At 58.1% G+C, this 222158-nt stretch carries 244 protein-coding genes, 6 tRNA genes, 1 pseudogene and 1 riboswitch (2 of these 252 cut by a window edge); of the genes and pseudogenes, 92 read left to right on the top strand and 159 right to left on the bottom strand.

Translation table 11 applies throughout. From position 1 onward, the window contains the following. Together clpA and F8B91_RS04750 are read left to right on the top strand one after the other, a co-directional pair. A protein-coding gene (gene clpA / locus F8B91_RS04755) for an ATP-dependent Clp protease ATP-binding subunit ClpA (protein WP_196502550.1) crosses the window boundary here: on the top strand, positions 1 to 871 show its 3' end. It extends 1520 nt beyond the left edge of the window; the window shows 871 of its 2391 coding nt (coding positions 1521–2391); the start codon falls outside the window, past its left edge; it ends in the stop codon at positions 869 to 871. A 58-nt stretch (positions 872 to 929) separates the two neighbouring features. Further along, entirely contained in the window at positions 930 to 1781 is an 852-nt protein-coding gene (locus tag F8B91_RS04750) for a DMT family transporter (protein ID WP_196502549.1), read from the top strand. On the opposite strand, the gene F8B91_RS04745 is transcribed toward F8B91_RS04750, so the two are convergent. From F8B91_RS04745 to F8B91_RS04730, 4 genes are read right to left on the bottom strand one after another with little or no spacing between them, the layout of a single operon-like run. Beyond that, positions 1778 to 2197: an HIT family protein gene (locus tag F8B91_RS04745; RefSeq protein WP_196502548.1), complete on the bottom strand. Its 420-nt coding sequence runs from the start codon at positions 2195 to 2197 to the stop codon at positions 1778 to 1780. The genes F8B91_RS04750 and F8B91_RS04745 overlap by 4 nt on opposite strands. A 7-nt stretch (positions 2198 to 2204) precedes the next feature. Then, a complete protein-coding gene (locus F8B91_RS04740; RefSeq protein ID WP_196502547.1) occupies positions 2205 to 3353 on the bottom strand; it encodes a GNAT family N-acetyltransferase in 1149 nt (382 codons plus the stop codon). Continuing rightward, positions 3350 to 4111, bottom strand: coding sequence for a glycerophosphodiester phosphodiesterase family protein (locus F8B91_RS04735; protein ID WP_196502546.1), 762 nt, complete (start codon positions 4109 to 4111; stop codon positions 3350 to 3352). Before F8B91_RS04735 ends, F8B91_RS04740 begins: the two co-directional genes overlap by 4 nt. Next, a complete protein-coding gene (locus F8B91_RS04730) occupies positions 4111 to 4587 on the bottom strand; it encodes a RidA family protein (protein WP_196502545.1) in 477 nt (158 codons plus the stop codon). Before F8B91_RS04730 ends, F8B91_RS04735 begins: the two co-directional genes overlap by 1 nt. A 50-nt stretch (positions 4588 to 4637) precedes the next feature. Here F8B91_RS04730 and F8B91_RS04725 point away from each other — a divergent pair, with 50 nt between their 5' ends. Both F8B91_RS04725 and F8B91_RS04720 read left to right on the top strand, forming a co-directional pair. Beyond that, entirely contained in the window at positions 4638 to 5495 is an 858-nt protein-coding gene (locus F8B91_RS04725) for an EipB family protein (RefSeq protein WP_196502544.1), read from the top strand. Next, on the top strand, positions 5492 to 5947 hold the full coding sequence (locus F8B91_RS04720; RefSeq protein WP_196502543.1) for a hypothetical protein: 456 nt from the start codon (positions 5492 to 5494) through the stop codon (positions 5945 to 5947). Before F8B91_RS04725 ends, F8B91_RS04720 begins: the two co-directional genes overlap by 4 nt. Before the next feature lies 1 nt (position 5948). Here F8B91_RS04720 and F8B91_RS04715 read toward each other — a convergent pair whose 3' ends face one another. Further along, positions 5949 to 7343 (bottom strand): serine hydrolase, encoded by a 1395-nt coding sequence (locus F8B91_RS04715; RefSeq protein ID WP_196502542.1) that lies wholly within the window; start codon positions 7341 to 7343, stop codon positions 5949 to 5951. A 212-nt stretch (positions 7344 to 7555) separates the two neighbouring features. Between F8B91_RS04715 and F8B91_RS04710 the strand changes: the two genes are divergently transcribed. Beyond that, positions 7556 to 7909 (top strand): phasin family protein, encoded by a 354-nt coding sequence (locus tag F8B91_RS04710; RefSeq protein ID WP_246714962.1) that lies wholly within the window; start codon positions 7556 to 7558, stop codon positions 7907 to 7909. Between the two features lie 56 nt (positions 7910 to 7965). Here the strand turns inward: F8B91_RS04710 and xth are convergent, their stop codons facing one another. Further along, on the bottom strand, positions 7966 to 8757 hold the full coding sequence (xth, locus tag F8B91_RS04705) for an exodeoxyribonuclease III (RefSeq protein ID WP_196502541.1): 792 nt from the start codon (positions 8755 to 8757) through the stop codon (positions 7966 to 7968). A gap of 6 nt (positions 8758 to 8763) precedes the next feature. Beyond that, positions 8764 to 9096 carry an iron-sulfur cluster insertion protein ErpA gene (erpA, locus tag F8B91_RS04700; protein WP_196502540.1) on the bottom strand — a complete coding sequence of 111 codons (333 nt, stop codon included), beginning with the start codon at positions 9094 to 9096 and terminating at the stop codon, positions 8764 to 8766. A 47-nt stretch (positions 9097 to 9143) separates the two neighbouring features. Here erpA and F8B91_RS04695 point away from each other — a divergent pair, with 47 nt between their 5' ends. The 6 genes from F8B91_RS04695 (at position 9144) to scpB (ending at position 17117) form a co-directional block, all read left to right on the top strand. Then, positions 9144 to 10340, top strand: coding sequence for a deoxyguanosinetriphosphate triphosphohydrolase (locus F8B91_RS04695; protein ID WP_196502539.1), 1197 nt, complete (start codon positions 9144 to 9146; stop codon positions 10338 to 10340). Positions 10341 to 10366: 26 nt separating this feature from the next. Beyond that, entirely contained in the window at positions 10367 to 12082 is a 1716-nt protein-coding gene (gene argS / locus F8B91_RS04690; protein WP_196502538.1) for an arginine--tRNA ligase, read from the top strand. A gap of 13 nt (positions 12083 to 12095) precedes the next feature. Then, positions 12096 to 14336 (top strand): SPOR domain-containing protein, encoded by a 2241-nt coding sequence (locus F8B91_RS04685; RefSeq protein WP_196502537.1) that lies wholly within the window; start codon positions 12096 to 12098, stop codon positions 14334 to 14336. 33 nt (positions 14337 to 14369) lie between these two features. Beyond that, positions 14370 to 15404, top strand: coding sequence for a beta-N-acetylhexosaminidase (gene nagZ, locus F8B91_RS04680; protein ID WP_196502536.1), 1035 nt, complete (start codon positions 14370 to 14372; stop codon positions 15402 to 15404). A gap of 115 nt (positions 15405 to 15519) precedes the next feature. Continuing rightward, positions 15520 to 16335, top strand: coding sequence for a segregation and condensation protein A (locus F8B91_RS04675; protein ID WP_196502535.1), 816 nt, complete (start codon positions 15520 to 15522; stop codon positions 16333 to 16335). Further along, positions 16335 to 17117, top strand: coding sequence for an SMC-Scp complex subunit ScpB (gene scpB / locus F8B91_RS04670; RefSeq protein WP_246714961.1), 783 nt, complete (start codon positions 16335 to 16337; stop codon positions 17115 to 17117). The genes F8B91_RS04675 and scpB overlap by 1 nt, the downstream gene beginning before the upstream one ends. On the opposite strand, the gene F8B91_RS04665 is transcribed toward scpB, so the two are convergent. The 5 genes from F8B91_RS04665 to topA form a co-directional block, all read right to left on the bottom strand. Continuing rightward, the gene (locus F8B91_RS04665) at positions 17114 to 18316 is read right to left on the bottom strand and encodes an MFS transporter (RefSeq protein ID WP_196502534.1); all 1203 of its coding nucleotides are present in this window, start codon (positions 18314 to 18316) and stop codon (positions 17114 to 17116) included. The two genes, scpB and F8B91_RS04665, sit on opposite strands and share 4 nt — an antisense overlap. A 539-nt stretch (positions 18317 to 18855) precedes the next feature. After that, on the bottom strand, positions 18856 to 19023 hold the full coding sequence (gene rpmG / locus F8B91_RS04660; RefSeq protein ID WP_196502533.1) for a 50S ribosomal protein L33: 168 nt from the start codon (positions 19021 to 19023) through the stop codon (positions 18856 to 18858). Between the two features lie 48 nt (positions 19024 to 19071). Beyond that, positions 19072 to 19467: a DUF983 domain-containing protein gene (locus F8B91_RS04655; protein WP_196502532.1), complete on the bottom strand. Its 396-nt coding sequence runs from the start codon at positions 19465 to 19467 to the stop codon at positions 19072 to 19074. Continuing rightward, positions 19455 to 21635, bottom strand: coding sequence for a ribonuclease R (gene rnr / locus F8B91_RS04650; protein WP_196502531.1), 2181 nt, complete (start codon positions 21633 to 21635; stop codon positions 19455 to 19457). Before rnr ends, F8B91_RS04655 begins: the two co-directional genes overlap by 13 nt. A 28-nt stretch (positions 21636 to 21663) precedes the next feature. Beyond that, complete coding sequence (gene topA, locus F8B91_RS04645; protein ID WP_196502530.1) at positions 21664 to 24318, bottom strand: type I DNA topoisomerase; 2655 nt, start codon at positions 24316 to 24318, stop codon at positions 21664 to 21666. 177 nt (positions 24319 to 24495) lie between these two features. Between topA and F8B91_RS04640 the strand changes: the two genes are divergently transcribed. After that, the gene (locus F8B91_RS04640; protein ID WP_196502529.1) at positions 24496 to 24768 is read left to right on the top strand and encodes a hypothetical protein; all 273 of its coding nucleotides are present in this window, start codon (positions 24496 to 24498) and stop codon (positions 24766 to 24768) included. A 1-nt stretch (position 24769) separates the two neighbouring features. Here the strand turns inward: F8B91_RS04640 and F8B91_RS04635 are convergent, their stop codons facing one another. Continuing rightward, the gene (locus F8B91_RS04635; RefSeq protein ID WP_196502528.1) at positions 24770 to 26164 is read right to left on the bottom strand and encodes a cation-efflux pump; all 1395 of its coding nucleotides are present in this window, start codon (positions 26162 to 26164) and stop codon (positions 24770 to 24772) included. 92 nt (positions 26165 to 26256) lie between these two features. Between F8B91_RS04635 and F8B91_RS04630 the strand changes: the two genes are divergently transcribed. Both F8B91_RS04630 and F8B91_RS04625 read left to right on the top strand, forming a co-directional pair. After that, positions 26257 to 27444 carry an MFS transporter gene (locus tag F8B91_RS04630; RefSeq protein ID WP_196502527.1) on the top strand — a complete coding sequence of 396 codons (1188 nt, stop codon included), beginning with the start codon at positions 26257 to 26259 and terminating at the stop codon, positions 27442 to 27444. Positions 27445 to 27471: 27 nt separating this feature from the next. Next, positions 27472 to 28128 (top strand): glutathione S-transferase family protein, encoded by a 657-nt coding sequence (locus tag F8B91_RS04625; RefSeq protein WP_196502526.1) that lies wholly within the window; start codon positions 27472 to 27474, stop codon positions 28126 to 28128. A 3-nt stretch (positions 28129 to 28131) separates the two neighbouring features. On the opposite strand, the gene dprA is transcribed toward F8B91_RS04625, so the two are convergent. From dprA to F8B91_RS04605, 4 genes are read right to left on the bottom strand one after another with little or no spacing between them, the layout of a single operon-like run. Then, the gene (gene dprA, locus F8B91_RS04620; protein ID WP_196502525.1) at positions 28132 to 29214 is read right to left on the bottom strand and encodes a DNA-processing protein DprA; all 1083 of its coding nucleotides are present in this window, start codon (positions 29212 to 29214) and stop codon (positions 28132 to 28134) included. Then, entirely contained in the window at positions 29211 to 29834 is a 624-nt protein-coding gene (plsY, locus tag F8B91_RS04615; protein WP_196502524.1) for a glycerol-3-phosphate 1-O-acyltransferase PlsY, read from the bottom strand. Before plsY ends, dprA begins: the two co-directional genes overlap by 4 nt. Positions 29835 to 29854: 20 nt before the next feature. Next, positions 29855 to 31117 carry a dihydroorotase gene (pyrC, locus tag F8B91_RS04610; RefSeq protein WP_196502523.1) on the bottom strand — a complete coding sequence of 421 codons (1263 nt, stop codon included), beginning with the start codon at positions 31115 to 31117 and terminating at the stop codon, positions 29855 to 29857. Continuing rightward, positions 31114 to 32070 (bottom strand): aspartate carbamoyltransferase catalytic subunit, encoded by a 957-nt coding sequence (locus F8B91_RS04605; RefSeq protein WP_196502522.1) that lies wholly within the window; start codon positions 32068 to 32070, stop codon positions 31114 to 31116. The genes pyrC and F8B91_RS04605 overlap by 4 nt, the downstream gene beginning before the upstream one ends. A gap of 74 nt (positions 32071 to 32144) precedes the next feature. Between F8B91_RS04605 and F8B91_RS04600 the strand changes: the two genes are divergently transcribed. After that, positions 32145 to 34529: a M1 family metallopeptidase gene (locus F8B91_RS04600; RefSeq protein WP_196502521.1), complete on the top strand. Its 2385-nt coding sequence runs from the start codon at positions 32145 to 32147 to the stop codon at positions 34527 to 34529. On the opposite strand, the gene ruvX is transcribed toward F8B91_RS04600, so the two are convergent. Continuing rightward, positions 34526 to 34987, bottom strand: coding sequence for a Holliday junction resolvase RuvX (gene ruvX, locus F8B91_RS04595; protein ID WP_196502520.1), 462 nt, complete (start codon positions 34985 to 34987; stop codon positions 34526 to 34528). The two genes, F8B91_RS04600 and ruvX, sit on opposite strands and share 4 nt — an antisense overlap. A 34-nt stretch (positions 34988 to 35021) precedes the next feature. Here ruvX and F8B91_RS04590 point away from each other — a divergent pair, with 34 nt between their 5' ends. The 4 genes from F8B91_RS04590 to gatA are packed head-to-tail and all read left to right on the top strand — an operon-like array spanning position 35022 to position 38013. Then, complete coding sequence (locus F8B91_RS04590) at positions 35022 to 35717, top strand: GNAT family N-acetyltransferase (protein WP_196502519.1); 696 nt, start codon at positions 35022 to 35024, stop codon at positions 35715 to 35717. Beyond that, complete coding sequence (locus tag F8B91_RS04585) at positions 35714 to 36229, top strand: GNAT family N-acetyltransferase (protein WP_196502518.1); 516 nt, start codon at positions 35714 to 35716, stop codon at positions 36227 to 36229. Before F8B91_RS04590 ends, F8B91_RS04585 begins: the two co-directional genes overlap by 4 nt. 36 nt (positions 36230 to 36265) lie before the next feature. Next, on the top strand, positions 36266 to 36550 hold the full coding sequence (gene gatC, locus F8B91_RS04580; protein ID WP_196502517.1) for an Asp-tRNA(Asn)/Glu-tRNA(Gln) amidotransferase subunit GatC: 285 nt from the start codon (positions 36266 to 36268) through the stop codon (positions 36548 to 36550). Continuing rightward, positions 36547 to 38013: an Asp-tRNA(Asn)/Glu-tRNA(Gln) amidotransferase subunit GatA gene (gene gatA / locus F8B91_RS04575; RefSeq protein WP_196503889.1), complete on the top strand. Its 1467-nt coding sequence runs from the start codon at positions 36547 to 36549 to the stop codon at positions 38011 to 38013. Before gatC ends, gatA begins: the two co-directional genes overlap by 4 nt. Before the next feature lie 95 nt (positions 38014 to 38108). On the opposite strand, the gene F8B91_RS04570 is transcribed toward gatA, so the two are convergent. Both F8B91_RS04570 and F8B91_RS04565 read right to left on the bottom strand, forming a co-directional pair. After that, positions 38109 to 38765 carry a peroxiredoxin gene (locus tag F8B91_RS04570; protein WP_196502516.1) on the bottom strand — a complete coding sequence of 219 codons (657 nt, stop codon included), beginning with the start codon at positions 38763 to 38765 and terminating at the stop codon, positions 38109 to 38111. Between the two features lie 93 nt (positions 38766 to 38858). Next, entirely contained in the window at positions 38859 to 41315 is a 2457-nt protein-coding gene (locus F8B91_RS04565; protein WP_196502515.1) for a GcvT family protein, read from the bottom strand. A 146-nt stretch (positions 41316 to 41461) separates the two neighbouring features. Between F8B91_RS04565 and F8B91_RS04560 the strand changes: the two genes are divergently transcribed. From F8B91_RS04560 to F8B91_RS04550, 3 genes are all read left to right on the top strand, one after another. Continuing rightward, on the top strand, positions 41462 to 41863 hold the full coding sequence (locus F8B91_RS04560; RefSeq protein ID WP_196502514.1) for a rhodanese-like domain-containing protein: 402 nt from the start codon (positions 41462 to 41464) through the stop codon (positions 41861 to 41863). A gap of 4 nt (positions 41864 to 41867) precedes the next feature. After that, positions 41868 to 43079, top strand: a complete 1212-nt coding sequence (gene metZ / locus F8B91_RS04555) for an O-succinylhomoserine sulfhydrylase (RefSeq protein WP_196502513.1) — start codon at positions 41868 to 41870, stop codon at positions 43077 to 43079. 106 nt (positions 43080 to 43185) lie between these two features. Beyond that, positions 43186 to 43692, top strand: a complete 507-nt coding sequence (locus tag F8B91_RS04550) for a pyridoxamine 5'-phosphate oxidase family protein (RefSeq protein WP_196502512.1) — start codon at positions 43186 to 43188, stop codon at positions 43690 to 43692. A gap of 10 nt (positions 43693 to 43702) precedes the next feature. Here F8B91_RS04550 and F8B91_RS04545 read toward each other — a convergent pair whose 3' ends face one another. From F8B91_RS04545 to F8B91_RS04520, 6 genes are read right to left on the bottom strand one after another with little or no spacing between them, the layout of a single operon-like run. After that, positions 43703 to 43966 (bottom strand): DUF2061 domain-containing protein, encoded by a 264-nt coding sequence (locus F8B91_RS04545; protein ID WP_196502511.1) that lies wholly within the window; start codon positions 43964 to 43966, stop codon positions 43703 to 43705. After that, complete coding sequence (locus F8B91_RS04540) at positions 43963 to 44730, bottom strand: phosphoadenylyl-sulfate reductase (RefSeq protein WP_196502510.1); 768 nt, start codon at positions 44728 to 44730, stop codon at positions 43963 to 43965. Before F8B91_RS04540 ends, F8B91_RS04545 begins: the two co-directional genes overlap by 4 nt. Further along, positions 44720 to 45250, bottom strand: coding sequence for a DUF934 domain-containing protein (locus F8B91_RS04535; protein WP_196502509.1), 531 nt, complete (start codon positions 45248 to 45250; stop codon positions 44720 to 44722). The genes F8B91_RS04540 and F8B91_RS04535 overlap by 11 nt, the downstream gene beginning before the upstream one ends. Continuing rightward, entirely contained in the window at positions 45237 to 46892 is a 1656-nt protein-coding gene (locus F8B91_RS04530) for a nitrite/sulfite reductase (RefSeq protein WP_196502508.1), read from the bottom strand. Before F8B91_RS04530 ends, F8B91_RS04535 begins: the two co-directional genes overlap by 14 nt. Before the next feature lie 3 nt (positions 46893 to 46895). Further along, on the bottom strand, positions 46896 to 47234 hold the full coding sequence (locus tag F8B91_RS04525) for a DUF2849 domain-containing protein (RefSeq protein WP_196502507.1): 339 nt from the start codon (positions 47232 to 47234) through the stop codon (positions 46896 to 46898). After that, complete coding sequence (locus F8B91_RS04520) at positions 47231 to 48184, bottom strand: NAD(P)-dependent oxidoreductase (protein ID WP_196502506.1); 954 nt, start codon at positions 48182 to 48184, stop codon at positions 47231 to 47233. Before F8B91_RS04520 ends, F8B91_RS04525 begins: the two co-directional genes overlap by 4 nt. A 149-nt stretch (positions 48185 to 48333) precedes the next feature. On the opposite strand from F8B91_RS04520, the gene F8B91_RS04515 reads away from it, so the two are divergent. The 9 genes from F8B91_RS04515 to mazG all read left to right on the top strand — a co-directional run bounded on the left by F8B91_RS04515 (position 48334) and on the right by mazG (position 56467). After that, the gene (locus F8B91_RS04515) at positions 48334 to 48948 is read left to right on the top strand and encodes a helix-turn-helix domain-containing protein (protein WP_196502505.1); all 615 of its coding nucleotides are present in this window, start codon (positions 48334 to 48336) and stop codon (positions 48946 to 48948) included. Between the two features lie 18 nt (positions 48949 to 48966). After that, positions 48967 to 49662, top strand: coding sequence for a uracil-DNA glycosylase (gene ung, locus F8B91_RS04510; RefSeq protein WP_196502504.1), 696 nt, complete (start codon positions 48967 to 48969; stop codon positions 49660 to 49662). 14 nt (positions 49663 to 49676) lie between these two features. Further along, a complete protein-coding gene (locus tag F8B91_RS04505; RefSeq protein ID WP_196502503.1) occupies positions 49677 to 50843 on the top strand; it encodes a D-alanyl-D-alanine carboxypeptidase family protein in 1167 nt (388 codons plus the stop codon). Positions 50844 to 50845: 2 nt separating this feature from the next. Next, a complete protein-coding gene (gene tmk, locus F8B91_RS04500) occupies positions 50846 to 51454 on the top strand; it encodes a dTMP kinase (RefSeq protein ID WP_196502502.1) in 609 nt (202 codons plus the stop codon). Then, complete coding sequence (locus tag F8B91_RS04495; protein ID WP_196502501.1) at positions 51447 to 52415, top strand: hypothetical protein; 969 nt, start codon at positions 51447 to 51449, stop codon at positions 52413 to 52415. The genes tmk and F8B91_RS04495 overlap by 8 nt, the downstream gene beginning before the upstream one ends. A gap of 22 nt (positions 52416 to 52437) precedes the next feature. After that, positions 52438 to 53982, top strand: coding sequence for a methionine--tRNA ligase (gene metG / locus F8B91_RS04490; protein ID WP_196502500.1), 1545 nt, complete (start codon positions 52438 to 52440; stop codon positions 53980 to 53982). Between the two features lie 5 nt (positions 53983 to 53987). After that, on the top strand, positions 53988 to 54788 hold the full coding sequence (locus F8B91_RS04485; RefSeq protein ID WP_196503888.1) for a TatD family hydrolase: 801 nt from the start codon (positions 53988 to 53990) through the stop codon (positions 54786 to 54788). Continuing rightward, positions 54785 to 55585: an MBL fold metallo-hydrolase gene (locus F8B91_RS04480; RefSeq protein ID WP_196502499.1), complete on the top strand. Its 801-nt coding sequence runs from the start codon at positions 54785 to 54787 to the stop codon at positions 55583 to 55585. Before F8B91_RS04485 ends, F8B91_RS04480 begins: the two co-directional genes overlap by 4 nt. 105 nt (positions 55586 to 55690) lie before the next feature. Next, a complete protein-coding gene (gene mazG, locus F8B91_RS04475; RefSeq protein WP_196503887.1) occupies positions 55691 to 56467 on the top strand; it encodes a nucleoside triphosphate pyrophosphohydrolase in 777 nt (258 codons plus the stop codon). Here the strand turns inward: mazG and F8B91_RS16890 are convergent, their stop codons facing one another. From F8B91_RS16890 to F8B91_RS17060, 10 genes are all read right to left on the bottom strand, one after another. Then, a complete protein-coding gene (locus tag F8B91_RS16890; RefSeq protein ID WP_196502498.1) occupies positions 56468 to 57118 on the bottom strand; it encodes a DUF3142 domain-containing protein in 651 nt (216 codons plus the stop codon). Positions 57119 to 57155: 37 nt separating this feature from the next. Then, positions 57156 to 59249, bottom strand: a complete 2094-nt coding sequence (locus F8B91_RS04465; RefSeq protein WP_196502497.1) for a hypothetical protein — start codon at positions 59247 to 59249, stop codon at positions 57156 to 57158. Positions 59250 to 59325: 76 nt separating this feature from the next. Beyond that, positions 59326 to 60666: a GTPase HflX gene (hflX, locus tag F8B91_RS04460; RefSeq protein WP_196502496.1), complete on the bottom strand. Its 1341-nt coding sequence runs from the start codon at positions 60664 to 60666 to the stop codon at positions 59326 to 59328. After that, on the bottom strand, positions 60666 to 60908 hold the full coding sequence (hfq, locus tag F8B91_RS04455; protein ID WP_196502495.1) for an RNA chaperone Hfq: 243 nt from the start codon (positions 60906 to 60908) through the stop codon (positions 60666 to 60668). The genes hflX and hfq overlap by 1 nt, the downstream gene beginning before the upstream one ends. A gap of 81 nt (positions 60909 to 60989) precedes the next feature. Then, complete coding sequence (locus F8B91_RS04450) at positions 60990 to 62375, bottom strand: sigma-54-dependent transcriptional regulator (RefSeq protein WP_196502494.1); 1386 nt, start codon at positions 62373 to 62375, stop codon at positions 60990 to 60992. Next, the gene (locus F8B91_RS04445; protein WP_196502493.1) at positions 62375 to 64579 is read right to left on the bottom strand and encodes a sensor histidine kinase NtrY-like; all 2205 of its coding nucleotides are present in this window, start codon (positions 64577 to 64579) and stop codon (positions 62375 to 62377) included. The genes F8B91_RS04450 and F8B91_RS04445 overlap by 1 nt, the downstream gene beginning before the upstream one ends. Positions 64580 to 64665: 86 nt before the next feature. After that, positions 64666 to 66114 (bottom strand): nitrogen regulation protein NR(I), encoded by a 1449-nt coding sequence (gene ntrC / locus F8B91_RS04440; protein ID WP_196502492.1) that lies wholly within the window; start codon positions 66112 to 66114, stop codon positions 64666 to 64668. Then, positions 66114 to 67208, bottom strand: a complete 1095-nt coding sequence (locus F8B91_RS04435; RefSeq protein WP_196502491.1) for a two-component system sensor histidine kinase NtrB — start codon at positions 67206 to 67208, stop codon at positions 66114 to 66116. Before F8B91_RS04435 ends, ntrC begins: the two co-directional genes overlap by 1 nt. Then, positions 67205 to 68218 carry a tRNA dihydrouridine synthase DusB gene (dusB, locus tag F8B91_RS04430; RefSeq protein WP_196502490.1) on the bottom strand — a complete coding sequence of 338 codons (1014 nt, stop codon included), beginning with the start codon at positions 68216 to 68218 and terminating at the stop codon, positions 67205 to 67207. The genes F8B91_RS04435 and dusB overlap by 4 nt, the downstream gene beginning before the upstream one ends. Positions 68219 to 68242: 24 nt before the next feature. Beyond that, positions 68243 to 68530, bottom strand: coding sequence for a hypothetical protein (locus F8B91_RS17060; RefSeq protein ID WP_348641794.1), 288 nt, complete (start codon positions 68528 to 68530; stop codon positions 68243 to 68245). Here F8B91_RS17060 and F8B91_RS04425 point away from each other — a divergent pair. Both F8B91_RS04425 and F8B91_RS04420 read left to right on the top strand, forming a co-directional pair. Further along, positions 68417 to 69517 (top strand): bifunctional 2-C-methyl-D-erythritol 4-phosphate cytidylyltransferase/2-C-methyl-D-erythritol 2,4-cyclodiphosphate synthase, encoded by a 1101-nt coding sequence (locus F8B91_RS04425; RefSeq protein WP_348641783.1) that lies wholly within the window; start codon positions 68417 to 68419, stop codon positions 69515 to 69517. The genes F8B91_RS17060 and F8B91_RS04425 overlap by 114 nt on opposite strands. After that, positions 69514 to 69984, top strand: a complete 471-nt coding sequence (locus F8B91_RS04420; protein WP_196502488.1) for a CinA family protein — start codon at positions 69514 to 69516, stop codon at positions 69982 to 69984. The genes F8B91_RS04425 and F8B91_RS04420 overlap by 4 nt, the downstream gene beginning before the upstream one ends. On the opposite strand, the gene F8B91_RS04415 is transcribed toward F8B91_RS04420, so the two are convergent. The 12 genes from F8B91_RS04415 to F8B91_RS04360 form a co-directional block, all read right to left on the bottom strand. Further along, positions 69954 to 70430: a type II toxin-antitoxin system RatA family toxin gene (locus F8B91_RS04415; protein ID WP_196502487.1), complete on the bottom strand. Its 477-nt coding sequence runs from the start codon at positions 70428 to 70430 to the stop codon at positions 69954 to 69956. The genes F8B91_RS04420 and F8B91_RS04415 overlap by 31 nt on opposite strands. Further along, a complete protein-coding gene (gene lipA, locus F8B91_RS04410) occupies positions 70430 to 71377 on the bottom strand; it encodes a lipoyl synthase (protein ID WP_196502486.1) in 948 nt (315 codons plus the stop codon). The genes F8B91_RS04415 and lipA overlap by 1 nt, the downstream gene beginning before the upstream one ends. Continuing rightward, complete coding sequence (locus F8B91_RS04405) at positions 71377 to 71628, bottom strand: GlsB/YeaQ/YmgE family stress response membrane protein (RefSeq protein WP_196502485.1); 252 nt, start codon at positions 71626 to 71628, stop codon at positions 71377 to 71379. The genes lipA and F8B91_RS04405 overlap by 1 nt, the downstream gene beginning before the upstream one ends. An 85-nt stretch (positions 71629 to 71713) precedes the next feature. Next, the gene (locus F8B91_RS04400) at positions 71714 to 71998 is read right to left on the bottom strand and encodes a GlsB/YeaQ/YmgE family stress response membrane protein (protein ID WP_246714959.1); all 285 of its coding nucleotides are present in this window, start codon (positions 71996 to 71998) and stop codon (positions 71714 to 71716) included. A 12-nt stretch (positions 71999 to 72010) separates the two neighbouring features. Further along, positions 72011 to 72259 (bottom strand): GlsB/YeaQ/YmgE family stress response membrane protein, encoded by a 249-nt coding sequence (locus F8B91_RS04395; protein WP_196502484.1) that lies wholly within the window; start codon positions 72257 to 72259, stop codon positions 72011 to 72013. Positions 72260 to 72311: 52 nt separating this feature from the next. Then, positions 72312 to 73751 (bottom strand): dihydrolipoyl dehydrogenase, encoded by a 1440-nt coding sequence (gene lpdA / locus F8B91_RS04390; RefSeq protein WP_196502483.1) that lies wholly within the window; start codon positions 73749 to 73751, stop codon positions 72312 to 72314. Between the two features lies 1 nt (position 73752). Further along, positions 73753 to 74391: an SGNH/GDSL hydrolase family protein gene (locus F8B91_RS04385; RefSeq protein WP_196502482.1), complete on the bottom strand. Its 639-nt coding sequence runs from the start codon at positions 74389 to 74391 to the stop codon at positions 73753 to 73755. 7 nt (positions 74392 to 74398) lie between these two features. Further along, positions 74399 to 75691, bottom strand: coding sequence for a pyruvate dehydrogenase complex dihydrolipoamide acetyltransferase (locus F8B91_RS04380; protein WP_196502481.1), 1293 nt, complete (start codon positions 75689 to 75691; stop codon positions 74399 to 74401). 4 nt (positions 75692 to 75695) lie between these two features. After that, positions 75696 to 76079, bottom strand: coding sequence for a DUF5076 domain-containing protein (locus F8B91_RS04375; protein WP_196502480.1), 384 nt, complete (start codon positions 76077 to 76079; stop codon positions 75696 to 75698). After that, positions 76072 to 77415, bottom strand: coding sequence for a pyruvate dehydrogenase complex E1 component subunit beta (locus F8B91_RS04370; RefSeq protein WP_196502479.1), 1344 nt, complete (start codon positions 77413 to 77415; stop codon positions 76072 to 76074). The genes F8B91_RS04375 and F8B91_RS04370 overlap by 8 nt, the downstream gene beginning before the upstream one ends. A gap of 12 nt (positions 77416 to 77427) precedes the next feature. Further along, positions 77428 to 78474 carry a pyruvate dehydrogenase (acetyl-transferring) E1 component subunit alpha gene (gene pdhA, locus F8B91_RS04365; protein ID WP_196502478.1) on the bottom strand — a complete coding sequence of 349 codons (1047 nt, stop codon included), beginning with the start codon at positions 78472 to 78474 and terminating at the stop codon, positions 77428 to 77430. Positions 78475 to 78593: 119 nt separating this feature from the next. Further along, positions 78594 to 78893, bottom strand: a complete 300-nt coding sequence (locus F8B91_RS04360) for an FtsB family cell division protein (RefSeq protein WP_196502477.1) — start codon at positions 78891 to 78893, stop codon at positions 78594 to 78596. Between the two features lie 98 nt (positions 78894 to 78991). Between F8B91_RS04360 and F8B91_RS04355 the strand changes: the two genes are divergently transcribed. From F8B91_RS04355 to F8B91_RS04340, 4 genes are all read left to right on the top strand, one after another. Next, the gene (locus F8B91_RS04355; RefSeq protein WP_246714958.1) at positions 78992 to 79426 is read left to right on the top strand and encodes an Rrf2 family transcriptional regulator; all 435 of its coding nucleotides are present in this window, start codon (positions 78992 to 78994) and stop codon (positions 79424 to 79426) included. Between the two features lie 260 nt (positions 79427 to 79686). After that, positions 79687 to 80379, top strand: coding sequence for a hypothetical protein (locus F8B91_RS04350; protein ID WP_196502475.1), 693 nt, complete (start codon positions 79687 to 79689; stop codon positions 80377 to 80379). A gap of 3 nt (positions 80380 to 80382) precedes the next feature. Then, positions 80383 to 81045, top strand: coding sequence for a response regulator transcription factor (locus F8B91_RS04345; RefSeq protein ID WP_196502474.1), 663 nt, complete (start codon positions 80383 to 80385; stop codon positions 81043 to 81045). Beyond that, on the top strand, positions 81045 to 82379 hold the full coding sequence (locus F8B91_RS04340; RefSeq protein ID WP_196502473.1) for a sensor histidine kinase: 1335 nt from the start codon (positions 81045 to 81047) through the stop codon (positions 82377 to 82379). The genes F8B91_RS04345 and F8B91_RS04340 overlap by 1 nt, the downstream gene beginning before the upstream one ends. 3 nt (positions 82380 to 82382) lie before the next feature. Here the strand turns inward: F8B91_RS04340 and eno are convergent, their stop codons facing one another. The 8 genes from eno to F8B91_RS04300 form a co-directional block, all read right to left on the bottom strand. Beyond that, positions 82383 to 83666 (bottom strand): phosphopyruvate hydratase, encoded by a 1284-nt coding sequence (eno, locus tag F8B91_RS04335; protein WP_196502472.1) that lies wholly within the window; start codon positions 83664 to 83666, stop codon positions 82383 to 82385. A 506-nt stretch (positions 83667 to 84172) separates the two neighbouring features. Continuing rightward, the gene (locus tag F8B91_RS04330; protein ID WP_196502471.1) at positions 84173 to 84682 is read right to left on the bottom strand and encodes a hypothetical protein; all 510 of its coding nucleotides are present in this window, start codon (positions 84680 to 84682) and stop codon (positions 84173 to 84175) included. Continuing rightward, positions 84673 to 86082 (bottom strand): HD domain-containing protein, encoded by a 1410-nt coding sequence (locus F8B91_RS04325; protein ID WP_196502470.1) that lies wholly within the window; start codon positions 86080 to 86082, stop codon positions 84673 to 84675. The genes F8B91_RS04330 and F8B91_RS04325 overlap by 10 nt, the downstream gene beginning before the upstream one ends. A 149-nt stretch (positions 86083 to 86231) precedes the next feature. Further along, positions 86232 to 87599 (bottom strand): hypothetical protein, encoded by a 1368-nt coding sequence (locus F8B91_RS04320; protein WP_246714957.1) that lies wholly within the window; start codon positions 87597 to 87599, stop codon positions 86232 to 86234. After that, positions 87600 to 88391: a creatininase family protein gene (locus tag F8B91_RS04315; RefSeq protein WP_196502469.1), complete on the bottom strand. Its 792-nt coding sequence runs from the start codon at positions 88389 to 88391 to the stop codon at positions 87600 to 87602. Between the two features lie 42 nt (positions 88392 to 88433). Beyond that, positions 88434 to 89576, bottom strand: a complete 1143-nt coding sequence (locus tag F8B91_RS04310; protein WP_196502468.1) for a septal ring lytic transglycosylase RlpA family protein — start codon at positions 89574 to 89576, stop codon at positions 88434 to 88436. A gap of 95 nt (positions 89577 to 89671) precedes the next feature. Further along, positions 89672 to 90427 carry a tetratricopeptide repeat protein gene (locus tag F8B91_RS04305; RefSeq protein WP_196502467.1) on the bottom strand — a complete coding sequence of 252 codons (756 nt, stop codon included), beginning with the start codon at positions 90425 to 90427 and terminating at the stop codon, positions 89672 to 89674. After that, positions 90424 to 90864, bottom strand: coding sequence for a DUF2147 domain-containing protein (locus F8B91_RS04300; RefSeq protein WP_196502466.1), 441 nt, complete (start codon positions 90862 to 90864; stop codon positions 90424 to 90426). The genes F8B91_RS04305 and F8B91_RS04300 overlap by 4 nt, the downstream gene beginning before the upstream one ends. Before the next feature lie 75 nt (positions 90865 to 90939). Here F8B91_RS04300 and F8B91_RS04295 point away from each other — a divergent pair, with 75 nt between their 5' ends. Beyond that, positions 90940 to 91707: a class II aldolase/adducin family protein gene (locus tag F8B91_RS04295; RefSeq protein WP_196502465.1), complete on the top strand. Its 768-nt coding sequence runs from the start codon at positions 90940 to 90942 to the stop codon at positions 91705 to 91707. 52 nt (positions 91708 to 91759) lie between these two features. On the opposite strand, the gene F8B91_RS04290 is transcribed toward F8B91_RS04295, so the two are convergent. Continuing rightward, positions 91760 to 92611, bottom strand: a complete 852-nt coding sequence (locus tag F8B91_RS04290) for a hypothetical protein (RefSeq protein WP_196502464.1) — start codon at positions 92609 to 92611, stop codon at positions 91760 to 91762. 155 nt (positions 92612 to 92766) lie between these two features. Here F8B91_RS04290 and F8B91_RS04285 point away from each other — a divergent pair, with 155 nt between their 5' ends. Beyond that, positions 92767 to 93669, top strand: coding sequence for a DMT family transporter (locus F8B91_RS04285; protein WP_196502463.1), 903 nt, complete (start codon positions 92767 to 92769; stop codon positions 93667 to 93669). On the opposite strand, the gene F8B91_RS04280 is transcribed toward F8B91_RS04285, so the two are convergent. From F8B91_RS04280 to rpsL, 34 genes are all read right to left on the bottom strand, one after another. Beyond that, complete coding sequence (locus F8B91_RS04280) at positions 93670 to 94146, bottom strand: hotdog fold thioesterase (protein WP_196502462.1); 477 nt, start codon at positions 94144 to 94146, stop codon at positions 93670 to 93672. A 1-nt stretch (position 94147) separates the two neighbouring features. Then, positions 94148 to 95776: a CTP synthase gene (locus tag F8B91_RS04275; protein ID WP_196502461.1), complete on the bottom strand. Its 1629-nt coding sequence runs from the start codon at positions 95774 to 95776 to the stop codon at positions 94148 to 94150. Between the two features lie 128 nt (positions 95777 to 95904). Continuing rightward, the gene (secG, locus tag F8B91_RS04270) at positions 95905 to 96300 is read right to left on the bottom strand and encodes a preprotein translocase subunit SecG (protein ID WP_196502460.1); all 396 of its coding nucleotides are present in this window, start codon (positions 96298 to 96300) and stop codon (positions 95905 to 95907) included. Between the two features lie 110 nt (positions 96301 to 96410). Continuing rightward, positions 96411 to 96839 carry a 50S ribosomal protein L17 gene (gene rplQ / locus F8B91_RS04265; RefSeq protein ID WP_196502459.1) on the bottom strand — a complete coding sequence of 143 codons (429 nt, stop codon included), beginning with the start codon at positions 96837 to 96839 and terminating at the stop codon, positions 96411 to 96413. A 24-nt stretch (positions 96840 to 96863) separates the two neighbouring features. Beyond that, the gene (locus F8B91_RS04260; RefSeq protein WP_246714956.1) at positions 96864 to 97892 is read right to left on the bottom strand and encodes a DNA-directed RNA polymerase subunit alpha; all 1029 of its coding nucleotides are present in this window, start codon (positions 97890 to 97892) and stop codon (positions 96864 to 96866) included. A gap of 87 nt (positions 97893 to 97979) precedes the next feature. Beyond that, the gene (gene rpsK / locus F8B91_RS04255) at positions 97980 to 98369 is read right to left on the bottom strand and encodes a 30S ribosomal protein S11 (RefSeq protein WP_196502458.1); all 390 of its coding nucleotides are present in this window, start codon (positions 98367 to 98369) and stop codon (positions 97980 to 97982) included. A 12-nt stretch (positions 98370 to 98381) separates the two neighbouring features. Then, positions 98382 to 98750: a 30S ribosomal protein S13 gene (gene rpsM, locus F8B91_RS04250; RefSeq protein WP_196502457.1), complete on the bottom strand. Its 369-nt coding sequence runs from the start codon at positions 98748 to 98750 to the stop codon at positions 98382 to 98384. A 195-nt stretch (positions 98751 to 98945) separates the two neighbouring features. After that, positions 98946 to 99602 carry an adenylate kinase gene (locus F8B91_RS04245; protein ID WP_196502456.1) on the bottom strand — a complete coding sequence of 219 codons (657 nt, stop codon included), beginning with the start codon at positions 99600 to 99602 and terminating at the stop codon, positions 98946 to 98948. Beyond that, positions 99599 to 100930, bottom strand: coding sequence for a preprotein translocase subunit SecY (secY, locus tag F8B91_RS04240; RefSeq protein ID WP_196502455.1), 1332 nt, complete (start codon positions 100928 to 100930; stop codon positions 99599 to 99601). Before secY ends, F8B91_RS04245 begins: the two co-directional genes overlap by 4 nt. A gap of 59 nt (positions 100931 to 100989) precedes the next feature. Continuing rightward, positions 100990 to 101481, bottom strand: coding sequence for a 50S ribosomal protein L15 (gene rplO / locus F8B91_RS04235; RefSeq protein ID WP_196502454.1), 492 nt, complete (start codon positions 101479 to 101481; stop codon positions 100990 to 100992). A gap of 11 nt (positions 101482 to 101492) precedes the next feature. Then, entirely contained in the window at positions 101493 to 101684 is a 192-nt protein-coding gene (rpmD, locus tag F8B91_RS04230; RefSeq protein ID WP_196502453.1) for a 50S ribosomal protein L30, read from the bottom strand. A 12-nt stretch (positions 101685 to 101696) separates the two neighbouring features. Then, complete coding sequence (gene rpsE / locus F8B91_RS04225; RefSeq protein ID WP_196502452.1) at positions 101697 to 102263, bottom strand: 30S ribosomal protein S5; 567 nt, start codon at positions 102261 to 102263, stop codon at positions 101697 to 101699. Positions 102264 to 102273: 10 nt separating this feature from the next. Further along, positions 102274 to 102636: a 50S ribosomal protein L18 gene (rplR, locus tag F8B91_RS04220; protein WP_196502451.1), complete on the bottom strand. Its 363-nt coding sequence runs from the start codon at positions 102634 to 102636 to the stop codon at positions 102274 to 102276. Between the two features lie 12 nt (positions 102637 to 102648). Continuing rightward, on the bottom strand, positions 102649 to 103182 hold the full coding sequence (gene rplF / locus F8B91_RS04215) for a 50S ribosomal protein L6 (RefSeq protein WP_196502450.1): 534 nt from the start codon (positions 103180 to 103182) through the stop codon (positions 102649 to 102651). 10 nt (positions 103183 to 103192) lie between these two features. Further along, a complete protein-coding gene (gene rpsH / locus F8B91_RS04210) occupies positions 103193 to 103591 on the bottom strand; it encodes a 30S ribosomal protein S8 (protein WP_196502449.1) in 399 nt (132 codons plus the stop codon). 15 nt (positions 103592 to 103606) lie between these two features. Then, positions 103607 to 103912 carry a 30S ribosomal protein S14 gene (rpsN, locus tag F8B91_RS04205; RefSeq protein ID WP_196502448.1) on the bottom strand — a complete coding sequence of 102 codons (306 nt, stop codon included), beginning with the start codon at positions 103910 to 103912 and terminating at the stop codon, positions 103607 to 103609. Between the two features lie 14 nt (positions 103913 to 103926). Next, positions 103927 to 104610 carry a 50S ribosomal protein L5 gene (gene rplE / locus F8B91_RS04200; protein WP_196502447.1) on the bottom strand — a complete coding sequence of 228 codons (684 nt, stop codon included), beginning with the start codon at positions 104608 to 104610 and terminating at the stop codon, positions 103927 to 103929. Further along, a complete protein-coding gene (rplX, locus tag F8B91_RS04195) occupies positions 104603 to 104920 on the bottom strand; it encodes a 50S ribosomal protein L24 (protein ID WP_196502446.1) in 318 nt (105 codons plus the stop codon). Before rplX ends, rplE begins: the two co-directional genes overlap by 8 nt. Continuing rightward, complete coding sequence (gene rplN / locus F8B91_RS04190; protein ID WP_196502445.1) at positions 104920 to 105288, bottom strand: 50S ribosomal protein L14; 369 nt, start codon at positions 105286 to 105288, stop codon at positions 104920 to 104922. The genes rplX and rplN overlap by 1 nt, the downstream gene beginning before the upstream one ends. A gap of 14 nt (positions 105289 to 105302) precedes the next feature. Further along, a complete protein-coding gene (gene rpsQ, locus F8B91_RS04185) occupies positions 105303 to 105551 on the bottom strand; it encodes a 30S ribosomal protein S17 (protein ID WP_196502444.1) in 249 nt (82 codons plus the stop codon). Between the two features lie 11 nt (positions 105552 to 105562). Further along, entirely contained in the window at positions 105563 to 105757 is a 195-nt protein-coding gene (gene rpmC, locus F8B91_RS04180; RefSeq protein ID WP_196502443.1) for a 50S ribosomal protein L29, read from the bottom strand. 15 nt (positions 105758 to 105772) lie between these two features. Continuing rightward, a complete protein-coding gene (rplP, locus tag F8B91_RS04175; RefSeq protein WP_196502442.1) occupies positions 105773 to 106186 on the bottom strand; it encodes a 50S ribosomal protein L16 in 414 nt (137 codons plus the stop codon). Positions 106187 to 106198: 12 nt separating this feature from the next. Further along, on the bottom strand, positions 106199 to 106924 hold the full coding sequence (gene rpsC, locus F8B91_RS04170) for a 30S ribosomal protein S3 (RefSeq protein ID WP_196502441.1): 726 nt from the start codon (positions 106922 to 106924) through the stop codon (positions 106199 to 106201). A gap of 1 nt (position 106925) precedes the next feature. Beyond that, positions 106926 to 107309 carry a 50S ribosomal protein L22 gene (gene rplV, locus F8B91_RS04165; RefSeq protein WP_196502440.1) on the bottom strand — a complete coding sequence of 128 codons (384 nt, stop codon included), beginning with the start codon at positions 107307 to 107309 and terminating at the stop codon, positions 106926 to 106928. A gap of 2 nt (positions 107310 to 107311) precedes the next feature. Then, positions 107312 to 107590: a 30S ribosomal protein S19 gene (rpsS, locus tag F8B91_RS04160; protein WP_196502439.1), complete on the bottom strand. Its 279-nt coding sequence runs from the start codon at positions 107588 to 107590 to the stop codon at positions 107312 to 107314. A 2-nt stretch (positions 107591 to 107592) separates the two neighbouring features. Further along, the gene (rplB, locus tag F8B91_RS04155) at positions 107593 to 108423 is read right to left on the bottom strand and encodes a 50S ribosomal protein L2 (RefSeq protein WP_196502438.1); all 831 of its coding nucleotides are present in this window, start codon (positions 108421 to 108423) and stop codon (positions 107593 to 107595) included. A gap of 4 nt (positions 108424 to 108427) precedes the next feature. Next, positions 108428 to 108721 (bottom strand): 50S ribosomal protein L23, encoded by a 294-nt coding sequence (locus F8B91_RS04150; protein WP_196502437.1) that lies wholly within the window; start codon positions 108719 to 108721, stop codon positions 108428 to 108430. Then, entirely contained in the window at positions 108718 to 109338 is a 621-nt protein-coding gene (rplD, locus tag F8B91_RS04145; protein WP_196502436.1) for a 50S ribosomal protein L4, read from the bottom strand. The genes F8B91_RS04150 and rplD overlap by 4 nt, the downstream gene beginning before the upstream one ends. Before the next feature lie 9 nt (positions 109339 to 109347). After that, on the bottom strand, positions 109348 to 110037 hold the full coding sequence (gene rplC / locus F8B91_RS04140; protein WP_196502435.1) for a 50S ribosomal protein L3: 690 nt from the start codon (positions 110035 to 110037) through the stop codon (positions 109348 to 109350). 22 nt (positions 110038 to 110059) lie between these two features. Continuing rightward, positions 110060 to 110368 (bottom strand): 30S ribosomal protein S10, encoded by a 309-nt coding sequence (rpsJ, locus tag F8B91_RS04135; protein WP_196502434.1) that lies wholly within the window; start codon positions 110366 to 110368, stop codon positions 110060 to 110062. Positions 110369 to 110379: 11 nt separating this feature from the next. Next, positions 110380 to 111570, bottom strand: a complete 1191-nt coding sequence (gene tuf / locus F8B91_RS04130; RefSeq protein ID WP_196502433.1) for an elongation factor Tu — start codon at positions 111568 to 111570, stop codon at positions 110380 to 110382. 22 nt (positions 111571 to 111592) lie between these two features. Further along, positions 111593 to 113665 (bottom strand): elongation factor G, encoded by a 2073-nt coding sequence (gene fusA, locus F8B91_RS04125; protein ID WP_196502432.1) that lies wholly within the window; start codon positions 113663 to 113665, stop codon positions 111593 to 111595. A 12-nt stretch (positions 113666 to 113677) separates the two neighbouring features. Then, entirely contained in the window at positions 113678 to 114148 is a 471-nt protein-coding gene (gene rpsG, locus F8B91_RS04120; protein WP_196502431.1) for a 30S ribosomal protein S7, read from the bottom strand. A gap of 12 nt (positions 114149 to 114160) precedes the next feature. After that, complete coding sequence (gene rpsL, locus F8B91_RS04115) at positions 114161 to 114532, bottom strand: 30S ribosomal protein S12 (protein ID WP_196502430.1); 372 nt, start codon at positions 114530 to 114532, stop codon at positions 114161 to 114163. 708 nt (positions 114533 to 115240) lie between these two features. On the opposite strand from rpsL, the gene F8B91_RS04110 reads away from it, so the two are divergent. Both F8B91_RS04110 and F8B91_RS04105 read left to right on the top strand, forming a co-directional pair. Beyond that, positions 115241 to 115636, top strand: a complete 396-nt coding sequence (locus tag F8B91_RS04110; protein ID WP_196502429.1) for a VOC family protein — start codon at positions 115241 to 115243, stop codon at positions 115634 to 115636. Between the two features lie 113 nt (positions 115637 to 115749). Next, positions 115750 to 116370: a phospholipase D-like domain-containing protein gene (locus F8B91_RS04105; RefSeq protein ID WP_196502428.1), complete on the top strand. Its 621-nt coding sequence runs from the start codon at positions 115750 to 115752 to the stop codon at positions 116368 to 116370. Here the strand turns inward: F8B91_RS04105 and F8B91_RS04100 are convergent. Beyond that, entirely contained in the window at positions 116367 to 117143 is a 777-nt protein-coding gene (locus tag F8B91_RS04100) for a FadR/GntR family transcriptional regulator (RefSeq protein ID WP_196502427.1), read from the bottom strand. The genes F8B91_RS04105 and F8B91_RS04100 overlap by 4 nt on opposite strands. Positions 117144 to 117244: 101 nt before the next feature. On the opposite strand from F8B91_RS04100, the gene chvE reads away from it, so the two are divergent. The 3 genes from chvE to mmsB all read left to right on the top strand — a co-directional run bounded on the left by chvE (position 117245) and on the right by mmsB (position 121362). After that, positions 117245 to 118312, top strand: coding sequence for a multiple monosaccharide ABC transporter substrate-binding protein (gene chvE / locus F8B91_RS04095; protein ID WP_196502426.1), 1068 nt, complete (start codon positions 117245 to 117247; stop codon positions 118310 to 118312). A gap of 270 nt (positions 118313 to 118582) precedes the next feature. Next, positions 118583 to 120139, top strand: coding sequence for a multiple monosaccharide ABC transporter ATP-binding protein (gene mmsA / locus F8B91_RS04090; protein ID WP_196503883.1), 1557 nt, complete (start codon positions 118583 to 118585; stop codon positions 120137 to 120139). Continuing rightward, complete coding sequence (gene mmsB, locus F8B91_RS04085; protein WP_432432038.1) at positions 120136 to 121362, top strand: multiple monosaccharide ABC transporter permease; 1227 nt, start codon at positions 120136 to 120138, stop codon at positions 121360 to 121362. The genes mmsA and mmsB overlap by 4 nt, the downstream gene beginning before the upstream one ends. A gap of 77 nt (positions 121363 to 121439) precedes the next feature. Here the strand turns inward: mmsB and F8B91_RS04080 are convergent, their stop codons facing one another. After that, positions 121440 to 121721, bottom strand: coding sequence for a hypothetical protein (locus F8B91_RS04080; RefSeq protein WP_196502424.1), 282 nt, complete (start codon positions 121719 to 121721; stop codon positions 121440 to 121442). A 210-nt stretch (positions 121722 to 121931) separates the two neighbouring features. Here F8B91_RS04080 and F8B91_RS04075 point away from each other — a divergent pair. The 4 genes from F8B91_RS04075 to F8B91_RS04060 all read left to right on the top strand — a co-directional run bounded on the left by F8B91_RS04075 (position 121932) and on the right by F8B91_RS04060 (position 124756). Further along, positions 121932 to 122023: transfer RNA gene (locus F8B91_RS04075), tRNA-Ser, on the top strand. A gap of 353 nt (positions 122024 to 122376) precedes the next feature. Further along, on the top strand, positions 122377 to 122844 hold the full coding sequence (locus F8B91_RS04070) for a DUF2231 domain-containing protein (RefSeq protein ID WP_196502423.1): 468 nt from the start codon (positions 122377 to 122379) through the stop codon (positions 122842 to 122844). 249 nt (positions 122845 to 123093) lie between these two features. Continuing rightward, on the top strand, positions 123094 to 123489 hold the full coding sequence (locus F8B91_RS04065) for a MarR family winged helix-turn-helix transcriptional regulator (RefSeq protein ID WP_196502422.1): 396 nt from the start codon (positions 123094 to 123096) through the stop codon (positions 123487 to 123489). Position 123490: 1 nt separating this feature from the next. Beyond that, entirely contained in the window at positions 123491 to 124756 is a 1266-nt protein-coding gene (locus F8B91_RS04060) for an MFS transporter (protein ID WP_196502421.1), read from the top strand. A 10-nt stretch (positions 124757 to 124766) separates the two neighbouring features. Here the strand turns inward: F8B91_RS04060 and F8B91_RS04055 are convergent, their stop codons facing one another. Both F8B91_RS04055 and F8B91_RS04050 read right to left on the bottom strand, forming a co-directional pair. After that, the gene (locus tag F8B91_RS04055; RefSeq protein WP_196502420.1) at positions 124767 to 125900 is read right to left on the bottom strand and encodes a sugar ABC transporter substrate-binding protein; all 1134 of its coding nucleotides are present in this window, start codon (positions 125898 to 125900) and stop codon (positions 124767 to 124769) included. After that, complete coding sequence (locus F8B91_RS04050) at positions 125893 to 127245, bottom strand: sensor histidine kinase (RefSeq protein WP_196502419.1); 1353 nt, start codon at positions 127243 to 127245, stop codon at positions 125893 to 125895. The genes F8B91_RS04055 and F8B91_RS04050 overlap by 8 nt, the downstream gene beginning before the upstream one ends. Positions 127246 to 127481: 236 nt before the next feature. Here F8B91_RS04050 and F8B91_RS04045 point away from each other — a divergent pair, with 236 nt between their 5' ends. From F8B91_RS04045 to bluB, 3 genes are all read left to right on the top strand, one after another. Then, positions 127482 to 127778: a hypothetical protein gene (locus F8B91_RS04045; protein ID WP_196502418.1), complete on the top strand. Its 297-nt coding sequence runs from the start codon at positions 127482 to 127484 to the stop codon at positions 127776 to 127778. Further along, positions 127775 to 129346: a methyl-accepting chemotaxis protein gene (locus F8B91_RS04040; RefSeq protein WP_196502417.1), complete on the top strand. Its 1572-nt coding sequence runs from the start codon at positions 127775 to 127777 to the stop codon at positions 129344 to 129346. Before F8B91_RS04045 ends, F8B91_RS04040 begins: the two co-directional genes overlap by 4 nt. A gap of 27 nt (positions 129347 to 129373) precedes the next feature. Next, positions 129374 to 129561: riboswitch (cobalamin riboswitch) on the top strand. Positions 129562 to 129609: 48 nt separating this feature from the next. Beyond that, positions 129610 to 130293, top strand: coding sequence for a 5,6-dimethylbenzimidazole synthase (gene bluB / locus F8B91_RS04035; RefSeq protein ID WP_246714955.1), 684 nt, complete (start codon positions 129610 to 129612; stop codon positions 130291 to 130293). 54 nt (positions 130294 to 130347) lie between these two features. Here bluB and F8B91_RS04030 read toward each other — a convergent pair whose 3' ends face one another. The 5 genes from F8B91_RS04030 to F8B91_RS04010 all read right to left on the bottom strand — a co-directional run bounded on the left by F8B91_RS04030 (position 130348) and on the right by F8B91_RS04010 (position 133962). Further along, positions 130348 to 131094 (bottom strand): glutathione S-transferase family protein, encoded by a 747-nt coding sequence (locus F8B91_RS04030; RefSeq protein WP_196502416.1) that lies wholly within the window; start codon positions 131092 to 131094, stop codon positions 130348 to 130350. A gap of 106 nt (positions 131095 to 131200) precedes the next feature. Beyond that, complete coding sequence (gene gatB / locus F8B91_RS04025) at positions 131201 to 132682, bottom strand: Asp-tRNA(Asn)/Glu-tRNA(Gln) amidotransferase subunit GatB (protein ID WP_196502415.1); 1482 nt, start codon at positions 132680 to 132682, stop codon at positions 131201 to 131203. 50 nt (positions 132683 to 132732) lie between these two features. Beyond that, positions 132733 to 133359 (bottom strand): DUF1194 domain-containing protein, encoded by a 627-nt coding sequence (locus F8B91_RS04020; protein WP_196502414.1) that lies wholly within the window; start codon positions 133357 to 133359, stop codon positions 132733 to 132735. Positions 133360 to 133368: 9 nt separating this feature from the next. Continuing rightward, positions 133369 to 133644, bottom strand: coding sequence for a DUF2312 domain-containing protein (locus F8B91_RS04015; protein WP_196502413.1), 276 nt, complete (start codon positions 133642 to 133644; stop codon positions 133369 to 133371). A gap of 30 nt (positions 133645 to 133674) precedes the next feature. Beyond that, on the bottom strand, positions 133675 to 133962 hold the full coding sequence (locus tag F8B91_RS04010; RefSeq protein ID WP_196503881.1) for a DUF1244 domain-containing protein: 288 nt from the start codon (positions 133960 to 133962) through the stop codon (positions 133675 to 133677). A 190-nt stretch (positions 133963 to 134152) separates the two neighbouring features. Between F8B91_RS04010 and F8B91_RS04005 the strand changes: the two genes are divergently transcribed. The 4 genes from F8B91_RS04005 (at position 134153) to F8B91_RS03990 (ending at position 138051) form a co-directional block, all read left to right on the top strand. Beyond that, positions 134153 to 134680, top strand: a complete 528-nt coding sequence (locus F8B91_RS04005) for a DUF1036 domain-containing protein (RefSeq protein ID WP_196502412.1) — start codon at positions 134153 to 134155, stop codon at positions 134678 to 134680. Positions 134681 to 134720: 40 nt separating this feature from the next. Beyond that, positions 134721 to 136154 (top strand): pyruvate kinase, encoded by a 1434-nt coding sequence (pyk, locus tag F8B91_RS04000; protein ID WP_196502411.1) that lies wholly within the window; start codon positions 134721 to 134723, stop codon positions 136152 to 136154. Positions 136155 to 136243: 89 nt separating this feature from the next. Further along, positions 136244 to 137476 carry a cystathionine beta-lyase gene (metC, locus tag F8B91_RS03995; RefSeq protein WP_196502410.1) on the top strand — a complete coding sequence of 411 codons (1233 nt, stop codon included), beginning with the start codon at positions 136244 to 136246 and terminating at the stop codon, positions 137474 to 137476. 47 nt (positions 137477 to 137523) lie between these two features. Continuing rightward, positions 137524 to 138051, top strand: a complete 528-nt coding sequence (locus F8B91_RS03990) for a CreA family protein (RefSeq protein ID WP_196502409.1) — start codon at positions 137524 to 137526, stop codon at positions 138049 to 138051. Positions 138052 to 138088: 37 nt separating this feature from the next. On the opposite strand, the gene F8B91_RS03985 is transcribed toward F8B91_RS03990, so the two are convergent. Continuing rightward, the gene (locus tag F8B91_RS03985; RefSeq protein WP_196502408.1) at positions 138089 to 138289 is read right to left on the bottom strand and encodes a hypothetical protein; all 201 of its coding nucleotides are present in this window, start codon (positions 138287 to 138289) and stop codon (positions 138089 to 138091) included. A 5-nt stretch (positions 138290 to 138294) separates the two neighbouring features. On the opposite strand from F8B91_RS03985, the gene F8B91_RS03980 reads away from it, so the two are divergent. Further along, a complete protein-coding gene (locus F8B91_RS03980; RefSeq protein WP_196502407.1) occupies positions 138295 to 138624 on the top strand; it encodes a hypothetical protein in 330 nt (109 codons plus the stop codon). A gap of 556 nt (positions 138625 to 139180) precedes the next feature. Further along, positions 139181 to 139402 (top strand): hypothetical protein, encoded by a 222-nt coding sequence (locus F8B91_RS03975; RefSeq protein ID WP_196502406.1) that lies wholly within the window; start codon positions 139181 to 139183, stop codon positions 139400 to 139402. Positions 139403 to 139456: 54 nt separating this feature from the next. Here the strand turns inward: F8B91_RS03975 and F8B91_RS03970 are convergent. From F8B91_RS03970 to yajC, 8 genes are all read right to left on the bottom strand, one after another. Next, positions 139457 to 139534, bottom strand: a tRNA-Arg gene (locus tag F8B91_RS03970). Between the two features lie 72 nt (positions 139535 to 139606). Then, positions 139607 to 139906: an ETC complex I subunit gene (locus tag F8B91_RS03965; RefSeq protein ID WP_196502405.1), complete on the bottom strand. Its 300-nt coding sequence runs from the start codon at positions 139904 to 139906 to the stop codon at positions 139607 to 139609. 69 nt (positions 139907 to 139975) lie between these two features. Then, positions 139976 to 140052 (bottom strand) — tRNA-Pro (locus tag F8B91_RS03960). An 82-nt stretch (positions 140053 to 140134) separates the two neighbouring features. After that, entirely contained in the window at positions 140135 to 140968 is an 834-nt protein-coding gene (locus tag F8B91_RS03955; RefSeq protein WP_196502404.1) for a phytoene/squalene synthase family protein, read from the bottom strand. Further along, positions 140968 to 141312 (bottom strand): Mth938-like domain-containing protein, encoded by a 345-nt coding sequence (locus F8B91_RS03950; protein ID WP_196502403.1) that lies wholly within the window; start codon positions 141310 to 141312, stop codon positions 140968 to 140970. Before F8B91_RS03950 ends, F8B91_RS03955 begins: the two co-directional genes overlap by 1 nt. After that, the gene (gene secF / locus F8B91_RS03945) at positions 141309 to 142265 is read right to left on the bottom strand and encodes a protein translocase subunit SecF (RefSeq protein ID WP_196502402.1); all 957 of its coding nucleotides are present in this window, start codon (positions 142263 to 142265) and stop codon (positions 141309 to 141311) included. The genes F8B91_RS03950 and secF overlap by 4 nt, the downstream gene beginning before the upstream one ends. Further along, entirely contained in the window at positions 142265 to 143941 is a 1677-nt protein-coding gene (gene secD, locus F8B91_RS03940) for a protein translocase subunit SecD (RefSeq protein ID WP_196502401.1), read from the bottom strand. The genes secF and secD overlap by 1 nt, the downstream gene beginning before the upstream one ends. After that, positions 143941 to 144279 carry a preprotein translocase subunit YajC gene (gene yajC / locus F8B91_RS03935; RefSeq protein WP_196502400.1) on the bottom strand — a complete coding sequence of 113 codons (339 nt, stop codon included), beginning with the start codon at positions 144277 to 144279 and terminating at the stop codon, positions 143941 to 143943. The genes secD and yajC overlap by 1 nt, the downstream gene beginning before the upstream one ends. Before the next feature lie 129 nt (positions 144280 to 144408). Here yajC and F8B91_RS03930 point away from each other — a divergent pair, with 129 nt between their 5' ends. The 6 genes from F8B91_RS03930 to F8B91_RS03905 are packed head-to-tail and all read left to right on the top strand — an operon-like array spanning position 144409 to position 150160. Continuing rightward, the gene (locus F8B91_RS03930; protein ID WP_196502399.1) at positions 144409 to 145266 is read left to right on the top strand and encodes an ATP-binding protein; all 858 of its coding nucleotides are present in this window, start codon (positions 144409 to 144411) and stop codon (positions 145264 to 145266) included. Positions 145267 to 145300: 34 nt separating this feature from the next. Next, positions 145301 to 147346: a tyramine oxidase gene (locus F8B91_RS03925; RefSeq protein WP_196502398.1), complete on the top strand. Its 2046-nt coding sequence runs from the start codon at positions 145301 to 145303 to the stop codon at positions 147344 to 147346. After that, complete coding sequence (locus tag F8B91_RS03920; protein WP_196502397.1) at positions 147343 to 147954, top strand: glutathione S-transferase N-terminal domain-containing protein; 612 nt, start codon at positions 147343 to 147345, stop codon at positions 147952 to 147954. Before F8B91_RS03925 ends, F8B91_RS03920 begins: the two co-directional genes overlap by 4 nt. After that, the gene (locus F8B91_RS03915; protein WP_196502396.1) at positions 147954 to 149126 is read left to right on the top strand and encodes an FAD-dependent monooxygenase; all 1173 of its coding nucleotides are present in this window, start codon (positions 147954 to 147956) and stop codon (positions 149124 to 149126) included. The genes F8B91_RS03920 and F8B91_RS03915 overlap by 1 nt, the downstream gene beginning before the upstream one ends. Positions 149127 to 149172: 46 nt before the next feature. Continuing rightward, positions 149173 to 149511, top strand: a complete 339-nt coding sequence (gene hspQ, locus F8B91_RS03910; RefSeq protein WP_196502395.1) for a heat shock protein HspQ — start codon at positions 149173 to 149175, stop codon at positions 149509 to 149511. 1 nt (position 149512) lies between these two features. Beyond that, positions 149513 to 150160: a ThuA domain-containing protein gene (locus F8B91_RS03905; protein WP_196502394.1), complete on the top strand. Its 648-nt coding sequence runs from the start codon at positions 149513 to 149515 to the stop codon at positions 150158 to 150160. On the opposite strand, the gene F8B91_RS03900 is transcribed toward F8B91_RS03905, so the two are convergent. After that, positions 150157 to 151032, bottom strand: a complete 876-nt coding sequence (locus F8B91_RS03900) for a DMT family transporter (RefSeq protein WP_196502393.1) — start codon at positions 151030 to 151032, stop codon at positions 150157 to 150159. The genes F8B91_RS03905 and F8B91_RS03900 overlap by 4 nt on opposite strands. An 8-nt stretch (positions 151033 to 151040) precedes the next feature. Next, positions 151041 to 152501: an NAD(P)H-hydrate dehydratase gene (locus F8B91_RS03895; protein WP_246714954.1), complete on the bottom strand. Its 1461-nt coding sequence runs from the start codon at positions 152499 to 152501 to the stop codon at positions 151041 to 151043. A 61-nt stretch (positions 152502 to 152562) separates the two neighbouring features. Between F8B91_RS03895 and F8B91_RS03890 the strand changes: the two genes are divergently transcribed. Both F8B91_RS03890 and F8B91_RS03885 read left to right on the top strand, forming a co-directional pair. Then, positions 152563 to 153855, top strand: a complete 1293-nt coding sequence (locus tag F8B91_RS03890; protein WP_196502392.1) for a hemolysin family protein — start codon at positions 152563 to 152565, stop codon at positions 153853 to 153855. Between the two features lie 50 nt (positions 153856 to 153905). Then, positions 153906 to 154955, top strand: coding sequence for a hypothetical protein (locus F8B91_RS03885; RefSeq protein WP_196502391.1), 1050 nt, complete (start codon positions 153906 to 153908; stop codon positions 154953 to 154955). Between the two features lie 63 nt (positions 154956 to 155018). On the opposite strand, the gene F8B91_RS03880 is transcribed toward F8B91_RS03885, so the two are convergent. The 7 genes from F8B91_RS03880 to F8B91_RS03850 form a co-directional block, all read right to left on the bottom strand. Then, on the bottom strand, positions 155019 to 155519 hold the full coding sequence (locus F8B91_RS03880) for a GFA family protein (RefSeq protein WP_196502390.1): 501 nt from the start codon (positions 155517 to 155519) through the stop codon (positions 155019 to 155021). Between the two features lie 119 nt (positions 155520 to 155638). After that, the gene (locus tag F8B91_RS03875) at positions 155639 to 156880 is read right to left on the bottom strand and encodes a pyrophosphate--fructose-6-phosphate 1-phosphotransferase (RefSeq protein WP_196502389.1); all 1242 of its coding nucleotides are present in this window, start codon (positions 156878 to 156880) and stop codon (positions 155639 to 155641) included. A 51-nt stretch (positions 156881 to 156931) separates the two neighbouring features. Then, the gene (locus tag F8B91_RS03870; RefSeq protein ID WP_196502388.1) at positions 156932 to 158137 is read right to left on the bottom strand and encodes an AGE family epimerase/isomerase; all 1206 of its coding nucleotides are present in this window, start codon (positions 158135 to 158137) and stop codon (positions 156932 to 156934) included. Beyond that, on the bottom strand, positions 158134 to 158472 hold the full coding sequence (locus tag F8B91_RS03865; RefSeq protein WP_196502387.1) for a GFA family protein: 339 nt from the start codon (positions 158470 to 158472) through the stop codon (positions 158134 to 158136). The genes F8B91_RS03870 and F8B91_RS03865 overlap by 4 nt, the downstream gene beginning before the upstream one ends. A 6-nt stretch (positions 158473 to 158478) precedes the next feature. Further along, positions 158479 to 159255, bottom strand: coding sequence for an SDR family NAD(P)-dependent oxidoreductase (locus F8B91_RS03860; protein ID WP_196502386.1), 777 nt, complete (start codon positions 159253 to 159255; stop codon positions 158479 to 158481). Next, a complete protein-coding gene (locus F8B91_RS03855) occupies positions 159242 to 160309 on the bottom strand; it encodes an acyltransferase (RefSeq protein WP_196502385.1) in 1068 nt (355 codons plus the stop codon). Before F8B91_RS03855 ends, F8B91_RS03860 begins: the two co-directional genes overlap by 14 nt. Positions 160310 to 160368: 59 nt before the next feature. Continuing rightward, positions 160369 to 161025: a lectin gene (locus tag F8B91_RS03850; protein ID WP_196502384.1), complete on the bottom strand. Its 657-nt coding sequence runs from the start codon at positions 161023 to 161025 to the stop codon at positions 160369 to 160371. 249 nt (positions 161026 to 161274) lie between these two features. On the opposite strand from F8B91_RS03850, the gene F8B91_RS03845 reads away from it, so the two are divergent. Next, positions 161275 to 161613: a P-II family nitrogen regulator gene (locus F8B91_RS03845; protein WP_196502383.1), complete on the top strand. Its 339-nt coding sequence runs from the start codon at positions 161275 to 161277 to the stop codon at positions 161611 to 161613. 98 nt (positions 161614 to 161711) lie between these two features. Then, positions 161712 to 163133, top strand: coding sequence for a type I glutamate--ammonia ligase (gene glnA / locus F8B91_RS03840; RefSeq protein ID WP_196502382.1), 1422 nt, complete (start codon positions 161712 to 161714; stop codon positions 163131 to 163133). A 107-nt stretch (positions 163134 to 163240) separates the two neighbouring features. Here glnA and F8B91_RS03835 read toward each other — a convergent pair whose 3' ends face one another. From F8B91_RS03835 to F8B91_RS03815, 5 genes and pseudogenes are all read right to left on the bottom strand, one after another. Further along, a complete protein-coding gene (locus F8B91_RS03835; protein ID WP_196502381.1) occupies positions 163241 to 164302 on the bottom strand; it encodes an ABC transporter ATP-binding protein in 1062 nt (353 codons plus the stop codon). Then, on the bottom strand, positions 164302 to 165090 hold the full coding sequence (locus F8B91_RS03830) for an ABC transporter permease (protein ID WP_196502380.1): 789 nt from the start codon (positions 165088 to 165090) through the stop codon (positions 164302 to 164304). The genes F8B91_RS03835 and F8B91_RS03830 overlap by 1 nt, the downstream gene beginning before the upstream one ends. Further along, positions 165087 to 165989, bottom strand: coding sequence for an ABC transporter permease (locus F8B91_RS03825; protein WP_196502379.1), 903 nt, complete (start codon positions 165987 to 165989; stop codon positions 165087 to 165089). The genes F8B91_RS03830 and F8B91_RS03825 overlap by 4 nt, the downstream gene beginning before the upstream one ends. Before the next feature lie 70 nt (positions 165990 to 166059). Then, positions 166060 to 167178 carry an ABC transporter substrate-binding protein gene (locus tag F8B91_RS03820; protein WP_196502378.1) on the bottom strand — a complete coding sequence of 373 codons (1119 nt, stop codon included), beginning with the start codon at positions 167176 to 167178 and terminating at the stop codon, positions 166060 to 166062. 150 nt (positions 167179 to 167328) lie between these two features. Then, a pseudogene (locus tag F8B91_RS03815) lies at positions 167329 to 167811 on the bottom strand (amino acid ABC transporter ATP-binding protein); the annotation flags it as partial. Positions 167812 to 167932: 121 nt separating this feature from the next. Between F8B91_RS03815 and F8B91_RS03810 the strand changes: the two are divergent. Next, complete coding sequence (locus F8B91_RS03810; protein ID WP_196502377.1) at positions 167933 to 169429, top strand: M20/M25/M40 family metallo-hydrolase; 1497 nt, start codon at positions 167933 to 167935, stop codon at positions 169427 to 169429. A 2-nt stretch (positions 169430 to 169431) separates the two neighbouring features. On the opposite strand, the gene F8B91_RS03805 is transcribed toward F8B91_RS03810, so the two are convergent. Continuing rightward, positions 169432 to 170022, bottom strand: coding sequence for a hypothetical protein (locus tag F8B91_RS03805; protein WP_196502376.1), 591 nt, complete (start codon positions 170020 to 170022; stop codon positions 169432 to 169434). Between the two features lie 102 nt (positions 170023 to 170124). Here F8B91_RS03805 and F8B91_RS03800 point away from each other — a divergent pair, with 102 nt between their 5' ends. After that, a complete protein-coding gene (locus F8B91_RS03800) occupies positions 170125 to 170598 on the top strand; it encodes a MarR family transcriptional regulator (protein WP_196502375.1) in 474 nt (157 codons plus the stop codon). Between the two features lies 1 nt (position 170599). Then, a complete protein-coding gene (locus F8B91_RS03795; protein ID WP_196502374.1) occupies positions 170600 to 171277 on the top strand; it encodes a GNAT family N-acetyltransferase in 678 nt (225 codons plus the stop codon). 54 nt (positions 171278 to 171331) lie between these two features. Here the strand turns inward: F8B91_RS03795 and lon are convergent, their stop codons facing one another. From lon to F8B91_RS03765, 6 genes are all read right to left on the bottom strand, one after another. Beyond that, positions 171332 to 173749: an endopeptidase La gene (gene lon, locus F8B91_RS03790; RefSeq protein WP_196502373.1), complete on the bottom strand. Its 2418-nt coding sequence runs from the start codon at positions 173747 to 173749 to the stop codon at positions 171332 to 171334. Positions 173750 to 173847: 98 nt separating this feature from the next. Further along, positions 173848 to 175131 carry an ATP-dependent Clp protease ATP-binding subunit ClpX gene (gene clpX, locus F8B91_RS03785; protein WP_196502372.1) on the bottom strand — a complete coding sequence of 428 codons (1284 nt, stop codon included), beginning with the start codon at positions 175129 to 175131 and terminating at the stop codon, positions 173848 to 173850. Positions 175132 to 175316: 185 nt separating this feature from the next. After that, entirely contained in the window at positions 175317 to 175946 is a 630-nt protein-coding gene (locus tag F8B91_RS03780; protein WP_196502371.1) for an ATP-dependent Clp protease proteolytic subunit, read from the bottom strand. A gap of 106 nt (positions 175947 to 176052) precedes the next feature. Continuing rightward, positions 176053 to 176901, bottom strand: a complete 849-nt coding sequence (locus F8B91_RS03775) for an aspartyl/asparaginyl beta-hydroxylase domain-containing protein (protein ID WP_196502370.1) — start codon at positions 176899 to 176901, stop codon at positions 176053 to 176055. Between the two features lie 181 nt (positions 176902 to 177082). Then, positions 177083 to 178447: a trigger factor gene (gene tig / locus F8B91_RS03770; protein WP_196502369.1), complete on the bottom strand. Its 1365-nt coding sequence runs from the start codon at positions 178445 to 178447 to the stop codon at positions 177083 to 177085. 38 nt (positions 178448 to 178485) lie between these two features. Then, positions 178486 to 178567 (bottom strand) — tRNA-Leu (locus tag F8B91_RS03765). A gap of 248 nt (positions 178568 to 178815) precedes the next feature. On the opposite strand from F8B91_RS03765, the gene F8B91_RS03760 reads away from it, so the two are divergent. Then, on the top strand, positions 178816 to 179205 hold the full coding sequence (locus F8B91_RS03760) for a DoxX family protein (RefSeq protein ID WP_196502368.1): 390 nt from the start codon (positions 178816 to 178818) through the stop codon (positions 179203 to 179205). Positions 179206 to 179247: 42 nt separating this feature from the next. Here the strand turns inward: F8B91_RS03760 and F8B91_RS03755 are convergent, their stop codons facing one another. From F8B91_RS03755 to F8B91_RS03740, 4 genes are all read right to left on the bottom strand, one after another. After that, positions 179248 to 179559 (bottom strand): hypothetical protein, encoded by a 312-nt coding sequence (locus F8B91_RS03755; RefSeq protein ID WP_196502367.1) that lies wholly within the window; start codon positions 179557 to 179559, stop codon positions 179248 to 179250. A 76-nt stretch (positions 179560 to 179635) separates the two neighbouring features. Further along, positions 179636 to 179950, bottom strand: coding sequence for a hypothetical protein (locus F8B91_RS03750; protein WP_196502366.1), 315 nt, complete (start codon positions 179948 to 179950; stop codon positions 179636 to 179638). Positions 179951 to 179971: 21 nt separating this feature from the next. Beyond that, complete coding sequence (locus F8B91_RS03745; protein WP_196502365.1) at positions 179972 to 181285, bottom strand: replication-associated recombination protein A; 1314 nt, start codon at positions 181283 to 181285, stop codon at positions 179972 to 179974. Between the two features lie 19 nt (positions 181286 to 181304). Then, the gene (locus tag F8B91_RS03740; protein ID WP_196502364.1) at positions 181305 to 182681 is read right to left on the bottom strand and encodes a Do family serine endopeptidase; all 1377 of its coding nucleotides are present in this window, start codon (positions 182679 to 182681) and stop codon (positions 181305 to 181307) included. An 86-nt stretch (positions 182682 to 182767) separates the two neighbouring features. Here F8B91_RS03740 and F8B91_RS03735 point away from each other — a divergent pair, with 86 nt between their 5' ends. After that, positions 182768 to 183958, top strand: a complete 1191-nt coding sequence (locus tag F8B91_RS03735) for a type III PLP-dependent enzyme (RefSeq protein ID WP_196502363.1) — start codon at positions 182768 to 182770, stop codon at positions 183956 to 183958. A 6-nt stretch (positions 183959 to 183964) separates the two neighbouring features. Here the strand turns inward: F8B91_RS03735 and F8B91_RS03730 are convergent, their stop codons facing one another. After that, positions 183965 to 184951 carry an isopenicillin N synthase family dioxygenase gene (locus tag F8B91_RS03730; protein WP_348641717.1) on the bottom strand — a complete coding sequence of 329 codons (987 nt, stop codon included), beginning with the start codon at positions 184949 to 184951 and terminating at the stop codon, positions 183965 to 183967. Positions 184952 to 185045: 94 nt separating this feature from the next. On the opposite strand from F8B91_RS03730, the gene F8B91_RS03725 reads away from it, so the two are divergent. Further along, positions 185046 to 185189 carry a hypothetical protein gene (locus tag F8B91_RS03725; RefSeq protein WP_196502362.1) on the top strand — a complete coding sequence of 48 codons (144 nt, stop codon included), beginning with the start codon at positions 185046 to 185048 and terminating at the stop codon, positions 185187 to 185189. A gap of 17 nt (positions 185190 to 185206) precedes the next feature. On the opposite strand, the gene F8B91_RS03720 is transcribed toward F8B91_RS03725, so the two are convergent. Continuing rightward, the gene (locus tag F8B91_RS03720; RefSeq protein WP_196502361.1) at positions 185207 to 186736 is read right to left on the bottom strand and encodes a RecQ family ATP-dependent DNA helicase; all 1530 of its coding nucleotides are present in this window, start codon (positions 186734 to 186736) and stop codon (positions 185207 to 185209) included. A gap of 69 nt (positions 186737 to 186805) precedes the next feature. Between F8B91_RS03720 and uvrA the strand changes: the two genes are divergently transcribed. The 3 genes from uvrA to F8B91_RS03705 all read left to right on the top strand — a co-directional run bounded on the left by uvrA (position 186806) and on the right by F8B91_RS03705 (position 190378). Further along, complete coding sequence (gene uvrA, locus F8B91_RS03715) at positions 186806 to 189724, top strand: excinuclease ABC subunit UvrA (protein WP_196502360.1); 2919 nt, start codon at positions 186806 to 186808, stop codon at positions 189722 to 189724. Between the two features lie 76 nt (positions 189725 to 189800). Further along, complete coding sequence (locus F8B91_RS03710; protein ID WP_196502359.1) at positions 189801 to 190043, top strand: hypothetical protein; 243 nt, start codon at positions 189801 to 189803, stop codon at positions 190041 to 190043. A gap of 32 nt (positions 190044 to 190075) precedes the next feature. Further along, complete coding sequence (locus F8B91_RS03705) at positions 190076 to 190378, top strand: hypothetical protein (RefSeq protein WP_196502358.1); 303 nt, start codon at positions 190076 to 190078, stop codon at positions 190376 to 190378. Here the strand turns inward: F8B91_RS03705 and F8B91_RS03700 are convergent, their stop codons facing one another. Both F8B91_RS03700 and F8B91_RS03695 read right to left on the bottom strand, forming a co-directional pair. Beyond that, positions 190379 to 190600 carry a hypothetical protein gene (locus F8B91_RS03700; protein ID WP_196502357.1) on the bottom strand — a complete coding sequence of 74 codons (222 nt, stop codon included), beginning with the start codon at positions 190598 to 190600 and terminating at the stop codon, positions 190379 to 190381. A gap of 42 nt (positions 190601 to 190642) precedes the next feature. Then, positions 190643 to 191110, bottom strand: a complete 468-nt coding sequence (locus tag F8B91_RS03695) for a hypothetical protein (RefSeq protein ID WP_196502356.1) — start codon at positions 191108 to 191110, stop codon at positions 190643 to 190645. Positions 191111 to 191216: 106 nt separating this feature from the next. Here F8B91_RS03695 and vapB point away from each other — a divergent pair, with 106 nt between their 5' ends. The 3 genes from vapB (at position 191217) to F8B91_RS03680 (ending at position 192775) form a co-directional block, all read left to right on the top strand. Continuing rightward, entirely contained in the window at positions 191217 to 191450 is a 234-nt protein-coding gene (gene vapB, locus F8B91_RS03690; protein WP_196502355.1) for a type II toxin-antitoxin system VapB family antitoxin, read from the top strand. After that, a complete protein-coding gene (locus F8B91_RS03685) occupies positions 191447 to 191848 on the top strand; it encodes a PIN domain-containing protein (protein ID WP_196502354.1) in 402 nt (133 codons plus the stop codon). Before vapB ends, F8B91_RS03685 begins: the two co-directional genes overlap by 4 nt. 513 nt (positions 191849 to 192361) lie before the next feature. Beyond that, positions 192362 to 192775: a hypothetical protein gene (locus F8B91_RS03680; RefSeq protein ID WP_196502353.1), complete on the top strand. Its 414-nt coding sequence runs from the start codon at positions 192362 to 192364 to the stop codon at positions 192773 to 192775. A 13-nt stretch (positions 192776 to 192788) separates the two neighbouring features. Here the strand turns inward: F8B91_RS03680 and msrA are convergent, their stop codons facing one another. From msrA to F8B91_RS03650, 6 genes are all read right to left on the bottom strand, one after another. Next, positions 192789 to 193490, bottom strand: a complete 702-nt coding sequence (msrA, locus tag F8B91_RS03675) for a peptide-methionine (S)-S-oxide reductase MsrA (protein WP_196502352.1) — start codon at positions 193488 to 193490, stop codon at positions 192789 to 192791. A gap of 114 nt (positions 193491 to 193604) precedes the next feature. Next, on the bottom strand, positions 193605 to 194000 hold the full coding sequence (locus F8B91_RS03670; RefSeq protein WP_196502351.1) for a hypothetical protein: 396 nt from the start codon (positions 193998 to 194000) through the stop codon (positions 193605 to 193607). Further along, entirely contained in the window at positions 193997 to 195823 is a 1827-nt protein-coding gene (glmS, locus tag F8B91_RS03665) for a glutamine--fructose-6-phosphate transaminase (isomerizing) (RefSeq protein WP_196502350.1), read from the bottom strand. The genes F8B91_RS03670 and glmS overlap by 4 nt, the downstream gene beginning before the upstream one ends. Before the next feature lie 14 nt (positions 195824 to 195837). Next, the gene (gene glmU / locus F8B91_RS03660) at positions 195838 to 197193 is read right to left on the bottom strand and encodes a bifunctional UDP-N-acetylglucosamine diphosphorylase/glucosamine-1-phosphate N-acetyltransferase GlmU (protein ID WP_210324324.1); all 1356 of its coding nucleotides are present in this window, start codon (positions 197191 to 197193) and stop codon (positions 195838 to 195840) included. Between the two features lie 112 nt (positions 197194 to 197305). Continuing rightward, positions 197306 to 197380, bottom strand: a tRNA-Lys gene (locus F8B91_RS03655). A gap of 54 nt (positions 197381 to 197434) precedes the next feature. Further along, positions 197435 to 198763, bottom strand: a complete 1329-nt coding sequence (locus F8B91_RS03650; protein WP_196502349.1) for an 8-oxoguanine deaminase — start codon at positions 198761 to 198763, stop codon at positions 197435 to 197437. 83 nt (positions 198764 to 198846) lie between these two features. Here F8B91_RS03650 and F8B91_RS03645 point away from each other — a divergent pair, with 83 nt between their 5' ends. From F8B91_RS03645 to F8B91_RS03635, 3 genes are read left to right on the top strand one after another with little or no spacing between them, the layout of a single operon-like run. Beyond that, positions 198847 to 199974: an ABC transporter substrate-binding protein gene (locus F8B91_RS03645; RefSeq protein ID WP_246715098.1), complete on the top strand. Its 1128-nt coding sequence runs from the start codon at positions 198847 to 198849 to the stop codon at positions 199972 to 199974. A 46-nt stretch (positions 199975 to 200020) separates the two neighbouring features. Beyond that, complete coding sequence (locus tag F8B91_RS03640) at positions 200021 to 200926, top strand: ABC transporter permease (protein ID WP_196502347.1); 906 nt, start codon at positions 200021 to 200023, stop codon at positions 200924 to 200926. Further along, positions 200916 to 201713 (top strand): ABC transporter permease, encoded by a 798-nt coding sequence (locus F8B91_RS03635; protein ID WP_196502346.1) that lies wholly within the window; start codon positions 200916 to 200918, stop codon positions 201711 to 201713. Before F8B91_RS03640 ends, F8B91_RS03635 begins: the two co-directional genes overlap by 11 nt. Here F8B91_RS03635 and tgt read toward each other — a convergent pair. From tgt to F8B91_RS03615, 4 genes are read right to left on the bottom strand one after another with little or no spacing between them, the layout of a single operon-like run. Then, entirely contained in the window at positions 201710 to 202837 is a 1128-nt protein-coding gene (gene tgt / locus F8B91_RS03630; RefSeq protein WP_196503878.1) for a tRNA guanosine(34) transglycosylase Tgt, read from the bottom strand. The two genes, F8B91_RS03635 and tgt, sit on opposite strands and share 4 nt — an antisense overlap. Positions 202838 to 202845: 8 nt before the next feature. Next, positions 202846 to 203874: a tRNA preQ1(34) S-adenosylmethionine ribosyltransferase-isomerase QueA gene (gene queA, locus F8B91_RS03625; RefSeq protein ID WP_196502345.1), complete on the bottom strand. Its 1029-nt coding sequence runs from the start codon at positions 203872 to 203874 to the stop codon at positions 202846 to 202848. Positions 203875 to 203907: 33 nt separating this feature from the next. Beyond that, on the bottom strand, positions 203908 to 204390 hold the full coding sequence (locus F8B91_RS03620; protein ID WP_196502344.1) for a peptidylprolyl isomerase: 483 nt from the start codon (positions 204388 to 204390) through the stop codon (positions 203908 to 203910). Beyond that, positions 204387 to 204941, bottom strand: a complete 555-nt coding sequence (locus tag F8B91_RS03615) for a peptidylprolyl isomerase (protein ID WP_196502343.1) — start codon at positions 204939 to 204941, stop codon at positions 204387 to 204389. The genes F8B91_RS03620 and F8B91_RS03615 overlap by 4 nt, the downstream gene beginning before the upstream one ends. Before the next feature lie 93 nt (positions 204942 to 205034). Here F8B91_RS03615 and rlmB point away from each other — a divergent pair, with 93 nt between their 5' ends. After that, positions 205035 to 205892, top strand: a complete 858-nt coding sequence (gene rlmB / locus F8B91_RS03610) for a 23S rRNA (guanosine(2251)-2'-O)-methyltransferase RlmB (protein WP_196502342.1) — start codon at positions 205035 to 205037, stop codon at positions 205890 to 205892. Positions 205893 to 205940: 48 nt separating this feature from the next. Here the strand turns inward: rlmB and F8B91_RS03605 are convergent, their stop codons facing one another. Continuing rightward, positions 205941 to 206822 carry a hypothetical protein gene (locus F8B91_RS03605; protein WP_196502341.1) on the bottom strand — a complete coding sequence of 294 codons (882 nt, stop codon included), beginning with the start codon at positions 206820 to 206822 and terminating at the stop codon, positions 205941 to 205943. Between the two features lie 187 nt (positions 206823 to 207009). On the opposite strand from F8B91_RS03605, the gene F8B91_RS03600 reads away from it, so the two are divergent. Both F8B91_RS03600 and F8B91_RS03595 read left to right on the top strand, forming a co-directional pair. Then, positions 207010 to 207084 (top strand) — tRNA-Thr (locus F8B91_RS03600). A gap of 206 nt (positions 207085 to 207290) precedes the next feature. After that, positions 207291 to 207455, top strand: a complete 165-nt coding sequence (locus F8B91_RS03595) for a Flp family type IVb pilin (RefSeq protein ID WP_196502340.1) — start codon at positions 207291 to 207293, stop codon at positions 207453 to 207455. Here F8B91_RS03595 and F8B91_RS03590 read toward each other — a convergent pair whose 3' ends face one another. Genes F8B91_RS03590 through F8B91_RS03580 form a run of 3 tightly spaced genes read right to left on the bottom strand, consistent with a single transcriptional unit; the run spans position 207456 to position 209997 of the window. Then, positions 207456 to 207851 carry a DUF2177 family protein gene (locus F8B91_RS03590; RefSeq protein ID WP_210324323.1) on the bottom strand — a complete coding sequence of 132 codons (396 nt, stop codon included), beginning with the start codon at positions 207849 to 207851 and terminating at the stop codon, positions 207456 to 207458. A 14-nt stretch (positions 207852 to 207865) separates the two neighbouring features. Continuing rightward, positions 207866 to 208663, bottom strand: coding sequence for a DUF1365 domain-containing protein (locus F8B91_RS03585; RefSeq protein ID WP_196502339.1), 798 nt, complete (start codon positions 208661 to 208663; stop codon positions 207866 to 207868). Beyond that, positions 208660 to 209997: an NAD(P)/FAD-dependent oxidoreductase gene (locus F8B91_RS03580; RefSeq protein ID WP_196502338.1), complete on the bottom strand. Its 1338-nt coding sequence runs from the start codon at positions 209995 to 209997 to the stop codon at positions 208660 to 208662. Before F8B91_RS03580 ends, F8B91_RS03585 begins: the two co-directional genes overlap by 4 nt. Positions 209998 to 210216: 219 nt before the next feature. Here F8B91_RS03580 and F8B91_RS03575 point away from each other — a divergent pair, with 219 nt between their 5' ends. Genes F8B91_RS03575 through F8B91_RS03565 form a run of 3 tightly spaced genes read left to right on the top strand, consistent with a single transcriptional unit; the run spans position 210217 to position 212146 of the window. Continuing rightward, complete coding sequence (locus F8B91_RS03575) at positions 210217 to 210738, top strand: RNA polymerase sigma factor (RefSeq protein ID WP_196502337.1); 522 nt, start codon at positions 210217 to 210219, stop codon at positions 210736 to 210738. After that, a complete protein-coding gene (locus F8B91_RS03570; RefSeq protein ID WP_196502336.1) occupies positions 210735 to 211394 on the top strand; it encodes a ChrR family anti-sigma-E factor in 660 nt (219 codons plus the stop codon). The genes F8B91_RS03575 and F8B91_RS03570 overlap by 4 nt, the downstream gene beginning before the upstream one ends. 2 nt (positions 211395 to 211396) lie before the next feature. Next, positions 211397 to 212146 (top strand): SDR family NAD(P)-dependent oxidoreductase, encoded by a 750-nt coding sequence (locus F8B91_RS03565; RefSeq protein ID WP_196502335.1) that lies wholly within the window; start codon positions 211397 to 211399, stop codon positions 212144 to 212146. Here the strand turns inward: F8B91_RS03565 and surE are convergent. The 4 genes from surE to F8B91_RS03545 form a co-directional block, all read right to left on the bottom strand. Further along, positions 212143 to 212901: a 5'/3'-nucleotidase SurE gene (surE, locus tag F8B91_RS03560; RefSeq protein ID WP_196502334.1), complete on the bottom strand. Its 759-nt coding sequence runs from the start codon at positions 212899 to 212901 to the stop codon at positions 212143 to 212145. The genes F8B91_RS03565 and surE overlap by 4 nt on opposite strands. A gap of 5 nt (positions 212902 to 212906) precedes the next feature. After that, positions 212907 to 214187 carry a serine--tRNA ligase gene (gene serS / locus F8B91_RS03555; protein ID WP_196502333.1) on the bottom strand — a complete coding sequence of 427 codons (1281 nt, stop codon included), beginning with the start codon at positions 214185 to 214187 and terminating at the stop codon, positions 212907 to 212909. An 81-nt stretch (positions 214188 to 214268) separates the two neighbouring features. Continuing rightward, on the bottom strand, positions 214269 to 214658 hold the full coding sequence (locus F8B91_RS03550) for a DUF192 domain-containing protein (protein ID WP_196502332.1): 390 nt from the start codon (positions 214656 to 214658) through the stop codon (positions 214269 to 214271). 105 nt (positions 214659 to 214763) lie between these two features. Beyond that, the gene (locus tag F8B91_RS03545; protein ID WP_196502331.1) at positions 214764 to 215345 is read right to left on the bottom strand and encodes a cold-shock protein; all 582 of its coding nucleotides are present in this window, start codon (positions 215343 to 215345) and stop codon (positions 214764 to 214766) included. 352 nt (positions 215346 to 215697) lie between these two features. Here F8B91_RS03545 and F8B91_RS03540 point away from each other — a divergent pair, with 352 nt between their 5' ends. Together F8B91_RS03540 and F8B91_RS03535 are read left to right on the top strand one after the other, a co-directional pair. Continuing rightward, on the top strand, positions 215698 to 216123 hold the full coding sequence (locus F8B91_RS03540; protein WP_196502330.1) for a VOC family protein: 426 nt from the start codon (positions 215698 to 215700) through the stop codon (positions 216121 to 216123). Between the two features lie 33 nt (positions 216124 to 216156). Next, positions 216157 to 217014 (top strand): helix-turn-helix domain-containing protein, encoded by an 858-nt coding sequence (locus F8B91_RS03535; RefSeq protein ID WP_196502329.1) that lies wholly within the window; start codon positions 216157 to 216159, stop codon positions 217012 to 217014. A 323-nt stretch (positions 217015 to 217337) separates the two neighbouring features. Here the strand turns inward: F8B91_RS03535 and F8B91_RS03530 are convergent, their stop codons facing one another. After that, positions 217338 to 217784 (bottom strand): hypothetical protein, encoded by a 447-nt coding sequence (locus F8B91_RS03530; RefSeq protein ID WP_196502328.1) that lies wholly within the window; start codon positions 217782 to 217784, stop codon positions 217338 to 217340. Positions 217785 to 218355: 571 nt separating this feature from the next. Between F8B91_RS03530 and F8B91_RS03525 the strand changes: the two genes are divergently transcribed. Continuing rightward, positions 218356 to 219456, top strand: coding sequence for a DNA-methyltransferase (locus F8B91_RS03525; RefSeq protein WP_196502327.1), 1101 nt, complete (start codon positions 218356 to 218358; stop codon positions 219454 to 219456). 6 nt (positions 219457 to 219462) lie between these two features. Next, positions 219463 to 220476 (top strand): HNH endonuclease, encoded by a 1014-nt coding sequence (locus F8B91_RS03520; RefSeq protein WP_196502326.1) that lies wholly within the window; start codon positions 219463 to 219465, stop codon positions 220474 to 220476. Positions 220477 to 220500: 24 nt separating this feature from the next. Here the strand turns inward: F8B91_RS03520 and F8B91_RS03515 are convergent, their stop codons facing one another. After that, complete coding sequence (locus F8B91_RS03515) at positions 220501 to 221112, bottom strand: L,D-transpeptidase (RefSeq protein ID WP_196502325.1); 612 nt, start codon at positions 221110 to 221112, stop codon at positions 220501 to 220503. A 152-nt stretch (positions 221113 to 221264) separates the two neighbouring features. After that, positions 221265 to 222158, bottom strand: the 3' portion of a protein-coding gene (gene leuA, locus F8B91_RS03510; RefSeq protein ID WP_196502324.1) for a 2-isopropylmalate synthase. The gene runs 774 nt beyond the window's last position; only the last 894 of its 1668 coding nucleotides appear in the window; its start codon lies beyond the right edge, outside the window; it ends in the stop codon at positions 221265 to 221267.

Raw genomic sequence — 222158 nt, 5'->3', positions numbered from 1 at the left:
GTTCTCCGGTCCCACTGGCGTCGGCAAAACCGAAGTGGCCAAGCGTCTCGCCGAAGTGCTGGGCGTGAAGCTCATCCGCTTCGACATGTCGGAATATATGGAGCGCCACACGGTGAGCCGCCTCATCGGCGCACCTCCTGGCTATGTGGGCTTCGACCAGGGCGGTCTGTTGACCGATGGCGTGGACCAGAACCCCTATTGCGTGCTGCTGCTTGATGAAATCGAAAAGGCCCATCCGGACCTGTTCAACATCCTGTTGCAGGTGATGGATCACGGCAAGCTGACTGACCATAACGGCAAGCAGGTCGATTTCCGCAACGTCATCCTGATCATGACGACGAATGCTGGCGCTCAGGATCTGGCCCGCGCGGCCTTCGGCTTCACCAAGAATGTGCGTGAAGGCGACGACCAGGAAGCCATCACCCGCCTGTTTACCCCGGAATTCAGAAACCGCCTGGATGCCATTGTTTCCTTTAGTCATTTGCCAAAGGAAGTGGTGCGCAAGGTGGTCGAGAAATTCGTCCTGCAGCTGGAAGCCCAACTGGCCGAACGCCAGGTGAATATCGATCTCTCGACCGAGGCTGCCGACTATCTCGCCGACAAGGGCTACGACCAGCAGATGGGTGCAAGGCCCTTGGCCCGCGTCATCCAGGAAGAGATCAAGAAGCCATTGGCGGAAGAGGTCCTGTTCGGCAAGCTGACCGGCGGTGGCACGGTGCGCGTGCTGCTGAATGACGGCAAGCTGGCATTCGACTATCTCTCGCGCGAGGAAGAGGAGAAGTCTCTTCCGAAACCGCCAGAGCGCAAGGCACTGCCGCGCGCCAAGGCTGCGGCACCCAAAAAGCCGAAGAAGCCTGCAAAGGTGAAGTAATCAAGGCCGCTCTCCGGAGCGGCCTTTTTCTTTTGGGCAGTCGTGTTACACCACAGCCATGTCCCGCAACGCGCTCATCGTCCGCACCGCACTGGCACTTCTGGCATTCGCCGGAAACTCGCTTCTATGCCGCTTGGCGCTGAAGGCAACCACCATTGATGCCGCCACCTTCACCAGCGTCAGGCTGCTCTCAGCGTCACTTGCGCTCTGGCTGATCCTGCATTTCAGCAAACGCGTCCGCCCCTCACTGGGCAATTGGCACTCAGCAGCGGCCCTCTTTGTCTATGCTGCAGGCTTCTCACTGGCCTATATCAACCTCACCGCTGGAACCGGCGCGCTGCTTCTGTTCAGCGCGGTACAGATCACCATGATCGGAGCAGGGCTGGCGCGCGGCGAACGTCTCACGGCCCTTCAAACGGTGGGCGTGGTCTTGGCGGTTGCCGGCCTCATCGGCTTGGTTCTGCCGGGTTTGACGGCCCCGCCGCCTGCCAGTGCCGCGCTGATGATCCTCGCAGGCATCGCCTGGGGCGTCTATTCATTACGCGGCGCGGGGGCAAGCGATCCTACCAATGTCACTGCCGGCAATTTCATTCGTACACTGCCGATGACTTTGATCTTCAGCATGATGTTTTTCATGCAATTCCACTTCGACGCGTTGGGGCTGATTTATGCCATCGCTTCCGGCGCCATCACCTCCGGCATCGGTTACGCCATCTGGTACGGCGTCCTGCCGCATTTGCGTGCCACCCAGGCCGCGACGTTGCAATTGAGCGTACCTGTCATCGCCGCATTTGGGGCGGTGTTTCTGTTGGGCGAGGCCGCAAGCTTGCGCCTTCTGCTTGCATCAATTTGCATTCTTTCCGGAATAGCCTTGGTCATCCAGCAACGGGCGCGCAAAAAACTCAGTTAGGTGAGGTGAACCTTGATGGCTTTGGCCTGTTCCGCCAAAACTTCATGATCCGCCATCTTGCCGACATGGCCTCTGAGGGGCACCCCTTCCTTCATCGGGAAAATGTGAAAATGCAGATGGAACACCGTTTGTCCGGCGGCGGCCTCATTGTATTGGCGCAACTGAAAACCATCAGCACCCATCGCCGCCACGGCCGCCTTGGCCACTTTCTGCACCACCGGCATCACCAGCGCCAGTACGGCAGGGTCTGTATCCAGCAGTCCGCGTGACGGCGCCTTGGGGATCACCAGGCAATGCCCATCACATTGCGGCATCACATCCATGAAGGCCAGCGTGTGCTCGTCCTCGTAAATCTTATGCGATGGAATTTCGCCCCGCAGGATCTTGGCGAAGATGTTGTTGCTGTCATAAGTCATGTGAGCCTCACTCCTGCTCAGTGTGGCGGAAGGGCGCATGGGCGGCAAGCGCCTCCTGGCCTTCCGCAATCGCGGCGCGCTCCTGCGCCAGAAACTGCGCCACGGCACGTGAAAGGCCGGGATGAGCGAGATGATGAAAGCTCTGAGTCTTCACCGGCACATAACCGCGCGCCAGTTTGTGGTCACCCTGCGCGCCCGCTTCAACCACCCGGAGCTTGTGCGCCATGGCAAAGTCCATCGCTTGGTAATAGCAGGTCTCGAAATGCAGGAAGGGCACATTCTCAGTGCAGCCCCAGTTGCGCCCATAAAGCGTGTCGCCGCCAATGAAGTTCAACGCGCCTGCAATAGTCTCGTCACCGCGCTTGGCCATGATCAACAGCACATGCTGGCGCATGCTTGCGTGAATGAGCTTGAAGAACTTGCGCGTCAAATAGGGCTGGCCCCATTTGCGAGAGCCGGTGTCCATATAGAATTCCCAAAAATAATCCCAGTGCTGAGGCTGGATCGCGTCACCCGTCAGCGCCTCGAAGGTGATGCCCGCGTCGTGCACCGCCTGCCGCTCCTTGCGCAAATTCTTGCGTTTGGATGACGATAACGCCGCGAGAAACGCATCAAAATTCTCATACCCCTCATTGAACCAGTGAAACTGAATGTCATTACGCAGCAACCATTCCTTGCCGCTCAGCGCCGCCGCATCATTTTCCAACGCAAAGGTCACATGAACCGATGACGCCTGTTGCGCAGCGCAGAGCTGCACAAGCGCCGCCGCCAAGGCGTCACGCAACACCGCAGTGGGCGCCAGCAGCTTCGGCGCAGTCACTGGTGAAAATGGTACCGCCACTTGCAGCTTGGGATAATAATGTCCGCCCGCGCGCTCGAAGGCATCGGCCCACCCCTGGTCAAACACATATTCGCCCATCGAATGCGATTTGAGATAGCAGGGTGCTGCCGCAACCAGCCGCCCATCATCCTCAAGCAGCAGGTGCGACGCCATCCAACCCGATTTGCGCGTGGCAGAACCGGAAGCTTCCAGCGCCGACAAGAACGCGTGGCTTACAAACGGGTTGAATGTTACCGGGTCCGGATTGGCCAAGCCGTCCCAGGCGGCAGCAGAAATCTCCTCCATCGAGCCCAGGATGCGCGGCTTCAGCGTCATGCCGGAACGAAATTCTCAAAGGTGATCTGGTCACACCAGCGCCGCGCCTGTTTGGCTTGCGCATCATTCTCAATCGTCCAGGTAATGATCGGAAAACCCGCTGCCTGAAATTCCGTAATCGGCTGGAATGGCAATTGACGGTAATCGAAGGAAATGAAATGCGGCTGGCTCTGCGGCAAATGACTCATCTCGCGCATCGCCACGCGCTTTGCCACGGGCAGGGGTTCGTAATAGGGATCAATCACCCGGTCGGCAGTGATGCCGCGCACGGTACCCGAGGACGTGGCCGCGACTCGCGCCACGAGATCCGGGTCGAACGACATCAGGGCATGCGGCCCCGTATAATCGGCCAGCACATTCAAAGCATGATCAGTCAAAGTAAAGTCATCATCCCAGAGTGATTTGATCTCGATTACCAAAGTGGTGCGTCCGGCCACTTGTTCCAAGAGCTCGGCCAAAGTTTGCACCCGGTCCTTGCCCTGTTTGAATGACATGGCCTTCAGTTCGCGCGTGGTGAAATCCTTCACCCGGCCATGGCCCTGCATCACCCTGTCAATATCATCGTCATGAAACACCACGGCTTGGCCATCCTTGGTCAGCTGAATGTCGCACTCGATGGAATAGCCCTGAGCGACGGCGGCAGCGAATGAACTTTCGCAATTCTCGACGTGGCCATTCTTCTCATCGTGAAATCCGCGATGGGCGATGGGTTTCGCCACCAGCCAGTCCAGCGCCCGCAATTGCGGCGTAAAACGCATCAGGCGATTTCCACCACCGCTTCTACTTCCACCGGCACGCCCAGCGGCAGGGAGGACGCACCCACGGCAGCTCGCGCATGCTTGCCCTTGTCGCCAAACACCTCGACCATCAGATCAGACGCGCCATTGATCACCTTGGGAATATCAATGAAGGCCGGGCCGCAATTCACAAAGCCCGTCAGCTTCACAATGCGAACAACCTTCGAAAGATCACCACCGCAGGCATCCTTCACCTGAGCCAGAATGTTGATCGCGCAAAGCCGCGCCGCCGCTTGGGCGTTTTCCAGCGTAACACCGGCACCCGCCTGGCCCACGGCCACGGGTTTGCCATCCTTCACCGGAATCTGCCCGGCTACAAAGACCAGATTCCCGGTAATCACCCAAGGCACATAATTGGCCACCGGCTTTGCCGCGGCAGGAAGTGCAATTCCAAGTTCAGCAAGCTTATTTTCAACAGGATTAGACGTCAGACTCATCGGGTTCATTCACCTTGTGTGTTGCCTTCACTATAGGATAGTTTCGCGTCATGAAAAACCTTCACCTGCGTCTGATTTGCCCGGTGTCAGCAATACTGCTTTCATCGCCCGGCATGGCTGTGGATTTCGGCACTTATCGCGCACTTTATGAGCTGGAGCCCGCGCGCATCGACCAGGCCGCCGGGTCCCAGCCGCTGGACGGCAAGATCGCCTATGAGGTGACGGGCTCGGCCTGTGCCGGCTTCACCGTCGATTCCGATTACACCACACGCTACACCGATGCCGACCAGAATGTCCGCGCGGTAGACACCAAATCCAGCGTGTTTGAAACCGGTGACGGGCTGCAATTGCAAGTCTCGCAGACCCAGTCGGTGAACAAGGAAGTCACCGACGACGCCAAGATCACTGCGATCCGCACCGTCGCGGGCGGTGAGGCTCAAGCTGAACAGCAGGGGACCAAGAAGCAGCAATTCAAACTGGGCGGCGACGTTCTCTTCCCCACCGCACACCAGCAAAAGCTTTTGGCCGCCGCACAAGCCGGTGAAACCCGAGATGTCTCGGTGATCTATGACGGGTCGGATGGCGCCAAGCAATTCCGCGTGGTCAGCTTCATCGGCAAGAAGCGCGCGCCCGGCACCTATGCGCCGGACCTCGCCAACCCGGAAGCCCAGGCGCTGCAGACCATGGCCTCGTGGACGTTCCAGCTGGGCTATTATCCGTTGGACAATCCCCAGGCAGAAATTCCGGATTTCCAGGCCACCTTCAACATGTATGAAAATGGCGTGACCACCGAGATGCTGTTCGATTATGGCCCCTACAGCATGAAGGGCACACTGAAGCATTTTGAAGCGATCGCAGCCCAGCCTTGCGATGCGCCAGCGCCAGACTCGACTACCAAAGCCCAATGACCAGCCTGATCATTATTGCGGCACTTCTCACCGGCCTCTGGGTGTTGCGTCAGGCCGGGCGCATGGACCCGCGTGCCGCCCGCAAATTCGGCGCGCGCGTTTTAGGGGCGGGGTTAATAGCGGCTGGGGGCTTGTTTTCTTTCCACGGCAACTTCGCGTTGGGCGTCCCGGTATTGGGCATCGGCGCAGGATTGATGGGCTGGGGCAACCTGTTCGCGCAGAAGCCAGCCTTCAGCGCCAATCGCGGTGGTACGAACCAGCAGCCCGCAAATCAGGGCGCGATGGACCGAAAGGAAGCCTATGCTGTTTTAGGTTTGGACTCAGGTGCAACACCTGATGAAATCAATGCCGCCTTTAAGCGGCTGCAACGGGCAAATCACCCCGACGCCGGCGGAAGCACCTATCTGGCAGCCAAGATCAATCAGGCCCGCGATCTATTATTGAAGAAGTAGATCAGCCCTCAGGGGCCATTGGCATGCATTCTTTCTTCAGCTTCTTGCACAGCTTCTTCGCTGTAGCGGCATCAAAGCCGGAGAAGCGTGCGCGATACACCATCTTGCCGCGCACCTTGGCCTCAGTGGTAAAACTATCCTTGCTGCCCAGCAGGTCCGGCAGCTTGCCGCGCAACACGGCGAGTTTTTCATCCGCTTGATTCTTGTCGGGGAACGAACCGACCTGAATGGTCCAGCTGTCCGCAGCGGCATTGTCCATGGTCGCAGGCTGGTCATTTGCCGAAACCACTTTGAAAGACGGCTTCTTCGGCTTCTTGCCCGAAGGCGCCTGATCATCAACCGCAATGGGCTGAGCCGTGGCGGTGGAGGTCACCAGCGTCGCCATGTCATCCTGACCAGCGGTCATCTGGGTCTGCACATTAGAATCGGCAGAAGCGGCTTCAGCCACCTGTGCCAGCGACTGGCTGTTGGCCTTGGGGGCGAGCGGCGTGGGTGCCGCAACCTTGGCAGTCGCTACAGCCACGCTGATCGGATTGATCGCACCAGCCGAAGTGCCGGGCAGGGCGGCGATCGTGTTACCATTGCGGGCACTGGCGAAATTGTTTTCCAGCATGCGCATCATGTAGGCTTCACGCACCGCTGGAGAGGTCGCCCCCAACACCGTGCCAACCAAACGCTTGTCGCCACGGCGGGTCGAGGTGACCAGATTGAAGCCTGCATTGGCGATGTAACCGGTCTTGATTCCGTCGGTGCCCGGATAATTGGCGACCAGCTTGTTATGGCCACGGACAAGGCGGCCGCGGAACATGAACGAGGTGGTGCGGAAATAGGGATAATATTGCGGGAAGTCGCGCTGCAGACGTAGGCCCAAAGTGGCCATGTCGCGCGCTGTGGTCCATTGCCCCGGATTGGGCAGGCCGGACGCGTTCATGAAGGTCGATCTGCGCATGCCCATGTCGCGCGCCGTGCGCGTCATCCGCGCCGCATAGGCGCTTTCACTGCCACCAAGATTCTCAGCAACCGAGCAAGCCACGTCATTTGCGGATTTTACCACCAGCGACTTGATCGCATCATCCACACTATATTGACCGCCTGCTCTGATATTCATTTTGGTCGGCGCCATGAACGAGCAGCGACGCGACATGGTAAGTTGCGTATCGCGGCTGATGCGGCCCGACTTCATTTCCTGGAACAACACATAGAGCGTCATCATCTTGGTGAGTGACGCCGGATGGCGAGGGCTGTCGGCACGGTCTGCAAAAAGGATCTGCCCGGTGCGGGCATCAACTGCAATGGCAGCAAATTCAGGGCGGGCAAAGGCGCTGGAAACCATCAACACAGGGAGGAGAGCCGCCACCAAAGCAGCTTTCAATATGTTCAGAACCAGCGATTTCAACGGCAAACCCCACAAATCCAGTGTTAACCCACGGTATCAATCACGGGGTCAAGCTTATCAAATACTCACCAAGCCCTTACCATCGCGTAAAACCGATTCACAGACGCTTTTTAGGATTTTTTTGTGCAGTGCAAAATTGCTATTGACTTCATTGTGCAGTGCACATAAATAGGGTCATCGAACACATAAATGCGACCCCAAAGGAGACCAAGATGGTGAAATCATTTGAAGATATGCAGGCTGCCAGCAAGGAAGGCTTTGAAGCCTTTACCGCTTCGAGCACCGCGATGACCAAGGGCTATCAGGCCGTTGCTCAGGAAGTTGCTGATTTCTCGAAGAAGTCTTTCGAGAAGACCACTGCCGTCTGGCAGACCGCCGCTTCGGCCAAGTCTTTCGAAAAGGCTGTTGAAGTCCAGCAGGCATTCGCCAAGGAAAGCTTCGATGCGACCGTGGCTGAAATGACCAAGATCGGCGAAATCTTCGCTGCCGCTGCCAAGAGCGCTTTCAAGCCTTATGAAGCCACCTTCGCTGCTTTCGGCGTGAAGGCTCCGGCCGCTGCCAAGTAATTCTTGATCTGTACTGACTTCGAAACCCGGTGGAGCAATCCACCGGGTTTTTTTATTCAGATATCGCGAAGCGTGATTTCGACCGGAACGTGATCGGAAGGCTTCTCATGACCGCGCGCTTCCTTATGAATGCGCGAGGCTTCCAGCAAATCGGCGGCCTGCGGCGAGAGCAGCAAATGGTCGATCCTGATTCCATTGTTCCTTTGCCAGGCGCCGGCCTGATAATCCCAATAGGAATAGGCATCCTTCAACCCCGGATACAGCGAGCGGAACGCCTCGGTCAGCCCCAGATTGATCAGTTCCTGAAAGGCCGCGCGGCTGTCGGGCAGCCACAGCGCATCATTCACCCATTGCTCGGGCTTGCGCATATCGGCCACGGCGGGAATGATATTGTAGTCACCTGCCAGAACAAAGGCCTCCTCGCGCGCCAGCATGGATTGCGCCAGCGCCTTCAGCCGCTTCATCCAGCTCAGCTTGTAATCATATTTGGGGCCGGGAGCAGGGTTGCCATTCGGCAGATAAAGCCCACCCACAGTGACCGGAATTTTCTTCTCGGTATAAACCGTGCCCATGATGAAGCGCGATTGCTCATCCGTGTCATCGCCGGGAAGGCCGCGCACCACATCGTGGATCTGGCCGCGCGCCAGCAAAGCCACGCCATTATAAGTCTTCTGCCCCAGGACTTCGCAGGAGTAGCCCAGTTCCTCGAACGCAGCCTTGGGGAAATTCGGCTCTTCGCATTTGATTTCCTGCAGGCACAACACATCAGGCTTCTCAGCCTTCACCCATGACGTAACCTGATCAAAATGGGCCTTGACCGAATTCACATTCCAGGTGGCGATGCGCATGGGGATTTAGAGAGCGAAGCTGGTGCCGCAGCCGCAGGACGACTTGGCCAGCGGATTGGCAATGCGGAAAGATTGGCCCATCAGATCATCGACAAAATCGACGGTCGATCCGGCCATGTGGACCAGCGAGATGGAATCGACCAAAAGGGTTGCACCATCGCGCTCGATCACCACATCATCGTTCTCGCGCGCGTCACTGATGGAGAATTCGTATTGAAAACCAGAACAGCCACCGCCATTGACCGCAACGCGCAAGCTTGCCGCCTGATGGTTCTTGGTGGCGACTTCGACAATGCGCTTGGCGGCACGGTCGGTCAGGCTGATTTGCTGGTTTTCCATGCCCCAGATGTCGGTTCATTGCGCCCAAAAGTCAATGGGGCCAGAACATGACGGGGCGCATGGCAGCCTTCGCCAGCAAGCCGCAAGCTTCACTGGGAAGGTTAATTCCGGAGCCCGATGAAAAGCACCGCTCGTGCTTTGCGCGGGACCGTGACCGGATCATCCACGCCTCGGCCTTTCGCCGCCTGAAACAGAAAACCCAGGTTTTCGTGGCCCATGAGGGCGACCATTTCCGCACCCGCCTCACCCATTCGCTCGAAGTGGCGCAGATTGCCCGCTCGATCGCCCGCGCACTTCATCTGGATGAGGACCTGACCGAGGCCCTGGCCTTGGCGCATGATCTGGGCCACACGCCTTTCGGCCATGCCGGCGAGCGTGAGCTTGACCGTTTGATGAAGATGTACGGCGGCTTTGACCACAACGCGCAAGCCCTGCGCATCGTCACCAGCCTGGAAAACCACTATGCGGCTTTCGACGGCCTTAACCTCACATGGGAAACACTCGAGGGCCTGGTCAAACACAACGGCCCGTTGACCGACGCCGACGGCAATGCCATCGGCCATTACCGCGAGCAGGGCGTTCCCGCAGCGATTATCGATTATGTGCAGGCGCATGATCTCCGGCTCGCCACCTATGCTTCGGCCGAAGCACAGGTCGCCGCAGTAGCCGATGACATTGCCTATAACGGCCATGACATTGACGATGGACTGCGTGCCAAACTGTTCAGCGTGATTGATCTGGGTGACGTGCCCTTGGCCGGGCAGGCGCTCGGACAAGTGCTCAATGCCTATCCCAATCTCGAAACGTCGCGCGTCATCCATGAATGCGTGCGCCGGGTGATTTCGGCGATGGTCGGCGATGTGCTGGGCCAATCCGAACGGAATATCTCCAAGGACGCTCCAAAATCACCCGAAGAGGTGCGCCTGCTGGGCCACACGCTGGTCTCGTTCTCAGCGCAGATGAAAGAGAACAACCGCATGCTGCAGCAGTTTCTCTCGGCGCATATGTATCAACACCCGCGCGTCACCGAGATTATGGGCCGCGCCCAACGTGTCGTGCGTGATCTGTTTGAAGCCTATATGACTGACCCCAGCTTGATGCCGGACGACTGGCGCCAAGCCCATCCGCGCACTGAGGATTCTTCGCGGGCCCGCCAGGTTTGTGATTTTCTCGCCGGCATGACCGATAATTTCGCACTGGAACAGCACCGCCGCTTGTTTGACCTCGACCCGCTTTTTCGATAGGGCAGGCGCAACGTTTAAGGGTTGCAATGAACATATTTTCTGATTTCCAGATCGTGGTTGGCCAAGCGGTTCAACTGCTCGTCGAAGCGGGTAAATTACCCGCCGGGCTTGATCTCTCCAAGGTCACGGTCGAGCCGCCGCGCGACTTCACTCATGGCGATATTTCAACCAACGTCGCAATGGTGCTGGCCAAGCCCGCGGGACTCAACCCGCGCGCGCTGGCCGAACTCGTTCTGCCGGAACTGAAGTTGCATGCTGATGTGGAAGAAGCCAGCCTTGCAGGCCCCGGCTTCATCAATCTGAAACTGAAGCCCGCCATCTGGCCGCGTGCGTTGAAGTCTGTGCTGGAACAGAAGGAGCGTTACGGCTCCTCGAAACTGGGGCAGGGCAGCAAGGTCAATGTGGAATATGTCTCCGCCAACCCCACAGGCCCATTGCATGTCGGCCATTGCCGTGGTGCAGTGTTCGGCGATGCGCTGGCCGCACTGCTGCAACTCGCTGGCTACGATGTCACCCGCGAATATTATATCAATGATGCCGGCGCTCAGGTCGATGTGCTCGCACAGTCCGCCTTCCTGCGGTACCGCGAGGCTTTGGGTGAACACATTGGCGAAATTCCCGCCGGGCTTTATCCGGGCGATTATTTGGAGCCGGTAGGTGCAGCCCTGGCCAAGGAATTCGGCCCCGCACTGAAAGCCAACAATGACTGGCTGCCGCTCGTGCGGGATAAAACCATCTCGATGATGATGGATATGATCCGCGACGACCTCGCGGCGCTGAACATCAAGCAGGAGATCTTCTTCTCCGAAAAATCGCTGCAAACCTCAGGCGCTGTCAAATCGGCCATGGCCGATTTGGAAAAGCGCGATCTCGTCTATGTCGGCAAGCTGCCGCCGCCCAAGGGCGAAGTGCCTGCCGATTGGGAAGACCGCGACCAGACGCTGTTTCGTTCGTCAAACTTCGGCGACGATACCGATCGCCCGCTCGTCAAGTCCGATGGCTCCTTCACTTATTTCGCCTCTGACGTGGCCTATTCACGCAACAAGATTGAGCGCGGCTTCAACCAGCTGGTCTATGTTCTGGGTGCCGACCATGGCGGCTATGTGAAACGCATCACGGCCGTGGCCAAGGCCTTCGATGAAAACGTTCAGGTCGATGTGAAACTGTGCCAGCTGGTCAAGCTGTTCCGCAACGGCGAACCTGTGCGCATGTCCAAACGGGCCGGCGATTTCGTCACCCTGCGCGAAGTGGTGGATGAAGTGGGCGCGGACGTGGTGCGCTTCATGATGCTTTACCGCAAGAACGAAGCTCCGCTTGATTTTGACTTCGCCAAGGTGACTGAACAGTCCAAGGACAATCCGGTTTTCTATGTGCAATATGCCCATGCCCGGATCTGCTCGGTGCTGCGCAATGCGCCTCCCACTTTGCAGGGCGAAGTGGACTTCGCACTGTTAACGGATGAGGCCGAAAAGGCCCTGATCAGAAGAATTGTTGAATTTCCGAGGCTTATTGAGGCTGCCTCACTCTCTCATGAACCCCATAGGATTTCGTTCTATCTCTATGAATTGGCAAGCGATTTCCACTCTTTGTGGAACAAGGGCAAAGAACTGCCGCAATTAAGATTTATTTTGGAAGCTCAGGGTAGTGTGTCCTTAACCCGACTCGCATTTTTGCAAGCGATTCGGTATTGTCTGGCCAATGGCCTGAAAGTTCTGGGCGTCACGCCCGTCGAGGAAATGTAGGGTTGAAACCGTAATGGACCAGCAATCTGGTGATACAGCAGACAAGCGCAACTGGCGCGAACGTTTGGGCATTGGCAAGAACGCCAATGGCTCTGATCTGCCAAAGCTTTCTGACGAATTCAAGGGCAAGGACGTAAAGCCAGCCCCGGCAGTACCTGCTGCGCGCGCGGCTGTTCAAACGCCTATCAAAGCTGCCCCGATGGCACCGCGTGCGCCACGCGCACCTGCACCCTTGGCGCCACGCACCGCGGTACATGCACAAGCACCGCGTCAGGCACCGGTGGCTCCCGATGCGCTCGCCAGCAAATTGCGTGACCAGCGCGAAGCTGCTGAGCGTTTGGCGCAGCAACGTATCCAGGCTGCCAAGGCGCGCGCCGAAGCCGCCAGCCATGGCGCCAATGCTGCGGCAGCCGCAACGCCGCCCGGCGCCAAACCCAAATTCTCTTTCGCTGATCAGGATGGCAATCCGCAAAATCCGGGTGCCGCACGTCCCACTGCTTGGCCAGTACCGGCTTCCGGCCCACGCCCAGCAGCACCCCCGCCGCCACGTCCGCAATTCCAGCCGCAGGTGCAGCCGCCGCGTCCGCAGATCGGTGGCGTGGCACCGCCGCCGCCGTCTTATCAGCCCACACCGGGCTATGGTCAGTCGAGCTACGGCCAGCCGCAACAGCCACCTTACAATCCGGGCTATGCCAATCCTTACGGCCAGCAACCGCCGCCGCCTTATCGCCCGATTGATCCGTCCACCGGCTATGCGCCGCAGCCCGGCTACAATCCGCAGGGCCGTGGCCTTTCGCCCGCACCCGGCAGTGCTCGCTTGCAACCGGTCTCGCGTGGGCCTGCCGCAGGCTATCCGCCGGCACAGCCCCAACTGCAGATCGGGCCTTCCGATGACGGAGGCGATACCGACGATATTTTCGAAACTGCGCCATCCCGCAGCCAGGGCCGCCGCGCCACGGCCAATGATTACCAGCAAGCTTATCAGGACGATCTTGACTACGTGGAAGATACGCCGCGTTCCGGCAGCTTCGGCATGATCCTCGGCCTGCTGCTGCTTGGCCTTCTCGTGGCCTTCGCAGTGGTCTTCGGCTATTCGCACTTCATCAAGGGCCAGACAGCCTCGACTGGTGGCAACGTGCCAGTGGTCAGCGCACCAGCTGCTCCCGCCAAGTCCACGCCGGACACGTCGGCCAATCCGCAGAGTGAAAGTGCCAACAAGAAGCTCATCTATGACCGCATCGAAGGCGATCATGAAGTTCCGGGCGGGCCGCTCAAATCCACCGAGCAGCCACCAGCACCGCAGCAAAACGGTGATGCCCAGCAGGGAGGAGGCGCCACCAACGGCGATGCCTCGCAACCGGTCCCACTGCCTCCGCCGCCGGGCGGGAATAACGGGCAGCAGGGGTCACTTAGCCCCGACGCCAATAGCAATGTTGCTAGCGCAACCTCAGCCGCCGGACAAAATCCGGCGGCAAATTCTTCTACAGAAGGTAAAACAGCCGCGGCCAGTGATGCAAACGTCACACCCACTTCCGCTGCACCAGACGCCAGCGCCGCAAAACCTGTAGCCGCCACCCAGGATGCCATTATCCCGGCGCCACCCGCGCCAGGTGAGACACCAGCGCCCGCCATCAAGACCGCAACGGCTGCTGAAGCGCCGACAGCCGGTGAGCAGATTGGCAACACACCCGCAGCGCCCGCCAAATCCAAGGCCGTGGCGAAAGCCGAAACGGCCAAGGCCCAGCCCACTGAAAAGATCGAGAAGCAGAAATCGCTGGGCTCATCACCAGTGGTCCTGGTTCCGCCGTCCAAGACAGCAGCACCTTTAGCGGCACCAGCACCCGTTGTCATTGCGCAATCCAAACCATTGACCAACACGTCTTCAGGCGCCGGACTGTATGGCGATACGCCGGTGGCCGCAGCGCCCCAGCAGGTGGCCATTGCAGCCCCCAAGGCACCAGTTCCGTCAGCGGTTGCCCCGGCAGCTCCCAAACCGGCTGCAACAGGCGCCTATGTGGTCCAATTGGCATCCTTCGGGAGTAGGGATGAAGCCACCAAGGAATATCAGCGCCTCAGCAGCAAACACGGTGCCGTCATCACCCGTTACGCGCCAATCATTACCCAAACGACTGTGGCCGGAGCGCCAAGATACAACCTGAATCTCGGTCCCATGGCATCAAACGATGTAGCTTCCAGTGTGTGCTCAAGTTTGATTTCAGCTGGAGAAAGAGATTGTGCGGTGCGTAGGCAGTGATATACTTCACTGGTTTTCCGGGGGCATAAAAAATTGAAAACGCGAGCCTATATTACAGGCTGCGCTGGCCCGCAATTGCAAGCCAACGAAGCCAAGTTGTTTGAAAAGTATCTTCCTTGGGGATTGATTCTTTTCAAGCGAAATTGCGAGTCTCCCGATCAGATCCGCCAATTGATTGCTGATTTCAGGAAGGCTGTCGGTCGTTCTGATGCACCGATCTTCATTGATCAGGAAGGTGGCCGGGTGCAACGCCTGGGCCCACCCACATGGAGAAAGTATCCAGAGGCACGCGCCCTCGGAAATCTTTACAACATCAATCCGGGCCTTGCACTGCGTGCCGCCCGCAACATGGGCCGTCTGATGGCTCAGGAACTATATGCCCTCAACATTACATCCACTTGCCTGCCAGTGCTGGACGTGCCGCAGGCCGGTGCCCATGACGTGATCGGCGGCAGAGCCTACGGTCTCCGTCCTGAAATGATTATCGTTCTGGCCCGTGCCCACATGGCGGGGCTGATGGATGGTGGCGTGCTTCCGGTGATGAAGCATATTCCCGGTCACGGCCGCTCGATGGTCGATAGCCATCACAACCTGCCGATCGTCAGCGCCACCCGTCTCGAGCTCGAAAATATCGATTTCATTCCGTTTACTGGCCTATCGGATTGCCCAATGGCGATGACGGCGCATGTCGTCTTCCAATCCATCGACCCCGATAATCCTGCCACATTGTCGCGCAAAATCATCCGCCATGTCGTGCGCAAGGTGATCGGTTTCCAAGGCTTGCTGATGACAGACGATCTGTCGATGAAAGCCTTGGGTGGAACCCATGCTCAGAAGGCTGTTGCTGCATATGAAGCTGGCGTTGACATGCTGCTTCACTGCAATGGCGTGTTCGAGGAGATGGAAGAGATTGGTGCCAATGCCATCGAACTCACGCCCAAAACGGCAAGGCGTGCCAAGGTTGCTTTGAAAGTGCGGCGCAAGCCACAGCGCTTCGATGAAAAGCAGGCCATGGCCGACCTCAACGCTTTGACCGAGACGGATCTGGTCACCCGCCCGACCACCTGACTACAGCACGGATCAGCCCAGCTGATTCTGGGGATAAAAGGGCCTAGACTGTCGAATCAGAGGGTGTTTTCTGCGAAGAAGGCCCCTGTGTTTTTTAGTCTGGCAGTTGGCATCAATGAGTGAAAATGACCTTTGGGCGGATGCCTCAAGCCCTGAACGGCGCGAGCTTCCCCCTCCTGAAGAACTGGTGGTGGATGTCGGCGGCTTTGAAGGACCGCTGGACCTGCTGCTGGAGCTTGCCCGCGCCCACAAGATTGACCTGACGCAGGTTTCCATCCTCGCCCTCGCTGACCAATACCTGGCCTTTATCGACAAGGCCAAGATCCTGCGCATCGATGTCGCTGCTGATTACCTTGTCATGGCCGCCTGGCTCACATACCTGAAATCGCGCCTGCTGATCCCGCAGCCCGTCTCCAATGACGAGACAGCACCGCAGGACATGGCCGCGCGGCTGGCCTTCCGCCTGCAGCGCCTGGCCGCCATGCGTGAAGCATACGAAAGCCTGATGAAGCGCCCACAGCTTGGCGTGGATACATTCGCCCGCGGCGCGCCGCAGCCGCTGGTCGTCGAAGTGACCAAGGAATATAGCGACAACCTGATTGATCTGCTGAAGGCCTATGCCAGCCGCCGCCAACGCAAGATGGTGCGCTCCTCCTATACCGTAAAGCGCCAGACCACCTGGTCGATCAAGGAAGCACGTGACGCCATCCAGATGATGGTGGGCCAGATGGATGACTGGGGTACCTTTGATCATTGGCTGGAGCATTATCTCGCCACCAGCGAAACACGGCGCTCGGTGCGCGCCTCCAGCTTTACCGCCAGCCTTGAATTGGCCCGCGATGGGCAGATTGAGCTCAGGCAGGATGACGCTTTCCGGCCGATCTATTTGCGCCGCCGTAAAGAAAGCAGTGACAGCGTAGGAACTTCGTGATGAATGCCAAACCCATGATGATTCAACCCGAACAAAGTGATGAAACGGAGGATAGCCCCGAGGCAGTCGTCACGATCCATCCCATGGCAGACCGGGCTGAAAACCTGCGCGTGGTGGAAGCCATGCTCTTCAATGCAGCCGAACCCTTGGCACTGGAAGCGTTCAAGGAATTCCTGCCCGAAGGCACGAACATTGAAGCCCTGCTGGCCGACCTTGCCGAGAACTACGAAAAGCGCGGCGTGAATCTGGTCCAGGTATCCGGTAAATTCGCGCTGCGTACAGCGCCGGACATGGGCTCGCTGTTCCGCAAGGAAAAGACCGAGCAGAAGAAGCTCACCAAGGCCGCTCTCGAAACGCTGGCCATCATCGCCTACCATCAGCCGGTCACGCGCGCCGAGATCGAAGACATTCGCGGCGTAGCCATATCCAAGGGCACGCTCGACAATCTGCTGGAAATCGGCTGGGCCAAAATGCGCGGCCGCCGCAAAACCCCGGGCCGCCCGGTGACCTATGGCACGACAGAAGCGTTCCTCGGACATTTCGGCCTCAATGAACTGACTGACCTGCCGGGCTTGCAGGAATTGAAGGCCGCCGGCCTTCTCGATGCCAATGTGCCGCCGGGCTTTGATGTGCCGATGCCCAAGCTAACCGACGAGCTGACGGCGGATGAAGACCCGCTGGATGGCAATGAGCAAATGCCGCTGGAAATGCATCTGCCGGAGGAGGGCGCTGAGCCAGAAGAACTGCCGGCAGACGAAACGCCTCCGCACACCGAAAACTAGGCCTTCTTCAGCCTTTGCTGAATAATGTAATTCCCGATCGCACCAATGGCCATCAGCACGCTGGTGGCCAGGAACACGGCGCGCATGCCCACATGCCCGCCGACAAATCCACCCGCCACCGGGCCCACCACCTGGCCCACATATTGCGCCGAGATCGAATAACCCAGAACGCCGCCCGCCATCCGCTCCGGCACCGCATGGCGGATCACGCTGGTGATCGCTGGCAGCAGGCCGCCCAACGCCAGCCCCATCAGGAGGCGCAAAGCAATCAGTTGCCAGGCCGAGGTCACATAGGCCTGCGGTACCAGCAGCAGCGCCGCACAGGCCAAGCACATCGTCACGATCTTCCAATGCCCCACACGGTCGGCAATGGCACCCAACCACGATGACGAAAGAATGCTGCCCAGCGCTGCAACAGACATCACCACACCTGAAATGAAAGTCACCTGCGTCGTCTCCACCAGCCCCGCCACATAGACTGTGATGATCGGCTCGATCGACATCTGCGCCACCATCAGCAGCAGACCGGTGGCCAGCATTGCAAAGATCGGCCGCTTGTCAGGAATGGCCGCCCAATTGGCCGGCACCTTTTCCTTCGCACTACCGACGCGCTTGGCTTCTTGGATCAAAAACGTCGTCGCCAAAAACATGAGAAAGATCACCCCACCGGCCAGCAGGAATGTCTCGCGAATACCGATGAGCGGCGGCAGGATGCCACCAATCAATGGCCCCACCAGATTGCCCGCCATGATTCCTGCCGAAAGCACACCCAGCGCCCAGCCGGTGCGCTCCTTCGGGGTCTGCGCCGCCACCAGCACCATTGAGCCGGATGAATAGCCGCCCAGCAAACCCGCCAGCAAACGCAGCGCCACCAGCTGCCACACATCATGCGCCATGCCGATCAGCGACATCGCAATCGCCATGCCGAAACTGGCGCGGATCAGCATCAGCTTGCGCCCATAGCGATCCGCCAGTCGCCCCCACAACGGCGCAGTCAAAGCCGCAGAAAAGAAAGTGGCGCCATAAGCGATACCGGACCACTGCACGATTTCCGCATGCCCACTGGCCCCTAGCTGTTCCACATAAAGCGGCAGGATCGGCAGCAGCAAAGTCATCGCCACGATGGTGGTAAAGGAGCCGATCAGGACCACCACCAGGTTGCGCCGCCAAGGATCAGTGCTGCTTTGAGTTAAGTCCATGTGCAGGCGCTATAAATGCTTCCGCCGCGGTGAGTAAGCAGTGCCGTTGCAGGGCAGGGTATTCGAAAACAATTGAATCAAATACGCCCGCATTCACCTTAACGCTTCATCGTTAATCCCGCTCATGCCCCATTTACCATAGGAATCCATAGCCTTAACGGGGTTCACGAGTCATTATCCAATCAAGACATTCGCAAGGGCGCCTCACTCCTCTCCAGGTTCGAAGGCGCCAATCCAGACTGACGGTGCACTGCTTCAGCACCAGTGCACCGTCAAATTTTTCGAGTCTGGATCAAGTGGGACGGTGCGGCAAACTCCGTCAGACAAAACTTGAATGCCTTGGGGTCAGGTCCGCCGCATCTCCTGATTTCGAGGTTAGCTGGTCCGGGTCCTGAACCGAGTGGCCTCCTCGTTCTGAAAAAACCCGGACCAGCACCTTATCCCACAATGGGGCTTGCAACTCACTGCCTATCGCAGAACTTTGAACAACAAAAAAGCGCCGGAAAACCGGCGCTTTGTTCGTTAGGCAATCCCAGATCTTACTTGATCTTGGTTTCCTTGAATTCCACATGCTTGCGCACCACGGGGTCATACTTCTTGAACGAGAACTTCTCGGTCTTGGTGCGCGAATTCTTCTTGGCTACATAAAAGAAGCCAGTGTCAGCGGTGGACGCCAACTTGATCTTGATAACATTGCCTTTGGCCATGGTCGAAACTCCGATTTGCGCTGGATAGAGCCCAAACGGCGCGCAAAGTCAAGTTTCCCGGCTTTCTCCAAAATCATGCATCTTCATGGCCCATTGCAGGCCCACGGTGGCACCCTTGACACGTGGCAGAAGCCAAAGGGACAACAAAGCGATCACCGGCAGCCACACCGCCATTTGCAGGGCGGCAGGCGGCGCATAATACCGCTCCCAGGCCCACATCAGCGGCACCACGATATGGCCCACGATAAAGATGGTGAAATAGGGCGGCGCGTCATCAGCGCGCTGCGGGGTGAGATCGAGGCCGCAGGCATTGCACTGGCTGGCCACGGTGAGATAGCCCGCCATCAGTTTGCCTTCGCCACAGCGCGGGCAGCGCTTGCGAAAGCCGCGCCCCATGGCCCGCCAGACTGGGCGCGATTCAAGCTGATAGACTACTTCCGCCATTTCTTTGTCTTTTTGCCGCGTGGAGCAACTTTGCCCACGCGTCCCTCTGAAACCATCTCGAAACGAAGCCCGCCTTTGACCGGGGCCACTTCGAGCAGTTTAACAGAAACGCGGTCGCCCAGCTGGAACATTTCGCCGCTGCGCTCTCCTGTCAGGCTGTGGCGCACTTCATCATAGATGAAATAGTCGCGGCCCAGGCTGGAGACGGGAACAAAGCCGTCAGCCCCAGTGTCATCCAGCACGATAAATAATCCGGCACCCACCACGCCAGAAATGCGCCCCTTGAATACCGCACCCATCTGCGGCTCAAGGAAGGAAGCGATCAGCCGGTCATTTGTCTCACGCTCGGCCAGCATCGCGCGCCGCTCCGCAACGCCAATCATTTCGGCGGTTTCATCCAGCTGCGAAATATCTTCCTGAGATAGACCGTCCGAGCCGAAGCCCAAGGCCGAAATCAGCGCGCGGTGCACGATCAAATCAGCATAGCGCCGGATCGGTGAAGTGAAATGCGCATAGCGATGCAGGTTCAACCCGAAATGCCCGGCATTTTGCGGGCTGTAAGCGGCTTGCGATTGCGTGCGCAGCACCACGTCATGCACCAGCCGTTCGAAATCCTCACCCTTCACCGATTCCAGCAGCCGGTTAAAATGTGAGGGCTTCACCACCTGACCCAATGCGAATTCACGGTTCACTGTTTTCAGGAAGGTGGAAAGCGATTTCAGCTTCTCTTGCGATGGTTCTTCATGAATGCGGTAGAGCAAAGGCGACTTGCGCTTCTCCAGCTCTTCAGCGGCGGCCACATTGGCCTGAATCATGAATTCCTCAATCAGCTTATGCGCATCAAGCCGCGGCGGCACAACCACGCGCGCAACGCTGCCTTGCTCATTGAGGATGATCTTGCGCTCCGGCAGATCCAGCGCCAGCGGCCCACGCTTGTCCTGCGCTTTCTTGAGGGCACGATACGCAGCCCAGAGCGGCTTCAATACAGGCTCCAGCAAACCGTCTGTCTTGGGGTTCTGTTTGCCGTCAATAGCGGCTTGCGCTTCTTCGTAGGCGAGCTTGGCGGCAGAACGCATGGTCACGCGCGCGAAACGATGCGAAATCTTGGTGCCGCTTTTGTCAAAGCGCATGAAACAGGCGAGCGCCGGGCGCAGCTGCTTTTCCACCAGCGAGCAGAGATCGTTGGAAATCCGCTCCGGCAACATGGGCACGACGAGATCAGGAAAATAAACTGAATTGCCCCTGATGCGTGCTTCTCGGTCCAACCCGGTTGCCGGGCGCACATAGGCCGCCACGTCAGCGATCGCGACGAGAACCTTGAAACCACCCTGATTGTCAGCCGCGTCATCGGGCTCCGCAAAAACTGCATCGTCATGATCGCGCGCATCAGCAGGATCAATGGTAATCAGCGGTGTGGCCGTAATGTCCTGCCGCCCTTCTTGCGAGAAAGGCTTCAGCGCTTCCGCCTCGGCCAGCACGCGCTCCGGCAGGCGGTTCGGAATTCCGTGCTGATTGATGGCGATGAGCGAGATGTTGCGCGGGTCGCGCACATCGCCCAGCCGCTCGCGCACCCGCGCGGCAGGAAGTCCGAAGCCACGTTCGCGCGTCACTTCAAAGCGCACCAGCTCGCCATTCTCGGCGCCGCCATCATCACCCGGCAGAACCTGGTATTCATGCTTGGCCTTCTTATCGACGGGTATCAGCCGCGCACCCTTGCCTTTGATCAGGCGGAAAACAGCCAGCAGCTTGGCCTGCGCGGCAGACAGCACCCGCACGACGCGCGCCTGATGCTGGTAGTCATGATGGCCGGGCAGGGCCTCGAACTTGGCCACCGCACGGTCGCCCTTCTTCGGTGCCCGGCCTTCACCAGCCACCACGAGAATCTTGGCCGTGCCAACGTTGCCATCGTCACCGACATGAAAGCCGAACTGATCGCCGTCTTTATCTTCGCCCGCTATTTCGACAACGCCGATCGGCGGCAACTTGCCCTTGGCATGGATGCGCTTGCGGTTGCCCGAAAGCTGGCCAGCTTCCTCCATATCCTTCAGCAGCTTTTTCAGCGCCAGCTTGTCAGCGCCCTTGATCGAGAACGCCTTGGCAATCTCGCGCTTGCCCACAATGCCGGGCGAGGTCGCGATGAATTGCAGCACATCCTCAGCGCTGGGCACGCCAGCGCGTTGGGGGGAGGGCGGGCGCTTAGGCTTCTTCGGCAACTTTGGCCTTGGCCGGTTTTTTTGCAGCAGCTTTTTTTGCCGGAGCTTTCTTGGCAGCCTTTTTCGGTGCGGTTTTCTTCGCAACCTTTTTGGCAGCTTTCTTCGCCGGCTTCTTGCCCGTTGCCATTTCGCGCTCAGCGATGAGCGACACGGCTTCATCCAGCGTGATCGTCTCCGCCGTCTTGTCCTTCGGAATGGTGGCATTTGTCTTGCCATGCTTCACATAGGCGCCATACTGGCCGTTGAAGACTTCAACATTTCCGGTGCCATCAGGATGCGCGCCGAGATTCTTCAATGCCCCCGGACGTGTGCGTTTCGACGGCCCTTTGAGGCGCTTCTCCGCCAGCAAGTCCACTGCACGGTTGAGGCCGATGGTGAAGACTTCTTCCGGGTCTTTCAGATTGGCATACACACCATCATGCACAATATAGGGCCCAAAGCGGCCGAAATTGGCGGTGATCGGCGTTTTCGTTTCCGGATGAATGCCCACTTCGCGCGGCAGTGAAAGCAGCTTTAGCGCCTGATCAAGCTCTATCGTGGCCGGGCTTACATTCTTCGGAATCGAAGCGCGCGTCGGCTTCTCACCGTCCACCGCTTCACCAAGTTGCAGATAGGGGCCAAAGCGGCCCACACGGCGCGTGACGTTCTGCCCGGTCTCCGGGTCTTGGCCCAACACGATGCCGTCAGCCGGCACCGCGTCGCCACCATCGCCGCCGCCAATAGAGAGCGGGCGCGTGTAATTGCAATCCGGATAATTGGTGCAGCCGACGAATGAGCCGAAGCGCCCCAGCTTCATCGAAAGCTGGCCGGTTTCGCAATTCGGGCATTTGCGCGGATCAGTGCCATCGCCCTTGTCCGGGAAAATATGCGGCGCCAGCAAGTCATTCAGCGAGTCGATCACCTGAGTGATGCGCAGGTCTTTCACTTCGCCAAGCGCCGCCGTGAAATCCTTCCAGAAATCGCGCAGCACTTGCTTGTATTCAATGTCGCCATTGGAAATCTTGTCGAGCTGTTCTTCAAGATCGGCAGTGAAATCATATTCCACATAGCGCTTGAAGAAGCTTTCAAGGAACGCCGTAACCACGCGGCCTTTATCTTCAGGGATCAGGCGCTTCTTTTCGATGCGCATATAGCCACGGTCGCCCAGCGTCTTGAGGATCGAGACATAAGTCGAGGGGCGGCCAATGCCCAATTCTTCCAGCTTCTTGATCAGCGAGGCTTCCGAATAGCGCGGCGGCGGCTCGGTGAAATGCTGGGCCGGATCAATACCGCGCACGCCGGTTGAATCACCGCGCGCCATCGGCGGCAGGCGGCGTGCATCTTCGTCCTCGTCGTCATCAAGGTCTTCAGTATAGGCGCGCAGGAAGCCGTCAAACTTCACCACCGAGCCATTGGCACGGAAGGAATAGACCTTGCCGTCACGGCCCGTCGCGGCGATGTCGGCGGTGGTGCGCTCCATCTCAGCGCTTTCCATCTGGCTGGCAATCGTGCGCTTCCAGATCAAATCATAAAGCGCGAACTGCTCAGGTTCCAGCGTGCCGCGCACCTGGTCCGGGTGGCGCGATGGATCGGTCGGGCGGATCGCTTCATGCGCTTCCTGTGCATTCTTGGCCTTGGAGGTATATTTGCGCGGAACCGGCGGCACATAGGGCTCGCCGAAATGTTTCAGGATGGCGTTGCGCGAGGCGGCAATGGCTTCTGAAGCCATATCCACGCCGTCGGTACGCATATAGGTGATCAGTCCCACCGTTTCACCGCCGATGTCCACGCCCTCATAAAGGCGCTGGGCGATCTGCATGGTGCGCGCCGAAGAATAACCAAGCTTCCGCGAAGCTTCCTGCTGCAGCGTAGAGGTGCGGAAGGGCGGGAACGGGTTACGCTTGGCCGGCTTGCTTTCAAGGCTGTCCACTTTGAAAGGCTGGCCTTTCAAAGTTGCGGCAATAGCCTCAGCCGATGCGGCATCCGCAATTGCCAGCTTTTCAAGGCGCTTGCCATCCACATGGGCGAGGCCTGCTTCAAACTCGGCACCCTGTGCGGTGACGAACTTGCCATCGATGGTCCAGTATTCCTGAGCCTTGAAGGCTTCGATTTCCAATTCACGGTCGCTGATCAGCCGCAACGCAACCGATTGCACGCGGCCCGCCGAGCGCGAGCCCGGAAGCTTGCGCCACAACACGGGCGAGAGCGTAAAGCCGACGAGATAGTCCAAAGCGCGGCGCGCCAGATAGGCATCAACCAGTGGCCCATCCACATCACGCGGATGCGCCATTGCGTCCAGAATGGCGGATTTGGTGATGGCGTTAAAGGCGACGCGCTGCACGGTCTTGCCTTTGAGCGCGCCCTTCTTCTTCAGCACTTCCATCACGTGCCAGGAAATGGCTTCGCCTTCGCGATCAGGGTCGGTGGCGAGAACGAGGCGGTCCGAGCCCTTGAGGGCCGCGGCAATGTCAGCCAGCCGCTTGGCGGATTTGGAATCCACCTCCCAATCCATCGCAAAGTCTTCGTCGGGCTTTACCGACCCGTCCTTGGCCGGCAAGTCGCGGACATGGCCAAACGAAGCCAGGACGGTGAAATCCTTGCCGAGATATTTGTTGATGGTTTTGGCCTTGGCGGGCGATTCTACGACGACAACGGTCATTCAGACATCCAGATAAGGCGCTTCACATAGAGTGGAAGCCCCCAATCTGCAAGTTGGGGCCTGCGCGCGACCCGAAACGCGGGCAAAATACAACCCAACAACAACCTCCGGTTTATTTACAGGGAGTGGAGCACTCCTATGTTGAGTCTAACGAGAACAACAACCCGCAGATTTGCTGTGCCCCAGGGAAAAACCATCATCGTAGCGGCTCATCGGCAACCTGGCCCCGAAGCCAGTCTGCACCCCCACGAAGCCGCTGTCTATCTGGCCGACATGACCTTGCAGATGATGAAAATCGCGCGGACGCAGGGTCTGAAGCCCTTGGAAGACCTGTTTGAACTGGCCTACTACGAAGCCTACTCGGCGGCCCACCCGGTGGATGTGTCGCCTGAGGATTTTGAAGAATGGCAGGCCCTACAGCCCAAGCCGACGCTCCGCCGGAAGCGCTGAGTTAGAGCTTGTGACGTGCCCGGCCAACGGGCTCGGCATGCGCCACCACCCGCCTGACATTTTTCAGCTTGTCCATCAGCCGCGCTTCCACCCGATCCTGGACCTGATGAATGACAACGATCCGCATCCCTGGCGCGAAGCGGCAATGGTAATGTACGAACAGGCCCTGATCCACCCGCCGCACCCGCACATTATGCACATCGCTCATCTCATTCTCCGCGGCGGCAATGGTTTTGATCGCCTTTTCCACCTTGGCCGTCACCGCTGGCCCCGCATCTTCACCATGCAGCTGGCTTTCCGGCTTGGGCTCGACATGGCTTTCCACTTCCACATCGCCACCAAGGCCATCGCGGATCGCGTCCTCAAGTTCGGTGGCACGTTCATGCGCTTCGTCCAGCGGCGTTGCACCGTCCATCTCCACATCGAAACTCACGGCAAGTTTGCCAGAAATGTTTTGCACCACGAGGTGGTGGATATAGAGCCCACGCTCGGCAGCAATGACGCTGACCTTCTGCTGGGCGGTTTCCGAATCCAGCGCCACGGGATTGAGCACCACGCTCAGATCAGGCTTGCCCACCGCCGCTTCAATCTTGCGCTTGAGCTCCTCACGCAAACCTTCGATGGAGGCGGGCGGCAGGGTGCGCGGCACTTCTGCGGCGAGCGAAACATAAGTGGTGGCGCCCGCCTGCCGCAGCCGCAATTCATTCACCCGCAGCACGCCCGCCTCATGCTCCGCCACCGCTCTTATTTTTTCCGCAACACCATCCGGCGCGCGGTCCAGCAACGTGGCCAATGTATCACGGCCCAGTTTCACCGCGATCCACGCGATGAAACCAGATACCACCAGCGCAGCGGCAGAATCCGCCCAGGGCAGACCCAGCCAGATGCCCATCAGACCCGCCAGCACGGCCGTCGATCCATACATGTCCGAGCGGAAATGCGCCGCATCAGCCGCCAGCGCTTCGCTCGATTCCGCCTTGGCCACTTTCATCAAAGCCCGCGACCGGTTGAGATCAACCAGAATGGCGATGACGAACAGAGCAGGCGCCCACCAGGGCAAGTCGTGCGGCGCAGCGCCGGACATCAACCTCAACACCGCTTCATAGGCGATGTAGAGTGCAGTCAGTACCAACAGCACCGATTCCATCAGCGCCGCCACGCTCTCAATCTTGGCATGGCCGTAATGATGGTCATCATCAGCAGGCTCATCGGCCCAACGCACCGCCAGCAGCGTCATCACCGTGGCGCCGAAATCAATCAAACTGTGCAGCGCTTCCGACAGCACGCCGAGCGAGCCGGTGAGAAGTGCGACCACCAGCTTGCTCCCTGCTAAGGCGGCGCTCACCACCATGGAGAGCAGGGCCGCCTGGTGTTTTCCGGATGAAGTTTCGCTCATCCATCCCTCATACAGCTGGTGAGACTTTTTGGCCAATGTGGCTATTGCGCGCCGCCCACTGGCGCTGCAAATGCCGCTTTATGAGTGAGCAAATGGCCTCCGTGATTCTGCCCGACAAGCGAAACCGGGCAGGGGTGTGGACCTTTGGCATCCTGTTCCTGCTTGAATCGCTCACCCGGTCGTTTAATTCAGGCGTGCTCTCCATCCAGGCCTACGACATCCTGCATTCCACCCAGAAAATTTCTGTGCTGGGTACCGTCGTTTCCGCCACGGTCCTGGTCACGACTTTACTGCTGCCGTTCCTGTTCCGGCGGATGCGCCGCCGCTGGACCTACACAATGGGCTGCACACTGATGCTGCTGGGCAGCTTGGCGCTGGCAACATTTACGCTCGAAGGCCAAATCGCCGGCACCATGCTGCGCAATATCGGCGCTTCGATCACCAATGTGACGCTGCAGCTTTATATCCTCGACAATATCAAAAAAACCGAACTGACTACCAGTGAACCCTTCCGCCTGGCCATCTCCACCTTGGCCTGGGTGGTGGGGCCCTTCGCCGGTGTCTGGCTTTACCAGCACGGCGGACCATGGGCGCCGCAAATCGCGGCCATCGCTTCGGCAACCGTGCTCTTGTCCACCTTCTGGTATATGCGGCTGCATGACCCGGTGACCATGCCATCCGGCAACCTCCAGCCCTTCAACCCACTCGCCAATGTGATGCACTTCGTCCGCCAGCCGCGCCTGCGTCTGGCCTGGTCCATCGCCTTTGCGCGATCCTGCTTCTGGGCCGGTTTCTTTACCTATGGCCCGCTGCTGATGATCGAAGGCGGACTTGGAAAATCGGCCGGCGGCCTGATCATTTCTTTGAGCCAATTCTTCCTGCTCTTTGCGTTTTTCTATGGGCCGGCCGCCAGGAAGCTCGGCGTGCGCATTGTCATCGCAGCGTGCTTTGCTGCGATGGCTATGGCAAGTCTTCTTACGGGCTTCTTCGGCACCACCTTTCCCTATCTGGCGGCGGCGATGCTGTTGCTGGGGGCACTCGCGGCATCAGGCATCGATTCCATCGGCGGCATTCCCTATCTGCGTTCAGTGCGCTTTCACGAGCGCCAGCGCATGACGGCGGTGTATCGTACTTTCCTCGACTTCTCCGACCTGCTGCCCTCGATCGTCTATGCCGTCGCGCTGAAATATTATGATGTATCCATTGTCTTCATCATTTTGGGTGGATCAGTGAGCTTGATGAGCGTTTTGGTGTGGCGCTATCTGCCAAAATCCATGTAACGCTGTGCCTCATCGGGGAGGACCAATATGGCAACACCACTGCTCATCATCGGCAACAAGAATTACTCATCCTGGTCGCTCAGGCCTTATATGGCGCTGGCCGGTGCCGGTATTGCTTTCGATGAAAAAATGATCCGCTTCGGCGAGCCGCAATTCAGCAAAACAGTGAAGCGCATTTCCAAAGCGGGCCTGGTGCCCATCCTGAAACACAATGGTCTGGTGATCTGGGAAACCCTTGCCATCATGGAGTATATCGCTGAAACTTGGCCGGAGAAAAACCTGTGGCCCAAGAACAAAGCCGCGCGCGCATTGGCACGTTCCATGTGTTCTGAAATGCATGCGGGCTTCCGCCATATCCGAAACGCTTGCCCGATGAACCTGCGCCGCCCGCCCAAGCAGGTGCCAATGACGGATGGCATCAGGGCCGATGTGGCGCGCCTTGAAAGCCTGTGGGCTGATGCACGCAAAGCCTACGGCAAGGGCGGACCATTCCTGTTCGGCAAATTCTCCAACGCAGATGCGATGTTCGCACCCGTCGTCACGCGCCTCGATACCTACGCAATCCCCGTCTCGAAGCAGAGCCGCGCCTATATGGATGCTATATTGCAAAGCCCCGCCTTTCGGAGTTGGCTCACGGAAGCGCTGAAGGAAAAGTGGATCGTCCCGGAAGACGAAGTGGATTGAGCGTCAGCTTAGTCGCGCGATCCGTCCACCCGCCAAACGCTGCACCTGCCCGGCGATTTCCAGCTCCATGATGACGGCCAAAACCTGGTCGGGTGCTGCACCCGCTTCACGCACCAGGTCATCAAGATCAATCGGTGTCGGCGACAAAAGCTCCAGCACGCGGCGCTTCACATCATCACTTGCCGGGGCAGGGGACATAGCCATCAGCGGCGATGCTGATATAGATAAAACCTGCGCTGAGCCCAGCACATTGATTACATCAGCCGCCCGCATCAGCATATGCGCGCCATCCTTGATCAGCCCATTGGTGCCTTCGCAGCGTGGATCAAGAGGCGAGCCGGGAACCGCAAACACATCGCGGCCCGCCTCATTGGCCAACCTTGCAGTACTGAGCGAACCGGAGCGCAATGCCGCCTCCACCACGATCGTGGCCAACGACAGTCCCGCGATCACCCGGTTGCGGCGTGGGAAATATTCCGCCTTGGGGGCCGTGCCAAGTGGCATTTCCGCCACCAGCAATCCTTGCTCTCCAATGGCATCATGCAGGCTCGCATTTTCCGGTGGGTAAATATGATCGATGCCGCCGGCCACCACTGCAATCGTGCCGGTGGAAAGGCTGGCATCATGCGCCGCCCGGTCAATGCCGCGTGCAAGTCCAGAGACAATGCTGAAGCCCGCACCACCAAGTTCGCTGCTCAGCGTGCGCGTAAAGCGCATGCCGACGGCAGACGCATTGCGCGCACCCACAATCGCCACTGAAGGTTTTTCAAGCAGGCCTATGCGTCCCTTCACGCAGATCAGCGGCGGAGGGCCGGGGGATTGACGCAGTAACTCCGGATAAGACGGCTCACACAGCGCCAGATAAAACGCCCCGTACTGGCTGGCCCGCGCAAAATCCGCCTCGGCCCGCGCCGCATCGTAAAGACTGACCTTGCGGCGCGACAGATCGGGCAGTGCAGCGATGGCTTCATCCGCCGTATCAAACCGCTCGATCAATTTCTGGAAAGTGGCAGCCCCGATGCTTTCACTCTGCGCCAGCCGGTGCCAGGACAAACGCTCCTGATCCGACAGCGCGCGAAGTTTCATTTTGCTTTGGAGAATGACGAGCGCGGCTCCGTGCCGTTCAGCAGCCGGGCAATATTGGCGCGGTGGGTGATGATGACAACCAGCGCCACGATCAAAACCCGAGGCCAGAGCGTCGCAAACACAAAGAGCTCATCCGGATTGCCCACCATGCCAAACATGAACGCGACCGGCACCCCCACCACAGCAGCCGTCAGCGCCGAGAGTGACGAGATGCGGAAGATCACAAACATCAGCAGCCACGCCGCAGCCACGATGAGCGCCAAAGGCCAGGACCAGCCGAGCAGCACGCCAAGCGCAGTCGCAACGCCTTTGCCACCCTTGAAGCCCAGCCAGACAGGGAAGATGTGCCCCGCCAAAGCGGCCAACCCGCCCAGCATCGCGGCGGCGGAGGTGAAGGCATAGCAGCCAATCAAGACTGGGATCAGACCCTTCAGAACATCGCAAGCCAACGTGAGTGCAGCGACTGTCTTGTTGCCGGTGCGCAGCACATTGGTCGCACCGATATTGCCCGAACCGATCTTGCGCACATCGCCGAGACCCGCAGATCTCGCCAATAGGAGGCCAAACGGAATTGAGCCGAGCAGGTAGCCGATAATGATAGTGATGATTGTGCCGCCCATAAGTGAGACCCTACAATGGCTTAGGCGGCGCTGTAAACCGTCTGTCCGGCGACCACGGTTTCCATCACCCGGCCTTCAATGGTACGGTGCTCGAAAGGCGAGTTTTTAGACCTCGAGAATAGGCTCTCCGGCTGCACTTTCCACGACGCCTGCGGATCAACCAAGCAGAAATCAGCCGGTGCACCCGGCACCAGCTTGCCTTGGGGCAAGCCCAGAACGCGCGCAGGTGCTTCACATCCAGCTTCAATGATCCGGCTCAAAGATATGTTTTCATTGTGATAAAGCGACAAAAGCCCAGCCATCAAAGTATCCAGCCCAATTGCGCCAAAGGCCGCCTCGGCAAAGGGCAAGCGCTTGGTGTCATCACTCTGCGGATCATGGCCTGATACGACCACATCAATCACACCCTCGCGCAGGGCCTCGACCAAGGCGCGCCTGTCGTTCTCGCAGCGCAGCGGTGGCGAGAGCTTGAAGAAGGTGCGGTAAGCGCCGATGTCATTCTCGTTCAGCACTAGGTGATTGATCGAAACACCACAAGACACGGCCAGTCCCTTGGCCTTGGCGCGGCGCATCACCTCGGCACTTTCGGCACAGGAAATCTGCGCCACGTGATAGGAAGCACCGGTCATTTCAACCAGCCGCAGGTCGCGCTCCAGCATCATCACTTCGGCCATGGCATGCGAACCCGCAAGGCCAAGCCGCGAGGCAGCTTCACCGGCATTCATCACGCCCGAGGCCAGTCCAGGCTCTTCCACATGCTGCACGATCAGCATGCCGTGATCCTTGGCATAGGTCATGGTGCGGCGGAGCAGGGCCGCGTTGGTCACCGACTTGATGCCATCGGTGGCCGCAACCGCACCTGCAGCCTTCATCAAGCCTAGCTCAGTCATCGCTTCGCCCTTGAGGCCCTTGGTGATGGCGCACATCGGTGCCACGCGCACTTTGGCGGTATCTCGTGCCCGGCGCAGAATGAAATCCACCATCGCTGCATCATCGATGACGGGATCAGTGTTCGGCATCACGATCATCGTGGTCACGCCGCCTGCAGCGGCCGCATCGGAAGCGGTCGCCAATGTCTCGCGGTATTCGGTGCCGGGCTCGCCCGTGAACACCCGCATGTCGATCAGACCGGGAAGCAACAGTTTGCCCCCGCAATCCACCATCTGCGCGCCAGGCACATTGTCCTTGGTCACATCAGCACCAGCGGCAACCACCAAGCCATTCTCGATCAGCAATCCGCCGTTGCCGCCCGCCAGTTTGGCATTGAGATAAGCACGTTTCATGCCTGGCTCCGCTGATTGCGCGAGAGTGCATCGAGCACCGCCATGCGCACGGCCACGCCCATTTCGACTTGCTCGCGGATCACGCTTTGCGCGCCATCAGCCACCGAGGAGTCGATCTCCACGCCGCGATTCATCGGGCCGGGATGCATGACCAGCGCGCCGGGCCTGCCATATTTCAGCTTCTCTTCGGTGAGACCGTAGAAATGATAATATTCACGCTGCGAGGGCACGAAAGTGCCGCTCATCCGCTCCAACTGCAGCCGCAGCATCATCACCACGTCGGCCCCCGCCAAACCGTCTTTCATGTTGCGATGAACTTCGACGCCGAAATTGCCGATGCCCGAGGGAAGCAAGGTGGAAGGTGCCACCACTCGCACATGCGCGCCCATCTTGGTGAGCAAGTGAATATTGGACCGCGCCACGCGCGAATGAAACACGTCTCCACAAATGGCAACTTCCAAACCCTCAAGCTGGCCATAATGCCGCCTGATGGTGAGCGCATCCAGCAGCGCTTGCGTCGGGTGTTCATGCTGGCCGTCACCGGCATTGATCACCGCGCAGGATACTTTTTGTGAAAGCAGTTCCGCCGTGCCGGAGGATTGATGCCGCACCACCAGAAAATTCGGCTGCATGGCATTGATGGTCATTGCCGTGTCCAGCACCGTCTCGCCCTTGGAAATCGACGAGGTGGAAACCGCCATGTTCATTACATCAGCGCCCAAACGCTTGCCGGCGATTTCGAACGAGCTTTGCGTGCGGGTTGAGTTTTCGAAGAAAAGATTTACCTGGGTTGCGCCCGGCAGGATCATATGGCGCTTTTCCGCATTGCGGTTCACTTCCACATAGGAATCTGCCAAATCAAGCAGCAGCGGAATTTCGGAAACGGAAAGATCGGATACAGCCAGCAGATGTTGGGCTTTGAGGAGCGGTGGCCGTTTTTGCGCGTTGGGCATCAAAGCCTGCGTCTAAGCGAAAGCGCAAGCGAGAGCAAGCCTGCCTGTGCCGGTTTTCCCCGCTTGGTTAAGCCATGAAGCCAGCGCTGCCCTTCAAACGCCTGATCCCGGCGGTGCGCCCGCTGCATTATGTGCTGAATTTCACGGTTGATCCCGATGCCGCCGAATTCTCTGGCACCACTGAGATCGAGATCATCTGCGATGCGCCGCAGAAGGCAATTGAGCTGCACGCCCTTGGGCTCAGCTTCGATTCCGTCCACCTCGTGCAGCCGCAAGGCCAGAAAACAGGCAAGGTGACGGAGGCAGGGCCGGGCCTCATCGCCATCACCTTTGACGCGCCTTTGCCGACCGGCACCCACCATCTGCGCTTTGCCACCCGAGCCCCCTTCGCCAGCGGTTTGGAAGGCCTCTACCGCGCCCGCAACGGGCAGAGTTGGGGTGCCTTTACGCAGTTTCAGGCGCTGGGCGCCAGACGCGCTTTTCCCTGTTTCGATGAACCCGCTTTCAAGGCAACCTTCGCCATCACCTTGCATGTGCCGATGGAGTGCGAGGCCATTTCCAACGAGCCGGAAACCCACCGCAGCGACCGGGCAGGCACGAGAACCATCCACTTTGCGACGACGCAGAATCTGCCGACCTATTTGCTGGCCTTCGCCGTGGGCGATTTCGAATTGGTGCAACACGAGCCCATCCCTCCCGGAACGCAACCCCGCGCCCCGCTGCCCTTGCGCGCCTTCGCAAGACGCGGGCAGGGGCAGAACCTGTCCCAGGCCATGCAATGGACAGCGCCCATCCTGCAGGGGCTCGAAACCTATTTTGGCATGGCCTATCCCTTCAGCAAGCTGGATTTCATGGCGGTGCCAGACTTTGCGGCGGGCGGCATGGAGAATGCCGGCCTCATCATGTATGAGGAAAGCCTGATCCTGCTCGACGAGGATTCCGATTTCGAGCAGTTCCGCGATTGCCTCACCACCCATGCCCATGAAATCGCCCATCACTGGGTGGGTAACCTCGTATCGCCCGCCTGGTGGGATGACCTCTGGCTCAATGAAAGCTTCGCCACTTTCATGGAAGCTAAGATATCACATTTGCTTCAACCCGGCTGGGGCTACGATACGGACCTGCAGGAAAATGCCGTAGAAGCCATGCAGCTTGATCTGCTGCCGTCAGTTTCCCGCATCCACCGCCCGATCACTAACCAGGATGAAATCACCACAGCTTTTGATGCCATCACCTACCAGAAAGGCGCGGTCGCCCTTTCCATGCTGGAAAGTGAAATGGGCGAAAAGCCGTTTCAAACAGCAGTGCAACGCCTGCTGCAGGAAAACCGCTTCGGCCTCTACGACACACGGAAATTCTTTAAGCTCTTCGACGTGAAATCCATTCCGCACAGCAGCGGCAAAAGCTTCGCCCGCTTGATCGGCGAAACCGGAATTCCCGAAACGACAGATGCTGCTTTCATCCTGAAAGGCAATTCAGCCCCCAGCTATTACCGCGCCAAGCTGGGCAGCCAGCATTGGCAGAAGGTGTTTGCGCAAGGAAAGTCGCTGGGCAAGACCGAAGCCCTGCGCGCGGTCATCAGCCTCGATCTCGCGTTGCAAACCGGCGAAGTGCAATTGCCGCAGTATCTGGAAGGGGTGCGCGCCTTCGCCGCTCATCCGCAATGGAGCGTGGCTGGCTTCGCGCTGGGGCGCCTGTCTTTTCTGATTGCCGAACTGCCGCAGGCCAAATCCCTCAAGGAATTTGCCAGCGAGCTCTACGCCCCCATGCTGCGCAACTTGGGTTATGTGCCTCGCGTCGACGACAACACCTTCGCGGATTGGCAAATCATTTCCAAGCGCGAAGACCTGGTGGAATTCTTTTCCGCCAGTGATGCTGACCCACTGATCGAGCTTGATCTCCTGCATTTCGGCCTGCGCCTATTGGACGCGCCGGATGAGATTTTCGACGCCGAATGGCTGCCCGGTGAAATGCGCGAAAGTGCCCTTACCGCTGTGATCCGCACCGGTCAGGACAAATTTTCCGAACAGATATTGAATGTGCTGCGCGACACCGACACAGCTTGGGAGCGCGAGGAACTATTGACCGTACTCGCAGCAGATGCCTCGCCGCAGAATGCCTCGCGCATGCGCACGCTATTTGAGAGTGGCGAAATCAAAAGCGGCGAGATCAGCGACTATCTCGCCGCCCGCGCCGGTTCGTCCAAACTGCGCGATGACCTGCTGGATTTTGTGAATGTGGCGGCACCATCACTGCTCACGCGCCTGGGCGGCGATGCCGATATCGCCATTATTCAATTTGCCGATGCCTTCACTTCCGAACATCACGCCCAGCGCCTGGACGCGATCATCCGCCCCATCCTGCCGCAGATCCAGGGCGGTGAGCCGCAGCTGAAACTCACGCTGGAACAGATCAGCCTGAACACCCGCATGCTCGAACGCCTGAGCCGCCGTGCCTAACGCAGATCCAGTAATCCTTGCAGGATGTAGGACGCCGCTAGCTTGTCCACATTCTCCGCCCGCTTGGCGCGCGACAGATCAGCTTCCAGCATGGTGCGTTCCACAGCCGCAGTGGACAGTCTTTCGTCCCAGTAGATGATCGGAATCGGCGTTAGCTTTTCCAGATTGCGCACAAAGGCGCGGGTGGATTGGGCGCGGGGGCCTTCCGATCCATCCATGTTGAGCGGCATGCCCAGCACGATCAGCCCGATGCCCTCCGCCGCCGCGAATTCCAGCAGCAACTTGGCATCGGCTTGGAATTTGCCGCGCGCCATCGTGTGCCGCGGCGTGGCGATGGAAAGAGTAAGGTCACTGGTGGCAATGCCGATCGTCTTGCTGCCAAGGTCCAACGCCACGATGCGCTGGCCCGGGGGAAGGGCTTCGATGCTGGACCGGGCGATTTCCAAAAAAGGGATCATGACGTGGCACCTCAATACATGGCATAAACCAGCCATGACAACAGAAACCCACCCAGTAGGCCCCGTCGTTGACCCCAAGCCCCCTGGCACCTTGCCAGATTTGCGTCCCTTGCCCGGCCGCTGGGCCCGGCTCGATGCGCTGAATACCGAGAAACACGGTGCGCAGCTGTGGCACTCCATCGACGGCAAGGATGAGGACGGCAAGCTCTGGACCTATATGGCCTTCGGCCCCTTCGCCAACAAAGAGGCCTTCGATGCCTGGCTCAAAGCGCGGCAAGTCCAGAAGGACGCCTGGTTCTACGCCTATGTGAAGCGCGACACCGGCGAGGCCCTGGGCATGGGCTCCTTCATGCGGGCTGACCCCGCCAATGGCGCCATCGAAATCGGCTCTATCTGGCTGTCCAAGGCGCTGCAGAAAACCCGCGAAGGCACCGAGGTGATCTACCTGATGATGCGCCACGCCTTTGATGATCTGGGCTCGCGCCGCCTGGAATGGAAATGCGATGCGCTCAACGCGCCCTCGCGCCGTGCAGCACTTCGCTATGGCTTCAAATTCGAAGGTATTTTCCAGCAGCACATGATCATCAAGGGCAAGAACCGCGACACCGCCTGGTTCGCCATGCTCGACAAGGATTGGCCGCAAGTAAAAAAGGGCTTCGAAGCCTGGCTGGCGGAAAGCAATTTTGATGCGAACGGTAACGAAAAATCCAAGCTGAAAGTTCCGGCTTGATCAAGCTGCGGCCTGCCACCCGGGACGACCTGCCGCTCTTGCGGCACTGGGACGCGCAGCCGCATGTGATCGAAGCCACTGGCACATTCGAGAAAGACAGCCATGATTGGCTGGCTGAATGGTTCCCGCCGCTGCGGGGCTGGATTGAAATGCTGATCGCGGAGCTGGATGGCCGCCCCATCGGCGTGGTTCAGGTGATCGACCCCGCCGAAGACGAAACCCACTATTGGGGCGAGACTGAGCCCGATTTGTGCGCCCTCGATATTTGGCTGGGTGATCTGGCGGATTCTGGCAAAGGCCACGGCAGCGAAATCATGCGGCAGGCTTTGGCCCGTTGCTTCGCCGATCCGAAGGTGAATGCCGTGCTCCTGGACCCATTGGCCAGCAACACCCGCGCCCACCGCCTTTATGAGCGCCTGGGCTTCCGGGCGGTCGAAAGGCGCATGTTCGCCGCCGATGACTGCGTGGTCTACCGGATCGACCGTGAGAATGCCAAGTTGCGGCCCTCGTGACGCTTTGCTATCCAGCGCGGCAACAAGGAATCCCATATGTCTGTTGACGCTAAAACTGTGCGCCGTGTGGCGCGCCTCGCCCGCATCAAGGTTGAAGAAAATGACGTGCCCAAGCTGCAGGATGAGCTGAATGTCATCCTCGCTTTCGTCGAGCAACTGAATGAAGTGAATGTCGACGGCGTGGAGCCGCTGACTTCAGTGGTGGCCCAAGACATGAAGAAGCGCAAGGACGTGGTGACCGACGGCCATTACCCGAAGGACATCGTGGCCAATACCCAGAGTGAAGACCAGTTCTTCATGGTGCCGAAGGTGGTGGAATAATGAGCCTCACCAATCTCACCATCGCCGAAGCCCGCGCTAAGCTGAAAGCCAAGGAATTCTCGGCCCTTGAATTGACCAATGATTATCTGAAGGCCATCGACGCGGCCAAGGGCCTGAACGCCTATATCGTCACCACGCCGGAACAGGCCGTCACGATGGCCAAGGCCTCGGATGCCAAGTTGGCCAAGGGCGAAGGTGGCGCGCTGGAAGGCATTCCGCTCGGCATCAAGGATCTGTTCGCCACCAAGGGCGTGCACACCCAGGCTTGCAGCCACATTCTGGATGCGTTCAAGCCGGGTTACGAATCCACCGTCACCGCCAATCTCTGGCGCGAAGGTGCTGTCATGCTGGGCAAGCTCAACATGGATGAATTCGCCATGGGTTCGTCGAACGAGACCAGTTACTACGGCCCCGTCACCAATCCGTGGAAGCGCAAGAACTCCAACGCCTCGCTGGTGCCCGGTGGTTCGTCGGGCGGTTCCGCGTCCGCCGTGGCCGCGCATATTTGCGCCGCCGCCACTGCCACCGATACTGGCGGCTCGATCCGCCAGCCCGCCGCCTTCACTGGCACCGTTGGCATCAAGCCAACCTATGGCCGCGTCTCACGCTGGGGCATTGTCGCCTTCGCATCGTCGCTCGATCAGGCCGGCCCCATCGCCCGCGACGTGCGCGATGCGGCCATCATGCTGAAGGCCATGGCTTCGGTGGATGAGAAGGACACAACTTCGGTCAACTTGCCGGTGCCCGATTACGAGGCAAGCCTGGGCATGAGCCTCAAGGGCCTGCGCGTCGGCATTCCGAAGGAATACCGCCCCGATGGCCTGTCGTCCGAGATCAACGCGCTGTGGGACAAAGGCGCCCATTGGCTGAAAGAGCAGGGCGCCGAGATCGTGGAGATTTCGCTGCCTCACACCAAGTATGCGCTGCCCGCCTATTATATCGTCGCCCCGGCAGAAGCGTCTTCCAACCTCGCCCGCTATGACGGCGTGCGCTACGGCCTGCGCGTGCCCGGCGAAGACCTGATCGACACCTACGAAAAAACCCGCGCCGCCGGCTTCGGCCGCGAAGTACAGCGCCGCGTGATGGTCGGCACCTATGTGCTCTCTGCTGGTTATTATGATGCCTATTACGTCAAGGCCCAGAAAGTCCGTACACTGATCAAGCGCGACTTTGATGAAGCCTGGAACAAGGTCGATGTGGTGCTCACGCCTGCAACGCCGTCGCCCGCTTTCGCCCCCGGTGAAATCACCGACCCGGTAGAAATGTATCTGAACGACATTTTCACGGTGACGGTGAACATGGCCGGCCTTCCGGGCATCGCCGTGCCCGCCGGCCTCTCGGAAAGCGGCCTGCCGCTGGGCCTGCAGCTGATCGGGAAACCCTTCGACGAAGAAACCCTGTTCAAGACAGGCTTCGCCATCGAACAGGCGGCAGGAAAATTCACCGCGCCGAAGTGGTGGTAACTTCCATCATCTCACGATGAAACGAAAAAGCCCGGTCACAAAGACCGGGCTTTTCCATTCTGGACAGGGGAGGGAGGAGCCCTGGAGCCAGTGTATTAGTCGAGGCGCACGGTGCGCAGATAGGGCTTCACGGATTTCCAGCCTTGCGGGAATTTCTCCTTGGCGGCTTCATCCGAAACCGAGCCGAGGATGATCGCGTCATCGCCCTTCTTCCAATCGGCCGGTGTCGCCACCGACTTGGTGGCGGTGAGCTGCAACGAGTCAATCACGCGCAGGATCTCATCAAAATTACGGCCCGTGCTCATCGGATAGGTGAGGAGCAGCTTAATGCGCTTGTCCGGTCCGATCACGAACACCGTGCGCACCGTGGCATTGTCCGCCGCTGTGCGGCCCTTGGCATCGCCTGATGCGTTCGGATGGATCAAGCCGTAAAGCTTGGCCACGCTGAGATCGCTGTCGCCGATCATCGGATAGGTCACTTCTGCGCCCGCCACATCCTTGATGTCGCTTTTCCAACGCAAATGGTCATCCACGCTGTCGACCGAGATGCCGATGAGTTTGACGCCGCGCTTATCGAATTCCGGCTTCTTCTTCGCCATGGCACCGAGTTCAGTGGTGCAAACCGGGGTGAAATCCTTGGGGTGCGACACCAAAAGGGCCCAAGAACCATCAATGTAATCGTGGAATCGGATACGGCCTTCGGTCGTGTCAGCCTCGAAATCCGGAGCAATATCGCCAAGTTGCAATGCCATGTGTGTCTCCTGTCGTTCGGTATATCTACAATGTGTTCGTTATAACGAACAATGTCAAGTGCACCAATGTGCATGACCCATAAGATTTTTATTTCAAGCCTTTATCCGCTCACTCTTTGGGTCATAGAAGCTCTGCAATTGCACTTTTGCCGGGTATTTCTTCCAGGCCAGCTCCACTTCCCACGTCCCCGCATTGATCCATTCCGCTGTCACGCCGCCTTCGTTTTTCACATAGGCCAATCCAAGAGACAGGCCCATACGATGCCCGAAAGCGCCCGACGTGGTGGACCCAACGATAACGCCGTCCCGGTATACCGGTTCCTCGTGATAAATCATCGGCGCGTCGGCAGATGTGTCTTCCAGCGCCAGCGCCACCATGCGCTTGGGGAACCCCTTGCCGCGATGCGGGAGTAGGGCGTCCTTGCCGATAAACCCGCCGGGCTTGTCCCAGGCGCAGGCAAAGCCCAGACCCGCTTCCAGCGGCGTATCTTCATCCGCAATGTCATGGCCCCAATGGCGATAAGCCTTTTCCATGCGGGCATTGTTCATCGTATGCATGCCGGCGGGCTTGAGCTTGAACTCCGCACCCGCCGCCAAAACAGTTTCTATCACATGCGCAGCAAACTCAGCAGGGATGTAAAGCTCCCAACCCAATTCACCGACATAAGTGATGCGCGAAGCCCGCACGCGGGCGTAACCGATTTCCAGTTCCTGCGAGGTGCCGAACGGGAAAGCTGCATTGGAGAGATCAGCGCCCGAAAGCTTCTCCAGCAAGGCGCGAGACTTTAGCCCCATGATCGAAAGCATCGGCAGGCCGGATGTCACATCCACGGCCACGCAATGCGCATCGGCAGGCGTGTGCTTCTTGAGCCAGGCCATGTCGCGCGTCTGCGGTACGGCACCGGTGACGACGAGGAAGCGATCTTCGGCCAAGCGAGTCACCGTCAAGTCAGCCTCGATGCCGCCGCGTTCATTCAGCCATTGGGTGTAAACGAGCTTGCCGGGCTCCACATCCACATTGTTGGATGAAATCCGGTTCAGCACCTTACAGGCATCGCGGCCCGCCACTTCATACTTTGCAAATGAAGACTGGTCGAAGAACACCACGTCATTCTTCAGCGCATCAGCCTCGGCCTGTGCGGCAGGGAACCAATTCTGCCGGCCATAGGAGTATTCATATTCCTTCTTCATGCCGGGCAGGGCGTACCAATTGGGCCGTTCCCAGCCATTCACTTCGCCGAACACCGCGCCCAGTTTCTCCGTGTACTGATAAAATGGCGAACGCCGCACCCCGCGCGCCGTTTCGGCCTGACGGTAGGGCCAATGCATCGCATAGAGAAGCCCAAGGCTTTCGGTGACGCGGTCGCGCACATAGGCCTTGTTGGACTGGAACGAATGAATGCGGCGAATATCCATGCCGTTCACATCCATCGGTGAATGGCCATTCTTGATCCAATCGGCCAGCACCAGCCCCGCACCGCCGGACGATTGAATGCCGATGGAATTGAAGCCGGTGGCCATAAACAGGTCCTTCAGCTCGGGTGCTTCGCCCAGATAATAGCGCACATCAGGCGTGAAACTTTCCGGCCCGTTGAAGAACAATTGAATGCCCGCCGTTTCCAGTAGCGGCACGCGTGCAATGGCACTGGTCAGGATCGGCTCGAAATGATCCATGTCTTCCGGCAGGGTGACGAAGGCATGCTCGTCATCAATGCCGCCACCACCCCATGGCTTGGCCTTGGGTTCGAAGGCACCAACCATCAGCTTGCCGGCATCTTCCTTGTAGTAAGTGCATTCATCGGGCACGCGCACCACCGGCATGTTGCGCGGCAGCTTCTCGATGGGCTCGGACACGATGTAGAAATGCTCGCAGGCATGGAGCGGAATGTTCACGCCCACGCTTCGGCCCAATTCACGGCTCCACATGCCGGATGCCACCACCACCTTGTCGGCGGTGATCGTGCCCTGTGTGGTCTCCACGCCAGTGGCCCTGCCATCCTTGGTCAGAATGCGGGTCACCTTGGTGTTCTCGAACACTTTGGCGCCGCGCGAGCGCGCACCGGCCGCAAGAGCCTGCGTCACGTCGATCGGGTTGACCTGGCCATCCTTGGGCAGGAACACGCCACCTTTGACGCCCTCGAAATTGTAATGCGGAATGCGCTCTTTCAATTCACCCAGCGGCAGCACATCCACGGCAAGGCCAAAATTCTTGGCCATCGAAGCGCCGCGCAGCAGTTCCTCGTAGCGGCCATCAGACAAAGCCAACGAGATTGAGCCATTCTGCTTGAAGCCGGTGGCCTGTCCGGTTTCCTTTTCCAGTCCCTCAAAAAGGCTGGTCGTGTATTTGGCCAATTCCGTCAGGTTGCGCGAGGCGCGCAGCTGCCCGACCAGACCAGCCGCATGCCATGTCGTGCCGGAGGTCAATTGCTTGCGCTCCAGAACCACCACATTGGTGATACCAATCTTGGTCAGGTGGTACGCGATCGAGCAGCCCACGATGCCGCCCCCGACAATCACCACATCTGCCTGTTTCGGAAATTCCTGCGCCATAACCAATCCTTTGCTTGATCAGGCAATCTAACACTGATGCGCGTTACGATCATAGCCAGACTGTCTCACCTGCTGGTCCAATCAGCTTTCCCCTTTGTAGGTTTTGTCGGGTGTTGTATGACGACACAAACGACAAGGACCGACAAATGTATAAAGGCGATTTGCCTCCACCCGAAGCCCACCAACGCCTCAAGGCCAATCCCGCCGCCGTGCTCATCGACGTGCGCACCCAGCCGGAATGGACCTTTGTGGGCGTACCGCAGGTGGACCGTCTGGTGCGCCTGTCATGGCAGGTTTACCCAACCATGGATGTGAATGCCCGCTTTGTCGAAGAGGTGCGCGCACTCGGCCTGCCGCCCGATGCCGAAGTGTTCTGCATTTGCCGCTCTGGCGCGCGCTCCGCCTCGGCTGCCACTGCGCTTGCGCAAGCGGGTTTCACCAATGCCTGGAACGTGTCGCAAGGCTTCGAGGGCGACAAGGACGCGGACGGCCACCGGGCCCGCGTCAATGGCTGGAAGGCCGCAGGTCTTCCCTGGGTGCAAAGCTGAGATCATGAAAAAAGGCAAATACACCAAGACGCAAGACCCGACCGGCTGGGGTGACTCAACCAAGTTGATCCGCGGCGGCCTGACCCGTTCCGAATTCGGCGAAACCGCCGAGGCGCTCTATCTCACCTCTGGTTATGTCTATGACGATCCGGAATCCGCCGAGCGCCGTTTCAGCGGCGAAGAGGAAGGCTATGTCTATGGCCGCTATGGCAACCCCACCGTCACCATGCTGGAGGAACGCTTCCGCATGCTGGAAGGGGCAGAAGCCGCCTATGCCGTAGCCTCAGGCATGGCCGCCTGCTGGGGTTCACTGGCCTGCCAGCTGAAATCCGGCGATCACATTGTCGCGTCGAAATCGCTGTTCGGCTCGAACTACCAGATCCTTACGGTAATCTTGCCACGCTTCGGCATCACCGCCACGCTGGTCGATGGCAATGACTTGAGTGCGTGGAAAGCCGCGATCCGGCCAGAAACCAAAATCCTGTTTTTCGAAACGCCATCGAACCCACTGCTCGAAGTGCTGGACATTGAAGCCATCAGCGACATCGCCCACAAGGCCGGTGCGCAGGTGGTGATCGACAATGTCTTCGCCACGCCGCTGCTGCAGAAGCCGATGGAGCTGGGTGCGGATATCGTATTCTATTCCAACACCAAGCACACCGATGGGCAGGGCAGGGTGTTCGGCGGGATGATCCTGTCCACCGCCAAATTCAAGGAAGAGCTGTTGAAGCCCTTCCTGCGCCACACCGGCCCCACGCTCTCGCCCTTCAACGCCTGGGTGCTGCTCAAGGGCCTGGAAACGATGAAGCTGCGCGTCAACGCCTCCAGCCATTCGGCGGAATATCTGGCCAACAGCCTGGACGGCATGCCCAGCATCGAGCGGGTCTATTATCCGCATCACGACACGCACCCGCAGGTGCGCCTGGCCAAGAAGCAGATGAAGCTGGGCGGCACCATGGTGTCCTTTGATGTGAAGGGCGGCAAGGAAGGCGCTTTCAATTTGCTCCGCAGGCTGAGGATCATTGATATCTCCAACAATCTGGGCGATTCAAAATCCCTGATCACCCATCCGGCCACCACGACGCACAAGAATATTGGACCGGAAGCGCGCGCGCTGATGGGCATCAGTGATGGCTGCCTGCGCTTATCGGTGGGCCTGGAAGATGCAAGTGACCTGTTGGCTGACTTGAAGCAGGCAATGGCAGTCAACAGCTAAAAATAAGAGGGAGGGCGCACAGGGTCCTCCAATGTTGCTGCACGTTTTTTAGGGAACTTCGCCCCGGTTCCGATGTTCCACTTGTTCAAGCAACAAGGAGTGCACCATGAGCAAGGACCAGCAAAAGAGTGATCTGAGCCCGCAGGAAGTGACCGACCGGATATGGGAACTCGCTGAAAAAATTGACATCTGCATGTTTACCACTTGGGATGGGAAACAGCCACGCGCACGGCCCCTCTCTGCTCGTGTTTTCCGAGAAGAACATGTAATCCACTTTCTAGTGGATGAGGAGGGCGCCAAGAATGCCCAAATCGATCAGAACCCTATTGTCACGCTGGCTTGGGCGGATAACTCTGCCTACAAATATGTCACCATCACCGGCCGCGCGTCAGTCAAAAATGACCGCGACCTGATCGCTGACCTGTGGGAGAAAACCGACAAAGCTTGGTGGGACGACGAGACCGATCCCAGCATCCGCGTGATCACGGTTTCTCCCACTGAAGGCGAGCTATGGGATAGCCCCAGCAAGTTGGTGGCGATGACCAAAATGATTGCAGCAGCCTTGACCGGAGCAAAGCCGGATATGGGCGACAACGCCAAGACGCGGCTTTAATCAAGTCGGCTTATGCTTTCTTTAAATCGCGCAAGCCAAAGCGACTAAAAGACCAAGCGCGTTCGTGGAAATAATACAACACAATCTTGGTCACCACTTCGAACGTAGCGATCGATCCTGCGATCTTGAACGACCCGGTGAAAAGCCAGCCCCAGAAGGCCGTATCGAGCGAACCGATGATGCGCCAGCTCACCGCTTTGGCGAATGACCGGCGTGGATTGGAATTTGAACTGATGTGTTTCTCTGCGGCGCCGCTCGGCGAAGTCTCGCTCATGCGTTCACCAGATCAGCGGCAGATCCTCGCGCTTCCATGCGGATGATCTTGCCATTGGCCGAAAAGTGAATGCCGCATTCGGTCTTCTCTTGCCCCATCCAGCGGCCGGCACGCGGATTATCCGCGCTGCCGCCCTTGGTGGTGCAGGTGGTCGGCGCACAGCCGATCGAATGATAGCCTTCCAGATTTAGCGGATGTGACGGCAATTGCCGCATAACCTTGTAATTATGCAGATCGAGCGAAGTGAACGAGGCCAGCGGTTCCAGTTTGATGCGCTGGTCATCGAATGAGATCGGCTTCAGGTCAGAACGCGCCGCGCCATGGAAGCGCTTGCGGCCGGAAATCATCACATCAAAACCGCGGAAAGCCTTTTCCATCGGCAAGGTCTTGCGGATATGGCAGCACCGGTCCGGACTGCTGAGATGCAGCGTACCCGCCGGATCGTCACGTTCCAGATCAGCCACATTCGGTTGGAACACGCGAACATCGCGCAGGCCCAGTTCACGCGTGAGCCGGTCACGGTATGCAATGGTTTCCGGAAACAGCTTCAGCGTATCGAGAAAGATCACCGGAATGCTGGGATCAACTTCCGACAGCATGTGCAACAGCACGGAGGATTCAGCACCGAACGATGACAGGAGCGCGATACGGCCTTCAAAGTCACGCGCGAAGGCACGGATCAGATCGCGTCCTTCCAAGCCCGCATAGGCTTCGAGAACTTCGTTCTGGTTGATCGGTTGTGGTTGAGGATTTCTAGCCAGCATGAGGCTGTTCCTCCCAAGCCTCAAAACCCTGATGGCGGATGGACCACACTTCAGTTTCTTGTACCTGACGGAACAGCCCGCGCTGATAGGCAAGCGACATCTGGTGTGCCGCGGCCTGCCAGACTTCGAGCGGGAAACGGTCAGTCACCAAAAATGAATCGAAACCGATCTGCCGCATATATTGCAGCTGGTCCGGCAGCACATTGCCTTCGGCGCGCAACTCGCCACGATAGCCGTCAAGCCGCAGCCCGCGCGCAATCGAATAGCTGCGACCGTCAGTGAAGGCCGGGAAGCTCAACACCACCAGCGCAATCTTCGAAAGATAAGGCGTGAGTTCTTCGACTTTGTCGGTATTGGCCAGACGCACACCCACCATCGCGGGGAGCTTGGCAATCTCGTCCCATTCCTTCTTCAAACGCGGAAAGCTGACCAACACGCGGCCGGCTTGCGGCAGCGCGTCTTCATCTCCAACAGTGATGTAATCGTCATCAACGAACTGACTGTTCTTAAGCAGTGGCATAGAGCGCCTCCTTGAAGGGCTTGGGCCCCACGCGGCGATAGGCACTGAGGAAATCCTCGCCCCTGTCGCGCAGTTTCACATAGGTATTGAGAATGGTTTCGATTGCATCGGGCACCTCATGGGCGGCAAAGCCCGGCCCCAGAATTGTACCGATCGACGCGTTCTCGGATGACGAGCCACCCAGCGTGATCTGGTAATATTCCTCGCCTTTTTTATCGAGGCCCAGGATGCCGATATGGCCCACATGGTGGTGGCCGCAAGCATTGATACATCCGGAAATATTGATCTTCAGCGGGCCGTAATCTTCCTGCTTGGCCAGATCGCCGAATTTGCGGCTGATCGCCTGCGACACAGGGATCGAACGGGCCGTGGCAAGCGCACAATAATCAAGGCCGGGGCAGGCGATGATGTCACCAGCCAGCCCATAATTGGCGGCGGCGAGATCATGCGTCTTCAGTTCTTTCCAGATCGTATAGGCATCTTCCAGCTTCACATGCGGAAGCACGATGTTCTGGGCATGGCTGACGCGCAGCTCATCGAAGGAAAAACGCTCGGCCAGATCCGCCATCACGCGCATCTGATCGCCCGTGGCATCGCCGGGGATGCCACCTTCAGGCTTGAGTGAAATGTTGACGATAGTGTAGCCATCGCGCGCATGGGCCGCCAGATTATTGCGGGCCCAGCCAGCAAATTCTAGATCAGCGCGGCGTGCATCTTCGTAATGCGGCGCAAAGCGCGACAGCCTTTCAAAAGCCGGCACAGCGAAATATTTGGTGATGCGGGCGAGTTCGGCTTCTTCAACCTGCGTCTGTTGCGCCGGATGCTTGGCATATTCGGCCTCAACCTCGGCGCGGAATTTCTCGGCACCGATTTCATGCACCAGGATCTTGATGCGTGCCTTGTACTTGTTGTCGCGGCGACCATAGAGATTATAGACGCGCATGATCGCTTCCAGATAGGCGATCAATTCATTCTCAGGCAGATGTTCGCGCACAGTTACAGCGATCATCGGCGTGCGGCCCTGGCCACCGCCAACCATCACTTCCCAGCCATGCTGGCCAGCTGCATTCTTGTGTAATCGCAAGCCGATGTCATGCACCTTCACGGCGGCGCGGTCATGCGGCGCACCGGTAATGGCGATCTTGAACTTGCGCGGCAGGTAGGAGAATTCCGGATGCAGCGATGACCATTGGCGGATCAATTCACCAATCGGGCGCGGATCAGCCAGTTCATCAGCGGCAGCACCAGCCCAATGATCGGTAGTCACGTTACGAATGCAATTGCCGGATGTTTGAATGGCATGCATTTCCACATCGGCCAAAGCCTGCAGAATGTCGGCGGTGTCTTCCAGCTTGATCCAGTTATATTGGATGTTCTGGCGTGTGGTGAAATGGCCGTAGCCCTTGTCCCACTTGTCGGCAATGTCGCCCAGCTTGCGCATCTGCTTGCCAGAAAGCGTACCGTAGGGAATGGCCACGCGCAGCATGTAAGCGTGCAGCTGCAGATAAAGCCCGTTCATCAAACGCAGCGGGCGAAACTCATCTTCCGTCAATGCGCCAGACAGGCGGCGGTTGGCCTGGTCACGGAACTGCGCGGTGCGCTCGCTCACAAACTTGGCATCAAACTCATCATAACGATACATGGCTTAAACCTCATCCAGCAGAAACGCACCGGCGGTGCCTTCTGCCTGTTTGCCCAGATCGAGCCGAACCGTGGGGCCCAAAGTGCGAATACGCTCGCGATTGTCAGTTGCCCGGATTTTGCCGTTAATGCGCGTTGCGGCGAAGAAATACTGCCCCGTGACCACATTGGCCTTCACGTCCGCAAGCGCGCGCGCCTCAAGGGCTGCCGTAGCTTCGGGCTCCAGCGCCAGCACTGCATCGTCAATCTTCTCGCTCCAGCTGCCATTGCGTTGCAGGAACACGGCAATGCCGTCGCCCAAACGATTGGCCGTCATCACCTGGCCCTTTTCTTCCGCACTCATGATGCTGCTTTCTCAAATTCAGGATAGATATGGTCAGCCGCATGTGCGGGTGCAACCGTCTCAACAACAACGCCTTCAGCCTCCGCTTTGGCTTTCAGCGCAGTGGCATTGCCGAGAACGACCACCAACTGGCCGCGCTTCACTTCATCAAGCAGGTTTTCAGTGCCATCAATGCGTACAGCATCACGCCGTGCCATTTCAATCAGGGCAGGGGCAACATCGCCCACCCGACCGATCACATCGGCTTCCATCAGGCGGCGCTGCGCTTTCAGCGTCAGTTCATCAATATCGGCAGGAGCGCTAATGATGGTCAGGCGGCCCTTGCTGCTATGCGCGTGATGAAACAGTGCATCCCCCACGGCCAGTTCATAAGCCACTTCATCCTTGTCCTTCAGAGCATCCGCCACCGAACCAAAGAAGAAGTCCGCCCAAAAGCTACGGCGGCGTTTACCAGCCTCAATCTTCTCGGCAACCAAGGTCCGCAAAGCCGAAGCCCGGCGTGCCACAGCACCCAATTGGCTAGGAACGAATGCGTCGATCTTCGACCGCAAGGCCTGCGCCAACACGGGTGCAGCACCTTCAGTTCCAATGGCAATCACCACCGGGTCGCGATCTACAATGGAGGGCACCAGGAAAGAAGAGAGTGCGGCATCATCCACCGCATTGACCGGAATGCCGCGCGCCATCGCATCGGCGGAAACCTGCGCATTCCATTCCGGCACGGAAGAGAACACCAGCTTCACCCCATCCAGATGCTTCGCCTGATAGGTTTTCGCCTTCCACATCACGCGCGGATTGGCGTTCAATTCCGGGTGAAGATCATCGGCAATCACTTCAATCTGCGCCGGCGTCTTCAGCAGCAGGCGGATTTTGCGCAAGGCTTCCTCGCCGCCGCCGATCACGGCAATGCGGGCATTTTCGAGGTCATAAAACAGCGGGAAATATCGCATGGGAGCGCTCCGTTCGCTTTACTGGTCCGCCGTCATTTTCACCAAACACCAGCTTTTCCTTTAAAAAACACTGGATTTGGACTATCTTTTGGGCGTAAAGGCAGTTTGTTCGTTATTCCGAACGCCAGTTCTATTTGAAGGACCAGCCTATGTCAAGCCGCCGCGACCCCAAGAGTTCCACAACTGCGACAGAGGATGCAGGGGCCGATCTGGGCAAGACCATCCAGCGTTTGCGCAAGGCTTACAACATGTCGCTGGGCGAACTTTCCGAACAATCCGGCGTGGCCAAATCCATCATTTCGCAGATCGAGCGCAACGAAACCAACCCCACGCTTTCAACCGTTGTGCGCCTCTCCCGCGCGCTCGATACGACGGTGGATGAAGTGCTGCGGGGCGAGCAGCAATCACTCTTTATTGATCACCAGACCAAGTCGGGTATTCCCATGCTGGAAAGCCAGGACGGCCTGTGCCGCCTCGCCATCGTCGGACCCTTGAGCCTCGTTGATGTATTCCAATGGTATGATTTCCATGCCCAGGAAAAAGGCGTGCTGGAATCCTCGCCGCACCCTGCTGGCACCATCGAGCATCTTTATATCGTGACCGGCGAACTCGAAATCACCACCGGCGGCGAAACCCGCATCGGCCGGGCAGGCGAGGCGGTGCGCTTTCGCGCCGACGTGCCGCACAAGATTGTCAATATCGGGCCGGGCGCAGCCCATGCCGTAATGATGCTGGCCCTCAAGCAGTTTGGCGCGCCTGCCTAAGCCTGCTAGTTTCGGCTCATGTCTGAAACATCCTCTCCGATCAAACTCCATGACAGCTGGTTCAAACCGCTCGCCGGGGAATTCAACGCGCCTTATATGCACAAGCTGCGCGATTTCCTGCTGGCCGAACGCGAGTCGGGCAAGCAGATTTTCCCTAAGGGCTCGGAATGGTTTGCGGCCCTCAATTTTACGCCGTTGGACAAGGTGCGCGTGGTGATTCTGGGGCAGGACCCCTATCACGGTGAGGGCCAGGCGCACGGCCTTTCATTCTCTGTACGCGATGGCGTGCGCCCGCCACCTTCTTTGGTGAATATTTACAAGGAACTGGAAACAGACCTCGGTATCAAGCCAGCGCGCAGCGGCAATCTGCAACATTGGGCGGAGCAGGGCGTGCTGCTGCTGAATTCTGTTCTAACCGTCGAGTCAGGCCGTGCAGCATCGCATCAGGGCAAAGGCTGGGAACTTTTTACTGATGCCATCATCCGAGCGCTGAATGCGCAAAGCCGCCCGCTGGTCTTCATCCTCTGGGGTTCCTATGCGCAGAAGAAGGCTGCCTTTGTCGATCGCAGCAAACACCTGGTGATCCCTTCAGCCCACCCCTCGCCGCTCTCCGCCCATAATGGCTTCTTCGGCTCGAAGCCCTTTTCAAAAGCCAACGCTTTCCTTGCTGAACACGGCGAAGGCGAAATCAACTGGGCATTGCCCGCCAACTAGCTTAAGCCATGCCCATGCTCCCGCGCCTCCTGATTGCGTTTCTCCTGCTCTTGGCCGCACCCGCCTGGGCGGCCCCGGCCAACCCGCCGGCGGCGGCACCTGCTTTTGATATTCCGGCCCGCAGTGCAATCCTGATCGACGCAAAATCCGGCTACGTCTTTTTCGAAAAAGATTCTGACAAGCCTATCCCGCCCGCCTCCATGGCGAAGCTGATGACCCAAGCTTATGTGTTTGATCTGATCAAGAGGGGAGATGTGAAACTGGACCAGTTGATGGTTGTCAGCCCCAATGCGGTGAAAATTGGCGGTGCCGCCGGCGGCAGTTCCACCATGTTCGCCAATCCCAACTCACAAGTGGCAGTGGATGATTTGCTCCACGGCGCCATCATCCAGTCCGCCAATGATGCTTGCATCGCACTGGCAGAAAACATTGCAACCAGTGAACTTGTGTTTGCCCAGCGGTTGAATGTCCGCGCGAAGGAATTGGGCCTGACCAATTCTTCGTTCGCCAATTCAACAGGGTTGCCGGACCCTGCCGAGCGCATGAGCGTGCGAGACCTTGGCATCCTTGCCCGCTACATCATCGACACCTATCCCGAGTTTTACAAAATTTACGGCCAGCGTGAATTCACCTGGAACAAGATCACCCAGCCTAATCGCAACCCGCTGCTGAAAGACTATGACGGCGCGGACGGTATGAAGACGGGCTACACCAAGGAATCTGGCTACAGTCTGGTGGGCTCGGCTGAGCGCGATGGCCGCAGGCTGATCATCGTGGTCGCTGGCCTCGACAGTGTCAGTGCCCGCCAGCAGGCCGCGCAGAAGCTGTTGGATTATGGCTTTGCACAATTCAAACCCATCCGCGTCTATGAGCCCGGCGATGTTGTTGTGAAGGCCCGCGTGTGGGGTGGCGACACGCCATGGGTAGACCTTGTGGCACCTCAAGGTTTCGACACGGCGCTGGCCCCGTTTGAGCAGAACAAGGCAGACATCAGCGTAAGCTACTCGCGTCCACTGATGGCCCCGGTCAAAGCCGGCACCCCGCAAGGCGTGATCCGGCTGAAGGTGGACGGCCAAGTCATGGCTGAGGCCAAGCTGGAAACCGCTACTGACGTTCCTGCGACAACCTCCATGTGGCACAAGGCGCTGGACACGGCCTTGATCGCGCTCTTCGGAGGCTAAGCATGCTCATTACTTTCGAAGGCGGCGAGGGCACCGGGAAGTCGACACAGGTGAAGCTGCTGGCAGAGCGCCTGCGCCAAGACGGCAAGGACGTCATCACCGCGCGTGAACCCGGCGGCACGCCTGAAGGCGAGGCCCTGCGCAATCTTCTGGTGTCCGGAGACACGGGGCGCTGGTCAGCCAAAGCCGAGGCGCTGCTCAATTACGCAGCCCGTGACAGCCATTTGCGCCACGTGATCCGCCCGGCACTTGCTAAGGGCCAACACGTCCTCTGCGACCGCTTCATGGATTCTACTCGTGCCTATCAAGCCTATGCTGGGGGCTGCCCTTTCGAACTGATCGACCATCTGGAAAAATCTATAGTCGCTGATACTCGCCCGGCACTCACTTTGATTTTTGATCTCGATCCGAAACTCGGCCTCGCGCGCGCCAGCAACCGCGGCACCGACGCCGAAGACAGGTTTGAGCGCAAAGGCTTGGGCTTTCATCAGAAGCTGCGTGAAGGCTTTCTCACTATCGCCAAGGCAGAACCCCAGCGTTGCAAGCTGATCGACGCTTCGCAATCCATCGAAGCTGTTTCCGCCAAGATATGGCAGGTGGTCAATGGCTGAGGAAAATGAAGACCCGCGCGAACGCCCCTGGCATCCGCGCTACACCACAAAGCTTATCGGCCACGCCGCCGAAGTGAGCCAATTTGAAAAGGCCTTCAAATCTGGCAAGCCGCATCATGCCTGGCTGCTCTGCGGGCCGGAAGGCATCGGCAAGGCCACCATGGCCTACCAGTTGGCCATCAAGGTGTTGGGCGGCACTGATCAGGCGCGGCGCTGGATGGAGAGCAGGGCGCATCCGGATTTGTTCGTGCTGGAGCGCCAGCTCAATGATTCCAAGCCGCGGAGGCTGCGCGCCGAAATCTCGGTGGATGATGCACGCGGCCTGGCCAACTTTCTCGCCCGTACGGCTTCAGGCTGGCGCGTAGTCATCGTGGATGCGGCGGATGATCTGAATTCCGAAAGCGCCAATGCCATTCTCAAACTGGTGGAAGAGCCACCAGCCAAGACATTGATTTTTCTGGTATCTCACCAGCCGGGCCGGTTACTGCGCACCCTCAAATCACGTTGCTTGCGGATGATCATGCAGCCGCTTGTGCAAGAGCAGGTTCTAAGCATTATCAATAACTTGCCTCTAGATGCTCGACCAAACCCTGAGGAGTTGGACCGAGCGGTGGCGCAATCCGGCGGCAGCATCTCGCAAACGCTGGCGCTGCTGTCCTCAACCGGAGCCAAAGCCTTCGCGCGCTTTGCCGGATTGACAAAACCGCGCGCTGGAGAGCTGCTGGCCATAGCAGAACAGCTAGGTGGCCGCAACGTTTCGTGGGATGAGTTCGGCATCTTCAACCGCCTGCTTCTGGAATGGACGGCCGCCCGCGCCAAGTCTACGGCCTCGCCCGCACTGGCCGAAGCCTATAGCCGCCTGGCCGAACGCGCCCGCATTGCCGAAGGCTTCAACCTCGATCGGAAGCAGGCCGCGATGGAGCAGCTCCAGATCGTGAATGATGCCTTGAAAGCGTCGTGACCCCGGCGCTATAGCCAAGCTCATGACCAAAGAGACCTATCTGATTTCCACCGCCATTCCCTATGCTAATGGCGCGCCCCATATTGGCCATGCCTATGAGCGGATCGCCACTGATGTGATGGCGCGTTTCAAGCGGCTGGACGGCGCTGATGTCCTGTTCATCACCGGCATGGATGAGCATGGCCAGAAGATGCAGCAGACGGCAGCGCGCGAAGGCATTACACCAATCCAGCTGGCCGACCGCACGGCGGTACTGTTCGAGCAGATGGGTGAAGACCTGAACGCCAAAGCTGACGACATCGTGCGCACCACCCAAGCGCGCCACCGCGAAGCGGTGCAGGATATCTGGCGCCGCATGGAAGCCAATGGCGATATTTATCTCGCCAAATATTCCGGCTGGTACTCGGTGCGTGACGAGGCTTACTACGACGAGGACGAAACCGAAGTCCGCGAGGAACGCCGCTTTTCGCTGAAAACCAATACGCTGGTCGAATGGGTAGAAGAGGAGAGCTATTTCTTCAAGCTCTCCGCCTATGCCGAGCCGCTGCTGAAATTCTACGACGAGAATCCAGATTTCATCGTGCCGGAGCAATACCGCAACGAAATCGTCTCCTTCGTGAAGCGCGGCCTCAAGGATCTCTCAATCAGCCGCACCACCTTCAATTGGGGCGTGCCGGTGCCGGACAATCCGAAGCACGTCATGTATGTTTGGGTCGACGCGCTCACCAACTACATCACTGCCACCGGCTATCCCGATGCCAAGGCACCGCTCGCCCATTTCTGGCCCGCTTCTGCCCATGTGATCGGCAAGGACATTACACGCTTTCACGCCATCTATTGGCCGGCCTTCCTGATGTCGGCCAAACTGCCCACGCCCAAGCAGATCGTCGTTCACGGCTTCCTGTTCAACAAGGGCGAGAAGATGTCGAAATCCACCGGCAATGTGCTCAGCCACAAGGACCTGGTGGATCAATATGGCGTCGACCAAGTGCGCTATTTCTTCATGCGCGAAGTGCCTTACGGCAATGATGGTTCCTACAGCCAGGATGCCATCCAGGGCCGGATGAATGCCGACCTCGCCAATGATCTCGGCAACCTCGCCCAGCGCTCGCTGTCAATGATCAACAAGAACTGCAATGCGGTGGTGCCGGTCTGCGGCTCGCTGTCGGACAACGACAAGGCGATATTGGCGATGGCGCAAGCCATGCTGGCCGAAGTGCGGAACCAGCATGCCGCCTACGCCATTTCAAAGGCCATGGATGTGATCTGGAAAGTGGTCGCTGAGGCCAACCGCTATTTCGCCGGCGAAGCGCCCTGGGGCCTGAAGAAGACCGATCCAGCCAAGATGGAAACGGTGCTCTATGTCACCGCCGAAGTACTGCGCCGCGTCGGCCTGCTGGTGCAGCCCTATGTGCCGCAATCCGCTGCCAAGCTGCTTGACGCACTGGCTGTGCCACAAGAGGAACGCAGTTTTGCCAGCTTCGACACGGCGCTGAAATCCGGCACGCCGCTGCCAGCCCCACAGCCGATCTTCCCACGCTACGTGGAGCCTGAGGCCAAGGCATGAGGCAGCTGATCGTCGATAGCCATTGCCATCTCGACTATGACGGGCTGTCGAACCAGTTGCCGGATGTGCTGGCGCGTTGCCGCGAGCAGGGGGTTGGCCTGATGCTGACCATCAGCAGCCGTGTGGAAAATTTCGATCGTGTGAAGGCCATCGCTGAAGCCCATGACAACATCTTCTGCACCGTGGGCACCCATCCGCACAATGCACATGAGGAACTCGACATTACGGTTGCAGAGCTGGTGAAGCTGGCTCAGCACCCCAAATGCGTCGGCATCGGCGAGGCGGGCCTCGATTATCACTATGACCTCAGCCCGCGCGATGCGCAGATGACTGGTTTCAAAAACCACATCGCCGCCGCGCGTGAAACCGGCCTGCCGCTGGTCATCCACACCAGGCAGGCGGAGGAAGACACCGCCCGCGTGCTGGAAGAGGAAATGGCAAAGGGCGCTTTCAAGGCTGTGCTGCATTGCTTCACCTCACAGCAATGGCTGGCAGAGAAGGGGATGGAACTCGGCCTCTATGTGTCCTTCTCGGGCATCCTCACTTACAAGAATGCAGAAGACCTGCGCACTACCGCCAAGGCGATGCCAGTCGATCGTCTGCTCGTGGAGACCGATGCGCCCTTCCTCGCGCCAGTACCGTTTCGCGGCAAGGACAATGAACCAAGCTACGTCGTGAAGACGCTGGAGACACTGGCCGCCACAAGAGGCCTCACGCGCGACGAGATGGCCTATCTCACCTCGGCCAATTTCTTCCGGCTATTCGACAAGATACAAATGCCAGCCACTTTCCGGAATGCGGCATGACGCTGGCATTAACCATCTTGGGCTGCGGCTCATCGGCAGGCGTGCCGCGCGTCGGCAATGACTGGGGCGCCTGTGACCCGGCCAACCCAAAGAACCGCCGCCGCCGCTGCTCGATCCTGCTGGAACGCAAGGGCCCGGACGGTACCACCAAGGTGCTGGTCGATACCGGGCCTGATCTGCGCGAGCAGCTGCTGTCAGCTGAAGTCTCGCATCTCGATGGTGTGTGGTTCACGCATGACCATGCTGACCACACCCACGGCATCGATGACCTGCGGCCGCTCTATCTGATCGGCCGCAAGCGCCTGCCCATCCATGCCACGCCGGAGACCATGCGCACCTTGCAGTCGCGCTTCGCCTATTGTTTCGTCTCCGCCAATGACTACCCGGCCATCGCCCAGCCCCACGAGATCACGCCTTACATTACGGTATTAAGCCATGGAGCAGGGGGAAGCATCACGGCCCTGCCCATCCCTGTGCGCCATGGCAATATCGACGCGCTGTGCTTCCGCAGTGGCGACACCGCCTATATGCCCGATGTGAATGGCGTACCCGAGCCTGCCATGACGGCGCTCCAAGGCCTAGACCTGCTGATCATCGACGCGCTGCGCTACAAGCCGCATCCCAGCCATTTCAGGCTTGAGGAGACCATCGGCGTGATCAAGGCACTGAAGCCAAAGCGCGCCGTGATCACCAACATGCACATTGATCTGGACTATGAAACCCTCGCCAAGGAGCTGCCAGAGAATGCCGTACCTGCCTATGATGGCATGAAGCTGGAACTGAAGGATCTGGCGTAGCACTTTGATGGGGCCAGCTTTCCGCCAAATTCTACCATCTCAGAATATTCCATAATATATATTATGCGAATGAAGGATTGAATGTCAGAACAAGACCCGACCCGCATGGACCCACGCTCCATCGATACCCTCCTAGCTGTGATGGCGGCCCTGCGCACGCCTGTCACCGGCTGCCCATGGGACCTTGAACAGAGCTTCGACACGATCGCACCCTACACGATCGAGGAAGCTTATGAGGTGGCAGAGGCCATCGAGAAGAAGGATATGGCAGCCCTGAAGGACGAGCTGGGCGACCTTCTGTTCCAGCCCGTCTATCACGCCCAGATAGCCGCCGAGGCTGGCGCCTTTACCTTTGACGATGTGATCGAGGCCGTGGTGACCAAGATGATCCGCCGCCACCCCCATGTCTTTGGTGACGAGGCTGCCAAGGCCGCTGGCGTCTCCAAGGGCTTCTGGGAGGCCAACAAGGCCAAGGAGCGTGCGGGTGCTCCCAAGCAAAGCGTGCTGGCCAATGTGCCTGTGAACCTGCCCGGCCTCACCCGCGCCCTCAAGCTGCAGGCCAAGGCCGCCAAGGTCGGCTTCGACTGGCCCTCCGTGGACAATGTCTATGACAAGATCACCGAGGAAATTGCCGAGTTCAAGGAAGCTGACGCCGACCACAAAAAGGAAGAATTCGGAGACCTGCTCTTTGCCATGGCCAATGTGGCGCGGCATTTGGGCATCGACCCGGAGGCTGCACTGCGCGGCGCCAATGCCAAATTCGAGCGCCGCTTCGACTTCATCGAAATCGAGCTGGCCAAGGCAGGCAAGGAGCCCAAGGATTCCGATCTGGCGGAAATGGACGGCCTGTGGGACGCAGCCAAGAAGGCCGAGAAGGCGTGATCAGCGCCCTGCTCCATTCACCAGGAAAACCACATAGCCCCTGAACATCGGATCAGCCGCCAGATTGCCCGGTGCACTCCACCCGCCACCCTCCAGCAGGCCAACGCGAAACGGCACATTGAGCTTTTGCAACCGCACCAGATAGTTCTGATAGCCGGGTATCACCCGTCGCCCCTGGTAGATCTGCAGGATCACTTCATCCACCACGCCATGCAGTGCAGCCAGGTCCGCTGCCCGCGCATTGGCACCCCAATCAAGCAGCCCGGTAATGCCCAGCTTCAGCTCTGATGGAAGCTTCGCCCTCACATCCCGGAGGAAGGCCACATAGCTACCGAGATTGCGCGTGCCGGAATCGAAATCAATCTGCAGGCCCGCCATGTCATTGCCTGCATCCTGCCACGCCGCCACATGGCGCAGGATATTTTCCATCGCACCAGGAGGCCAGTCCAGCGTTTGCACCCGGTAAACAATCCAGACCTTGCTGGTCTTCACGCGCGGCGTGGCCCCGCGCTGAGAGGTGATCCCCCGCGCCGTCACCTCGCCAGCCAGCAAGAACACTTCCTGCGCCTTGGCCAGTGCCGGCTTGGGCGTTACCCCCGACCACAGCCAGAAGGCACGGTAATCGTCGGCGGATACCGGCTGCGCGCTCACCAGGGCGGGCCATAGGGCCAGCAGAACGACAGCCAGCCTAGTAATAGTATTTCGTGTCGCGCGCATAAGCCGTGCTGCCGAATTCCGACTTCAGCCTGTTGAACCAGCCCTTGCGCACATTCTTGTCCACATCCTTGCCGCCGCAATGGTTGTCGCCCACCGAGGCATAGCAATTGATCGCGCGCGAAAGTGCAAAGGCCTTGTCGTCACCGGCAGCTTTCACATCGGCCATGACCTGCGTGTAGATGTCTTGTCGCGTGATGGTAGTACCAGGGAACATGAGCGCAGACCCTCCCAGCTCATCCTTGGCCGGCCTTGTGGCAAGCTCAAACTCATCGCCGATCACCAGCCGCAGGAACTCACCCAGGCAAAGTTTGGCATGGCCATCTTTGGGTGAAGCCGCAAGCTTGGCGGCGATGGCTGCAAGTGCAGGGCAATCAAACCCCTCCCCCTTGCCATCCCACAGGAAATCCTTGAGCGCCGGTCGCGGCCCAAGCTTCAGGTCCGGCGTTTCCACGTTGGCCGCCGCTGGCGCGATCAGCTTCACATCATCCACGAAGGATTTGTAAGCGCCCTGCGTCAGGTCGCGGTAGAGCAGCGTGTAAAGCGCCAGCTCGCGCTCCGACCGGCTGGTCGCGGCATTGATAGTCTCACGGCGCAGCAGGCCGGGCCCCGCCACATATTCCAGCAGATGCACGCGCACCAAAGTGCTGCTCACCGGACTGTCCTTGGCGAACACGGCATCGGCCTTGCCTGCCCGCTCCTGAACCATGGCCAAAGCGAGCTCCGCATTAGCGCGTTGCAAGGGCGAGCTGGCATGCTCGATCACATCCGCAAAACCCTTCGCATCATGCGCCGCTTCGGCCCTCAGCATCGCCGTTGCAAAGGCCAGGTTGTTGAGTTTGTCGGTGATCTTCTGTTCCGGAAGCAGGGCCAGAACCGCCTTGTCATCATGCTTCACGAAATGTGCAAGCGCGGCTTGGAGATACACAAAAAGCTCCGGCTTATCCTTGAATACGTCTTTCACCGCATCGAGATTAGCTTCGGTGAGATCAAGCTTGGCATCTTCAGGGGCATTGGGGCGCATGCGCTTCAACAGGTCGGTCGCCAGCAGCAAAGGATCAGCCTTAGCATCGTGGTAGGCGTCACTGGGAAGCTTGGCATCAATTTCTTGCGAAAGGTCAGTCTCGCTTAGAGCCTTCACGGCATCCGCCGTATCATTGATCTGAGCGCTGTAGGCTTCCAATTGCTGCTTGGCATCGCCCGATAACCAGAAGGCCCGGCGCAGCAGCCCGCGTGCCGAATTGAGATAGGTGCCTTCTGGATAAGCCTTGATATAGGCGTTGAGCGCTTCACCTGCAGCAGCTGCAGCAGTCTTGTCGGATTTGGCGAGATCAACGTCACCGTAATCACTCAAACCCGATTGCAATGCCGCCAGAAGTTTGACGCGCGCTTCCATATAAATCGCCGCTTCCTTCACCCAGGGCTGCTTGGCCTCCTTGAGCGAGGTGAAGCCTGCCGGATCATTGTGATCCACCGTGTAGAACTTGTTGATTGCCGCCAGATAAGCCGCAAATTCGGTGGCTGCGGGAGAATGCACGGTGAGCGTGGGAAGCGGCGTTGCGGCCGCATCGCTGGATGACGAGCAATGGATCTGCTTGCGGGCATCAGTCAGCGCCTGCTTCTCGGTATCTTCAACGCCGCTGTCACTCGTAACAGCTTTTACAAAACCATCGGCACCGCTGCTATCGCTGATGCAGATAGTCCCTTCCCCATAAGTCTCTGAACCATCATCGGCAGGCTTCTGTGCGTCATCCACGGGCGCAGCGAACAGGGCCGCAAAGCTCTGCCAGTCAGTGGGCCAGGCCCAATCACTGTTCGGCCAGTTTGAATAGGCGGATGATTGTGCATCATTCAGCTTGTCTGCACTCTTGCCGCGCAGATCGAGCAGCAGTAGCGTGAAATTAACCCGCGTGTCATTGGCCGGCGAAATCACCGCCATGTTATCGCAGCTGCTGAAATCCGTGTGGAAGGCTTGCAGGCTGGGTGTGCAGCCTGCGTCGCCGCTGGCGCGCGCCTGGCTGGAAAAAGCGATGACGAAAATCGAAATCAGAAAAATCAGAACGCGCATGAAATCCTCTCGGGCCTGAGCACCATGTGGTGCCGCAGTCTTAGAGGATAATTCCGCGCAACGGAATGGGCTGAACTTAAGCCCGAGCCTTGATTGTCTTACCGAAGCGTGCAGCAGCCTGCCCCGCCGCATTGGCATCCAGCCGCAGCGTAAGCTTGGTGCGCCCGTCCTTATAAATGTGACGATCAATCACTTCGCCGCGCTGATGCGCCCAGGCGAGGCCCTGCCCATCTGAAGCGTCTAGCGTCAATTCATAGACCGTGCTGGTTTTCGCCAGTTTCAGTTCAACCAGATCCAGCAAATGAGGAATGCCTTCGCCCGAAAGTGCGGAGACCAAGGCCACATCGGCGCGCCGGTCAGACTTGGCCAGCATGCCGCTGCGCGCAGCCTCATCCAGAAGGTCGGCCTTGTTCCACACTTCGATGATCAGATTCTTGCGGTCTTCTGAAAGACCCAGATCACCAAGCACCTTGGCCACATCAATGGCCTGTGCCTCGGACTCTTCATGGGCAATGTCACGCACATGCAGGATCACATCGGCCGCCAGCACTTCTTCCAGCGTGGCACGGAACGAGGCGACCAGCGTGGTTGGCAATTCGGAAATGAAGCCCACCGTGTCAGACACGATAATCTTGCGGCCCGTAGGCAGCGTGATGTTGCGCATCGTCGGGTCGAGCGTGGCAAACAGCAAATCCTTGGCGAACACATTGGCGTCCGTCAGCTTGTTGAACAGCGTAGACTTGCCGGCATTGGTGTAGCCCACCAGTGCGACGATCGGATAGGGCACGCGTTCCCTGCCCTTGCGGTGCAAGTCACGGGTTTTCACCACCACTTCAAGCTCGCGCTCGATCTTGGCGATGCGCTCTTGAATGAGGCGCCTATCCGCTTCGATCTGGCTTTCGCCAGGGCCACCAAGGAAGCCGAAGCCGCCGCGCTGCCGCTCCAAATGGGTCCATGAGCGAACCAGGCGTGATTTCTGATACTGCAGATGTGCGAGTTCGACCTGCAGTGAGCCTTCACGCGTCGAAGCGCGGCGGCCGAAAATTTCCAGGATCAAACCCGTGCGGTCCAGCACCTTGCAGTCCCACGCGGTTTCAAGGTTGCGCTGCTGAATAGGAGAAAGCTGGGCGTTGACGATGACCAACTCAACCCCGGTCTCCTTAACCTTCTTGCCGATTTCCTCGACCTTGCCGGAGCCAATATAGGTAGCAGGCTTGGGTGCAGCCAAGGGCGCAATGATCGCGAGCTCGATCTCAAGATCAATGGCATCAGCCAAGCCCATCGCCTCTTCCAGCTTGGAAGCAGCAGTGCGCTCAAAAGCATGCTGTGCCTTGTTGGTCTTGGGCTCGACGTGAACCACAATGGCGCGAGCGGCCTCAGGCCCCTCGCGCGAAAAATCAATACCTTTACCAGTCACTACTCGCGGTTCTCGTCTTCAAAAAGGCTGATCGGGGCGCCCGGCATGATGGTTGAAATCGCGTGCTTGTAGACCAGCTGCGAAACGCCATCGCGCCGCAGCAGCATGGAGAAATTATCAAACCAGGTAATGATGCCCTGCAGCTTGACGCCGTTCACCAAAAACACGGTGACGGGCACTTTTGTCTTGCGCAGGTGATTGAGAAAGGTGTCTTGCAGGTTTTGTTGTTTTTCTTGTGCCATGACCATACCGTGGGTTGTTGTTGTTTTTACGCCCAAACCAGTTGGCCAACCTTAGCTGATTCAGGCGGTTGGGTAAAAGCTTCAGACCGGTTCTTCTTCTTGTTCTTTGGCAGCAAGACCCAACATCTTGATTTTACGGTGTAAAGCGGACCGTTCCATTCCGATGAATTGCGCTGTCTTGGTGATGTTTCCGCCAAAACGTGACAATTGTGCGGCAACATATTCCCGCTCAAACAAATCGCGCGCTTCGCGCAAGGGTAGCGCCAGCAAGTTATCCTGCGAGAAGCCGGGGGCAGAAACCTGCGCATTATCGCCGCTCAGATATTGCGGGGTCACCACGTCATTCCCATCGCCGGTTGAAAGAATCAGAGCGCGTTCCACATGGTTGCGCAGCTCGCGCACATTACCCGGCCAGTCACGCGTCTGCATGGTGGTGACGGCTTCTGGCGAGAACCGCCGCACTTGTTGTCCCGAGGTGGCGGCAAAATTCTTGCAGAAATAATCAATCAGCTCCGGAATGTCGTCGCGGCGTTCGTTGAGGCCAGCCACATGCAGTGGCACCACCGCGAGGCGGTGATAGAGGTCTTCCCGGAATTGTTGGGCGGCGATCAATGTCACGAGGTCACGCGACGTCGAAGTGATGATGCGCACATCGACCTTCACCTTTTTCTTGCCGCCTACCCGCTGGAATGTCTGGTCCACCAGCACCCGCAAAACCTTGCCCTGGGTTTCCAGCGGCATATCGGCCACTTCGTCAATGTAAAGCGTGCCACCATGCGCTTCTTCCAGTGCGCCAACACGCAACGGTTCGCCGGCATGCGATTCAATCCCGAAGAGTTCTTCTTCCATGCGCTCAGGCGCCATCGCCGCCGCACCCATCACCACGAAGGAACGCTCGGCGCGCTGTGAAAGCCTATGCACCGAACGCGCAACGAGTTCCTTGCCCGCCCCCATCGGCCCGGTGATCAGCACGCGGCTGTTGGCGGATGCAATTTTCTTGGTGGTCTGCCGCAGTTGCCGCATCACGGCACTCTGCCCCAGCAATTCCGCATCAACGCCGGAGCGGCCCTTCAATTCTTCATTCTCGCGCCGCAGACGCGTGGCTTCCAGCGCACGGCTGACAACCAGCAACAGGCGTTCGGAATTGAACGGCTTTTCGATGTATTCATAAGCGCCGCGCTTGATGGCAGCGACCGCCGTTTCGATATTGCCATGGCCGGAAATGATGATGACCGGCACGCCCATCTGCATGTTCTGGATTTCCAGCAGCAGATCGAGCCCGTCGAGCTTCGAACCCTGCAACCAGATATCGAGGATGACCAGCGATGGCTTGCGTTGCGAAATCTCCGACAAAGCGGCATCGGAATTATGCGCGAGGCGTGTCTCGAACCCCTCGTCCTGCAGAATGCCTGCGATCAATTCGCGGATATCCGCCTCATCGTCAATGATCAGAATATCGGCGGCCATTACGCACTCTCCCTAACGAGTTCAGGCTGCGGCGCAAATTCCAGCGTCACCACAGCACCCTTGCCTCCCGGCGCATCCGACAGGCGCAGGAAGCCGCCATGCTCTTCCATGATGCGTTTGACGATGGCCAGGCCAAGGCCCGTGCCCTTTTCACGTGTGGTCATATAGGGCTCCGCCAGTCTGTTGCGGTTTTCTTCCGGCAAGCCGATGCCATTGTCGGTCACACTCATGAAGGGCACATCGCCGTGCAATCCGGTGGAGATCAAAATCCGGCCACGCGGTGCGTCGGCATTGCGCGCCTCAATAGCCTCGCCCGCATTCTTGACCAGATTGGTCACGGCCTGGGTCAGCAATCGGCGATCAAACGGGAACACCAATTGATCCGAACCAAAGGCAAATTCGATATCAACATCCGAAGCTGAAACGCGCTGCAGGACAGTGGCCTCGCGCACCATGTCATTCAGATTGTTGGGTTCCGGCACTGCAGATGGCATGCGTGCGAAGGACGAGAACTCATCCACGATGCGCCCAATATCGCCCACCTGACGAATGATCGTATCAGTGCATTGTTCGAAGATCTGCCGGTCAGACTGGATTTCCTTCAGGTATTTGCGCTTGAGCCGCTCCGCCGACAATTGAATGGGAGTCAACGGATTCTTGATTTCATGGGCAATGCGCCGCGCGATGTCAGACCAGGCCGAATTTCGCTGCGCCGAAACCAATTGGGTAATGTCGTCAAAGGTCAATACATGGCCATGATCCGCATGGGTGCCAAGCTCTGTGGTGATGCGCACGATGAAGCTGAGATCCTGACCCCTCACCTTGTAGTCGATTTGTCCGTCAGCAGAACCCACACTGCGGGCCTGCGCGGCATGGTAGATCGCGGCAAATTCCGGAAGGGCATTCGTCACCGACTGCCCCATCAATTCATGGTCAGCCTTGCCCAGCAGATTAAGTGCTGATTTGTTCACCAGCGTGATCCGTTGATCCGAGCCGATGCCGATGATGCCAGCGGAGACGCCTTCCAGCATGGCTTCGGTGAAGCGGCGGCGGCCATCGAGCTGCTGGTTGGTTTCAACCAATTGGTCACGGCTCTGTGCAATCTGGTCGGTCATCAGATTGAAAGTCTGCGACAAGCGCTGCAAGTCACCCGGGCCGTCAATCACTTTCACCTTGGCATTGAAATCGCCACGCGCCACATCGCGCGAGGCGTTGAGAAGCCGCACGATGGGCGCAACCAGGCGATCGGAAAACCACATGCCCGCCCATACAGCAGCCAACAAAAAGATTAGCGCCAGAAGGGAATAGACGAGTGCAAAATTGAGCTGCACGCCAAAACGGTCATTCTGCAATTGGTCATATTGCGCTTTGGCAGCTCGTGTCTTTTCAAGTTGCTCGATCACGGCCGGCGAAACCAGGCGGTAGATATAGAGATACGCGTTGGGATAGCCCTGCAACTTCATCGCCGCGCGGATCAGATTGCTGCCCCGGGCCGGCGGAATAAGCACCGGATCGCCTTTTGCGATTTGCGCCTGAATGTCGGTGGATGGGGGCAGGAATCCAATCTCCTTCGATGCCGCTACGCTGGTGTCAACTTCCTGGCTGGTGATGTCGACCACAAATATGGCGCCGAGATTTCGCAAGGACGCGTGCCGAGTCAGCCGCTGGGAAAATGTGGGCCTGTCTTCGTTGAAAGATTGAATTTGCTGCTGCTGCACTAAATCGCCAGCAATATTGGCAAGATCATTCCGGGTGGCTTCTGAGGCATTGGTGACATAGGCATCGGCCACCGAAGCTGCCGTTTCAACAATGCCGCGGGTCTGGGTTGAAAACCAGGTATCAAGACCACGGCTGAGCGTCACCGTGGCAAAGGCCGCCACCAACAGCGCCGGCACCACTGCCACCAGGCTGAACAGGCCCACCAACCTGACATGCAAACCCGCACCGGCTGTTCCGCGCCGCCGCTCCCATAGCAAATGCAGAAACTGGGCGGCAATCATCGCGACCATGATGGCAACGACAACGGCATTGGCAATCAATAGATAGGTGATGTTCTTGCCCGAAGGCTGGATGGGTGTCAGGCCGGTAAGCAGCAGGAAAGTGGCAAAGCCCAGAAAGGCTCCCACGCCTACAAGTGCGGCGGCGGCCCAGCCCGAAAATCCCCTGATCCGGCGGTAGAGCCGGTTATCAATTTGACTTGGCATCACGCCAATAAGCGCAACCGTTGCCCAAAATCAACACCAGTGACGCAAGGATGCCACACCCATCATCCCAAGAGTTGAGGCTTTACTTAGGAAAAGCCACGCAAGGCCTTGATTTGATGCTGTCTTATCTTCACACGCAAGGTGTTCCGATTGATCCCCAGAACTTCCGCTGCCTTGAGCTGATTGCCCTTGGTGGCCGATAAAACGGCACGTAGAAGCGGTGGCTCAACGTCATTGAGAATCCGGTCATAAAGCCCGGCCGGTGGCATGCTTTCGCCAAAAGCAGTGAAATATCGCGCCAGATGACGCTCCATGAACTCAATCACACTGTCAGGCGTATCTGACCCACTGCCTTCTGAATTCACCGGCGATGGACCGCTGCCCGCCAGCTCGGCATTGACCGAGGCGGCACCAATCGTGTCGTCGATCTCCATCGCCATCAGGCGTTTCATCAGGTTTTCCAGCTCGCGGACATTGCCGGGCCAGCGATAGGATTTCAGCGCGTCCACTGCTTCAGGCGAAATGTCTTTCGGCGGCAAGCCGTCCTTCACCGCAGTGTTGAGGAAGTGCCTTGCCAGATCGGGAATGTCTTCCACCCGGTCCCTCAATGAAGGCAGGCGCAGCGGCACGACATTGAGGCGGAAGAACAGATCTTCGCGGAACTGCCCCTGCCCGATCAATTGCCTCAGGTCACGGTGGGTGGCGGCAATGATGCGCACATTGGCCTTGATCGGCGCATTGCCGCCCACGCTGGTATATTCGCCCTGCTGCAACACGCGCAGCAGTCGAGTCTGCGCCTCCAGTGGCATGTCGCCGATTTCATCGAGGAACAATGTGCCGCCTTCGGCCTGTTCAAAACGTCCGGGCATGCGGTTGGAGGCACCGGTGAAAGCGCCCTTCTCATGGCCAAACAATTCGCTCTCGATCAATTCACGCGGGATCGCAGCCATGTTGACGGCAACGAAAGGGCCCCGCTTGCGCCGCCCGAAATCATGCAGCGCACGCGCCACCAATTCCTTGCCGGTGCCGCTTTCGCCGATGATGGTAACAGTCAGGTCAGTCTGCGTCAGGCGCGCAATCACCCGGTAGATTTCCTGCATCGCTGACGAACGCCCGATGATCGGCAGGTTCTCGCTGTTCTCAATGGGTTTGGGTAGGTTGGGCTTGTTGACCTGTTCCAGCGCCCGCGCCACGGTTTGGAGCAGCACATTGAGATCAAACGGCTTGGGCAGATAATCATAGGCGCCAAGCTCGGTGGAACGGATGGCGGTCATGATGGTGTTCTGCGCGCTCATCACGATCACGGGAATCTTCGGCCGCAGCTTCTTGATGCGCGGCAGCATCTCGAAAGCATTTTCATCCGGCAGCACCACGTCGGTCACGATGATGTCGCCCTGGCCTTCCTGTACCCAGCGCCACAATGCGGTGGCCGTGGCGGTGGAGCGCACGCTATAGCCGGCACGCGTCAATGCCTGCGTAAGCACCGTGCGGATGGCACTGTCGTCGTCAGCCAGCAGAATGGTTTTGGCGCTCATCAATCAGCCTTTTCAACACGTTTTTCGAGAGGCAAAAGAACGCGGAACGTGGCCCCGCGTTCACGCCCGATACATTCGACCACACCGCCATGATCGCGCACAATTTTGGCCACCAGAGCAAGCCCCAGACCTTTGCCTTGCGCCTTCGATGTGATGAAGGGATCAAAGATGAAGGGGCGCAGTTCTTCTTCCACACCGGGGCCGTCGTCATTCACGCAGACTTCCAGCGGCAGCGAAACGCGCTCGCTTGAGCCCGGCACAGCAAGCTTCACGCCGGGACGGAAGGCGGTGGTGAATTCAAGCTTGCCGCCCTGATCAGAATTCATCGCTTCAACCGCGTTCTTGGCGAGGTTGAGAAATACCTGCACCAGTTGGTCGTGGTTGCCGGAAACCGGCGGCAGCGAAGGATCGTAATTCTCTGTAAGGGTGACACCGTTGGGATTGGCCGCCAGAATGATCTGGCGCACCCTATCCAGCACTACGTGGATGTTGACCGGTTGGCGCTCCAGTGGCCGTTCATCAGAGAACACTTCCATCTGGTCCACCAAGTTGCGGATGCGGTCAGTCTCGTCGCAAATCAGCCGGGTGAGTGAGCGGTCCTGTGGGCCAACGGTAGGCTCCAGCAATTGCGCTGCACCCCTGATGCCAAAAAGCGGATTCTTGATTTCATGGGCCAGCATCGCTGCCATGCCAGAAACAGACCGCGCGGCCCCCCGGTGCGAGAGCTGGAAATCAAATTTCTGCGCCATCGATTGGCGCAATATGATGATCAACACGGTGCCCGGCATGTCGCCCAGCCCGGTGGTCTGCACATCCACAATGCGCTCGCCGCCAAAGCGTGGCGTGCCAATCGAAGTGGCATATTCGTTAATCACGCCGCCCTCATCGCGGGCCCGCGCAATCGCCTCCAGCGCCGGGCTGGAAAAAGGGAACAGGTCTTCAGCAGTATTCTTGCGCAGCATGGTGGCGCTGGCCTGGAAGAAATCCTCACAGGCTGAATTCACCATCGCGATGCGGTTCTTGCCGTCTACTAACAACAGCGGATTGGGAAGCGCTTCCAGAATGGAACGCGCCAGTTGCTCATCAGCGATCATGCGACCAGCCGCTCCTGCGGGAAGTCGGAATAGATGGAGCGCAAGAGTCGGGTCACAGCCGCATTGTCAGTCTCGCCCAGCAGCGCAGTGCGATGGCTGGCAGCAGCTTCATCGGAGATCAATTCCCGCTCTTCCAAGCGAGTCACTGTCCAGCTCAAATGTTTGCGGAAAATCTTGTTGCCTAAGGTTGCACCATAGAGCGCGAGTGTCTCGTCCTGCTGGCGCAACAACAAGGCGAGTTCCTGGCTCAACCCCAAGGGTTTGCCACCTGTGCCACGTTCCAATGCTTCTGCGATCTGCCCCGGCAGCCATGGCCGACCATAGGCGCCACGCCCCACCATGACGGCATCAGCGCCCGAAGCGGCAAGCATCGCGCGGGCATCGTCGGCGGTATTGCAATCGCCATTGGCAACCAAGGGAATCTTGATGGCATCTCGCACCGCTAGAATAGCGTTCCAGTCGGCCTTGCCTTTATAAAATTGACAGCGCGTACGGCCATGAACGGTGACCATGGCAATCCCAGAAGCTTCCGCATAGCGCGCAAGCTCTGGTGCATTGCGCATGCCGTCATCCCAGCCCAGACGCATCTTCAGCGTGACCGGCACTTTCACAGCGGCCACCGTCGCTTCAATCAGTGTGACCGCATGACCCAGATCGCGCATCAGCGCAGAACCTGATAGGCCACCCGTCACCTGCCGGGCGGGGCAACCCATATTGATGTCGATAATATCGGCACCCATGTCCTGCGCCACCTTGGCACCTTCGGACATCCATTTGGCCTCGCGCCCGGCGAGCTGCATCGCAAACGGCTGGAGCTGCTTGGCACCGCGCGCGCGGCGCACCATGTCGCGCCGTTCCTGCACGAGGGCATCGGAGGCAACCATCTCGGAAACGACCAGCCCGGCACCCGTATCATGAGCCACTTTGCGGAACGGCTCATCGGTAACACCTGACATGGGTGCCAGGAACACGTTGTTGCGCGTCGTAACCTTTCCGATTTGAATGCCCATATTTTAGTCAATTCCTGCCAACGGCTAATATTTGATCAAATTACGAATCCAGAGCCCAAAATCAAGCTCTTTCTGGCTTTTGCCCAAGCCATAGTGAATCGCCCAGTTGCTTTCACACCGAAATCTTCTATTTCCGATGACATGAAAGTCATGGCCGTGATTGTCGCGGCAGGCTCGGGCCTGCGCGCTGGCGGAGAGATACCCAAGCAATATCAGTTGATTGGCGGAAAGCCCGTGCTGCGCCTCACGCTGGAAGCGTTTGCCACACATCCCCTCATAACGAAAACAATAACGGTGATAGGCGAAGGCCATGACGATCTGTTTTCAAGAGCTTCTCAAGGCCTTTCAGCCGCAGTTCGGGGTGGGTCATCCCGGCAGGAATCCTGTCGCTTGGGCATCGAAGCCTGCGTAGGCGACGCGCCTGATTTGATTTTGATCCATGATGCAGCGAGACCCTTCGTGTCGCACACTCTCATCAGCGCGGTTATTGCCAAGCTGGGAACGGCGGAAGCAGTTATCCCCGCTCTTCCGGTAGCGGATACGATCAAGGAAGTGAAAGATGGCGTGATCGGGCGCACGCTAGACCGGTCCGCACTCTACCATGTGCAGACACCGCAGGGATTCCACTATGCCAAGATTCGCGCGGCGCATGAACGCGCGGCGAAGGCAGGCGAGAACCAATTGACCGATGATGCAGCAGTGGCAGAAGCTGCCGGAATGAAAGTGCATATCGTTCCGGGTGATCCGCGCAACCGCAAGCTCACCACCGCGGAAGACATCGCCGCAGCAAACCGCGAATTAGATAATAGCATGGACAAGCCGGATATCAGAGTTGGCAGCGGCATGGACTTCCATGTGTTCGAAGTGGGCAATGCTGTCTGGCTCTGTGGCGTGGAAGTGCCGCACAGTCACAAGCTCAAAGGTCACTCAGACGCCGATGTAGCGCTGCATGCACTGACCGATGCTTTGCTCGGCACGATTGGTGAAGGCGATATCGGCACGCATTTTCCACCTTCTGATCCGCAGTGGAAGAACGCGAAATCGGCAATCTTCGTGGCCAAGGCCAGGGCATTGCTGGAAGCCAAGGGCGGCGTGATCGCCAATGTCGATATCACCATCCTTGCCGAAGCCCCCAAGATCAGCCCGCATATCCCGGCGATGAAAGCGGCCCTCGTGCAGATGCTGGGCATCAGCGCAGACCGCATCGCCATCAAGGCCACCACTACCGAGAAGATGGGTGCCATCGGCCGCAAAGAAGGCATGGCGGCGATGGCCACCGCCACGGTGAGGTTGCCATGAAGGCCGCTGAACTCGTCGCCGAACTCATCAAGTACAAGGCAGTCGTTGCCACCGCAGAAAGCTGCACCGGCGGCATGGTGGCCGCAGCCATCACTGACATTGCCGGCTCCTCCGCGATTTTTGACCGCGCCTTCGTGACGTATTCCAATGAAGCCAAGAACGAGATGATCGGCGTGCCCACTGAACTGATCACTGCGCATGGTGCCGTGAGCGAGGACGTCGCCCGCGCCATGGCCAAAGGCGCGCTGGCGCATTCGAACGCCACGTTAGCCGTCGCCATCACTGGGATCGCAGGACCATCAGGTGGCAGTGCAGAAAAGCCAGTGGGCCTTGTGCATTTTGCCTGTGCGTCAAAGGCCGGTTACGAGCGCCATGAGCGCCAGGTGTTTCCCGGTGACCGCGCCGCGATCCGTCTGGCAGCGCGCAATTTCGCGCTTCAGATGTTGGGCAAAGCACTCGCCGGATAAAGTTTGCGGCCACGTTCTTCAAACGCGTGCAACACTTTCGCCACCGCATGATCCATCAATCGCCCGGCCGCCAGCTGCAGCAGGAAATTGCGGAAGTGATAGTCGATCTCGATGGAGACCTGTGAACGCCCGCCATTCATCGGCTTCATCGTCCACACGGCCTTCAGGTCTTTCACTGGCCCATCCTGCGAAGTGGCCACCACAGTGCGGTGCGCAGCATCAGTCACAACCTGGCTGGTGAAACCTTCGTGCAAATGCAACTTCTCCACCGCGATCATCAGATCAGCGGCGAAGCGCTTCACCTGCCCCTCCTCATTCACAGTACCGCGAATAGTGGAACGCGTGACCAGCGGGATGAATTCCTTGTAGGAAGCCACGTCAGCGGCAATCTCGAACGCCTGATCCATGGTAATCGGCACGATGCGCTGGACGGAAACTTTCGCCATCAGCGGGCAAGCCGCGCCGCCCGCAGCCGCGCGAAATCCTCACCCGCATGATGCGACGAGCGCGTCAGCGGCGAAGATGAAACCATCAGAAAGCCCTTGGCATAGGCCGTGGTTTCGTAACCCTTGAATTCCTCAGGCGTCACGAACCGGTCAATCGCGGCGTGCTTGCGCGATGGCTGCAGATATTGCCCGATGGTGATGAAATCAATCGACGCAGACCGCATGTCGTCCATCACCTGCATCACTTGCTCGCGCGTTTCACCCAAGCCCACCATGATGCCGGACTTGGTGAACATGTTCTTGTCCAGATCCTTCACCCGCTGCAGCAGACGCAGCGAATGGAAGTAACGCGCACCCGGGCGGATCTTGAGGTACAGGCCCGGCACGGTTTCCATATTGTGATTGAACACATCAGGCTGCGCTTCCACCACGCGCTCAAGCGCGCCATCCTTCTTGAGGAAATCCGGCGTGAGAATTTCGATCGTGGTCAGCGGCGAAGCTTTGCGGATGGCTTTGATGGTGCGCACGAAATGTTCGCCCCCCCCGTCAGCCAGATCATCGCGGTCCACCGATGTGATCACCGCATGATGCAGGCCCATCTGCGCAATGGCGTCAGCGACACGCTCAGGCTCGCCCAGGTCGAGCGCATCCGGTAAACCGGTCTTCACATTGCAGAAAGCGCAAGCCCGCGTGCAGGTGTCGCCCATGATCATGAAGGTGGCATGCTTCTTCGACCAGCATTCACCAATATTGGGGCAGCCTGCTTCCTCGCAGACGGTGACCAGCTTCTGGTCCCGTACGATCTTCTGGGTCTCGGCATAGATGGGAGAGCCCGGCGCCTTGACGCGGATCCAGTCCGGCTTGCGCAACAACGGGGTTTCCGGCCGGTGCGCCTTTTCAGGGTGCCTCGGCCGGTTTTGATTTGTTATGTCGATCAGTGTGGCCATCAGCGCCGGTTGATCAGCCTGTACAGGAAGATCAGGATGCAGGCGCCCAGCACCGCCACGATGATCGTGCCGATCACGCCGCCGCCGATGGAAATATGCAGCAGGCCGAGCACGAAATTGCCAACGACAGCGCCAACAATGCCCAGGATGATCGAGAGGATCAGGCCGGTGTTAAAGCTCATCACTTTTTCAGCGATGATGCCGGCAATGCCGCCCAGAACGATCGACCAGAGGATACCATATCCGTCCATGTTAATTCCTTTCCCTGTGGCAAACTATTTGAGTCACCGGACTAATGCCACAACGGCCCGGCAATGCCGGATAGTGTAACAGCCTTCAGCGCCCGCGCAACAAGCGCAGCAGGAACAGCAGCACAATCGCACCCGCCGCCGAGACGAGCAGATTGCCCCAGAACCAGCCGTGGAAAAGCTCGCCCAGATGGATATTCAGTTTCTCTGCAACAAAGAAGCCAAGCCAAGAACCGATCACACCGATGATCAGGTTCCAGATGATGCCGCCGCGGCCGCCCATGACGGTGTGCGCCAGCCAGCCGGCCAGGATGCCGACAAGAATGGTGCCCCAAAAGCCCAGGCCGCCGCCCAGTTGCATAATGTTGTTCATTTTTCTTTCCCTCTAACTCAGAATACGCGCGATGATCATCACGACCACAGCGCCAATGGTGGCCGTGGCGATGTCACGGCCGATTTCATTGCGGATGCCCAGATTGATGCCGGCCTTCTGCAGCAGGAACGAGCCGACAAACGAGCCCAGCACACCGCTGATCAGATATTGCACCAGCCCGTGCCCGCCGACGATCCACGAGGCAAGCCACCCGGCAATGATGCCGAGGATGATGGCGATGACGACGTTCTTTGTATCCATGGGAACCCCCGTTTAATCTCGAATATGGCGAAGCTGTACCGCCACTTCAAGATCACATGTGGATGACACGGCCGTAAGCATCCAGCACGCTTTCATGCATCATCTCGGACAGAGTCGGATGCGGGAACACGGTGTGCATCAGCTCTTCCTCGGTGGTCTCAAGCCCCATGGCGATCACAAACCCTTGGATCAGTTCGGTCACTTCGGCACCCACCATATGGGCGCCCAGCAGGCGGCCGGTCTTGGCGTCGAATACCGTCTTCACCAGACCTTGGTCTTCGCCCAGCGCAATGGCCTTGCCATTGGCCAGGAACGGGAAGCGCCCCACCTTGACCTCGAAGCCTGCGGCCTTGGCCTTGGCTTCGGTGAGGCCCACGGAGGCCACCTGCGGGTGGCAATAGGTGCAGCCGGGAATTTGCTCTTTCTTCATCGGATGCGCATCAAGGCCCTTGATCTTTTCGACGCAGATCACGCCCTCATGTTCGGCCTTGTGGGCCAGCATCGGCGGACCGGCCACATCGCCAATCGCATAGATGCCGGCCACATTGGTCTTGCCGTAGCCATCAATCACCACGCAGCCCTTCTCGGTTTTCACACCGAGCGCTTCGAGACCCAGATTTTCGATATTGCCGACCACGCCCGTGGCGGCAATCACCCGGTCAACCGTGATCGTCTCGCTCTTGCCGCCGGCTTCAACCGTGGCGGTGACGTTGTTGGCGCCCTTCTTCAGGCTGGCCACCTTGGCGGAAATGCGGAACTTGATGCCCTGCTTTTCCAGCTGCTTCTGCGCAATCTTGCTGATCTCGTTATCTTCGACCGGCATGATCTGATCCATGATCTCGACCACTGTCACATCCACGCCCATCGAATTGTAGAAGGACGCGAATTCAATGCCGATGGCGCCAGAGCCGACGACCAGCAGAGACTTCGGCATCTCCTTCGGCACCATGGCTTCGAAGTAGGACCACACCAGCTTGCCATCATGCTCCAGCCCGGGCAGCGCACGCGGACGCGCGCCGGTAGCAATGATGATGTGCTTGGCGGTATAGACCCCTGCCCCCAGAGTGCCCTTGGGCGGCGGGTTCTGCGGCAACATCACCGGCTTGGTGCTGGTGCCCACGGTCACTTCGCCCACCTTGGAAACCTTGGCTTCACCCCAGACCACCTGCACCTTGTTCTTCTTGAGCAATCCACCCACGCCCATATTGAGGCGGCCCGACACATTGCGCGAACGCTGCACCACGGCAGACGGATCAAACGACACATCCTTGGCGGAGAGCCCGTAGGCGTCAGCATGTTTCATGTAATGATAGATTTCAGCCGAGCGCAGCAGCGCCTTGGTCGGAATGCAGCCCCAGTTCAGGCAGATGCCGCCCAGATGTTCACGCTCAACTACGGCGGTCTTCAGGCCCAGCTGTGCCGCACGGATCGCGGCCACATAGCCGCCCGGCCCGCCGCCAATAATGATCACGTCAAATGCTGTGTCGGCCATTTCAGATCTCCAGAATTTTCTTCACGACGGGCACCAGGCCCATGCCGATGGCGGCCGTATTGGCAGAATCAAGATGCCCGCCATCCGTGGGGTCGCACTTGGCAACGGCGTTGGTATCAAAGAAATGCACGCCTTCTTCCTGCGCCACGCGCGCGTAATGCTTTGGCAGCAATTTGGACTCTTCAATCGCGTGGCCCCAGAGGTCGTTGAACCACTCATCATCCGTCTTCACAAGATGCGGCGGGTTCATAATGAGAATCTTCGGGCTGGCGTAGTTCTCATTGTAGGGAAAGCGCTTTGCCAACCCAATCAGCCGCGACATGCCCATCGAAGCATCAAACGCCCGGCAGCGATTTGCATATTTGATATCATTGGTGCCGAGCATGATGATGATCAGATCAAGCGGCTCATGCGTCTTGAGCAGCATGGGAAGTGCAACAGCACCATTGCGCTCCACATCTTCGGTCGGATCAGGAAACACGGTCGTGCGGCCATTGAGCCCTTCCTCAATCACCCGCGCCTTGCCGCCCAGCCCCGCCGCCAAAACATTCGGCCAGCGCACATCGAACGGATGCCGCAAAGACTTCAGTGCCACAGCACCCCAAGTGAGCGAGTCACCAAACGCCAGAATGTTTTTCATGGTCACCTCAGACCAGCATCAAGCCGGGTTCTTCCAGATACATCTTGATCGCGCCAATCAGCTCCGCACCCAGAGCGCCGTCGATGCAGCGGTGGTCGGTGGAGAGGGTGATCGTCATTTGCTGTTCGATTACGATGTTATTGCCCTTCACCACCGGGCGGCGTTCACCGGCACCGATGGCCAGAATCGAGGCTTGCGGCGGGTTGACGATGGCGGCGAAGTTGGAGACCCCCATCATGCCCATATTCGACACCGAGGCCGAGCCGCCGGTATATTCTTCCGGCTTCAGCTTGCGCGTCTTGGCGCGGGCGGCATAGTCCTTCATTTCCTGGCTGATCTGGGCCAAGCCCTTGCTTTCCACCTTGCGCACGATGGGCGTGATCAGCCCGCCGGGGATCGAAACGGCCACCCCGATATCAGCATGCTTGTGATGCACCATGGCGCTTTCCAGCCAGGACACATTGGCATCCGGCACCTTCACCAGAGCCATGCCAAGTGCCTTGATGATGAAATCATTGACCGAGACTTTCCAAGCCGGTTTGCCGTCCTTGTCCTTCGGGGCCTGCGGGTTCAGCCGCTCACGCAAGGCCAGCAAGTTTTCCAGACTCACATCCACGCTCACATAGAAATGCGGAACATGCTGCTTCGATTCCGTGAGGCGGCGCGCAATCACCTTGCGCATCGTATCATGCGGCACGAGATCGTAAGAACCGGCCTCGAACATCTTGAGGGTAGATTCATCCGACGGCGCCGGCGAGAAGCCAGCCGCAGCGCCGGCTTTAGCGGTAGGTGCTGCACCCGGTTTGGCGCTTTCCACATCCTTCATCACGATGCGGCCATGCGGGCCGGAGCCTGCGAGTGCAGCAAGGTCCACACCCTTCTGCTTGGCGATACGGCGTGCGAGAGGCGAGGCGAACACGCGGCCACCAGCGGCAGCGCCGTTGGCCTTCGGCGCGGCAGCGGCTGGCGCAGATGCGGCAACGGCAGGTGCTGGCGCAGCAGCTGCGGGGGCCGCTGCCTTTGGCGCAGCTGCGGCAGCAGGCGCTTCCACCTTCTCGCCGTCAGCGGCGATGATGGCAATCGGCGTGTTCACCAGCACATCATCTGTGCCTTCGGCCACCAGGATCTTGGCGAGCTTGCCTTCATCGATGGCTTCGATTTCCATCGTGGCCTTGTCGGTTTCGATCTCGGCGAGAACATCGCCGGACTTCACGGCGTCGCCTTCCTTTTTGAGCCATTTGGCAAGCTTGCCCTTTTCCATCGTGGGAGAGAGCGCGGGCATCAGAACCGTGGCGGACATGGGTTTAACCCTTGTTGGAGAGAACCGAACTTTGTGCGGCGGCCTTGTTCAGATCCTCCGTCAGCACCTTGCGAATGATATCGAGATTGGCAGCGGTGGTGCCGTGGCCCATCTCCTCCATCGAAGCAGCAACTTGCTGCGCCATTCCGGACAGAACGTGGCCCCACATATCGGCCTTGCCGAAGGCCATGGAATGCAGCGACAGGCTCAGATGCCCGCCGGTGATCCAGCCGCGCACGATTTCGCCCGCATTGGCATCATGAAACACTTCATGCGGCGGCTGCAGCTGATGGGGGTGAACATCGTGGCTGTGATCATGGTGATGATGCTCGTGGCCATGATCGTCATGGCCGTGGCCTTCATGGCCGCCTTGCGGTTTCTTAGACATAGAGAACTCCTTTCACAGCGGCCACCACTTCATCGACATTGGGCAGGGCCAGTTTTTCAAGATTGGTAGCGTAGGGCATCGGCACATCCTTGCCGGCCACGCGGGCAACGGGCGCGTCGAGATAATCAAACGCATGCGTCATGATCTCGGCAGCCAGTTCCGAGGTGACGGAGAAGCGCGGATAGCCCTCCTCCACGCAGACCACGCGGTTGGTTTTCTGCACGCTCTTCACCACGGTTTCGATATCCATCGGGCGGATGGTGCGGAGATCAACCACTTCGGCTTCGATGCCTTCGGCGGCCAGCTTTTCCGCCGCGCCTAAAGCATAAGTCATGCCGATGCCGAAGGATACGATGGTGACATGCGTGCCAGCACGCGCAACGCGCGCCTTGCCGATCGGCACCACCCAATCATCCAGCTTCGGCACGTCAAAGCTCTTGCCGTAAAGAATTTCATTTTCAAGGAAGATCACCGGATTGGGATCACGGATGGCGGCCTTCATCAGGCCCTTCGCATCGGCCGCAGAATACGGCATCACCACTTTGAGGCCGGGGATTTGCGAATACCATGCGGCATAATCCTGGCTGTGCTGGGCGGCCACGCGCGCAGCGGCACCATTGGGCCCGCGGAACACAATGGGGCAGCCCATCTGACCGCCAGACATATAAAGCGTCTTGGCGGCGGAGTTGATGATCTGGTCAATCGCCTGCATGGCGAAGTTGAAGGTCATGAATTCGACGATGGGCTTCAGGCCGGCAAAAGCCGCGCCCACAGCGATACCAGTAAAGCCATGTTCGGTGATTGGCGTATCCAGCACGCGGTCAGGCCCGAACTCATCCAGCATGCCCTGCGAAATCTTGTAGGCACCCTGATATTGGCCCACTTCTTCGCCCATCAGGAACACGTCCTTGTCGGCGCGCATTTCCTCCGACATGGCAGAGCGGATCGCCTCACGCACCGTCATATGCACCATCTCGGTGCCTTCGGGAATTTCGGGATCAGCCAGTTCAACCGGAGCAGCGGCATGAACCGCCGGTGCCGCCGGTGCTTCAGCCTGTTGTGCCGGAGCCGCCGCCGCAGGAGCTGCAGCTTTCGCATCCGCCGTGCCAATCACTGCAATCGGCGCATTCACTTTGACACCTTCAGTGCCGGCGGGAACCAGGATTTCCGTCAGCGGGCCTTCATCGACGGCTTCCACTTCCATCGTGGCCTTGTCGGTTTCAATCTCGGCCAGAATGTCGCCAGACTTGATCTGGTCACCGACATTCTTGAGCCATTTGGAAAGCTTGCCCTCTTCCATCGTAGGCGAGAGCGCGGGCATGAGGATGGTTGGCATCTGGTCTTTACCTCACGCTACTTTGTAAATGTCGGTATAGAGCTCGCTGTCATCCGGCGGCGCATCCGCGGTGGCGAAGTCTGCCGCTGCCGTCACGATCTCGCGGATTTCGGCATCGATCTTTTTCAGATCATCTTCAGTCGCGCGGTTGGCCTTCAGGATGCGCGCCTTGACTTGCTCGATCGGGTCATGCTCTTCGCGCATCTTCTGCACTTCTTCCTTGCTGCGGTATTTCGCCGGATCAGACATGGAATGGCCACGATAGCGATAGGTCATCATTTCGAGGATATAGGGGCCCTCGCCCGAACGGCAATGTTCCACCGCGCGATCGGCGGCTTCCTTCACCGCTTCCACATCCATGCCATCCACTTGCTCTGACGGAATATCGAAAGCCTCGCCACGCGCACCCAGATGCTCGGCGGCAGCAGTCGAACGCGTATTGGCGGTACCCATCGCATAACGGTTGTTCTCGATCACGAAGACCACCGGCAGCTTCCAGATCGAAGCCATGTTGAAGGTCTCATAGACCTGGCCCTGGTTGGCCGCGCCATCACCGAAATAGGTGAAGCTCACATTATCGTTCTTGCGGTAGCGGTTCGCAAAGGCCAGCCCAGCACCCAGCGGCACTTGTGCAGCAACGATGCCATGCCCACCGTAGAAGTTCTTCTCTTTGCTGAACATGTGCATCGAGCCGCCCTTGCCCTTGGACAGGCCGCCCTTGCGGCCCGTCAGCTCAGCCATGACGCCCTTGGGGTCCATGCCACAGGCCAGCATGTGGCCATGGTCGCGGTAGGAGGTAATGCGCTGGTCGCCTTCCTTGGCAGACATTTCCAGACCCACCACCACGGCCTCCTGGCCGATATAGAGATGGCAGAAGCCGCCGATCACGCCCATGCCATAAAGCTGCCCGGCCTTCTCTTCGAAGCGCCTGATCAGCAGCATGTCACGGTAGGATTTGAGCTCCTCTTCGGCCGAAAAGCCGGAATTCTTCAAATCCGTTTTTTTGCCGGATTTTTCCTTGGCGTTTTTACGCGCCAGGTAAGCTGACTTCACCGCCATGCTCTCGCTCCCCTGATTTTTGTAGGAGCTTTATAGCACTAAACTATTGGTGCAAATGCAAAAATCATGAGTTAACTGGAATTCAGTTTATCTAGTGGAATTCGTGAGGCTATTAGCGCCTAGAACTTCACGATCACGTCGTTTTCCAGACCGAGATTCAGTGTGCGGCGCGCCATTTCATCCAAAAGGTCCGCATCCACATTGCCGGGCCGCATCTGGGCCACCCGGTCCTCCAGCGCCATCCGCTCACGGGTGACATTGGAGAGCGTATCCTCAAGCTGGGCGAACCGCTGAGTGAGTTCAGCCCGGTCGGAATAGCTGCGCCCGCCCATCGTGGCCTGCAGGGCAAAATACGCCATCAAAGCCAGGCAGGACATGGAGACCAGCAATTCGAGTCGGTGGCGGAGGATGAATCCCATGGCTTCTATTTGTGATCAGCACCGTTAACGGCCTCTTAAAATAAGCCTGTTTCCTGGCAGGACTTGATTTTTGGCGCAACAAGGCCGATCTGTAACTCATGTTATCCTCCAGCCGATTTGTTGTGGCCGTCCACGTCCTGAGCCTGCTTGACCATTACGGCAAAAAAGGCCCGGTCTGTTCGTCCATCATTGCCCAAAGCGTTGAGACCAATCCGGTGGTGATCCGCCGGTTGATGTCGCAGCTGGAGCGCGGAGGATTGGTGCATTCCACCAGCGGCCGTGCCGGTGGCTTCCTGCTGGCCAAACCTGCTGCAGATATCAACTTGGCCGAAGTCTATCAGTCGGTGGAAGACGAACAAGTGTTCCGCACTCACCGCAACAGCGACAATCCGGAATGCGAAACCGCACGTGCCATCTTCCGCGCGCTGATGCCACGGCTTGCAGAGGCCTCCAAGGCCATGCAGATGCAGCTGGCCACCACCAAGCTCAGCGACCTTTCGCCTAAGCAACAACCTGTCGCCCTCAGCGCCTAAGCCTGTTTCCAACCTGACAATCCACTGATAGGCCGCGCGGGCGAATCGTCAGCTTCGCGGCTCTATCTGTCAGTCATCGCCGTCCCGTACCCCAATCCGGTTTGGTGATATGTCAATTGCGTTTGGATGCGGCTCTTTCATGCGGCTCGTCCGGTAGTTGAAATACGGGTCCCGTTTCGTTGGTTCCCAAGGTGCCGCCCTAAGCCCAACACCTTGGATGCATCAATTGAAGCGGGGCCCAATCTCGCTTAATTCAGGTCATGTTCCGCCACTCCCGCCAATTCATGTTGATTGCATCGCTGCTCGCCCTGCCCGGCGTATTGGCCAGCACATCTTTCGCTTCTGGTGGTGGTCACGGTGACGGGGGCGGCGGTCCTGGCGGTGGTGGTGGCTATCACAATAATGGCGGAGGTGGCTGGTCTGGCAATAGCGGTGACGGCCATGACGATGGCGGCCATCACCCTGGAGATGGTGGTGGTGATCATCACGGGCCGCCCGTTGACCACAATGCCGATGGCGACAATGGTACCGGCGATAACAGCCCTGATCCGACTAACGCGACGCGAGCTCCCGCAACGCAGCCCGGCACTGATCCATTCACTTCTTCTGCACCCCAACCTGATGGTGCCCCCAGCCTTTACGGCGCATCGGCGCCTGCAGCAGCGGACGGGAATTCGGACGGAAACAGCGATCCCCTCAAACAGCGAGCCGCTGCCCGGTTCGTACAAACACCCGTGCTCGACCAGGAACAATCCAAACAGGTGATCCAGCAAGGCCAGGCCGCAAGCATGCCGCTGCTGTTTGCCTATATGAACCAGAAATTCCCGGGCCAGGTACTGGACGTGAAGCTTCATGCCACGGGCGAAGGGCTGGTGTATGAAGTGCGCTACCTCGCCAACATCATTGAGTTACGCACCCTGTTCCTGGACGCCATGACCCTCAGCCGAAAGTAGAACATGCGCATTCTAATTGTTGAAGACGAAGCCGCCATTGCCCGCAACATCGCCGAAACGCTTCAGGCGGCAGGTTTTGTCACCAGCATTTCCGGCGATGGCGAAGACGCCTGGTTCAAGGGTGCGACAGAAAACTATGCCGCCGTGATCATGGATCTCGGCCTGCCCAAGCTGGACGGCCTCAGCGTGATCAAGCGCTGGCGTTCCGAAGGTCTGGATTTTCCGGTGATCGTGCTTTCAGCCCGCGGCTCCTGGGCCGAACGGGTGGATGGGATTGACAGCGGTGCCGATGACTACCTCGCCAAGCCTTTCCAGATGCAGGAGCTGATGGCCCGCCTGCGCGCACTTTTGAGGCGCTCTGGTGGTGCCGCAAAATCCACCCTCACCGTTGGCCCGCTGCTCATCGACTTGAAAGACCGGACGGTCAGCGTGAATGGCACGGCCATCGCTTTGACCCCGCTTGAATTCCGTTTGGTCCAATACCTCGCCATGCAGCAAGGCCGCGTGACCACCCAGACCGAGATTGCCGATGCCCTCTACGATCACGATCACAATCGCGATGCTAACGCCATCGAAGCCGTGGTCAGCCGCCTGCGCCGCAAGCTGGGCAATGACCTGATCCGCACCCGGCGCGGCTTCGGCTATTATCTGCAGAACCCGGCCTGATGAACGCGAGGTCCCTGAAGCTGCGGCTCCTTCTGGCGGCGGCCTTGGGTATTGCGCTTTCTTTGCTGGTGGCGGGCGCCGCGTTTCTTTTCATCTTCCTTCACTATGCCGGCGACTTGGCGAAGCGCGAGTTGGAAAATGACTTTGTGCAGCTCGCCGCAAAAGTCCGCATAAACCCGGGCAACAAGATCGTGGTCGATGGCGCGCTGAGCGACCCGCGTTTTGAAAAACCCTATAGCGGCCTCTACTGGCAGATTGATGAACCGGACCAGGAGCCCATCCGGTCGCGCTCGCTATTCGATGCCGCCCTGCCCGATCTTACCGCCGGGCGCACCATCGAGCTGATTGACGGGCCAAACCAGACACCACTTTTTGCCTTGGTCAAATCACTGGTGCTGCCCCTGGCCGATGGCACTGGGCGCAAACTCTCGGTAACGATGGCGGTGGATCGCAGCGAGATTGACGATGCCGCGCAGGGCTTCAGAAACGATCTGGGGCTTGGCCTTTTCATCCTGCTGGCGGCGCTGCTGACGGGTGCTCTCATCCAGATCTTGCTCGGGCTGAAGCCGCTGCAAGATCTGGAATCTGCGGTCAAGGATATTCATGGCGGTGACGCCAAGCACCTCACCGGAAAATTCCCGTCCGAGGTTGAACCGCTCGTTTCCAGCTTGAATGAGTTGCTTTCCGCGCGTGACGACGCCCTTGAACGGGCCAGGCAGCGGGCGAGTAACATGGCGCATGGTCTCAAGACACCACTCACCGTTTTGGGCGCCGTTGCCGATGACCTCAGCCGGCACGGTCAAACGCAGGCCGCGATGACCATCCGTGAGAACGCGGAATTCATCCACAACCAGGTGGAACGGCAATTGGCCCGCGCCCGCATGGCGGGCGGGCAAAACATCGCGCCCACGCCCTTGCGCCCAAATGTCGAACGTATCTTGCGCGCGCTCTCCAAAACGCCTGAGGGCGCCAAGCTGCAATGGGACAACACCATCGCCGCCGATGACGCAGTGGCGATTGAGCCGCGCGACCTGCTGGAGCTGCTGGGCAACCTGCTCGACAACGCCCGCAAATGGGCCAGGACCACAGTACGCATCTCGCACGACACTGATCTGTTGCGCATCGAAGACGATGGGCCGGGTGTTGTGCCAGAGCAGATGGCAGAGATTGAAAAGCGCGGCTTCAAGCTGGATAACGCACGCGCCGGGCACGGGCTGGGCCTCGCCATCGCGCGCGAATTGCTGGAAGGCTACGGCCTTGCCCTCAAATACGAACGCTCAAGCCTGGGAGGCTTGAGCGTGAGAATTGTGAAACCAGGCGGCCCTGCCGCCTGAAGCTTACTTCAGACCCTTGAACACCGAGCGCCCGGCATAGAACGCCTGGCTGCCCAGTTCTTCCTCGATGCGCAGCAGCTGGTTGTACTTGGCCAACCGGTCAGACCGCGCCAGCGAACCCGTCTTGATCTGCCCGCAATTGGTGGCAACTGCCAGTTCGGCAATCGTCGAGTCTTCGGTTTCGCCCGAGCGATGCGACATGACGGCGGTGTAGCCGGCCTTGTGCGCCATCTCGACGGCTTCCAGCGTCTCGGTCAGCGAGCCGATCTGGTTCACTTTGACGAGGATCGAATTCGCCACGCCGTCCTTGATGCCGCGTGCGAGGCGCTTGGTGTTGGTGACGAACAGATCATCGCCGACCAGCTGCACACTCTTGCCGATCTTGTCGGTGACTTTTTTCCAGCCATCCCAATCATCTTCCGAGAACCCGTCTTCGATCGAGATGATCGGATAGGCCTTGGCCAGCTTCGCCATATATTCCACCTGCTCGTCGATCGAGCGGGTCTTGCCCTCGCCTTCATAGACATAAGCGCCGTTCTTGAAGAACTCGGTCGCCGCGCAATCCATGCCGAGATAGATATCCTTGCCGGCCTTGTAGCCAGCCTGCTCGATGGACTGCATCACGAAATCAAGGGCAGCTTCGGCGGACGGCAGGTTCGGCGCGAAGCCGCCCTCGTCGCCCACATTGGTGTTGTGGCCGGCCTTCTTGAGAGCACTCTTCAGCGTGTGGAAGATTTCCGCACCCGCGCGCAGGGCTTCCTTGAAGCTGTCGGCACCCACGGGAAGGATCATGAATTCCTGGAAGTCGATCGGGTTGTCGGCGTGAACACCGCCATTGATGATGTTCATCATCGGCACTGGCAGCGTGCGTGCGGATGCGCCGCCCACGTAACGATAGAGCGGCAGGCCGCAGGATTCTGCAGCAGCCTTGGCCACGGCCAGCGACACGCCCAGAATGGCATTGGCACCCAGCTTGGCCTTGTTCGGCGTGCCGTCGAGCTCGATCATTGCGCGGTCCAGCGCAATTTGATCGGTGGCATCCATGTCCACCAGCGTTTCGAACAAGTCGCCATTCACTGCGGCCACGGCCTTGGTGACGCCCTTGCCCATGTAACGCTTCTTGTCGCCATCGCGCAGCTCCACCGCTTCATGCGCGCCCGTGGAGGCGCCCGAGGGAACGGCGGCGCGGCCGAACGAGCCGTCTTCCAGCGTCACATCAACCTCAACCGTGGGGTTGCCGCGGCTGTCCAGGATTTCACGGGCGTGAATGTCGATGATGGATGTCATGATGAACCTCGAGGAATTGATTTCGCTGGGCTTATGAGCGGACGCCATGACAATTGCAAGAATTTTGAGGGGCGTACGTCAAAACACGGCTCCGCCCCTGTTCGCCGCGTGTCATCCGCAGCGGAAAAGAGAAAAGCGGGGCTCAGCGCAAACCGAGCCCCGCTTTCCGGTCGTCAAGGAAGCGGAGGAGAAAGCTCCGCCCTGGCTTCGGCCCGATGCAGAATTCTGATGAAAAGACATGGGCCAAAGCCCGGGTGAGGAACGCAGCGATTTTAAATCCGGAGCTGATATTGGTTAGCCATTGAAGGCGCGCAAGTCTTAGTGCCTGCGGTCCAGAACCGGAGCTCCCGGAACCCACCGGCGCGTTAAACCGGATGAGCTGCAGGCGCTGCAAACGAAACCCGCGATGATGAGACGCTGTCGACATCGTCCCCTCCTTAATTTGGGTTAGCGTTCGCGAAGGCATATACTCCTATAGGAATATATTGTCAATGTTTTTATAGATACTAATCTAGATTTGGCAAAGGATGAGGTGATTGAATAGCGGACAATCTGCGATAAAGCGCACGAGCGTTTTCCAATCTAACAAAGTTAGCCTTCTCAGGCTTTCGGCGCGCAGTCTCATTCCAAGGATCATCCACGCCTTCCTCTTCCAAGAACAAAGCGGTAGCCGCGAGTTCAAGCTCGACAGCATCCGCAGCGGCAGCCATTTGAGCCATTTGCAGACGGTGGGCATCAGCCCCCTCAGCTTGAGCGCCATCAGTCGAGTAGATCGAGTAAAGACCTCCCCAGCCAGCCCGTTCTTCTCGTTCATTCACCAATCCGAGAAGGCTGGCTTCGCGCGAAGCCGAGGCCAACGCTTCACTGTATGGCCCGTAGTGCTTGTAAAAAAACTGGATGTCAGGTTCAAATCCAGCTGTCACGAGAAAATAGACGAGCTTTTGAAGCTTGGTGCGCCCAACAACTTCCCCACCAGCATCAACAACAATTTGGCGAACCCTCTGCGCTAACGGCATTCTGAAATCCCTTCCTCCATGGCTGAATCAATTTCAGCTTCAATCTGCGGGTCGTCTTTGGAAAAATACGCCCGGAAAAGCTTGAACACTTTAAGCGAACTAACAACACTTGAACGCTCGTTCAGATCAACCAGATGATCGCCTGAACGCACCATAATTTGGTTCAAGGGCCCTTTTGACCGATCAACTGATCGGTAAGGGGATCGTTCGTCTTCATCGAAGAGAATCTTCGGAAACCCGTCACCATTTGGGAATTTGCCAGTTAATTTCACCTTAACCGAAGCGCAACACTTGTCGATCTGATCAATTTTTTCACGCATATTCGATGACTTAGGATCAATTCGAAGGGCTATCCGCTCCCGCACATCATAGCATTTCAACAATTTTCGGTCTCTGAGTCGTGCGGCAACATGCGCAACAACTTTATCCGAAGCATCAATCATGAGAGGGAGAGCACCCCACACCACTGTATCGTCCAACATGAGCGCTAGCTCCGCACTTTCTGGATCCTTTGCAAATCGAACGATCGGGTGATTATCAAAAAGTCCAGTGGATGCTGTACCCTCAGACTGCACTAAGGTGATGACCCGAACTAGAAGCTCCTCAAAAAGCTTCTCCGCTCCTCGTGTCGCCTTGTGAAAATAAACCGTGGGATAAAGTTGAAATAGCCCCAACACAAATGCCTCAGCAGCATGAACAGCTTTCGGTCCGATGACAAAGGTTTCAACAGAACCAGTTGGCTGATCATCCACCCCCGTTTCAACAGACCTGATTTCGAGATTTGCTAGCAGCCATTGAAAATCAATTCCTGCGTGTTGAGACCCCGTCATAAATCTATCGCGACGCATGTAATCCAAACGATCCGCATCGAACTGACTTGAAACGACAGCGTGATGCACCGTTTTAACTCCGTTCTTTTTGATGATATCAGCCACATCGTCTGAGAAACACTTCCCCATCTCATGGTTCAAGGTCTCAGCAATTTCACCTCTTCTGATGAGCTCTTCGCTTAACAGCTCATGGTTTGCTAGTTTAAGATTTAGGCGACCTCCGACCTTTTCAAATGCATGGCTGAATGGTCCATGCCCAACGTCGTGAACAAGCGCTGCTGCCAAAGCATGGTTTTCACGCGTATCCTGACGGGAGGCCGTGTGGCGATGAACTATCTCCATCAACATCCGCGCGGTGTGAAACACACCAACGCTGTGAGCAAATCGCGAGTGAGTGGCGCCTGGATAAACAAAGTCCGAAAAGCCCAGCTGCTTTATTCGACGAAGCCTCTGAAACGGACGAGTTTGCAGCACCTTCCAAAGCGCTCCCTCCAACTGCGATTTGTTGGGGCCCTCAAAAACGATCAGATCGTGAATAGGATCACGTATTCTTTGTTGCACACCTTCCATCCCTAAATTATACAGTTCTTGTTTTGTTCTTGCAATTGATATCTAGGAATTTTAGAATAGGCGCAATCTACAGTTATCGCATAAGTAATTTTACTACTGGGGATAACTCGAGCGCTAAGCCGGCGAATACAGAGTTCTCTTGCGTATCCCTACCGCATATTCCCGGTATGCCCCAGCGAGAACCGTCCCACTTGCGGCCACACGGTCAGCCCATGCGGCTCGATGCCCACATTGATCTTGGTCACGGCGCCATTGCTGGTGTCGATGGCATAGACTTCGCCATCATAGCGCCCGGCCAGCCAGAGTTCCTTGCCGTCCGGCGTGACATTGCCCATGTCCGGGCTGCCGCCGCCGGGGATCAGCCAAGTGTGTTCCACCGCGTTGGTGGCGAAGTTGATCACTGACACGCTGCCCGGGCCGCTGTGCCGGTCGGGCATGCGGTTGGAGCCGCGATTGGCCACATAGAGCGACTTGCCGTCGCGGCTGACATTGAGGCCGTGTGCGCCCTTGCCAGTGAAGATGAAGCCCGTCTCATTGAACGTGGCCGCATCCACCAGGAACACGCCGTCATTCATCATGTCGGTGACATAGAAGGTCTTGCCATCGGGCGACAGGCGCACATCCTGCGGCATGCCGGGTTTGGAGAACACCAGCTCGCCACTCACCGTGCCGCTTTTCAGATCGACCTTGATCAGGCTGGGGCCGATTTCGCCATGCGCCTCGGTCTTCACCATCTGCCCGTGGCGGCCGGAGACCACGCCGCCGAATTCACACGTGAAAACGATCTCGGAGAAATCGGCATTATAGTCGGCGTGGTTGAGGCCCTCGCACGTAGGCGTGGGGATGCTGGAGACCAGCGCCATGGTCTGCGCGTCACGCAGGTCGAGGCGGCGGTAGGCTTCCGCCACCACGATGGCCAGCTTTCCATCCGGGGTGAAATACATGTTGTAGGGATCATCCACCGCGATCTCGGTGCCGGGCTTGCCGGTGGTGGGATCAATCGGCGTCACGCTGCCCATCTTCGAGCCATCGGCGGTGTTGTTCACCCACAGCGTCTTCTTGTCGAAGCTCGGCACCACATGCTGCGGCCCGCGGCCCACCTTGTAAGTCTCGATCACTTTCTTCGAATTCATGTCGATGACGGTGACGGTGTTCGACGAATGATTGGGCACATAGACGCGCGGCAGCGCCGTCGATGGCCCGATTTTGTCTGACGAAGTTTCGCTGTAGATATTGCCCGCCGCAGAGCCTGCGGCGTTGGCCTTGATCACCGCGTCATCCAAAGCCACCGGCACCGGCGGCACCAGAGGGGCCGGCGTGGCATCACTGCCGACCGGAGCCGGAATGGCACCCAGCGCACCGGCTGCGGCCACCAGCGTTGCGGGCACCGCGTCATTCGCAGCCAGCATCATCTCACGGTGAATGTCCTTGCAGGTGCTGAGATCAGGCGCTTCAGCCGCCTGCCCTCCGCTTACTGCAGCCACGAAGGCCAGACCTACCAGGAAGATCGATTTCATTTAACGCGCCGCCACGAAGTTACGGATTTCGGTTACTGTGCCCGCAATGATGAGGTCAACGCCTTTCTGCCCGAGAGCGGCTGAAGACCGCAGCGGATGGCCCCCATAAATGCCGTCCTTCTCTCCGTAAGTCCCTGATTCCTGCAACCTCTCCGCGCGCACCATGCCGGGCACGGTTGCAAGCTGCAGAGATGTGTCGGCAAGGCCTGCATGGCTGCCGATTTCGCTGTCTTTTATCCCCGCGGCCCGCAGTGCATCCACATAACCCTGCTGCGCTATGTCGTAATAGTGGAGCAGCGCCAGCGCCCTGCCCTTGCCATGCCATTGCGCGTTCAAGGCATCCGCTGCGATGCTCAGATCCTTCTGGTAGCCGCCATGATCGCCGATGAAGATGATATGGGTGAAGCCGGCATGGTGCAGCGACTGGCCAGTCTGCTTGAGCAGCTGGATGAAGGTGTCGTGACTAACGCTCAGCGTGCCGGGAAAGCGCATATGCTCCGTGGGCGGATCAATATTGCCTTCGGGCACATAGGCAATCACCGGTGCCACCAGCGTCTGCCCTGCGGCTTCAGCAATCTTCGCACTCAGGAAAGAAACGCGCGCGTTGTGTTTGCCCAGCGCGATCAGCGGCCCGCTCTGTTCGGTGCCGCCAATAGGCACGATCACCGTGGTTGAACCCGCCCCAATCGCATCGCGCAGCTCAGTCCAGGTCAGATTTTCCAGCAGCACTTCCGCCCGCGCCGATACGGCAAGCAAAACGGAAAATACGAATGCGAAAACCAGCCTGACCATGGCGCTGCTTTAGCGCCATCACATGTCAGTTCCTAGTTGAACTTAGTTCATCGAAATCTGCTGCGGCTCGGCGGCCACCGCCTTGGCGTCTTCATAGCCAGCGCCCTGCACCGCAGTCATCGCCGCATCAGCATCGGCCTTGCTGTTCAGCGGGCCAACTTCAACGCGATAGAGCGGCCCATTGGCGCCCACAGCTTTCACGATGCGGGTCGGGCCGGCATCCGAAAGCTGCTCGAATGCCGTCTTGGCATTGGCAAGGTCATGGAACACGGCCACGCGCACCACATAGGAACGCATTGGTGCGGGCGGTGCCGCAAATGCCGCCGGCTGCAGGTTGCCCTGGTCATCGGTGCCATTGAAATCCTGCGCGACCTGTTGCACAATCTTTTTCCGCGACTTTGGCGCATCCATCGCCACCTGCTGGTCGCTGGCGTAAGGGTCAGCACCATATTGCTGCGTGGCCGGATCATTCATCGCCTGCTGCGAATAGGAACCGCCATCCTGCGGGTCGTCATTGCTGGCTACCTGGGTCGTGGCGCGGGCCGATGTGTCGCCGGACATCGCCACCAGCTGGCCCATCGAGGCGCCGTTGCGCATCGCATTGTTCATCGCCACCATATGGCTCATGGAATCCTGCTTCGGCGCAGGTCCGATCAGCTTGACGCGCACATGCGCCGTGCCCTTCTTGCGGTAGCCCAAAGTATCAGCAGCACGCTTCGAAAGATCAATCACGCGCGTGCCGACAAACGGCCCACGGTCATTGATGCGGACAACCACCTGGCGGTTGTTTTCAAGATTGGTGACCAGCGCATAGGACGGCAGCGGCAAGGTGGCATGTGCTGCGGTAAACGTGTTCATGTCGAAATATTCGCCATTCGAAGTCTTGCGGCGGTGAAAGGCTTCGCCATACCAGGAGGCTGTGCCTTCGCGCTGATAACCAGGCTGTTCCTTGGGGGTGAACCAGCGGCCCGCTACGCTATAGGGTTTGCCGACGAAATATTTGCCGCCACCAAAGGGAATGGCGCCCGAGCCTTTGTAATAAGCGCTGCCATTGCCGGCAAAGGGATCAGCCTTGGCACTGGCAAAGCCATGATGATTTGAAGAAGATGCACGATGATGCGAGCAACCGGCGAGCAACAACCCAAGACCGCCAAGGGCACAAAGCTTCAACCACGACTGGACCATGAGTGTCTCCCACACAACTACTGGGAGTTTTGCAGGCGCGGGGTAAAGTTTAGGTCAAGCAGCGTGGTTAAAGTTCGGTTGAGAACGAGGCAGGGTTAATTGCCCACGCCACTCGTCGAGCCGGTGGTAGAACCCTGCTTGGCCTGCAAGCGTTCAAAATTTTTCTGGCCTGCACCAACGCCGCGCTCACCCGCCAGTTTGTATAAACTCACGGCCTTGGCCATGTCGGCCGTCGTGCCCCAGCCTTTTTCATACATGCCGCCCAGATTGTTCAACGCCCAACCATATTTCTGATCAGCCGCCTTGGTGAACCATTTGAAGGCTTCATCCAAATTGCGCTCGCGACCCAAGCCACGCAGCACCATCACGCCGTAATTGTTCTGGGCTTCGGCCATGCCTTGCTCGGCGGCCTTGAGGTACCATACCCCTGCCTGCTTCTCGTCTTTTGGCAGGCCATCACCGTTTTCAAGGATCGCGCCATACTGGTTCTCTGACAGCATATGCCCCTTCTGGGCCGCCGCCGCGATCAGCTTGATGCCAGTGGCCTTGTCAATTTTCACGCCCGCCGCGCCGCGCATGACAAGTTGCGCCAGCCGGTATTGCGCATCGAGATTGCCATTGAGTGCCGCCTCGCGGTACCAGCGCGCGGCCTCGGAGGCCGAGAGCTTGGTGCCAGCACCCTTTTCATAGGCTTCCGCCACCGCCATCTTGGCTTCGACATCACCCGCTTTGGCGAGTTGCAGCTTTTTCTTGAACGGCAAATCCGCCAAAAGCTGGTCTACAGCAAAGGCGCTGCCCACAGGGGCAGCGGCCAAAGCAAAGACCATCAGAATGGCGATCAGGTATTTCATTTGTTGCGGTTGAAATTCAAATCCCGGCAGATCACGAACCAGCAGCCTTTGACGTTGAGCTTGTCGCCATTCATCTTGGCATAGCCGGAATAATATGAACCATCGTCAGACGAATAGATCTGACCTTTCCAACTGTTGGAACCCGTCTGCTCCATGCCCGTCAACACCGGCATGCCAATCAAACGGCGCGAACGCTGCGATGGATCCTTGTTCTTGAGGTCAAGCTTGGGGGTGCCGTCGGCATTATTCGGCTCCTGCAGGCGCACCACATTGGCGCAAACCTTGGTGCCCTGGCACTGGAAAACATTGACCGTCACCCGGCCATCGTTCAGCGTCCAGTTGCCCCACGGCGTTGCACCACTTGCGGCATCTGCGTGGGCTGCACCTGCAACCACACCAAGGCCCATAACAGCGGCAAGAAGAGTTTTTCCGATCATAGTCTTACGTCTCCAGAGTTTCTTTTGCCTCTCTCCGGCTTTCCATATAACATTCCCCGCAAGAAGGGAAAGGCCATGGCGAAAAAATCGAAGAAGGCGTCTGATTCAACCAATGGCAATGCCGAATGGCAAATGCGTGTTGATCTTGCGGCAGCTTTTAGGCTTGCCGCCAAATACGATTGGCACGAGGCCGTGGCCAACCATTTCAGCCTTGCCACCTCGAGAGATGGCAAGAATTTCCTGATGAACCCGCGCTGGAAGCACTTTTCGCGAATCCGCGCGAAAGACCTTCTGCAGCTCAATGTTGACGATAAAACGGCAATGGAAAAGCCGGATGCTCCTGATCTGACGGCCTGGAGCCTGCATGGCCGCCTGCACGCGGCCCTTCCCCAGGCGCGCTGCATCATCCATCTGCACCCACCCTATGCCACCGCCATCGCCTCACTGGCTGACCCTGAAATCAAGCCGATCGACCAGAACACCGCGCGCTTCTTCAACCGCGTGGCCTTCGACATGGATTACGGCGGCATGGCCAACAGCGACGAGGAAGGTGACCGTATCGCCCGCAAGATGGGCAACAAGCAGATCATGATGATGGGCAACCATGGCGTTCTGATTTGCGCGGAGAGTGTCGCCGAGGCTTTTGACCTGACCTATTATCTCGAACGCGCCTGCCGCAATCTGGTCCTGGCCTACCAGACCGGCCAGAAGCTGCATGTGATGACCGACAAGGTGGCCGAAAACACTGCCCAGGAATGGGCCGCCGACCGCGAACAATTCAAGACGCATTTCAGTGAAATGAAGGCGATTCTGGATTCCGAGGACAAGAGCTACGCGAAGTAGTTCTATTCATCGTCCCATAGTTACGTCATGCCCGCGAAAGCGGGCATTTTCGTCAGGCGACGTTGCGCAATTTGGCGAGGTCCTGGCGGATCGTCTCAACGATCGGCAGCAGCGCACCATCGATGGAAGCTGACCTGCCTTCCGAATGCGCCTGCGCGGACACCATGGTGATCTTGCGCAACAACTCCTCATAGGATTCGGCACGCTTCTCGCTGTAGACCGGCGCAGCAGCCACATGTTCGGCAATAGGCCGCATCGTTGGCACGGGGGCCGGCTGCGGCGCTGGAGGTGCGAGGGTCTTTTCAACCCGCTCGGTCAGGCGAGCGGGTTGCTGGTCCGGGCCGAAGGCATTCATATAGCTCTCAGGCTTTGCAAGGTCCTTGTAGTTATGGGCAGAGGGCGGCAGGGCCGAAGCCCGTGCCGCTTCCCCATGAGCCTCCTCCGGCCCTTGCAGGGAAGCCGGTGGATGCGTGGGCTGGTAATCTTGTGCGAATGCAGAGCTGGGATGCGCCGCTTCCTGAGCCGGCACATAGGCCTTGGCCTCGGCAGCATAGCGCGCCGCGTCCTGGAAGGCCCTGGCAGATTCGCTCATGACTTTGGGGGCTGGAGGCCGTTCCACCGCCTCAACGGGCTTGGCGGCCTCCGGCTTGGCCGCTGGAGCCTTTTTGGGCGGGATTTCGCGCACCACGGTCAAATCACAGGTCTGGTACATCGCCGCCAGCGCATCGGTGGCCCGGGTGACCAGGATTTCCATCGCCTGAATGGACTCATGGACAAAACCCAGGCCGGTCACGAAAGTGTTGTTCTGCGGATCATAAACGCCGGAAATCATGGTCAGCATGCCGTTGATGCGGGCAAGGGCTGCCGCCACATCATCCGCCGGGTGCTTGGGAATGGCCGTCATAGCGAAGTCTCCGAAGGTCCTGAATCACCGAGAATTGTGATTAGGTTTTCGTTAATGCTGGTTAACGCTGAGTTAACGAATGCATCCCTGACCTGCGGCCTGCGCGTTTGCTGGAGCAGTTTCAGGGGCCTATACTCACAAAAAAGAATCCCGCCTTGACCCTTCCCACCGAAAACAAGACCCGCGGCATCCTCTGGATGCTGGCCACCATGCTGTGCTTCATCACGCTGGACACCACCGTGAAATACACGCTGGCCTTCTACCCGTTGATGGAAGTGAACTGGGGCCGGTTTTTCTTCGCCACAGTGATCGCCGTGATCATCGCCGGAAGGCGCCTGCCCCAGCTGCTGAAAACCGCTTTGCCGCAATGGCAGGCTTTGCGCTCTCTCCTGCTGGCCATCACCACCGGTGTTTTCAATGCCGCCATCATGGGCGTGCCCCTACCCACCGGCACTGTGATCATGTTCCTCACCCCCATCATCGTCACCATGATGTCGAGCCTGCTGCTGCGCGAACATGTGGGCTGGCGGCGCTGGCTGAGCATTGGCGCAGGCTTTCTGGGTGCCCTTGTCGTCACTGCGGGCAGCGAATGGTCGGGCACCACCAGCCTCTTCAGCATCGGCCTGCTGTTGATCGCCGCCTTCACCAATGCTTCCTACCAAACAGTCACGCGCCGCCTGCGCACCGATGATCCGCTGACCACGCTGATCTATTCGGCAGCGCTGGGAGCTGTTTTCACTTCCATCCTGCTGCCCTTTTCCAGCTGGGTCTGGCCCACACCTGCCGGCTGGGGCCTGTTGATGCTGGCGGGCCTTGCCGGTTGCCTCGGCCATCTCTGCCTCATTAAGGCGTTCACCGCCGCGCCCGCTTCGGTGGTGGCACCCTTCGCCTATTCCTCGCTGATCTGGGCCACCATCTATGGCTTCCTGATCTGGGGTGATCTGCCGAACGTCACCACACTGGTAGGTGCCGCACTCATCATCGGCTCAGGCCTGTACATCTTCCTGCGCGAACGCCAACTCGGCCAACAGCGCGAGCCGCATGTGACGCTGGAATAACTACTTCGGATAGACCAGGAACGTGCCAGTGGCATGCACGCAGAGGCGGCCCTTGGCATCCTTGAGCTGGCCTTCAGCCGTCAGCATGGTGCGCCCGGAATGCAGGGCTGTGGCGTGCACATGCAGAAGCCCGCTTTCTACATCGACCTTGCGCACATAATTGACGCTGAGCTGCACCGTGCCCAGCCCCTGCCCGGCCGGTAGCTTGCTGACCACCGCCGAACCCATCGCCGAATCCAGCAGTGAAGCCAGATAGCCGCCATGCAGGCGCATCGCCGGATTGTAGAATTCATAGGAAGGTTGCGCTTCCATGTCGGCGAAGCCATCACCCACGGCCACCAGCTTCATCTTCAGCAATTCGCCAAACGGATAGGTGCGTCCTTCGGCAATGACGGCCTTCAGCGTCTCCAGCCCCGTGCGGTTCTTGTAACGCTTCTGCGCTTCGAGTGCGGCTTTGAGAAACGGATTGTCTTCCACGTCAGACCAGGCGGCTCTGCACCACTGCTGCACCGATAAACGAGGCAAACAGCGGGTGCGGCTCGAACGGCTTTGACTTCAATTCGGGATGATATTGCACGCCGATGAACCACGGATGATCGGCATATTCCACCGTCTCCGGCAGCAGGCCATCCGGCGAAAGGCCTGAGAACAGGAGCCCGGCTTTTTCCAGCCGCGCGCGGTAAGCAGTGTTCACTTCATAACGGTGACGGTGGCGCTCGGAAATACGCGTGTCGCCATAAATGCCGGCGATGCGGCTACCGGCCTTGAGGCTGGCTTCGAATGCACCGAGACGCATGGTGCCGCCGAGATCGCCGCCCTTCTTGCGGATTTCAAGCTCATTGCCCTTCATCCACTCAGTCATCGTGCCGACGACCGGTTCCTTGGTGTCACCAAATTCGGTCGAGGATGCATCTTCAATGCCGCACAGATTGCGCGCCGCTTCGATGCAGGCCATCTGCATCCCAAAGCAGATGCCGAAATACGGCACCTTGCGCGTGCGGGCAAATTCCGCCGCCTTGATCTTGCCTTCCGAGCCGCGCTCGCCAAAGCCGCCCGGCACCATGATGCCGTGCACGCCTTCGAGATACGCGCTCGCATCTTCCTTCTCGAAGATCTCGCTCTCGATCCATTCGAGATTGACCTTCACCTTGTTGGCAATGCCGCCATGCACCAGCGCTTCCTTCAGCGACTTATAGGCATCGAGCAGCCCGGTGTATTTGCCCACCACCGCAATGTTCACTTCGCCTTCCGGCTGGGTGATGCGCGACTGGATTTCATCCCACTTGGAAAGCTCCGGCGCCTTCGCATCCGTGATGCCGAAATGCTCCAGCACTTCCGTATCAAGCCCCTCGGCATGATAGGCGCGCGGCACATCATAGATATTGCCCACGTCCAACGCCTGGATCACGGCGGAGGGCCGCACATTGCAGAATTGTGCGATCTTCTTGCGCTCACCCGCCGGAATTTCACGGTCAGCACGGCAGAGAAGAATATCCGGCTGAATGCCGATGGAACGCAGCTCTTTCACCGAATGCTGCGTCGGCTTGGTCTTCAACTCGCCGGCTGTCGGAATGTAAGGCAACAAAGTGAGATGCAGGAACAGGCAGGTGTTGCGCGGGCTCTCCTGGCCGAACTGGCGGATGGCTTCGAAGAAAGGCAAGCCCTCTATGTCGCCTACCGTGCCGCCCACTTCGACGAGCACAAAATCAAAACCATCATTGCCGTTGCGCACGAAATCCTTGATCGCATCAGTCACATGAGGAATGACTTGCACGGTGCCACCCAGATAATCGCCGCGGCGTTCCTTGGTGATGATGTCCTGGTAAATCTTGCCGGTGGTGATGTTGTCGAGCTTGTTGGCGTGACGGCCAGTGAAGCGCTCATAGTGACCAAGATCGAGATCAGTCTCCGCACCATCATCAGTGACGAAGACTTCGCCATGCTGATAGGGGCTCATCGTGCCCGGATCGACATTCAAATAGGGATCAAGTTTGCGCAGCCGCACTTTGTAGCCACGCGCCTGCAACAGCGCGCCTAATGCTGCTGATGCCAAGCCTTTGCCAAGTGAGGAAACCACGCCGCCGGTAATGAAGATGTATCGCGCCATGGGAGTCCACCCTAACAACCAGCCCACGCGATTCGAAGCACCGAATTGTCATGGGCACATAATTTTGTGGAATGACGTGAAACATCAAACTGTTTCACGCCGCGAAAACGAGATTGGAAAACGTGAGTTTACTGTCCGGTCGGAACCGCAGGTGCTGCGGGAGCCGTGCCGCCACCCAGCTGCGGCAGGATCGCCGAGCCACCGCCCGTACCCGTATCAGCCGGCGCCGTGGTGCCGCCGCCCGTTGCAGGAGCAGACTGTACCGGCACATTGCCCACAATCGAGCCACCCTTCTGGTTGGACAGCATGGTGAGGCCAATCGAGGTCAAAAAGAAAGCCGTGGCCAGGATAGCCGTAGCGCGCGTCAGGGCGCTGCCCACGCCACGCGACGAGAAGAGACTGCCGCCACCGCCACCGCCAATGCCGAGCGCCCCGCCTTCAGATTTCTGCAGCATGACCAGCCCAATCAGAAAAAGGGCAATCACCAGATGAACGGCCAGAAGAACGGGAAGAAGGGCTTGCATGGGTATCTCTCTCAAACTTGAAGGCTAAATAGGAGGGATCGCCCCGTCCTGCAAGCCTGCAAAGAAAAAGGGCCGGGAAACCGGCCCTTCAATTCGTCTCAAGCAGCCAATTAGGCCGCCACTGTTTCTTCCGAACCAGCCTTGGCCTGGACCGGACCTGAATCCTTGCCCTTGGCGGTCACGTCGCGGTCAACGAATTCGATCACGGCAACGGCGGCGTTATCGCCGTGGCGAAAGCCAGCCTTCATGATGCGGGTATAGCCGCCCTTGCGGTCAGCGTAACGCTTGGCCAACACGTCAAACAGCTTCTTGGTTTGATCGACGTCCTTCATCTGGCTGATGGCCTGACGGCGCGCATGGAGCGAACCCTTCTTGCCCAGCGTGATCAGCTTTTCGATGATCGGACGCAGGTCCTTGGCCTTGGGCAGCGTGGTAACGATCTGCTCATGCTTGATCAGCGACGCGCACATATTCGCAAACATCGCCTGGCGATGTTCGGACGTGCGGTTGAGTTGGCGGCCTTTAAAACCGTGACGCATGATAGACTCCTAAATTCTCAAATCTCAATAATGGCTTTCGAGCTTCTTGGCGAGCTCGTCAATGTTTTCCGGCGGCCAGTTCGGCACTTCCATGCCGAGATGCAGGCCCATCTGTGCCAGAACTTCCTTGATTTCGTTGAGCGACTTGCGGCCGAAATTCGGCGTGCGCAGCATCTCGGCTTCGGTCTTCTGGATCAGATCGCCGATATAAACGATGTTGTCGTTCTTCAGGCAGTTGGCCGAGCGGACAGAAAGCTCAAGCTCATCAACCTTCTTGAGGAGTGCAGCATTGAACGGCAGTTCATGGCGCACTTCTTCAGTGATCTGAGCCTGGGGCTCGCTGAAGTTGATGAAGACCGAGATCTGGTCCTGCAGAATGCGGGCGGCATAGGCGACCGCATCTTCCGGCGACACAGCACCATTGGTTTCAACGGTCATCACCAGCTTATCATAATCGAGGATCTGGCCTTCGCGGGTGTTCTCGACGCGGTACGAAACGCGGCGCACCGGCGAATAAATCGAGTCGATCGGGATCAGGCCGATAGGCGCATCTTCCGCACGATTGCGGTCAGCGGCCACATAGCCCTTGCCATTGTTGATGGTGAATTCAACGCGCAGCTCAGCGCCTTGGTCCAGCGAGCAGATCACATGCTCAGGATTCAGAACCTGCACGTCAGCGCTCTGCTGAATGTCGCCAGCCTTGACGATGCCAGGGCCGGTCTTCTTCAGCGTCAGGCGCTTCGGGCCTTCTGCATGCATCGCAAAAGCGATTTCCTTGATGTTCAGGATCATGTCCGTCACATCTTCGCGCACGCCGGCAATCGACGAGAACTCATGCAGGACGCCGTCCACCTGGATAGAGGTGACGGCAGCGCCCTGCAGCGACGACAGAAGGATGCGGCGCAGCGCATTGCCCAAAGTGGTGCCAAAGCCGCGTTCCAGCGGTTCTGCAACAACGGTGGCGACGCGGCGTTTGTCTTTTCCGGGCTGGATATCGATCTTCGTCGGACGGATCAATTCCTGCCAATTCTTCTGATTGACTTGCATGTTCATGTTCCCTTGGCCTCCGGAAGGATTTGAACCTTCCAAACTCAGGTAATTTCAAATCGAAGGCGTGCCGGGCACGCCTTCAGCGAATGGCTAGACGCGGCGGCGCTTCGGCGGGCGGCAACCATTGTGCGGAATGGGCGTGATGTCGCGGATCGAGGTGACCTGCAGGCCAGCGGCCTGGAGGGCACGAAGGGCTGACTCACGGCCCGAACCCGGACCCGTCACTTCCACTTCAACCGTGCGCATGCCGTGCTCGATGGCAGCGCGGGCAACCTGCTCACCGGCCATCTGGGCAGCGTAAGGGGTCGATTTGCGCGAGCCCTTGAAGCCCATCTTGCCAGCCGACGACCAGACAATCGTATTGCCCTGCACGTCGGTGATGGTGATCATCGTGTTGTTGAACGATGCATTCACATGCACCATGCCGGATGAAACGTTCTTGCGCTCTTTTTTGCGCGGGCGGGCAGCTTCTTTAGCCATATGAGGTAATCCTTACTTCTTCTTGCCTTGAATGGCCTTAGCCGGGCCCTTGCGGGTGCGAGCATTGGTGTGGGTGCGCTGGCCGCGGACCGGAAGGCCCTTGCGGTGACGCAGGCCACGGTAGCAGCCCAGATCCGTCAAACGCTTGATATTGACGGCGATTTCGCGGCGAAGATCACCTTCCACCGTATAGTCACGGTCGATGATTTCGCGGATGGCCAGCACTTCGGCGTCAGAAAGCTCGTTCACACGCTTGGCAGCGGGAATCTTCACTTCATTGCAAATGATCTTGGCGTTGTTCGGGCCAATGCCATTGATGTAACGCAGCGCGATTTCTACGCGCTTGCCAGTCGGGATATTTACGCCTGCAATACGGGCCACTCTATTCTCCTTGTCAAATCAGAGACTTGCAGCCCCTGACTTATAAACCAAAACCCTGTTCCGGTGTCTTCATTTAAAAGACACAAGGCCGTGCCAAGAGAGAATACTCCCTTCGCCAGCCAACTGTTGGGTCAGAATTGGGCCGTCCTTAGAGGGGAATCACTACCCCGTCAACCCGGAAAGCCCTTAAAAACCCTAACCCTTTGCTGCCTCGACAAGACTCGCAATTGCCTTCGTTACCTGGGCAATTTCGGCCATGCCATCGACCACATGCAGATTGCCCTTGGCCCGGTAATAATCCACCAGGGGGGCCGTCTGCTTGTTGTAAACTTGAAGGCGGTCACGGACCGTCTTCGCATTATCATCTGGGCGGCGCACGAACTCGGTAGAGCCGCATACGTCGCAAACCCCGGCCGTGTTCGGCGGGGCAAATTTATCATGGTAGCCCTGCCCGCACTTGGCACAGGTGAAGCGGCCGGCGATACGCTCAATCAGCGCCTCGTCATCGACCTTCATTTCAATTACGGCATTGAGCTTCTGGCCCTTGGAGGCCAAGAGCTTGTCCAGCGCCTCGGCCTGGGCCGGCGTGCGCGGGAAACCGTCAAACACAGCACCCTTCTTGACGTCAGGCTGATCCAGCCGGTCGGATACGATACCGATCACTACGTCGTCAGAAACGAGGTCGCCGCGGTCCATGATGGCCTTGGCCTTCAGGCCGGTTTCGGTGCCCGCTGCAATGGCAGCGCGCAGCATGTCACCGGTCGAGAGCTGCTTGAAGCCAAACTTGCCCTCGAGGATTTTCGCCTGTGTTCCCTTGCCCGCCCCTGGCGGCCCCAACAAAATCAGGTTCATCGGCCGCGAGTCCGCAATGTCGATTTCTTCATCAGGCGCTCATATTGCTGGGTCAGCAGATGGCCCTGGATCTGTGCCACTGTGTCCAGCGTCACCGAAACCACGATCATCAGCGACGTGCCGCCGAAATAGAACGGAATGCCTGAGTAACCCACCAGCATTTCGGGGATCAGGCAGATCACCACGATATAGGCAGCACCGATCACCGTGATGCGGGTCAAAATACGATCGAGATATTCAGCCGTCTGATCACCAGGGCGGATGCCCAGAATGAAGCCGCCGGACTTCTTGAGATTGTCGGCCGTTTCCTTCGGGTTGAACATGATCGAGGTGTAGAAGAAGCAGAAGAACACGATCAGCAGCGCATACATGATCAAGAACAACGGCTTGCCGTGGCCGAGCATGGCGACGATTTCGTTGAACCAAGCCGGGCCCTTGCCGGCCGAGAAGTTAGCCACAGTCAGTGGCAGCAACAGCAGCGAGGATGCGAAGATCGGCGGGATAACGCCTGACGTATTGAGCTTCAGCGGCAGATGCGAGCTTTCAGCCTGGGTCAGGCGCATGCCCACTTGTCGCTTCGGATATTGGATCAGCAGGCGGCGCTGCGCGCGTTCAAAGAACACAATGAAGGCCACAACCGCAATCGCCAGCACCAGGATGCCCATGATCACGAAGGGTGACAGCAGGCCCTTGCGGCCCAGTTCCAGCAAGGCTGCAACGCCCGCAGGCAGGTTGGCCACGATGCCGGAGAAAATGATGAGTGACGTGCCGTTGCCGATACCGCGTGCGGTGATCTGCTCACCCAGCCACATCAGGAACACCGTGCCGCCGGTCAGCGTGATCACGGTGGAGGCAATGAAGAAGGGACCTGGATTGAGCACCAGCCCGCCCCTGCCCTCAAGCCCGATGGCGATGCCATAGGCCTGCATGGCAGCAAGGATCACCGTGCCATAGCGGGTATATTGATTGATCTTCTTGCGGCCAGATTCACCTTCCTTCTTGAGCGCTTCAAGCTGGGGCGAAACCGTCGTCATCAACTGCATGATGATCGAGGCCGAAATGTACGGCATGATGTTCAGCGCGAAAATGGCCATGCGGCCCAGTGCGCCGCCTGCCAGGCCATTCATCCAGCCCAGAATGCCCGAGGCGTTCTGCTGGGTGAACTGCGCAATGGCAGCGGTATCAATACCGGGAATGGGGATATAGGAGCCGAGGCGGTAGACCAGCAAAGCACCCAGCGTGAACCAGATGCGACGCTGAAGGTCTTCATTCTTCGTCAGCGAACTGAAATTGATATTGGCTGCTAATTGTTCAGCTGCTGATGCCATCGTGCTTATCCTTTGAACGCAAGGCCCTCATATAAGAGGGCCCCGCCGATTCAACAACCTTAGGCCTTGTGCTCGACCTTGGGGGCCGGTTCAGGACGCAGAACCTTGACCTTGCCGCCGGCCTTTTCAACCGCAGCAATGGCACCCTTGGTGGCGTAGAACACTTCAAAGTTCAGAGCGGCCTTGAGCTCAGCCGAGCCGATCAGGCGAACGCCCTTGGCCAGCTTGGTGATGACGCCGGAAGCCAGCAGGCTTTCCTTGGTCACCGGGCTCTTGGCGTCGATCTTCTTGGCTTCGACGGCAGCGGCAATGCGCGCCAGCGAAACTTCATTATATTCAACCACATTCGGCTTGTTGAAGCCGCGCTTGGGCAAGCGGCGATAGATCGGCATCTGGCCGCCTTCGAAACCTGCTTTGGCGCCGCCCTTACGAGCCGTCTGGCCTTTGCCACCGCGGCCGGCAGTCTTGCCGAGGCCGGAACCGATGCCGCGGCCCACACGCTTCTTGACGTGGCGGGCGCCGGCATTATCAGCGATTTGATTCAGTCTCATCGAGGTAATCCTTATTCAACCACGCGCACGAGATGCGCGACTTTGCGGATCATGCCGCGCACTTCAGGCGTATCGGTCAGTTCAGATTGCTTGCGGATACGGCCAAGGCCCAGGCCGATCAGGGTCTGTTCCTGAATGGCCGGACGGCGGTTCGCACTTGCGATCTGTTCGAGCTTGACGGTTTTTGCTGCAGCTTTTGCCATGATCAATATTCCTTAGTCAGCCACAACGTCGTTGGTGCGGTTCTTGAGAACTTCCGACACCTTCTTGCCGCGGCGGGCAGCCACGGAACGCGGAGACACCTGCTTCTTCAAAGCGTCAAACGTCGCACGAACCATGTTGTAGGGGTTCGACGAACCACGCGACTTGGCTACAACGTCAGCCATGCCCACGGATTCAAATACAGCGCGCATCGGGCCACCGGCGATAACGCCAGTACCGGGAGGAGCGGTACGCAAGGTCACCTTGCCAGCGCCCCAGCGGCCATCAATGTCATGATGCAAAGTGCGGCCTTCGCGCAGCGGCACGCGGATCAAACCACGCTTGGCTGCTTCAGTTGCCTTACGCACAGCTTCCGGCACTTCGCGTGCCTTGCCGTGACCAAAGCCAACGCGGCCCTTCTGGTCGCCGACGACGACGAGAGCTGCAAAGCCGAAGCGCTTACCACCCTTCACCACCTTGGCGACGCGGTTGATATGCACCAGCTTGTCGATGAATTCGCTGTCGCGCTCTTCACCGCCCTTGTCGTCACGCCTGCCGCGCTCTGAACGTTCTTTTGCCATGTGTCGATCCTTAGAACTTGAGCCCGGCTTCGCGAGCCGCTTCAGCCAGCGCCTTGACGCGGCCATGATAAATGTACGAACCGCGGTCAAACACCACGTCCTTGACGCCGGCCTTCACAGCGCGCTCAGCGACGAGCTTGCCGATGGCGGTTGCGGCGTCCTTGTTCGCGCCGGTCTTCTTGCCGTCGATGAACGCCTTTTCCAGCGTCGAGGCGGAAGCCAGCGTGTGGCCTTTCACGTCATCGATGATCTGAGCCGAGATGTTCTTCGAAGAACGGAACACCGACAGACGCGGACGGCCGTTTTCACGGGCCTTGAGAACCTTGCGTACGCGGACCTTGCGCAGGTCCATAGCTTTCTTTGCAGTTGCCATTTTCCCGATTCCTTACTTCTTCTTGCCTTCTTTGCGGTGGATGTACTCACCCGCATACTTCACGCCCTTGCCCTTGTAGGGTTCCGGGCCGCGGTATTCGCGGATCTCGGCAGCCACCTGGCCGACTTTCTGCTTGTCGATGCCCGACACCACGATTTCCGTGGGCTTCGGCACCTTGATTTCGATGCCGGCTGGCACTGCGTAATTCACATCATGGCTGTAGCCAAGATTGAGCTGCAGAACCTTGCCGTTCAGCGCGGCGCGGTAACCCACGCCGTTGATTTCGAGCGACTTCGAGTAACCCTCGGTCACACCCTTCATCAGGTTTGCAACGAGTGTACGCGACATGCCCCAAGACGAGCGGGCCATCTTGCTCTGGTTGATCGGATCAACCTTCACGCCGCCCTCTTCCATCTTCACGAGCACTTGCTCGTTCAGAACGACCTTGAGTTCGCCCTTTGGGCCTTTGACCGATACGGTCTGGCCGTTCACGTTGGCGGTAACGCCGGCGGGAACAACAACTGATTTTTTGCCAATACGAGACATATTGCTTACCTCAGAATACGGTGCAGAGCACTTCGCCGCCGACATTCTGGGCGCGGGCATCCGAGTCCGACATCACGCCCTTCGGCGTAGACAGGATCGAGATGCCAAGGCCGTTGAACACGGATGGCAGAGTGTCAACCGACGCGTAAACGCGGCGGCCAGGCTTGGACACACGGGTCATCTCCTTGATGACCGGCGCGCCGTCGAAATACTTCAATTCCACTTCGATCTCGGACTTGCCGTCCTTCTCAACAGTGGCGAAGCCGCGGATGTAACCTTCATTGGCCAGAACCTGGAGCACACGCTCACGCAGCTTGGACGGAGGAATGGCGACCTTGGACTTGGAACGCATCTGCGCATTGCGGATGCGAGCGAGCATGTCGGAGATCGGATCGTTTACGATTGTCATCTTTCAGATCCTCCCTTACCAGCTCGACTTGACCATGCCCGGGATCAGACCCGAGTTGGACATTTCGCGCAGCGCGATACGCGACAGCTTCACTTTGCGGTAGAAACCACGCGGACGGCCGGTCAGCTCGCAACGGTTGCGGATGCGGACCTTGGCCGAGTTGCGCGGCATTTCAGCGAGCTTCAGCACGGCGGCGAAACGCTCATCCATCGGCGTCTCTTTCTTCATGATGAGAGCCTTGAGCTTCTTGCGGCGCACGTCAGCAAGCTTCGACATCTTGCGGCGCTTGTCGTTGCGGTTGATTGAACTGGTCTTTGCCATATCGGATCCTTTGCTTACGCAGCCTGCTTCTTCGGCGCGGCGCTGCGGCGGAAGGGGAAGTTGAATGCTTCAAGGAGAGCCCGGGCTTCCTCGTCGGTCTTGGCTGTGGTGCAAACCACCACGTCCATGCCCCAGATGCGGTCGATCTTGTCGTAATCGATTTCCGGGAAAATCAGATGTTCCTTGATGCCCATGGCGTAGTTGCCATTGCCATCAAACGAACGCTCGGTCAGACCGCGGAAGTCGCGCACGCGCGGCAGAGCCACGGTGATCAGGCGGTCGAGGAATTCATACATGCGCGTCTTGCGCAGCGTGACCTTGGCGCCGATCGGCAGGTTTTCGCGGATCTTGAACTGTGCGATGGCCTTGCGGGACTTGGTGATCACGACCTTCTGGCCGGCGATCTTCTGCAAGTCCGAGGCAGCAACCTGCACCAGCTTTGAATCCTGGGTGGCTTCACCGATGCCCATATTGAGGACAACCTTGGTGATGCGCGGCACCATCATGATGTTGGCATAGTTGAACTGCTTCTGCATTTCAGGACGCACCACGTCGATGTAATGCTTCTGCAGGCGCGCCACATAGCCTTCCGGCAGGCCGGCATTGGCATTCGCCACTGTCGCTTCTGCGGACTCGCCCTTCTTGGCGCCTTTCGGTGCCTTAGGCTGCTTGGCAGCCTTTGGTTCTTGTTCAGCCATTGATCACTTCTCCACTGCGCTTGGCAACGCGGGCTTTTTTGCCGCCGTCAAGCGTCTTAAAACCAACTCGCGTGGCTTTGCCCGACTTGGGATCGGTCAACGCGATATTGGAAATATGTATTGGCAGCGGCTTCGAGATGATACCGCCTTCATTGGCGCCCTGCGTCTTGGTGTGACGCTTGGCAATGTTGATACCGGACACGATGGCGCGGTTCTCGGCCGGGATCACCTGGATCACGTCGCCGGTCTTGCCTTTGTCCTTGCCTGTAAGAACGATAACCTTATCGCCCTTCTTGATCTTGGCAGCCATTACAGCACCTCCGGAGCAAGCGAAATGATCTTCATCTGGTTCTTGCCGCGCAGTTCGCGGGGCACCGGTCCGAAGATACGGGTGCCGACCGGTTCGCCCTGGGCGTTGATCAGCACGGCGGCGTTCTTGTCAAAGCGGATCGACGAGCCATCGGCGCGGCGAATGTCCTTGGCGAGACGAACGACAACAGCCTTCATGACTGAGCCCTTCTTCACACGGCCACGCGGAATGGCTTCCTTGACGGAAACCACGATGATGTCACCGATGGTGGCATAACGGCGCTTCGAGCCACCCAGCACCTTGATGCACTGGACGCGGCGCGCGCCGGAATTGTCGGCCACTTCGAGATTGGTTTCTTGCTGAATCATGTTCTATCCCAATCTTATGCTTTGGCCGGATCAACTTTGCCGACAAGCGCCCAGCGCTTCAGCTTCGATGACGGCTTGGTTTCTTCGATGCGAACGATCTCGCCGGTCTTGGCTTCGTTCTTCTCGTCATGGGCATGATACTTCTTCGAAAGACGCACGGTCTTTTTGAAGACGGGATGCAGAAGGCGGCGTTCCACCTTCACGACAATGGTCTTGTCGTTCTTGTCCGAGACTACCACACCTTGCAAAACGCGTTTCGGCATTTTCTATTCTCCTACTTCGCGTTCTTGGCGGCTGATTGCGCCGTCTTCAGACGGGCAATATCACGGCGCAATTCACGGATACGCGAAGGCTTTTCCAATTGACCCGAAGCGCGCTGGAAACGCAGGTTCAGCGCTTCCTTCCTGGCCTTCAGGATTTCTTCTTTAACCTGCTCATTCGAGAGGCCCTTGATGTCGGCGTACTTCATCTGTCAGCCCTCCCCTTATTCGCCCAGGCGCGCAACAAAGCGCGTCTTGATCGGCAGCTTGGCGGCGGCCAGAGCCAGCGACGATTCAGCGATTTCACGGCTCACACCGTCAACCTCGAACAGCACGCGGCCTGGCTTCACACGAGCGGCCCAATATTCGGTAGAACCCTTGCCGGAGCCCATGCGGACTTCAGCAGGCTTCTTGGAAACCGGCACGTCCGGGAACATGCGGATCCACACGCGGCCGGCACGCTTCATGCCACGGGCAAGAGCACGACGGGCTGCTTCAATCTGGCGGGCCGTAATACGGTCCGGCTCCAAGGCCTTGAGGCCGAAGGAACCAAAGTCCAGCGTGTTGCAGCTGGTGGCCTTGCCATGAATGCGGCCCTTGTGGGCCTTGCGGTATTTTGTCTTTTTAGGTTGCAGCATGACGATACTCTATCAAGCGTTGGCCGGCTCGCGCTCACGGCGCGGCGGACGATTCTGGTGGCTGTCGCCACCGCCTTCATTGGCGAGGCGGTCCTGGGCCATCGGATCATGCTCAAGGATTTCGCCCTTGAAGATCCAGACCTTGACGCCGTTGGTGCCGTAAGCCGTATGGGCCGTGGCCACACCGTAATCCAAATTGGCGCGCAGCGTATGCAGCGGCACGCGGCCTTCGCGGTACCATTCCACACGGGCGATTTCAGCACCGCCGAGGCGGCCCGAGCAGGTGATCTTGATGCCTTCAGCGCCGAGACGCTGGGCCGATTGCACGGCGCGCTTCATCGCACGGCGGAAAGCCACGCGGCGTTCGAGCTGCTGGGCAATGTTGTCGGCAACGAGCGTAGCGTCGATTTCCGGCTTGCGCACTTCAACGATGTTGAGGTGAACTTCCGAAGCGGTCATCGTGGCGACCTTGTTCTTCAGCTTTTCAATGTCGGCGCCCTTCTTGCCGATCACCACACCCGGACGGGCGGAATAGATCGTCACGCGGCACTTCTTGTGCGGGCGTTCGATGACCACGCGCGACACGCCGGCCTGCTTCAATTCCTTGGTGAGATAGGCGCGGATCTTCACGTCTTCATGAAGCATATTGCCGAAATCGCGGCTGTTGGCGAACCAGCGGGAATCCCACGTGCGGTTGATGCCGAGGCGGAAGCCGATTGGATTGATCTTTTGACCCATGTTATGCGGCCTCTTTGCTATTTTGACGGACGATAATCGTCAGTTCACTGAAGAATTTTGCCAGATGGCCAACACGGCCGCGGGAGTCCGGCGACCAGCGCTTCATCACCAGGTTCTTGCCAACCCAGGCTTCGGCCACAACGAGATCGTTGATGTCGAGCGAGTGGTTGTTCTCGGCGTTGGCGATGGCGCTTTCCAGCGTCTTCTTCACGTCGATGGCGATGCGGCGGCGCGAGAAAGTGAGGTGCGCGAGAGCCTTGGCAACTTTCATGCCGCGGATTTCGGTTGCCACTTCATTCAGCTTGCGCGGGCTGATGCGGATCGAACGGGTGATCGCTTTCGCTTCAGTCGGCTTCAGGGCGCGTGGGGTTTTGGGCTTGCTCATGATTACTTCGCTGCCGCCTTCTTGTCAGAAGCAGAGTGAGCCTTGAAAGTACGCGTCGGTGCGAATTCACCGAGCTTGTGGCCCACCATTTCTTCCGAAATGTGCACGGGGATGAACTTGTTGCCGTTATGGACCTGGAATGTCAGGCCAATGAACTGCGGCAAGATGGTCGAGCGGCGCGACCAGGTCTTGATGGCCTGATTGCGCTGACCACGTACGGCCTCCGCCTTCTTCAACAGATACCCGTCAACAAACGGGCCTTTCCAGACTGAACGTGTCATCGTTATTGAGCCTTCTTGCGATCATGGCGCGAGCGCACGATCATCTTTGATGTTCTCTTGTTCACGCGGGTCTTGTAACCCTTGGTCGGCTTGCCCCAGGGCGTTGCCCAGTGCTTACCACCATTGGTACGGCCACCGTTCGGATGGTCGACCGGGTTGCGTGCGATACCGCGCGAGACAGGGCGAGCGCCTTTCCAGCGGGCACGGCCGGCCTTGCCGATCACTTCGTTGATATGGTCCTGGTTGGACACAGCGCCAACCGAAGCCATGCCATTGGCCGGAACCAGGCGGGTTTCGCCCGACTTCAGACGGATGATGACATTGCCACCATCACGGCCAGCCACGAGAGCGTAAGTGCCTGCAGCGCGGGCGAGCGAGCCGCCAGCACCTGGCTTGGTTTCAATGTTGTGCACAACCGTGCCAACCGGAACCGAACCGATTTCCATGGCATTGCCCGGCTTCACGTCAACCAGCTTGCCGGAGATGACGGTGTCACCAACTGCAAGGCGCTGCGGAGCGAGAATGTAAGACAGCGTCTCGTCCTGATACTTGATCAGGGCGATAAAACCAGTGCGGTTCGGATCATATTCGATACGTTCCACCGTGGCGGGCATGTCATGCTTGGTGCGCTTGAAATCGATCAGGCGGTAAGCGGTCTTGTGGCCACCGCCCTTGCGGCGCGAGGTGATGCGGCCCGTGTTGCCACGGCCACCAGCAGCATGCTGGCCTTCGATCAGTGCCTTGACCGGCTTGCCCTTGAACAGGTGGCTGCGGTCCACCTGGATCAGGTGGCGGCGGCCGGCGCTGGTTGGGTTAAATGTTTTGAGTGCCATGTTCTTACAGTCCTGTCGTCACGTCGAGGCGTTCGCCGTCAACGAGCGTCACATAAGCTTTCTTGCTGTCGGAGAGCAGCGCGCGGCGGCCCTTGAACACCTTGAGCTTGCCCTTGCGGACCAGCGTGTTCACAGCCTTCACCTTGACGCCGAACAGGCCTTCGATGGCGGCCTTGATCTGCGGCTTGGTGGCGCGGCGTGCCACGTCAAACACATGGGTGTTCGTCGAAGCAATCAACGTGCCCTTTTCGGTGATCGAAGGGCTCTTGATGATCGAATAATAGTGTTCCTTGCTCATTTGAAACGAGCCTCCAGAGCTTCTACCGCAGCCTTGGTGAGAACCAGGTTCTTGCGGCGCAGAATGTCATAAACATTGATGCCCTGCACTGGCAGCACGTCGATGTTCCAGATGGCGCGGGCAGCCTTGGCGAAACCTTCATTCACAATTGCGCCGTCAATGATGAGGGCGTTGGTGATGTTCAGCTTCTCGAATGCAGCCTTGGCATCCTTGGTCTTGCCAGCGTTCAGATCAACCTTGTCCAGGATGATCAGTTCCGAGGTCTTCACCTTGGACGAAATGGCGTGGCGCAGGCCAAGCGCACGGATCTTCTTGTTCAGAGCAGTCTCGTGCGAACGGAAGCGCGGGCCAAAGGCCTTGCCGCCGCCGACGAAAATACCCGACTTGCGCGAACCGTGACGCGCCGTACCGCCGCCCTTCTGGTTGCCCAGCTTCTTGGTGGTGCGGTTGATTTCGCCGCGGCTCTTGGCCTGGTGCGTGCCCTGCTGGCGCTTTGCAAGCTGCCACTGGACGACGCGGTGAAGAATGTCAGCGCGCGGTTCGAGGCCGAAAATGGCCTCCGACACGTCAACCGTGCCGGCCGCTGCTGCTTCAAGTGTTTTTACATCAAGCTTCATGGTTCAAACTCAACCTTGTGCCGTTGCGGCAGTGAAAGCACCCGGCTTCGGCGCAGCGTCCGGAAGCTTGCGCTTCACGGCATCACGCACCGTTACCCAGCCGCCCTGCGAACCCGGAACCGAACCCTTGACCAGGATCAGGCCGCGTTCCTTGTCGGTGCGGACAACAGCAATATTCTGCGTGGTCACGGTTTCAGAACCGAGATGACCAGGCATCTTCTTGTTCTTGAACACCTTGCCCGGGTCCTGACGGTTACCCGTCGAACCGATCGAACGATGGCTCACAGACACACCGTGGGTGGCGCGCAAGCCCCGGAAGTTCCAGCGCTTCATACCGCCCTGGAAACCCTTACCCTTGGAGGTGCCGGTCACGTCAACGAACTGGCCGGCCACAAAGTGGTCAGCAGTCACTTCAGCGCCAACAGGCATCACGCCATCTTCCGACACGCGGAATTCCTGCAGCTTGCGCTTCGGCTCAACCGAGGCCTTGGCGAACACGCCGCGATCAGCCTTGGTGAGGTTCTTCACCTTGATGGTGCCAGAGCCCAACTGCACAGCGGTGTAGCCATGCTTGTCCTTGGTCTTGTGACCAACGACGTGAACGTTATCAACCTTCAACACGGTCACAGGAACAGCTGCTCCCTCTTCCGTGTAAATCCGGGTCATCCCCAGTTTTCTTGCCATGATGCCAGAACGCATCGTCTTGCTCCTACTTCAGCTCTTAGAGCTTGATTTCAATGTCAACGCCGGAAGCCAGATCAAGCTTCATCAGCGCATCAATCGTCTGTGGGGTCGGATCCACGATGTCCAAAAGGCGACGGTGTGTACGCATTTCGAACTGTTCACGGCTCTTCTTGTCAACGTGGGGTGAACGGTTGACGGTAAACTTCTCAATCCGGGTCGGCAGCGGAACCGGGCCACGAATTTGGGCGCCGGTGCGCTTCGCCGTATTCACGATCTCCTTGGTGGAGTTGTCGAGAATGCGGTGATCGAAGGCCTTGAGGCGGATGCGGATGTTTTGGCGTTGCATATCTGCCTCTACTACTCGTTGATCTTGGCGACGACGCCGGCGCCGACGGTGCGGCCGCCTTCACGGATGGCGAAGCGCAGCTTCTCTTCCATGGCGATCGGGGTGATCAGGTCAACGTCGAACGACACGTTGTCGCCCGGCATCACCATTTCAGTACCAGCCGGCAGAGTCACAACACCGGTCACGTCCGTGGTGCGGAAGTAGAACTGCGGACGGTAGTTGTTGAAGAACGGCGTATGACGGCCACCCTCTTCCTTGGTCAGAATGTAGACTTCGGCCATGAACTTCTTGTGCGGCTTGATCGAGCCCGGCTTGGCCAGAACCTGGCCACGCTCAACGCCTTCACGTTCCACACCACGCAGCAGCGCGCCGATGTTGTCGCCAGCCTGGCCCTGATCGAGCAGCTTGCGGAACATTTCAACGCCCGTGCAGGTGGTCTTGACGGTGTCGCGGATACCGATGATTTCGATTTCCTCGCCCACCTTCACAATGCCACGTTCCACACGGCCGGTCACAACCGTGCCACGGCCCGAGATCGAGAACACGTCTTCGATCGGCATCAGGAACGGCTGGTCAATCGGACGCTCCGGCTGCGGAATGTATTCGTCAACCGTCTTCATCAGAGCGAGAATGGCATCGCGGCCGATCTCAGGCTTGGTGCCTTCGAGTGCGCAGAGAGCCGAACCCTTGGTGATCGGAATGGTGTCGCCGGGGAACTGGTACGAGCTCAGGAGCTCGCGCACTTCCATTTCGACGAGTTCCAGGAGTTCCGGATCGTCAACCATGTCGACCTTGTTCATGAACACAACAAGTGCCGGAACGCCAACCTGGCGGGCCAACAGGATGTGCTCGCGGGTCTGCGGCATCGGGCCGTCAGCAGCCGACACAACCAGAATGCCGCCGTCCATCTGGGCAGCGCCGGTGATCATGTTCTTCACATAGTCAGCATGGCCGGGGCAATCGACGTGGGCGTAATGGCGCGCCTTGGTCTGGTACTCAACGTGGGCCGTGTTGATCGTGATGCCGCGCGCCTTTTCTTCCGGCGCCTTGTCGATCTGGTCATAAGCCATGAACGTTGCGCCACCGGTTTCAGCCAGGATCTTGGTGATCGCAGCCGTCAGCGAGGTCTTGCCGTGGTCAACATGGCCAATCGTGCCAATGTTGCAATGCGGCTTGTCGCGGTTGAATTTCTCTTTTCCCATGGCGGTTCTCCGTCAATCCTGATTACGAATATTTCTTTTTAACTTCTTCGGCCACGGCAGTTGGTACCTGCTCATAATGGTCGAACTGCATCGTGTAGGATGCGCGGCCCTGGCTCATCGAGCGCAGGTTGTTGATGTAGCCGAACATGTTGGCCAGCGGCACCATGGCATTCACGATCTGGGCGTTGCCACGGGTCGTGGTGCCCATGATCTGGCCACGGCGTGAGTTCAAGTCGCCGATCACGCCACCCAGATATTCATCTGGAGCCGTAACTTCGACCTTCATGATCGGTTCGAGAAGAACCGGGCCAGCGGTTTCGAACGCTTCGCGCATGGCGGCGCGGGTCGCGATTTCGAAGGCGATGGCCGAGGAGTCAACGTCATGGTAGGCGCCGTCGATCAGGGCCACCTTGAGGTCAACAACCGGGAAGCCGATCAGCGGACCAGCGGTCAGAACCGAGTTCAGGCCCTTTTCAACGCCGGGGATGTATTCCTTCGGCACTGAACCACCAACGACCTTCGATTCAAACGAATTGCCCGTGCCGGTTTCGGCGGGTTCGATTTCGAGGATGACGCGGGCATACTGGCCCGTACCACCGGTCTGCTTCTTGTGGGTGTAATCCTTGGTCACCTTGCGGGTGATGGCTTCGCGGTAGGCAACCTGCGGAGCACCAACCACAACTTCAACCTTGTGGGTGCGCTTCAGGATGTCGACCTTGATGTCGAGGTGAAGTTCGCCCATGCCCTTGATGATGGTTTCGCCAGACTCAGAGTCGGTCGAAACACGGAAGGACGGATCCTCAGCAGCCAGCTTGTAGAGGGCAACGGCCATCTTTTCCTGGTCAACCTTGGTCTTCGGTTCCACCTTCATTTCGATGACGGGTTCAGGGAACTCCATCTTTTCGAGAATGACGGGCTTGGCCGGATCGCACAGCGTGTCGCCGGTGCGGGTATCCTTGAGGCCAACGAGAGCGACGATGTCGCCAGCATGGGCTTCAGCAATTTCTTCACGGTTGTTGGCATGCATGAGAACCATGCGGCCCACACGCTCCGACTTGTCGCGGGTGGAGTTCAGCAGGGTCGTGCCCTTGGCCAGAACGCCGGAATAGATGCGGCAGAAAGTCAGAATGCCATACTGGTCATCCATCAACTTGAAGGCCAGCAGAGCGAGCGGTTCGGTGTCCGACGAAGGACGGGTGGTTTCGCCACCGGTCTTCACGTCGATACCCTTGATCGCGGGGCGATCCAGCGGCGAAGGCAGGTAGTCGCAAACAGCGTCGAGCAAAGGCTGCACGCCCTTGTTCTTGAAGGCCGAGCCACACAGAACCGGGAAGAACGAAGCGTTCAGAACGGCCTTGCGGAGCAGCTTCTTGATGGTCGCGTTGTCCATCTCGATACCATTGAGATAGTCATCCATCGCCTTGTCATCGAGTTCGGCACAGGCTTCGATCATGTCGGCGCGGGCCTGCTTGGCAGCGTCGAGCATGTCGGCCGGAATTTCTTCGTCGTGGAAAGAAGCGCCGAGTTCTTCGTTATCCCAGACAACCGCCTTCATGCGGACGAGGTCAACGATACCCTTGAAGTTGGCTTCAGAACCGATCGGCAGCTGGATCGGAACCGGACGGGCACCGAGGCGCTCCTTGATGTCCTTGACGCATTGTTCAAACGATGCGCCGGTCTTGTCCATCTTGTTGCAGAACACGATGCGCGGAACCATGTACTTGTCGCCTTGGCGCCACACGGTTTCGGTCTGGGGTTCAACACCCTGGTTCGAATCGAGCACGCAGACAGCGCCGTCGAGCACGCGCAGCGAACGTTCAACTTCAATGGTGAAGTCCACGTGGCCGGGGGTGTCGATGATGTTCAGGCGCATGCCGTTCCACGTGGTGGTGGTGGCAGCCGACGTGATGGTGATGCCGCGCTCTTGTTCCTGCTCCATGAAATCCATGGTGGCAGCGCCGTCATGCACTTCGCCGATTTTGTGGGTCTTGCCCGAGTAATAAAGAATACGTTCGGTCGCAGTGGTCTTGCCGGCATCGATGTGAGCCATGATGCCGAAGTTGCGGTAATTTTGAAGTTCGTGCGTGCGTGCCATGATATTCTCTGATTACCAGCGGTAATGGCTGAAAGCGCGGTTGGCTTCGGCCATCTTATGGGTGTCTTCGCGCTTCTTCACGGCCGAGCCGCGGTTGTTGCCGGCATCGAGAAGCTCAGCAGACAGACGCTCAATCATGGTCTTTTCATTGCGGCCACGGGCTGCAGTGATGATCCAGCGGATGGCGAGAGCCTGGCGGCGCTCGGTGCGCACTTCGACAGGAACCTGGTACGTTGCACCGCCAACGCGGCGCGAACGCACTTCGATGGCCGGAGCGACGTTTTCGAGAGCAGAATGGAACATCTGCACCGGGTCGGTCTTGCCCTTGGACTGGATGATTTCGAAGGCGCCATAGACGATGCCTTCGGCGACGGACTTCTTGCCGTCTTCCATGAGGTTGTTCATGAATTTGCCAACAATCAGATCACCAAACTTCGGATCTGGGTTGATGACGCGTTTTTCAGCTGCGTGACGACGTGACATTCTTAAATCCTCTTACTTCGGACGCTTCGCGCCGTACTTCGAACGGCGTTGGCGGCGCTTCGGCAGACCCTGCGTATCGAGGATGCCGCGGATGATGTGGTAACGAACGCCCGGCAAGTCCTTCACACGGCCGCCACGGATCATGACGACTGAGTGTTCCTGCAGGTTATGGCCTTCGCCTGGAATATAGCTCACGACTTCAAAGCCGTTGGTCAGGCGCACCTTGGCGACCTTGCGGAGCGCCGAGTTCGGCTTCTTTGGGGTCGTGGTGTAAACGCGGGTGCAAACGCCACGCTTTTGCGGGCAAGCCTGCATCGCCGGAACCTTGTTCCGGTAGGTCGGTGCAAGGCGGGGCTTGCGGATGAGCTGGTTAATTGTCGGCATGAGCCTCGAAAACCTTCAAATTCAATTCGGACCGGGCAAACGAAAAAAGCACTAGAAGCGCCCCGGTCCGGGTCCGCTTAGTGCCAAAACCAGAGGCCCAGACAAAGAACCGGCCAGGTTCTAAGGGGCATGACCTTGAAATCTCTTATCTTTTACTTCCCTGTCAGCGTTTTGTGAGGCGAACTCACAACGGCCTGCCTTTAGGAAGTGGCCGTCTATTAGGCGATGAGTCTGACGAGGTCAACTGGATTCTTGCGGGGTTTTTGAGAGGGTTGCGACCCCTCCTCCCGCAGCCAGGATGCGGCGGATATTGCACTGCACCTAAAGGCTATTTAGCACAAAAAGGCAATAGCACCCTGCAAGGCGATGCCAACCGAAATGAGCGACATAAAGAAGGTAATGCTCATCCCCGCCTCCTTATAGTGAGAATCGGGCTCCGGCACCTTTTCCGGCTCCGCCACAGACTCCGAATGCGCACAGCATTGTTGTGATCGTGCGTCATAAGCCCCCTATTCGCAAACGTTTCGGCGCTCAGCAACCCCATCCCGATTAATGCGCTGCCAAAGCTGTGGGCCAGCGTCAGCCGCCTGTCAGAATCCGGAACTCAGTATCGCCCTACTCGCGCCTCACCTTCGCCCCATTGCGGGATGACTTTCCCGCCCGGGACGGCGGCATGTTCAATTCAATAGTAGCTGAGGGAACCTCAACATGACGATGATGCAACACGACGCCTGGCATGAGCTCAACACCTGGGAGCCGGAGGCGGCACTCTCCTTTTATCGCAGCACGCTGGGTTGGGAGTTCCAACAGACCGAGCTGAATGACGGCGGCGGCTTCTGGCTGGCCACCAAGGATGGCAAGACTGTAGGCGCCATCTATGAATTGACCGCACCTGATCACGATGGGATCCCCTCACACTGGATGACTTACCTCAACGTGCCGGACATGGAACAGGCCGAGGCGGATGCCGTGAAGGCAGGCGGCGAGGTGCTGCGCCCGATGATGGAAATTCCTGGCGTGGGCAAGCTCTCGGTCGTCACTGACTCGACCGGAGCACTCATCGGGCTCATCGAACTTGAGGCAGAAAGCGCCTCGCGCCACTAGAGCGGAATGACTTTTCATCGAAAAGTCATTCTCGCCTTGGCAGTCAACGCGAAGGCTGATCTATCCAATTCTTAACGGCATCTTAACGCGTCACCATTCTGCTGAGCAGGATGATGACGCGATTCTTTTTTGCCACGGCTCTGAGCCTCGCCTTGCTTTCAAGTGCAGAGGCCGCACTGCGCAAGCGTGCGAAGCCTCCGGTGGCTGACCAGATCATTACCTCCACAATTGATGTTCCCAAAACCGTTGAAGGCCGCACGCGGATTCCAACAGGCAGCCAGATCGAAATCGCCTTTGCTCCCAAGCCGCAGCGCCAAGCCGAGCGACTGGTGATCAAGGTGATAGAGGCTGCCGATACATCGGTTTTCATGGCGGCGTATTCGATGACGTCGAAACCCATTGCTGATGCGATGTGTCGTGCCGCGGCGCGCGGTGTGGCCGTATCAGCCGTGCTCGATGCCAAATCCAATCCGCATGGCAATGGCTGGAGCAGTTCCAAGCGCGACTACATGAGTGCCTGCGGTGTGGATGTGAAAGCCAACCCGCGCTACGCGATCATGCATGACAAATTCATCGTGGTGGATGGCAAACACGTCCAGACCGGATCGTTCAACTACACCTTCGCGGCTGCCGAACGGAACGCCGAGAATGCTTTGGTGGTCTGGAACAATCAACCGATGGCGATGCGCTATCAAACCGAATTTGAACGGTTGTTCGCTGAAGCCAGCGACTAGCTCCGCCCCGGCTTCGACTTGGATTTCTGCCCGGCCCGCTCGCCGCTCAACACATCGTCGGTGTCCGAGATCAGCGCCTGCATCGCCTTGCGGGCACCTTCTGAATCCTGTTCCTTCACCGCCTTGAAAATCCGCTCATGCAAATGGATGGCCTGGCGATAACGCGGGTTCACTTGCGTGGTGAATTCAAACAACGAACCCAGGCTCTGCTCGATCAGCACGGCAAAGGGATTGAGCAGTTCATTGTTGGCAGCAGCCAGAAGCCCGCGGTGAAAAGCAACGTCCGATGAAATCGCATTGTCCAATCGCTCGGCCTCGCTCATCCGCGACAAAGCATGCGCCATGGCTTCGAGTTGCGCGGGCGTGCGTTTCAGTGCTGCGAGCTCGGCAATGCCGGGCTCGATATGGCGGCGGAATTCCTGCGTGGTGGCGATGAACGCCTTGCGGCCCACGGCCGCGCCGTGCCAGGCGAACACATCCTTGTCGAGCAGGTTCCAGCTTTCCCGCGGTGCAACACGCGAACCGATCTTCGGGCGCGAGATCACCAGCCCCTTGGCCTGCAGCACTTTCATGCCTTCGCGCACCGCCGTGCGGCTGGCGCCGAAAAGCTTGCCCCAAGCGGCTTCATTCGGCAGCACCGAGCCTGATGGAAACTCGCCGCTGCAAATGCGCTCACCAATTTTGAAGGCGATCTCTGCATGCAAATTGCGCACGCCACGCGATGTGCCACTGGTACGACCACGTTGGCCGCTATGCTTAGCCTTAATTGTCATACAAATCTTGACACCGAAAAAAGACAGCTTATGGTCCCGCGAAGCGGGCATGGCAAGGGAGGAAACCTCCATGCCGCTTTAACACCCTAGGGAGGAACTACATGTTTAATCGTCGACTCTTCTTGGCCTCGTCCGTTGCTGGTGCTGTTGCACTGGTTGCCGGCGTTGCCCATGCCGAAGGCAAAGGCCTCATCGGCATTTCGATGCCCACCAAGTCTTCCACCCGTTGGATTTCCGACGGCGAATCCATGGTCAAGGAATTCAAGGCCCTTGGCTATGACACCGACCTTCAGTTCGCTGAAGATGATATTCCGAACCAGCTCGCCCAGATCGAAAACATGGTCACCAAGGGTGCCAAGGTTCTGATCATTGGCGCCATCGACGGCACCACTCTCTCGGACGTGCTGAAGAAGGCCCACGCTGCCGGCACCAAGGTTATCGCTTATGACCGTCTCATCAAGAAGTCGGGCGACGTTGATTATTACTCCACCTTCGATAACTTCAAGGTTGGCGTTCTGCAGGCCACCTCGCTGGTTGCCGGCATGAAGGAACGTTTTGCTGGCGTGAAGCCGCTGAACGTCGAACTGTTCGGCGGCTCGCCGGACGACAACAACGCCTTCTTCTTCTATGATGGCGCTATGTCTGTCCTGAAGCCCCTGATCGACAGCGGCGACATCAAGATCGGTTCCGGCCAGATGGGCATGGACAAGGTCGGTACGCTGCGTTGGGACGGTGCTGTGGCTCAGGCCCGCATGGACAACCTGCTCTCCTCGACCTACACCAAGGACAAGGTCAACGGCGTTCTCTCGCCTTATGACGGCCTGTCGCGCGGCATCATCTCCTCGCTCAAGGGCGTGGGCTATGCTCCGGGCAAGGACTTCCCGATCGTAACCGGTCAGGATGCTGAAGTTCCGTCGGTGAAGGCCATGCTGGCTGGCGAACAGTACTCGACCGTGTTCAAGGACACGCGCGTTCTGGCTTCCGTCACCGCCAAGATGGCTGACGCTGCCCTCCAGGGCAAGGAACCGGAAATCAACGACACCAAGACTTACAACAACGAAGTCAAGGTTGTTCCGTCGAACCTCCTGGTTCCGGTTGTTGTGGGCAAGGATGACATCCAGAAGATCCTGGTTGATTCCGGCTACATCGCTGCCGACAAGCTGAAGTAATATTCAGTTGAAATCATGGGCCTCGCAAGGTGACTTGCGGGGCCTTCTTTTCTAAGACATCATGGTCAGCCAAGAGCAGCGCAAAGTTGCCGGATCAAGTGGAGGCGAAGGGCGTTGGGGCGTAAATCTATAAAGAAATCGTCAGCGAAGGCAGCCAAGCCAGCGGCCAAAAAGCCTGTGGCTGCCAAGAAGGTTGCAGCACCACAAACCGCCGCGGCGCCGACTTCCATTGTGGTCGAGCCAGTACACATTCCTTTGGCCCGGCTGCAAATGGCACCATCCGTTCCAGCTTCCGGCCCGCAACCCATTCTCGAAATGCGCGGCATCACCAAGACCTTCCCCGGCGTGAAGGCTCTGACCGATGTGAACATCAACACATTCCCGGGCGAGATCCTCGCCGTGGTTGGCGAAAACGGCGCCGGCAAGTCCACCTTGATGAAGGTGCTCTCCGGCGTTTATCCGCATGGCGATTTTGATGGCGAAATCCTGTTCGAAGGCCAGCCGCAGAAATTCAACAGCATCAAGGATTCTGAACACGCCGGTATTGTCATCATCCATCAGGAGCTGGCGCTGGTGCCCCTGCTCTCGATTGCCGAAAACATTTTCCTCGGCCAGGAAACCGCCAAGGCCGGTGTGATCAACTGGTTCGAAGCCCATTCGCGCACCCGCGAACTGCTCAAGAAGGTCGGCCTCAAGGAACATCCCAACACCCGCATCGCCGATATCGGCACCGGCAAGCAGCAGCTGGTCGAAATCGCCAAGGCGCTGAACAAGAGCGTGAAGCTGCTGATCCTCGATGAGCCCACGTCTTCGCTCAACGAAACCGACAGCAATGCGCTGCTTGAGCTGCTGAAGGGCTTCAAGGCGCAAGGCATCTCCTCGATCCTGATCACTCACAAGCTCAATGAAGTGATGAAGGTGGCAGACCGCATCACCGTGATCCGCGATGGCCGCACGGTCGATACGCTAGACACCAAAACCGGCAAGGTCGACGAAGACCGCATCATCAAGGCCATGGTGGGCCGCGAACTCTCCGAGCGCTATCCGCCGCGTGACGCCAAGATTGGCGAAGTCATGCTCGAGGTGAAAAACTGGAATGCCTTCCACCCGATCTATCCGGATCGCCAGATCATCAAGAACGTCAATCTCAATGTGAAGGCCGGCGAAGTGGTGGGCATTGCTGGCCTCATGGGCGCGGGCCGCACGGAATTCGCCATGTCAGTCTTTGGCCGCGCTTACGGCCAGAAGATCAGTGGCGATGTGTTCATGCATGGCCAGCAGGCTGACGTCTCGACCATTCAGAAGGCGATGGATTCGGGCCTGGCCTATGTTACCGAAGACCGCAAGACCTACGGCCTCGTCCTCATTGACCATATCAAGCACAACACAACCTTGGCCAATCTCGAAGGCGTGTCAAAAAACGGCGTGCTGGACGACATTGCGGAACTGCAAGTCGCCAACCGCTACCGCAAGGATCTGGGTGTGCGGAGCTCCAGCGTGTACCAGACCACCGGCAATCTCTCGGGCGGCAACCAACAGAAGGTGGTGCTGTCGAAATGGTTGTTCTCCGGCCCTGATGTGCTGATCCTCGATGAGCCCACGCGCGGTATCGATGTGGGCGCCAAGTTTGAAATCTATGGCATCATCAACAAGCTGGCCGAAAGCGGCAAGGCGGTGATCGTCATTTCCTCCGAAATGCCTGAACTCCTCGGCATCACCGACCGCATCTATGTGATGAATGAAGGCCGCTTCGTGGGCGAAATGCCCACCGCCAAAGCCAGCCAAGAAGCCATCATGCGCACCATCATGAAATCCTGGGAACACTGATCATGAGCACGACTTCCACCGCCGAGAGCCCCTCCATCTGGCAATTCGTCAAGGCTAACCTGCGCGACTATGTGCTGCTGATCGCGCTGATCGCCATCATGATCTTCTTCGAATTCGCCACCAACCATGTGCTTTTCAAGCCCGTCAATCTCACCAACATCATCCTGCAGAATTCGTACATCATCGTGATGGCGCTGGGCATGCTGCTCATCATCATCGCCGGCCATATCGACCTTTCAGTGGGTTCGGTCTCCGGCTTTATTGGCGGTGTTGCTGCCTTGCTGATGACGGGCACCATGCCCTTCTTCAAAGATGACGTGCTGCCCTTCAAGTTTGACTCCTTCTCCGCCAGCGTAGTCTGCATCATCCTGGGTGCTGCGATTGGCGCGGTGCAGGGCTACTTCGTGGCCTATCACAAGATCCCTGCCTTCATCGTCACGCTGGCCGGCATGCTGATCTTCCGCGGCCTGCAATTGCAGGTGCTCGGCGGCGCTTCGGTCGGCCCCTTCCCCACCACCTTCCAGGGCCTGTCCAACGGCTATCTGCCGGATGTCTTCGCCTATGGCGAAGGCTTCAATCTCCTCTGCGTCGTCATCGGCGTGCTGATTGCTGCAGCGATGATTTTCTCCAACATCAGGAACCGCCGCGCCCAGATGGCGCATGGCCTGGCGGAAGAACCCAATGCCATTTTCGCCGGCCGCAACGGATTGATCGCAGTGGCCTTCATCGGCTTCGCCTGGTTGATGGCCGAATACAAGGGTTTGCCCAATGTGTTGATCGTGATGGGTGTGCTGATCGCACTCTTCATCTTCATCACCACCCGCACCACCTTTGGCCGCCGCATCTATGCTTTGGGTGGCAATGAAAAGGCCACGCGCCTGTCCGGCATCAACACCGAACGCCTTACGTTCTATATCTTCACCATCATGGGTGCGCTCGCGGCCCTTGGCGGCATGATCTATGCCGCCCGCCTCAACGTGGCCACGCCAAAGGCCGGCCAAGGCCTGGAACTGGACGTGATCGCCGCCTGCTTCATCGGTGGCGCAGCCGTCACCGGCGGCGTGGGCAAGGTCACAGGTGCTGTCATCGGTGCCTTCATCATCGGCGTGATGAACAATGGCATGTCGATCCTCGGCATCGACATTGGTTGGCAATTCGTCATCAAGGGCGCGGTGCTGATGCTCGCGGTCTTCCTCGACGTCTATTACAAGAACAAGCGATAAACGCTCGCGACCATCTACAAACTAAGAAGGGCCCCGATGGGGCCCTTTACATTTTCCGACGATCAATCACCGGGCGATCAATATTCCGGGAAATTTTCCGTGCCGTCCGAATTGCGGTCGCTCATGAAGCGGCTCATCCGGCTGTCGGTCTGGCGCGCATGCAGCTGGCGCTGATAAATATCGGTTTCATAAATGTCGGCTTTGGCAATCGCCTTGCGCTCAGCGGCAGACAGCATGCTTGGATCAGAGTTCGCAGTCGAATAGCCAAAACCCATAGGGATGAACGTGTCGAAGGCCTGTGCCTCGCCAGCAATGAAGCCAGCAGCGACAACCACACCAAGAATCAATGACTTCTTCATAATCCGCTCCATCTCACGCCCTGCTTAGAACAGCTTTCCGCCAAACACACGAAAATTCAGTTAACCAACGATGCTTGTAATGTCCAGCTTTCCGAGACGCACCCATGCAACGCGCTGGTGCAGGCAGCGGTTCCCATTCCATTTTCGCGGCGAAGTGCTTGCCAGCGGCTCCAAATCAAGGCAAAGGTCGCCCCGGAACCCAAAGGTTCTGGAAACGTGGCCGAGTGGCTGAAGGCAACGGTTTGCTAAATCGTCATACGCTGTAAGGCGTATCGAGGGTTCGAATCCCTCCGTTTCCGCCATTTGCAGCCAAAACCTTTGAACACCGATGAAGGGGGATGTCGCGATCACCCCGACAAGAATACCTGCTTCTTGCCGTTACTCGAAGTGTTCAATGCGATCGCAACTCGCAAACATTTACCAAGATCAATACAACCCGGGTTTAGAGAGAAGCGAGATTCTTCGGCATATCCGTGCTCAAGACCGAAGTTTAGAGTCATTGGACCCCAGTTTAGATACCGCGGCTCATAATTCCCATACACGGGCGTATCGCTTATTCAGTCTTTCCAAATCAGCAGGCCAGTGGACCTTGATCGAGCTTCACAACTGGCGGATCGCGGTTCCGTCATGGCCCATCTCACTTTAGGAGCCTTAAATGATCCCTGTCCAACACATCCACCCTATGATCGTACACTTTCCAATCGTCTTGGTTTTCTTGTTGCTGGGCTTTGACACGATTGCCTCCTTCATGGGCAAGTCCATTACCGGACGGACAGTAGCCGGGAACCTGTCACTTACGCTGGCGCTCCTTGCGGCTGCATCAGCCATTGCTGCTTTTGTATTCGGAGGGATGGCCCTGGATGTTGCAGAGTCAACGGGGTTTCACTCTGATGTGGCGGAGATGCATGAATCGCTGGGAACCGCTGTCGCCGTCGCATTCACTGCCTACGCCGTGGTCCGTGCATTGTTGTGGTGGCTCAACGTCCGGCTGACTGGAGCCAGTGCCTTCACGTTCGCAATCGTTGCGCTCGTGGGTTGTGCTTTGGTAAGCGCCACAGCGTTCTATGGCGGTCAACTGGTGTATGAGCTCGGTGTCAATGTCACAAGGGTTGCGCTTAACTGACAACGCGTGGCGGTGCAGTTTTCACACTGAACGCCACTGATTTTAGCCATACCTGACACAACGGTCGGTCTTCCTGGTGCTATCAACCTTGGAAGCCGGCCTTTCCTTTTCTGACGGAGTCAACAGCACGCTCCTGAAAAGACAACAGACCTCGATAGCATTACAACCTGAGCAAGGTGGTTGACTTGAAGAAGCGGATGCATATACATGATGCATATGCATCCACACGAATCCCATCATTGCTCCTGCATGGCATTGCGCAAAGCATCGCGGGTGCTGACCGGCATTTATGATGACTTCCTCAAGCCCCATAACATCACCATCACCCAGTTCTCCCTGCTGCGGAACATCGCACGCCAGGGCGAAGTGACCCTCAGCCATCTGGCGGATCTGATGGTGATGGACCGCACCACGCTTTACCGCACCATAGCGCCGGTTGAGCGCGAGGGCCTCGTCACAATCGCCGCCGCCGCGCGTGGCAATGTGAGGCAAGCCAAGCTTACCAAAGCCGGCAAATCCCTGCTCGCCAAAGCCGAAAAAGACTGGCTGCGCGCCGAGGACGAAATTGAGCAGCGGCTGGGCCGCAGCACTTTGACCAGCATTCACGCTCTTTCCGCCGACATCATCAAACTTTCACAGGTCTGAAATGAACCTCGCAATCCTCAAGCATCGCGCCGTCCTCGTCACCGCCATCACCTTCCTATCGCTTCTGGTGGCAGCCGGCGTGCGCTCCGCGCCCAGCGTGCTCATCCAGCCGCTGGAAACCAGCTTCGGCTGGGACCGCGCCACCATTTCCTTCACCGCCGCCACCGGCATCTTCATTTATGGCTTGGTCGGTCCGTTTGCGGCCGCGTTGATGCTGACAATCGGCATCCGCCGCACCATGATGGCGGGCCTTGCTCTGATGGCGCTTTCCATCACCCTCAGCCAGTTCATGACTTCAAGCTGGCAGTTCCTGCTGTTATGGGGCGTGGTCTCTGGCGTCGGCAGTGGCGCAATCGCCAGTGTGCTGGGTGCGGCCATCGTCAACCGCTGGTTCGCCACCAACAAAGGCCTCGTTATGGGGTTGCTGTCCGCCAGCACCGCAACCGGCTCGCTGATCTTCTTGCCTTTCATGGCCTGGCTCACCAGCACTGGCGAATGGCAGCCGGTGGTGCGCATCATCGGCCTCGCCTGCTTGGCACTCATTCCGCTTGTCTTCTTCCTCATTCCGGAAACCCCGAAAGATGCGCATACTGTGCGCTTCGGTGAAGCACCTGATACGCCGCCGCCAGTCGTCCGCCCCGCCAGCGTGGGCCTCGCCATCTCGGCCCTCACCCGCGCCACCAAGGTGCCGGCTTTCTGGCTTCTGTTCGGTAGCTTCTTTGTCTGCGGCCTCACCACCAATGGCCTCGTCGGCACGCATCTGATTGCCTATTGCGGCGATCATGGCATCGCACCTGTGGCTGCTGCGGGCCTGCTCTCCACCATGGGGCTTTTCGATCTGATCGGCACCACCGCCTCAGGCTGGCTGACTGACCGCTATGATCCGCGCAAACTGCTGGTGATCTATTACGGCTTCCGTGGCGCCTCGCTCGTGGCCCTGCCTTTCATTGATTTCGGCCCCTTCAGCCTTGCCATCTTCGCAGTGTTCTATGGCCTCGACTGGATCGCCACCGTGCCGCCCACGTTGGCCATCGCCAACCGGACGTTTGGCACGCAGGAAGCCCCCATTGTGTTCGGTTGGGTCCTTGTCGGCCACCAGATCGGTGCCGCCGTGGCGGCCTTCGGCGCGGGGTACATCCGCGATACGGCAGGCAGCTATTCACCGGCCTTCTTCCTGGCTGGTTTGATGGGACTTGTGGCGGCGGCAAGCTTCGTGGTTTTCGGCTCGCTCGCCCCGCATCAGGCACAAGCCAAGGCAGCGGCGTAATCACTGCCGCCTATCTGGCTTCCGACGACCAGGGAAAATCCAGATACTGCTCGCGCGTGTCGTAGCAGATATTGCCATAGAGCTTCAGATACTGCGCCCGCCGCGCCGGGTCGGCATAGACAGCACCCGGATCAGCAAGGTCGGCCTGATAGCTGGCCAGATTTTCTGTCGTCAGTGCGTGGGGCAGGATATCCATCGCCTGCGGCACGCTTTTTCCTTCGAGCCAGTCGGCCCCTTGCGCGCCGAGCGCATAGCCAAACACCGGTGAGGCCAGGCTCACTGTGATCTTGTAAGGCCCACCCTTCTGAATCTCCGCCACCGCTTCGGCCTCGCCATCGATGCCGCCGAAGAATTGATCGGGCCGGTCCTTCTTTGCATCACGTATGGCTGCCAGCGCGCCCAGCACAACCGTATCGGCCCCCAACACAACATCCACATTCGGATTAGCCAAGAGAATGGTGCCCATGGTTTTGTAACCGCCCGCGCGATCCACGGTCGGGGGTGAAATGTCGGCGATGATGTTCACCTCCGGCAGGGCCTCCAGCGCCTCACGGATGGCGCGAAAGCGTGGTGCCAGAAACTGCAAACTGTCATGGGTCAGCAGAACCACATCGGCCTTGCCACCCAGATGCGTTTTGATATAGGCCGCCGCCGCATCGCCCAGCACCCGACCCGTGAGATATTGTGGCGCATTGAGAATAGTCGTCGCAGGTGGCGGCACCACCGCCCCCACATAACTGCCCTGCCATAGCACTTGCTGCAGCTTGGGCTTCAACATGGCCGCATTGATTGGCGCCACCACGATTGCACCCGTCTTGTCTGCGGCCAGGGCTTGCATCTGCTCAGCCATAAGTGCCGCGTCGTTGTCTGCCAGCACCACACGGAAAACCAATCCATGGTCCTTCGCGGCCTGCTCAAGGCCAAACTTCGTGCCTTTCATGAAGTCGCGCTCATTGTCCTGCGCGAAAACCAGTTCCTTCTTGAGATCAGGCGGCGCATGGCAAGGCGCAGCCGCAGGATCAAACGCGGGAAGCACCACCGGCACGGTCAACCCTTGTGAACCTGCTTCAGCGTGCGCGGGCTGCGCTCCGGCAAGCGCCGCCATGGCAATCGCAAGAAACAGGGAGCGCGTGCCCTCATTCATGCTTCATAAGGCCCTTCGGATCGGTATTCACATCAAACACCAGCCGCGCGATGGTGCCAGGATTGCCCGGCAAATAATCCGCCGTGGCCGACAGGCTGGTGGCCATCGCACGCACGATCTTGGTGCCAAAGCCCGTGCCGATGGATTTGCCGTCTTTGAGGCCCACGCCCTTGTCCACCACTTTGAATTCAGCTTTGCCGGATTCAGTCAGCGTAAGTGCAATCGAAATTTCACCTTCGCCTGATGGATAGGCATATTTCACCGCATTACTGACCCATTCATTGAGGATCACGCCCAGATTGATCGTCTGGTCCACCGGCAGGAAAGCTTGTGCAATCTGGTAGCGCAACGCAATGCCACGATTCTGGCTTTGCACCGTGGTTTCAAGGTGCTTGATCAATCCGGTGAGATAAGTATCCAGCGAAACTGAAACCGCATCACCTGATGTGTAGAGCTCTCGGTGCACCAAAGAGATCGCATAGATCCGGTCCTGGGTTTCAGCCAGCGCATCTTTCGCCGCCTTATCCTTCAGCGAGTTGGCCTGCAGTTTCACCAGTGTTGAAACCATGGTCAGGCTATTGGCCACGCGGTGGTTGACTTCGGCCAGCAGCACCTCGGCCCGGTCACGCGCCGCGCGCAGCTTTTCGTTGGTCTGCGCCAGTTCAGTGGTGCGCAGCGCTACCCGCTGTTCGAGGCTGGCGTTGAGCTCGCTCACCGAAGCCTGCGCTTCTGCGAGGCCGCGCGCATAATTGAGGAACAGATAGCCCGCCATCGTCACCACGCCCATGATGACGAAGGCGCCAATGATCGAAACCCAGCGCAACACCGAAGCATTGGTTTGCTGCTCGCCCACATCCGCGAGAAGCCTTGCGTCGGTGGCCCGGGTGATGCCGCTGAAAAACACATTGGCCTCATCCATCATGGCCTTGCCATTGTTGGTCTGCACCATCGCCAATGCACCCGCATCATCGCGTTGCTGCTTCAGCTTGTTGGTCTGGTCCAACTCGGTGATCTTGCGTGCCACCAGATCACTCAGCCGCTCACGCGCCGGGATCAGGTCGGGATAATCCGCCAGACCGATCAACACCTGCTTCAGCTGCTTGGCGGCTTGCGTCTTGGCCACCTCATAGGGCGCCAGATAGATTTCATTGCTCGTATAGAGATAGCCGCGCTGGCTGGACTCAGCCGTTTGCAAAGCACTACGCAATTCTGACGTTGCGGCACGCAAGGCACGCACCGAATTCACATCCTCAAAATTCCGCCGCGCGCGCTCGTTGATGTAGAATGTCATGGCCACGATCATGACGAGCGCGACAAAGCCGATGATCAGTGGGGCAATCGTCAATCTTGGCGGCCTGCGGTATGGCATTCAGCGGGTCAAATCACGAACAGACATCATGCGCAGTTTCTTGACATACCCCCCAACAGCACACAAGCAACCAAACGCGAGAACACGCATAAGTGGTATAGTGTCCTTTGATACATCTGATTTGAGGTATTAATTTCTAGCACGACACAAGCTTGTATCCCTAACACCAAGGCCATGTTTGGGGACATTTTGAATCTGGAGGCCGTGCTGTAATGGCGCGTGCGCTGTTTACCGCCGGCTCACTCCTAGCCATGAGCCTGCTGTCGTTCATCGGCCTCGCCACTGCAGATGCCAAAGACAAGACGGTCGCTGTCGTGCTTCCGCCCTGGTGGAACCAGGCCACAAGCCTCGCCGCCGCCGGAGAATCCGGCCCGGTGATCGGTGTCGGTGGCCTGCCCTTCATCGTCGTCATTCCCAATGAAATCACCCGGCCGAAAATTCGCGGTGAGTGGCTGCGTCTGCACTTATCCATTATTCCCGGCTGCTTCGGAGAGAGAGCATCAACATGAACGAGAACATTGAAACCCAGCGCCTGCGCTCCGACAGCATCATCCTGGCCATGCTGTGGTTCCACCTGCCACTGATTGCGGGGCTCAGCTTTTTTCGTGACACGAATACACTGATACTCACCAGCACCGCATTGATCGCGGCCCTGCTGCCTGCAGTTCTTCTGCGCACATCCGGTGACAAATTTCTGGGCCGCGTCGCTGCTGCAACCTGCCTGATGATTCAGGTATCGTTGATCGTTGCTGCGTTGCGTGACCACAGTTGGCAAATTGACGTCCACATGTACTACTTTGCCATGCTGGCCATCCTCGTCAGCTATCTCGATTGGCGTGTCATTGTCGCTGGCACAGCAACAGTCGCCGTGCACCATTTGACACTCACATTCATCCTCGCATCAGCTGTCTATCCGGGCGGTGCCAGCTTGGAACGCGTCGTGCTGCATGCCGTGATCCTGCTGCTGGAAGCCGCAGTGCTCATGGCCATCAGCGTTAAAGTGTCCAAGGTGATTGCCGATCTCGGCGTGACCCTTGCCGCCGTGAAAAATGGCGACGAAAAAAACCAGAAGCTGATTGCTGATCTGGACGCCACGGTTCTGCAGGTGCGCTCGGCGGATGAAGAATCCCAGCGTCACATGGAAGAAACCCGCCAGCTGATCCAGACCCTCACGACGAGCCTGGCTCGTCTCGCGAAGAAGGACCTGACCATCCGCATCGAAGACCTGCCGCCGGCCTATGCGCAGCTGGGTCGCGATTTCAATTCCACCGTTGAAAATCTCAGCTTGGTAATCAAGACCGTGGCCCAGACCACCCATGCCATCAAGCTCGGCACTCAGGAAATCTCTGTAGCAGCCTCCGATCTGTCCGCCCGCACCGAGCGTCAGGCTGCCGGCGTTGAAGAAACCACATCAGCGCTGTCCGAGCTCACCATAAAAGTGAAGCAGACGGCCAATGGCGCCAAGCAGGCCAGCGAAGCTTCGTTGTCGGCCCGCCATGAAGCCCATGCCAGCAATGATGTGGTGGCCAAAACCATTGAGGCAATCCAGCGCATCCAAGTCTCCTCCATCGAAATGACCAAGATCACCAACCTGATCGAGGACATTGCCTTCCAGACAAATCTTTTGGCACTCAATGCCGGCGTTGAAGCCGCGCGTGCCGGTGATGCCGGCCGGGGCTTTGCCGTAGTGGCAACTGAAGTGCGTTCGCTCGCCGCGCGCTCATCGGAAGCGACGAAGAGCATCAAGAGCCTGATCATCAAATCCACTGACGATGTGCAGAACGGTGTGAGCATGGTGGGCCAGACCGGCACGGCGCTCAGCAACATCGTCGGCAAGGTCGAGGAAGTCACCGACAAGATCAATGAAATGGCCGCCGCCGCCCATTCGCAGGCAACCAACCTCGACGAGGTCAATTCCGCTGCCCATGATTTTGACCGCAGCACCCAGCAGAATGCCGCCTTGGCCGAGGAAATCAATTCGTCCACACTCATCCTCACCCAGCAGACGGCAACCCTCAGCCGCATGATCAACGAATTCGTGCTTGAGATCGATCCGCGGGCAAGAGCCGCTGCTTGACCCCACTTGCGTACCCGCCTGCCCCGGTCTAGTCAGGGCATGTTTGGTGCTTGTGGCCTGAAAAGGCTGCGGGAGAATAGGGAACACGGTGCAAACCCGTGACGCGCCCAGCGCTGTAAGGCGGATGCCGTAGCAAGGCCACTGGTGAAAACCGGGAAGGCGCTCGCGGCAGATGAAGCCGAAGTCAGAAGACCTGCCAGACAACAAAGGATCGCGCCGTATGGACGGCGGCGTGATCGGTCAATGCAAGAGAAGGGACTCTCATGCACATGTCGTCCGTTGCGCCAGTTGCAGCTTCAGAGTTTTCCGCCGAGGAACGCGAAAGCGTTTACAAGGCCATCTTCACGCGCCGTGATGTGCGCAGCCAGTTCAAGGCTGGCAAGCCAGTTCCCGACGATGTTCTGAAGCGCCTGCTAACGGCGGCCCACCACGCGCCTTCGGTAGGTTTCATGCAGCCATGGAATTTCATCGTCATCAAAAGCGTCTTCCAGAAAACCTTGATGAAGATGGCCTTCAGCCGCGCCAATGATGAAGCGGCGGCGCTGTTTCCGGATGAACGCCGCGCGCTTTATTCGTCTCTAAAACTCGAAGGCATTTCAGCGGCACCAATCAATCTCTGCATTACTTGCGACCGCAGTCGCGGCGGCCCCGTCGTGCTGGGCCGCACCCACAATTATGACACTGATCTCTATTCCACCGTCTGTGCCGTGCAAAACCTGTGGCTGGCGGCACGCGCCGAAGGCATCGGTGTGGGCTGGGTAAGCATCGTTCGTGATGCCGAGCTGCGCAAAATCCTGCAACTGCCTGACCATGTCGTGCCGGTAGCCTATCTCTGCATCGGATATGTGGATGAGCTTTATGCCACGCCAGAGCTGGAGCTGCGCGGCTGGCGCCAGCGGCTGGATCTCGACAGCCTGATCTTCAATGAAAGCTGGGGCAACCCGTGACAGCGCACACTCCGCAAAAGTTGCAGACTTTTGCGATCAGAATTTGCGCCCTTATTAAATAAGCCGGCTTTCCAGCGGCAGCAATTGTTCGGGCGTCGCAAAGCCCGGCAATTCCTCAAAATGCTTTTTCCATGCTTGCAGGTGCGGATAATGCGAGAGGTCAATGCCAGCTTCGGGCGCATAACGCAGCACACCATAAACGCCGATATCGGCAATCGAAGCCTTCTTTCCCACGATCCAGGGCGACTTGCCCAGTTCCTGTTCCAGAACGGCAAGCGCCGCCTTGGCTTCGGTATCATACATGGTGCGCACTTCCGAACCGAACTGGCGCGTGCCGCGTTGCTGCGCACGCAGGCGGAACACCGGCACTGCCAGCTTGTCCCACTGCCAGAACAGCCACTCGCGGATGCGCTGCTTTTCCACCGGCACCTTGGAATTGAACTTGTCGAGACTCTCAGCCAGATGCATCAGGATGGCAGCGGATTGCACCGCATAAATCTGCCCGTCACGCAGCGCCGGCACCTGCCCGTAGCGGTTCTTCACCAGATAATCAGGCTGCTTGTGCGCACCTTCGCGCAGATTGACGTGAATATAGGAATAGGGATGCTTCATCAGCGAAAGTGCGAGCGCAGCCGTATAGGTCGGGCCGGACGTGGCACTGCCGTAAAGCGTGAAGCGCTGGCGCTCTTTCGGGCTGGGCCCCTTCTCCTTCTTGGGAGACTTTTTGACTGGCGAGGCCTTGGCTTTCGCCATGGTCTTCGTCGCGCTTTTTGCTACCGCCCGCTTTGGCTTTTGCGCCATGGGAGCATACTCCTACAATTCGTGTACTGATGATCAGTCCACGGACTATACAGGAGAGGCCCAAAAAGGGGAAGGCTTGTAAACCTATTGTTAACGCCTGATAAACCTATGAAATACCAAGCTTTTTCTTGAGGATATCGTTCACCGCAGCAGGATTGGCCTTGCCTCCGGTGGTCTTCATGACCTGCCCGACGAACCAGCCCAGCATGGTCGGCTTGGCCTTAACCGCCTCAACCTTATCGGGATTTGCGGCCACAATCTCATCAACCGCCTTCTCGATGGCACCCAGATCAGTGACCTGCACGAGGCCACGGGCTTCCACGATCTGTGCAGGGTCGCCACCTTCGGTCCACAGGATTTCGAACACGTCCTTGGCGATTTTGCCGGAGATGGTGCCTTTGGAAATCAGCTCCACCAGCCCGCCCAACTGTGCGGCCGAAACTGGTGAATCCTCAACGCTTTTGCCTTCCTTGTTCAGGCGGCCGAAAAGCTCATTGATCACCCAATTGGCGGAAAGCTTGCCATCGCGGCCCTTGGCCACTTCTTCAAAGAAGGAGGCAGAAGTCTGTTCCGCCACCAGCACGGCAGCGTCATAAGCCGACAACCCGAAACTCGATACAAACCGCGCGCGCTTTTCGTCCGGCAATTCCGGCAGGCTCTGCTTGATCTCGGCGATCATCGCCGGGTCCAGCTTCAAAGGCAGCAGATCAGGATCGGGGAAATAGCGGTAGTCATGCGCTTCTTCCTTGGAGCGCATCGAACGCGTCTCGCCCTTCTTGGCATCGTAAAGGCGCGTTTCCTGCGCGATCGATCCGCCATCTTCAATGATGCCGATCTGGCGACGCGCCTCAAATTCAATCGCCTGTCCCATGAAACGGATCGAGTTCACATTCTTGATTTCGCAACGCGTGCCGAAAGCCGCGCCGGGGCGGCGCACCGAAACGTTCACATCGGCCCGCATCGAGCCCTGTTCCATATTGCCATCGCAGGTGCCAAGGTAGCGCATGATCTGGCGCAACTTGGTCACATAGGCTTTTGCTTCGTCGGACGAACGCATGTCAGGCTTCGACACGATTTCCATCAGCGCACAGCCTGAGCGATTGAGATCGACATAGCTCATATTCGGGTGCTGGTCGTGCAGGCTCTTGCCGGCGTCCTGTTCCAGATGCAGGCGTTCAACACCTACTTGAACAACCTGGCCGTCATCGAGATCGACGCTGACGATGCCTTCGCCCACGATGGGCTGCTTGAACTGCGAAATCTGATAGCCCTGCGGCAGATCCGGATAGAAATAATTCTTCCGGTCAAAAACCGACACTTCATTGATCTGCGCCTTGAGGCCAAGACCCGTGCGCACGGCCTGCTCGACGCAGAACTCATTGATCACCGGCAGCATGCCGGGCATCGCCGCATCCACGAATGAAACATGGTCATTCGGGTCGCCGCCGAATTCGGCCGAGGCGCCGGAAAACAGCTTCGCCTTGGACAGCACTTGCGCATGGACTTCCAGCCCGATGATCACTTCCCAGTCGCCGGTGGCGCCCTTGATCCAGTCTTTCTTGTCGGCAACGCGCAATGCGGAATCCATCTTCAATCCTTCAATTCGTGAGGCCGGAATAACGGTTCAGGCCAATGTAATCAAGTCGTGGCGGCTTGCAGCTCACGCAGCAACTTGCGGTGCATGGCCTCGCTGAAGGCTTGGTCATTGATCGCTGGCTCGACAAAACAGCCCTCCCCGCCAATCACCGTCCGGGAATAATAGGCCAGGATCTCCGGCGAGCCAGTCAGGATCGGCAGGCCGTTGATCACGATTCCTCGGGCCACAGCGCCGCCCCGCGCCTGCGCCATGTTGCCATGCTCGCTGTCGCCGCCATCGCCGGAAATATCAATCACCTTGCGCCCGGTTTTCAGGTGCAAGTCGTCGAAAACATGGGTGCAATATTTCAACGCCGCCGCCATCCCGGTTCCGCCCGGCTGCCAATCGCGTGGCAGATTTTCCACTTCATCCGCCGTCGCCTTAAGGGCGGCCTCCGAATCCAGCACACGCCATCGCAGCGACGTCACTTGCTTCAAAGGGGTGGACCACTGCACCAGGCTTAAAGCTACAGCGCCCGCCGGCCCGGCCTTGATGGCCTCCAGAATATCCGGCTCACGCAGCGCTTTTGAAATGCCCCTGGTCTGCAGCGCAAAGTCGCCCGCATCCATGCTGCTGGACACATCGACCGCCAGAACCAGCGCGACATCGACGATGCTCACGCTGGCCATGAAAGCCTCTTAGGCCGCTTCTTCAGCCTCGCCGGGCACCATGCCCAGTGCGGCGAGATAAACGTCGAGCAGCGCTTCTTCTTCCATGCGCTCTTCCGGCTCTTTCTTGCGCAGCGAAATCACCTTGCGCAGGATCTTGATGTCATAGCCATTGCCCTTGGCCTCGGCATAGACTTCCTTGATATCGGCGGCGATGGCCTTCTTTTCTTCTTCCAGCCGTTCGATGCGCTCAACAATGGTCTTGAGCTGGCCTTCGGCAAATGAGGTTTTGGTCTTGGTGGCCAAGATAGTTCTCCGCTTACAAACTTAAATAAATCAGTGGTGTGATGGCTTTTTCAGGTCTTCAGGCTGGCCCGTCTGGTGCATCGCCTTCCATTCGTCATAGGGCATGCCATAGACCATTTGCCGAGCTTCGTCGCGCGAAACGTCGAGGCCCTTTTCCTTGGCTGCCGCTTCATACCAGTTGGAGAGGCAGTTGCGGCAAAACCCCGCCAAATTCATCAAATCGAGGTTTTGCACATCGGTGCGTTCACGCAAGTGTGAAAGCAGCTTGCGAAAGGCTGCGGCTTCAAGTTCGGTCTGGGTTTTGTCATCAGGCTTCATGGCCGTGATATAGGGCGAAAGGCTGGAGAATTCCAAGCCTGTTACCCAACTCTCCCCGTCATTCACAGGGGTGGGCGGAGCTTGCGCGAGGCTTTTGCAGGGCTTGTCGCTCCGGGCAGAATCCCCTAGTGATTTGCCGTTTGGGGCGATTTGCCCAAGTTTTGCTATATTGGACGTGGAGAACGGGCGCATGAAACGCTTTTTTATCGCTACCGGCCTGGGGCTTGCCCTCTTTGGCCTCTCCTCCCTGCCCGCCAAGGCTGACTTGAAGCTTTGCAACAACACCACCTCCTCGGTCAGCGTGGCCATCGGCTACAAGGACAAGGAAGGCTGGGCTTCTGAGGGCTGGTGGACGGCCAAGCCGCAAGGCTGCATCAGCCTGCTGAAGGGTGCGCTGATCGCGCGCTATTATTACATTTTCGCACTTGATAAGGAAAAGGGCGGCTCGTGGGGTGGCCAGGCCAAGATCTGCATCAAGGACAAGATTTTCACCATCCGCGGCCTTGAGCATTGTGCCGACCGTGGCTACCAGCAGCAGGGCTTCTTCGAAGTCGATACCGGTGAAAAGCAGGATTGGACTGTTTCACTCTCAGGCGACAAACCGGCCACGCCAGCCGCCGCACCTGCCGCTGATGACAAGACGGGCCAGGCGGCTCCCATCCCTGCCCCTGATGCAAACGCACCAGCCGCGCAAGGCACTGACACACAGACCAACTAGATCCCTGCAAGCGACATAACAAACAAAAAAGGCAATACGCGTGCATAGAAACCGCAAAGTCAAAATCCTGGCCACTTTGGGCCCGGCGTCCAACACCCGCGAGATGATCGAGAAGCTGTTCATCGCCGGCGTGGATGTGTTCCGCATCAATATGAGCCACACGAGTCATGCGCTTCTCAAGGAGCTGCATGGCCACATCCGTGCGGTCGAGGAAAAAGTGAAACGTCCCATCGGCATCCTCGCCGATTTGCAGGGCCCCAAGATCCGCATCGGCACATTTGCTGAAAAGCAGGTGGTGATCAAAGCCGGTGACAATTTCATTTTTGACACCAATCCAGCCCCCGGCGATGCAACCCGCGTTTATCTTCCGCATCCGGAAATTTTCGCCGGTGCCAAACTGGGCGAAAATCTTCTGCTCAATGATGGCCGCCTGCGCGTGCAGATTACCAAGGCCGAAGCCACCCGCCTCGACACCACAGTGATCTATGGCGGCACGCTGTCAGACCGCAAGGGCGTCAACCTGCCGGATACATTGCTTCCCATTCCGGCGCTCACTGAAAAAGACCGCGCCGATCTGGAAGCCGCAGCCCAACTAGGCGTGGAATGGATCGCAATTTCCTTCGTGCAGCGCGCTGAAGACGTGGCCGAAACCAAGCAGCTGGTCAAAGGCCGCGCTTTCGTCATGGCCAAGATCGAAAAGCCATCGGCCCTGCCGGTGCTGGATGACATTCTGAAATTTGCTGACGGCCTGATGGTCGCGCGTGGAGACTTGGGCGTCGAACTGCCACTCGAAACCGTGCCAGCCAAACAAAAGCACATCACGAGAGCCGCGCGCCGGTATGGCAAGCCGGTGGTGGTGGCCACCCAAATGCTCGAATCCATGATCACCGAGCCGGTGCCGACGCGCGCCGAAGTCTCTGACGTGGCCACCGCCGTTTATGAAGGCGCGGATGCGGTCATGCTCTCCGCCGAAAGCGCGTCGGGCGCCTGGCCTGAAAAGGCTGTGCAAACGATGGACAAGGTGGCCCAGTCCGCCGAGGGCGATACCTATTACAACGGCATTCTCCACGCTCAGCGCGCCGAGCCGGGCAATACCACTGCCGACGCCATTTCGGCAGCCGCCCGTACCATTGCCGAAAGCCTCCATATTCCGGTCATCGTTTGCTACACTGGCGGCGGCATCACCGGCAACCGCGTGGCCAAGGAGCGACCTTCAATGCCGATCCTGGCGCTGACGCCCATCGTCAACACCGCCCGCCGTTTGACATTGACCTGGGGCATTCATCCGCTCGTGGTGCCGGATGCGCAGAGCCTTGATGAGATGATGAGCGGTGCCAGCGAAATCGCCTTCAGCGAAGAATTCGCCAAGCCTGGCGAAAAGATCCTGATCACCGCAGGCGTTCCTATCGGCGCTCCTGGCACCACCAACCTGCTCCGGGTGGCCACATTAGGCCCCGGCGGCAAAGGCGTCTGAGCTAAACGCAGGGCAATAAGGACATTTCAGCATTGAGCCGGAGTGCGGCGGCGGGCATGATGCCCGCCACTGCAAACACGGATTTTGAAATGTCTAAGAAGCCGATCGACCGCTCAAAACTGAAAGCCGCCACTCAGGTGGCCACCGCCGCGCGCGCCTATAACGAACATGGCATGGTGAACCCGGCCGTCTATCATGCTTCGACAGTAACCTTTGAGGATGTGGAAGCCCTCAAGAACCGCAAGCAGCCTTACGTTTACGGCCGCCGTGGCACGCCTACATCACGCGCCATCGAGGAGGCGATTGCCGAGCTTGAAGGCGGCTTTGCCTGCAAAGTTTCACCCTCGGGCCTGGCGGCCATCACCACCGCATTGCTGGCGTTCCTGAAATCCGGCGATCATCTGTTGATGGTTGATACTGTCTACGCGCCGGTGCGTGATGTCTGTGACAGGCTGCTTGCCGGACTTGGCATTGAAACCACCTATTACGATCCACTGGTGGGCGAGAAGCTGAAAGGCTTGATCAAGCCCAACACCAAAATTGTCTATCTCGAATGCCCCGGCTCGCAGACCATGGAAATGCAAGATGTGCCCCTGCTCTGCAAGATCATCCATGAACACGGCGCACTCGCAATGATCGACAACACCTGGAGTGCCGGCCACTTCTTCAAGGCCTTCGACCATGGCTGCGATATCTCCGTGCAGGCCGCGACTAAATATATCGTCGGCCATTCCGATGCGATGTTTGGTTCGGTTGTCTGCTCAGAAGCCACATGGCCACAGTTCTGCGAGATGTATGAAATCATGGGACAGTTTGCTGGCCCTGATGACATGTATCTGGCCCTGCGCGGCCTGCGTACGCTCGATGTGCGCCTCGAGCGCCACCAGAAATCCGCCATCCAGGTCGCCGAATGGCTGCGCGGGCGGGCCGAGGTTGAAACCGTGCTTTATCCCGCACTCTCCAATGCACCGGGCCATGCCATCTGGAAGCGTGACTTCACCGGCGCATCCGGTCTGTTCTCGCTCATTCTGAAACCCGCCAGCGACAAAGCCGTGGCCGCCATGCTGGATGGGCTGGAGCTGTTCTCCATGGGCTATTCCTGGGGCGGGTTTGAAAGTCTGGTGGTGCCGTTCAAGCCGCACCGCACGGTCACCCAATGGACGACCGATGGCCCGGCGCTGCGCCTGCATATCGGGCTTGAACATCCTGAAGATCTGATCGCCGATCTTGATGCGGGCTTTAAGCGATTGAACAATGCGTCGCCAGCAAAGGGGCAGGCCGAGTTTGCGTCCCCTGACGCACCCTTTAGAAGAACCACTTGATTTTGGCGCAGGAACACCAATCTCTCTCCCCGAGGAGAAATGCATCAATGAAAACCTTCACCCGCCTGGCCGCTGCTGCTGCTTTGTGTCTCGGCTTTGCCGGTATGGCCCAGGCTGACATGGCCGACGATCCGGAACTGATCTTCAAAAAGAGCACGGTGTTCCACCTGCTCTCGCCGGATGCCAAGCTCGCAACCTATGTGATCGATGATCCGGCCATCGAAGGCGTGGCCTGCTATTTCACCATTCCTGAACAAGGCGGCTGGACCGGCTGGGCCGGCTTTGCCGAACAGCGCTCGGAAACCTCGATTGCCTGCCGTCAGGTGGGCCCGATCAAGATCAGCGGCAAATTCGATCAGGGCGAAGACATCTACCGCGCCCGCCGTTCGCTGTTCTTCAAGAAGATGCAGATCGTGCGGGGCTGCGACCCCAAGCGCAATGTGCTGGTCTATATGAGCTATACCGACAAGCTGATCGACGGCTCGCCGCAGAATTCGACTTCGACCGTGCCGATCATGCCCTGGGGCACCGATACGAATGCACCGCCCAAATGCGGCGACTTCGTCAATCCGTAATCAAAGGCCTCCGGCCCGAAAAGGACCTGAGGCTTTTTTAGTGGCTTGATCGCCGTTTGATTTCCGCAATCGTTTCGCGCAATTGTTGGTCAATCTGGTCAGGCGGCAATATGGTCCGCTTGCCCTGGATGCAGGCTTCTGCATCCATCATCAGACTCCAGAACCCGTATCTGATGTCCGTGCTCTCAGCAATCGCGCGAAGTCTTTTCATGTCTTTCAGAATCTCATCTTGGATCATCGGATTTGCTCCTGAATGAGATGCTTGCGCTAGAAGCGCCGGCACAACTTTACGAAAGCGGAATCGAAGCGGCCCGGATGATTGATGACCTGACGGCATTTGAAAGCCACGTCGTCATCCGCGATTTCAATTCCGCTAACGCTACGCCCGTCGGGACGCGGTTGGATGACCGGTGGTTTATGCTGCACAACAGTCGTGCGCCCATTGCCACAGCCACCGCCCACGCTGACACAGACATTCAGCAGTTGGCGACGGTTCAGCAGCCCGATCCTTGCTGTGATGAGCTTGGAGAGCCCTGCGCGGTTCTGGCCGCCGCAGTTGTCGCCACCAGTTGATACGCAGAGCCCAACCAATTGCCGGTTGGACAATACGTTCAACTTGGCCTTCACCACGCCAAGAACATCCGCGCGTACGGACGCAAGGCTACCTTGGGCAATGGGACAATGTCTTCAAGTTCTGATTGAAAGCTAACATCTGCAATACTCCTCAATTGGTTAAGTTGAGTGCCCGTACAGGGTACGGGTGAAGTTTCGCAGGGCAAATAATCAGCCTAGAGTTGTTGCGGGCCTCTTAATGAAAATCGCTCAATTGTAGTGAGTTAACGGGTATATTTTTGTGGTTTCATGGAACTCAGCGGCAAAGAACTGTATTGACGGCATTAACCGGTTGAATATTTCCCGCATATTTTCAACACATACAACTTCAAGCTTTCTTCGGAGTGCCCATAACGTTCTGATATGGGTTTGAATTAATCTTGTTTCTTACGGACGAAATACGCCACAAAGTTGTAAAGCGAGGTCGCCAGAGCTGCAACCGAACGCGGTAGTCCAGGTGGAACATTTGAGGGCGCGGCCCATTGATCGTCATCACCAAGCGATGAGGAGCAGAAAAATGCGCCCAGGACGAAAAGACATTGCTGCAACTCCAGCCCAAGATTTGCCGGGAGCCTCACGTGGCTCACGCGACCGCTGGAAAAGCATGATCAATGGCGGCTCACCGGAACAGCCCGACAAGGACGGAACAGCCCGGCACGATCAAGCCGACGCACCGGCAAAGCCGGTAGCACCTGAAGCAGACCTCTCCGGTCGCCCTGTCCAAAAACCGCAGAAGTGAACGCTCAAGTGAGGGCGGGAATTTAGCTAATGCGAACAACGTGAGGGCAGGAAATGGCGACCCCGGCATGATTCGAACATGCGACCGACGGATTAGAAATCCGTTGCTCTAGTCCAGCTGAGCTACGGGGCCTAAGAAGCGCAATTCCGAAGGAATTGGCGCGGGAACCAAGCGCAATTCACAAAGGGAATTGGCGCGAGGTATTCAGTGCGTCCAGTTATCCTTGCGCCCGAATTTGAAATTGTCGGAATAGGATTTCTTCTGCATGCGGGCGGGTGTTTCCGGCTGCACCATGTAAGCAATGCCATTGCGCTTGGCATAGTCTTCGGCTTCCTCGCGGGTGTCGAAGCGCAGCTTGACCTGGGTGGATGTGTCGCCAGAGGTCCAGCCCATCAACGGATCAGCCGAAGGTCTCGTCTCGCGCAGGAATTCCAAGAACCACTCATTCTTCGCCTTGCCAGACTGCATGGCGTTGCGGGCGGGCTTGTAAATGCGTGCGGTCATCAGACGTCCCCTGGAGAATCCGGCTTCATGGTAACGTAACCCCATGAAGTTTCAAACTCAGATTCAAAGTGGTCGGGGCGGCGGGATTCGAACTCGCGACCCCCTGCGCCCAAGGCAGGTGCGCTACCAGACTGCGCTACGCCCCGACACCTTGTTAGGCCGGGATATTTGCCCGGCCTGCCGGGGTGAATAACCGCTGTTCGGCCAAAGAGCAACCACTGAAAAGGGTTAAAACCGAACCTGCTTGGCGGCCTTGTAAATCAGCCATTGTTTGCGCAGCGGGCTGATGTCGCAGCCCTTGACCAGCACCGCCCTGCCCCGTTTGCGTGCCTTTTGCAGATAAGGATCAGCCAGCGCCACATGCAGGAAGGCTGGCGCCACCTTGGGCGAAATCGTCCAGGTCACGCGGCGCAACTGTTCCCGCCGTTCCTCAGCGAGAGCACGCAAGTCCGCCAGCACCACGCCAATCCCCGCCTCGGACTCCGGATCAAACAGATGCGTAGGATCAACTTGCCGCTTGGCTAGAAGATCAGCCGGCAGAAAGCACTGTTTCAGTCTCTGTGCACGGGGCAACTGGTTCAGCACCTGCGCCACCCCATAGCGCACGCCGGCCAGGCCGCAGGCCTCGCTGGCTTCCAGCGCGCCGTCAGAATCCATGATCATCGCCGCCATCTTGATGACGGAGGACTGCGTCTCACCCAGATAGCCCTCAAGGTCATTCAGGCTGGGCATCGGGTCGGAATAGAAATCAAACTGATGCGCCTTGAGCAGATTCATCAAGGCATATTTGGGAATGTCGCCCGCCTGCACGGCCCCGGCCAAAGCCTGCGCCACCGGATGGGCCTGCACATCGCCGTGAAAGATCGAGTCAACCACATCCATCCAGAATTGCAGGCGGATTTCCGCCAATTGCGGCTCGCTGACATTATAGGCAATGCGGTTCACTTCGGCATTGAACGCATAGAGCGCCATCACATGGGCGCGCTTTTCGCCGGGCACGAACAGCGCGCTTAAATAGCGGTCAATGTCATGAGTGTGAACGATGCGGGCCATGTCATCCATCACCCCACCGCCTTCAGCGCGCAGGCCACCCGCCGGTCTTCGCCGAACATCAGATTGTAGGTGTGTACAGCGGCAGATGTCGCCATGACGTCAGGGCGGATGCCCAACGCTTCCAGCCTGGCCAGTGCGCCAGCCGAAACCCGTTCAAATTTCGCGCCAGTGCCGATCACGAGGAAATCGAAGCCATCCATTTCAGCTATGATAGCGGAGAAATCGTCCCCGTCCCACGCGCGCATGCCGGATGGTAAAATTAACAAATGGCCGCGGTGCGAATGGTCGCCAAAGCGGAACCCGCCCTCGCCGAATGACTCGATCGGGCGGCGTTCCGGCAGTTTCTTGTTCAACGGCGCTTGCCCCGCCCTTTTTCAGGGTTGGCTTCAGAGCTCGAAATCTCGCGCTTGGTGCCCAGCAGGATCAAAACAGGCGCCGCAATGAAGATCGACGAATAAGTGCCGACCACCACGCCCCAGATCATCGCGAAGGAGAAACCGCGGATCACTTCACCACCAAAGAAGTAGAGCGCCAGCAACGCCATCAACGTGGCGACCGAGGTGAGCATGGTGCGCGGCAGAACCGAATTGATCGAGAAGTCGATCAGGTCGGCCAGGTTCATCGATTTGTAGCGCCTGAGAAACTCACGCACGCGGTCAAACACCACGACAGTGTCATTCAGCGAATAGCCGACAATTGTCAAAATCGCGGCAATGATCGAGAGATTGAATTCGAGCCCGATCAAACTGAACAGACCAATAGACAATACCACGTCATGCAGCAGCGAGATCACGGCACCCATGGCAAATTGCCATTCAAAACGTGCCCACAGATAAAACAGAACAAAAAGGATCGACAGCATCACAGCACCGGTGGCCTGCTGCGTCAGTTCTTCCGAAACCTTGCCACCCACCGTGTCCTTGGAGCGGATTTCAACACCGGCCTCCAGCGACTTCAACGTGTCGATGACTTTCAGCTGTGCGGCCTGTTCATTGGCATCACCGCCGCCCTGTGCGGGCACCAGGATTTTCACATCCTGCGGGCTGCCGAATTGCTGCAACTCGATGGAGCCAAGGCCAATATTGTTCAGCTCGTTGCGCAATTTATCAAGCTGGGCCGGGCCCTGCGTGCGGATGGCGATCTCAGAACCGCCCTTGAAGTCGATGCCGTAATTCAGGCCCTTGAAGGCAAACAGCGCAATGGCAACCGCGCACAGGATGCCGGACAGGAAGAAGCCGAAGCGCGATACGCGGATGAAGTGAATCTTGGTATCGTCAGGAACGAACCGGATGGGTTTCCAGCGCATCAGAGGTTGATCTCCTTGGGCTTGTAGCGTTTGACCCAGGCCGCAACCATCAGACGGGTAAGAACGAAAGCAGTGAACATGGTGGTAACGATGCCGACCGCCAGCGTGATGGCAAAGCCACGCACCGGGCCAGAGCCCACGCCGAACAGCACGAAGGCGGCAATAAGTGTGGTGACGTTCGCATCGGTGACGGTGCTGAGCGCCGCCTTGAATCCAGTCTCAATCGACTGCATGGCCGATTTGCCGTGCCGCCATTCTTCTCGGATGCGTTCATAGATCAGCACATTGGAGTCCACCGCCATGCCCAGCGTCAGCACGATACCGGCAATGCCGGGCAGCGTGAGCGTAAAACCGAAGAATGACATGACACCAACCAGAAGAATCAGGTTCACGATCAGCGCGAGGTCCGCAACGATTCCCCAGAAGCCATAAGGCAGCAGCATGAACAGCATGACGAAAACCAGGCCAGCAATCGAGGCGTAAACACCAGCCTTGATCGAGTCAGCACCTAGCGTCGGGCCCACAGTGCGTTCTTCGACGATGGCCAATTTGGCTGGCAATGCACCAGAGCGCAGCGTGATCGCGAGATCGTTGGTCTGCTCCACTGTAAAGCGGCCGGAAATCTGACCTGAACCCGTGAGAATGGCTTCATTGATATTGGGGGCACTCTGCACGATGCCGTCGAGAACGATGGCGAATGGCTTGCCCACATTATCGGCGGTCAGCTTGCCGAAACGCACAGCACCCTTCTGGTTGAACTTGAACGACACAACAGGAGAGTTGTTCTGGTCAAAGGTCGATTGCGCGTCAGTGAGATCAGCACCGTCAACTGTCGCCTGCCGCGAAGTCTGCACCCACATCTGCGGCAGGGCCTTCAGTTCGGCATCGGTGAGTGTCTGGGCTGTCGCATCCGTCTTCTGCTTTTCCAGAAGCTTGGCGTCCACGCTTTCCTTTTGCGGATAGGCGGCGCAATCAGGCGGTGGCAGTGAATTCGGCGCCGTGGCCTGCTCGGCGCAAAGCAGTTGGAAGTTGAGCTTCGCCGTGGAGCCGAGCAGCGTCTTCACCCGGTCAGGGTCTTGCAGGCCAGGAATTTGAATTGATATGCGGCCCTTGCCCTGCTGCTGGATGGTCGATTCCGTCGTGCCAAGCCCATTGATACGCAGCTCGATCACATGGATCGCCTGCTTGATCGAACCAGCCGTCTTGGCATCAAAACCGATGGGATCAATCGCGAAGACAAACTGATTGCCATTCTGTGTCAGGGTGAAGAGGTTCACCGCTGTCCCGACTGATAGCACGCCCGAATCCACCGGATTGAGCAGCTTCTTCAATTCGGTTGAGGCCTTGTCCGTATCTTCCGGCTTGTTCACCGTCACGGTCACGCCATTGTCGGTCTTGCCGAGGCCGCTATAGCCCACCTTCTGTTCGCGCAGGCTGAGACGAATGTCGCCCATCAACTGCTGCTGCAATTTGTCGGTCAGGTCTTTCTGGTCAACTTCCATCAGGATGTTGGACCCGCCCTGCAAGTCGAGGCCCAGGGTCATCGGCTTGAGGCCAAAACGGGTCATCACATTGCTGTAACCAAGGGGATCAAGAGCATTGGGCAAGGCCAGCACGATGCCCAAAAGCACCGTGCCGAGAATCAGCAGAACACGCCAGCGTGAATAATGAAACATCAGGGCTTCTTCAGCTTCTGCGGTTCACCCTTGGCACGCACATCGGCAATGCCCTGACGCAGCACGCGCACCTGCACATTGGGGCCAACTTCGACCAGCAGTTCATTGTCGTCGACAACCTTGACGATCTTGCCGATCAGGCCGCCATTGGTCACGATCGTATCGCCGCGTTCTGCCTGGCCCAGCATCTTCTGGTGTTCCTTGGCCTTCTGCTGCTGCGGGCGGATCATGAAGAAATAGAACACCGCGAGAATGCCGAGCATCGGCAGGATCATGCCGAACATGTCAACGGCACCGGGTGCTGGTGCAGCTTGCGCCAGAATTGGAACGATATTCATCAGGTCTCCCATGCCACCCAAAAAGGACGGCTCACAATGGGGCCGCCCGGAATGGGCAGCCAAACAAAGGTTGCGCGGAATATAGCTATGGATTAGGCCATTGCAACCTTTGGAGAGAAGGTTTTTTTGATGTCGAAATCCACCGAATTGGCTGAGCTGAAACGCATTTCCGAGGCACTTTCACGCCTCGCACCAGCCCCGCCTGCAACGCCTGATTTCAGCAAGGTGGCCGCCTTGGTCTGGAACGGCCCGCAGGCTGGCTTGGCAGCTGTCGCCAAGGTCAACCGCGTGGATGTGGACCTATTGAAGGGCATCGGCCAGGCCAAGGACACTTTGCTGGAAAACACCACCCGCTTCGCCAAGGGCCTGCCCGCCAACAATGCGCTGCTCTGGGGCGCGCGCGGCATGGGCAAGTCGTCGCTGGTCAAGTCGGCTCATGCCAAGATTGCCAAGACGGTGCCCGCGCTCAAGATCATCGAAATCCACCGCGAAGATATCAACTCCCTGCCCCAGTTGATGGCCATCCTGCGCGCCGCAGCCAAGTTCCGCTTCATTGTGTTCTGCGACGATCTTTCGTTCGATGGTGATGACACCAGCTACAAGTCACTGAAGGCAGCTCTCGATGGCGGCCTCGAAGGCCGGCCTGAAAATGTGCTGTTCTATGCTACCTCGAACCGCCGCCACTTGATGCCGCGCGACATGATCGAGAATGAACGCTCCACCGCCATTTCGCCTTCTGAAGCGGTACAGGAAAAAGTCTCACTGTCGGATCGCTTCGGCCTCTGGCTCGGCTTTCACAACTGCTCGCAGGATGATTATTTCGACATGGTGCATGGCTATGCCAAGCATTTCGGCCTGAAGATTGCGAAAGAAGACCTTGAGCATCGGGCCAATGAGTGGTCGGTCACCCGTGGCGCGCGCTCGGGCCGCGTGGCCTGGCAGTTCATCCAGGATGTCGCAGGCCGCCTCGGTCACAAGCTTGGCTGATGATTTCGGCGCGTAGCTGGTTTAGAAAATGCGCATGACAAAGCGCGCGCCTCTCGCCCTGATGATTCTCCTCTGCCTTGCCGGGCTGGCCTTTTCCGCCCCCGCAGTGCCGGACAAGAAGGGCCCCTTCGGCCCGCTCGACGCTTTGACGCCGGATGAAATAACCCTGGCCGTCAAAATCCTCACCGACAGCAAGAATGCCGATGCCAACACCGTCTACCCCGCTGTCACCTTGATGCCGGGCGAGAAGGACGTGATGCGCGCCTGGAAGCCTGGCACGCCCTTCACAAGATCGGCCTTCGTGGTCCTGCGCCGCAACCTCATCACTTATGAAGCGGTGATCGATCTTTCCGCCAAAAAACTCGTATCGTTCACGCCTAAACCCGCGGCCCAGCCGATGATCATGGATTTCGAATGGGATAAGGGCCGCGATGCCTTCATCGCCGACCCGCGCTACAAGGCCGCCCTCGAAAAGCGCAAGCTCAAGGAGGCGGATGTCTTCTGCACGCCCAATTCCGCCGGCTATTTCCCCGGTGACGGCCTCGACGGCAAGCGCGTCGTCAAAATCCCCTGCTTCGTGAAAGACAATGGCATCAGCGCCGTGGCCGCCCGCCCGGTGGAGGGCCTGATGGGCATCGTCGATACCGATTCCGGCCAGGTGCTGGATGTGATCGATAATGGCGTTGTTGATATGCCGCCCATGCCGGCGGGTTACAGTGATGCAGATCCGAAACTCGGCCCCGCCCTGAAGCCGATCGCCATCATGGCCCCACAAGGCACCAACATCCAGGTCAGCGGCAATCTCGATATCAAATGGGCGAACTGGTCGCTGCATGCAAGGGCCGACAAACGCGCTGGATTGATCCTCAATCTCATCCGTTTCCAGGATGGCGCGCGGCTGCGCGATGTGGCCTATCAGCTCAATCTCTCGGAAATTTTCGTGCCCTACATGGACCCCGACCCGACATGGTCCTACCGCACCTTCATGGATGCCGGTGAATTCGGCATCGGTTATCAAATCTCAAGCCTGCGTCCCGGCGTCGATTGCCCGCTGGCCTCCTATTATTTCGATCTCACCTTCCCCAATGACATTGGCGGCACCTACACTAGGCCCACTGCTTTGTGCGTGTTCGAACGCGCCACCGGCGATCCGTCCTGGCGGCACTATACGGCGGCCGACCAATATGTGAACGGCATACCGCAAACCGAAATGGTGGTGCGCCATGTGGCCACGCTCGGCAATTATGACTATCTGATCGACTATGTGTTTACCCCGCAGGGCAACATCACCATGAAGGTCGGGGCCACCGGCTTCGACGCCATCAAGGGCACCGCGGTGAAGGACATGGATGATCCGAATGCAGCAGAAGCCACCAAATACGGCAACCTGATCGCGCCCTATACGATTGCTCCCAACCACGATCATTATTTCTCCTTCCGGATGGACCTTGATGTGGATGGTGAAAAGAACGCGCTGGTGCGCGACAGCATCATGCCCGCCGCAATCCCCAATTCAAAAACCCGCAAATCGCTGTGGACGGTGAAGTCAGATCGCTACGCCGCGGAAGGCCCGGTGGCGCCGGAGCATGGCGCTGCCGGCGAAACATGGCGCGTGATCAACCCCAATGAAAAGACCGGTCTGAAATACAATCCTGGTTACCTGATTGATGGCGCCCACAGCGTCACCTCGGTGCTCGACAAGGCCGACCCGCCGCAATATCGCGCCGGTTTCACCGCCTATGCACTCTGGGCCACACATTATGCGGCGGATGAGCAATGGTCTGCCGGGCTCTATCCCAATCTCGCCACCAAGGATGAAGGCCTGCCCGCCTTCGTGGCGCAGAAGCGCTCGATCAACAATGAAGACCTGGTGCTCTGGTACACGATGGGCTTCCGCCATGTGCCACGGCCCGAGGACTATCCGATCCTGCCCACCTATTGGCATGAAGTGACTTTGCGCCCGTCCTTCTTCTTTGACAAAGACCCGTCCATGACGTTCAATCCCGGCATCCTGGCACCACCGCCCGCGGAAAAGCCATCCGACAAACAACCCACCAAGCAGCCAAAGAAAAAACCATGAAACTGTACGGCGATCTGATTTCCCCCTTCGTGCGCATGAGCATGATCACCGCCCTTGAATGTGATCTCGGCATGCGGGTGCAGCTGGTCAACATGCGCGCCGCCCCCGACAAGGTCACGGCAGAGCTGGAGGCCCTCTCGCCCATCGCCAAGGTGCCGGTGCTGGAGACCGAACATGGCCATGCGCTCTATGACAGCCGGGTGATCATGGAATATTTCTGTCATGTGTCTGGCAACAAGAAGCTGCTGCCGGATGAGGGCAACAAGCATTTCCGGGTTCTCACTTTGCTGGCGCTGGCATGTGGACTCGGCGATGCTTCAGTGACGCTGCGCTATGAACAATTCTCGCGGCCCCGGGATGCAGTCTGGCCGGAATTCGAAGCCCGCCAGAAGGCTCGCCTCGCCGCCTGCATGAAAGAGATGCAAGGCAAATGGCTGGGCGAAATGGCCGAGGTCAATCTCGGCAGCATCGCCGCCGCCGTGGTGCTGCATTACATTGATCTGCGCAGCCTCGCCCCCGGCTGGCGCGAAACCTTCCCGCAATTGAGTGAATGGCACAGCGCCTTCATCAAGCGCGATTCCTTCCGCAACACCGAGCCCAAGGCCTGATGACGGATTACACCGCCATCGTCTCCGGCGCGGGGCCAGCAGGCCTCGCCGCCGCAACTTTGCTGGCGCAAGAAGGCGTGAAGACGGCCGTGATCGCGCCCGGTATTCAGGACGATCCGCGCACCACCGCACTGATGCAGCCGGCGATGAAGCTGCTGTCTTTCATCGGCGTGTGGCCAGGTACCATCAAGGACCACAGCGCGCCGTTGAAGCGTTTGCGTCTGGTCGATGATCTGCAGCATCTCGTCTCAGCACCCGCAATCGAATTCGCCGCCCTGGAAATGAACCTGGAGGAATTCGGCTTCAACGTGCCGCTCACACATCTCGTCCCGGCTTTGAAGGCGCGCGCCGAAGCGGTAGGCGTCACCTTCATCAATGCCAAGAGCGAAAGCGCCACCGATCAAGGCACGCAGATCAGCGTCACCACAGATGATGGCCAGCAAATTTCAGCACAGGTGCTGCTGGCGGCCGACGGCGCCAAATCACAGCTGCGCAGCGCGCTCGGCTTTTCACTCGCCACCTCGCGCTATGACCAAATGGCTCTGGTCACCAGCTTTGATCATTCCGGCCCGCATGACGATGTCTCGACCGAATGGCACAAGCAGGATGGCCCCTTCACCACCGTGCCCTTGCCCGGCCGCCGTTCCAGCTTGGTCTGGATGGCCCGCCCGGAAAAGATCGAGCAGCTGCTGGCCCTCACCGGCCAAGAGCTCGCCACCGAAATCCAGCTGGAAAGCCATGGCACTCTGGGCCGCATCTCCAATGTCACCCCGCGCAAGACCTTCGCCATGAAGATGCAACGCGCCACCACTTTGGCGAGGTCGCGCACTTTGCTCATCGGCGAATCCGCCCATATGATGCCGCCCATCGGCGCCCAGGGCCTCAACCTTTCGCTGCGTGATGCCGCCACTGCGGCTGATCTGATCATCGGGGCTGAAGACCCCGGTGCGGCCTCCGTCTGCGCCGCCTATGACAAGGCCCGCCGTGTGGATGTGATGGCCAGGCTGTCCGTCACCAGCTTGCTCAATCACTCGCTTCTGTCGGGTCTTGAGGGTTTCCACCTCGCCCGCGCTACCGCCTTGGCCGCAGTGGAGAAATTCCCACCTCTGCGCCATGCCGCATTGCGCCAGGGACTGCAGGGTGCAGGGCCACTGCCTTTTGCCATGCGCTAAAGCCCCCTTGCGTTCCCACCCTCCTGTTGGGTAATTTGGAGTGGCAATGAGCATTCTTCCCAACGCCAAATTTCAGATCGGCCAGGTTGTCCGGCACCGCCTGTTCTCGTTCCGCGGTGTGATTTTTGATGTCGATCCGGTCTTCAACAACACTGAGGAATGGTGGAACTCGATCCCTGCCGAAGCCCGCCCCCGCAAGGACCAACCCTTCTATCATCTCCTCGCCGAGAACGAGGATACGGAATATGTGGCCTATGTCTCCGAGCAGAACTTGCTGGTTGATGACAATGCCGAGCCCGTGCGCCACCCGCAGGTGGGCGAATATTTCGTCGGCTTTGACCGCGACCACAATTGTTACCAGCTGAAGCCCCGGCGCGCGCACTAAGATGACGAAGAAGAAAGCTCTGATCGTCTGGGGCGGATGGGAAGGCCACACGCCTGAACGTTCCGCTCACGTCATCCGCGATATGCTGGCCGCCAAAGATTTCGATGTGCGGGTGGAAAACTCCACCGCCGCTTTCGCTGATCCCGCCATCCACAAAATGAACCTCATCGTGCCAATGATCACCATGTCGGTGATCGGCGAGGAGGAAGTGCAGAACCTGTGCGACGCGGTGCGCAGCGGAGTGGGCCTCGGCGGCTTTCACGGGCTGATGTGCGATTCATTCCGCAACGAAACCGAATATCAGTTCATGACTGGCGGCCAGTGGGTGTCCCATCCCGGCAACATTATCGATTACCGCGTGAATGTGACCAAGCCAAACGATCCTATCATGCAGGGCATCGCCGATTTCGATTACCGCTCCGAGCAATATTATATGCATGTGGACCCCGCCAATGAAGTGCTGGCCACCACGACTTTTGACGGCACGCATTGCGACTTCATCAAGGGCGTTGTCATGCCGGTGGCCTGGAAGAAAATCTATGGCAAGGCCCGCGTGTTCTATTGCGCGCTGGGTCACACGGCAGATGAATTCGCTGTGCCACAATTCCGTACCATGGTGGAACGCGGCCTGCTCTGGGCGGCGACTTAGCCGCGTGTAGAAGCGTAAGTTGAAAGCGAAATCCCCACCGCGATGATCGCCGCCCCTATCCACACTTCAACTGGGTAGCTCTCTCCCAGAAACGTCACCCCGGCAAACAGCCCCACCGCCGCGCCCACATAACCGATCTGGCTCAGATAAGTCGGGCCGCCCACCTGCTGCAGCCGGAAGAACAGCATGAACATCAGGCTGGATGCCAGTAGCTGCGAAAAGGCTAGAAGCGGCGCTTGCCCAAATGGTGCAAGATCAATCGTACCATGCAGCAGCAATGCGACAATCAGCAGAAACGGTACGGCCGACAGGTTGGTCAGGCTGCCCAGCAGCCGCGGCCCTGCATCCTTGGGCCAGCCCAGGCTGCGATAGAGATTGCCCGCCGCCAGAAAGAACGGAATGCACAGCGCCAGCAGCAGCCACGGCGAAATGCCGCCGCCCACGCCGCCATCCTTGCCGAACACGATCACCACCGCGCCGATGAAGCCGAGCCCGATGGCCATCAGCGTCAGCTTGTTAGGAGGCCGCACATTGAACGCCCAGGACAGCAAGGCCGTCATCATCGGTGAAATTGCAAACATCAGCCCGGTCAATCCGCTGCCGATCTTGGGGATCACCGTAAAGGTGATCAGATTGGGCATCACGAAGGAGAGAAAACCAGACAGAAAGGAAAAGCGGATCAACCCCAATTTGTCCTGCGGCCAGGCTTCCGACTGCGAGGCAACCACCAGCAGCACCAGTCCTGCCCCCAGTGAAATGAAAGCCGCCCAAACCGGCGCCGCAAATCCCGCCGCAAAGGCCAGCTTGCCTAGCGGGAAATTCAAACCCAGCCCCAGCCCGGTGCCCAGCAGCAGGAAGCCGGGACTGTCCATCAGCTTCTTCACAGGCCAATCATCCCGATCAGGTCCTCGGCAATCAGCGTCCGCCGGGGAACCCGCGCAGCGGCCTCCCCATGCAACCAAACAGCTGCACAAGCGGCTCCAAAAGCATCCCATCCTTGAGCCAAAAGCCCCGTGATCAGCCCCGCCAAAACGTCACCTGAACCCGCCGTGGCCAGCGTGGGCGGCGCATTGCTGTTGATCCTTGCGCGCCCATCAGGTGATGCGATCACCGTGTCCGCCCCCTTCAAAACCACCACCGCGCCGGACAGCGCCGCAGCCCGCCGCGCCACTTCTACCTTGCTCTCAATTGAATCCTTCAACAGGCTGAAAAGGCGATTGAATTCGCCTTCATGCGGGGTCAGCACGCAACCCCGTTCCGGGTGTGCCTGGATGGCCTCAAACAGCGACTGCGGCGCATCGGCAAAAGCCGTCAGCGCGTCTGCATCAAGCACACAGGCCGGTCCCGATTTTAGCCCATCCAAAACTTTGCGGCGCAGCGCATGCGACACGCCCGCCGCCGGCCCAATGCAAAACGCCTTGATGCGCCGGTCACTGAGGAGTGAAACCAACGCGCTATCGCTCTCCGCCGGCTTCAGCATGATCGAAGTCACATGCGCGGCCTGAACCCTCAACGCATCTTCAGCTCCCGTTAGGCTCACCAGCCCTGCCCCCACCCGCGCCGCAGCCAGCGCCGCCAGCCGCGATGCTCCGGTCGCAAGTTCCGGCCCACTCCACACCACCGCATGCCCACGGGTGAACTTATGCCCGCTCACATCAAGCGCATGAAATTCCGGAGCTGAATTCTCCCACAGCCGCGGGCGTATTTCCTCCAGCACCTGCAGCGGCAAGCCGATATCCGCCAGCACAATTTCACCGCACAATGCGCGCCCCGGCTGCAACTGATGCGCCGGCTTCTTGCGGAAGAATGTCACCGTCACATCAGCCGTGATGCAGGCGCCAATCGGCCGCCCCGTCAAACCATCAAGCCCCGATGGCACATCAATCGCCACCGTGGGAACTTTCGCCGCCGCAATCGCCTCGGCCCAGGCCAGTGGAAATTCCCGGTTGAGCCCCGCGCCAAAGATCGCATCGACAATCAAAGCTGGCCGGTTCCGCCCCGCAAAGCTGGCCCCCAGGCTGGCAAAAGGATGCACGCGCCCCTTCCACTTCTTCGCCATCAAGGCGGCATCGCCCTTGAGCTGAATCAGTTCGCAAGTGAGGAACACGCTCACCGGCCATTTTTTGGCAGCGAGCAACCGCGCCACCACGAAACCATCGCCGCCATTATTGCCCGGCCCGCAGATCACTGCCACATGCCGCTTCTTGAAGCGCGCAATGATCGCATCGGCCGCCGCGCGCCCGGCATTTTCCATCAGCTTGAGCGAGGAAGCGCCGAACACGCCAGAGGCCAGCGCATCGGCCTGATACATTTCCGCAGGAGTGAGAATTTCCAGTGTCATGCCTGAAAGATACACATCCTTGCTCTGGCGAAACAAGCCGCCAGCGCCTATTTAACGCCACATGATTTTTGATATTGCGATTATCGTCTTCCTCATCCTGCTCAACGGTGTTTTCGCCATGACTGAGCTTGCGGTTGTCTCCTCCCGCCGCAGCCGCCTGGTGGCCCGCGCTCAAGCCGGGAACCGCGCCACCAAAATCGCGCTCGATTTGAAGGATGATCCGGGTAAATTCCTGTCCACCGTGCAAATCGGCATCACCTTGATTGGCATCTTCTCTGGTGCCTTCAGCGGCGTGACATTGGCGGAGCCCCTGGGTGCCTATTTCCTCAGCCTCAATCCCGATCTCGGCACGCGCGCCGATGACATTGCGATCGCCATCGTTGTCACCGGCGTCACCTATCTCTCGCTGGTGATCGGCGAATTGGTGCCCAAGCAGATCGCCCTGCGCCATGCGGATACAGTGGCGACCGCGATTGCCATGCCGATCTATTGGCTTTCTCTCATCACGCGCCCGGTCGTCGCCGTGCTGGATTTTTCCAACCGCGCGGTGCTGGCCCTGCTACGCATCAAAACGGATGAACCAAATTCAGTCAGCGAAGAAGATGTCAAAGCCGCCATCGCGGAGGGTGCCGCAGGCGGCGCGCTGGAACCGGCGGAGCGCCAGATCATGGACCGCGTGATGCGGCTCGACGATATTTCCGTCACCGCCGCCATGACCCACCGCAAGGACATTGTCTGGCTGGACGTGAAGGAGCCCAAAGCCTCCGTGCTGCGCAAAGTGCGGGAGTTCCGTCATTCGCGCTATCCGCTGATGGACAAGACACCTGATAAAATCCTCGGCATCGTGGTGGTGAAGGACATGCTGCTGCGCCAGTCGGCTGCGAAGTTTGATCTGCGCAGCATGGTGCACAAGCCGATCTACCTGCCGGAATCGCGCTCAGTGCTGGAAACGCTGGAGGCCTTCAAACAATCCTCCTCCAACATGGCGCTCATTGTTGATGAATATGGCGCACTTCAGGGCTTGATCACCATGAAGGACATCATGGAATTCATCGTCGGCGTGTTACCCGAGCCCGCCCACCGCGAAGACTATTCCGCCGTGCAGCGCGAGGATGGCAGCTGGCTGGCCGATGGCGGGCTTTCCACCCACGAGATGCAGGACCTGACTGGCATTTCCGGCATGGCGGATGGAACGGATGATTTCACCACGCTGGCCGGTTTCATGCTGTCAAAGCTGGGCTATATCCCCAAGGCTGGCGATCACATCACCTGGAACAACTGGCGCTTTGAAGTGGTCGATATGGACCGCACCCGCATCGACAAGATATTGATTTCCCCTGTGGTCTCTTCCTGAACTTCATGTTAGATAGCCCGCAGAGGGTGCTAGCATTGGAGTAATCGTCCATGACGCGACGTCTTTTTGGCGCAGCCAGTTTCGCTGTTCCGCTTTTTTCTCTCACCTTGTTTGCAACGCTCACCTTGGCCAGCCATTATGTGCGCGCTGAAGATGCCAAGCCGCCCATCCCCATTCCCGATGGTGTGGAAGACCTGAGCTATTCGCCCGACGCCGCCAGCGGCACGCTGGATTATACCTCAACGACCTCGGTCAAGGATCTCGCCGCCTTCTATAAGACCGAGATGAAAAAGGCCGGCTGGAAGGAAAGCCCTTCCGTCATCCACAATGACAACATGCAAGTGCTGATGTTCAAGAAGGATGGCAAGGACGTCAATCTCACCATCATGCAGATGGGTGATCACGCCATGATCAACGGCACCGGTGATGGCCTGGCTGGCGATGGCAAGCCTACTGATTCAGCAGATTCAGGTGACAGCGGCGATTCCGATTCAGGCAATGCAGACGCGGGCGGCAGCAAAGTTGCCTTGGTCGCCGAGGACAAGGATGGCTATCCGGTCCCGACCGAGCATTCGATGCTGGGGTCCGAATCTTCGATCTTCCGCAAGTCAATCAACGTCACCACATCCGCGTCGGTGATTGATCTCACTGCGTTCTACCAGAACGAATTGCCCAAGAAGGGTTTCACCACCACATCTGAGCACACGGGCGAAGACAATGTCGTGCTGGTCTATGACACGCCGAACGGCCCGTTGACGGTTGCGATCAAGAAGGAAGGCGATGGCGCTTCCGCCACGCTCAGCATCAGCGACAAGGCGGCGGCGTCGAAGTCACCTTTGTTCCCCAAGCCCGGCCAGGTGAAACTCGCCCTCGGCAATATCAATGACAGCGCTGCGGAAGTCAGTGTGAATGGTAAGAAGGTGAAGGTCAAAGGTGGCGCGGGTGCCAAGGCCCCGGACGGCCCGACGATGGATGTGGCACCCGGCGACATCAAGATCGAAGTGAAAGGCGCACCGCCGGAAATCATCAAGGCCGGCCCGGACCAGATCTGGATGGTTATGGTCGGCCCCGGTGGCCTGCTGCCGATCCAGGCTTACTAGAACACCACCTCACATGCGCGGAGCCAACCCGGCCCGAATGTCAGGGCTCCGCGCATGACGAAGTCAAAGAGGCCGCGGGGGCCAATTTGCCGTATCATGATCCGGGTGCTGTTTGCTGCTCAGGCGGATCTTTTCAAATCTTTCCGGCGTGTCGCCTACGCCATTATCGCCTTCGCCAGTTACCGACCCGGGAAGCGACAGGACCTCCAGGAGCCACGGCTCGCGCGATTCAAGCCCATACTGGAATTGCGGTTTCATGTCCAAGTGCCGGTCCAGCGAGCCAATCGAAACCGAAATTTTAGGCTGCGAGGCGAATTTGTAGGCGATGGGCGTTCCGCAGTCGCGGCAGAACCCGCGCAAGGCATCATCTGAACTCTTGAAATAGCTGATTTCACCGCGCGTCAACTTGAAGTCGGACGTATTCACATCGGCAAAGGCACCGAAGAAATTGCCGAATTGCTTTTGGCACATGCGGCAATGGCAAATGCAGGCATTGGTTGGCCGCACGGAAAGCTCGTAACGAACGGCCCCACATTGGCAACCGCCCGTCCAGTGTTCTGACATGCCCATCCTCCACGCGCAACAACAAGGCGCAGAACCAAGCTAACGCAAGCCTGCCGTCGGGTCGATAGGTGTGAACACGCAATCACCGGCGGGCATCACCCACCGGTGCGGCGTAACGCTCAGTGCTTCACCTCTTGGGTCTTCCCCATCGGCTGGCCGATATCCTTGAGCAACTGGCCAAACCACTTCTGCTTCACATCCAGCGCCTTGCCGCCCTTGATGCGGGGGAATTCGATGGCGCGCAATTTGCCCTTCTGTTCCTCGTCATGGCCGATCACGCCGGACACGCCCTTGAGCGCGCTTTTGACAGCCTCAGCGCACATCATCTTGATCAGCGCCAAGTCATCCTTGTTGGCCTTGGCCGAGCGGGCGAAATAACCCGACTTCTGCACGAGAACTTTTTCCGCCTTCACCATGTCGGCAAAGCGCTTGGCAAACCAGGCACCGGGATTGATCTTGTCGATCTTCACATGGCCGAAGGCATCACGCTCCGGCTCTTCGCCGCGCGCGCGCATCTCGGCCACGATGTCTTCGATGCCGGCCCCTTCGCTCAGGAAAATCGACACGCAATCCTTCTTGTCCATCAGCGCGGAAAGGCGCTTGGCTTCCGCTTCAAGGTCAACCGAAACTTCCGGCACATAAACCGCATCAATATCCTTGTGCGCCATCGACAGATTGAAATCGGGCACGAATTTCAGTTTCTTGAGGCGCTTGCGGTAGGTGTCGGCGGTGGCAGCCGTCAGCCAACCGCAATTGCGGCCCATCACTTCGTGGATGAGCAGCATGCGCGGCGAGGTCGATTGCTCGTTCACCGAGTTTTCCCAGAAGATGGCACCCTGCTCGGCCGCCGTCACCGCGCCCAAAGTCTGGCGGATCGGGATCACGTCATTGTCGATGGTCTTGGGTAGGCCCACCACGGTGAGATTATAATTGTTGCTGGCCAGATAGGCGGCCAGATCTGCCGCCGTGGTGTTGGTGTCGTCACCGCCAATCGTGTGCAGGATGGTGATGCCATCCTTCACCAATTGCTCAGCCGCCACATGCAGCGGGTTCTCGCCGTCCTTGACCAGGCCGCGCTTCACGCAATCCTTCACATTGGTCAGCTTCACGCGGCTGTTGCCGATGGGCGAGCCGCCATGTTGCGTCAGGATCAGCGCATCCTTGCGCGTCTTCGCCGTCACCTTCACGGACCAGCCCTTGAGCAGGCCCATATAGCCATTGCGGTAACCGATGATCTCGGCCTTGGGCAGCTTCTTGGAATAATCCGCGATCAGAAACCCAACGGATGCCGAGAGGCACGGCGCCAAACCACCTGCGGTCAACAGGGCGATCTTGTGTTTCTTTGCAGGTGTCTTGGCCATTTGATGTGCGCTCCTCAGAATCTTGTTGGTTTCTCCTAGAACAGGAAAAGCTCAAATGCCAGAGCGGATCGCGGAGGTCAGACTTCCCGTGGCCGGATAAAGTGGAATGAGACAGGCCTGCAGCGCGTGATAAAGATCAGGCTTGCCTGCCTCGAAGCCGACTGCCGGCTTCAAATCATCCCCCAGTGCCACGTGCCAACCGCCCTGAGCATGGTCGATGAAATGCGCATCGCAGAAATTCCACAGCCGCTGATACCATTCCTCGAAGAACGGGTCTTCATCATGCTCGGCCAGAAAATGCGCCGCACCAATCGCCTCAGTCATCGGCCACCACAGCTTCTGGCGCAGGCGTGGGCGGTTCTGCCAGTCGAGTGCGTAGTAGAAGCCGCCCTTGTCCTGATCCCAACCAATCGCGATGCTGGTCTTGAAAAGTTTCGCGGCGGCAAGCTTCATCCAGTCCTGCCTGCGCCCACCCAGTTCCCACAGCTGCAGCAGCAGCCGGGCCCATTCCAGCGAATGCCCCGGCGTGGTTCCAGCCGGGCGGAACACATCATTGCCCTGATAGTCAAAATCCACATTCCATTTTTCATCGAAATGCTCGGCCACCCGCCAACGCAGATCGGCCGCATGCTTGCCTATGATCAATGCGGCGATCCGCTCAGCGCGTTGCAGATAAACGCCCTCGTCCGTGGCCTCATGCGCCGCTATCAAGGCCTCGACCAGATGCATGTTGGAATTCTGGCCGCGATAGGTGCTGATCTCGCTCCAGTCGCGCGCAAATTCTTCACGCTGTGCGCCCGCCTGCTCATCCCAGAAGCGCGTGGTCAGAACCTCGCTCACATCCGCCAACAAACGATCCGCATCCGGATGGCCCACAATCTTTGCACTGCTGGCCCCCAGCAGTACAAAGGCATGGCCATAGCCCTGCTTGCTGCCATCCACGATGCCGTCATTATTGAGCGACCAGACATAGCCACCATGCGCGGTATCGCGGTGCGCCTTCCACAGATAGTCCATGCCGTGATCAACAAACCGCGCTGCCCCTTCGCGGCCCAGCAACTGGCCCAGCGCAAAGCAATGCACCATACGGCACGTGGCGTGCAATTGGCGCAGCGCGTTCATCGGCTTGCCATCGTCACCCAGCTGATAGAAGCCACCTACCGGATGAAGCGCTGCCGCCTGATAGAAATCAAACAGACTATCGGCCTGCTTCCTCAACCAAGCGCGATGGGCTTCTCCCTTGCGCCATGCCGTCATGTCGCGCGGCCATTAGCATGTTCCGGCTTGAGGGCGCGCGGATCAACACCATCGAGGCAATTGGCATTGATCACCGCGATGGAACCCACCGCGAAAGATTCAATGCCGCAGATTTTGCAGAACTTGTGCTGCCCCACATTGCGGTTGAAGGTGAAGGTGGTGAGCTGGTCTTCGCCCGACAGCACTTTCAGCTTGTCGAGCGATGTGTACCCCCACACCGCGCCCAGTGCCTGGCAGCGCGAACAGTTGCATGTCCGCGTCTTGTCCAGATCCACCTGCACCTCAATGCGCACCGCCCCGCATTGGCAGCCACCCGTATAAGTCTGTTCAGCCATAATCGCTCACCACAAGGTGTAGCCGCCATCCACCGCCACGCAAGCGCCGGTCATCAGGCTCGCGGCATCAGAGGCCAGGAACAGGATCACCGACGCAATCTCTTCCGGCTTGCCCATGCGCGCCATCGGCGTGGAATCGACCCATTCCTTCAGAACCTCCGGCGGGCGCTCATGCACGCCCTTGGTCATTTCTGTTTCGATGTAAGTCGGCGCCACGGCATTGACGCGCACGCCACGCTCCGCCCATTCCGCCGCCAGCGAGCGCGTCAGGTGATGCACCCCAGCCTTGGAAGCATTGTACTGCGCCTGCTCCTGAGGATAATTCACAATGTCAGCCGACATCGAGCCCAGATTGACGATGGCGCCCTGCTTGCGCTCCAGCATGTGCTTGCCGAATGAGCGGCAGCACCAGAACACACCGTTCAGATTGACATCCATCACCTTGTTCCAGGTGAAATCATCCATCACTTCGGCCGGGACGAAGGACAATGCGATGCCGGCATTGTTGACCAGAATATCAACCTGGCCATGCGCCTTGATGATCTTTTGCGCCGTCGCTTCGACCGCCTTGGAATCCGTCACATCGAGCGCGAAAGCTGATGCCTTGCGGCCCTTGTCCCGCAACTTTTGCGCCGAGGCTTCCGTGGCTTCGGCATTCAAGTCGGTCAGGATGACTTCAGCACCCGCTTCCGACAGCGCATCAGCGGTGCAAAAGCCAATGCCGCGCGCCGCACCCGTGATCACCGCAACCTTGCCGTCCAGCTTGAATTTATTGAGATACATGTCCCTTACCAACGTTCCCCGGTCGCGATCCCATCACCATGCGGAATCCGCTCAGTAATAGCATGGAAGCCGCCAGCGCCGTGGCAAAAACAAGAACCGAAACGACAGGAATTCCGACCGGATACAACTTCCATAAATCCTGTAGCCGGTGGGCAAAGAAGAAGATGATTCCGATCGGGTGCAGCACATAAATCAGCGGTGTGGCCCGGGCCATTCGCTGCACACCCGCCGATGCCGGCAACAGCGGCGCCAGCCGGAACACCGACACGGCCATGATGGCAACGAAAACATGTCCGAAGGAGCACGGATATTCAAAGCCGCCCCAGCCTAGCTGCCCCACCAGTGCTGCCCCCGTCACCGCAGCTGCCGTGCCGCTCGCAACAAATGCCAGGCCCCAGAACACGGCTTCGCTCTTACCCGGTGCGGGCCAACGCGCAAGCTCGATGCCAATGACGAAGTAACTGCAAATGGCCAGCCCGACGATGGCTTTGATGGCAAGTCCATGCCCAGGCCAGCAGGCGAAAAGCGAGGCGAGGAAGACGGCGCCGATAATACCAAAACGCAAAGTGCGCGGTAGCCGCAGCCAGACCCACATCACAATCGGTGCGAAGAAATAAATTCCAGTGGCAAGATAGAGGAACCACAGATGATGAAACGGCAGGCCGCCCATCATCGCGCCAAGCACGCCCTCCTTCTCGATATCGCCCACCACGAAGATCGAAATCGTGAGGTAAAGCAGGGAGGAGGCCAGCGTCAGCGCAACGATGCGAAGCAGCCTGCGCCGCCACAGCGCGATGGAGAAAGTTTCTCCACCACGCGTAGCCCAAAGCGTGCCCATCATCATGAGAAACACAGGAACCGCCCAGCGGCTGAAGGCAAATGCGAAATCAGCAAAAAGCCAATTGGGATCAGCTGCATCCGGCTTCCAGTACACCGCAAAGGTCGCAACGTGCCCCCAAACGACGGCAAACGCAGCGGCCAACCGCAAGGCATCAAAGCCCGCAATGCGCGACTGTGTTGAAACCTCTTGCTGCAGCGGAATACTCCCGGCCAAAGCCCCCGATAGACCTTAGCAAAGGCTGCGAAATATGCTTCAGGAAAATGAAACGGAAATTATTCTGCTGCGAAACAATAGAACAGACCCGAACCACCGGTTTTCACCAAAGCATCCTGGCTGCAACCGGCTGATCCATGCGCCGAGTTCCAGGAATGCATCTGCCGTGAATCCGCCAAACCCTGCCGGTCATGATGGCCGAGAATGGCTGAACCTTCGCCGTCGCTCGTCCAGTTCTTGCAGGTCGTGTCGCCACCGGCCGTTGAATAGAGGCCCTGCGGATCAGAGCCGGTCAGCATGTCATGGGTGTTGGGTTGATCGCCCTTGCCATTCACCTTCTCGCCCTTTTCAGTCAGCGCCGTGTCCTTGGTGATGTTGTTGGCGTCGGAATGCAAATCCTCAACCGACTTGGCGACAACATCGCCCTTCACATTCATCCACGGCCCTTTGCCGATCCGGTCGCGCGCATTGATGCCGGGCTTGCCTTCGGGAGCTGTTGTCGAGAGATAGGCATGCCAGGATGTCTTGGCCGAACCCGCAGCCTTGGCCAATTGGCCGCAATAGGCGTCTGCCCCATCAAGGCCACCGAGATTGGCACCGTGGCCCATGCCAGCGCTGGTGATGAAGAATGACATGCTGGCGGGGTCGGCCTGTGCGGTAAGGCTGGACGCCCCGATCAGGATCACACTGGCTGCAAGTACCGGAAACAGTTTCATCGCATCACTCCCTTGATTTTCGCTTGGATTTGAAGCCCTTCGCGGCTCATGATCATTACGCAAAGTTCATCGCACTTGTTCCATCCTGAAAGAGGAAAAAGCAGATGCTGAAAAAATAATCATCGAGGTCAAAAATCAGGCTATGACTCACGCCTATGGCTCTGCCGTTCATTCTAACGCATTGAAATCATTGCGTTGCGAGTCTGGCACGCCCCCTGCAAGCTCTTTGGCAAACTAAGAGGCTCAAACATGAAGAAAATCGAAGCCATCATCAAGCCGTTCAAGCTGGATGAGGTGAAAGAAGCGCTGCAAGGCGTCGGCATCCAGGGCATTACTGTCACGGAAGCCAAAGGCTTCGGCCGCCAGAAGGGCCACACTGAACTCTATCGTGGCGCCGAATATGTCGTCGATTTCCTGCCGAAGGTGAAGCTGGAAATCGTCGTCTCGGATGAGCTGGTGGCCAAGGCCATTGAAGCCATCCAGGCCGCCGCCCGCACCGGCCGCATCGGTGACGGCAAGATTTTCATTTCCACCGTTGAGCAAGCCATCCGCATCCGCACCGGCGAGTCCGGCACGGACGCGCTCTAGCTTCGAACGAGCAAGTTGCAGACTTGCGAGTGCAAAGAAGCGAAAACTAAAAGAGACATAATAAAAGAATCTAACGCCTAACAGAGAGGGTATTTCCTATGGCAGAAGTAAAGAAAGACGTCGCGGCAGTCCTGCAGATGATCAAGGACAAGGACGTCAAATATGTGGACCTGCGCTTCACCGATCCGCGCGGCAAGATGCAGCATTTGACCATGGACGTCTCCCAGATGGGTGCAGATGCCTGGGAAGAAGGCCTGATGTTCGACGGCTCGTCGATTGCCGGCTGGAAGGCCATCAATGAATCCGACATGATCCTGAAACCGGATGCTTCTTCGGTTCACCTTGATCCCTTCTATGCCCAGACCACGCTTGCCGTGTTCTGCGACATCGCTGATCCAGGCACGGGCGAAGGCTATAACCGCGACCCGCGCTCGATCGCTCACCGCACTGAGGCCTATCTCAAGTCGACCAAGATCGGCGATACGATTTTCGTTGGCCCCGAAGCTGAATTCTTCGTGTTCGACGACGTGAAGTTCTCGACCTCGCCTTACAAGGTCGGCTTTGAAGTTGACGGCGTGGAATTGCCCAAGAACTCTGACCGCGACTATGAAGGCGGCAATATGGGCCACCGCATGCGCATCAAGGGCGGCTACTTCCCGATGAACCCGATGGACTCAGCGCAGGACATGCGCGGCGAGATGCTGTCGGTCATGGGCGAAATGGGCCTGGCTGTTGAAAAGCACCATCACGAAGTGGCCTCCTCGCAGCACGAACTCGGCACCAAGTATCAGCCGCTGGTCATCGCTGCCGACCACATGCAGATCTACAAGTATGTCATCCACAACGTGGCTCATGCCTACGGCAAGACCGCAACCTTCATGCCGAAGCCGGTTTACGGCGATAACGGCTCGGGCATGCATTGCCACTTCTCGATCTGGAAAGACGGCAAGCCGATGATGGCCGGCAAGGAATATGCCGATCTGTCGATGGAATGCCTCTACTTCATCGGCGGCGTGATCAAGCATGCCAAGGCGCTGAACGCCTTCACCAACCCATCCACCAACAGCTACAAGCGCTTGGTGCCGGGTTATGAAGCACCGGTGCTGCTGGCCTATTCGTCGCGCAACCGTTCAGCCTCGTGCCGCATTCCGTTCACCTCGAACCCGAAAGCCAAGCGCGTGGAAGTCCGCTTCCCCGATCCGACTGCCAACCCCTATCTGTGCTTCTCGGCCATCATCATGGCTGGCCTTGACGGCATCCTGAACAAGATCCACCCCGGCCCGGCCATGGACAAGAACCTGTATGATCTGCCCCCGGCAGAATTGGCCCAGGTTCCGACCGTCTGCGGCTCGCTCCAGGAAGCCATCGACAGCCTCAAGGCTGACCATGAATTCCTGACCAAGGGCGACGTGTTCTCCAAGGACCAGATCGAAAGCTATCTCGAACTGAAGCAGGAAGAGCAAGACCGCTACCGAATGACCCCGCATCCGGTTGAGTACGATATGTATTACAGCTGCTAAAGCGTTTTGGCTTTTCGCAAGAAAAGCCAAAATCGCAGTTTGCGATTGGTGAAAATACAAAACCCCGGTGGCGACACCGGGGTTTTTCATTTGGACTTTGAGAAGGACTACTCTTCCAGCACAATCACGTCATTCGGCGAGAAGCTCATCGCCACTCTCTGGCCCAGCGCCGGTGGCGGCATTTGCGGATCGTTGAATGTATCGAGGCTCACATGCGTATCATCGATCTTGGCGCGCAGGCGCAGCACTGAACCCAGGAATTGCACTTCCTCAATCGTGCCATCCAGTGACACATCCTTGTCGCTGCGCGAACCGAGGCGCATCGATTCCGGGCGGATGGCAATGTTCACCGTGTCGCCCACGTGGCGGCTCAGCAAGATCGGCTGCAGGTTGAGTTTCTGCTCACCAACCTTCAGCTTCGATTTCTTCCGGTCCACGATGGTGGCGGGAATGCTGTTCAAGGTGCCGACGAAATTGGCGACAAACTTGGTCTTGGGGCGGTTGTAGATTTCATGCGGAGCGCCGACTTGGTCAGCGATGCCGGCATTCATCACCACCACGCGATCGGAGATCGACAAGGCTTCTTCTTGGTCATGCGTCACGAAAATCGTGGTGATGCCGAGCGAGCGTTGAATGTCACGGATTTCCTTGCGCAGGCTCACGCGGATCTTCGCATCAAGTGCCGACAGCGGCTCGTCCAGCAACAACACACGCGGGCGCACGGCAAGCGCACGGGCCAATGCCACGCGCTGTTGCTGGCCGCCCGAAAGCTGGAAGGGATAGCGGTCGCCTTTGTCTGAAAGGCCAACCAGATAGAGCATTTCCTTGACGCGCGCTTCGATCACGTCAGCCTTTTCACCGGCAACCTTGAGGCCAAAGCCCACATTCTTCGCCACCGTCATGTTCGGGAACAACGCGTAGGCCTGGAACACCAGGCCGATATTGCGTTGGCTCGCCCGCAGCGAAACAATGTCCTTGCCCTCGATGGTGATCGAGCCCGACGTCGGCGCTTCAAAGCCAGCCACCATGCGCAGCACGGTTGTCTTGCCGCAGCCCGATGGTCCAAGGAAGGACACGAACTCGCCCTTGGCGATATCCAGGTCGAAGCCCTTGACGATTTGCGTCTGGCCATAGCTCTTGGTGATATTGTGGAGTTGCAAGTAGGACATCAGCGTTTGACCATGTTGTGTTTTGAGAAGCGGGTTGCCATCTGGATGAGACCCATGCAGCCCCAGGTGATGGCGAAAGCGATGACGGCAAGGGCCGCCGGTTCATAGGCCTTGTTGCCACCCATCCAGACCATGTAGGGGCCGAATGCCGGGCGGTTGAGCAGTGCCGCAAAAACATATTCACCGATGACGATGGCAAAGGTCAGGAAGGCGCCTGATACGACGGCGACAAAGCAGTTCGGAAAAATCACCCGGAAGAGGACAGTGAACCACCCTCCCCCAAGGCTCTGCGCGGCTTCGGTCAAAGTGCGCACGTCGATGGTGCGCAAGCCGGTATCCACCGCGCGGTACATATAGGGCAGCGACAACACAGCATAACCAAACACCAGCAGCACATTGGTACCGGGCACCGAGCCCAGCAGCGGCAAGAAGCTGGACGTGTTGAACATGCGGATATGGCCGAACACGATAACGATGGCCGGAATGATCAGCGGCAGTAGCGTGATGAACTCCACCAGCGAACGTGCTTGCGGCAGCCGCAGGCGCACCCAATAAGCCGTTGGTACCACGATCAGCGAGCCGATAATGATTGTCGCTACGGCAGCCACCAGTGAAAAGCCAAAGGTCTCCCGGAATTGCGGATCACCCAGCACATTCTGGTAGGCGTCGAAGGAATAGACGCCGCGCCGCGCGCGCAGCGAGAATTCAAACGTGGCGATCAGCGGCAGCAGGAAATAGATGACGCCGATGACGAAGATGATCCACGACCAGATTTTCGTCGCCTTCATTTCTGCCACCTTTCAGCGCGGCCGCGCAGCACGATATAGATCAGGTTGGCAACACCGGTGATGGCGATCATGGCGAAGGCAATGGCGTAACCGAGATGCGGATTCTGCAATACGTCGCCACGGATCTGCGCGAAAAGAACAATCGGCATCAGCGACAGTGAAGATCCAGTCAGCGCCATCGCCGTAGCGACAGCACCAAAGGCATTGGCGAACAACAGGGCGAACGTACCAAGCAATGTGGGCCACAGGATCGGCAGCGCCACCATTGTGACATATTGCGTGCCTGAGGCGCCCAGACTGTCTGCAGCTTCGCGCCATTCGCGCTTCATTCCGTCCAGAGCAGGCGTCACGATCAGTACCATGAGCGGGATCTGGAAATACAGATATGTCAGCGCCAGACCGGTAAAGCTGATGAGGTTAAAGCCGCTGGCAGCAAGATTGATATTGAACCAGTCACGGAAGATCAGGGTCACGAGGCCCAGGCGGCCAAACGTGGCGATGAATGCGAAGGCCAACGGAACGCCGGCAAAATTTGAAGCCACTCCGGAGAATGTCATGGTCGTATCGCGCAGCCAGGATGGCAAGCCACCTTTGGTGACCGCAGCAGCCAGCAGCAAGCCAATCACGCAGCCCAGAAGCGCTGTCAAAAATGAAATCTTCATCGACACCCAGAACGCGCCGAGGATGTTCGATGTGTTCAGGTCGATTATGTTTTGAAATGTAAAGCTGCCATCTGCGGTCTGGAAAGCACCGGCCACGATATTCATCGTCGGCAGGATGAGGAACAGCAATACGAAAATGGTGAAAGGTGCGAGACCCAACCACGGCAGGAAGCCGCGCCACAAAGCAGATTGCGGGCGTTCAATGGGCAGCGTCTTGGCGTCAACGACATCAGTCATGGGTGGCCGTATCTTTGATGAAAATGAAGACCTCCGCGCGGCGAGGAGTCCGCGCGGAGATCAGGGAGAGTTACTTGACTTGGGCGCCTACGACCTTGTCCCACTCGCCCGAAACAACGGTCTTGTTGTCAGCCTGCTCTTCCACGGTCGGGAAAATGGCCTTGGCATAGGCTTCAGCCGGCGGCAGCTTGGCCAGCAGGTCAGCCGGAACCTTGCCGGCAGCCGACAGCGCGTTGAAGCGCGACGGGTGGCAATAGCCCTTCAACCAGCCGATCTGGCCTTCATCCGAATACAGGTATTCCATCCAGAGCTTGGCAGCGTTGACGTGCGGTGCGTAGGCCGAGATGGCCTGCACATAAACGCCAGCGAGCGAGGCCGAGGTCGGGATCACAACGTCCATTGGGGGATTGCCCTTCAGGCTGTCGCGCCAGGCCAGCAGATTGTAGTCCCAGGCAGCGACGATCGGGGTCTGGCCCTGAGCGATGGTGCCCGACTTGCCGGTGACTGGAACGAAATTGCCAGCCTTGTTGAGTTGAGCGAAGAATTCGAGGCCCTTGGTGCCCGATTCCTTGCCAGCCTTGGCACCCTGGCCGAGACCAGCCGAGAGAATGGCGAGAATGGCCTGGTTCGAAGCGCGCGGATCGCCGGTGAGGGCAACTGAATTGGCGTAAGCCGGCTTCAGCAGGTCAGCCCAATCCTTCGGGGTTTCCTTGATGACGTCCTTGTTCACGCCGAAAGCCATCACGCCGTAATAGTCGCCGTACCAGAAGCCGTCGGCATCCTTCACATTGTCCGGAATGTCAGCCCAAGTCGCAACCTTGTAAGCCTGGATCAGGCCGTCCTTCTTGGCCTGCGGGCCGAAGGCCAGACCAACGTCGATCACGTCAGGCGACTGCGGTCCCTTGTTATCCTTGTTGGCCTTGATGGCTTCGATTTCATCGCCCGAACCAGCGTCGGGGTTGAGTTCGTTGACCTTGATTTCGGGATACTTGGCTTTGAAGCCGGCGATCACGTCGCCATAGCCACACCAATCGTGCGGCAAAGCGATAACGGTGAGTTCGCCTTCTTTCTTGGCGGCAGCAACCATTTCGTCCATCGAAGCGCTGTGAGCCAGCGAGGGCAGCGCAACTGAAAGTGCGACCAGCGAAGCCGCAGCAGTGCGAAGCGATTTGATTACCGTTGATGTCATGGTGTCTCGTCTCCTGTTTGACGGAGCGAGCATTTGACGTGGCAATAATTCAGTTATGTGACAACGCGAGTTGCGTGCACATGTGTTTGACGCAACGCTATGCGGAGGGTCAAACCACGTTCAACATGCCGTTTTCGAACGGTCACGAAATCAGTGCAGAATTTGCTCCAGGAACAACTTGGTGCGCGCATTCTTCGGGTGGCTGAAGAATTCCTGTGGTTCGTTTTCTTCAACGATCTGCCCCTGATCCATGAAAATGACGCGGTCGGCCACTTGCCGCGCGAAGGCCATTTCGTGCGTGACGCACAGCATGGTCATGCCGCCCTGCGCCAGATCCACCATCACTTCCAGCACTTCCTTGATCATTTCCGGATCAAGCGCCGAGGTTGGTTCATCGAACAGCATGATCTTCGGGTTCATGCACAAGGCGCGTGCAATCGCCACGCGCTGTTGCTGGCCGCCCGATAGCTGGCCCGGATATTTCAATGCCTGTTCCGGAATCTTCACGCGCTTGAGGAATTTCATCGCTGTCTCTTCGGCCTGCGCCTTGGGTTGTTTGCGCACCCAGATCGGCGCCAGCGTGCAGTTCTCAAGCACGGTCAGATGCGGGAACAGATTGAAGTGCTGGAACACATTGTAAGGTCAAGCTAAACCAGTTCAACCCCGGGGCCCGCCCGCTTTCTGGGCAAGGCATAGCACAAGTCTTATCCACACCGGGGTTTTCTCATGCAGCGTGACGGGATATGGCTGTGCCATGAAAGCCAAAACCAACGACCTCGCCACCCATGCACGCGATCTGGCGCTGCGCTTCACCCTGCAGCCCAGCGTGACCGGCAGCGCAAGTGAAGCGCAATTTGCCGATTGGCTGGCAGGCGAGCTTATGGGCTTCGACAAAATCTGGACCACGCCCATTCCCGGCGGCGCGCATGCCCGCAAGAATCTCTTCGCCCTGCGCAAGGGCACATCGAACGCCACTGTGGTTCTCACCGGCCATTTCGATGTGGTGCCGGTTGATGACTACGGTGCCCTGCCTGCCTTCGATGCTGAAGCCTTGCTTGCTGCCACCATTGCGCGCCTCAAGGCCACGGGCGAAAACCCGCTGGCCCTCGCCGATTTTGAAAGCGGCGACTTTCTACCCGGCCGCGGCCTGCTTGACATGAAAGCCGGACTGGCAGCAGGGCTTGCCGCCATCAATGCCTATCAGGGCGAAGCCACATTGCTGTTCCTCGCGGTGGCCGATGAGGAAAATGGTTCAGCCGGCGCACGCGCCGCAATCCCCGATCTCAAACAGGCCGCAAAGGAGCACGGCCTCGATATCAAGCTGGTCATCAATCTCGATGCGATTGCCGATCTGGGTGATGGCGCTGCCGCGCGCGTCATCACTTATGGTTCGATCGGCAAGCAGCTGCTCACGGCCTTCGTCGTCGGCCAGGAAACTCATGCCGGCTATTCCGCCCAAGGTGCCAACGCGGCTTACATCGCGGCAGAACTGGTCACCGAATTCGAACTGTCGCCCCAGCTCGCCGAAATCATGGGCAATGAGCGCACCGCCGCCCCCACCGTGCTCTATGCCAAGGACCTGAAGCAGGTTTACAACGTCACCACGCCAGCCTCGGCCTTCGTCTATTGGAACACGCTGCAATACCAGCGCGGGCCTGCAGAAGTTCTCGCCACCAGCCTTGAAATGGCCCGCACAGCCTTGGACCGGGCGGAGGCAAGGCTGAACCGCAAGATCGCCCTGATCACCGTCGCTGACCTGCTGCAGAAATGCGCGCCCGAGCCCCTTGCCCAGATGGCTCAAACCCTGAGCGCAGATGCCACGCTCGACGTGCCAGAAAAGATCAAGCGCCTCACCCAACACGCTTGGGCACTCTCCGGCCTCACCGAACCAACCGTGGTTATCGGTTTTGGATCAATCCCTTATCCCGCCGTCCTGATGCAGGACACGAAGTTGCGTAGTCTCATTGAGAAGGCCGTGTCGCCCCTCGGCGTAGGTTCCCTGAACTACTTTGCCGGCATTTCCGATATGAGCTGCTTCGGTGAGGCCGCAGGCTCGCTCGATGCCGTGGCCGCCAACACGCCGGGTTGGGGTATCCTGTTTGAGATGCATGAACCGGCAGGCTACCCCACCATCAATCTGGGCCCCTGGGGCCGCGACTATCACCACTGGCTGGAGCGTCTGCACGCGCCTTACGCCTTTGAAACCTTGCCGCGCGCCCTGCTGGCGGTAATCGAAGCCGTGGCGCGCTGATCTCAGGGGAATTTCAGCCCCAGCATCTGCACCGTCACTTTTGCCTTCTGCAGGCGTTGATCATCCGATGAGATCGTCACGCCATCGCCTGACATGTCGTTCGGAAGGTTCGCATCTTCAGCAGGGGCAAACCGGATCGACGCCGAACAGCCGCCCGGCATTTCATTCAGCGCACCGCCATGCCAATCAGTGACAAAGCCACCATAATCCCAGTCAAACCCGCTAATGTCGAACGGCTCTTCATTGACCTTGCGCACATCGGCAACGCTCGTTCCCATTGTAACGCCCGCCACCACCCGGCCCGCGCCATCGCCGCCGGGATCCACATTTGATACCTTGGTCATCGCATCATCGGCAAACGTCACATTCACCACGCGGGACTTGTCCTTGGGGAACAGCACCAGCGCCTTGTACATTTCACCTTCCGCACCCGGCAGAGTTTTGATGACGGCCTGCTTGCCGAATTTGGCCTTCAGTGATTTGGCAGTATCACCTGCCTTCACCGGAAAGGTGCAAGTAATCATGCCATCTGGTGAAGCCGCAAACAGCGGCGTGGTGATCAGCAAGCCCAAGGCAAATACAGATAAGCGCATTAGAAATCTCCTCCGGATGCGCCGACTATTGCATCCAGCCCGCCACTTGCCAAGTTCTTCGAAATTACATAACAAGTTATATAATTATCTATGGAGATGCACGTGGAGGATGTCGTAAAGGCCGAGGGCTATCTCACTTTGGGCAGCCGCTTCCGCCGCCTGGGGGAACGCTTGCAGGCCGATGTGCAACTGATGGCCGACTCACATGGCATCGATATTCCGTCCAGCCTGTTCACCAGCATGCACATCATCGATTCCAAGGGCACCATCAGCGTGGGGGAATTGGCCGAAGCGCTGGGCATGTCGCAACCCGGCGCCACCCGCATCGTCAACCAGCTGCAGCGTCTGAGCTTGGCCTCCGTAAAGGCCGGAAAGGACCGACGGGTGAAGCAAGTCAGCCTCACCCGCAAAGCCAAGGCGGCGGTGGCCAAATCCCGCGCCGGCCTCTGGCCCTGCGTTGAACGCGCGGTGGCCGATGCTTGCAAGCCACTGAAAGGCGATCTTCTCACCATGCTGGATGCGCTGGAAAAATCGCTAGACGCAGTGCCCCTGCTCGAAAGATCGAAGGAGAGATGAAATGAACGTTCTCGACAACCCTGTCTTCCATGGCCTGCGCACCCGGCAATCACATCTGGCGGAAGGCAGTACACTCGCCTTCCGCTTCCTGCCCTCTGTTTCCATCTTTGCCGCCGCGCGTGATCTGAGTGAAGATGCGATCACTGCTTTAGGCGAAATGGTGCCGGAGAACGGCGGTATTGCCATGCTTCAACGTGACAAGGTATCCACGCCTGCTGGCTGTGAGGGTGCCGATTTGGGCTGGGGCTATCAATTGACCATGGCCCATCCGGAAAAGCTGGTGCCCGATATCGACATGGTGGAACTCGGCGAGGCCGATTTCGCCGAAATGTTTGATCTTGCCAACTTGACCAAACCGGGGCCCTTCCTCATGGGCACACCGCGCATGGGTGGCTTCATCGGGGTCAAGACCGGTGGCAAGCTCATCGCCATGGCCGGGGAACGCTTCAAGCCTGAAGGCGCCACCGAAATCAGTGCTGTCTGCACCCATCCCGATTTCCGCGGCAAGGGCATCGCCGGCGCGCTGTCTTCGATGGCGGCGCGGCGTATCCTGGCACGCGGCGAAATCCCCTTTCTGCATTCATGGTCCACCAATACGGCTGCCATAGCCCTCTATGAAAAGCTGGGCTTCGAAAAACGCTGCGAGGTTTTCGTGAAACGCCTAACCCGCAGCGCGTAAACAAAAACCCCGGGCTCATCACCCGGGGTTTTCAATTTATCAGTGTACAGATGGTCAGTGCGCCGTAGCACCTTCACCATCGCGCAGCTTGGCGGCGCGGGCTGCGGCAGCGGCTTCTTCCGCTTCCTCATCCCAGATGATGGCTTCCGGCTGGCGCACAAGCGCGTGCTTCAGCACATCATCCATCTTGGCGACCGGAATGATCTCCATCCCGTTCTTCACCGAGACCGGCACATCCGCGAGGTCTTTCACATTCTCCTCAGGGATCATCACGGTCTTGATGCCACCGCGCAGAGCGGCCAGCAGCTTTTCCTTCAAACCACCGATCGGCAGGACGCGGCCACGCAGCGTGATCTCGCCCGTCATGGCAACATCCTTGCGCACCGGAATGCCGGTCATCACCGAGACAATGGCCGTGACCATGCCGACACCGGCCGACGGACCATCCTTCGGCGTTGCCGCTTCCGGAACGTGAACGTGAATGTCACGCTTGTCGAACACAGGCGGCTTCACACCGATCAGAGGTGCGCGGCTGCGGACATAAGATGATGCAGCCGAAATCGACTCCTTCATCACGTCCTTCAGATTGCCGGTTACCGTCATGCGGCCCTTGCCAGGCATCATCAGGGCTTCAATGGTCAGCAATTCGCCGCCCACTTCCGTCCAGGCCATACCCGTGACCACACCGACCTGATCTTCACTCTCGGCAAGGCCGTGCTTGTAGCGCGGCACGCCAAGATAGGATTCAGCCAATTCGGCATCCACCTTGATCTTCTTCTTTTTGCCGATCATCAGGTCCTTGGTGGCCTTGCGGGCCAAGGTCGAGACTTCGCGCTCAAGATTACGCACACCGGATTCCCGGGTGTAATTCTCGATCACCACCTTCAAAGCGTCCGGGGTGATTTCGAATTCCTTCTTCGACAGGCCATGGTGCTCCATGGACTTCGGGATCAAGTGGCGGCGTGCGATCTCAGCCTTTTCCTCTTCGGTGTAACCGGCGAGGCGGATGATTTCCATACGGTCCAGAAGAGCCGGCGGAATGTTCAGCGTGTTCGACGTGGTCACGAACATCACATTCGAGAGGTCATATTCAACCTCGAGATAGTGATCCATGAAAGTCGAGTTCTGTTCCGGATCCAGCACTTCGAGAAGCGCTGCAGACGGATCGCCACGGAAATCCATGCCCATCTTGTCGATTTCGTCGAGCAGGAAAAGCGGATTGCTCTTCTTGGCCTTCTTCATCGACTGGATGATCTTGCCGGGCATCGAACCAATATAGGTGCGGCGGTGACCGCGGATTTCGCTTTCGTCACGCACGCCACCCAGTGACATGCGCACGAATTCGCGGCCCGTTGCTTTCGCAATGGATTTCGCAAGCGAGGTCTTGCCCACGCCGGGCGGCCCGACGAGGCACAGGATCGGCCCGCGCAGCTTCTTGGTGCGGCCCTGCACGGCGAGGTACTCGACGATACGGTCCTTCACTTTCTCGAGGCCGAAATGATCGGTATCGAGAACGTTCTGCGCGAAATCCAGATCAGATTTCACCTTGGACGGCTGGTTCCACGGAATGTTGAGCAGCCAGTCGAGATAGTTGCGCACCACAGTGGCTTCAGCCGACATCGGCGCCATCTGCTTCAGCTTCTTGATCTCGGCATCGGCACGCTCGCGTGCTTCCTTGGAGAACTTGGTGGCGGCAATGCGCTTCTCTAGTTCTTCAACTTCGTTTTTCTCGCCGGCTTCGCCGTCGCCGAGTTCCTTCTGAATGGCCTTCATCTGCTCATTCAAATAATACTCGCGCTGCGTCTTCTCCATCTGGCGCTTTACGCGACCACGGATGCGCTTCTCGACCTGGAGGACGGAGATCTCGCCTTCCATGAAGCCGAAGCACTTTTCCAGGCGCTCTGCTACATCGATGGTCTCAAGCAATTCCTGCTTTTCCGGAATCTTGATCGACAGATGCGCAGCCACCGTATCAGCCAGCTTCGACTGATCGGTGATCTGGCCGAGCGTGGCCAAAACTTCCTGCGGCACTTTCTTGTTGAGCTTCACATAGGATTCGAACTGCTGCACAGCCGTGCGCGCCAAGGCATCAGCCTCGGCACCCGTCTGGGCAATCGAAGGCAGCAGCGAAATTTCAGCTTCAAAAAATTCCGGGCGCGCGGTGAAGCGTTCGACCTTGGCACGGTCCGTGCCTTCAACCAGCACCTTCACAGTGCCGTCCGGCAGCTTCAACAGCTGCAGCACCTGGGCCAGCGTGCCGACATCATAAATGGTTTCAGCAGTCGGCTCATCATCGCCAGCATTGCGCTGGGCGACGAGCAGAATGCGCTTGTCTTCGCGCATCACTTCTTCAAGTGCGGCGATCGACTTCTGGCGGCCAACAAACAGCGGCACCACCATGTGCGGGAAAACCACGATGTCCCTCAGCGGCAACACGGGCAGGATTTCAGTCTTGGCGTTGGTCTTTGTCATTTTCATTCCTTCTGCGGAATTCCTGCCCCGATACCGGCAACAGACCCGCTATTGTTGAGAGAGATGTGGACATGGCCCACATCTCTTTCAAGGCCTCATCAGGCAGAGGCGGGAACGGCTTTTGCGTTGCCGGATTTTTCGCGGTCAGCATAGATCAGCAGCGGCTTGGCATCGCCAGCAACAACCTCTTTCGAGATCACCACTTCTTCAACGCCGGTCATGCCCGGCAGATCATACATGGTATCAAGGAGGATACCTTCCATGATGGAACGCAAACCACGCGCACCGGTCTTGCGCTCAATCGCCTTGCGCGCAATCGCCTTCAGGCTGTCTTCCGGCAGCGTGAGTTTCACGCCTTCCATTTCGAACAGGCGCTGATACTGCTTCACGATGGCGTTCTTCGGCTCGGCGAGAATTTGCACGAGTGCCACTTCATCGAGATCTTCCAGCGTAGCGACAACCGGCAAGCGGCCGACGAATTCCGGGATCAGGCCGAAGCGCAGCAAATCTTCCGGCTCGAGCTCGCGCAGCACGGTCCCCGTGCGGCGATCATCAGGCCCGCGCACTGTTGCACCGAAACCAATGCCCGTGCCTTTCGAGCGCTGCGAAATGATGCGCTCCAGGCCAGCGAATGCACCGCCACAGATGAACAGGATGTTGGACGTATCCACCTGCAGGAATTCCTGCTGCGGGTGCTTGCGGCCACCCTGCGGCGGAACCGAGGCAACCGTGCCTTCCATGATTTTCAGAAGCGCTTGCTGCACGCCTTCGCCCGACACGTCACGGGTGATCGAAGGATTGTCAGACTTGCGGCTGATCTTGTCGATTTCGTCGATATAGACGATGCCGCGCTGCGCCTTCTCGACATTATAGTCGGCCGACTGCAGCAGCTTCAGGATGATGTTCTCGACGTCTTCACCCACGTAACCGGCTTCGGTCAGCGTGGTGGCGTCGGCCATGGTGAAGGGCACATCGAGGATGCGCGCCAGTGTCTGCGCCAGCAGCGTCTTGCCGGAACCCGTGGGGCCCACCAGCATGATGTTGGATTTTGCCAGCTCAACGTCACCTGTGTTCTTGGTGCCGTGGTTCAGGCGCTTGTAATGGTTGTGCACGGCCACCGAGAGCACGCGCTTGGCGTGATCCTGGCCGATGACATAATCATCCAGCACCTTGCGGATTTCATGCGGCGTCGGAACGCCGTCCTTGGACTTGGTGAGCGAGGATTTGTTCTCCTCGCGGATGATGTCCATGCAAAGCTCAACGCATTCATCGCAAATAAATACGGTCGGCCCGGCAATGAGTTTTCTCACCTCATGCTGGCTCTTGCCGCAGAATGAGCAATACAGCGTATTCTTGCTGTCCGATGGTGCATTCTTGCTCATTTGATACCTCACTTTCACAGGGTCCGTAGATAAGGACCAACGGCTGACTTTAGCCCATTTTACCGAGTCGAATCCAGCTTGCGCTTCGAGCGTTAATCAATTCTTGCCCGAGCGCAAGCCCGCGCCGGGAAGCAAGCCCAGCGCAAGGCGCAACTGTTGATAAAGTTCCGCTTGATACGGTGTAACTATTTGGAATCGCTTGATTCTGGGCGCTTTTCCAGAACCTTGTCGATCAGACCAAAAGCCACCGCCTGCTCCGCACTCATGAAATTGTCGCGCTCAAGTGCGTCTTCAATTTCCTTATACGTGCGGCCCGTATGCTTCACGTAGATTTCATTGAGGCGGTTCTTCAGCGTTTCCACGTTGCGGGCATGGATCATGATGTCGGTGACCTGGCCTTGGAAACCACCTGATGGCTGATGCACCATCACGGTCGAATGCGGCAGGCCAAAGCGCATGTCCTTGTGCCCGGCACACAGCAACAGAGAACCCATCGAAGCCGCCTGCCCCATCACGGTGGTGGAAATGGCCGGCTTGATGAATTGCATCGTGTCATAGATCGCCATGCCGGCCGTCACCGAGCCGCCGGGCGAATTGATGTACATCGAGATTTCCTTTTTGGGGTTTTCGGCCTCAAGGAACAGCAGCTGCATGCAGATCGAAGCGGCGACTTGGTCGTCCACCTGGCTGTTCAGGAAGATGATGCGTTCACGCAGCAGGCGCGAGGGGAGATCATAAACGCGTTCGCCCCGGCTTTCCTGCTGGATGACGGAGGGCCAGAAACTGGCGCGGGGTTCATTATCGTAGAGGTTCATAGCGGGCCTTTCCCAGGTGAATCACTTGATTTGGCACCATAGATAGGAGTGCTTACGCGGAAGTGAAAGGGGGCAGAGGCTAACGCCCCACGTGCCGCCGAAAGCGTTAATGCAGCTTGCGGCTCTCGCGCGCTTCCTGCGCGGCGTCGGCCAACTTTTCCATGTTTTCGTTGCTCTGCCGGGTGGCCGCCTCGAAGCGGTCTTCGAAATCACCCAGATTCTTCTTCGGCGTTTGATAGAAGGCGGTGAACTTCATTGCCCAGATGAAGAATCTGAGCAACGCCCTGCCCCGCCATTTCATCGGCCGGTCAAAATCGAAAATCAGGATCACGCGTTCTTCTTCAGTGTTGTTCCACACTTCATGCTCGAACGTGTCATCCAGCACGAAAACCTTGCCCGGTTCCCATTGGCGGATTTCCTTGTCCACGCGGATGGTGCAGTTTTCGCGCTGCTTCGGAATGATCAGGCCCAGATGGGCCCGCAGGATGCCCTTGGTCACGCCCTGGTGTGGCGGAATGTGATAGCCGGGTGCCAAGATTGAGAACCACGAAATTTCGATATTCGGCACCTGCTCCAGCAACGAAGTGGTGAAGGGAGCTTGCGCGCAATTCTTCTGCAGCTTTTGGCCGAAGCCATAGAGGAAAAATGTACGCCAGCTCTTGCCCTTGGCAATCAGATGCTGCTCCGGCGAGACTTCCTGGAAGGCCGGAATCTCTTCGCGGTTCTTCAGGATGACTTGCACCTCATCGCGGATCTTTTCCCAATTGTCGGAAAACATCTGCAGGAAGGGAAAGTTGTCGTTCTTCAGAAACGGCTTGTCTTCCACCAGGCTCTGCCGCCCGAAGAAATCGCCCACCACGCGGGTGAATTTCTCGCCTGAGCGATAAACCGCCTGCCTGCGCCATTCGCTGAAGCTCTGGCGCGTGGTTTCATTGCCTGAAGGTGTTTCTGTCATCGCCGAACGTAAAGCCTCTGTACATACGCCAAGTCGCTGCTCCGGCGCCGCTCCGGTGCAATACAACCGGCATTATAACCCGATCACGGATTGTAACCAACATGAAATATGGGTGACAACGAGGCCAAAAGCAAAAAGGCGGACCACAGGGCCCGCCTTTCGCATTGAATTGGGTACAGCCTTATGCAGCGTCCTGGGTCTCTTCGTCTTCCACCAGCGCCTTCAGCTCTTCGCGGCTGACCTGCTTGTCGGAAACCTTGGCCTTGGCCACGATGTGATCCACGACCTTCTGTTCAAAGATAGGCCCACGCAGCTCAAGCAGCGCATTGTTGTTCTGACGATAGAAATCAAACACCTGCTTTTCCTGGCCGGGGAACTGACGGGCGCGAGCGATCAGCGCCTGTTGCAATTCCTGGTCGGTGATGGTCACACCTTCTTTTTCGCCGATGGTGCCCAGCACCAGGCCCAGACGCACGCGGCGCTCGGCAATCTTGCGATAATCGGTGCGGGCCTGGTCTTCGGTGGTGTTCTCATCCGCAAAGGTTTTATTGGCCTTTGTCATCTCCTGCTGGAGGGCGCTCCAGATGCCTTCAAATTCGGCATCCACCAGGCGCTGCGGCAGTTCGAACGCATATTGCTTGTCCATCGCGTCCAGAACATCGCGCTTCAGCTTCATCGCGGTCATCTGCGCGAATTCGCGGTCGAGACCGGACTTCACCATTTCCTTGAGCTTGGCCAGATCTTCAAAGCCAACCTTCTTGGCGAATTCATCATCAACCTTGGCTTCGCCGGGGATTTCGACCGACTTCACCTTCACGGCGAAGGAGGCTTCCTTGCCAGCAAGGTGAGCCGCACCGTAATCAGCCGGGAACGTCACCTTCACCGTGCGGTCATCGCCTTCCTTGGCGCCGACCAATTGGTCTTCAAAGCCGGGGATGAACTGGTTCGAGCCGATCTCGAGCGGAATGTCATCGCCCTTGCCCCCGTCAAATTCGGTGCCGTCGATCGAGCCGACGAAATCAATGGTCACGCGGTCGCCCTTGGCAGCCGGGCCATCCTTCTTCTCGCCGAACGACTTGTACTGCTCGGTGAGCTGCTTCAGCGATTCATCCACATGTTCGTCGCTCGGGGTGACAATATGCTTGGCCAGTTCGATGCCAGCGAAATCTTTCACTTCGAATTCCGGCACCACTTCGGTGGCCACGGTGAAGGTCAGGTCGGCCTTGCCGTCCATCACGGCATTCACTTCCGTCTCGTCTTCCGGCAGCTTCACTTCCGGCTGATAAGCGGGCTTCAGATTGCGGTCAGCGAAAACCTGGCGCGACTGGGCATCCACTTTTTCCTGGATCACTTCGGCCATGGCCGATTTGCCGTAAAGGTTCTTCACATGCGCCACCGGCACTTTGCCCGGGCGGAAACCCTTGATTTGCGCCTTGCCGGCAATATCCTTCAGCTTGGCATCCAGATCCTTATTCAGGTCCGCGGCACCGACGACGACCTTGAATTCACGCTTCAGGCCAGAGTTCACAGTTTCAGTAACTTGCATTGTCTCTCTCTTCAAAATGCTGATGCTTCAAACAGGCTTGGTGCGGGCGGAGGGACTCGAACCCCCACGATTGCTCGGCGGCACCTAAAGCCGCTGCGTCTGCCATTTCGCCACGCCCGCCTGTTTGCGGCACTGCCCAAATGGGCATATCTTTTGCTTGCGAGGCGCTATAGCGAGCCTTGACGCGTTATGCAAAGCCCAAATGGCCCTTGCTATTTGTAATTTTATTTGTTACAGATACGCTTCCGGGCATGCAGGGCGAAGGCTTTTGCGTTGCCGGATCGCGGCCAATTCTTCGATTGGCGCGTTTCATAAGCCATGCGCATCACGCGCTAGCCATCAACCCCCATTAAACAGGTAATAAACTTATGAATTCTGGAATTATCCCCACTTCCTGGCAAGGTCCGCTGCAGGCGCTGCTGCGCGTCGTAACCGGCCTACTTTTCATCGAGCACGGCACCGTGAAGCTGTTCGCCTTCCCGACCGCTTCGGGCATGGACAGCCTGCCCCCGCTGCTGATGATCGCTGCCATCCTTGAAGTGATTGGCGGCATCCTCTTCACCGTCGGCGCCTTCACGCGTTGGGTTGCCTTCATCTTGGCTGGTCAAATGGCCGTTGCATACTTCATGGCGCATTTTCCCCAGACCTTCTGGCCCGTGGGTAATGGTGGCGAAGCAGCCATCCTGTTCTGCTTCATCTTCCTGTTCTTTGCCGCAGCCGGCGCTGGCCCCTACAGCGTGGACGACAGCCGCAAGTAATTCTATTGCAGATGGGCCGGATCAAATCCGGCCCATTTTACTTCAGCAATCCTCGTTGTGAACAGCGTTGGTGAAAGCACGCTTCTTGAACGAATAGCCAAACTCGCAAAAATACTTGCCGTCGCCCTTGCTGCAGGTCAGCCCGCTCTTGTCGGTCTTGTCAGTCGTGCCGGTGCACTCTTGGTCCACCGCCTTGCCGGTCATCCCGTCAAACAGCGTCTTGGCTGCATCGCCCTCGATGGTGATGTTCAAGCTCTTGTCGTCATTCACCGAAAGCGTGCCGCTGAGCTTGTCCTCGGCAATTGCCGGAACCGTCAGTATACTGATTAATATCACAGCCGAAAATATGCGCATCGTCGAACCCTCCCATTGGTGGTTGTAACTCTGTCTCAGCTTCGGCGCGTAATCAAGCCGCTTGTGAAAGCGCCGTTCAGCAATCGTCGCCACTGCCGCTGAAGGCGTGCTTCTTGAAGTCGTAGCCGAAATCGCAAGCATAGGTGCCATCCTCGGCCTTGATGCAATGCATCCCGCTAGCATCTGTCTTCTCCATGCCGCCGGTGCATTCTTCATGCACGGCCTTTTGCTTCATCCGGTCAAACAGCTCCTTGGCCGCTGCTCCATCGACAAAGAACGCGAAGTTTTTTTCCTCGGTGATGGAGTATGCGCCCGTGATTTTTGTATCTTCAGCAAACGCGCTTGGCGCGAATGAACTCAAGATCAGTATGGATGCCAACAAGTACTTCATTGCTCTCTCCCGATGTGAAACTCAGTTACCCTGCCGTTCGCGGCGCAGCTTGGCCCAATGGTCGAGACGCTTTTGGATTTCGCGCTCGAAGCCCCGCTCCACCGGCTGATAGAAATTCCGTCGGCCCATCTCCACCGGGAAATAGTCCTGCCCGGAAAAGGCATCCGGCTGGTCATGATCGTATTTGTAGCCCGAACCATATTCCTGCTGCTTCATCAGCTTGGTCGGCGCATTCAGTATCGTCTTGGGCGGCGACAACGAACCCGTCTCGCGCGCCGCAGCCATGGCCGCTGAATAAGCATTGTTGACCGCATTGGATTTGGGCGCCGACGCCACATAGATCACCGCTTGCGCCAAAGCCAACTCACCTTCCGGCGAGCCCAGAAAGTCATAAACATCCTTGGCCGCCAGCGCCTGCTGCACCGCCTGCGGATCAGCCAGGCCCACATCCTCAATCGCCATGCGCACAACGCGACGCGCCAGGAACAGCGGGTCTTCCCCCGCCGCCAGCATGCGGGCGAGGTAATAAAGGGCCGCATCCGGATCAGAACCGCGCACTGATTTATGCAACGCCGAAATCAGGTTGTAATGCCCATCCGCCGCCTTGTCGTAAAGCGGCATGCGCTTGGAAATGACCTTGCTGAGCGCCTCTGTGTCCAGCAGCTTGGCCCCTTCCGGCACCGACGCAAAAATCTCTTCGACCAGATTGAGAAAATACCGCCCGTCCCCATCGGCCATCTTCACCAGCGCGGCGCGCGCCTCAGCCTCCAGCGGCACTTCACGCTTTTCAAAAAACGCCGCCCGCGACAGCAACCCGTCCAGCGCGTCTTCCGTCAGCCGGTTCAACACCAGAACTTGTGCGCGTGACAGCAACGCACCATTCAGCTCGAAACTGGGATTCTCAGTCGTGGCCCCCACCAGTGTGATCGTGCCGTCTTCAACAAAAGGCAAAAATGAATCTTGCTGCGCTTTGTTGAAGCGGTGGATTTCGTCAACAAACAGCAACGTGCCCCTGCCCTGCATGCGCCGCATCCGCGCCTGGTCAAACGCCTTTTTAAGATCAGCCACACCAGAAAAAATCGCCGACATCTGCTCGAAGGCCAAACCGGTTTCGCCCGCCAGCAGCCTCGCGATGGTGGTTTTTCCGGTGCCTGGCGGCCCCCACAGGATAATTGAGGGAATGCGACCAGAGGCCAACATCTTGGTCAGGCTGCCTTCGGGACCCACGATATGATCCTGCCCTACAACATCCGCCAGCCGCGAAGGCCGCAACCGGTCGGCAAGGGGCCTTGGCCCCTCTTTGTCCAGTCCCGCTGCCTCGAAAAGGCTCACCATCACCCCAGCCTGATATCCCTCACCCGAGCCTAAAGTAAACCTTCTGCCCGCCGCGCAGCAATCCAATCACCCAGCCGCGTGATGGCTGCGCCACAACCCGCTGCAATGTATCCACAGTGTCGATGGCCGCACCATTCATTTCGAGGATGATATCGCCCTTGATGAAGAACTGCCGCGCTGGGCCATTCTGCAGGCCGCTGATCACTACGCCCTTGGCGGAGGTATCCATGCCCAGCTCATCGGCCACGGCCGGCGAAAGGTTGACGACGACGGCACCAGACAGCGGGTTCTTTCCAGTGATGCTGGTTTCCTGGCGCTCGACGGATTCAGGCGCTGCGATCAGCTTGATCTGCACTTGCTTGGTGGTCGTGCCGCGGCGATACTCCATCAGCTTGCTGTCACCAATATGCGATATGCCCAGCAGGTAATTCAGTTCCTGCGGATTTTCGAGAGACTTGCCATCCATCGCCATGATCACATCGCCCTGCTGCAACCCCGCTTCCCGCAGCGGGCTGAGTTGATCGAGATTGTTGATCAGCACGCCCTCCGGCCGGTCCAGGCCCAGCGCATCGGCAATGTCCTGGTTCACCACCTGGAATGTGCCGCCCATCCACGGCCGCACGATCTTCTTGCCGCTTTCAGCCGATTGCACCACCGTGGACACAAGATTGGCCGGAATCGAAAAGCCCAATCCCACCGAGCCGCCAGAGCGCGAATAGATCATCGAATTGATGCCAACCAGTTCGCCCTTCATATTGACCAGCGCGCCACCGGAATTGCCCGGATTGATCGCCGCATCGGTCTGGATGAAAGATTGGTAGTTGGAAGCGCCCACATCGGTGCGCGCCAGCGCCGAGACAATGCCATTGGTCACTGTCTGGCCCACCCCGAATGGGTTGCCGATGGCCAGAACAAGATCGCCCACTTCCAGGCTGTCGGAATTGCCGAAGGGCAAAATGGGAAGTTTCTCATCACCCACATCGATCCGCAGCACTGCAAGATCGGTCTTTTCATCGGCCAGCAAAAGCTTGGCCGGAAATTCGCGCTTGTCGGCCAGCGCTACGCGGATATCAGTCGCCCCGGTGATCACATGATTGTTGGTGACGATGATGCCGGATTTATCGACGATCACCCCCGAACCAAGCGAATTCCCAACGCGCTCACGCGGCTGCCCACGGCCAAAGAATTGCTGGAAGAACGGATCATCAAACGGCCCGCCCGCGCCCTGCACGCGCTGAATGGTCTTGGCATAGACATTGACCACCGCAGGCGCGGTCTTCTTCACCAGAGGTGCAAAGGAAAGCTGCATCTGCATTTTGTCGGTGGGCACCGTGTCGGCAAAGCCGGTCCCGGTTCCCAACACCACAGCAAGCACCAATCCGCTCAAAAACCGCATCAAACAACCTCACCTGATTTATCTTGAACCCGTCACATTATGAAGGGAGAATGCTGCTTCGGCAACAAACGCGACGAAATTGAGACATGACCGAGCCAGCAATCGCCCTTAAGACTTCAAACACATCAGCCCCGAAAGATGCAGGCGAGCTTTCGCTGCAGCTCGATGGTGAAACGGCGGTGTTCTGTTTCTCCGCCGATGCGCTCACGGCGCGCGCCAAGCTGTTCAATACCGGCTTCAAGGGCCTGGTCACTTTCGCGGTGAAATCCAACCCCTCGCGCGAAGTGGCATCCACGCTGGCCGCGGCCGGCCTCAAGGCCTGGGACGTGGCTTCGGTGCAGGAAATGGAGCTGGTCAGCGGCATCCAGAAGGACGCGCGCTTCCACTATCATAACCCCATCAAGTCGCTGCGCGAGATCACTCGCGCCTATAATGAATTCAACTGTCGCCGCTTCTGCATCGATTGCAAGGAAGAGCTGGCCAAGATCGTCAGCGTGGCAGGCAGTGACCGCAATATCGAAATTGCCGTGCGCATCGTGCTGCCGCGTGACCGTGGTGCATCAGCCCATGACTTCTCAACCAAGTTCGGAGCCCCAGAGCATATCGCACTGGAATTACTAAAGAAAGTGAAGGCGCTGGGATTCACCCCACTGATCACCTTCCATCCCGGTTCGCAAACCAAGGACCCACAGGTCTATGCCCGTCATATTGAAGCGGCAGCCCGCATTTCCAAACAGGCCGATGTGGAAATCACCAAGCTCAATGTCGGCGGTGGCTTCCCGGCGGATTACGAATATTCCAAGGCCCCTGAACCCGACGTCTATTTCCGCGCCATCGAAATCGCCCGTGACCAGCATTTCGCCGGCCGCACTTTACCAGCGCTCGAATGCGAACCGGGCCGCGGCCTTGTGGCAGGTTGCATGTCACTGCTCACCAATGTGAAGCTGGTCTGCTCCGATGGCGATGATATCTTCATCAATGACGGCGTCTATGGCGGCCTGATGGAATATATGCAGGTGCCGGAACTGAAGCCGCCAACCCGCGTGATCCGCAAGGGCAAGGTGCATAATGGCCAGGTCAAAAGTTGGAAAGTCTTCGGCCCCACTTGTGATCCGCTCGATGTGCTGCCGCACCGGCTCGATCTCTCAGCCGACCTGAAGGATGGCGACTTCATCGAATTCGGCATGCTGGGCGCTTATGGCATTTCCACCCTGACCAAGTTCAATGGCTACGGCCAAAACCTCGTCATGCCCGTCGGAAAAGTGCTGCAGAGCTAGTCCACCTCACTTCGCCGTGGATTTGAATTTTCCCATCAAATACGGGCCGGATCGCACCGGCTCATATTTGGCTGCAGCGCCATCCGCCACGCAGACATCCAGCACCTTGATTTCGGCATCCCAATTCGGCTGATGGAAGAACGCCATCGACTGGCGCCTGTCCATGCCGCCTTCATTAGCAGGCGGATTGACCACCCGGTGCACCGTCGAAACCCAGCGGTCATTCGTCCACCGCGCCATTAGGTCGCCGATATTAATGACGAAAGTGCCCTCGATCGGCGGCACGGGAGTCCACTTCCCATCCGGCGTGATGATTTCCAGCCCGCGTGAGCCCGCTTGCGGCAACAGGATTGTCAGGCTGCCATAATCGGCATGCGCCCCAGCGCGCAATTGGCCGGGCTGCGGAGCCACACGCTGTTCCGGATAGTTCAAGGCACGCAGCGCACTGACGGGTGCCGTGAGGAAGCCGTCAAAATATTTCTCATCCAGCTCCAGCGCCACTGCGAACACGCGCATGATCCGAACGCCCAGATCTTCCATCTGCGCATAATAACTTTTCCACGCATCCACAAAACCTGCGGGCTCTGCGGGCCAGATCGTGTCAGCGTAGCAAAACGCCAGCGCCTCTGGGTCAGCCAAACCATCGGGCTTGCGGAGCGGACCACCATTGAAGCTTTCCTTCAGGTCCGGCGGGGTATCGACATTGAGCGACTTCGCCAGCGCCTCGGTTCCAGGCCCCAGATAGCCATAAGGATAGCCCTTATAAGGTGCCTTGGATTCCTGCTTCTGCTCCGCCGGAAGATCGAAAAAATCATGCGCCGCGTTCCACGCCCGGTCGATAATGTCCTGCGGCACGCCATGATGTGCCACCGCCAGAAATCCGGTGGCGCGGCAAATGCGGTCAACCTCGGCACCAAGCATCTTCTTCTCATCCGCAGATGCCCGCTCAAAGCGCGCCAAATCAAAAACCGGAAAAGTGGAATTGGAATTCACTGCGCGCCCCTCAATACGTGCACCACACCATAGCTTGATCTTTCCGCCGATCTCAAGGATGGTTCAGCACCCCCATTGGAAAGGTGCTGCAATCATGATCCTGCTTCTGCTGCTCGCGCTGAACAATCACCACGGCGATGCCAAGCACGCCGCGCATCACGCCCAAACCAAGGCCCACGCCTCCTGTCACGTCTATGCGACCAAGGGGCCATTCAAGGGCGTGAAAACCTGCAAGTAACGGTCACTGGAACCCGTTCAACCGCCAGCCTCGATATAACTTGCAATTTCGGCCAGGAACGCGCGCCCAAATTTTTCCAGCTTCGCAGGCCCCACTCCTGAAATCTCGCCCAGATCCATTTCGGTCAGCGGCTTTTCGCGCGCCATTTCAATCAGCACCCGGTCATGGAAAATCACATAGGCCGGCACGCGCTTGGCCTGCGCCAGCTTGAAGCGCAACGCCTTCAGGCGTTGCAGCAAGGCCTCATTCAGCCCACCGGCCACCGCCTCGCGCATCGCGTCCGCACGCGCCACCTTCTTGGTGGGCCGTGGCGAGGCAACAGAACTCAGCCCCAAGCAATTATCGCAATTGCCACATGTCTCAGACGCCTGCCCGAAGTACGACAGCAACGCCTGCCGTCTGCAGCTCTTGGCCTCGGCAAAATCCACCAGCTTGGAAAGCCTGATGCCTTCCGACTTGCGCCGCGCTTCGTCACTGCTTTCCATATTGATGAAGCGCCGCCGCTTGGCCGCATCCTCCATGCCGAAAATCATATACGCATCCGCCGCCTCGCCATCACGGCCCGCGCGCCCGATCTCCTGATAATAGGCCTCCAGCGTGGAAGGCAAATCGGCATGAAACACAAACCGCACATCCGGCTTGTCGATGCCCATGCCGAAAGCAATGGTGGCACACACAATCAAGCCCGGCTCGGTCATGAACAGGTTCTGTACCTCGGCGCGCTGCTCGGCAGGCAGACCGGCATGATAGGCGAGCGCCCGGTGCCCACCGGCATTCAGCTCATCAGCCAAGGCCTCGGTGCGCGCCCGCGACAGCGCATAGACGATGCCGCTCTCACCCTTGCGGCTCTCGACAAAATCCAGCAGCTGGCGCGTCTTGTTGTCCTTGCGCGCCACATGCAGGCGAATATTCGGCCGGTCAAATCCGGAGAGTTGGATGTTGGCCCGCCCTCCAAACAGCTTCTGCGCAATGTCTTTCTGCGTGGCCGCATCAGCCGTCGCTGTGAACGCGCCAATCGGCACGTCGGGCAGCGCCGCGCGCAAGCCCTGAAGCGCATCATATTCCGGCCGGAACGAGGCCCCCCATTGTGAAATGCAATGCGCCTCATCAACTGCAACAAGCCCCACCGGCAGCCGCGCCAGCGCCTGCAACATGCGCCCATCCATCAGCCGCTCCGGCGAGAGGTACAGAAACGCCACTTCGCCCGCCGCCACGCGCTTCCAGATCTCTACATTCTCTTCCCGGCTCTGCGACGAATTGATCGTCTCGGCGCTGATCCCATCGAGCTTCAGCCCCTCGACCTGATCTTTCATCAAGGCCACCAGCGGCGACACCACAATGCACACCCCGCCACGCATCAAAGCAGGAACCTGAAAACACAAAGATTTCCCGGCACCCGTAGGCATCACCGCCAGAACATGCTGCCCCGCCGCCAGCCAATCCACGATCTTTTCCTGGCCGGGGCGGAAACTGTTAAAACCGAAGCGCGCGTGCAAAATCGCATGCTTGTCCTGCCCGCCTGTGGATATCTCAGAATCAACTGCCATATATGCGTCTTACCCCAGCCTATACTCGTGTGCATTGCACATGTTCTCGTTTTATTCTAGTCAGGTCTCATGTCCACAAAATCGATCACGATTCAGGGTGCCCGCGAGCACAACCTCAAAAATGTCTCCGTTGAACTGCCCCGCGACAAGCTGATTGTTTTCACGGGCCTGTCCGGCTCCGGCAAGTCGTCACTCGCCTTCGACACGATTTATGCCGAAGGCCAGCGCCGCTATGTGGAATCACTGAGCGCCTATGCCCGCCAGTTCCTCGAAATGATGCAAAAGCCGGATGTGGACCAGATTGACGGTCTCTCACCCGCCATTTCCATCGAGCAGAAGACGACAAGCCGCAACCCGCGTTCCACCGTGGGCACCGTCACCGAAATCTATGACTATTTGCGCCTGCTCTATGCCCGCGTCGGCATCCCCTATTCACCGGCCACCGGTCTTCCGATTGAAGCCCAAAGCGTGAGCCAGATGGTGGACCGCACCATGGCGCTGCCCGAAGGCACGCGCCTCTTCCTGCTCGCTCCCGTGGTGCGCGGGCGCAAAGGCGAATACAAGAAGGAATTCGCCGAATACCAGAAGAAGGGCTTCCAGCGCGTCAAGGTGGATGGCACCTTCTACGAGATCGACGCGGTGCCCGCGCTCGACAAGAAATACAAGCACGACATTGACGTGGTGGTGGACCGTATCGTGGTGAAGCCCGACCTCGCCACGCGCCTCGCCGACTCATTCGAAACCGCGCTCAAGCTCGCTGACGGCTTGGCCATTGCCGAATTTGCCGACAAGCCGTTGCCCGCCTCGCAGACCAAGGAAGGCGACAGCGCCAACAAAAGTGCCAATGAAACCCATGAGCGCATCATGTTCTCGCAGCGCTTTGCCTGCCCGGTTTCAGGCTTTACGATTGACGAGATCGAGCCGCGCATCTTCTCGTTCAACAATCCCTTCGGCGCCTGCCCCACTTGTGACGGCCTGGGCACTGAATTGAAATTCGAGCCGGAACTGGTCGTGCCCGATAGCGCCATGTCGCTGCGCCAGGGAGCGATTGCCCCCTGGGCCAAGACCGGCGCCACCTCTCCCTATTATACTCAGACGCTTGAGGCGCTGGCCAAGCACTACAAATTCTCGATGACCACGCCATGGAAGGACCTGCCCAAAAAGATCAAGGACGTGATCCTCAACGGCACCGGCGATGAGGAAGTCACCTTCACCTATGATGACGGCTTGCGCACCTATAAGAACAAGAAGCCCTTTGAAGGTGTGATCGGCAATATCGAACGCCGCTGGCGCGAAACCGATAGTGAATGGATGCGTGAGGAACTCGCCGTCTATCAGTCGGATCATGAATGCGCCGCCTGCCACGGTTACCGCCTGAAGCCGCAGACCTTGGCCATCAAGATCGACAAGCTGCATATCGGCCAGGTTTCGCAATTCTCCATCCGCGAGGCCGACAAGTGGTTTGGTGAACTCGCCGGCAAGCTCACGTCAAAGCAGAATGAAATTGCGGTGCGTATTTTGAAAGAGATCCGCGACCGCCTGAAATTCCTGGTCGATGTGGGTCTGGATTACCTGTCGATGAGCCGCGTCTCCGGCACGCTGTCGGGCGGCGAAAGCCAGCGCATCCGCCTCGCGTCACAAATCGGCAGCGGCCTCACCGGTGTTCTTTATGTTTTAGACGAGCCATCCATCGGCCTGCACCAGCGCGACAATGCCCGCCTCTTGCAAACCCTCACGCACTTGCGCGATCTCGGCAACACGGTGATCGTGGTGGAGCATGACGAAGACGCGATCCGCTTGGCGGATTACGTTCTCGATATCGGCCCCGGTGCCGGCGTCAATGGCGGCAAGATCGTCGCCGAAGGCACGCCCGAACAGGTGATGGCCAACCCCGCCTCGCTCACCGGCCAATATCTCACCGGCTTCCAGCAGGTGCCGGTGCCGCTGAAGCGCCGCAAGATCGACAAGAGCCGCAAGATCGTGGTGAAGGGTGCCCGCGCCAACAACTTGAAGAATGTCTCGGCAGAAATTCCGCTGGGCGTGTTCACTTGCGTGACCGGTGTATCCGGTGGCGGCAAATCCACGCTTGTCGTGGATACGATGTATCGCGGCCTCGCCCGCAAATTGATGGGCACGCGCGAAGCCCCGCTCGCCCATGATACGATCACCGGCATCGAGCATCTCGACAAGATCATCGATATCGACCAGAGCCCCATCGGCCGCACGCCGCGCTCCAACCCCGCCACTTACACTGGCGCCTTCACCTTCATTCGTGACTGGTTCGCAGGTCTCCCCGAAGCCAAGGCGCGCGGCTATGGCCCGGGCCGCTTCTCCTTCAACGTGAAGGGTGGCCGCTGCGAAACCTGCCAGGGCGACGGGGTCATCAAGATCGAGATGCACTTCCTGCCGGATGTCTATGTCACCTGCGATGAATGCAAGGGCCACCGCTACAACCGCGAAACCCTTGAGGTGAAATTCAAGGACAAGTCGATCGCTGACGTGCTCGACATGACGGTGGCCGAAGCCGCCGAATTCTTCCGCGCCGTGCCAAGTGTGCGCGACAAGATGGAAACGCTGGAACGCGTGGGCCTCGGCTACATCAAGGTCGGCCAGCAGGCGACAACGCTCTCCGGCGGCGAAGCGCAGCGCGTGAAGCTGGCCAAGGAGCTCAGCAAGCGCGCCACCGGCCGCACGCTCTATCTCTTGGACGAGCCCACGACCGGACTGCATTTCCACGACGTGAAAAAGCTGCTCGAAGTCCTCCACGAACTGGTTGACCAGGGCAATTCGATGGTCGTCATCGAGCACAATCTCGAAGTCATCAAGACGGCGGACTGGATCATCGACATGGGCCCGGAAGGCGGTGATGGCGGCGGCGAGATCGTCGCAGTCGGCACACCTGAAGATGTGGCTGCGGAAAAGCGCAGCTATACCGGCCATTACCTGAAGGACGTGCTCAAGCGCCCACGCCGGGAAGCAGCGGAATAGCGGCTTTCAATGTTGACGCTGCGCCGGGCCAGTGCGAGACTGGCAGGCGCGGCAAAGCCAAATCACGAGGTGTTCCATGACGACGAAAATCGGCCTTCTGAAGCGCGCCACGCTCGCGGTCCTCCTGGTCAGCACGGTGGCCGTCAGCCCGGCCTTTGCGCTGCGTGACGCCAGCTTCCTGCCGCAATGCCCGGACGACCAGATGTTCAGCATTCTGAACGGCAGATGCGTAGCGATGGAATTCTGGTATCACGCCGGTAAAAACAACCGCTCACATCGTGGTCACGCGAACACGCCCCCTGCCCCTCCTCCGAATTGAGCGTCCAGCTTCACAGGGGAAAAGAGACCCGAATGAAACTTGCACTTTTCATGCTGTTCACGGCCATCGGTTTGGCCGCAACACCCGCCTTGGCGTCGTCCGATGCCGCTTGGGCCGCGCTCAACAAAGCCAGCGCCAAGGCCTGCATCGCCGCCACCGGTTTCAAGAACGCCAAAGTTTCCGCCCCTACCGGCTTCTCCGACACTGTGGGTTATGACGCCCGCATCGTCACCGGCACCTATCCGCAAAAGCACATGAAGAATGCCACCGGGCAAATGCTGTGCCTCTATGCCCGCAAGTCAAAGACGGTCGAAGTGCAGGAACTGGCGAAGTAGCTAAGCCGCCTGCGCCAACACAACCTTGCGAAGCGAAACCAGGATGGTCCCCGCCAGCGCTATAATGCCGGCAAAGCCAAACACACCCAGCGAACCGATGTGATCGATCAGCAATCCGCCAATGATGGCACCCGCTGAAATCGCCACCTGGAATGATGTCAGCATCAGCGCACCCGCGCTCTCAGCCTCATCCGGCGCGGCTTGCGTAATGAAGGCCTGCACATTGACTGGATGTTCTGCGCAAGGATGCGACGAGTAACGCAATCAAAATGCGGGCGAACGCACCATTTCTTGGTAGTTGATTGTTGGCGTGAACCGAATTGCTGTAAACGAACTAATATCTGCAATAGCCGTATGAAACAGCTCAATAGTTGTTGTCGGGAATTGCCATACCCAACAATCTCGAGTCCCGATTCGTTCCGACGTGCCGTAACTTTCCGTCAAAACGCGCTTCGCCGCGTGAAGCGGGGTTGCGCTATTGCCTGTGAAATTTCCCTTTGACCGAATATGGACCTGTGCCAGCCTTCTCGTGCTTTTCTCAAATTGAAATACAATTTCAAACTCTTCATCAGAGATGTAAACAAGCGGGATTTTCAATAATCCGATCAGCCCTTTGAAGTCCTCATTGGTATTCTCAACAAGGTACTCTTGTCCGGTAACTGCGGAAACTTCGGCTACGCCCATGCCCCAGTAAGTGTCCCGCCAGCCTGTAACATCCTGAATTTTGACCATTTACACCTCAACGTGTCCCCTGAGATTAGCATCTTCTGCTTTTGGTGCCATGTAGAGCTTAAGCGCCTATTTGACTTGTATATACAAAGTGTATATACACTCCCTCATGTCCCGCTCCACCGTCTTCAAAAACAACCAGACCCAAGCCATCCGCGTGCCCAAGGCCCTCGCCTTTCCAGATAGCGTCAAGAACGTGGAAATCACTCGTCAGGGCAACGGCTTGCTCATCACCCCGCTTGTGAAGAGCGACTGGGAAACGTTTTTCTCCACGCCGGGCATTGATGAGGATTTCCTCAGCGATCGCAACCAGGACCTGCCGCAATCACGGAAGTGGAAGTGATCCGCTATTTGCTGGACACTGATTTTTGTGTTCACGCGCTGAGAAAGCGCACGCCTGCCGTGGCCCGGATGCTGCGCGAACATGCCACAGAAGCAGCGCTTTCAGACATTACTGCCTATGAACTTTTCTACGGCGCTGCCTCCTATGATGCGCCGGAGACCCGGCTGCACATCATTGAAGACTTCATTTCGCGGTTTCAGATCCTGCCCTTCAACACTGAAGCAGCGCGTCATGCCGGCGTGATCCGCGCCGAACTTGAGGCACAGGGCAAAATGATTGGAAACCTGGACATTCTGATCGGCGCCATCGCCCGCGCCGAAGGCCTCACCTTGCTCACCGGAAACGTCCGCGAATTTTCCCGCATCAAGGGCCTTCACACCAAAAGTTGGCGAACCTGAAAATATTCCTTTACAAAGGAATATAATTTATATACATCCGCCCCAGTCTTTTTCAAAAGGAGGGGACGATGCTGTACACAGAGTTCTCGTATCGCGAAAAAGATGGCAGCGCCTGCAAGCTGAAGCCTAACTCCCTTCAGTCTTCCGGGAGCTCCGGTTCTGGACCTTGGGCACTAAGACCCAAGCGCCTTCAATGGCTGACCAATATCAGCCCCGGATTTAAAATCGCTGCGTTTCGGTGGATCAAAACCGTTTCCAAAACCCCTGCTCCATCGCCATTCCCGCGCAAGCGGGCGCGGCGAAACGCATGGGCGGCGGGAACGCTTTGCGCCATCACGCCGGGCTTTGGCCCTTTCTTTCTTCCTCAGAATTCTGGTCGGCACAAGGTTCGGCAGAAACATCCCCTCCCCTTTTTCCCTGCGGGCCAGCGCATGAGATGATCGCTTTTCCATTGTCATTGCGCGGCCATGCCCATAACCTTCTTCCACTTGGGAAGACGGAAGGGGCTGTCGCATGAAATCAATTCTCGCATCACTCGTAGGGTTGGCGTTGCTGTCCTCAGCCGCCTCCGCGGCGCAAATGGTCGGCGGCAGCAAGGATGCCCATGGTTGCATCGGCCCCGCCGGCTATGTGTGGTCCGTTGTGCAGGCCCGCTGCGTGCGCGCCTTTGAGGTGGGCCACCGGTTGGACCCGACCACGCCCAGCGCCAACACGGTCTCGGCCTTCGTCGTGTTCCCGATGGGCGGCGACCAGACGCGCGCCGAGCTGCATTTGCCCTGGGAAAAGGCACCCCTCATCGCCAAGCGTATCATCCGCCCCGGCGCTGTCACCTGGACGGCGGGCAGCTACAAGCTGGTGCGCGCCCATGGGATGTATAGCCTCAGCAAGGGCACACGGTTGCTCTACCGGGGCACCGCCGCGCAGTGATGATTGAAGGGCCTCAGCCCTTCACCAGTTTCGGCTTTTCGCTGTAAAGCTGCGGGAACACCTTGGACAGGTTTTCCACCTTCGGAATATCGTTATAGGCGATATAGGGCTGGTGCGGATTGAGTGTCAGGTAATCCTGGTGATAATCCTCGGCCGGATAGAATGTTTTGCCGGGCTCCAGCGTGGTCACGATCTTCGCCTTGAACACCTTGGCCTTGTCCAGCTGGTCAATATAAGCCTGCGCCACCTTGGCCTGTGCATCGCTGAACGGGAAAATCGCAGAGCGATATTGCGTGCCCTCATCCGGGCCCTGATAGTTCAGCTGTGTGGGATCGTGCACCACCGAGAAATAGATCTGCAGCAGCGTGGCCAGGTTCACCACCTTGGGGTCGAAGGTGATCTCAACGGATTCGGCATGGCCCGTATCGCCATTGCTCACCAAGTCATACTTGGCCGTGTCAGCCTTGCCGCCGGCATAGCCCGAAACCGCATTGGTCACGCCCTTCACATGCTGGAACACGCCCTGCACACCCCAGAAGCAACCGCCGGCCAGCACGATTTTCTCTGATGCCACATCGCCCGCAGGCTCGGCCATTTCGGGCGCAGGAACCATCACCGCCTTTTCGGCGGCCACAGCACGATAGGCCAGCAGACCGCCTGAAAGCGAAGTGGCCAGCAAGGCAGTGAGGAAAGCGCGGCGTTTGAGAATGGTCATCTGGAGCTCCGATAATGCGTTCAATCTTGAAGCCTAACATCGGGTGTGAGACCCCCGATGTAAAGTCACTCTCCATCAACAGCGCGTGAACGCAATGTCAGTTGTTGGGCGATGTCAGCTGGTGGGGGCTGCGAAGCAAGCGACACCCAGCTTGCCATTCCAAGGCTGCTGCGGCTTGTCCCTGCCCGTACCCCAGACGCCGTCAAAGGCACTGGCATCTGCATTGAACCGGAGATCGAGACGGCCTGTGCCGTAATCATCGCGCCAGGTGAACTGCCAGCGCCCCGGGCCGGTGAGGTGGCCGCGCGACAATGTTCCGGGATGGATCTCCTCGCCGGAGGCGAAGGAGTAGTTGCCGGACAGGTTGCCGGCGTCATCCCGCGAGATACTAGTCTCCGCCGGCACCATCGCACCGCCACTGCTCAGTTCACCGCAATAAGTCCAAATCTCGGCCGAGGCTTGCGAAGTCAGCAACGCCAATGCAATCGCGCCGGCGGCAAGCCACTTCATTCCACCGTCACGCTCTTCGCCAGATTGCGCGGCTGGTCCACATCGGTGCCCATGAACACGGCAGCGTGATAGGCCAGTAATTGCACTGGGATCGCATAGATCAGCGGGCTGATGAAGGCATGCGCGTGCGGCACATGGATATGCCTGAACGCCTTGTGGGCATTCTGCTTGTGCGCCGTGTCGTCGGTGATCAAAACGATCTTGCCGCCGCGCGCCGCCACTTCCTCCATATTGGAAATGCTCTTCTCATAGAGCTCATCGCGCGGCGCAATCACGATCACCGGCACATGCTCATCGACCAGCGCGATCGGCCCATGCTTCAACTCGCCCGCCGCATAGCCTTCAGCGTGGATATAGGAAATCTCCTTGAGCTTCAGAGCGCCCTCAAGGGCGAGCGGATAATTAATCCCGCGCCCGAGGAACAGCACATCGCGCGCCTTGGAGATTTCATGCGCCACTGCAGCGATGTTTTTCTCCTGCTTCAGCACTTCGGTCATGTGGCGCGGCGCTTCGATCAACGCAGTCACATATTCGCGTTCAAGTTCTGGCGTCAGCGTGCCGCGCAACTTGCCTGCCAGCAACGCGAGGCAGGCAAGTGCCGCCAACTGGCAGGTGAAGGCCTTGGTGGAGGCCACGCCGATTTCCGGCCCGGCATAAGTGCGGATCACCAGCTCGCTTTCGCGCGCAATGGTGGATTCCGGCACGTTCACAATGGCAATCGTGTGCTGCCCCTGCGACTTGCAATAACGCAGCGCCGCCAGCGTATCCGCCGTCTCACCCGATTGCGAAACCACAATGGCCAAGCCATTCTTGGTCAGCGGTGCCTCGCGGTAACGGAACTCCGAAGCGATATCAACTTCCGTAGGAAGCCGCGCCACCTTCTCGAACCAATATTTGGCAGCAAGCCCGGCGTAGGATGCCGTGCCGCAAGCCGTAATCGAAATCCGGTCCAGCTTGGCAAAATCAAAAGGCAGTTTGTCTGGCACCTTCACTGTGCGCGTGCCGAAATCGATATATTCTGCCAGCGTATGGCCGACGACTTCCGGCTGTTCTTCGATTTCCTTGGCCATGAAATGCCGGTGGTTGCCCTTGTCCACCAGCATGGCCGAAGCCTGGCTGAAGGAAATCGGTCGGATCACGATGCGGTTGCTCGCATCGAAAATCTGGAAGCTTTTGCGCGTCGCCACAACCCAGTCGCCATCTTCAAGATAAGTGATGCGGTTGGTGAAGGGAGCCAGCGCAATGGCATCCGAGCCCAGATACATTTCGCCTTGCCCGTGGCCCACGGCCAGCGGCGGCCCGTTGCGCGCACCAATCAACAGATCATCTTCCGACTTGAACATGATCGCCAGCGCAAATGCCCCGCGTAATTTCCCCAGAACAGCACGCACCGATTCAATGGGTGAGGTTCCCTTGGCGCGTTCCTGCGCCAGCAGATGCGCGACGACCTCAGTGTCAGTCTGAGTTTCAAACTTAGCACCCGACTGGATCAACTCTTCCTTCAACTCGGCAAAGTTCTCGATGATGCCATTATGCACCAGCACCACATCGCCCACGATATGCGGATGGGCATTCGTTTCGTTCGGCACACCATGTGTGGCCCAGCGGGTATGGCCAATGCCGGATGTACCTTGCAGCGGCTCGCTGCGCAGCTTGTCTTCCAGATTGCGCAATTTGCCCGGCGCGCGGCGGCGTGCAATGGCACCATCTTCCAGCGTGGCAACACCCGCTGAATCATAGCCGCGGTATTCAAGGCGGCGCAGCGCTTCCACGATATCGAGTGCTACGGGCTTGGTGCCCAGAATGCCGACGATGCCACACATATTGTTCTGCTCTCCTAGGATTTCTGCTTGGCGGCTTTGGCCGCCGCCCGCGCGGCGCGGTAGCGCTTGGCCCAGCCATCGATGATTTTGGATGGTGCGCGCGTGATTGCCAGCGCATCTTCCGGCACATCCGTGGTGATTACGCTCGATGCTGCAATGTTCGCCCCTGCCCCGATCTTCACCGGCGCCACCAAAGAAGAATTGGAACCAACGAAAACATTCTCGCCAATATCGGTGAGGTGCTTTTCATAGCCATCATAATTGCAGGTGATGGTGCCTGCACCAATATTGCTGCCCGCCCCCACAATGGCGTCGCCAATGTAGGAGAGGTGATTGGCCTTGGCACCCTTGCCTATCCTGGCCTTTTTCACTTCCACGAAATTGCCGATATGCACCTTCTCACCAATCTCAGCACCCGGCCGCAACCGCGCGAAGGGCCCGATGCGCGCACCCTTGGCAATGCTGGTGCCCTCAAGATGCGAGTTCGCCAGAATCTCTACGTCATCGCCCACGCTCACGCCGGGGCCGAAAAACACATTGGGCTCGATCACCACGTCCTGGCCCAATTTGGTATCAGCCGAGAAATACACTGTGTCTGGATCAATCAGCGTAGCGCCTTGGCTCATCGCCGCGCGCCGCGCCTCGCGCTGGAACTCGCGTTCCAGCACCGAAAGCTGGTTGCGGTCATTCACGCCTGCGACTTCAATTTCCGGGCACAATGCCAGCGCCACCTTGGTCTTGGCCTTGTTGGCCAGCTTCACCAGATCGGTGAGATAGAATTCACCCTTGGCATTCTTGTTGGAAAGCTTGGGGATCAGCGCCCACAGCAGATCATTATCGATCGCTATGATGCCGGAATTGCACAACTTAATTTTCCGCTCGGCAGGCTTGGCATCCAACTGCTCGCGGATATCCAGAACATCCTTGCCCTTGGTAATCAGCCTGCCATAACCATGCGGATCAGCGGCTTCAAATCCCAGCACCGCCATCTTGCGCTTGCTGTCCAGTTTGGAAAGCAGCGCCTTCAGTGTATCGGCCTTCACCAGCGGCACATCGCCATACAGCACCAACACCGTGCCCTTGAAACCGGCCAGCGCCTGCTTCGCCATGGCAACAGCATGCCCGGTACCCAGCCGCTCGGTCTGTTCGGCAAATTCACATGAGGCGATCACGCCCATCGCTTCATTGCGCACCGCGGCCATATCCGGTCCGTGAATCACCACAGCCTTCTGCGCGCCCAGTGCCTTGCCGGCATGCAGCACATGGCCCAGCATCGCGCGGCCGGCAATCTTGTGCAGAACCTTGGGCGTGGCAGATTTCATCCGCGTGCCCATGCCCGCCGCCAGAACCACTAAAGCCAATGCTGTCATGTCGATAAGTCTGCCCCTGAACCCATTATGAATGTGGCAAAAACTGCCTTCTGTGGGAGGATTGTGGCGGATTTGGTAAAGAACTGATGAAGCAAACAAACGCTGCTGAAAATGGTGAGCCCAGCGGGATTCGAACCCACGACCCTCTGATTAAAAGTCAGATGCTCTACCGCTGAGCTATGGGCCCACTCAACGCGTGTTGAAGCGCGCGGGCCCTCATTAGTTGTGCGCTGCGTCACGGTCAAGCGTTCAAAAACGCCTTTGCCGCCCGCCCATGCTGGCTGCGCAGCTGCGCCAGATCGAGGCCTACCGGCAAGCCATCCACCACCCGCCATGCGCCAGCGATCATGACCCGGTCGGCCCGTTGAGCGCCGCACAGCACCAGCGCCGCCAGTGGATCTCCCGCGCCAGAGAACCGCAACTCATCCAGCTTGAACATGGCAAGATCAGCCTGCTTGCCCACCGCGATTTCCCCGATGTCAGACCGCCCCAGGCAGGCAGCCGAACCCTGTGTCGCCCAGCGCAGCACGTCGAAATGCGTGACCTTCTGCCCATAGGTCAACCGGTTGAGCAGCAGTGCATGCCGCACACCCTCCATCAGGTTGGAGGCGTCATTGGAGGCCGAGCCATCGACCCCCAGCCCAACGGGCACACCCGCCGCTTCCAGATCACAAGTGCGGCAGCGTCCCGAAGCCAGCGTCATGTTGGATGTGGGGCAATGGCAAATGCCAACCCCATGCTTTCCCAGCCGCTTGATATCCGCATCGTTGAAATGAATGCCATGTGCCAGCCAGGTCCGAGATGAAAGCCAGCCGCAATCTTCCAGATAATCCAGCGGCCGCATCTTGAAGGTGGCCAGGCAGAAAGCATCCTCATCATGAGTCTCAGCCAGATGCGTATGCAGCCGGCAATCATGCTTTTCAGCGAGCACCGCAGTCTCACGCATCAAGTCCCGAGTCACCGAAAATGGCGAACACGGCGCCAGCCCGATCTGTATTTGCGCGCCCTCGCCGCGCTGGTGATATTTGCCGATCACCCGCTCGCAATCAGCCAGAATTGTATCCTGATCCTGCACCACGCTGTCGGGCGGCAGGCCGCCATCCTTCACTGACAAATTCATCGAACCGCGCGTCACCGTCATGCGCATGCCGAGCTTCACAGCTTCGTCCACCTGAATGTCCATCGCGTCATCAAGCCCGGGCGGAAACACGTAGTGATGGTCGGATGAGGTAGTTACCCCCGACATCATCATCTCAGTCAGCGCTAGCCGCGTTGCGATCCTGTGGGCTTCCGGGTTCAGCCGCGCCCAAACCGGATAGAGCGCCTTCAGCCAGTCGAACAATTCCTTGTTGATCGCATCGGGGTGCGCCCGCGTCAGCGTCTGGTAGAAATGATGATGCGTATTGATCAGACCGGGAAGAATCACGTGCTGACTGGCTTCAACAGTCGAATCGCATTGTGGCTTTTCACCCCGGCCCACCAGCTGCGAAATCTTGCCGTTTTCCACGACAAGCCCACCCTCAGCGCCTTTTGCTAGCACCGCCAGCGGGTCCTTGATCCATCTTCGCATTCAGGTCTAACCTTACAGGCAGTTAAGAGTTTCAAAACAGGGAGAATAGAATGAAAGCATCTCAAACAGCAACTTTGGCTCTCATGGCCGGCATGGCCTTCTGGGCGGCTGCCAACACGGCGCTGCAGGCTGCCGACATGGAAGGCGAAGTCGATATCGTGGCTTGGCCCGGCTATATCGAGCGTGGCGAGAGCGACAAGGCCTATGACTGGGTGACGGGCTTCGAAAAGGAAACCGGCTGCAAGGTCAATGTCAAAACCGCAGCCACCTCGGATGAAATGGTCACCCTGATGAACCAGGGCGGCTTTGACCTTGTCACCGCTTCGGGTGATGCCAGCTTGCGCCTCGTGGCCGGCAAAAAAGTGCAGCCCATCGATACCTCGAAGATTGCCAACTGGGGCAATGTGGACAAGCGCCTGCAGGATGCGCCCTGGCATACTGTGGATGGCAAGCATTATGGCACACCCTATCAATGGGGCCCGAATGTGCTGGCCTACAACACCAAGGTTTTTCCCGAGCCCCCCAAGAGCTGGAGCGTAGTGTTCGACGAACAGAACCTGCCCGACGGCAAAAGCAATAAAGGCCGCGTGCAGGCCTATTACGGCCCGATCTATATTGCTGACGCTGCGCTTTATCTGATGAAGAAGAACCCGGCGCTCGGCATCAAGAGCCCTTATGAACTGAACAAGGATCAATACGCAGCAGCGCTCGATCTCGTCACCAAGCAGCGCGCCCTTGTGGGCCGCTATTGGGGTGATGCCGCCGTGCAGGTGGATGACTTCAAGAATGAAGGCGTGGTCGCTTCCTCGTCCTGGCCTTACCAGGTCAATCTGCTACAGGCCGACAAAGCCGTGATGGAAAAGACGCCGATTGCGTCGACCATTCCGGAAGAAGGTGCAACCGGCTGGGCCGATACGACCATGCTCCATGCCGAAGCAAAGCACCCGAATTGCGCCTATGCCTGGCTCAACCACTCGCTTGATGCCAAGGTACAGGGCGATGTCGCCGCCTGGTTTGGCTCGGTTCCGGCCGTGCCCGCCGCCTGCAAGGGCAATGAGCTGTTGACCGATGCCGGTTGCGACACCAACGGCATGGCCAATTTCGACAAGATCCAGTTCTGGCGCACCCCCATTGGCAAATGCGAAGCCTCTGGCGAATGCGTCCCCTATTCGCAATGGGCCAAGGACTATCTGGCCGTTCAAGGCAAGTAACCCGAATAGGAGGCCCGCTGCCTAAAGGCGGCGGGCCTTTTTCCAAATGCTAAACACCCTCTCCAACCTCTTCTACCGGCGCTCCTATATCCTCACAGCCCTGCTGCTGGGGCCGCCGCTGGCATGGATCGGTGTCGTTTATTTGGGCGCACTTCTCGCACTGCTGCTGCAAAGCTTCTACCACCTCGATGATTTCTCCGGCACGGTGATCCATGAATTCACTCTGGCCACCTATGCCCAGCTGTTCACCCCCTCAAACCTGACCACCATCGGCCGCACCGTCACCATGGCGGCCGTGGTCACCATCTTCTCCGCCATCATCGCCTACCCCATCGCGTTCTACGCCGCGCGCTATGCCAGGGGCCGCACCAAGGCGCTGTTCTATCTGGCGGTGATGATGCCGCTCTGGTCGTCCTATCTGGTCAAGGTCTATGCCTGGAAATTGATCCTCGCCAAGGAAGGCATCATCAGCTGGGTGCTGAATGCGCTACATCTGGGCTGGCTGCTGGACGCAATTTTGTCCATTCCGGTGATCGGCGGTTCATCCCTGTCTTTCAGCTATATCGGCACTTTTCTCGTGTTCCTCTATATCTGGCTGCCCTACATGATCCTGCCCATCCAGGCCTCGCTGGAACGCGTGCCGCGCGAATATGTAGAGGCCGCGGCTGATCTCGGCGCCTCGCCGCGGCGCACGTTTAAAGACATCATCCTGCCGCTCAGTTTCCCCGGCGTGGTCGCAGGCTCAATCTTCACATTTTCGCTTACGCTGGGCGACTACATCATCCCGCAAATCGTCGGCAATTCCCGCCCGATGATCGGCCAGACGGTTTACACGCTGCAAGGCACCGCCGGAGACATTCCGCTCGCGGCAGCTTTCACCGTCGTGCCCATGGTCATCATGGGTTTCTATCTGTTGGCCGCCAAAAGACTGGGAGCCTTCGATGCGCTCTGAAGCCTCATGGCCCCTCAAGATCGCAGCCGCAGCAGGCATCCTGTTCCTGCATCTGCCGCTGGTGCTGATCATCGTCTACGCCTTCACCACCGAAGAGCGTTCATTCCAGTTCCCGCCGCCGGGCCTCACCGCTCACTGGTTCTCAGTGGCCTGGTTTGACCGCCCAGACATCTGGCCCCCGCTCTGGCTGTCATTGAAAGTCGCGTCCATTGCCACAGCACTGGCTTTGATCTTCGGCACACTCGCCGCCGCCGCACTCGCGCGGGCGAAATTCTTCGGCAAGGATCAGCTCTCGCTGCTGTTCATTCTGCCCATCGCGCTCCCCGGCATCATCACCGGCATTGCGTTGCGGTCGGCCTTCGACATCATGAACCTGCCCTTCTCGACCTGGACGATCATTCTGGGCCACGCTACGTTCTGCATCGTGGTGGTCTACAACAATGCGCTGGCGCGCTTCCGCCGCCTTTCAGGCAACATGGTCGAAGCGTCAATGGATCTCGGCGCCAACAGCTTCCAGACGTTTTGGTACATCATCCTGCCACAGATCGCCTCGGCCCTTCTCGCCGGCGGCATGCTGGCCTTTGCTTTGTCGTTCGATGAAGTCATCGTCACCACCTTCACCGCCGGCCAGCAGGCCACCGTTCCGATCTGGATGTATGGCGAACTGATCCGCCCCCGCCAGCGCCCGGTTACCAATGTGGTGGCCATCATCGTGATGGCGGTGACATTCATCCCCGTGCTTTGTGCCTACTACCTCACCCGCGAGGATGACGAGCGGAAGGATTAATTGGCGATGTCGCCGCGCTTCCACTGCTCATGCGTGGCCGCCCGGAAATCCTCGAACGTGCCTGCTTCAATCGCATCGCGGATGCCCTGCATCAGTGATTGGTAATAGGCAATGTTGGCCCAGCTCAGCAGCATCATGCCCAGCAGCTCACCGGCGCGGATCAAGTGATGCAGATAGGCCCGACTATATTGCGATAGAGCGGGGCATGGATGTTCAGCATCCAACGGGCGCGTATCGGTGGCGTGCTTGGCATTGCGCAGATTGATCTTGCCGAAGCGTGTGAACGCCTGGCCATGGCGGCCGGAGCGCGTGGGCATCACGCAATCAAACATATCGAGACCGCGCGCCACGGATTCCAGCAGGTCATCCGGCGTGCCCACACCCATCAGATAGCGTGGGCGGTCTTCAGGCAAAGCCGGAGCGGTGAAATCCAGCGTGGAAAGCATCAGCTTCTGGCCTTCGCCCACCGCGAGCCCGCCAATGGCATAGCCTTCAAAGCCGATGTCCATGAGGCCCGCCGCACTCGCAAGGCGCAAGCGCTCATTGGTGCCGCCTTGCACGATGCCAAAATTGCCGTGGCCCGGCTGTGTGCCGAAAGCCACGCGCGACCGCTCGGCCCAGCGCAGCGACAGCTGCATCGCCTTCTCGGCATCCTTTTCGCTGTGTGGAAACTCGATGCATTGATCGAGCTGCATCTGGATGTCAGAACCCAGCAGCCGCTGGATTTCCATCGCGCGTTCCGGCGTCAGTTCATATTTGCGGCCATCGATATGCGATTGGAATGTGGCCCCCGCCTCCTTGATCTTGCGGATCTTGGAGAGTGACATGATCTGGAAACCGCCAGAATCTGTGAGGATCGGCCCCTGCCATCCAGTGAAGGCATGAAGCCCGCCCAGTTTTGCCACTTCCTCCGCGCCCGGCCGCAGCATCAGGTGATAGGTATTGCCCAGAACGATATCGGCGCCGGTGCCCTTCACCTGCTCCATGTAAAGGCCCTTCACCGTGCCCACTGTGCCCACTGGCATGAAGGCCGGGGTGCGGATGTCGCCATGCTTCGTGTGCACCGTACCGCGCCGTGCGAGGCCATCTTTTTTGTGCAGCTCGAAAGAGAATTCCTGGGTCATGGCTTCAGTCATTTTTGGGGCCATATCAGGCTGCCATCGCCATAGCTATAGAAACGATATTCGGACGATATCGCATGCGCATAAGCCTGCTTCATGCGTTCAAGGCCCGCGAAAGCGCTGACCAGCATGAACAGCGTGGAGCGTGGCAGATGGAAATTGGTGATCAGCCCATCCACCGCGCGGAATGCGTATCCCGGCGTGATGAAAATATCGGTCGTGCCGGAAAACTCCTCCAGCCCTGCAGATTCGAGCAACCGCAGCGAAGTGGTGCCCACAGCAACAATCCGGCCTCCACTAGCGCGCACTTGCTTCAGCCGCGCTGCTGTTTCGCTCGAGATTTCGCCCCATTCGCTATGCATTTTGTGGTCTTTGGTATCATCGGCCTTGACCGGCAGGAAGGTCCCCGCCCCCACATGCAGGGTCAAAAATTCCGATTCAATTCCAGCAACTTGCAGCCGCTTGATCAGCTCTGGTGTGAAGTGCAGCCCAGCCGTAGGTGCTGCCACGGCGCCCTCGGTTTTGGCAAACGAAGTCTGATAGTCGCTCCGGTCCTTCTCATCCTGCGCCCGCTTTGATTCGATGTAGGGCGGCAAAGGCATTCGGCCTTCCTGATGCAACAGGCGAAAAAGCTCTTCGCCAGCAACGTCAAAAAGCAAAGTGATCTCACCACTTTCGCCCTTCTCTTCAACCATCGCATGAAGCACACCGAATTCCAGCCGGTCGCCCGCTTCCAGCTTTTTGGCCGGCTTGGCAAACGCCTTCCAGCGCCGCTCATCAATGCGCATATGCAGCAGCGCCTCGATCTTGGGCGTGGTGCCCAGCCGCCCGACGCGAACGCCCCGCAACGCCGCCGGGATCACTTTGGTATTGTTGAACACCAACACATCGCCCGCCCGCAGCTGGCCCGGCAGATCGCCCATGGTGAGGTCGGCGAGGCCGTCCCCCACCACCAGCATTTTGGCACTTTCACGTGGAAACGCCGGGCGCAAGGCAATGCGCTCCGGCGGTAATTCAAAATCAAAATCCGCAACGCGCATGATTCACCCGTTGCCGATTGTCATCGCATCAGATCAGGCGTCAGCCGCCACGCGCATGGTGGCGATCTTGTCCGGCTTGTTCACCGGCTCGCCGCGCTTGATGCCATCAACGACATCCATGCCTTCAGTCACTTTGCCCCAGACAGTATATTGCTTGTCGAGGAAGCGCGCGTCATCAAACACGATGAAGAACTGGCTGTTGGCAGAGTTCGGGCTGGCCGAACGCGCCATCGAGCACACGCCCTTTACATGCGGCTCAGCCGAGAATTCGGCCTTGAGGTCAGGCTTCTTCGAGCCGCCCATGCCGGTGCCGGTCGGGTCGCCGCCCTGCGCCATGAAGCCTTCGATCACGCGGTGAAACACCACGCCATCATAAAACTTCTCGCGCGCCAGTTCCTTGATGCGGGCCACATGCAGCGGTGCCAGATCAGGGCGCAAGGCGATGGTCACTTTGCCTTTCGATTTGCCGGCATTGTCGGCGATTTCGAGATGGAGGGTGTTTTCAAGGTCGCTCATTGGATCACCGTTACTTTCGTCATCTTGTCTGGTTTTGCTACTGAACCGTTATTGTTGCTGTCACCCTTGGTGAGCATGTCAACGCACTTCATGCCTTCGGCATCAACTTCGCCGAACACTGTATATTTGCCGTCGAGGAAGCCGCCGTCAGCAAACATCACGAAGAACTGGCTGTTGGCGGAATCTGGCTCGTTCGAGCGGGCCATGCCCACGGTGCCGCGCTTGAAATGTTCCTTGTTGAATTCAGCAGGAATATTAGGTTCATCCGAACCGCCCATGCCGGCCTGCGAAAGATCACCACCGTCCTTGCCGAATTTCACGTCACCAGTCTGCGCCATGAAACCATCGATCACGCGGTGAAACACCACGCCGTCATACTGTCCGGCTGCAGCAATCTTGGTCACCTGCGCCACATGCTTGGGCGCCAAATCCGGGCGCAGCTTGATCACGAAGCTGCAGCTCTTGGATGTGTCCACTTTCAAGGCCGCATCTGCCAAGGCGGGGCTTGCTGCCACGGCTGTCAAAGCCACGGCCATGAGGAATCGTTTCATGAAGTTCTCCGTTAATTTCAGCGAGGACCTAGCCTTATTCGGGCATAGAGGCAACACAGTGGCAATTACAGCCAATTAGGCTAATAAGGCCCCATGACAAGTGATCGATCAGGGCCCAGCAGAGGCCCAAGCAAGGGTCCAAAGCCACCCTTCAAACGCAGTTTTGGAAAACCGGGTTTTGCCAGCAAGAGCCCACCCCGTGCCACTAATCCCGACAGGGACACGCCCATTGCAGTGACCAGCACCGACAATGATCTGATCTATGGCGCCCACCCGGTCATCGCCGCCATCGGCAATGCGAAGCGCAAGCCCGTCAAGCTGTGGGCCACCGAGAATGGATTGGCGCGCTTGAAAGAAGACGTCAAAGACCTGCCGATTGAAGGTGAGATCGTCCATCCGCGCCTGCTGGATCATTTACTCAAATCCAAGGATGCCGTGCATCAGGGTCTGATCCTGGAGGCCCGCCCTCTCAATCAGCCGCGCCTCGATCAGATTGATAAATCCGGCCTCGTTGTTGTGTTGGATCAGGTGACAGATCCGCACAATGTCGGCGCCATCATGCGATCCTGCGCCGCCTTCAATGCTACCGCGCTCATTACCACGGCGCGTCACGCCGCTGAAACAAACAGCGTTTTCTTCAAGGCTGCATCAGGCGCGTATGAACTTGTCCCTTATGTCACCGTCACCAATCTGGCACGCGCGCTGGAAGAATTAAAAACTTATGGCTTCAGCCTGATTGGACTCGATTCCGAAGCAGCCGGCACGATGGATGATTTGAAGATCACAGCACCGCTCGCTGTTGTCCTCGGCGCTGAAGGCCGCGGTTTGCGCCAGCTTACGCGCGACACGTGCGATGTGGTGGCAAGGCTCGATATGCCTGGCCAGATTAAGAGCCTCAATGTGTCAATTGCGGCAGCGCTTTCGCTCTATGCGCTGCGCCACAAAATATAAAAGCCGGAGCAAGGCCCCGGCTTTTTGAAAACTGTTGAAGGCGAAGACTTAGTAGCCGCCGCCCTTGGACATGGTCGGGCCGTAGAAAACCTGGTAGCCTTGGTTATAGCCATAGCCACCATTCATGCCGTAACCACCCTGCATGCCGTAGCCGCCGCCGAAGGTGCCCTGGGCTTCGTTAAAGCCCGAATTGTAGCCGATGCCATAAGTACCGCCCTGGCTGCGGCGCACACTGTAATGATAGCTCGCTGAAACACGGCGGGTGGCGCTGTAGCGCACACGCTTGGCGCTCTTGTAGCGCTTCACATAGCCACCCTGGCCATACGCATAGACCGGAGCACCGACGGCATAAGCGCCGCCGCCTGCATAGCCATACCCGGCAGCACCGTAACCCGACATATCGTATCCAGCATATCCATAACCGCCGCCGCCATAACCCTGGCCATAAGCGGAATAGCTATAGTTTGCAGTGCGCGAACGGCGCTCGGCCTGCATTACTGCAGCACGGCTGCCATAGAACGAGCTGCTATAACCATAGCCGCCCTGCTTGCCGTAGCCCGAGCCGCCACCATAGGCATAGCCGCCGCCATAAACACCGCCGCCTGCATACCCACCAGCATAATTGCCGCAATAGCAGGCTGATCCATACCCGCCGTAGCACTCGCTTTTGCTACGTGCGTTAAAGCGTCGGCCGTTCACCACGCAAATGATCTGTGACTGGCCTTCCCAGCTGTAAGAGCCGCCATGATAACTACCGCCACCCTGCTTGCCACGACCGCCACCACCGGGATTGCCACCCTGCTTGCCACCACCAGTGCCACCGGGGTTGCCGCCGGCATGAGCATCCATGAAGCCCGTTGCAAAAGGAGCCGCAGCGAAAGTCGCCACTGCCAGCACAGCCGGCAAAATCAATTTTCCAGAATAAGACATCTTCAACTTCCCTTCCTAAGAACTCAACAAACTTCTAATGACCTGCCTCAGAATGAGACATCTGCAGGCGGCTTCGTGATCTTGGCTTGGGGTGTTGCAGCAACGGGGCCAAATGGATTAAAGGCCTCGCTAACGGCCCGCTCAGCGGGCCCCGTCATGGCCGATGGTTAAATTCAGAGCCTTTGATGCCGGTTTAGCTCAGCGGTAGAGCAGCGGTTTTGTAAACCGAAGGTCGGGAGTTCAATCCTCTCAACCGGCACCATTCAACATACAACCGCCGTCACAACGAAACACGCAGAGATTGTGCTGTTCTAGCCATTGAGGAATTTCTCAATTAAAAATTGTCTTCTTTTCAAAATGAGACAGTAGCATCGAAAATTTTGCAATTTCCGCGCGCTTTTTTTCGCCAATTCTAGCGCTTGTTTAATCTTTCGAGCTTTTAAAGCTGGGGACGAGGAGAGAAAAACGATGTTCAGGAAGTTTTTTGCTGATCAGCGTGGCGTAACCGCCATCGAATATGTGGTGATCGCAGCTGCTTTGGGAGTAGGCCTCGTGATACTCATGCCTGGTTTCTCTAGTCAGGTTGCCGGGCAATTCTCAAGCCTCGGCAGCCACATCGCGTCGGGCAAATAGTTACGTCAGGATTTTTGTGACCCCAGCCGCCACGGCGGCTGAAAGCAACGTGCCCCACGCAAGGTCAACCAGCGCGATACGCGTGCTAAACCCCTTGAGCACTGCTAGGCCCGTGAGATCATAAGTGCCATAGGCCACCAGACCTAAGACCGCGCCGGCACTCGCAGCTTGCATGACGCTCTTCGCCGCCACGCCCGGCGAAATGGCCAAGAACACCAAACCAAGCGCATAAACCAGATAGAAGGCCACTGCCGCCGCCCAATTCAAATCGGGGCGTAGCGCGTCCCCCATTTCAGAAACGTAGAGCCCTCGCCCGATCAAACCCAGCCAAACGAAATCGATCACGGCATAAACGACCAAAGCGAGCAAATAGGCATATATGTATTGCACTGGCATTTTCGGTTCCTGTTTCATGGTTGAGTGATTGGCGGTTTAAGCTTGGCCCTAGCAACGCGGCGCGGCTCATCAGGTGGGGAAACCCTGGCGGTGCGGCCGCCCACACGCAAACCCTTGGCGTAGAGCTTAAGCGCTTCCCAGTGAATGCCGCCCCAGATCTTGAGCGGCTGGATCGCGAGCTGCAGGCAGAGCCGCAGCAACTGCCAGTCATTGAGACTGGCGCGTTCGCCCTCAATGCGCGCAGTAAGTTTCAGTCCGCCTTCGACGAAATAGGCAATGTCGAATTGCAGTTTGTCAGCCAGCTGTCGCAACAGGAAACGATACGTGCCTTCCACCTGATTGAAAGGCGAAACATGCAGTGCCTTTTCCGCCTCGTGGCCAGTAAAGCCCGCCACCGGCACCACGTAGGAATGACGCCCGCCCCAAGTGTTGTTCACTTCATAAATCATCGCCGCGGGCTGGTCTTCAGAATCAATCGCCATATAGATTGTGATCGGGTTGAACAGCCGCCCGAGGATGCGCGGATAGCACAACATGAAAATCCGCCCAGCATGTTGCAGCCCATTTGCTTCAAGCAGCCCACGCACATGGATGTTGATCGGCGTACCATCGCCCGGCCCGTGGTCAGCATCGCGCACCGAAAGCAAACGGCGCCGGTTATATCCCATGATCCACGAGGTCTTATTGATCTGTTCCAACTGATCAATGTCGAGAAAGACACTCACGGCCCGGTAGACGAGCTCGTGTTTGACGGATGCAAACCGCCGGTGCGAGACAGCGCCGAGATAGAGGCAGGGCTTGAGGTCACTCATTCTGCGGCCTCGGCCCATTCGATCGGATTCAATTGCGGCACAGGCTTCCGCACGATACGTCCATCACCATTTGCAACATTCCATGGGCGCGCCAGACCGCCCAGGTCTTCAGCCACGGCAAGCCCCGATTGCAGGCCATCCTCGTGGAAGCCCGCACCGAAATATGCGCCGCAGAACCAGGTATTCTGCTGTCCCTGAAGGCTCCACAGCTCCTGCTGCGCCAAAAAGGTTTCATCCGTGAACACTGGATGCTGCACCCGGTGGTCCAGATGAATGGGCCCGTGCGGCTTCGCCTGCGGGTTCAGGCTCACAAACACATTCTCCCGTGTGGGCAAATGCTGCAAGGCGTTCATCCAATAGGTCACGCCCGCACCGTCATTGCCCGTCTGCGAGACATAGTTCCAACTGCTCCAGAACCGCTTGGCGCGCGGCATTAGTGCTGCATCTTGGTGCAGCACCACGCGGTTATCGGAATAGCGGAATGGCGAAAGCAGCGCGATTTCCTTTTCGCTTGGCTGATCAAGCAGCCGCAGTGCCTCATCGGCATGGCAAGCCAGCACGACATGATCGAAGCGTTCTTCGGCGCCATTATCCATCACCACATCGGCGTAATAATTGCTGCGCTTGATCTTGAAGGCCCCCAGCCCCGCTTGCGTGATTGTTGTCTGGGCCAAAAGCTTGGCCACATAATTGCGCGAGCCACCCTTGACCGTGCGCCACGGCTTGCGCCGGCCCAATGTCAGAAGCTGGTGATTGTCAAAGAACTGGATGAAGGCCTTGGCCGGATAATTCATCATGTCACCGGTTTCCGAAGACCAGATGGCGGCAGCCATTGGCAACAAGTGAAATTCAACAAACCGGGCACTGTAGCCAAACTCTTTCAGGAACTGTCCTAGCGGCATGCAAGCATCCACCGATGCCGCCTGCTGTTTGGCTTGCCGGTAGAAGCGCACCAGCTCCTTGACCATGTTCCAATGCGTCGGGTTGGTGGCACAGGCGGGCCAGGTGCCCATCAGGTGGAACAGGCTTTGCCCGCTATATTCCACTTCGCCATTTTGCAGTGAAACCGAGAAGCCCATCTCAGTCTTCTGGCTGTCGACGCCCAGCGTATCAAGCATGCCTACCAGATTGGGATAGGTCGTTTCATTATAGACAATGAATCCCACATCCACCGGCACTTTGCCTCCGGCGGTTTCAATATCATGGGTGTGCGAATGCCCACCAAATCTGTGGTTAGCCTCGAAAAGTGTCACCCGGTGACGTTTGGAGAGAAGCCAGGCTGCTGATAGCCCCGATACGCCAGAGCCCACTACCGCAATATTCAAACGTCTCATTCTGCACTCCCTGATGCCTCAACGTGCGGGAGCGCTGGCCGGATCACTTTCAAATCAACGATTTGGCTATTCCTGGCTACGGTGATCCAAGCAGCACCTTGGCGCGTAGAGGTGCCAAGGGAATGACAGATGCAAATGTCCACCACATACGTTAGCGTTCCGTTCATGGAGCAGCGCGGCCAGGGAAGACCATTGGACGAAAAAGGCTTGCAAAGTTTGATGCGGCAGGTTGCAACCAACCGCGACCGCACCGCCTATGAGCAGCTTTTCGACGTGATTGCCCCGCGCTTGCAAGGCCAGCTTTCACGCTTGGGCCTGCAGCGCACTGAAGCCGAAGACATTATCCAGGACGTGATGGTCAATGTTTGGGTCAAGGCCGGGATGTACTTGCCGGAAAAAGGCTCGGTCTTTGCCTGGGTCTTCGTTATGGCTCGCAACCTCAGGATCGACCGGGCACGTAAACTGCGCCCGCAGGTCTTGATGGATTTCAGTGAGTATGACGAGCCCGATACGGCCGAAAACCCTGAAGAGCAAACGCTCCGCTATTCCCACCTCAGCGCACTCAAGATCGCAATGGACTCGTTGTCAGCCGAGCAACGCGAAATCTATGACCTGATCTTCCGCGAAGAGCTGACCCAGCACGAAATCGCTGCAAGATTAAATCTGCCTTTGGGCACCGTTAAATCGCGCATGCGCCTGGCTCAGGTGCACTTGCGTAAATCCATGGAGAAATCATCGTGACCAATATTCAGCACCATCTTGACGACGCTACGGTGCTTTCTTTCGCTGGCGGCACCCTGCCCCGGCACTTGCGCATTGTGGCATCAGCTCATCTTGAGGCCTGTGATGTTTGCCGCGAGAATGTGCGGGGCGCGGCCGAGCTTGGCGCCGCCATCGCCTTCAGTGAAGCGCCAAGGCCGGTCAATGCCAACCTCAAGCAGGCTGTGATGGGCCGTGTTGATACTGCAACTCTTCACCGCTTCCCGGCATCGCGCGCCAGGCAGCCTTCCGAATTGCCGCGTGCTTTGGCCAGTGAAATTGGTGTCGAGACATTTGATCAATTGAAGTGGCGCAAGGCCGGCCCTGGCATTGAAATGGTGAAGCTGCCGCGTGCCGCTGGTGAGGATGGTTTCTTTGGCTTGCTGCGCGTCAAGCAAGGCTCGCAGCTTCCGGAACATGGCCATGGCGGAACCGAGTTGACCTTGGTTTTGAAGGGCGCCTACCAGGACGAAATGGGTGAGTTCAAAGCTGGCGACATCGCCGATCTGGATGACAGCATTTCCCATAATCCGGTGGTGAAAGGTGACGAGGCCTGCATTTGCCTCGTGGCCAATGATGCGCCCACCCGTTTTCGCTCCCTTGCTGCGCGCCTGCTCCAGCCCTTCATCGGGATTTGAGCTTGGACGGTAAAAGCCTGCCCTGGCGGGTGGTCTGGATCACCGGGGCCTCCAGCGGCATCGGCTTCGAGATCGCCTGTCAGTTGGCCCGTGATGGCATCAAGGTAGCAGCCTCCGGACGCCGAGATGCGCCTGACTTTGGCACGAGTGGCATCACCTATTTTCAAGTCGATGCCATCGACCTCAATGCCATGGCTGAGACCGCACAAAAGATCGAAGCCGAACTGGGGCCGATCGATCTCGCGATCTTCGCGGCGGGCCTTTATGAAGGGTCTGTGCCTGGACAATTTTCTGCCGAAGCCTGCCGTCGCATGATGGAGACGAATTACGGTGCCGTACTCAGCGGCATCAGCGTCTGCTTTCCAAGGATGAAAGCAAGGGGCCGGGGCCATATTGCATGGATCGCATCAGTCGCCGGTTATGGCGGCTTGCCCCGCGCTGCAGGTTACGGGGCCAGTAAAGCCGCACTGATCAATCTTGCCGAAAGCCTCAAGCTCGAATGGTCAGGCATGGGCGTGGATGTCAGCGTCATCAATCCGGGCTTCGTCAAAACGCCAATGACCAGCACCAATGATTTTCCGATGCCATTCTTGATGCCTGTGGAGGCGGCGGCGAAAGCCACAATCGCGGGCCTCGCTGCAGGAAAGTTCGAGATTGCTTATCCACGCCGCTTTGTGTGGCTGCTGAAGATTTTGAACCTGCTGCCCTATGCAGCCTATTTCCCTTTAGTGCGTAGGATCACCGGTTCTTAAGCCTTGAACGCATCCTTCAGCTTCGCCATCAGGCTTAGCTGGGTCAGGTTCATGTGCAGCGGTGTGACCGAAATCTTGCGATTGAACACCGCAGCCAGATCAGTGCCAGCTGGCGGAATGCCCTTGTCGCGCGTGAAGCCCAGCCAGTAATAGGGCTCGCTCCTGTTGTCCTTGCGCTCATCTACCGTGAGATAATTCTGGTCGCGCTTGCCCTGTGAGGTGATTTCGGTTCCCGCCACATCGGCCACGCGGCAATCCGGGAAATTCACGTTGACCAGAATGCCCGGCCCAAATTCCAGCTTCATCAACGTCTTCACAATTTCAGCGCCATGCGCTGCTGCCACCGCGAAATTCAGACCATTGTCATGAATGCCGGTGACCTGCGACATGGCGATGGATTTGATCCCCAGTGACGTGCCTTCCATTGCGGCGGCGATGGTGCCGGAATAGGTCACATCATCGGCAATGTTCTGCCCGCGGTTGACACCGGACAGCAAAAGATCAGGCATGCCTGGCATGATCTTGCGGCACGCCATAATCACGCAATCTGTTGGCGTGCCCGACACTTCATAGTGCCGGCCTTCAATGTGGCGATAACGCAGCGGATGCGACAGTGTGAGCGAATGCCCTGCCCCTGACCGTTCCACATCAGGTGCCACCACCCACACATCATCGCTCAGCGTGCGGGCAATGTTTTCCAGAACCTTCAGCCCCGGCCCATGAATGCCGTCATCATTGGTGACCAGAATGCGCATGGTGTTTACGGCCGCTTGATGACGGACATGCCACCCATATAGGGGCGCAAGGCTTCCGGAATGGTCACGGAGCCATCGCCATTCTGATAATTTTCCATCACCGCAACCATGGTGCGGCCCACGGCAAGCGCTGAGCCATTCAGCGTATGCACATAGCGCGCCTGCTTGGCATCCGCCGCTTTCGAGCGGGCTTCCATGCGCCGCGCCTGGAATTCACCAAACTGCGAGCAGGATGAAATTTCACGGAAGGCATTTTGCCCCGGCAGCCACACTTCAAGGTCATAGGTTTTGCGCGTGCCAAAACCCATGTCACCCGTGCACAAAAGCATGGTGCGGTAATGCAGGTTCAGACGTTTGAGAATTTCCTCGGCACACCCGGTCATGCGCTCGTGTTCCGCATCGGCTTGTTCCGGCGTGGCAATCGAAACGAGTTCCACTTTGGAGAACTGATGCTGGCGGATCATGCCGCGCGTATCACGTCCTGCAGCACCCGCTTCTGCACGGAAACAAGGCGTATAGGCTGTCATGCGCAGCGGCAGAGCAGCTTCATCGAGTACCTGCTCGCGCACCAGATTGGTGAGCGACGCTTCCGCCGTGGGGATCAGCCAATGGCCGGATGTGGTCTTGAACAGATCCTCGGCAAATTTGGGAAGCTGGCCCACGCCATACATGGCTTCATCACGCAGCATGTAAGGCGCATAGGTTTCGCTGTAACCGAATTCATTGGTATGTATGTCCAGCATGAATTGCGCCAAAGCGCGCTCCATCCGCGCCAATGCGCCCTTTAACACCACGAAACGCGCGCCAGAAAGCTTGGCCGCGATTTCGAAATCCATCAGCTTTAGGCCTTCACCCAGATCGAAATGCTGCAACGGCTCGTAGGCGAATTCCGGCTTCGTGCCCCAGCGCCGCACTTCCGCATTGCCGTGCTCGTCCTTGCCGTCGGGGACAGACGGCAATGGAATGTTCGGAATGACGCTGAGCGCATCGGTCAATTCTTTTCCGAGCACACGCTCTTGTTCTTCGCCAGCGCTGATCTGATCCTTCAGCGAAGCCACTTCCGCCTTCAGCTTGTCGGCCAGCGCCTGATCCTTCTTGCCCATCGCCGCGCCGATTTCCTTCGACAGTGCGTTGCGGCGGCTTTGCGCTTCCTGCAAAGCCTGCAGCTGTGCGCGGCGCTTTTCATCAAGGCCAACCAGCGAAGCGGCTTGTGCGCCAAGACCGCGCCGCGCCAGTCCGGCGTCAAAAGCAGCCGGGTTTTCGCGTATCGCCTTGATGTCATGCATGGGTCGGAATCCTTCGAAGAGAAGCCGCACCTATAATCAATTCCGCTAGGGCTCGTACAGGGGCGAAATGCGCTGAAGAATTCAGTTCAGATCATTGGCGAAGATGTGGCTGATCACCTTGTCGTTGCGCTTGATATTCAGGCGCTTCACCGTTCCGGCCGGCAGTTCGACCACGCCGCGCACTGGTTCATTCACCCCAATCGTATCCAGCGATTTCGGCACGGTGTTCTCGGCCAGCGCCGCGATGCTGCCATCCTGTCTTACGAACAACATGTCGAGTGACATATAGGTGTTCTTCATCCACATCGAAGCCGGCCGAGGCTGCTGGAAATCGAAAAGCATCGCCTGGTCGTCCGGCAGGATGTGGCGGAACATCAGCCCGCGCTCGCGCAGGTCCTCGGTGTCTGCAATTTCGGTGGAAAAGGTGGTGATGCCGGACGATGTGACGACGCTTAAAGGTTCAACCCGCATCGCCTCCTGTGCATGCAATGGTAGAGCGAAGCCTATAACCAGGCTCCAGACCATTACCAAGGCACAGACAAAAACTCTCAAAACACACCACCACGCGATAAAGCCTTAGTTCGTGTGGGCCGGGCCGCTTTCCATGCTGTTGCGTACTTCAGCGGCCATCTTGCCCCGGTTCGAGTCACCATAACGCACATAGATCCAGGTGTCTGGAACCAATTCAGCAATGCCGGTTTTACGCAGCACTTCCATGTGAACGAAAATATCGCCCATGCCGTCACCTTCTGTGACAAAGCCGAAGCCGCGCGTGCGGTTGAACCACTTGACCTTGGCGCGCACCCAGCCCGTCGTCGCGGTGACGGGGTTATGCGTGCGGGCCCGGCGCTCAACCGGGTGGATGGCGGTGGAGTGATCGACGCTCAGCACCCGCAGGCACTGGAAGCCCTTCTGGCGCGCTACAACTTCGCAGGCAATGCGTGAGCCTTCGAGCGGCGCTTCAAAACCATCGCGCTTCAGGCAGCTCAAATGCAAAAGAATATCAGGCAGGCCGTTGTCGGGGATTATGAAGCCGTAGCCACGGCCAATATCAAACCATTTAACGAGTCCATCCACCCGAATGATGGAGACCCCATGTTCATTATCTACGACGGAGGAGGTGGATTCCCTGCCCTCGAATTTTGCCGCATCAGACATCTACTTACCAACCCGTGCCCTGAGAGACGATGCCTCATCGCCTCATTTGCAACAAATTGATCAAAATTTTAAGAATTGTACAGGGCGATGTTGTGCATAAGCTTGATGATAGAGCGAATGTTCGCCCGATCATCAAATGCAAAATTCAATCTGTGCGTGAAATTCGCAGCGGTTTCATCCCGTTGCCATGTTGATCAATGCACACAATTCGATTTGCGATCACCGGGATTTTGCCGTGGAAATTTCCAACCATGCGAAAACCAGACGGCGATTCTGACAAAATCTACACAGTTTGACTTCATCCGATTCGTAAGTGATGGTTCTACACCCACTCAATTGAAGGTCATGTCTCATGAAATACTTGCATACCATGGTGCGCGTCAGCGACTTGGACAAATCACTCGACTTCTTCACCCGCGTCCTCGGCTTTGTGGAGCAGCGCCGGCATGTCAGCGAAAAAGGCCGCTTCACTTTGGTGTTCGTCGCCTGCCCCGAAAGCCCTGACGCACCAGTGGAGCTGACTTACAATTGGGACCCCGAGACCTATACCGGCGGCCGCAATTTCGGCCACCTCGCTATCGCGGTTGATAATGTCTACGACTATTGCGCGCGCCTGATGAAGGAAGGTGTCACCATCAACCGCCCGCCGCGCGATGGCCGCATGGCCTTCATCAAAACCCCCGATGGGATTTCGATCGAGGTTCTCCAGCGCGGTGAAGGCACTCACCTGCCCGTACAGGAACCATGGGCGTCCATGCCGAATATCGGAACGTGGTAGGCAACCTGTTCAACTTGTGGTATAAATTCCACAATGAACGCGGGGCGGCCCAACCAATCCATCCATAAAGTGTTCGCGGAGAATCTCCGGGTTCACTGCGCACGCTTCAATTCCATTGCTGAACTGTGCCGCCTGGCAGATATCAACCGCCAGCAATTCAACCGCTATCTCTCAGGGCAGAACCTTCCCAACCCGCGCACGCTTGAACGGCTGAGCGCCGTGCTACAAGTCAGCGAGGCATCGCTTTTTGCCAGCAACGCTGCGGCCGGTTCCACTGAACCCATGGAACCCCAAGGGCTGGCCTTGCTGCCGGAATTTGCGAACCTCGTCCCGCTGCTGAACACGGTGGGCTCTGGCGCCATCACTGACCTGCGCAGCGGCTATTACAATTGCTATGCGCCACTGATTGACCGGCCTGGCTTTTGCGTGCGCATGCTGATCGAGGTGGTGAATGACGGCAAGATTGCCCGCTTCACGAGGCGCACCACATTCAAGCCCATCGGTGCGCCGCAGCCGGAATATGCCGTGGGCCGGCATGGCGGCATCATTCTGGGCGATGTGCACGGGGCCTTGCTCATCGGCCGCAACCGCATCTTCCCGTTTGAGTTCACGGCCTTTAGGATTCAGCGCCCGGCCGCAAGCCAGGCCGTTCCGCGCGCCGGGCTGGCCTTGCTGCGCACCGCGAGTGCCGATATCGCGACGCGCATCGCGGTGGAATATCTGGGCACTGGCAGAACACTGGCACGCCGCGCGATTGCCAGCCTGGGCATTCTGGAAATTGCAGATCCATCGGTTTCCGTGCTGGTGCGGGCGCTGATCACCAGCAAATCGCCGAACTATGTCTCGGCTGAGGAAGACGCAACGCTGTCGGGGTATCGTTCGGATGAATGAGTCAACATCATTGCCAACGGACACGATTGCCGTCTGAATATGCAACAACCGGTTCTTCAAATTTGACTTTGAACACCGGTTGCTGACGCGTCTGAACCCCCAGTCGCGAGTGATCAGATTGTGAAACGTGAGACGTTTCGCTTGCAATTCGCTAAAAGAGCGAATGACTAAAATAATCTAAGCAAATTCAGCGAAGTATCGGCGTTTCAGGTTATTCAAAACCGCCAGATTGCACGCTCTGAGTTAAATGGTGCTCAATTTTCCACCATCGGTGGCAATCCTGTGATCGCCCTTACCGGAGAATCAGCAAGCGTGTGAACTCTTCAGCGGCTTTTTCGTTTGGGACGAGGCCCTCGCACAAAGCGCTTCTCCGGCGGATGTTTCAGCACGCCGCGCGCACTGTATTTGCCATAGAGCGCATCAAACTCGCCCGCCTTCCAGCGCGCCTGCAGACGCTTGAACGCGTCGAGCCGGTCTGCGGCTTGCGCTTCCATTTCGAGCTTGTAGATCTCCATCAGCTCCGGAGAATTCACGATCATCGGCTCATGCGGCGGCAGCCCGTCGAGATACTCTGCGTGCGATATATGCGTGCGCTGGCAATAGAGATCATCATGTGCAGCCACGCAGTGCTGCAGCCGCCGGCAGCGCGCATTGGGGCACTGCGCCAAAGGCTCCGCGCGCGCATGTTCACGCGAAGTGTATCCCGCCCAAGGCGCATGGGTGAGATAGGGCCGGTGGATTTTCGGATCAGGGTTGGGCGGCAGGGTCATGGGGGCCTCAAATGAATGCGCGTTGATGCGCGGATGCGAAAGGAAGAGGGAGGGGAATGCCCGCTCCTGGCTTCAAGCCCGCATATGCTGAGTGTGTGTAGGATATTGGCCGTGAGGCTTGATGCCCGAAAGCAAAGCGCAGCGATTTTAAATCCGGAACTGATATTGGTCAGCCATTGAAGGCGCTTGGGTCTTAGTGCCCAAGGTCCAGGGCCGGAGCTCCCGGAAGAACCCGGCGCGTTGAACCGGAATTCCTGCAGGCGCTGCAGACGAAACCCGCAATGTAGAGACGCTGTCGACACTGTCCCCTCCTGTTGGGTTACGTCCACAAAATGATTAAAATCATAAAATAAAGTACTTGTCAACAGATTTTAGGATTAATTATCTATATTACGCTAGCGCGCCGAGAGCAACCGTTGACGGGTTGACAAACTGACATTTTGGAACATAATAAGAACGACGTGATCTTGGTTTCCGGTCCAATGCATTCAATTGCAGAATCACAACATGCCGTTGATTGTCCCAATCAGTTTGAAACCCACTTGGGTTAGCGCAATAAAAAGTAAATGAGATGGCTACCCCAAAAACATCCCGCCTATACCTTCAGACGAAACTTGGTTCTGTTTATCACTCGGACAGCCTTGATGTTATGCAGTCGATGAAAGCCAATAGCGTGGACTTGGTGATGACCAGCCCGCCATTCGCATTGACTAGGGAAAAAGAATACGGCAACCAAAAAGAAGATGCATATCTGAAATGGTTCGAAGGATTTGCAGAGCACTTTCACAGAATCTTGAAAAATACTGGTAGCCTAGTCATTGATCTGGGTGGGGCATGGAAGCCTGGAACACCTACTAGAAGTCTATACCATTTCAAGCTTCTAATAATGCTCTGTGAGAAGTTCGGATTTCATTTAGCTCAGGAGTTTTATTGGTGGAACCCTTCCAAACTTCCTACACCGGCTGAATGGGTAAATATCAGACGCATCCGTGTCAAAGATGCCATTAATACAGTTTGGTGGCTCTCGAAGACGGAATGGCCTAGAGCGAGTAATAGGCGGGTGCTACAGCCCTACAGCCCAAGCATGGAACACTTATTGGCGAATGGCTATCGAGCAAAAATGCGGCCTTCGGGGCACGACATTAGCAGTAAGTTTTCGATCAATAATGGCGCAGCTATTCCGCCAAATTTGATAGCCATCCCAAACACCGAAAGTAACAGCGCGTACATGCGCTATTGCCAGGAAAAGGGTTTGAAAGCGCATCCGGCACGATTTCCGGCAGAACTTCCAGAGTATTTTATTCGGATGCTGACTGATCCAGGCGATTTCGTTTTCGATCCATTCGGCGGGAGTTGCATTACCGGTGAAGTCGCAGAGCGATTAAACCGCAGGTGGGCATGTGCGGAGCTAGTTGAAAATTATCTCTTGGGAGCAGCTGGTAGATTTAATCAACACCAAGCCACTCCGCGTGCAACTCCGAAGCAAGATGATGGCTATTATAGAATTCCAAGGCCAAGCTTGTTATGGAACGGTCCAGACCCCGTAGCACTTCAACAAGACGGAGGCCAAACGAGACCCACTAAAGCAAAACCCAGTGGTGTATCTTCGATTTCGCAAGAAAAAAAAGCCTCTAAACAGCAGTCATATCCCACTCCTCAACGAGACGATTAATTTTCAATGGCTCGTCTAACTAAGTCCGAATTGCTTCGTTCTGTTGAACATGCCTTTCAGGCAGGGGGTTGGTCAGTACTATATTTGACAAAAGCAGGCGAGCATCCGGCAAGGTATCGAATTACAAAGAATGGTGAATCGAGCTTCACCGTCAAGGTGTTCATATGGAATATTTCCCACGGTGGGGGTTCTGCTCGTAGCGCTTCGGAATATCGGATACAAATTACCGGAATCAATCCAATGCAGTTCATTCCAGAGGTGGGCGGCAAGACCCTAATCCTGGGTTACTGGCAGCAAGAGGAAGTGTTTGCAGGATTTGATGTCCGGTTTCATTCGGGTCTGCTGGGTTCATCTCCATCAATACAGATCAGTGAGGATGCGCTGGTTTCAGCAAATCAAAATCGTTTTTCTACACACCGCAAAGAAACTGGAGAACTGACGGTTGCATTTCAACCAGATTTCATTGGCACATATGCTCAAAATTTAGAACCCCTACATGACGTTGGCAGTATCCGAACCGAAGTTCTTGTGTTGTCAAATATGACAAAAGACCCTCAGGCAATTTCAGATGAAGTGATTGAATTAAGCTTTTCAGAGCCACGCAGATATGCGATTACTCAAACAAAGCGCGCGCTTCGTTCACTCAGCTTTGCTGATCGCGTTCTCACCGCTTATGGACATCAATGCGCGATTTGTGGGATCCAGTTGCGCCTCATTGACGGTGCGCACATTTTGCCAGTTTCAGAAGCTTCGAGCACAGACGAAACATCGAATGGAGTAGCCTTATGTGCCATTCATCATAGAGCGTATGACAATAGTCTGCTGACTTTCGATGAAAACTACAAAGTCCATCTGAACTCTGAACGTACACAAGAGCTCAAGAGATCGGGCCGTGAAGGCAAGCTGAAAGAATTTGAATCTGCTTTACCTGCTGTAATACATCTACCTCCAAATCAGAGCGATCGACCCAAAAGAGAATATGTGGTTGCGGCAAACTTGCTGCGTGGATGGCATCTTTAGAAATTTTGGCCACACTGCGCCAACTCACCTCACCACCACCCGCGTCCCCACCGGCACCTCGGCGAACAGCTCGAAAATGCATTCGTTGAACATGCGGATGCAGCCGCTGCTGGCATTCTTGCCGATGCTGCTGGGATCATTGGTGCCGTGGATGCGGTAGAGCGTGTCGATCCCGTTCTGGTAGAGATAAAGCGCGCGGCAGCCCAGCGGATTGGCAGGGCCGCCCGGCATCTGCACCGGCAGCGCGGGGTTTTTCTGGCGCATGCTTGCAGTGGGCGTCCATGTCGGCCATTTGGCTTTGCGCCCCACCACGGCACTGCCGCTCCACGCCGCGCCCTCGCGGCCCACCGCCGTGCCGAAGCGCAAAGCCACGCCGCGCTCCTGCACCCAATAGAGCAGCCGCGCCGGCGGATCGACGACGAGGCTGCCCGGCGGCTCCGCACCGGTGAAGCGCACCACCTGCCGCTGGAACTGCGGCAGCACCAGGTTCATGTCCATCAGGTCAATACTGAAGGGCGTGTCCGGGATGGTGCCGACCACCCAGTTCTTCTTCGGCGGCGGCTGCGGGCCGGCAAGGGCTGGCGCTGTTGCGAGCGTGGCGAGGCTGGAGGCGAGGAGATTGCGGCGGGTGAGCATGGGAATTTATCGGCGAAGCGTACCGATTTGTAAACGCCCATCCCAAAATCCGTCACCCCCGCGCAGGCGGGGGCCCAGCTTCGGCTCGTTCGCGACTCGCGAATTAAAGCTGGGTTCCCGCCTTCGCGGGAATGACGATATATTGGAGTTGCTTACTTCTTCAGCGCGCGGTTCACGCCGGACACCACCGCCTTGAGTGAGGCCACCACGATGTTCTTGTCGATGCCCACGCCGAACAGCGTTGAGCCATCGGCCAGCCGCAGCTCGACATAGGCGACGGCGGTGGCATTCGCACCATGGCCCATCGCGTGTTCGCGGTAATCCACGAATTCAAAAGCAAGCCCGCTTTCCTTTTTCAGCGCATCAACGAAGCCATCGATCGGGCCATTGCCGTGGCCCTTGATGGTCTTGGGCTTGCCGTCCACCATGATTTTCGCAGTGAGTTCCTGCTCACCATGATCCGCTGCGGATTTGTGCTCGACGAACGCATAGCGGCCATTGCCTTCCAGATATTCCCGGTCAAAGGCGCTTTTCAGCCGGTCGGCCCCCAGCTCCACGCCCTCGCCGTCAGCAATGCCCTGCACCACCTTGGAGAATTCGATCTGCAGCCGGCGCGGCAGCTCGATGCCATGCTCGGTCTCCATCACATAGGCGATGCCGCCCTTGCCGGATTGCGAGTTGATGCGCACCACGGCTTCATAGGAGCGGCCGAGATCCATCGGATCAATCGGCAGATAAGGCACTTCCCACAAGGGCGCATTCGACGCCTTCATATGCTTGAAGCCCTTGTTGATCGCATCCTGATGGCTGCCCGAAAACGCCGTGAACACCAGCTCGCCCGCGTAAGGGTGGCGCGGATGCACCGGCAGCTGGTTGCAATATTCCGCCATGCGCACGAGATCATTGATGTTGGAAATATCGAGCTGCGGATCAACCCCCTGGCTGAACAGGTTCATCGCCAGCGTGATGATGTCGACATTGCCGGTGCGCTCGCCATTGCCGAACAGCGTGCCTTCGACACGGTCCGCCCCCGCCATCACCGAGAG

Origin of the sequence: Aestuariivirga litoralis (assembly GCF_015714715.1) — a bacterium.
GTDB classification, from domain to species: Bacteria; Pseudomonadota; Alphaproteobacteria; order Rhizobiales; family Aestuariivirgaceae; genus Aestuariivirga; species Aestuariivirga litoralis_A.
The sequence above is the reverse complement of the archived record's forward strand: the minus strand, read 5'-3'. Positions and strand labels throughout refer to the sequence as shown.

Excerpts from the sequence above, each read along its gene's own strand:
- F8B91_RS04750 (WP_196502549.1), top strand. The coding sequence starts at position 930 with ATGTCCCGCAACGCGCTCATCGTCCGCACCGCACTGGCACTTCTGGCA.
- F8B91_RS04745 (WP_196502548.1), bottom strand. The coding sequence starts at position 2,197 with ATGACTTATGACAGCAACAACATCTTCGCCAAGATCCTGCGGGGCGAA.
- F8B91_RS04740 (WP_196502547.1), bottom strand. The coding sequence starts at position 3,353 with ATGACGCTGAAGCCGCGCATCCTGGGCTCGATGGAGGAGATTTCTGCT.
- F8B91_RS04735 (WP_196502546.1), bottom strand. The coding sequence starts at position 4,111 with ATGCGTTTTACGCCGCAATTGCGGGCGCTGGACTGGCTGGTGGCGAAA.
- F8B91_RS04730 (WP_196502545.1), bottom strand. The coding sequence starts at position 4,587 with ATGAGTCTGACGTCTAATCCTGTTGAAAATAAGCTTGCTGAACTTGGA.
- F8B91_RS04725 (WP_196502544.1), top strand. The coding sequence starts at position 4,638 with ATGAAAAACCTTCACCTGCGTCTGATTTGCCCGGTGTCAGCAATACTG.
- F8B91_RS04720 (WP_196502543.1), top strand. The coding sequence starts at position 5,492 with ATGACCAGCCTGATCATTATTGCGGCACTTCTCACCGGCCTCTGGGTG.
- F8B91_RS04710 (WP_246714962.1), top strand. The coding sequence starts at position 7,556 with ATGGTGAAATCATTTGAAGATATGCAGGCTGCCAGCAAGGAAGGCTTT.
- xth (WP_196502541.1), bottom strand. The coding sequence starts at position 8,757 with ATGCGCATCGCCACCTGGAATGTGAATTCGGTCAAGGCCCATTTTGAT.
- erpA (WP_196502540.1), bottom strand. The coding sequence starts at position 9,096 with ATGGAAAACCAGCAAATCAGCCTGACCGACCGTGCCGCCAAGCGCATT.
- F8B91_RS04695 (WP_196502539.1), top strand. The coding sequence starts at position 9,144 with ATGACGGGGCGCATGGCAGCCTTCGCCAGCAAGCCGCAAGCTTCACTG.
- argS (WP_196502538.1), top strand. The coding sequence starts at position 10,367 with ATGAACATATTTTCTGATTTCCAGATCGTGGTTGGCCAAGCGGTTCAA.
- F8B91_RS04685 (WP_196502537.1), top strand. The coding sequence starts at position 12,096 with ATGGACCAGCAATCTGGTGATACAGCAGACAAGCGCAACTGGCGCGAA.
- F8B91_RS04675 (WP_196502535.1), top strand. The coding sequence starts at position 15,520 with ATGAGTGAAAATGACCTTTGGGCGGATGCCTCAAGCCCTGAACGGCGC.
- scpB (WP_246714961.1), top strand. The coding sequence starts at position 16,335 with ATGAATGCCAAACCCATGATGATTCAACCCGAACAAAGTGATGAAACG.
- F8B91_RS04665 (WP_196502534.1), bottom strand. The coding sequence starts at position 18,316 with ATGGACTTAACTCAAAGCAGCACTGATCCTTGGCGGCGCAACCTGGTG.
- rpmG (WP_196502533.1), bottom strand. The coding sequence starts at position 19,023 with ATGGCCAAAGGCAATGTTATCAAGATCAAGTTGGCGTCCACCGCTGAC.
- F8B91_RS04655 (WP_196502532.1), bottom strand. The coding sequence starts at position 19,467 with ATGGCGGAAGTAGTCTATCAGCTTGAATCGCGCCCAGTCTGGCGGGCC.
- topA (WP_196502530.1), bottom strand. The coding sequence starts at position 24,318 with ATGACCGTTGTCGTCGTAGAATCGCCCGCCAAGGCCAAAACCATCAAC.
- F8B91_RS04635 (WP_196502528.1), bottom strand. The coding sequence starts at position 26,164 with ATGAGCGAAACTTCATCCGGAAAACACCAGGCGGCCCTGCTCTCCATG.
- F8B91_RS04630 (WP_196502527.1), top strand. The coding sequence starts at position 26,257 with ATGGCCTCCGTGATTCTGCCCGACAAGCGAAACCGGGCAGGGGTGTGG.
- F8B91_RS04625 (WP_196502526.1), top strand. The coding sequence starts at position 27,472 with ATGGCAACACCACTGCTCATCATCGGCAACAAGAATTACTCATCCTGG.
- dprA (WP_196502525.1), bottom strand. The coding sequence starts at position 29,214 with ATGAAACTTCGCGCGCTGTCGGATCAGGAGCGTTTGTCCTGGCACCGG.
- plsY (WP_196502524.1), bottom strand. The coding sequence starts at position 29,834 with ATGGGCGGCACAATCATCACTATCATTATCGGCTACCTGCTCGGCTCA.
- pyrC (WP_196502523.1), bottom strand. The coding sequence starts at position 31,117 with ATGAAACGTGCTTATCTCAATGCCAAACTGGCGGGCGGCAACGGCGGA.
- F8B91_RS04605 (WP_196502522.1), bottom strand. The coding sequence starts at position 32,070 with ATGCCCAACGCGCAAAAACGGCCACCGCTCCTCAAAGCCCAACATCTG.
- F8B91_RS04600 (WP_196502521.1), top strand. The coding sequence starts at position 32,145 with ATGAAGCCAGCGCTGCCCTTCAAACGCCTGATCCCGGCGGTGCGCCCG.
- ruvX (WP_196502520.1), bottom strand. The coding sequence starts at position 34,987 with ATGATCCCTTTTTTGGAAATCGCCCGGTCCAGCATCGAAGCCCTTCCC.
- F8B91_RS04590 (WP_196502519.1), top strand. The coding sequence starts at position 35,022 with ATGACAACAGAAACCCACCCAGTAGGCCCCGTCGTTGACCCCAAGCCC.
- gatC (WP_196502517.1), top strand. The coding sequence starts at position 36,266 with ATGTCTGTTGACGCTAAAACTGTGCGCCGTGTGGCGCGCCTCGCCCGC.
- F8B91_RS04570 (WP_196502516.1), bottom strand. The coding sequence starts at position 38,765 with ATGGCATTGCAACTTGGCGATATTGCTCCGGATTTCGAGGCTGACACG.
- F8B91_RS04565 (WP_196502515.1), bottom strand. The coding sequence starts at position 41,315 with ATGGCGCAGGAATTTCCGAAACAGGCAGATGTGGTGATTGTCGGGGGC.
- F8B91_RS04560 (WP_196502514.1), top strand. The coding sequence starts at position 41,462 with ATGTATAAAGGCGATTTGCCTCCACCCGAAGCCCACCAACGCCTCAAG.
- metZ (WP_196502513.1), top strand. The coding sequence starts at position 41,868 with ATGAAAAAAGGCAAATACACCAAGACGCAAGACCCGACCGGCTGGGGT.
- F8B91_RS04550 (WP_196502512.1), top strand. The coding sequence starts at position 43,186 with ATGAGCAAGGACCAGCAAAAGAGTGATCTGAGCCCGCAGGAAGTGACC.
- F8B91_RS04545 (WP_196502511.1), bottom strand. The coding sequence starts at position 43,966 with ATGAGCGAGACTTCGCCGAGCGGCGCCGCAGAGAAACACATCAGTTCA.
- F8B91_RS04540 (WP_196502510.1), bottom strand. The coding sequence starts at position 44,730 with ATGCTGGCTAGAAATCCTCAACCACAACCGATCAACCAGAACGAAGTT.
- F8B91_RS04535 (WP_196502509.1), bottom strand. The coding sequence starts at position 45,250 with ATGCCACTGCTTAAGAACAGTCAGTTCGTTGATGACGATTACATCACT.
- F8B91_RS04530 (WP_196502508.1), bottom strand. The coding sequence starts at position 46,892 with ATGTATCGTTATGATGAGTTTGATGCCAAGTTTGTGAGCGAGCGCACC.
- F8B91_RS04525 (WP_196502507.1), bottom strand. The coding sequence starts at position 47,234 with ATGAGTGCGGAAGAAAAGGGCCAGGTGATGACGGCCAATCGTTTGGGC.
- F8B91_RS04520 (WP_196502506.1), bottom strand. The coding sequence starts at position 48,184 with ATGCGATATTTCCCGCTGTTTTATGACCTCGAAAATGCCCGCATTGCC.
- F8B91_RS04515 (WP_196502505.1), top strand. The coding sequence starts at position 48,334 with ATGTCAAGCCGCCGCGACCCCAAGAGTTCCACAACTGCGACAGAGGAT.
- ung (WP_196502504.1), top strand. The coding sequence starts at position 48,967 with ATGTCTGAAACATCCTCTCCGATCAAACTCCATGACAGCTGGTTCAAA.
- F8B91_RS04505 (WP_196502503.1), top strand. The coding sequence starts at position 49,677 with ATGCTCCCGCGCCTCCTGATTGCGTTTCTCCTGCTCTTGGCCGCACCC.
- tmk (WP_196502502.1), top strand. The coding sequence starts at position 50,846 with ATGCTCATTACTTTCGAAGGCGGCGAGGGCACCGGGAAGTCGACACAG.
- F8B91_RS04495 (WP_196502501.1), top strand. The coding sequence starts at position 51,447 with ATGGCTGAGGAAAATGAAGACCCGCGCGAACGCCCCTGGCATCCGCGC.
- metG (WP_196502500.1), top strand. The coding sequence starts at position 52,438 with ATGACCAAAGAGACCTATCTGATTTCCACCGCCATTCCCTATGCTAAT.
- F8B91_RS04480 (WP_196502499.1), top strand. The coding sequence starts at position 54,785 with ATGACGCTGGCATTAACCATCTTGGGCTGCGGCTCATCGGCAGGCGTG.
- mazG (WP_196503887.1), top strand. The coding sequence starts at position 55,691 with ATGGACCCACGCTCCATCGATACCCTCCTAGCTGTGATGGCGGCCCTG.
- F8B91_RS04465 (WP_196502497.1), bottom strand. The coding sequence starts at position 59,249 with ATGCGCGTTCTGATTTTTCTGATTTCGATTTTCGTCATCGCTTTTTCC.
- hfq (WP_196502495.1), bottom strand. The coding sequence starts at position 60,908 with ATGGCACAAGAAAAACAACAAAACCTGCAAGACACCTTTCTCAATCAC.
- F8B91_RS04450 (WP_196502494.1), bottom strand. The coding sequence starts at position 62,375 with ATGGCCGCCGATATTCTGATCATTGACGATGAGGCGGATATCCGCGAA.
- F8B91_RS04445 (WP_196502493.1), bottom strand. The coding sequence starts at position 64,579 with ATGCCAAGTCAAATTGATAACCGGCTCTACCGCCGGATCAGGGGATTT.
- ntrC (WP_196502492.1), bottom strand. The coding sequence starts at position 66,114 with ATGAGCGCCAAAACCATTCTGCTGGCTGACGACGACAGTGCCATCCGC.
- F8B91_RS04435 (WP_196502491.1), bottom strand. The coding sequence starts at position 67,208 with ATGATCGCTGATGAGCAACTGGCGCGTTCCATTCTGGAAGCGCTTCCC.
- dusB (WP_196502490.1), bottom strand. The coding sequence starts at position 68,218 with ATGGGCATTCAAATCGGAAAGGTTACGACGCGCAACAACGTGTTCCTG.
- F8B91_RS17060 (WP_348641794.1), bottom strand. The coding sequence starts at position 68,530 with ATGGCCTTCGCCTATCACCGTTATTGTTTTCGTTATGAGGGGATGTGT.
- F8B91_RS04420 (WP_196502488.1), top strand. The coding sequence starts at position 69,514 with ATGAAGGCCGCTGAACTCGTCGCCGAACTCATCAAGTACAAGGCAGTC.
- F8B91_RS04415 (WP_196502487.1), bottom strand. The coding sequence starts at position 70,430 with ATGGCGAAAGTTTCCGTCCAGCGCATCGTGCCGATTACCATGGATCAG.
- lipA (WP_196502486.1), bottom strand. The coding sequence starts at position 71,377 with ATGGCCACACTGATCGACATAACAAATCAAAACCGGCCGAGGCACCCT.
- F8B91_RS04405 (WP_196502485.1), bottom strand. The coding sequence starts at position 71,628 with ATGGACGGATATGGTATCCTCTGGTCGATCGTTCTGGGCGGCATTGCC.
- F8B91_RS04400 (WP_246714959.1), bottom strand. The coding sequence starts at position 71,998 with ATGAACAACATTATGCAACTGGGCGGCGGCCTGGGCTTTTGGGGCACC.
- F8B91_RS04395 (WP_196502484.1), bottom strand. The coding sequence starts at position 72,259 with ATGGATACAAAGAACGTCGTCATCGCCATCATCCTCGGCATCATTGCC.
- lpdA (WP_196502483.1), bottom strand. The coding sequence starts at position 73,751 with ATGGCCGACACAGCATTTGACGTGATCATTATTGGCGGCGGGCCGGGC.
- F8B91_RS04385 (WP_196502482.1), bottom strand. The coding sequence starts at position 74,391 with ATGAAAAACATTCTGGCGTTTGGTGACTCGCTCACTTGGGGTGCTGTG.
- F8B91_RS04380 (WP_196502481.1), bottom strand. The coding sequence starts at position 75,691 with ATGTCCGCCACGGTTCTGATGCCCGCGCTCTCTCCCACGATGGAAAAG.
- F8B91_RS04375 (WP_196502480.1), bottom strand. The coding sequence starts at position 76,079 with ATGTCTAAGAAACCGCAAGGCGGCCATGAAGGCCACGGCCATGACGAT.
- F8B91_RS04370 (WP_196502479.1), bottom strand. The coding sequence starts at position 77,415 with ATGCCAACCATCCTCATGCCCGCGCTCTCGCCTACGATGGAAGAGGGC.
- pdhA (WP_196502478.1), bottom strand. The coding sequence starts at position 78,474 with ATGGCGGTGAAGTCAGCTTACCTGGCGCGTAAAAACGCCAAGGAAAAA.
- F8B91_RS04360 (WP_196502477.1), bottom strand. The coding sequence starts at position 78,893 with ATGGGATTCATCCTCCGCCACCGACTCGAATTGCTGGTCTCCATGTCC.
- F8B91_RS04355 (WP_246714958.1), top strand. The coding sequence starts at position 78,992 with ATGTTATCCTCCAGCCGATTTGTTGTGGCCGTCCACGTCCTGAGCCTG.
- F8B91_RS04350 (WP_196502475.1), top strand. The coding sequence starts at position 79,687 with ATGTTCCGCCACTCCCGCCAATTCATGTTGATTGCATCGCTGCTCGCC.
- F8B91_RS04345 (WP_196502474.1), top strand. The coding sequence starts at position 80,383 with ATGCGCATTCTAATTGTTGAAGACGAAGCCGCCATTGCCCGCAACATC.
- F8B91_RS04340 (WP_196502473.1), top strand. The coding sequence starts at position 81,045 with ATGAACGCGAGGTCCCTGAAGCTGCGGCTCCTTCTGGCGGCGGCCTTG.
- eno (WP_196502472.1), bottom strand. The coding sequence starts at position 83,666 with ATGACATCCATCATCGACATTCACGCCCGTGAAATCCTGGACAGCCGC.
- F8B91_RS04330 (WP_196502471.1), bottom strand. The coding sequence starts at position 84,682 with ATGCCGTTAGCGCAGAGGGTTCGCCAAATTGTTGTTGATGCTGGTGGG.
- F8B91_RS04325 (WP_196502470.1), bottom strand. The coding sequence starts at position 86,082 with ATGGAAGGTGTGCAACAAAGAATACGTGATCCTATTCACGATCTGATC.
- F8B91_RS04320 (WP_246714957.1), bottom strand. The coding sequence starts at position 87,599 with ATGAAATCGATCTTCCTGGTAGGTCTGGCCTTCGTGGCTGCAGTAAGC.
- F8B91_RS04315 (WP_196502469.1), bottom strand. The coding sequence starts at position 88,391 with ATGGTCAGGCTGGTTTTCGCATTCGTATTTTCCGTTTTGCTTGCCGTA.
- F8B91_RS04310 (WP_196502468.1), bottom strand. The coding sequence starts at position 89,576 with ATGGTCCAGTCGTGGTTGAAGCTTTGTGCCCTTGGCGGTCTTGGGTTG.
- F8B91_RS04305 (WP_196502467.1), bottom strand. The coding sequence starts at position 90,427 with ATGAAATACCTGATCGCCATTCTGATGGTCTTTGCTTTGGCCGCTGCC.
- F8B91_RS04300 (WP_196502466.1), bottom strand. The coding sequence starts at position 90,864 with ATGATCGGAAAAACTCTTCTTGCCGCTGTTATGGGCCTTGGTGTGGTT.
- F8B91_RS04295 (WP_196502465.1), top strand. The coding sequence starts at position 90,940 with ATGGCGAAAAAATCGAAGAAGGCGTCTGATTCAACCAATGGCAATGCC.
- F8B91_RS04290 (WP_196502464.1), bottom strand. The coding sequence starts at position 92,611 with ATGACGGCCATTCCCAAGCACCCGGCGGATGATGTGGCGGCAGCCCTT.
- F8B91_RS04275 (WP_196502461.1), bottom strand. The coding sequence starts at position 95,776 with ATGGCGCGATACATCTTCATTACCGGCGGCGTGGTTTCCTCACTTGGC.
- secG (WP_196502460.1), bottom strand. The coding sequence starts at position 96,300 with ATGCAAGCCCTTCTTCCCGTTCTTCTGGCCGTTCATCTGGTGATTGCC.
- rplQ (WP_196502459.1), bottom strand. The coding sequence starts at position 96,839 with ATGCGTCACGGTTTTAAAGGCCGCCAACTCAACCGCACGTCCGAACAT.
- F8B91_RS04260 (WP_246714956.1), bottom strand. The coding sequence starts at position 97,892 with ATGAACATGCAAGTCAATCAGAAGAATTGGCAGGAATTGATCCGTCCG.
- rpsK (WP_196502458.1), bottom strand. The coding sequence starts at position 98,369 with ATGGCTAAAGAAGCTGCCCGCCCGCGCAAAAAAGAGCGCAAGAACGTT.
- F8B91_RS04245 (WP_196502456.1), bottom strand. The coding sequence starts at position 99,602 with ATGAACCTGATTTTGTTGGGGCCGCCAGGGGCGGGCAAGGGAACACAG.
- secY (WP_196502455.1), bottom strand. The coding sequence starts at position 100,930 with ATGGCATCAGCAGCTGAACAATTAGCAGCCAATATCAATTTCAGTTCG.
- rplO (WP_196502454.1), bottom strand. The coding sequence starts at position 101,481 with ATGAGACTGAATCAAATCGCTGATAATGCCGGCGCCCGCCACGTCAAG.
- rpmD (WP_196502453.1), bottom strand. The coding sequence starts at position 101,684 with ATGGCAAAAGCTGCAGCAAAAACCGTCAAGCTCGAACAGATCGCAAGT.
- rpsE (WP_196502452.1), bottom strand. The coding sequence starts at position 102,263 with ATGGCAAAAGAACGTTCAGAGCGCGGCAGGCGTGACGACAAGGGCGGT.
- rplR (WP_196502451.1), bottom strand. The coding sequence starts at position 102,636 with ATGGCAACTGCAAAGAAAGCTATGGACCTGCGCAAGGTCCGCGTACGC.
- rplF (WP_196502450.1), bottom strand. The coding sequence starts at position 103,182 with ATGTCTCGTATTGGCAAAAAATCAGTTGTTGTTCCCGCCGGCGTTACC.
- rpsH (WP_196502449.1), bottom strand. The coding sequence starts at position 103,591 with ATGACAATCGTAAACGATCCGATCTCCGACATGCTCGCTCGCATCCGC.
- rpsN (WP_196502448.1), bottom strand. The coding sequence starts at position 103,912 with ATGGCAAAGACCAGTTCAATCAACCGCAACGACAAGCGCCGCAAGATG.
- rplE (WP_196502447.1), bottom strand. The coding sequence starts at position 104,610 with ATGGCTGAACAAGAACCAAAGGCTGCCAAGCAGCCTAAGGCACCGAAA.
- rplX (WP_196502446.1), bottom strand. The coding sequence starts at position 104,920 with ATGGCTGCCAAGATCAAGAAGGGCGATAAGGTTATCGTTCTTACAGGC.
- rplN (WP_196502445.1), bottom strand. The coding sequence starts at position 105,288 with ATGATTCAGCAAGAAACCAATCTCGAAGTGGCCGACAATTCCGGCGCG.
- rpsQ (WP_196502444.1), bottom strand. The coding sequence starts at position 105,551 with ATGCCGAAACGCGTTTTGCAAGGTGTGGTAGTCTCGGACAAGAACGAC.
- rpmC (WP_196502443.1), bottom strand. The coding sequence starts at position 105,757 with ATGAAGTACGCCGACATCAAGGGCCTCTCGAATGAGCAGGTTAAAGAA.
- rplP (WP_196502442.1), bottom strand. The coding sequence starts at position 106,186 with ATGCTGCAACCTAAAAAGACAAAATACCGCAAGGCCCACAAGGGCCGC.
- rpsC (WP_196502441.1), bottom strand. The coding sequence starts at position 106,924 with ATGGGTCAAAAGATCAATCCAATCGGCTTCCGCCTCGGCATCAACCGC.
- rplV (WP_196502440.1), bottom strand. The coding sequence starts at position 107,309 with ATGAGCAAGCCCAAAACCCCACGCGCCCTGAAGCCGACTGAAGCGAAA.
- rpsS (WP_196502439.1), bottom strand. The coding sequence starts at position 107,590 with ATGACACGTTCAGTCTGGAAAGGCCCGTTTGTTGACGGGTATCTGTTG.
- rplB (WP_196502438.1), bottom strand. The coding sequence starts at position 108,423 with ATGGCACTCAAAACATTTAACCCAACCAGCGCCGGCCGCCGCCACCTG.
- F8B91_RS04150 (WP_196502437.1), bottom strand. The coding sequence starts at position 108,721 with ATGAGCAAGGAACACTATTATTCGATCATCAAGAGCCCTTCGATCACC.
- rplD (WP_196502436.1), bottom strand. The coding sequence starts at position 109,338 with ATGAAGCTTGATGTAAAAACACTTGAAGCAGCAGCGGCCGGCACGGTT.
- rplC (WP_196502435.1), bottom strand. The coding sequence starts at position 110,037 with ATGCGTTCTGGCATCATGGCAAGAAAACTGGGGATGACCCGGATTTAC.
- rpsJ (WP_196502434.1), bottom strand. The coding sequence starts at position 110,368 with ATGCAACGCCAAAACATCCGCATCCGCCTCAAGGCCTTCGATCACCGC.
- tuf (WP_196502433.1), bottom strand. The coding sequence starts at position 111,570 with ATGGGAAAAGAGAAATTCAACCGCGACAAGCCGCATTGCAACATTGGC.
- fusA (WP_196502432.1), bottom strand. The coding sequence starts at position 113,665 with ATGGCACGCACGCACGAACTTCAAAATTACCGCAACTTCGGCATCATG.
- rpsG (WP_196502431.1), bottom strand. The coding sequence starts at position 114,148 with ATGTCACGTCGTCACGCAGCTGAAAAACGCGTCATCAACCCAGATCCG.
- rpsL (WP_196502430.1), bottom strand. The coding sequence starts at position 114,532 with ATGCCGACAATTAACCAGCTCATCCGCAAGCCCCGCCTTGCACCGACC.
- F8B91_RS04110 (WP_196502429.1), top strand. The coding sequence starts at position 115,241 with ATGACGATGATGCAACACGACGCCTGGCATGAGCTCAACACCTGGGAG.
- F8B91_RS04105 (WP_196502428.1), top strand. The coding sequence starts at position 115,750 with ATGACGCGATTCTTTTTTGCCACGGCTCTGAGCCTCGCCTTGCTTTCA.
- F8B91_RS04100 (WP_196502427.1), bottom strand. The coding sequence starts at position 117,143 with ATGACAATTAAGGCTAAGCATAGCGGCCAACGTGGTCGTACCAGTGGC.
- chvE (WP_196502426.1), top strand. The coding sequence starts at position 117,245 with ATGTTTAATCGTCGACTCTTCTTGGCCTCGTCCGTTGCTGGTGCTGTT.
- mmsA (WP_196503883.1), top strand. The coding sequence starts at position 118,583 with ATGGCACCATCCGTTCCAGCTTCCGGCCCGCAACCCATTCTCGAAATG.
- F8B91_RS04080 (WP_196502424.1), bottom strand. The coding sequence starts at position 121,721 with ATGAAGAAGTCATTGATTCTTGGTGTGGTTGTCGCTGCTGGCTTCATT.
- F8B91_RS04070 (WP_196502423.1), top strand. The coding sequence starts at position 122,377 with ATGATCCCTGTCCAACACATCCACCCTATGATCGTACACTTTCCAATC.
- F8B91_RS04065 (WP_196502422.1), top strand. The coding sequence starts at position 123,094 with ATGGCATTGCGCAAAGCATCGCGGGTGCTGACCGGCATTTATGATGAC.
- F8B91_RS04060 (WP_196502421.1), top strand. The coding sequence starts at position 123,491 with ATGAACCTCGCAATCCTCAAGCATCGCGCCGTCCTCGTCACCGCCATC.
- F8B91_RS04055 (WP_196502420.1), bottom strand. The coding sequence starts at position 125,900 with ATGAATGAGGGCACGCGCTCCCTGTTTCTTGCGATTGCCATGGCGGCG.
- F8B91_RS04045 (WP_196502418.1), top strand. The coding sequence starts at position 127,482 with ATGGCGCGTGCGCTGTTTACCGCCGGCTCACTCCTAGCCATGAGCCTG.
- F8B91_RS04040 (WP_196502417.1), top strand. The coding sequence starts at position 127,775 with ATGAACGAGAACATTGAAACCCAGCGCCTGCGCTCCGACAGCATCATC.
- bluB (WP_246714955.1), top strand. The coding sequence starts at position 129,610 with ATGCACATGTCGTCCGTTGCGCCAGTTGCAGCTTCAGAGTTTTCCGCC.
- F8B91_RS04030 (WP_196502416.1), bottom strand. The coding sequence starts at position 131,094 with ATGGCGCAAAAGCCAAAGCGGGCGGTAGCAAAAAGCGCGACGAAGACC.
- gatB (WP_196502415.1), bottom strand. The coding sequence starts at position 132,682 with ATGGATTCCGCATTGCGCGTTGCCGACAAGAAAGACTGGATCAAGGGC.
- F8B91_RS04020 (WP_196502414.1), bottom strand. The coding sequence starts at position 133,359 with ATGGCCAGCGTGAGCATCGTCGATGTCGCGCTGGTTCTGGCGGTCGAT.
- F8B91_RS04010 (WP_196503881.1), bottom strand. The coding sequence starts at position 133,962 with ATGAAGCCTGATGACAAAACCCAGACCGAACTTGAAGCCGCAGCCTTT.
- F8B91_RS04005 (WP_196502412.1), top strand. The coding sequence starts at position 134,153 with ATGAAACGCTTTTTTATCGCTACCGGCCTGGGGCTTGCCCTCTTTGGC.
- metC (WP_196502410.1), top strand. The coding sequence starts at position 136,244 with ATGTCTAAGAAGCCGATCGACCGCTCAAAACTGAAAGCCGCCACTCAG.
- F8B91_RS03990 (WP_196502409.1), top strand. The coding sequence starts at position 137,524 with ATGAAAACCTTCACCCGCCTGGCCGCTGCTGCTGCTTTGTGTCTCGGC.
- F8B91_RS03985 (WP_196502408.1), bottom strand. The coding sequence starts at position 138,289 with ATGATCCAAGATGAGATTCTGAAAGACATGAAAAGACTTCGCGCGATT.
- F8B91_RS03975 (WP_196502406.1), top strand. The coding sequence starts at position 139,181 with ATGCGCCCAGGACGAAAAGACATTGCTGCAACTCCAGCCCAAGATTTG.
- F8B91_RS03965 (WP_196502405.1), bottom strand. The coding sequence starts at position 139,906 with ATGACCGCACGCATTTACAAGCCCGCCCGCAACGCCATGCAGTCTGGC.
- F8B91_RS03955 (WP_196502404.1), bottom strand. The coding sequence starts at position 140,968 with ATGGATGACATGGCCCGCATCGTTCACACTCATGACATTGACCGCTAT.
- secF (WP_196502402.1), bottom strand. The coding sequence starts at position 142,265 with ATGCGCTGGAAACCCATCCGGTTCGTTCCTGACGATACCAAGATTCAC.
- secD (WP_196502401.1), bottom strand. The coding sequence starts at position 143,941 with ATGTTTCATTATTCACGCTGGCGTGTTCTGCTGATTCTCGGCACGGTG.
- yajC (WP_196502400.1), bottom strand. The coding sequence starts at position 144,279 with ATGAATATCGTTCCAATTCTGGCGCAAGCTGCACCAGCACCCGGTGCC.
- F8B91_RS03930 (WP_196502399.1), top strand. The coding sequence starts at position 144,409 with ATGTCGAAATCCACCGAATTGGCTGAGCTGAAACGCATTTCCGAGGCA.
- F8B91_RS03925 (WP_196502398.1), top strand. The coding sequence starts at position 145,301 with ATGACAAAGCGCGCGCCTCTCGCCCTGATGATTCTCCTCTGCCTTGCC.
- F8B91_RS03920 (WP_196502397.1), top strand. The coding sequence starts at position 147,343 with ATGAAACTGTACGGCGATCTGATTTCCCCCTTCGTGCGCATGAGCATG.
- F8B91_RS03915 (WP_196502396.1), top strand. The coding sequence starts at position 147,954 with ATGACGGATTACACCGCCATCGTCTCCGGCGCGGGGCCAGCAGGCCTC.
- hspQ (WP_196502395.1), top strand. The coding sequence starts at position 149,173 with ATGAGCATTCTTCCCAACGCCAAATTTCAGATCGGCCAGGTTGTCCGG.
- F8B91_RS03905 (WP_196502394.1), top strand. The coding sequence starts at position 149,513 with ATGACGAAGAAGAAAGCTCTGATCGTCTGGGGCGGATGGGAAGGCCAC.
- F8B91_RS03900 (WP_196502393.1), bottom strand. The coding sequence starts at position 151,032 with ATGGACAGTCCCGGCTTCCTGCTGCTGGGCACCGGGCTGGGGCTGGGT.
- F8B91_RS03895 (WP_246714954.1), bottom strand. The coding sequence starts at position 152,501 with ATGACACTGGAAATTCTCACTCCTGCGGAAATGTATCAGGCCGATGCG.
- F8B91_RS03890 (WP_196502392.1), top strand. The coding sequence starts at position 152,563 with ATGATTTTTGATATTGCGATTATCGTCTTCCTCATCCTGCTCAACGGT.
- F8B91_RS03885 (WP_196502391.1), top strand. The coding sequence starts at position 153,906 with ATGACGCGACGTCTTTTTGGCGCAGCCAGTTTCGCTGTTCCGCTTTTT.
- F8B91_RS03880 (WP_196502390.1), bottom strand. The coding sequence starts at position 155,519 with ATGTCAGAACACTGGACGGGCGGTTGCCAATGTGGGGCCGTTCGTTAC.
- F8B91_RS03875 (WP_196502389.1), bottom strand. The coding sequence starts at position 156,880 with ATGGCCAAGACACCTGCAAAGAAACACAAGATCGCCCTGTTGACCGCA.
- F8B91_RS03870 (WP_196502388.1), bottom strand. The coding sequence starts at position 158,137 with ATGACGGCATGGCGCAAGGGAGAAGCCCATCGCGCTTGGTTGAGGAAG.
- F8B91_RS03865 (WP_196502387.1), bottom strand. The coding sequence starts at position 158,472 with ATGGCTGAACAGACTTATACGGGTGGCTGCCAATGCGGGGCGGTGCGC.
- F8B91_RS03860 (WP_196502386.1), bottom strand. The coding sequence starts at position 159,255 with ATGTATCTCAATAAATTCAAGCTGGACGGCAAGGTTGCGGTGATCACG.
- F8B91_RS03850 (WP_196502384.1), bottom strand. The coding sequence starts at position 161,025 with ATGAAACTGTTTCCGGTACTTGCAGCCAGTGTGATCCTGATCGGGGCG.
- F8B91_RS03845 (WP_196502383.1), top strand. The coding sequence starts at position 161,275 with ATGAAGAAAATCGAAGCCATCATCAAGCCGTTCAAGCTGGATGAGGTG.
- glnA (WP_196502382.1), top strand. The coding sequence starts at position 161,712 with ATGGCAGAAGTAAAGAAAGACGTCGCGGCAGTCCTGCAGATGATCAAG.
- F8B91_RS03835 (WP_196502381.1), bottom strand. The coding sequence starts at position 164,302 with ATGTCCTACTTGCAACTCCACAATATCACCAAGAGCTATGGCCAGACG.
- F8B91_RS03830 (WP_196502380.1), bottom strand. The coding sequence starts at position 165,090 with ATGAAGGCGACGAAAATCTGGTCGTGGATCATCTTCGTCATCGGCGTC.
- F8B91_RS03825 (WP_196502379.1), bottom strand. The coding sequence starts at position 165,989 with ATGACTGATGTCGTTGACGCCAAGACGCTGCCCATTGAACGCCCGCAA.
- F8B91_RS03820 (WP_196502378.1), bottom strand. The coding sequence starts at position 167,178 with ATGACATCAACGGTAATCAAATCGCTTCGCACTGCTGCGGCTTCGCTG.
- F8B91_RS03810 (WP_196502377.1), top strand. The coding sequence starts at position 167,933 with ATGAAAGCCAAAACCAACGACCTCGCCACCCATGCACGCGATCTGGCG.
- F8B91_RS03805 (WP_196502376.1), bottom strand. The coding sequence starts at position 170,022 with ATGCGCTTATCTGTATTTGCCTTGGGCTTGCTGATCACCACGCCGCTG.
- F8B91_RS03795 (WP_196502374.1), top strand. The coding sequence starts at position 170,600 with ATGAACGTTCTCGACAACCCTGTCTTCCATGGCCTGCGCACCCGGCAA.
- lon (WP_196502373.1), bottom strand. The coding sequence starts at position 173,749 with ATGACAAAGACCAACGCCAAGACTGAAATCCTGCCCGTGTTGCCGCTG.
- clpX (WP_196502372.1), bottom strand. The coding sequence starts at position 175,131 with ATGAGCAAGAATGCACCATCGGACAGCAAGAATACGCTGTATTGCTCA.
- F8B91_RS03780 (WP_196502371.1), bottom strand. The coding sequence starts at position 175,946 with ATGAACCTCTACGATAATGAACCCCGCGCCAGTTTCTGGCCCTCCGTC.
- F8B91_RS03775 (WP_196502370.1), bottom strand. The coding sequence starts at position 176,901 with ATGACAGAAACACCTTCAGGCAATGAAACCACGCGCCAGAGCTTCAGC.
- tig (WP_196502369.1), bottom strand. The coding sequence starts at position 178,447 with ATGCAAGTTACTGAAACTGTGAACTCTGGCCTGAAGCGTGAATTCAAG.
- F8B91_RS03760 (WP_196502368.1), top strand. The coding sequence starts at position 178,816 with ATGAATTCTGGAATTATCCCCACTTCCTGGCAAGGTCCGCTGCAGGCG.
- F8B91_RS03755 (WP_196502367.1), bottom strand. The coding sequence starts at position 179,559 with ATGCGCATATTTTCGGCTGTGATATTAATCAGTATACTGACGGTTCCG.
- F8B91_RS03750 (WP_196502366.1), bottom strand. The coding sequence starts at position 179,950 with ATGAAGTACTTGTTGGCATCCATACTGATCTTGAGTTCATTCGCGCCA.
- F8B91_RS03745 (WP_196502365.1), bottom strand. The coding sequence starts at position 181,285 with ATGGTGAGCCTTTTCGAGGCAGCGGGACTGGACAAAGAGGGGCCAAGG.
- F8B91_RS03740 (WP_196502364.1), bottom strand. The coding sequence starts at position 182,681 with ATGCGGTTTTTGAGCGGATTGGTGCTTGCTGTGGTGTTGGGAACCGGG.
- F8B91_RS03735 (WP_196502363.1), top strand. The coding sequence starts at position 182,768 with ATGACCGAGCCAGCAATCGCCCTTAAGACTTCAAACACATCAGCCCCG.
- F8B91_RS03725 (WP_196502362.1), top strand. The coding sequence starts at position 185,046 with ATGATCCTGCTTCTGCTGCTCGCGCTGAACAATCACCACGGCGATGCC.
- F8B91_RS03720 (WP_196502361.1), bottom strand. The coding sequence starts at position 186,736 with ATGGCAGTTGATTCTGAGATATCCACAGGCGGGCAGGACAAGCATGCG.
- uvrA (WP_196502360.1), top strand. The coding sequence starts at position 186,806 with ATGTCCACAAAATCGATCACGATTCAGGGTGCCCGCGAGCACAACCTC.
- F8B91_RS03710 (WP_196502359.1), top strand. The coding sequence starts at position 189,801 with ATGACGACGAAAATCGGCCTTCTGAAGCGCGCCACGCTCGCGGTCCTC.
- F8B91_RS03705 (WP_196502358.1), top strand. The coding sequence starts at position 190,076 with ATGAAACTTGCACTTTTCATGCTGTTCACGGCCATCGGTTTGGCCGCA.
- F8B91_RS03695 (WP_196502356.1), bottom strand. The coding sequence starts at position 191,110 with ATGGTCAAAATTCAGGATGTTACAGGCTGGCGGGACACTTACTGGGGC.
- vapB (WP_196502355.1), top strand. The coding sequence starts at position 191,217 with ATGTCCCGCTCCACCGTCTTCAAAAACAACCAGACCCAAGCCATCCGC.
- F8B91_RS03680 (WP_196502353.1), top strand. The coding sequence starts at position 192,362 with ATGAAATCAATTCTCGCATCACTCGTAGGGTTGGCGTTGCTGTCCTCA.
- msrA (WP_196502352.1), bottom strand. The coding sequence starts at position 193,490 with ATGACCATTCTCAAACGCCGCGCTTTCCTCACTGCCTTGCTGGCCACT.
- F8B91_RS03670 (WP_196502351.1), bottom strand. The coding sequence starts at position 194,000 with ATGAAGTGGCTTGCCGCCGGCGCGATTGCATTGGCGTTGCTGACTTCG.
- glmS (WP_196502350.1), bottom strand. The coding sequence starts at position 195,823 with ATGTGTGGCATCGTCGGCATTCTGGGCACCAAGCCCGTAGCACTCGAT.
- glmU (WP_210324324.1), bottom strand. The coding sequence starts at position 197,193 with ATGACAGCATTGGCTTTAGTGGTTCTGGCGGCGGGCATGGGCACGCGG.
- F8B91_RS03650 (WP_196502349.1), bottom strand. The coding sequence starts at position 198,763 with ATGCGAAGATGGATCAAGGACCCGCTGGCGGTGCTAGCAAAAGGCGCT.
- F8B91_RS03645 (WP_246715098.1), top strand. The coding sequence starts at position 198,847 with ATGGCCGGCATGGCCTTCTGGGCGGCTGCCAACACGGCGCTGCAGGCT.
- F8B91_RS03640 (WP_196502347.1), top strand. The coding sequence starts at position 200,021 with ATGCTAAACACCCTCTCCAACCTCTTCTACCGGCGCTCCTATATCCTC.
- F8B91_RS03635 (WP_196502346.1), top strand. The coding sequence starts at position 200,916 with ATGCGCTCTGAAGCCTCATGGCCCCTCAAGATCGCAGCCGCAGCAGGC.
- tgt (WP_196503878.1), bottom strand. The coding sequence starts at position 202,837 with ATGACCCAGGAATTCTCTTTCGAGCTGCACAAAAAAGATGGCCTCGCA.
- queA (WP_196502345.1), bottom strand. The coding sequence starts at position 203,874 with ATGCGCGTTGCGGATTTTGATTTTGAATTACCGCCGGAGCGCATTGCC.
- F8B91_RS03620 (WP_196502344.1), bottom strand. The coding sequence starts at position 204,390 with ATGAGCGACCTTGAAAACACCCTCCATCTCGAAATCGCCGACAATGCC.
- F8B91_RS03615 (WP_196502343.1), bottom strand. The coding sequence starts at position 204,941 with ATGAAACGATTCCTCATGGCCGTGGCTTTGACAGCCGTGGCAGCAAGC.
- rlmB (WP_196502342.1), top strand. The coding sequence starts at position 205,035 with ATGACAAGTGATCGATCAGGGCCCAGCAGAGGCCCAAGCAAGGGTCCA.
- F8B91_RS03605 (WP_196502341.1), bottom strand. The coding sequence starts at position 206,822 with ATGTCTTATTCTGGAAAATTGATTTTGCCGGCTGTGCTGGCAGTGGCG.
- F8B91_RS03595 (WP_196502340.1), top strand. The coding sequence starts at position 207,291 with ATGTTCAGGAAGTTTTTTGCTGATCAGCGTGGCGTAACCGCCATCGAA.
- F8B91_RS03590 (WP_210324323.1), bottom strand. The coding sequence starts at position 207,851 with ATGCCAGTGCAATACATATATGCCTATTTGCTCGCTTTGGTCGTTTAT.
- F8B91_RS03585 (WP_196502339.1), bottom strand. The coding sequence starts at position 208,663 with ATGAGTGACCTCAAGCCCTGCCTCTATCTCGGCGCTGTCTCGCACCGG.
- F8B91_RS03580 (WP_196502338.1), bottom strand. The coding sequence starts at position 209,997 with ATGAGACGTTTGAATATTGCGGTAGTGGGCTCTGGCGTATCGGGGCTA.
- F8B91_RS03575 (WP_196502337.1), top strand. The coding sequence starts at position 210,217 with ATGCGGCAGGTTGCAACCAACCGCGACCGCACCGCCTATGAGCAGCTT.
- surE (WP_196502334.1), bottom strand. The coding sequence starts at position 212,901 with ATGCGCATTCTGGTCACCAATGATGACGGCATTCATGGGCCGGGGCTG.
- serS (WP_196502333.1), bottom strand. The coding sequence starts at position 214,187 with ATGCATGACATCAAGGCGATACGCGAAAACCCGGCTGCTTTTGACGCC.
- F8B91_RS03550 (WP_196502332.1), bottom strand. The coding sequence starts at position 214,658 with ATGCGGGTTGAACCTTTAAGCGTCGTCACATCGTCCGGCATCACCACC.
- F8B91_RS03545 (WP_196502331.1), bottom strand. The coding sequence starts at position 215,345 with ATGTCTGATGCGGCAAAATTCGAGGGCAGGGAATCCACCTCCTCCGTC.
- F8B91_RS03540 (WP_196502330.1), top strand. The coding sequence starts at position 215,698 with ATGAAATACTTGCATACCATGGTGCGCGTCAGCGACTTGGACAAATCA.
- F8B91_RS03535 (WP_196502329.1), top strand. The coding sequence starts at position 216,157 with ATGAACGCGGGGCGGCCCAACCAATCCATCCATAAAGTGTTCGCGGAG.
- F8B91_RS03530 (WP_196502328.1), bottom strand. The coding sequence starts at position 217,784 with ATGACCCTGCCGCCCAACCCTGATCCGAAAATCCACCGGCCCTATCTC.
- F8B91_RS03525 (WP_196502327.1), top strand. The coding sequence starts at position 218,356 with ATGGCTACCCCAAAAACATCCCGCCTATACCTTCAGACGAAACTTGGT.
- F8B91_RS03520 (WP_196502326.1), top strand. The coding sequence starts at position 219,463 with ATGGCTCGTCTAACTAAGTCCGAATTGCTTCGTTCTGTTGAACATGCC.
- F8B91_RS03515 (WP_196502325.1), bottom strand. The coding sequence starts at position 221,112 with ATGCTCACCCGCCGCAATCTCCTCGCCTCCAGCCTCGCCACGCTCGCA.